General features: G+C 64.6%; 219 protein-coding genes, 4 pseudogenes and 1 riboswitch (2 of these 224 only partly in view). Of the genes and pseudogenes, 118 read left to right on the top strand and 105 right to left on the bottom strand.

The features are described 5' to 3' along the window. From QFZ30_RS01630 to QFZ30_RS01615, 4 genes are all read right to left on the bottom strand, one after another. On the bottom strand, window positions 1-1,745 hold the 5' portion of the coding sequence (locus QFZ30_RS01630) for an ABC transporter permease (protein ID WP_307072859.1). The gene continues 13 nt to the left of window position 1, outside the view; only the first 1,745 of its 1,758 coding nucleotides appear in the window; its start codon is at window positions 1,743-1,745; its stop codon lies off the left edge, out of view. After that, on the bottom strand, window positions 1,742-2,827 hold the full coding sequence (locus QFZ30_RS01625; RefSeq protein WP_307072857.1) for an ABC transporter ATP-binding protein: 1,086 nt from the start codon (window positions 2,825-2,827) through the stop codon (window positions 1,742-1,744). Before QFZ30_RS01625 ends, QFZ30_RS01630 begins: the two co-directional genes overlap by 4 nt. 85 nt (window positions 2,828-2,912) lie before the next feature. Next, window positions 2,913-3,986 carry an extracellular solute-binding protein gene (locus QFZ30_RS01620; RefSeq protein WP_307072855.1) on the bottom strand — a complete coding sequence of 358 codons (1,074 nt, stop codon included), beginning with the start codon at window positions 3,984-3,986 and terminating at the stop codon, window positions 2,913-2,915. Window positions 3,987-4,240: 254 nt separating this feature from the next. Next, window positions 4,241-4,714, bottom strand: coding sequence for a DUF1990 domain-containing protein (locus QFZ30_RS01615; RefSeq protein WP_307072853.1), 474 nt, complete (start codon window positions 4,712-4,714; stop codon window positions 4,241-4,243). Window positions 4,715-5,083: 369 nt separating this feature from the next. Between QFZ30_RS01615 and QFZ30_RS01610 the strand changes: the two genes are divergently transcribed. The 7 genes from QFZ30_RS01610 to QFZ30_RS01580 all read left to right on the top strand — a co-directional run bounded on the left by QFZ30_RS01610 (window position 5,084) and on the right by QFZ30_RS01580 (window position 11,003). Next, complete coding sequence (locus QFZ30_RS01610) at window positions 5,084-5,296, top strand: hypothetical protein (protein ID WP_307072851.1); 213 nt, start codon at window positions 5,084-5,086, stop codon at window positions 5,294-5,296. Between the two features lie 220 nt (window positions 5,297-5,516). Further along, window positions 5,517-6,542, top strand: coding sequence for a LacI family DNA-binding transcriptional regulator (locus QFZ30_RS01605; protein ID WP_307072849.1), 1,026 nt, complete (start codon window positions 5,517-5,519; stop codon window positions 6,540-6,542). 58 nt (window positions 6,543-6,600) lie between these two features. Then, window positions 6,601-7,539, top strand: a complete 939-nt coding sequence (locus QFZ30_RS01600) for a ribokinase (RefSeq protein ID WP_307072848.1) — start codon at window positions 6,601-6,603, stop codon at window positions 7,537-7,539. A gap of 9 nt (window positions 7,540-7,548) precedes the next feature. Beyond that, window positions 7,549-8,019, top strand: a complete 471-nt coding sequence (locus QFZ30_RS01595; protein ID WP_307072846.1) for an RpiB/LacA/LacB family sugar-phosphate isomerase — start codon at window positions 7,549-7,551, stop codon at window positions 8,017-8,019. 70 nt (window positions 8,020-8,089) lie between these two features. Beyond that, the gene (locus QFZ30_RS01590; RefSeq protein WP_307072844.1) at window positions 8,090-9,457 is read left to right on the top strand and encodes an MFS transporter; all 1,368 of its coding nucleotides are present in this window, start codon (window positions 8,090-8,092) and stop codon (window positions 9,455-9,457) included. 186 nt (window positions 9,458-9,643) lie between these two features. Next, window positions 9,644-10,489 (top strand): CPBP family glutamic-type intramembrane protease, encoded by an 846-nt coding sequence (locus tag QFZ30_RS01585; RefSeq protein WP_307072843.1) that lies wholly within the window; start codon window positions 9,644-9,646, stop codon window positions 10,487-10,489. 25 nt (window positions 10,490-10,514) lie between these two features. After that, on the top strand, window positions 10,515-11,003 hold the full coding sequence (locus QFZ30_RS01580; protein WP_307079974.1) for an NUDIX domain-containing protein: 489 nt from the start codon (window positions 10,515-10,517) through the stop codon (window positions 11,001-11,003). A 118-nt stretch (window positions 11,004-11,121) separates the two neighbouring features. Here the strand turns inward: QFZ30_RS01580 and eat are convergent, their stop codons facing one another. After that, entirely contained in the window at window positions 11,122-12,555 is a 1,434-nt protein-coding gene (eat, locus tag QFZ30_RS01575) for an ethanolamine permease (protein ID WP_307072840.1), read from the bottom strand. A 119-nt stretch (window positions 12,556-12,674) separates the two neighbouring features. Continuing rightward, the gene (locus tag QFZ30_RS01570; protein WP_307072839.1) at window positions 12,675-13,715 is read right to left on the bottom strand and encodes a phosphotransferase enzyme family protein; all 1,041 of its coding nucleotides are present in this window, start codon (window positions 13,713-13,715) and stop codon (window positions 12,675-12,677) included. A gap of 277 nt (window positions 13,716-13,992) precedes the next feature. On the opposite strand from QFZ30_RS01570, the gene QFZ30_RS01565 reads away from it, so the two are divergent. Then, complete coding sequence (locus tag QFZ30_RS01565; RefSeq protein ID WP_307072836.1) at window positions 13,993-15,351, top strand: aspartate aminotransferase family protein; 1,359 nt, start codon at window positions 13,993-13,995, stop codon at window positions 15,349-15,351. Between the two features lie 16 nt (window positions 15,352-15,367). Next, window positions 15,368-16,144 (top strand): GntR family transcriptional regulator, encoded by a 777-nt coding sequence (locus tag QFZ30_RS01560; RefSeq protein ID WP_307072834.1) that lies wholly within the window; start codon window positions 15,368-15,370, stop codon window positions 16,142-16,144. Window positions 16,145-16,200: 56 nt separating this feature from the next. On the opposite strand, the gene QFZ30_RS01555 is transcribed toward QFZ30_RS01560, so the two are convergent. The 6 genes from QFZ30_RS01555 to QFZ30_RS01530 form a co-directional block, all read right to left on the bottom strand. After that, complete coding sequence (locus QFZ30_RS01555) at window positions 16,201-17,007, bottom strand: SDR family NAD(P)-dependent oxidoreductase (RefSeq protein WP_307072832.1); 807 nt, start codon at window positions 17,005-17,007, stop codon at window positions 16,201-16,203. Window positions 17,008-17,072: 65 nt separating this feature from the next. Further along, window positions 17,073-18,581, bottom strand: coding sequence for a glycoside hydrolase family 32 protein (locus tag QFZ30_RS01550; RefSeq protein ID WP_307072830.1), 1,509 nt, complete (start codon window positions 18,579-18,581; stop codon window positions 17,073-17,075). A 115-nt stretch (window positions 18,582-18,696) separates the two neighbouring features. After that, on the bottom strand, window positions 18,697-20,307 hold the full coding sequence (locus tag QFZ30_RS01545) for an ABC transporter substrate-binding protein (protein ID WP_307072828.1): 1,611 nt from the start codon (window positions 20,305-20,307) through the stop codon (window positions 18,697-18,699). A 94-nt stretch (window positions 20,308-20,401) separates the two neighbouring features. After that, window positions 20,402-21,361 carry a carbohydrate ABC transporter permease gene (locus tag QFZ30_RS01540; protein ID WP_307072826.1) on the bottom strand — a complete coding sequence of 320 codons (960 nt, stop codon included), beginning with the start codon at window positions 21,359-21,361 and terminating at the stop codon, window positions 20,402-20,404. A 7-nt stretch (window positions 21,362-21,368) separates the two neighbouring features. Next, the gene (locus QFZ30_RS01535) at window positions 21,369-22,343 is read right to left on the bottom strand and encodes an ABC transporter permease (protein ID WP_307072824.1); all 975 of its coding nucleotides are present in this window, start codon (window positions 22,341-22,343) and stop codon (window positions 21,369-21,371) included. After that, entirely contained in the window at window positions 22,340-23,350 is a 1,011-nt protein-coding gene (locus QFZ30_RS01530; protein WP_307072822.1) for a LacI family DNA-binding transcriptional regulator, read from the bottom strand. The genes QFZ30_RS01535 and QFZ30_RS01530 overlap by 4 nt, the downstream gene beginning before the upstream one ends. Before the next feature lie 202 nt (window positions 23,351-23,552). Here QFZ30_RS01530 and QFZ30_RS01525 point away from each other — a divergent pair, with 202 nt between their 5' ends. Further along, complete coding sequence (locus QFZ30_RS01525; RefSeq protein WP_307072820.1) at window positions 23,553-24,125, top strand: MOSC domain-containing protein; 573 nt, start codon at window positions 23,553-23,555, stop codon at window positions 24,123-24,125. A gap of 72 nt (window positions 24,126-24,197) precedes the next feature. Here QFZ30_RS01525 and QFZ30_RS01520 read toward each other — a convergent pair whose 3' ends face one another. After that, on the bottom strand, window positions 24,198-24,488 hold the full coding sequence (locus QFZ30_RS01520) for a hypothetical protein (RefSeq protein WP_307072818.1): 291 nt from the start codon (window positions 24,486-24,488) through the stop codon (window positions 24,198-24,200). Between the two features lie 396 nt (window positions 24,489-24,884). Here QFZ30_RS01520 and QFZ30_RS01515 point away from each other — a divergent pair, with 396 nt between their 5' ends. Further along, the gene (locus tag QFZ30_RS01515; RefSeq protein ID WP_307072815.1) at window positions 24,885-25,151 is read left to right on the top strand and encodes a hypothetical protein; all 267 of its coding nucleotides are present in this window, start codon (window positions 24,885-24,887) and stop codon (window positions 25,149-25,151) included. Window positions 25,152-25,210: 59 nt separating this feature from the next. Here the strand turns inward: QFZ30_RS01515 and QFZ30_RS01510 are convergent, their stop codons facing one another. The 7 genes from QFZ30_RS01510 to QFZ30_RS01480 all read right to left on the bottom strand — a co-directional run bounded on the left by QFZ30_RS01510 (window position 25,211) and on the right by QFZ30_RS01480 (window position 31,464). Further along, window positions 25,211-25,465 carry a hypothetical protein gene (locus tag QFZ30_RS01510; RefSeq protein ID WP_307072813.1) on the bottom strand — a complete coding sequence of 85 codons (255 nt, stop codon included), beginning with the start codon at window positions 25,463-25,465 and terminating at the stop codon, window positions 25,211-25,213. Continuing rightward, complete coding sequence (locus QFZ30_RS01505; RefSeq protein ID WP_307072811.1) at window positions 25,462-26,265, bottom strand: putative hydro-lyase; 804 nt, start codon at window positions 26,263-26,265, stop codon at window positions 25,462-25,464. The genes QFZ30_RS01510 and QFZ30_RS01505 overlap by 4 nt, the downstream gene beginning before the upstream one ends. Beyond that, on the bottom strand, window positions 26,262-27,623 hold the full coding sequence (locus QFZ30_RS01500; protein WP_307072809.1) for an MFS transporter: 1,362 nt from the start codon (window positions 27,621-27,623) through the stop codon (window positions 26,262-26,264). Before QFZ30_RS01500 ends, QFZ30_RS01505 begins: the two co-directional genes overlap by 4 nt. Window positions 27,624-27,998: 375 nt before the next feature. After that, window positions 27,999-28,721: a GntR family transcriptional regulator gene (locus QFZ30_RS01495; RefSeq protein WP_307072807.1), complete on the bottom strand. Its 723-nt coding sequence runs from the start codon at window positions 28,719-28,721 to the stop codon at window positions 27,999-28,001. A 49-nt stretch (window positions 28,722-28,770) separates the two neighbouring features. Next, window positions 28,771-29,712, bottom strand: a complete 942-nt coding sequence (locus tag QFZ30_RS01490) for a DUF817 domain-containing protein (protein WP_307072805.1) — start codon at window positions 29,710-29,712, stop codon at window positions 28,771-28,773. 79 nt (window positions 29,713-29,791) lie between these two features. Continuing rightward, window positions 29,792-30,565 carry an oxygenase MpaB family protein gene (locus tag QFZ30_RS01485; RefSeq protein WP_307072802.1) on the bottom strand — a complete coding sequence of 258 codons (774 nt, stop codon included), beginning with the start codon at window positions 30,563-30,565 and terminating at the stop codon, window positions 29,792-29,794. A gap of 119 nt (window positions 30,566-30,684) precedes the next feature. Further along, the gene (locus QFZ30_RS01480) at window positions 30,685-31,464 is read right to left on the bottom strand and encodes an SDR family NAD(P)-dependent oxidoreductase (protein WP_373462878.1); all 780 of its coding nucleotides are present in this window, start codon (window positions 31,462-31,464) and stop codon (window positions 30,685-30,687) included. Window positions 31,465-31,556: 92 nt separating this feature from the next. Between QFZ30_RS01480 and QFZ30_RS01475 the strand changes: the two genes are divergently transcribed. Next, window positions 31,557-32,156 (top strand): TetR family transcriptional regulator, encoded by a 600-nt coding sequence (locus QFZ30_RS01475; RefSeq protein WP_307072799.1) that lies wholly within the window; start codon window positions 31,557-31,559, stop codon window positions 32,154-32,156. 123 nt (window positions 32,157-32,279) lie between these two features. Here the strand turns inward: QFZ30_RS01475 and QFZ30_RS01470 are convergent, their stop codons facing one another. Then, entirely contained in the window at window positions 32,280-32,966 is a 687-nt protein-coding gene (locus tag QFZ30_RS01470) for a DUF2848 domain-containing protein (RefSeq protein ID WP_307072797.1), read from the bottom strand. A gap of 148 nt (window positions 32,967-33,114) precedes the next feature. Here QFZ30_RS01470 and QFZ30_RS01465 point away from each other — a divergent pair, with 148 nt between their 5' ends. Then, on the top strand, window positions 33,115-34,503 hold the full coding sequence (locus QFZ30_RS01465; RefSeq protein ID WP_307072796.1) for an MFS transporter: 1,389 nt from the start codon (window positions 33,115-33,117) through the stop codon (window positions 34,501-34,503). A 24-nt stretch (window positions 34,504-34,527) separates the two neighbouring features. Here QFZ30_RS01465 and QFZ30_RS01460 read toward each other — a convergent pair whose 3' ends face one another. Continuing rightward, a complete protein-coding gene (locus QFZ30_RS01460) occupies window positions 34,528-35,184 on the bottom strand; it encodes a GntR family transcriptional regulator (protein ID WP_307072793.1) in 657 nt (218 codons plus the stop codon). Window positions 35,185-35,216: 32 nt separating this feature from the next. On the opposite strand from QFZ30_RS01460, the gene QFZ30_RS01455 reads away from it, so the two are divergent. Both QFZ30_RS01455 and QFZ30_RS01450 read left to right on the top strand, forming a co-directional pair. Further along, window positions 35,217-36,011, top strand: coding sequence for a carbon-nitrogen hydrolase family protein (locus QFZ30_RS01455; protein ID WP_307072792.1), 795 nt, complete (start codon window positions 35,217-35,219; stop codon window positions 36,009-36,011). A 12-nt stretch (window positions 36,012-36,023) separates the two neighbouring features. Beyond that, window positions 36,024-36,368 (top strand): cupin domain-containing protein, encoded by a 345-nt coding sequence (locus tag QFZ30_RS01450; protein ID WP_307072790.1) that lies wholly within the window; start codon window positions 36,024-36,026, stop codon window positions 36,366-36,368. A 200-nt stretch (window positions 36,369-36,568) separates the two neighbouring features. On the opposite strand, the gene QFZ30_RS01445 is transcribed toward QFZ30_RS01450, so the two are convergent. Beyond that, window positions 36,569-36,826 (bottom strand): VOC family protein, encoded by a 258-nt coding sequence (locus tag QFZ30_RS01445; RefSeq protein WP_307072788.1) that lies wholly within the window; start codon window positions 36,824-36,826, stop codon window positions 36,569-36,571. A gap of 535 nt (window positions 36,827-37,361) precedes the next feature. On the opposite strand from QFZ30_RS01445, the gene QFZ30_RS01440 reads away from it, so the two are divergent. From QFZ30_RS01440 to QFZ30_RS01425, 4 genes are all read left to right on the top strand, one after another. After that, the gene (locus QFZ30_RS01440) at window positions 37,362-38,417 is read left to right on the top strand and encodes an iron-containing redox enzyme family protein (RefSeq protein ID WP_307072786.1); all 1,056 of its coding nucleotides are present in this window, start codon (window positions 37,362-37,364) and stop codon (window positions 38,415-38,417) included. Between the two features lie 22 nt (window positions 38,418-38,439). Continuing rightward, window positions 38,440-38,670 carry a CDGSH iron-sulfur domain-containing protein gene (locus QFZ30_RS01435; RefSeq protein WP_307072784.1) on the top strand — a complete coding sequence of 77 codons (231 nt, stop codon included), beginning with the start codon at window positions 38,440-38,442 and terminating at the stop codon, window positions 38,668-38,670. Between the two features lie 230 nt (window positions 38,671-38,900). Continuing rightward, window positions 38,901-40,244: a pectate lyase family protein gene (locus QFZ30_RS01430; protein WP_307072782.1), complete on the top strand. Its 1,344-nt coding sequence runs from the start codon at window positions 38,901-38,903 to the stop codon at window positions 40,242-40,244. Next, the gene (locus QFZ30_RS01425; RefSeq protein WP_307072780.1) at window positions 40,244-42,124 is read left to right on the top strand and encodes a pectinesterase family protein; all 1,881 of its coding nucleotides are present in this window, start codon (window positions 40,244-40,246) and stop codon (window positions 42,122-42,124) included. Before QFZ30_RS01430 ends, QFZ30_RS01425 begins: the two co-directional genes overlap by 1 nt. A 56-nt stretch (window positions 42,125-42,180) precedes the next feature. On the opposite strand, the gene QFZ30_RS01420 is transcribed toward QFZ30_RS01425, so the two are convergent. Beyond that, complete coding sequence (locus tag QFZ30_RS01420; RefSeq protein ID WP_307072778.1) at window positions 42,181-43,221, bottom strand: hypothetical protein; 1,041 nt, start codon at window positions 43,219-43,221, stop codon at window positions 42,181-42,183. Window positions 43,222-43,252: 31 nt separating this feature from the next. Next, complete coding sequence (locus QFZ30_RS01415) at window positions 43,253-44,110, bottom strand: phosphatidylinositol-specific phospholipase C/glycerophosphodiester phosphodiesterase family protein (RefSeq protein ID WP_307072776.1); 858 nt, start codon at window positions 44,108-44,110, stop codon at window positions 43,253-43,255. Window positions 44,111-44,314: 204 nt separating this feature from the next. Here QFZ30_RS01415 and QFZ30_RS01410 point away from each other — a divergent pair, with 204 nt between their 5' ends. Further along, the gene (locus tag QFZ30_RS01410) at window positions 44,315-44,602 is read left to right on the top strand and encodes a hypothetical protein (RefSeq protein ID WP_307072774.1); all 288 of its coding nucleotides are present in this window, start codon (window positions 44,315-44,317) and stop codon (window positions 44,600-44,602) included. A gap of 135 nt (window positions 44,603-44,737) precedes the next feature. Here the strand turns inward: QFZ30_RS01410 and QFZ30_RS01405 are convergent, their stop codons facing one another. Beyond that, window positions 44,738-45,544 (bottom strand): GOLPH3/VPS74 family protein, encoded by an 807-nt coding sequence (locus tag QFZ30_RS01405; RefSeq protein ID WP_307072772.1) that lies wholly within the window; start codon window positions 45,542-45,544, stop codon window positions 44,738-44,740. A 96-nt stretch (window positions 45,545-45,640) separates the two neighbouring features. Here QFZ30_RS01405 and QFZ30_RS01400 point away from each other — a divergent pair, with 96 nt between their 5' ends. From QFZ30_RS01400 to QFZ30_RS01370, 7 genes are all read left to right on the top strand, one after another. Beyond that, complete coding sequence (locus tag QFZ30_RS01400; protein WP_307072770.1) at window positions 45,641-46,114, top strand: GNAT family N-acetyltransferase; 474 nt, start codon at window positions 45,641-45,643, stop codon at window positions 46,112-46,114. Between the two features lie 14 nt (window positions 46,115-46,128). After that, window positions 46,129-46,341, top strand: a complete 213-nt coding sequence (locus QFZ30_RS01395; RefSeq protein WP_307072768.1) for a hypothetical protein — start codon at window positions 46,129-46,131, stop codon at window positions 46,339-46,341. A gap of 170 nt (window positions 46,342-46,511) precedes the next feature. Next, window positions 46,512-48,068 carry a phospholipase D family protein gene (locus tag QFZ30_RS01390; protein WP_307072766.1) on the top strand — a complete coding sequence of 519 codons (1,557 nt, stop codon included), beginning with the start codon at window positions 46,512-46,514 and terminating at the stop codon, window positions 48,066-48,068. Window positions 48,069-48,192: 124 nt separating this feature from the next. After that, entirely contained in the window at window positions 48,193-48,750 is a 558-nt protein-coding gene (locus tag QFZ30_RS01385) for a hypothetical protein (RefSeq protein ID WP_307072764.1), read from the top strand. Continuing rightward, the gene (locus QFZ30_RS01380) at window positions 48,747-51,575 is read left to right on the top strand and encodes an ATP-binding cassette domain-containing protein (protein ID WP_307072762.1); all 2,829 of its coding nucleotides are present in this window, start codon (window positions 48,747-48,749) and stop codon (window positions 51,573-51,575) included. Before QFZ30_RS01385 ends, QFZ30_RS01380 begins: the two co-directional genes overlap by 4 nt. 134 nt (window positions 51,576-51,709) lie before the next feature. Next, window positions 51,710-51,877, top strand: a complete 168-nt coding sequence (locus tag QFZ30_RS01375; RefSeq protein WP_307072760.1) for a hypothetical protein — start codon at window positions 51,710-51,712, stop codon at window positions 51,875-51,877. A 715-nt stretch (window positions 51,878-52,592) separates the two neighbouring features. After that, window positions 52,593-54,353, top strand: a complete 1,761-nt coding sequence (locus tag QFZ30_RS01370; protein WP_307072758.1) for an O-antigen ligase family protein — start codon at window positions 52,593-52,595, stop codon at window positions 54,351-54,353. Window positions 54,354-54,437: 84 nt separating this feature from the next. Here the strand turns inward: QFZ30_RS01370 and QFZ30_RS01365 are convergent, their stop codons facing one another. After that, window positions 54,438-61,994 carry a carboxypeptidase regulatory-like domain-containing protein gene (locus tag QFZ30_RS01365; protein WP_307072756.1) on the bottom strand — a complete coding sequence of 2,519 codons (7,557 nt, stop codon included), beginning with the start codon at window positions 61,992-61,994 and terminating at the stop codon, window positions 54,438-54,440. A gap of 804 nt (window positions 61,995-62,798) precedes the next feature. Continuing rightward, window positions 62,799-66,449, bottom strand: a complete 3,651-nt coding sequence (metH, locus tag QFZ30_RS01360; protein ID WP_307072755.1) for a methionine synthase — start codon at window positions 66,447-66,449, stop codon at window positions 62,799-62,801. Between the two features lie 292 nt (window positions 66,450-66,741). Between metH and QFZ30_RS01355 the strand changes: the two genes are divergently transcribed. Further along, entirely contained in the window at window positions 66,742-67,119 is a 378-nt protein-coding gene (locus tag QFZ30_RS01355; RefSeq protein WP_307072753.1) for a hypothetical protein, read from the top strand. Window positions 67,120-67,356: 237 nt separating this feature from the next. On the opposite strand, the gene QFZ30_RS01350 is transcribed toward QFZ30_RS01355, so the two are convergent. From QFZ30_RS01350 to QFZ30_RS01340, 3 genes are read right to left on the bottom strand one after another with little or no spacing between them, the layout of a single operon-like run. Continuing rightward, entirely contained in the window at window positions 67,357-68,493 is a 1,137-nt protein-coding gene (locus QFZ30_RS01350) for a mandelate racemase/muconate lactonizing enzyme family protein (RefSeq protein WP_307072751.1), read from the bottom strand. After that, the gene (locus QFZ30_RS01345) at window positions 68,490-69,440 is read right to left on the bottom strand and encodes a dihydrodipicolinate synthase family protein (RefSeq protein WP_307072749.1); all 951 of its coding nucleotides are present in this window, start codon (window positions 69,438-69,440) and stop codon (window positions 68,490-68,492) included. Before QFZ30_RS01345 ends, QFZ30_RS01350 begins: the two co-directional genes overlap by 4 nt. Further along, entirely contained in the window at window positions 69,437-70,087 is a 651-nt protein-coding gene (locus tag QFZ30_RS01340) for a GntR family transcriptional regulator (protein ID WP_307079972.1), read from the bottom strand. The genes QFZ30_RS01345 and QFZ30_RS01340 overlap by 4 nt, the downstream gene beginning before the upstream one ends. A 142-nt stretch (window positions 70,088-70,229) precedes the next feature. Between QFZ30_RS01340 and QFZ30_RS01335 the strand changes: the two genes are divergently transcribed. From QFZ30_RS01335 to QFZ30_RS01320, 4 genes are all read left to right on the top strand, one after another. Beyond that, entirely contained in the window at window positions 70,230-71,573 is a 1,344-nt protein-coding gene (locus QFZ30_RS01335; RefSeq protein WP_307072747.1) for an ABC transporter substrate-binding protein, read from the top strand. A gap of 8 nt (window positions 71,574-71,581) precedes the next feature. Continuing rightward, the gene (locus QFZ30_RS01330; RefSeq protein ID WP_307072745.1) at window positions 71,582-72,511 is read left to right on the top strand and encodes a carbohydrate ABC transporter permease; all 930 of its coding nucleotides are present in this window, start codon (window positions 71,582-71,584) and stop codon (window positions 72,509-72,511) included. Next, on the top strand, window positions 72,508-73,413 hold the full coding sequence (locus QFZ30_RS01325; protein WP_307072743.1) for a carbohydrate ABC transporter permease: 906 nt from the start codon (window positions 72,508-72,510) through the stop codon (window positions 73,411-73,413). The genes QFZ30_RS01330 and QFZ30_RS01325 overlap by 4 nt, the downstream gene beginning before the upstream one ends. A gap of 76 nt (window positions 73,414-73,489) precedes the next feature. Beyond that, window positions 73,490-75,091, top strand: coding sequence for an aldehyde dehydrogenase (NADP(+)) (locus tag QFZ30_RS01320; protein WP_307072741.1), 1,602 nt, complete (start codon window positions 73,490-73,492; stop codon window positions 75,089-75,091). Between the two features lie 119 nt (window positions 75,092-75,210). Here the strand turns inward: QFZ30_RS01320 and QFZ30_RS01315 are convergent, their stop codons facing one another. Together QFZ30_RS01315 and QFZ30_RS01310 are read right to left on the bottom strand one after the other, a co-directional pair. Beyond that, window positions 75,211-77,232 carry an ABC transporter ATP-binding protein gene (locus QFZ30_RS01315; RefSeq protein ID WP_307072739.1) on the bottom strand — a complete coding sequence of 674 codons (2,022 nt, stop codon included), beginning with the start codon at window positions 77,230-77,232 and terminating at the stop codon, window positions 75,211-75,213. After that, window positions 77,229-78,977, bottom strand: a complete 1,749-nt coding sequence (locus QFZ30_RS01310; protein WP_307072737.1) for an ABC transporter ATP-binding protein — start codon at window positions 78,975-78,977, stop codon at window positions 77,229-77,231. Before QFZ30_RS01310 ends, QFZ30_RS01315 begins: the two co-directional genes overlap by 4 nt. 402 nt (window positions 78,978-79,379) lie before the next feature. On the opposite strand from QFZ30_RS01310, the gene QFZ30_RS01305 reads away from it, so the two are divergent. The 4 genes from QFZ30_RS01305 to QFZ30_RS01290 all read left to right on the top strand — a co-directional run bounded on the left by QFZ30_RS01305 (window position 79,380) and on the right by QFZ30_RS01290 (window position 81,747). Beyond that, window positions 79,380-79,793, top strand: a complete 414-nt coding sequence (locus tag QFZ30_RS01305; RefSeq protein WP_307072735.1) for a nuclear transport factor 2 family protein — start codon at window positions 79,380-79,382, stop codon at window positions 79,791-79,793. 4 nt (window positions 79,794-79,797) lie between these two features. Continuing rightward, window positions 79,798-80,469 carry a helix-turn-helix transcriptional regulator gene (locus tag QFZ30_RS01300; RefSeq protein ID WP_307072734.1) on the top strand — a complete coding sequence of 224 codons (672 nt, stop codon included), beginning with the start codon at window positions 79,798-79,800 and terminating at the stop codon, window positions 80,467-80,469. Window positions 80,470-80,698: 229 nt separating this feature from the next. Beyond that, complete coding sequence (locus QFZ30_RS01295; protein WP_307072732.1) at window positions 80,699-81,277, top strand: hypothetical protein; 579 nt, start codon at window positions 80,699-80,701, stop codon at window positions 81,275-81,277. A 71-nt stretch (window positions 81,278-81,348) separates the two neighbouring features. Further along, the gene (locus QFZ30_RS01290) at window positions 81,349-81,747 is read left to right on the top strand and encodes a GNAT family N-acetyltransferase (protein WP_307072730.1); all 399 of its coding nucleotides are present in this window, start codon (window positions 81,349-81,351) and stop codon (window positions 81,745-81,747) included. 130 nt (window positions 81,748-81,877) lie between these two features. Here QFZ30_RS01290 and QFZ30_RS01285 read toward each other — a convergent pair whose 3' ends face one another. The 5 genes from QFZ30_RS01285 to QFZ30_RS01265 form a co-directional block, all read right to left on the bottom strand. Beyond that, the gene (locus tag QFZ30_RS01285) at window positions 81,878-82,570 is read right to left on the bottom strand and encodes a TetR/AcrR family transcriptional regulator (RefSeq protein ID WP_307072728.1); all 693 of its coding nucleotides are present in this window, start codon (window positions 82,568-82,570) and stop codon (window positions 81,878-81,880) included. Between the two features lie 40 nt (window positions 82,571-82,610). Next, window positions 82,611-83,366 (bottom strand): SDR family oxidoreductase, encoded by a 756-nt coding sequence (locus QFZ30_RS01280; RefSeq protein ID WP_307072727.1) that lies wholly within the window; start codon window positions 83,364-83,366, stop codon window positions 82,611-82,613. Window positions 83,367-83,567: 201 nt separating this feature from the next. Beyond that, complete coding sequence (locus tag QFZ30_RS01275; protein WP_307072724.1) at window positions 83,568-84,890, bottom strand: replication-associated recombination protein A; 1,323 nt, start codon at window positions 84,888-84,890, stop codon at window positions 83,568-83,570. Further along, a complete protein-coding gene (locus QFZ30_RS01270) occupies window positions 84,887-85,246 on the bottom strand; it encodes an MmcQ/YjbR family DNA-binding protein (RefSeq protein ID WP_307072723.1) in 360 nt (119 codons plus the stop codon). The genes QFZ30_RS01275 and QFZ30_RS01270 overlap by 4 nt, the downstream gene beginning before the upstream one ends. Beyond that, window positions 85,243-85,629, bottom strand: coding sequence for an MmcQ/YjbR family DNA-binding protein (locus tag QFZ30_RS01265; RefSeq protein WP_307072721.1), 387 nt, complete (start codon window positions 85,627-85,629; stop codon window positions 85,243-85,245). Before QFZ30_RS01265 ends, QFZ30_RS01270 begins: the two co-directional genes overlap by 4 nt. A 203-nt stretch (window positions 85,630-85,832) precedes the next feature. On the opposite strand from QFZ30_RS01265, the gene QFZ30_RS01260 reads away from it, so the two are divergent. The 4 genes from QFZ30_RS01260 (at window position 85,833) to QFZ30_RS01245 (ending at window position 89,017) form a co-directional block, all read left to right on the top strand. Next, window positions 85,833-86,831, top strand: coding sequence for an aldo/keto reductase (locus QFZ30_RS01260; protein WP_307072719.1), 999 nt, complete (start codon window positions 85,833-85,835; stop codon window positions 86,829-86,831). 120 nt (window positions 86,832-86,951) lie between these two features. Beyond that, window positions 86,952-88,136, top strand: a complete 1,185-nt coding sequence (locus tag QFZ30_RS01255) for a metallophosphoesterase family protein (RefSeq protein ID WP_307072717.1) — start codon at window positions 86,952-86,954, stop codon at window positions 88,134-88,136. Between the two features lie 87 nt (window positions 88,137-88,223). Then, window positions 88,224-88,415, top strand: coding sequence for a hypothetical protein (locus QFZ30_RS01250; RefSeq protein WP_307072716.1), 192 nt, complete (start codon window positions 88,224-88,226; stop codon window positions 88,413-88,415). 107 nt (window positions 88,416-88,522) lie between these two features. Beyond that, a complete protein-coding gene (locus QFZ30_RS01245; protein WP_307072714.1) occupies window positions 88,523-89,017 on the top strand; it encodes an AAA family ATPase in 495 nt (164 codons plus the stop codon). Window positions 89,018-89,211: 194 nt separating this feature from the next. Here the strand turns inward: QFZ30_RS01245 and QFZ30_RS01240 are convergent, their stop codons facing one another. Then, the gene (locus QFZ30_RS01240; RefSeq protein WP_307072712.1) at window positions 89,212-89,727 is read right to left on the bottom strand and encodes a dihydrofolate reductase; all 516 of its coding nucleotides are present in this window, start codon (window positions 89,725-89,727) and stop codon (window positions 89,212-89,214) included. A gap of 310 nt (window positions 89,728-90,037) precedes the next feature. Between QFZ30_RS01240 and QFZ30_RS01235 the strand changes: the two genes are divergently transcribed. Both QFZ30_RS01235 and QFZ30_RS01230 read left to right on the top strand, forming a co-directional pair. Then, a complete protein-coding gene (locus tag QFZ30_RS01235) occupies window positions 90,038-90,649 on the top strand; it encodes a hypothetical protein (protein ID WP_307072711.1) in 612 nt (203 codons plus the stop codon). Beyond that, a complete protein-coding gene (locus QFZ30_RS01230) occupies window positions 90,649-90,891 on the top strand; it encodes a helix-turn-helix domain-containing protein (protein WP_307072708.1) in 243 nt (80 codons plus the stop codon). Before QFZ30_RS01235 ends, QFZ30_RS01230 begins: the two co-directional genes overlap by 1 nt. Window positions 90,892-90,983: 92 nt before the next feature. Here the strand turns inward: QFZ30_RS01230 and QFZ30_RS01225 are convergent, their stop codons facing one another. Beyond that, window positions 90,984-91,400 carry a hypothetical protein gene (locus QFZ30_RS01225; RefSeq protein ID WP_307072707.1) on the bottom strand — a complete coding sequence of 139 codons (417 nt, stop codon included), beginning with the start codon at window positions 91,398-91,400 and terminating at the stop codon, window positions 90,984-90,986. 619 nt (window positions 91,401-92,019) lie between these two features. Between QFZ30_RS01225 and QFZ30_RS01220 the strand changes: the two genes are divergently transcribed. Further along, a complete protein-coding gene (locus tag QFZ30_RS01220) occupies window positions 92,020-92,379 on the top strand; it encodes an Hpt domain-containing protein (RefSeq protein ID WP_307079970.1) in 360 nt (119 codons plus the stop codon). A 54-nt stretch (window positions 92,380-92,433) separates the two neighbouring features. On the opposite strand, the gene QFZ30_RS01215 is transcribed toward QFZ30_RS01220, so the two are convergent. The 3 genes from QFZ30_RS01215 to QFZ30_RS01205 all read right to left on the bottom strand — a co-directional run bounded on the left by QFZ30_RS01215 (window position 92,434) and on the right by QFZ30_RS01205 (window position 94,676). Continuing rightward, window positions 92,434-92,712, bottom strand: a complete 279-nt coding sequence (locus tag QFZ30_RS01215; protein WP_307072705.1) for a hypothetical protein — start codon at window positions 92,710-92,712, stop codon at window positions 92,434-92,436. A 531-nt stretch (window positions 92,713-93,243) separates the two neighbouring features. Then, complete coding sequence (locus QFZ30_RS01210; RefSeq protein ID WP_307072704.1) at window positions 93,244-93,546, bottom strand: DUF2089 family protein; 303 nt, start codon at window positions 93,544-93,546, stop codon at window positions 93,244-93,246. A 209-nt stretch (window positions 93,547-93,755) separates the two neighbouring features. Next, complete coding sequence (locus QFZ30_RS01205) at window positions 93,756-94,676, bottom strand: 2-hydroxyacid dehydrogenase (RefSeq protein WP_307072702.1); 921 nt, start codon at window positions 94,674-94,676, stop codon at window positions 93,756-93,758. Between the two features lie 200 nt (window positions 94,677-94,876). On the opposite strand from QFZ30_RS01205, the pseudogene QFZ30_RS01200 reads away from it, so the two are divergent. Beyond that, window positions 94,877-95,354 (top strand): annotated as a pseudogene (locus QFZ30_RS01200) (dioxygenase family protein); the annotation flags it as partial. Between the two features lie 167 nt (window positions 95,355-95,521). On the opposite strand, the gene QFZ30_RS01195 reads toward QFZ30_RS01200, so the two are convergent. The 8 genes from QFZ30_RS01195 to QFZ30_RS01160 all read right to left on the bottom strand — a co-directional run bounded on the left by QFZ30_RS01195 (window position 95,522) and on the right by QFZ30_RS01160 (window position 103,235). After that, window positions 95,522-96,160, bottom strand: a complete 639-nt coding sequence (locus QFZ30_RS01195; RefSeq protein ID WP_307072699.1) for a putative glycolipid-binding domain-containing protein — start codon at window positions 96,158-96,160, stop codon at window positions 95,522-95,524. Between the two features lie 18 nt (window positions 96,161-96,178). Beyond that, window positions 96,179-96,364, bottom strand: coding sequence for a hypothetical protein (locus QFZ30_RS01190; protein WP_307072697.1), 186 nt, complete (start codon window positions 96,362-96,364; stop codon window positions 96,179-96,181). 130 nt (window positions 96,365-96,494) lie between these two features. Further along, window positions 96,495-97,133: a bifunctional 4-hydroxy-2-oxoglutarate aldolase/2-dehydro-3-deoxy-phosphogluconate aldolase gene (gene eda, locus QFZ30_RS01185; RefSeq protein WP_307072695.1), complete on the bottom strand. Its 639-nt coding sequence runs from the start codon at window positions 97,131-97,133 to the stop codon at window positions 96,495-96,497. Then, on the bottom strand, window positions 97,126-98,541 hold the full coding sequence (locus QFZ30_RS01180; RefSeq protein WP_307072693.1) for a mannitol dehydrogenase family protein: 1,416 nt from the start codon (window positions 98,539-98,541) through the stop codon (window positions 97,126-97,128). Before QFZ30_RS01180 ends, eda begins: the two co-directional genes overlap by 8 nt. Before the next feature lie 41 nt (window positions 98,542-98,582). Continuing rightward, window positions 98,583-99,509: a PfkB family carbohydrate kinase gene (locus QFZ30_RS01175; RefSeq protein ID WP_307079968.1), complete on the bottom strand. Its 927-nt coding sequence runs from the start codon at window positions 99,507-99,509 to the stop codon at window positions 98,583-98,585. Window positions 99,510-99,550: 41 nt separating this feature from the next. Beyond that, complete coding sequence (gene manD / locus QFZ30_RS01170) at window positions 99,551-100,762, bottom strand: D-mannonate dehydratase ManD (protein ID WP_307072691.1); 1,212 nt, start codon at window positions 100,760-100,762, stop codon at window positions 99,551-99,553. 68 nt (window positions 100,763-100,830) lie between these two features. Beyond that, entirely contained in the window at window positions 100,831-101,856 is a 1,026-nt protein-coding gene (locus QFZ30_RS01165; RefSeq protein ID WP_307072689.1) for an L-idonate 5-dehydrogenase, read from the bottom strand. Beyond that, entirely contained in the window at window positions 101,853-103,235 is a 1,383-nt protein-coding gene (locus QFZ30_RS01160) for an MFS transporter (protein ID WP_307072687.1), read from the bottom strand. Before QFZ30_RS01160 ends, QFZ30_RS01165 begins: the two co-directional genes overlap by 4 nt. 148 nt (window positions 103,236-103,383) lie before the next feature. Between QFZ30_RS01160 and QFZ30_RS01155 the strand changes: the two genes are divergently transcribed. After that, a complete protein-coding gene (locus QFZ30_RS01155; protein WP_307072685.1) occupies window positions 103,384-104,115 on the top strand; it encodes a GntR family transcriptional regulator in 732 nt (243 codons plus the stop codon). A 100-nt stretch (window positions 104,116-104,215) separates the two neighbouring features. Here QFZ30_RS01155 and QFZ30_RS01150 read toward each other — a convergent pair whose 3' ends face one another. Continuing rightward, window positions 104,216-105,220, bottom strand: a complete 1,005-nt coding sequence (locus tag QFZ30_RS01150; RefSeq protein ID WP_307072684.1) for a hypothetical protein — start codon at window positions 105,218-105,220, stop codon at window positions 104,216-104,218. 88 nt (window positions 105,221-105,308) lie between these two features. Next, on the bottom strand, window positions 105,309-106,277 hold the full coding sequence (locus QFZ30_RS01145) for an alpha/beta hydrolase (protein WP_307072682.1): 969 nt from the start codon (window positions 106,275-106,277) through the stop codon (window positions 105,309-105,311). 277 nt (window positions 106,278-106,554) lie between these two features. Between QFZ30_RS01145 and QFZ30_RS01140 the strand changes: the two genes are divergently transcribed. After that, entirely contained in the window at window positions 106,555-107,784 is a 1,230-nt protein-coding gene (locus QFZ30_RS01140) for an aminotransferase class I/II-fold pyridoxal phosphate-dependent enzyme (RefSeq protein ID WP_307072679.1), read from the top strand. 40 nt (window positions 107,785-107,824) lie between these two features. Here the strand turns inward: QFZ30_RS01140 and QFZ30_RS01135 are convergent, their stop codons facing one another. From QFZ30_RS01135 to QFZ30_RS01095, 9 genes are all read right to left on the bottom strand, one after another. Continuing rightward, complete coding sequence (locus tag QFZ30_RS01135) at window positions 107,825-109,027, bottom strand: Gfo/Idh/MocA family protein (RefSeq protein ID WP_307072678.1); 1,203 nt, start codon at window positions 109,025-109,027, stop codon at window positions 107,825-107,827. Beyond that, window positions 109,024-109,818, bottom strand: coding sequence for a ThuA domain-containing protein (locus QFZ30_RS01130; protein ID WP_307072675.1), 795 nt, complete (start codon window positions 109,816-109,818; stop codon window positions 109,024-109,026). The genes QFZ30_RS01135 and QFZ30_RS01130 overlap by 4 nt, the downstream gene beginning before the upstream one ends. 58 nt (window positions 109,819-109,876) lie before the next feature. Next, a complete protein-coding gene (locus tag QFZ30_RS01125; protein WP_373462798.1) occupies window positions 109,877-110,755 on the bottom strand; it encodes a carbohydrate ABC transporter permease in 879 nt (292 codons plus the stop codon). Window positions 110,756-110,763: 8 nt separating this feature from the next. Then, window positions 110,764-111,726, bottom strand: a complete 963-nt coding sequence (locus QFZ30_RS01120; RefSeq protein ID WP_307072673.1) for a carbohydrate ABC transporter permease — start codon at window positions 111,724-111,726, stop codon at window positions 110,764-110,766. 12 nt (window positions 111,727-111,738) lie between these two features. Next, window positions 111,739-112,971, bottom strand: coding sequence for a sugar ABC transporter substrate-binding protein (locus tag QFZ30_RS01115; protein WP_307072671.1), 1,233 nt, complete (start codon window positions 112,969-112,971; stop codon window positions 111,739-111,741). A gap of 152 nt (window positions 112,972-113,123) precedes the next feature. After that, window positions 113,124-114,161, bottom strand: a complete 1,038-nt coding sequence (locus QFZ30_RS01110) for a LacI family DNA-binding transcriptional regulator (RefSeq protein WP_307072669.1) — start codon at window positions 114,159-114,161, stop codon at window positions 113,124-113,126. A gap of 188 nt (window positions 114,162-114,349) precedes the next feature. Then, entirely contained in the window at window positions 114,350-114,541 is a 192-nt protein-coding gene (locus QFZ30_RS01105) for a hypothetical protein (protein ID WP_307072668.1), read from the bottom strand. A 110-nt stretch (window positions 114,542-114,651) separates the two neighbouring features. Then, complete coding sequence (locus QFZ30_RS01100; RefSeq protein ID WP_307072666.1) at window positions 114,652-115,998, bottom strand: formimidoylglutamate deiminase; 1,347 nt, start codon at window positions 115,996-115,998, stop codon at window positions 114,652-114,654. Next, the gene (locus QFZ30_RS01095; protein ID WP_307072664.1) at window positions 115,995-117,194 is read right to left on the bottom strand and encodes an allantoate amidohydrolase; all 1,200 of its coding nucleotides are present in this window, start codon (window positions 117,192-117,194) and stop codon (window positions 115,995-115,997) included. The genes QFZ30_RS01100 and QFZ30_RS01095 overlap by 4 nt, the downstream gene beginning before the upstream one ends. 259 nt (window positions 117,195-117,453) lie before the next feature. On the opposite strand from QFZ30_RS01095, the gene QFZ30_RS01090 reads away from it, so the two are divergent. From QFZ30_RS01090 to QFZ30_RS01060, 8 genes and pseudogenes are all read left to right on the top strand, one after another. Continuing rightward, window positions 117,454-118,140 (top strand): IclR family transcriptional regulator, encoded by a 687-nt coding sequence (locus QFZ30_RS01090; protein ID WP_307072662.1) that lies wholly within the window; start codon window positions 117,454-117,456, stop codon window positions 118,138-118,140. Then, window positions 118,137-119,243, top strand: coding sequence for an ATP-binding cassette domain-containing protein (locus QFZ30_RS01085; RefSeq protein WP_307072660.1), 1,107 nt, complete (start codon window positions 118,137-118,139; stop codon window positions 119,241-119,243). Before QFZ30_RS01090 ends, QFZ30_RS01085 begins: the two co-directional genes overlap by 4 nt. Further along, window positions 119,240-119,890 carry an ABC transporter permease gene (locus tag QFZ30_RS01080; RefSeq protein ID WP_307072658.1) on the top strand — a complete coding sequence of 217 codons (651 nt, stop codon included), beginning with the start codon at window positions 119,240-119,242 and terminating at the stop codon, window positions 119,888-119,890. Before QFZ30_RS01085 ends, QFZ30_RS01080 begins: the two co-directional genes overlap by 4 nt. Continuing rightward, window positions 119,851-120,606 carry an ABC transporter permease gene (locus tag QFZ30_RS01075; RefSeq protein WP_307072656.1) on the top strand — a complete coding sequence of 252 codons (756 nt, stop codon included), beginning with the start codon at window positions 119,851-119,853 and terminating at the stop codon, window positions 120,604-120,606. Before QFZ30_RS01080 ends, QFZ30_RS01075 begins: the two co-directional genes overlap by 40 nt. A gap of 107 nt (window positions 120,607-120,713) precedes the next feature. Then, window positions 120,714-121,157 (top strand): annotated as a pseudogene (locus QFZ30_RS21915) (glycine betaine ABC transporter substrate-binding protein); the annotation flags it as partial. A gap of 100 nt (window positions 121,158-121,257) precedes the next feature. Beyond that, the gene (locus QFZ30_RS21910; RefSeq protein ID WP_373462797.1) at window positions 121,258-121,626 is read left to right on the top strand and encodes a glycine betaine ABC transporter substrate-binding protein; all 369 of its coding nucleotides are present in this window, start codon (window positions 121,258-121,260) and stop codon (window positions 121,624-121,626) included. A gap of 30 nt (window positions 121,627-121,656) precedes the next feature. Next, on the top strand, window positions 121,657-123,363 hold the full coding sequence (locus tag QFZ30_RS01065) for a urocanate hydratase (protein ID WP_307072654.1): 1,707 nt from the start codon (window positions 121,657-121,659) through the stop codon (window positions 123,361-123,363). 161 nt (window positions 123,364-123,524) lie between these two features. Continuing rightward, entirely contained in the window at window positions 123,525-124,997 is a 1,473-nt protein-coding gene (locus QFZ30_RS01060; protein ID WP_307072651.1) for an aromatic amino acid lyase, read from the top strand. 35 nt (window positions 124,998-125,032) lie between these two features. Here QFZ30_RS01060 and QFZ30_RS01055 read toward each other — a convergent pair whose 3' ends face one another. Next, on the bottom strand, window positions 125,033-125,899 hold the full coding sequence (locus QFZ30_RS01055; protein ID WP_307072650.1) for a response regulator transcription factor: 867 nt from the start codon (window positions 125,897-125,899) through the stop codon (window positions 125,033-125,035). 384 nt (window positions 125,900-126,283) lie between these two features. Here QFZ30_RS01055 and QFZ30_RS01050 point away from each other — a divergent pair, with 384 nt between their 5' ends. Continuing rightward, window positions 126,284-127,324, top strand: a complete 1,041-nt coding sequence (locus tag QFZ30_RS01050) for a hypothetical protein (protein ID WP_307072648.1) — start codon at window positions 126,284-126,286, stop codon at window positions 127,322-127,324. A 10-nt stretch (window positions 127,325-127,334) separates the two neighbouring features. Here QFZ30_RS01050 and QFZ30_RS01045 read toward each other — a convergent pair whose 3' ends face one another. From QFZ30_RS01045 to QFZ30_RS01035, 3 genes are all read right to left on the bottom strand, one after another. Continuing rightward, window positions 127,335-127,496, bottom strand: coding sequence for a hypothetical protein (locus tag QFZ30_RS01045; protein ID WP_307072646.1), 162 nt, complete (start codon window positions 127,494-127,496; stop codon window positions 127,335-127,337). A gap of 14 nt (window positions 127,497-127,510) precedes the next feature. Then, window positions 127,511-128,551 (bottom strand): glycosyltransferase family 2 protein, encoded by a 1,041-nt coding sequence (locus tag QFZ30_RS01040; RefSeq protein WP_307072644.1) that lies wholly within the window; start codon window positions 128,549-128,551, stop codon window positions 127,511-127,513. A gap of 227 nt (window positions 128,552-128,778) precedes the next feature. After that, complete coding sequence (locus tag QFZ30_RS01035; protein ID WP_307072642.1) at window positions 128,779-129,732, bottom strand: helix-turn-helix transcriptional regulator; 954 nt, start codon at window positions 129,730-129,732, stop codon at window positions 128,779-128,781. 63 nt (window positions 129,733-129,795) lie between these two features. Between QFZ30_RS01035 and QFZ30_RS01030 the strand changes: the two genes are divergently transcribed. After that, window positions 129,796-130,950: an epoxide hydrolase family protein gene (locus QFZ30_RS01030; protein WP_307072639.1), complete on the top strand. Its 1,155-nt coding sequence runs from the start codon at window positions 129,796-129,798 to the stop codon at window positions 130,948-130,950. A 146-nt stretch (window positions 130,951-131,096) separates the two neighbouring features. Beyond that, on the top strand, window positions 131,097-131,570 hold the full coding sequence (locus tag QFZ30_RS01025) for a sensor histidine kinase (protein ID WP_307072637.1): 474 nt from the start codon (window positions 131,097-131,099) through the stop codon (window positions 131,568-131,570). 51 nt (window positions 131,571-131,621) lie between these two features. Here QFZ30_RS01025 and QFZ30_RS01020 read toward each other — a convergent pair whose 3' ends face one another. Next, window positions 131,622-132,233: an NADPH-dependent FMN reductase gene (locus tag QFZ30_RS01020; RefSeq protein WP_307072635.1), complete on the bottom strand. Its 612-nt coding sequence runs from the start codon at window positions 132,231-132,233 to the stop codon at window positions 131,622-131,624. 248 nt (window positions 132,234-132,481) lie between these two features. On the opposite strand from QFZ30_RS01020, the gene QFZ30_RS01015 reads away from it, so the two are divergent. The 5 genes and pseudogenes from QFZ30_RS01015 to QFZ30_RS00995 all read left to right on the top strand — a co-directional run bounded on the left by QFZ30_RS01015 (window position 132,482) and on the right by QFZ30_RS00995 (window position 138,289). Next, window positions 132,482-133,363: an aminoglycoside phosphotransferase family protein gene (locus QFZ30_RS01015; RefSeq protein ID WP_307072633.1), complete on the top strand. Its 882-nt coding sequence runs from the start codon at window positions 132,482-132,484 to the stop codon at window positions 133,361-133,363. A 166-nt stretch (window positions 133,364-133,529) separates the two neighbouring features. Further along, window positions 133,530-133,706, top strand: a complete 177-nt coding sequence (locus tag QFZ30_RS01010; RefSeq protein ID WP_307072632.1) for a hypothetical protein — start codon at window positions 133,530-133,532, stop codon at window positions 133,704-133,706. A gap of 221 nt (window positions 133,707-133,927) precedes the next feature. Beyond that, the gene (locus QFZ30_RS01005) at window positions 133,928-136,561 is read left to right on the top strand and encodes an exo-rhamnogalacturonan lyase family protein (protein ID WP_307072630.1); all 2,634 of its coding nucleotides are present in this window, start codon (window positions 133,928-133,930) and stop codon (window positions 136,559-136,561) included. A gap of 132 nt (window positions 136,562-136,693) precedes the next feature. Further along, window positions 136,694-137,480, top strand: a pseudogene (locus QFZ30_RS01000) (SRPBCC family protein). A 164-nt stretch (window positions 137,481-137,644) separates the two neighbouring features. Further along, the gene (locus QFZ30_RS00995) at window positions 137,645-138,289 is read left to right on the top strand and encodes an NADPH-dependent F420 reductase (protein ID WP_307072628.1); all 645 of its coding nucleotides are present in this window, start codon (window positions 137,645-137,647) and stop codon (window positions 138,287-138,289) included. A gap of 68 nt (window positions 138,290-138,357) precedes the next feature. On the opposite strand, the gene QFZ30_RS00990 is transcribed toward QFZ30_RS00995, so the two are convergent. The 3 genes from QFZ30_RS00990 to QFZ30_RS00980 form a co-directional block, all read right to left on the bottom strand. Beyond that, window positions 138,358-139,314 carry an SMP-30/gluconolactonase/LRE family protein gene (locus QFZ30_RS00990; protein ID WP_307072626.1) on the bottom strand — a complete coding sequence of 319 codons (957 nt, stop codon included), beginning with the start codon at window positions 139,312-139,314 and terminating at the stop codon, window positions 138,358-138,360. 257 nt (window positions 139,315-139,571) lie between these two features. Continuing rightward, window positions 139,572-140,504 carry a threonine/serine dehydratase gene (locus tag QFZ30_RS00985; protein WP_307072625.1) on the bottom strand — a complete coding sequence of 311 codons (933 nt, stop codon included), beginning with the start codon at window positions 140,502-140,504 and terminating at the stop codon, window positions 139,572-139,574. Between the two features lie 59 nt (window positions 140,505-140,563). Next, complete coding sequence (locus QFZ30_RS00980) at window positions 140,564-141,988, bottom strand: cation:dicarboxylate symporter family transporter (protein WP_307072623.1); 1,425 nt, start codon at window positions 141,986-141,988, stop codon at window positions 140,564-140,566. 206 nt (window positions 141,989-142,194) lie between these two features. Between QFZ30_RS00980 and QFZ30_RS00975 the strand changes: the two genes are divergently transcribed. After that, window positions 142,195-142,785, top strand: a complete 591-nt coding sequence (locus QFZ30_RS00975; RefSeq protein ID WP_307072621.1) for an AAA family ATPase — start codon at window positions 142,195-142,197, stop codon at window positions 142,783-142,785. 99 nt (window positions 142,786-142,884) lie between these two features. Here QFZ30_RS00975 and QFZ30_RS00970 read toward each other — a convergent pair whose 3' ends face one another. Together QFZ30_RS00970 and QFZ30_RS00965 are read right to left on the bottom strand one after the other, a co-directional pair. Beyond that, entirely contained in the window at window positions 142,885-143,283 is a 399-nt protein-coding gene (locus tag QFZ30_RS00970) for a cupin domain-containing protein (RefSeq protein ID WP_307072619.1), read from the bottom strand. A gap of 196 nt (window positions 143,284-143,479) precedes the next feature. After that, the gene (locus QFZ30_RS00965; RefSeq protein WP_307072617.1) at window positions 143,480-144,019 is read right to left on the bottom strand and encodes a dihydrofolate reductase family protein; all 540 of its coding nucleotides are present in this window, start codon (window positions 144,017-144,019) and stop codon (window positions 143,480-143,482) included. Between the two features lie 475 nt (window positions 144,020-144,494). Here QFZ30_RS00965 and QFZ30_RS00960 point away from each other — a divergent pair, with 475 nt between their 5' ends. The 11 genes from QFZ30_RS00960 to QFZ30_RS00910 all read left to right on the top strand — a co-directional run bounded on the left by QFZ30_RS00960 (window position 144,495) and on the right by QFZ30_RS00910 (window position 154,818). Then, window positions 144,495-145,778 (top strand): ATP-binding protein, encoded by a 1,284-nt coding sequence (locus QFZ30_RS00960; RefSeq protein ID WP_307079964.1) that lies wholly within the window; start codon window positions 144,495-144,497, stop codon window positions 145,776-145,778. A 93-nt stretch (window positions 145,779-145,871) separates the two neighbouring features. Then, complete coding sequence (gene pip, locus QFZ30_RS00955) at window positions 145,872-146,756, top strand: prolyl aminopeptidase (protein WP_307072614.1); 885 nt, start codon at window positions 145,872-145,874, stop codon at window positions 146,754-146,756. Further along, window positions 146,731-147,150 (top strand): VOC family protein, encoded by a 420-nt coding sequence (locus tag QFZ30_RS00950; RefSeq protein ID WP_307072611.1) that lies wholly within the window; start codon window positions 146,731-146,733, stop codon window positions 147,148-147,150. Before pip ends, QFZ30_RS00950 begins: the two co-directional genes overlap by 26 nt. Before the next feature lie 207 nt (window positions 147,151-147,357). Then, window positions 147,358-147,534, top strand: coding sequence for a CsbD family protein (locus tag QFZ30_RS00945; RefSeq protein ID WP_307072609.1), 177 nt, complete (start codon window positions 147,358-147,360; stop codon window positions 147,532-147,534). A 250-nt stretch (window positions 147,535-147,784) separates the two neighbouring features. After that, window positions 147,785-148,585: a hydroxypyruvate isomerase family protein gene (locus tag QFZ30_RS00940; protein ID WP_307072607.1), complete on the top strand. Its 801-nt coding sequence runs from the start codon at window positions 147,785-147,787 to the stop codon at window positions 148,583-148,585. Window positions 148,586-148,644: 59 nt separating this feature from the next. Next, window positions 148,645-149,523, top strand: coding sequence for a 2-hydroxy-3-oxopropionate reductase (locus QFZ30_RS00935; RefSeq protein WP_307072605.1), 879 nt, complete (start codon window positions 148,645-148,647; stop codon window positions 149,521-149,523). 172 nt (window positions 149,524-149,695) lie between these two features. Beyond that, a complete protein-coding gene (gcl, locus tag QFZ30_RS00930) occupies window positions 149,696-151,486 on the top strand; it encodes a glyoxylate carboligase (RefSeq protein ID WP_307072603.1) in 1,791 nt (596 codons plus the stop codon). 186 nt (window positions 151,487-151,672) lie between these two features. After that, complete coding sequence (allB, locus tag QFZ30_RS00925) at window positions 151,673-153,016, top strand: allantoinase AllB (RefSeq protein ID WP_307072601.1); 1,344 nt, start codon at window positions 151,673-151,675, stop codon at window positions 153,014-153,016. 152 nt (window positions 153,017-153,168) lie between these two features. Beyond that, the gene (gene bcp, locus QFZ30_RS00920; protein ID WP_307072599.1) at window positions 153,169-153,648 is read left to right on the top strand and encodes a thioredoxin-dependent thiol peroxidase; all 480 of its coding nucleotides are present in this window, start codon (window positions 153,169-153,171) and stop codon (window positions 153,646-153,648) included. A 251-nt stretch (window positions 153,649-153,899) separates the two neighbouring features. Next, window positions 153,900-154,118 (top strand): hypothetical protein, encoded by a 219-nt coding sequence (locus QFZ30_RS00915; RefSeq protein ID WP_307072597.1) that lies wholly within the window; start codon window positions 153,900-153,902, stop codon window positions 154,116-154,118. Between the two features lie 127 nt (window positions 154,119-154,245). After that, window positions 154,246-154,818: a GNAT family N-acetyltransferase gene (locus QFZ30_RS00910; RefSeq protein WP_307072595.1), complete on the top strand. Its 573-nt coding sequence runs from the start codon at window positions 154,246-154,248 to the stop codon at window positions 154,816-154,818. 473 nt (window positions 154,819-155,291) lie between these two features. On the opposite strand, the gene QFZ30_RS00905 is transcribed toward QFZ30_RS00910, so the two are convergent. Next, window positions 155,292-155,564 (bottom strand): hypothetical protein, encoded by a 273-nt coding sequence (locus tag QFZ30_RS00905; protein ID WP_307072592.1) that lies wholly within the window; start codon window positions 155,562-155,564, stop codon window positions 155,292-155,294. Between the two features lie 258 nt (window positions 155,565-155,822). On the opposite strand from QFZ30_RS00905, the gene QFZ30_RS00900 reads away from it, so the two are divergent. From QFZ30_RS00900 to purM, 9 genes are all read left to right on the top strand, one after another. Continuing rightward, entirely contained in the window at window positions 155,823-156,935 is a 1,113-nt protein-coding gene (locus QFZ30_RS00900) for a PP2C family protein-serine/threonine phosphatase (RefSeq protein ID WP_307072589.1), read from the top strand. Beyond that, the gene (locus QFZ30_RS00895; protein ID WP_307072587.1) at window positions 156,932-158,899 is read left to right on the top strand and encodes a glycosyltransferase; all 1,968 of its coding nucleotides are present in this window, start codon (window positions 156,932-156,934) and stop codon (window positions 158,897-158,899) included. Before QFZ30_RS00900 ends, QFZ30_RS00895 begins: the two co-directional genes overlap by 4 nt. Then, window positions 158,889-159,221, top strand: coding sequence for an STAS domain-containing protein (locus QFZ30_RS00890; protein WP_307072585.1), 333 nt, complete (start codon window positions 158,889-158,891; stop codon window positions 159,219-159,221). Before QFZ30_RS00895 ends, QFZ30_RS00890 begins: the two co-directional genes overlap by 11 nt. Continuing rightward, window positions 159,214-159,636 carry an ATP-binding protein gene (locus QFZ30_RS00885; RefSeq protein WP_307072583.1) on the top strand — a complete coding sequence of 141 codons (423 nt, stop codon included), beginning with the start codon at window positions 159,214-159,216 and terminating at the stop codon, window positions 159,634-159,636. The genes QFZ30_RS00890 and QFZ30_RS00885 overlap by 8 nt, the downstream gene beginning before the upstream one ends. A 191-nt stretch (window positions 159,637-159,827) precedes the next feature. After that, window positions 159,828-160,325: a 2-oxo-4-hydroxy-4-carboxy-5-ureidoimidazoline decarboxylase gene (uraD, locus tag QFZ30_RS00880; RefSeq protein ID WP_307079961.1), complete on the top strand. Its 498-nt coding sequence runs from the start codon at window positions 159,828-159,830 to the stop codon at window positions 160,323-160,325. Continuing rightward, the gene (gene uraH, locus QFZ30_RS00875) at window positions 160,322-160,660 is read left to right on the top strand and encodes a hydroxyisourate hydrolase (RefSeq protein ID WP_307072580.1); all 339 of its coding nucleotides are present in this window, start codon (window positions 160,322-160,324) and stop codon (window positions 160,658-160,660) included. Before uraD ends, uraH begins: the two co-directional genes overlap by 4 nt. Window positions 160,661-160,754: 94 nt before the next feature. Beyond that, window positions 160,755-161,069: a hypothetical protein gene (locus QFZ30_RS00870; protein ID WP_307072578.1), complete on the top strand. Its 315-nt coding sequence runs from the start codon at window positions 160,755-160,757 to the stop codon at window positions 161,067-161,069. Between the two features lie 83 nt (window positions 161,070-161,152). After that, window positions 161,153-162,841, top strand: coding sequence for an amidophosphoribosyltransferase (purF, locus tag QFZ30_RS00865; protein WP_307072576.1), 1,689 nt, complete (start codon window positions 161,153-161,155; stop codon window positions 162,839-162,841). After that, window positions 162,838-164,001 (top strand): phosphoribosylformylglycinamidine cyclo-ligase, encoded by a 1,164-nt coding sequence (gene purM / locus QFZ30_RS00860; RefSeq protein ID WP_307072575.1) that lies wholly within the window; start codon window positions 162,838-162,840, stop codon window positions 163,999-164,001. Before purF ends, purM begins: the two co-directional genes overlap by 4 nt. A 9-nt stretch (window positions 164,002-164,010) precedes the next feature. Here purM and QFZ30_RS00855 read toward each other — a convergent pair whose 3' ends face one another. The 3 genes from QFZ30_RS00855 to QFZ30_RS00845 all read right to left on the bottom strand — a co-directional run bounded on the left by QFZ30_RS00855 (window position 164,011) and on the right by QFZ30_RS00845 (window position 165,688). Beyond that, window positions 164,011-164,805, bottom strand: coding sequence for a VOC family protein (locus tag QFZ30_RS00855; protein ID WP_307072573.1), 795 nt, complete (start codon window positions 164,803-164,805; stop codon window positions 164,011-164,013). A 103-nt stretch (window positions 164,806-164,908) separates the two neighbouring features. Beyond that, window positions 164,909-165,205 (bottom strand): hypothetical protein, encoded by a 297-nt coding sequence (locus tag QFZ30_RS00850; RefSeq protein WP_307072571.1) that lies wholly within the window; start codon window positions 165,203-165,205, stop codon window positions 164,909-164,911. A gap of 249 nt (window positions 165,206-165,454) precedes the next feature. Next, window positions 165,455-165,688 carry a DUF3073 domain-containing protein gene (locus QFZ30_RS00845; protein WP_267279321.1) on the bottom strand — a complete coding sequence of 78 codons (234 nt, stop codon included), beginning with the start codon at window positions 165,686-165,688 and terminating at the stop codon, window positions 165,455-165,457. A gap of 524 nt (window positions 165,689-166,212) precedes the next feature. Between QFZ30_RS00845 and QFZ30_RS00840 the strand changes: the two genes are divergently transcribed. Continuing rightward, entirely contained in the window at window positions 166,213-166,707 is a 495-nt protein-coding gene (locus tag QFZ30_RS00840) for a septum formation family protein (RefSeq protein ID WP_307072569.1), read from the top strand. Window positions 166,708-166,732: 25 nt separating this feature from the next. Here the strand turns inward: QFZ30_RS00840 and clpB are convergent, their stop codons facing one another. Continuing rightward, window positions 166,733-169,390: an ATP-dependent chaperone ClpB gene (gene clpB / locus QFZ30_RS00835; RefSeq protein ID WP_307072568.1), complete on the bottom strand. Its 2,658-nt coding sequence runs from the start codon at window positions 169,388-169,390 to the stop codon at window positions 166,733-166,735. Between the two features lie 239 nt (window positions 169,391-169,629). On the opposite strand from clpB, the gene QFZ30_RS00830 reads away from it, so the two are divergent. Beyond that, window positions 169,630-169,965 (top strand): hypothetical protein, encoded by a 336-nt coding sequence (locus tag QFZ30_RS00830; RefSeq protein WP_307072566.1) that lies wholly within the window; start codon window positions 169,630-169,632, stop codon window positions 169,963-169,965. A gap of 268 nt (window positions 169,966-170,233) precedes the next feature. On the opposite strand, the gene QFZ30_RS00825 is transcribed toward QFZ30_RS00830, so the two are convergent. From QFZ30_RS00825 to QFZ30_RS00805, 5 genes are all read right to left on the bottom strand, one after another. Next, entirely contained in the window at window positions 170,234-170,743 is a 510-nt protein-coding gene (locus QFZ30_RS00825) for a hypothetical protein (RefSeq protein ID WP_307072564.1), read from the bottom strand. Window positions 170,744-171,003: 260 nt separating this feature from the next. Next, a complete protein-coding gene (locus QFZ30_RS00820; protein ID WP_307072562.1) occupies window positions 171,004-172,068 on the bottom strand; it encodes a sulfate/molybdate ABC transporter ATP-binding protein in 1,065 nt (354 codons plus the stop codon). After that, complete coding sequence (locus QFZ30_RS00815) at window positions 172,065-172,913, bottom strand: ABC transporter permease (RefSeq protein ID WP_307072560.1); 849 nt, start codon at window positions 172,911-172,913, stop codon at window positions 172,065-172,067. The genes QFZ30_RS00820 and QFZ30_RS00815 overlap by 4 nt, the downstream gene beginning before the upstream one ends. A gap of 10 nt (window positions 172,914-172,923) precedes the next feature. Continuing rightward, window positions 172,924-173,691 (bottom strand): molybdate ABC transporter substrate-binding protein, encoded by a 768-nt coding sequence (modA, locus tag QFZ30_RS00810; RefSeq protein ID WP_307079958.1) that lies wholly within the window; start codon window positions 173,689-173,691, stop codon window positions 172,924-172,926. 50 nt (window positions 173,692-173,741) lie between these two features. After that, window positions 173,742-174,152, bottom strand: coding sequence for a TOBE domain-containing protein (locus QFZ30_RS00805; RefSeq protein ID WP_307072558.1), 411 nt, complete (start codon window positions 174,150-174,152; stop codon window positions 173,742-173,744). A 179-nt stretch (window positions 174,153-174,331) separates the two neighbouring features. On the opposite strand from QFZ30_RS00805, the gene QFZ30_RS00800 reads away from it, so the two are divergent. The 6 genes from QFZ30_RS00800 (at window position 174,332) to QFZ30_RS00775 (ending at window position 180,115) form a co-directional block, all read left to right on the top strand. Further along, complete coding sequence (locus QFZ30_RS00800) at window positions 174,332-175,666, top strand: FAD-binding oxidoreductase (protein ID WP_307072556.1); 1,335 nt, start codon at window positions 174,332-174,334, stop codon at window positions 175,664-175,666. Window positions 175,667-175,766: 100 nt separating this feature from the next. Beyond that, complete coding sequence (locus tag QFZ30_RS00795; protein ID WP_307072554.1) at window positions 175,767-176,966, top strand: sensor histidine kinase; 1,200 nt, start codon at window positions 175,767-175,769, stop codon at window positions 176,964-176,966. Continuing rightward, window positions 176,963-177,679 (top strand): response regulator, encoded by a 717-nt coding sequence (locus QFZ30_RS00790; protein ID WP_307072553.1) that lies wholly within the window; start codon window positions 176,963-176,965, stop codon window positions 177,677-177,679. The genes QFZ30_RS00795 and QFZ30_RS00790 overlap by 4 nt, the downstream gene beginning before the upstream one ends. A 78-nt stretch (window positions 177,680-177,757) precedes the next feature. Further along, window positions 177,758-178,633: a hypothetical protein gene (locus QFZ30_RS00785; RefSeq protein ID WP_307072551.1), complete on the top strand. Its 876-nt coding sequence runs from the start codon at window positions 177,758-177,760 to the stop codon at window positions 178,631-178,633. Window positions 178,634-178,746: 113 nt separating this feature from the next. Beyond that, window positions 178,747-179,616, top strand: coding sequence for a DUF4031 domain-containing protein (locus tag QFZ30_RS00780; RefSeq protein WP_307072549.1), 870 nt, complete (start codon window positions 178,747-178,749; stop codon window positions 179,614-179,616). Window positions 179,617-179,674: 58 nt separating this feature from the next. After that, window positions 179,675-180,115, top strand: a complete 441-nt coding sequence (locus QFZ30_RS00775; protein WP_307072547.1) for a VOC family protein — start codon at window positions 179,675-179,677, stop codon at window positions 180,113-180,115. A gap of 33 nt (window positions 180,116-180,148) precedes the next feature. Here QFZ30_RS00775 and QFZ30_RS00770 read toward each other — a convergent pair whose 3' ends face one another. The 3 genes from QFZ30_RS00770 to QFZ30_RS00760 all read right to left on the bottom strand — a co-directional run bounded on the left by QFZ30_RS00770 (window position 180,149) and on the right by QFZ30_RS00760 (window position 182,289). Further along, a complete protein-coding gene (locus tag QFZ30_RS00770) occupies window positions 180,149-180,550 on the bottom strand; it encodes a YccF domain-containing protein (RefSeq protein ID WP_307072544.1) in 402 nt (133 codons plus the stop codon). Between the two features lie 92 nt (window positions 180,551-180,642). Next, window positions 180,643-181,242, bottom strand: coding sequence for a phosphoribosylanthranilate isomerase (locus QFZ30_RS00765; protein WP_307072543.1), 600 nt, complete (start codon window positions 181,240-181,242; stop codon window positions 180,643-180,645). Window positions 181,243-181,332: 90 nt separating this feature from the next. Further along, window positions 181,333-182,289 (bottom strand): helix-turn-helix transcriptional regulator, encoded by a 957-nt coding sequence (locus QFZ30_RS00760; protein ID WP_307072541.1) that lies wholly within the window; start codon window positions 182,287-182,289, stop codon window positions 181,333-181,335. 91 nt (window positions 182,290-182,380) lie between these two features. Between QFZ30_RS00760 and QFZ30_RS00755 the strand changes: the two genes are divergently transcribed. The 8 genes from QFZ30_RS00755 to QFZ30_RS00720 all read left to right on the top strand — a co-directional run bounded on the left by QFZ30_RS00755 (window position 182,381) and on the right by QFZ30_RS00720 (window position 187,263). Continuing rightward, window positions 182,381-182,746 (top strand): VOC family protein, encoded by a 366-nt coding sequence (locus QFZ30_RS00755; protein ID WP_307072539.1) that lies wholly within the window; start codon window positions 182,381-182,383, stop codon window positions 182,744-182,746. A gap of 77 nt (window positions 182,747-182,823) precedes the next feature. Then, entirely contained in the window at window positions 182,824-183,438 is a 615-nt protein-coding gene (locus QFZ30_RS00750) for a HutD/Ves family protein (RefSeq protein ID WP_307072537.1), read from the top strand. 82 nt (window positions 183,439-183,520) lie between these two features. Beyond that, a complete protein-coding gene (locus tag QFZ30_RS00745; RefSeq protein ID WP_307072536.1) occupies window positions 183,521-184,048 on the top strand; it encodes a ferritin in 528 nt (175 codons plus the stop codon). Between the two features lie 78 nt (window positions 184,049-184,126). After that, window positions 184,127-184,191, top strand: a riboswitch (guanidine-III (ykkC-III) riboswitch). Between the two features lie 9 nt (window positions 184,192-184,200). Further along, window positions 184,201-184,524 carry a DMT family transporter gene (locus tag QFZ30_RS00740; protein ID WP_307072534.1) on the top strand — a complete coding sequence of 108 codons (324 nt, stop codon included), beginning with the start codon at window positions 184,201-184,203 and terminating at the stop codon, window positions 184,522-184,524. Continuing rightward, window positions 184,524-184,871, top strand: a complete 348-nt coding sequence (locus QFZ30_RS00735; RefSeq protein ID WP_307079955.1) for a DMT family transporter — start codon at window positions 184,524-184,526, stop codon at window positions 184,869-184,871. Before QFZ30_RS00740 ends, QFZ30_RS00735 begins: the two co-directional genes overlap by 1 nt. Before the next feature lie 9 nt (window positions 184,872-184,880). Then, window positions 184,881-185,507 (top strand): nucleoside/nucleotide kinase family protein, encoded by a 627-nt coding sequence (locus QFZ30_RS00730; protein ID WP_307072532.1) that lies wholly within the window; start codon window positions 184,881-184,883, stop codon window positions 185,505-185,507. A 99-nt stretch (window positions 185,508-185,606) separates the two neighbouring features. After that, entirely contained in the window at window positions 185,607-186,602 is a 996-nt protein-coding gene (locus tag QFZ30_RS00725; RefSeq protein WP_307072531.1) for an aldo/keto reductase, read from the top strand. 10 nt (window positions 186,603-186,612) lie between these two features. After that, window positions 186,613-187,263, top strand: coding sequence for an MBL fold metallo-hydrolase (locus QFZ30_RS00720; protein WP_307072529.1), 651 nt, complete (start codon window positions 186,613-186,615; stop codon window positions 187,261-187,263). Between the two features lie 91 nt (window positions 187,264-187,354). On the opposite strand, the gene QFZ30_RS00715 is transcribed toward QFZ30_RS00720, so the two are convergent. Further along, complete coding sequence (locus QFZ30_RS00715) at window positions 187,355-189,262, bottom strand: DEAD/DEAH box helicase (RefSeq protein ID WP_307072527.1); 1,908 nt, start codon at window positions 189,260-189,262, stop codon at window positions 187,355-187,357. A gap of 419 nt (window positions 189,263-189,681) precedes the next feature. Here QFZ30_RS00715 and QFZ30_RS00710 point away from each other — a divergent pair, with 419 nt between their 5' ends. Together QFZ30_RS00710 and QFZ30_RS00705 are read left to right on the top strand one after the other, a co-directional pair. Beyond that, window positions 189,682-190,401 carry a class I SAM-dependent methyltransferase gene (locus tag QFZ30_RS00710; protein ID WP_307072525.1) on the top strand — a complete coding sequence of 240 codons (720 nt, stop codon included), beginning with the start codon at window positions 189,682-189,684 and terminating at the stop codon, window positions 190,399-190,401. A gap of 43 nt (window positions 190,402-190,444) precedes the next feature. Then, a complete protein-coding gene (locus tag QFZ30_RS00705) occupies window positions 190,445-191,044 on the top strand; it encodes a dihydrofolate reductase family protein (protein WP_307072523.1) in 600 nt (199 codons plus the stop codon). Window positions 191,045-191,124: 80 nt separating this feature from the next. On the opposite strand, the gene QFZ30_RS00700 is transcribed toward QFZ30_RS00705, so the two are convergent. Next, window positions 191,125-192,597, bottom strand: a complete 1,473-nt coding sequence (locus QFZ30_RS00700; protein ID WP_307072521.1) for an MFS transporter — start codon at window positions 192,595-192,597, stop codon at window positions 191,125-191,127. Between the two features lie 108 nt (window positions 192,598-192,705). On the opposite strand from QFZ30_RS00700, the gene soxR reads away from it, so the two are divergent. Next, a complete protein-coding gene (gene soxR, locus QFZ30_RS00695; protein ID WP_307072519.1) occupies window positions 192,706-193,173 on the top strand; it encodes a redox-sensitive transcriptional activator SoxR in 468 nt (155 codons plus the stop codon). 44 nt (window positions 193,174-193,217) lie between these two features. On the opposite strand, the gene QFZ30_RS00690 is transcribed toward soxR, so the two are convergent. Both QFZ30_RS00690 and QFZ30_RS00685 read right to left on the bottom strand, forming a co-directional pair. Next, the gene (locus QFZ30_RS00690) at window positions 193,218-194,510 is read right to left on the bottom strand and encodes an MFS transporter (RefSeq protein ID WP_373462787.1); all 1,293 of its coding nucleotides are present in this window, start codon (window positions 194,508-194,510) and stop codon (window positions 193,218-193,220) included. An 85-nt stretch (window positions 194,511-194,595) separates the two neighbouring features. Beyond that, on the bottom strand, window positions 194,596-194,856 hold the full coding sequence (locus tag QFZ30_RS00685) for a hypothetical protein (protein WP_307072515.1): 261 nt from the start codon (window positions 194,854-194,856) through the stop codon (window positions 194,596-194,598). Window positions 194,857-194,971: 115 nt separating this feature from the next. Here QFZ30_RS00685 and trmB point away from each other — a divergent pair, with 115 nt between their 5' ends. After that, window positions 194,972-195,895 carry a tRNA (guanosine(46)-N7)-methyltransferase TrmB gene (gene trmB, locus QFZ30_RS00680; RefSeq protein ID WP_307072513.1) on the top strand — a complete coding sequence of 308 codons (924 nt, stop codon included), beginning with the start codon at window positions 194,972-194,974 and terminating at the stop codon, window positions 195,893-195,895. Window positions 195,896-195,952: 57 nt separating this feature from the next. Here the strand turns inward: trmB and QFZ30_RS00675 are convergent, their stop codons facing one another. Next, window positions 195,953-196,399 carry a hypothetical protein gene (locus tag QFZ30_RS00675; RefSeq protein ID WP_307072511.1) on the bottom strand — a complete coding sequence of 149 codons (447 nt, stop codon included), beginning with the start codon at window positions 196,397-196,399 and terminating at the stop codon, window positions 195,953-195,955. A gap of 74 nt (window positions 196,400-196,473) precedes the next feature. Continuing rightward, window positions 196,474-198,054 carry a hypothetical protein gene (locus QFZ30_RS00670; RefSeq protein WP_307072508.1) on the bottom strand — a complete coding sequence of 527 codons (1,581 nt, stop codon included), beginning with the start codon at window positions 198,052-198,054 and terminating at the stop codon, window positions 196,474-196,476. 263 nt (window positions 198,055-198,317) lie between these two features. On the opposite strand from QFZ30_RS00670, the gene QFZ30_RS00665 reads away from it, so the two are divergent. Both QFZ30_RS00665 and QFZ30_RS00660 read left to right on the top strand, forming a co-directional pair. Continuing rightward, window positions 198,318-199,148 carry a DUF1206 domain-containing protein gene (locus tag QFZ30_RS00665; RefSeq protein WP_307072506.1) on the top strand — a complete coding sequence of 277 codons (831 nt, stop codon included), beginning with the start codon at window positions 198,318-198,320 and terminating at the stop codon, window positions 199,146-199,148. 70 nt (window positions 199,149-199,218) lie between these two features. Continuing rightward, a complete protein-coding gene (locus QFZ30_RS00660; protein WP_307072504.1) occupies window positions 199,219-199,701 on the top strand; it encodes an SRPBCC family protein in 483 nt (160 codons plus the stop codon). 37 nt (window positions 199,702-199,738) lie between these two features. On the opposite strand, the gene QFZ30_RS00655 is transcribed toward QFZ30_RS00660, so the two are convergent. Both QFZ30_RS00655 and QFZ30_RS00650 read right to left on the bottom strand, forming a co-directional pair. Continuing rightward, complete coding sequence (locus QFZ30_RS00655; RefSeq protein ID WP_307072502.1) at window positions 199,739-200,404, bottom strand: anti-sigma factor family protein; 666 nt, start codon at window positions 200,402-200,404, stop codon at window positions 199,739-199,741. Continuing rightward, the gene (locus QFZ30_RS00650) at window positions 200,401-200,901 is read right to left on the bottom strand and encodes a sigma-70 family RNA polymerase sigma factor (protein ID WP_307072500.1); all 501 of its coding nucleotides are present in this window, start codon (window positions 200,899-200,901) and stop codon (window positions 200,401-200,403) included. The genes QFZ30_RS00655 and QFZ30_RS00650 overlap by 4 nt, the downstream gene beginning before the upstream one ends. A gap of 183 nt (window positions 200,902-201,084) precedes the next feature. On the opposite strand from QFZ30_RS00650, the gene QFZ30_RS00645 reads away from it, so the two are divergent. Then, window positions 201,085-201,597 carry a COG4315 family predicted lipoprotein gene (locus QFZ30_RS00645; RefSeq protein ID WP_307072498.1) on the top strand — a complete coding sequence of 171 codons (513 nt, stop codon included), beginning with the start codon at window positions 201,085-201,087 and terminating at the stop codon, window positions 201,595-201,597. A gap of 99 nt (window positions 201,598-201,696) precedes the next feature. Here the strand turns inward: QFZ30_RS00645 and QFZ30_RS00640 are convergent, their stop codons facing one another. The 7 genes from QFZ30_RS00640 to QFZ30_RS00610 all read right to left on the bottom strand — a co-directional run bounded on the left by QFZ30_RS00640 (window position 201,697) and on the right by QFZ30_RS00610 (window position 207,643). Further along, complete coding sequence (locus QFZ30_RS00640) at window positions 201,697-202,392, bottom strand: hypothetical protein (protein ID WP_307072496.1); 696 nt, start codon at window positions 202,390-202,392, stop codon at window positions 201,697-201,699. After that, window positions 202,385-202,948: an RNA polymerase sigma factor gene (locus QFZ30_RS00635; RefSeq protein ID WP_373462784.1), complete on the bottom strand. Its 564-nt coding sequence runs from the start codon at window positions 202,946-202,948 to the stop codon at window positions 202,385-202,387. Before QFZ30_RS00635 ends, QFZ30_RS00640 begins: the two co-directional genes overlap by 8 nt. A gap of 145 nt (window positions 202,949-203,093) precedes the next feature. Further along, window positions 203,094-203,735 carry a protein tyrosine phosphatase gene (locus QFZ30_RS00630; RefSeq protein ID WP_307072495.1) on the bottom strand — a complete coding sequence of 214 codons (642 nt, stop codon included), beginning with the start codon at window positions 203,733-203,735 and terminating at the stop codon, window positions 203,094-203,096. Window positions 203,736-203,985: 250 nt separating this feature from the next. Beyond that, complete coding sequence (locus tag QFZ30_RS00625; RefSeq protein WP_307072493.1) at window positions 203,986-204,837, bottom strand: DMP19 family protein; 852 nt, start codon at window positions 204,835-204,837, stop codon at window positions 203,986-203,988. A 171-nt stretch (window positions 204,838-205,008) separates the two neighbouring features. After that, on the bottom strand, window positions 205,009-205,992 hold the full coding sequence (locus QFZ30_RS00620) for an ABC transporter ATP-binding protein (RefSeq protein WP_307072491.1): 984 nt from the start codon (window positions 205,990-205,992) through the stop codon (window positions 205,009-205,011). After that, a complete protein-coding gene (locus tag QFZ30_RS00615; protein ID WP_307072489.1) occupies window positions 205,993-206,838 on the bottom strand; it encodes an ABC transporter permease in 846 nt (281 codons plus the stop codon). A gap of 10 nt (window positions 206,839-206,848) precedes the next feature. After that, the gene (locus QFZ30_RS00610; RefSeq protein WP_307072487.1) at window positions 206,849-207,643 is read right to left on the bottom strand and encodes an ABC transporter permease; all 795 of its coding nucleotides are present in this window, start codon (window positions 207,641-207,643) and stop codon (window positions 206,849-206,851) included. Between the two features lie 215 nt (window positions 207,644-207,858). Between QFZ30_RS00610 and QFZ30_RS00605 the strand changes: the two genes are divergently transcribed. From QFZ30_RS00605 to QFZ30_RS00590, 4 genes and pseudogenes are all read left to right on the top strand, one after another. Then, a complete protein-coding gene (locus QFZ30_RS00605; protein ID WP_307072486.1) occupies window positions 207,859-211,308 on the top strand; it encodes a DEAD/DEAH box helicase in 3,450 nt (1,149 codons plus the stop codon). Window positions 211,309-211,422: 114 nt separating this feature from the next. Continuing rightward, window positions 211,423-211,791, top strand: coding sequence for a hypothetical protein (locus QFZ30_RS00600; RefSeq protein ID WP_307072484.1), 369 nt, complete (start codon window positions 211,423-211,425; stop codon window positions 211,789-211,791). A 94-nt stretch (window positions 211,792-211,885) separates the two neighbouring features. Then, window positions 211,886-213,193, top strand: coding sequence for an IS256 family transposase (locus QFZ30_RS00595; protein ID WP_307079951.1), 1,308 nt, complete (start codon window positions 211,886-211,888; stop codon window positions 213,191-213,193). Between the two features lie 48 nt (window positions 213,194-213,241). After that, window positions 213,242-214,411, top strand: a pseudogene (locus QFZ30_RS00590) (DUF222 domain-containing protein); the annotation flags it as partial. 244 nt (window positions 214,412-214,655) lie between these two features. On the opposite strand, the gene QFZ30_RS00585 reads toward QFZ30_RS00590, so the two are convergent. Then, entirely contained in the window at window positions 214,656-215,945 is a 1,290-nt protein-coding gene (locus QFZ30_RS00585) for an ammonium transporter (RefSeq protein ID WP_307072482.1), read from the bottom strand. Between the two features lie 373 nt (window positions 215,946-216,318). On the opposite strand from QFZ30_RS00585, the gene QFZ30_RS00580 reads away from it, so the two are divergent. From QFZ30_RS00580 to QFZ30_RS00565, 4 genes are all read left to right on the top strand, one after another. Next, on the top strand, window positions 216,319-216,792 hold the full coding sequence (locus QFZ30_RS00580; RefSeq protein ID WP_307072480.1) for a sensor histidine kinase: 474 nt from the start codon (window positions 216,319-216,321) through the stop codon (window positions 216,790-216,792). 175 nt (window positions 216,793-216,967) lie between these two features. After that, window positions 216,968-217,387, top strand: coding sequence for an SRPBCC family protein (locus QFZ30_RS00575; protein ID WP_307072479.1), 420 nt, complete (start codon window positions 216,968-216,970; stop codon window positions 217,385-217,387). Then, entirely contained in the window at window positions 217,384-217,788 is a 405-nt protein-coding gene (locus QFZ30_RS00570; RefSeq protein ID WP_307072477.1) for an EVE domain-containing protein, read from the top strand. The genes QFZ30_RS00575 and QFZ30_RS00570 overlap by 4 nt, the downstream gene beginning before the upstream one ends. Before the next feature lie 12 nt (window positions 217,789-217,800). Then, window positions 217,801-218,265: a MarR family winged helix-turn-helix transcriptional regulator gene (locus QFZ30_RS00565; protein WP_307072475.1), complete on the top strand. Its 465-nt coding sequence runs from the start codon at window positions 217,801-217,803 to the stop codon at window positions 218,263-218,265. Window positions 218,266-218,379: 114 nt separating this feature from the next. Here the strand turns inward: QFZ30_RS00565 and nagB are convergent, their stop codons facing one another. The 3 genes from nagB to QFZ30_RS00550 are packed head-to-tail and all read right to left on the bottom strand — an operon-like array spanning window position 218,380 to window position 221,714. Further along, window positions 218,380-219,192 carry a glucosamine-6-phosphate deaminase gene (gene nagB, locus QFZ30_RS00560; protein ID WP_307072473.1) on the bottom strand — a complete coding sequence of 271 codons (813 nt, stop codon included), beginning with the start codon at window positions 219,190-219,192 and terminating at the stop codon, window positions 218,380-218,382. Then, window positions 219,173-220,453 (bottom strand): N-acetylglucosamine-6-phosphate deacetylase, encoded by a 1,281-nt coding sequence (locus QFZ30_RS00555; protein ID WP_307072471.1) that lies wholly within the window; start codon window positions 220,451-220,453, stop codon window positions 219,173-219,175. The genes nagB and QFZ30_RS00555 overlap by 20 nt, the downstream gene beginning before the upstream one ends. Further along, window positions 220,443-221,714, bottom strand: a complete 1,272-nt coding sequence (locus QFZ30_RS00550; protein ID WP_307072469.1) for a PTS transporter subunit EIIC — start codon at window positions 221,712-221,714, stop codon at window positions 220,443-220,445. Before QFZ30_RS00550 ends, QFZ30_RS00555 begins: the two co-directional genes overlap by 11 nt. A gap of 184 nt (window positions 221,715-221,898) precedes the next feature. Between QFZ30_RS00550 and QFZ30_RS00545 the strand changes: the two genes are divergently transcribed. The 4 genes from QFZ30_RS00545 to QFZ30_RS00530 are packed head-to-tail and all read left to right on the top strand — an operon-like array spanning window position 221,899 to window position 225,304. Further along, window positions 221,899-222,129 (top strand): PTS glucose/sucrose transporter subunit IIB, encoded by a 231-nt coding sequence (locus QFZ30_RS00545; protein WP_307072467.1) that lies wholly within the window; start codon window positions 221,899-221,901, stop codon window positions 222,127-222,129. Beyond that, entirely contained in the window at window positions 222,126-222,641 is a 516-nt protein-coding gene (locus QFZ30_RS00540; RefSeq protein WP_307072465.1) for a PTS sugar transporter subunit IIA, read from the top strand. Before QFZ30_RS00545 ends, QFZ30_RS00540 begins: the two co-directional genes overlap by 4 nt. Before the next feature lie 5 nt (window positions 222,642-222,646). Then, window positions 222,647-223,372, top strand: coding sequence for a GntR family transcriptional regulator (locus QFZ30_RS00535; RefSeq protein WP_307072463.1), 726 nt, complete (start codon window positions 222,647-222,649; stop codon window positions 223,370-223,372). A 12-nt stretch (window positions 223,373-223,384) separates the two neighbouring features. Further along, the gene (locus QFZ30_RS00530; protein ID WP_307072461.1) at window positions 223,385-225,304 is read left to right on the top strand and encodes an alpha-amylase family glycosyl hydrolase; all 1,920 of its coding nucleotides are present in this window, start codon (window positions 223,385-223,387) and stop codon (window positions 225,302-225,304) included. 37 nt (window positions 225,305-225,341) lie between these two features. Here the strand turns inward: QFZ30_RS00530 and QFZ30_RS00525 are convergent, their stop codons facing one another. Beyond that, window positions 225,342-225,574 carry the 3' portion of a hypothetical protein gene (locus tag QFZ30_RS00525; RefSeq protein WP_307072459.1) on the bottom strand. The gene runs 58 nt beyond the window's last position, so the window shows 233 of its 291 coding nt (coding positions 59-291); its start codon lies off the right edge, out of view — the gene reads right to left on this strand; it ends in the stop codon at window positions 225,342-225,344.

Below are 225,574 nucleotides of genomic sequence, written 5' to 3'. Positions count from 1 at the left end.
GGGGCCATAACGCGAGTAAGGGACGGCTCGGCGCCGGCGGGACCCTCGCCCCGTGGTTTCCTGGCGCGGCGGGGCGTTTCCAGCCGTTGAGCGATGACCAGGACGGCGAGGATCAGCACCATCTGAAGCGTGCCGTAGGCTGCGGCGGTGCCAAACTCATTGGAGTAGATGCGGTTGTAAATCTCCACCGACAGTGGAGCGTAGCGTGCGGGGTAGACCACCACGGAAGCCACATACTCACCGAATCCCTGGATGAAGGCCATCAGTGCACCGGCCAGGATGCCGCGCGACATCAGAGGGACCGTTACCGTCCGCAGGGTACGCCAGGGACCCGCGCCAAGGTTGCGCGCAGCTTCCTCGACTCCGGGGTCGATCTGGGCCAGCGAAGCGTTGGCGGAACGGAAGACCAAGGGCAGAAATCGCACGAAATAGGCCACCGGGAGGATCCAGAGGGATCCGATGAGGACCTGGCCAAGGTTGAACGGGCCAGGTGTGGCGAAGGCCGTGACGATGTTGACGCCGATGACGGTGCCGGGAAGCGCCCACGGGAGCATGACCATCACATCAAGCAGGCCTTTGCCCGGGCCTTTCCACCGGGTAACCACCCAGGCGGCGAGGACCCCGACGAGAATGCCGGCGAGCATGGCGGCAAAGGACATCTGGGCACTGACCAGGATGGGGCGCAGGGTGACGGGGTCCGTGAAGATCCGGGTGAAGTTTCCCAAGGTGTAGTCCGGCGGAAGAATCTGGGTGGTCCACGACCCATCCACGGTGAAGGACAACAGTGCGATCGTGGCCGGGGGTGCCATCAGGAACAGGACCACCAGCAACGATCCGACGCCGGCAGCAGTACGGGGCAGCACACCGTGCAGGACCTTCACGGCCTGGGGCGTCCCCTTGGATGCGCCGCGGTGGATGCGTCGGTTTTCGTACCAGCGCATTGAGAGCAGGAAGAAGATGGAAACGACAGAGAGGACCACGGCCTGGGCAGCGGCGACATCGTATGCGCCGCTGGTCCGTGAGGCGACGATCTGCATGGTCAGGGTCTGCACGTTGTAGAACTGCGGTGCGGTGAAGGATGCCATCGAGACCATGAATGTCAGCAGGGTTCCGGAGACGAGCGCCGGAGTGAGCATCGGCAGGAGGACCGTGCGCCACATCCGGAAGCGGCTCGCGCCGAGGTTCAACGCCGCCTCCTCCATGGAGGCATCGGATCCAGCCAGCGCCGAAGCGACGGCAAGGTAGAAGTAGGGGTACATGGTCATGGTGTGGACCAGGAGCACGCCCCATACGCCATTTGCGGAGACCGCCGCGGCGTCGGCCCCCAAATAGCGGGCCAGGAATCGCGGCAGTATGCCGCTTTCGGCGTACAGGAAGTAGAAGGACACGGCGCCGATCAGTGGAGGCAGCGCCATGGGCAGCAGTGCGAAGAGCCTCAGGATCCTTCGGCCCGGAAAATCAAAGCGGGACAGCAAGACAGCGAGTATCGTGCCGAGAATGCCCGTGGTCAGGACCGATCCCACCGAGATGCCCACCGAGAGGCCCAGTGCGGTTCCGGATGATCCGTTGAAGAACCCGTTGTAGGCGCTTCCGCTGCCCTCGGCGCTGGTGGCGGCGGTGGCAAACATCGGCACCACGATGTACACCAGGAGCACCAGCACCACTGGTGCAGCGAGGAGGAAGACGAACCGGTCCGACGACGTGAGGGAAGACCGGTTCCGGAGTTTCGGAGCAGTGATTGTCACGGCTCCACCAGCCACACCCGGTCCTGGTGCGGTGCCATCGACACCAGGTCCCCGGGTTCGGCACGGTCAACGCTGTCCGGCGCAGAGACGACGATCCGTTCGCCGTGCCAATCGATCTCGTAGACATTGACTGCGCCGGTGAACTCCGCGGTAAGGACCCTCCCGCTGAGCTGACCCGCCGTGTCCTGGCCGGGATTGACGGTGAGGATGATCGATTCCGGTCGGAGCGACACGGCTGCCTGGTCCCCGGCCGAGACCCGGGCGGAAATCGCCCCCTCGATCCGGGGTGTCTTGAGCACCGTGCCGTCGGCCAGACGGATGCTGACCGAGCCGGCGTCGACGCCCAGCACGGTACAGGCCAGCACATTGGAGCGGCCGATGAATCTGGCGACGAAGGACGTCGCGGGACGGTTGTAGACCTCGCGCGGTGACCCCACCTGATGGAGTTCGCCCGCATTGAGCACGGCCACCCGGTCGCTCATCGCCATTGCCTCGGCCTGGTCATGGGTGACGTAAAGGCAGGTGGTGCCCGCAGCCTTCTGCGTGGACCTGATTTCGGTGCGCGTTTCCTCCCGCAGCTTCGCGTCCAGGTTGGAAAGCGGCTCGTCCAGCAGCAGCGCAGCTGGACGGATCACAAGTGCCCGGGCCAGGGCCACACGCTGCTGCTGCCCGCCGGAAAGCATGTCGATCCGGCGGTCGCCGAACTCTTCGAGTCCCACCTGGGCGAGCGCCTCGTCAATCCGCCTTTTCTTGTCCTGTTTGGGCACGTTGCGCGCATTCAGGCCGTAGGCGACGTTTCCCCGGACGCTCATGTGTGGGAACAGGGCATAGTTCTGGAAGACCATGCCGGTGTCCCGCTTGTTCGGTGCCGCGTTGGTGACGTCCTTGTCGCCGAAGTGGATGCTTCCGCTGGAAGGCTGGATAAATCCTGCCACCATCCGCAGGGTTGTTGATTTGCCGCAGCCCGAAGGACCCAGCAGGGTGAAGAATTCGCCGTCGTCAATCGTGACTGTGAGGTTCGATACCGCCGGCTTGGCTCCCGGATATTGCTTGCTGATGCCGTTGAGGAAGACGCGTGTCATGGTTGCTCCACAGGGTGTGGTGGTTGCGTGCTGGCCGGGGCGGTGTGAGGCGGGGCGGACGGTGGCCGCCCCGCCAAACAAGGCGTTAGCTGCCGCCTTGGCCCTTGATGTTGGCAGCCCAGTAGTCGCTCCACTCGGGCTCGCTCTTGTTGACGCGTTCCCAGTTGACGTTCATTTCCTTCAGGTTCAGGCCAGCCAGCCAAGACGGTTCCTGGGGAAGCGAGATCGTGGGGATCTGGAAGTACGTCTCAGACAGCTTGCTCTGCTCCTCCTCGCTCATGAGGAAGGACAGGAAGGCATCAGCGCCTGCAGGAGACGGGCCGTTCTTGATCTTTGCCACGCCGTCAATCAGCATCGGCGCCCCGGATGCCGGCACTACCGGTGTGAAAGGCGCCTTCTGGTTCTGGATCTGCAGCATGACATCCTGCAGGTTCCAGGCAGTGACGGCGGCTTCCTGGCGTGTGATCCGCAGGTAAAGGTCTGTCGGGTTGGCGGCGTAGACCTTCGTGTTGGCATCCAGTTTCCTGAGCCACTCGTAGCCCGCCTCGGGGCTGCCTGCCGCGTCGAATTGGCGGTCAATCATCGCGGCGTAAATGCTGCGCATGGTGCCGGATGCCAGGACGTCGCGGATGGCGATCTTGTCCTTCATCGCGGGGCTGATGAGGTCATCCCAGTCCTTGGGAGCCTGGTCGGCGGTGAGCATGTCCTTGTTGTAGAAGATGACCTCGGCCAGCTTCATCTCACCCACCCAGAGACCGTCCGGATCGCGCTGGGCGGCAGGGACGGCGTCGATAACAGCCTGCGGAGCCGGAGCCAGTACCTGTTCAGCAGCTGCCTGCTGCATCTGCTGTTGGGTGCCGCCCCACCAGATGTCACCCTGCGGGTTGGACTTCTCCGCCTTGACGCGTTCCAGGGCCTCCTGGGCTCCCAGCGTCAACAGTTCGATTTTGCCGGCGTAATTCGGGTTGGCCTTTTCGAAATCTGCTATTACCTCGGTAGCCAGGGCTTTGTCCCGTGCCGTATAAATGGTCAGCGTCCCCGGACCTTCGGCACCGGGTGACGTTCCGGACGGCTGGGGAGAGTCGAGCCCGCAGGCAGACATTCCAAGAGTGAGTGCGAGACCGCCAGCCAGCAGCGCGAATCGCAATGGACGTGACATTGTTTTCTCCTAGTAACTTGGTCGGGCTGATGCGTGGAATAACTCAAATTGGTTCGGTCATTCGGCGCCCTCCGTGAAGAGCGTCGCATGCGAGTCATTCCCCATGGCGAACTCCACGGCTCGCCGATCATCAGGCGCCTTGTATGGCATCTCTTCCTCCTATGGGTATTGTCTGCTTCTACCAGCAACGACGCCATAGCCGGACCAGGGGTCAGCGGGCAGGATGATAGGGCCCGGAGCTCACCTTCCGGCAATCACCGGAGCGCGCGCAGGTATCGCCTTCGCACGATTCGCTGCGCCATCAGGAGGAGCGGGTAGAGAACCCGCCACGGTTGCTCCGATGCCGTCCGGGTGAGCGACCGAATGGTGAGATGCACTTCGTCGCCGTAACGGTGAACGATAAATGCTTCCTCGCCGCAGACGGGGTGCCCTGGCATGGTTCGGTACGAGAACCCGCTCCGGTCTGGCTCCTGCACCACAGCAACCACTTCGACTGGTACGACAACAGTGAAACCGAACAGGTGCGCCGTGACGACTACACGGTCGCCCGGCGACACCGGAGCCGTGGAGTCAACGGCAAACCCACTCGCGGTCTTCACTCTCCATCGGAGCACCTCGTTAGCGACGCGCTTCCAAACGGCGTCGCCATTTCCGATGACCGCCGTGACTTCTGATCGGCGATATTTGCGGTCGCTGGGAGGCCATCGGCGAAGATCCGGGCTTGTCATGCCTCGTCCCCTTCCAGCCCCGAGCCGACGCTCGGCTGGTAACGGCGTAACCCCACGCAGGCAGAGCCGCACATGCGAGTGCCGTCAGGAGTACGGACTTCATCCTAGTGCGCTGCAGGCACAAGGCTCCGGGGCAAGGACGTGCTTAGCGCTAAGGGAGCGGCAAAGTTTATGGATCGCCGCAGTTTCTGTGAACGTGTAATCGGTCACATTGGTGCCTAAAAAGTTGCAAACGCCGCTGGCCGCCATGAACCATAAATAAGGGAATGAGTTTCCCGCACCACCTAAGCCAGCAATCCTCACCGACGAGGATGCGGCCCCTGCAATGACGATTTGGGGCCGTCAACTGCATGAGTGAAAGTACTGACAATGACGACAAATACTGCCGACTCCGTAACGCTGAAAATCTGGGACCGGTCAGCTATCGACCACACCCTTGAGACGGTCATTCAGGACCTCTCCCCGCGCGCCACCGCCGCAAAATGCGGCATCGCCGTCACCCGCAGCGGGCCGAACACGTTCACCGTGAGCCTGCGCCACGACGCTCCCCTGGGCGCCACCTTCGAGGAAGTCACCCGCTAGGAAACAGAGCAAAGCGGACGACGGCGGGACCTCCCGCCGTCGTCCGCTTTCGTTGCCCATGGTGTCCACTTGGGTTGCCTGCATCTCGTGAAGAGCGCGAAGGCCCCCGGCACCCTCCCTGACTTTCTGAGTGTTGGCTCTTGACCGGCCTGGCATTCGGCCACATAATGGTGGAATCGTTTCCATGGAAACGATTCCACGACGAAGGGAGGACCCGGCAATGACGACGCGGACCATCACCATCAAAGACGTGGCAGACATGGCAGGCGTCTCCCCTGCAACAGCATCACGGGTGCTGTCAGGCAACCCGGCAACCTCTCCCGAGTCCAGGAAGAGAGTGATCGCTGCTGCGTCGCAGCTGGATTTTCATCCCAATGCCCAGGCCCGGGCGCTGCGGTCCACCCGGACCAACGTCATTGGACTGTTGATGTCCGATGTCCGCAACCCCTTCTTCGCTGATCTGGCCCACTCCGCTGAGCAGACTGCGCTGGCCGAAGGATTTGTCACGTTATTGGGCAACGCCAACGAGAACGCCGTTCAGCAGGACAGGTACCTGGACACGTTCATATCCCAGCGGGTGGATGGCGTTGTCGCCGCACCAGAGGGAATGGGGAGCTCCAGCCTTCGAGCCCTCCTGGCGAGGGAGATACCAACGGTCTTCGTCGACCGGACCATCGATGGCATCGACGTGCCAAGCGTGACCACGGACAGCGACAACGGAATCCGGCAGGCGGTGGAGCACCTGGCCCAACAGGGCCACACCCGGGTCGGATACATCGCGGGCCCCCAGGCGACCTCCACAGGACGGGACCGCCTCCGTTCCTATGCCAAGGCAGCACAAGACTATGGGATCAGCACGGATCCGGCCCTGATCTATTTCGGAGACTTCCAATCGCGCAGCGGCTCCGACGGGGCCCATCACCTCCTGAGCCTCTCCCAGCCGCCCACGGCATTGCTGGCAGCCGACAGCCCGATGGCAGTGGGTGCACTGGCCACCCTGAACCGGAAGGGGATGCGGATCGGCCGCGACATGGGACTCATCGCCTTCGATGACATCGAATGGTTTTCCCTGCTGGACCCGCCACTCACCGTCATTTCCCACGATGTCGAGGCGATGGGCCGCATTGCCGTCGAGCTTCTTCTTGAACTGATCAACGGAGGACAGCCATCGTCCGTAGTCCTCCCCAGCGAACTGATTATCCGGGCTTCATCGGGCACGGCTGATCCCGTTGTCGCGCGGACATGACCAACCCCGGAGCACGGCGCTGCGGGCCAGCCTCAACGCCAATGAAGGAGCAGGTCCAATGAACACGGTTTTTGTGGTCGGAAGCCTCAATATCGACCAGAACGTCCGCGTCCGCTCCCTGCCCCGGTCGGGGGAAACTGTCAGCGGCACGGACGCCACGTTCAGCCCCGGGGGAAAGGGCGCAAACCAGGCGGTGGCGGCAGCAAGGGCCGGCGCGGCCGTCGAATTCATGGGAGCAGTGGGAGACGACGCACATGGCCGGCGGATCCTTGAGATCCTCACCCAAGCAGGCGTGGACTGCAGCCAGGTCCCCGTCATTGAGGCAACGCCCACCGGGACAGCCATCATCGCCGTGGACGACGACGGCGAAAATCTGATCATCGTGAGCCCAGGGGCAAACTCGAGGCTCACCGAAGAGGACATCGACACCTTCCTCTCCAACGTCCGAAGCGGTGACGTCCTGACGCTCCAGCTGGAGATACCGTCCGGTCTGGTACGCCACGCGGCCCGCCAGGCGAAGGTGCGCGGCGCACTGGTGGTACTCAACGCGGCACCGGCGCCGGCAGGCATCGGCGGTCTCTTCGACGACGTGGACCTGCTGGTGGTCAACGAACACGAAATCCAGATCCTCGCCGGACTCACCGGGATCCCACCCGCTGACCACCGCGACCTGGTTCGGACCCTGCCGGAACTTCTTGGGCCGCGGATTGTCTGCACGGCCGGCGATGAAGGCGCCTACACCATCCTTGATGACGCCCTTGTGCACGTTCCCGCCCCGGCCGTTGACGCAACGGACACCACCGGCGCCGGCGACACCTTCATCGGCTACCTCGCCGCCTGCCTCCTCGCCCATCCCGCCGATCTGGCAGGCGCCATGACATTGGCCTCCCGCGCCTCGGCCCTGGCCGTCACCCGCAGCGGAGCGATGGAATCGATTCCATGGCTCCATGAGGTTGATCCGTCCCTCGCAAATCCCGGCTCCGTCATCCCGTCCTAAGGAGACCCATTGAAAATCGCACTCGGCAACGATCACGCCGGCTTCCCCCTCAAGGAATTCGTCAGAAATGTCTTGGAGGAACTTGGACACGAGGTCATAGACACTGGCGCGCCAAGCGAGGCGCCCGTTGACTTCCCCGACGTCACACGGGCTACCTGCGGGCTGGTCAAGTCCGGTCAGGCCCACCGTGCTGTGCTGGTCTGCGGCACGGGCGTTGGGGCCGTCATGGCTGCCAACAAGATCCCAGGCATCCGCTGCGCCCTGGGCCATGACGTGTACTCCGCCCACCAGAGCGTGGAACACGACGACGCGAACGTCCTTGCCATGGGCGCCTGGCTGGTCGGCCGGGCCACGGTCAGGGAAGTCCTCGAATCCTTCCTGGACGCGAAATTCGACAACGACGAAGACACCATCCGCCGGGTCCAAAAGCTGCGCGACATGGAGCTGGAAGGAGCCCGCGAACTCGCCGGCGAGCTCTGAACCACTGATCAACACCAGGTCCCAGGCGCCAGCCCAAGGCCATCCACCAATATCAAAGGAGATATAGAACATGACGATGGAAACCACCGAACGGCAGCGCCAGGCCGCCCACGGATCACCGGGAAAAATCAAGACCGCGATGGCCTCAGCTGCCGGAACATGCGTTGAAAACTACGACTTCGTGGCATACGGCACAGCCGCCGCCCTCTACTTCGGAAAAGTGTTCTTCCCGAACACCGATCCGGTGGTGGGGACCCTGCTGGCCTTCGCCACGCTGGCGGTGGGGTTCCTTATGCGCCCCATCGGCGGAGCCATCGGGGGCTATCTCGGTGACAAATACGGCCGCAAACCGGTGCTGGTGGGCGCCCTGCTCACTATGGGAATCGCCACGGTCCTGATCGGCTGCCTCCCCACCTACGCGCAGGTGGGAATCATCGCCCCCATCCTGCTCGTCATTATCCGGATGATCCAGGGCCTCGCCTTCGGTGCGGAATGGGGCGGCGCCGTGATGATGACCTTCGAGCACGCACCCTGGCGGAAGCGCGGCCGTTTCGCGGCCATCCCCCAGGCAGGAAACCCACTCGGCATCACCCTCGCCAACGCCGCGTTCCTGCTCTCCGCTTCCCTGCAGACCGACTGGGCATGGCGCCTGCCGTTCCTCGCCAGCGCCATCCTCATTGTCGTGGGGCTGGTGGTCCGGATGAAGCTCGAAGAATCACCCGAATTCGAACACACCAAGGCCACCGGCGCCATCGTCAAGAACCCCCTGACCACAGTCATCCGCACCGACTGGCAGAACATCCTGCGCGTGATTTCCCTGCGCATCGTCGAAAGCTGCGCGTACTACGTCACGGCCACGTATCTCCTGTCCTACATCACCAAGAACAACCCCGATGACAGGGCCATCGGACTCACCGGCATTGTGGTCGCCAGCCTCATCGCCATCCCCGTCACCATGATCGCCGGCGCCCTCACCGACCGCATCGGCCGGCGGAAGCTTTACCTCGCCGGGACGCTGGCCGTTATCGCATTCGGCTTCCCCATGTTCCTGCTCAGCAACACGGGAAACCCGTTCCTGATCGTTCTCGCGTTCGTCATCGGCATCGGGATCATCCACGCCACGTTCACCGGAACCCAGGGCGCCTGGTTCGCCGAGCTCTTCCGCACCAACACCAGGACCTCCGGTGCATCCATCGGTTACCAGGTCGCAGCCTCCATTTCAGGTTTTGCCCCCTTCCTGGCAGTTCTCCTGGCCTCTGTCTTCGGCTGGGCAGGCGGAGCCTCGCTCTACGTCCTGGTGGGCGTCATCGGCTTCGTCGGCGTACTGAACACCCGCGAAACCTGGGGCCCCAAGCAAAAGGCAGAGGTGGACGCCATCATCGCCGGTAAGCCAGTCCTCGCCACCGAGGGGGAGCCCGCTGCGTCAGCTGTCCGCTAAACACCACACGTCCTGAACTGAAAGCGGACGACGGCGGGACCTCCCGCCGTCGTCCGCTTGCGTCTGACGTAGCTCCCCTACCGGCAGAGCCAGGGCGCCCGCCCATTTCCGGATGCCCACCCAACAAGTAAACTTGGTGGCAGTCATCGAGAAATGCCACCCCGCGTTGAAGCAGCTGAGGTCAGCATGAGGCAACTATCCGAGGCGAAGTCCGAGATCCAGGCAGGCGGAGTCACGCCGCCGGCCGGCGCGTCGCTGAGCATAATCCCGGCAACGTTGGTGTCGGCGTCGGGCTTCATCCTGTTCGTACGTGAAGACCGGCTCACCGGGTTCATCCTGCTGGCAGCGGCCCTGGGCATCGCGGGGCTCATCGGCCGCCGGCTCTTCACGGACCTGGCCCTGATCGCCGTGGGTCTGACCGCCATGAGCGCTGTTCCCATCACCACGGACATCAGCACGGAGCACATGCTTGTCATGGGCACGGCCATGATTTTGGCCGTCGGGATCCCGTATGCCGTCTCGAGGTTCGTCACCAGGGAACATTCCATCAGGTTCCCGGTCAGGACCGGCCAGGCCTGGACCCGGGGTGAGAAGTGGTACCTGCCCGCAGTCCTGGTGCTCGGATACGCGGTGCTGCCGGTCTATATGGTCCGGTCCGGCGTCTACACCAACTGGCCCGCCGTCAGCGATCCCGAGGGCATCGGCCGCCTTTTCCTGGGGACAAACGTCCTGGGCATCTGGGACGAACTGTTCTTCATCTGCACTGCATTTACCCTCCTGCGCCGTCACCTTCCGGACTGGCAGGCCAACCTGCTGCAGGCTGTGCTTTTCACGTCATTCCTGTGGGAACTGGGATTCCACGCCTGGGCACCGTTTTTCATCTTTCCTTTTGCGCTGCTCCAGGCGAAGCTGTTCACGGTGACAAAATCCCTGTCATACATCGTGACCGTCCACCTGCTGTTCGACTTTGTCCTGTTCCTGGTCCTGCTCCACGCACACAACCGCGAGTGGCTGGACATCTTCCTCTATTAGCGTCAGTCAAACTTCGGGAGGACACATCACCGTTCGCAGCGCAGGCATCCTGCTGTACCGGCGGAGCGCAGGCGGGCAGCTGGAGGTATGGATAGCCCATATGGGCGGGCCTTTTTGGGCCCGCAAGGATGCCCGCGCCTGGTCCATCCCCAAGGGTGAATACCTTGAGGACGAGGATCCGCTGGTGGCCGCCCGGCGTGAATTCGCCGAGGAAATCGGTACGGCCGCACCGCCCGGTGACTACAACCACTTGGGAACTTTTCGGCAGCCGTCAGGCAAAATCATCACGGTCTTCGCAGCAGAGGCAGACTTCCGGCCGGAACAGATCGTGAGCAACACGTTCCCCCTCGAATGGCCTAAGGGATCCGGCACCATCGGGGACTTCCCCGAGATCGATGACGCGAGATGGATCGGAGAGTCCGAAGCACGCACCAAGCTGGTGAAGGGCCAAGTGCCTATCCTCGACGCGCTCATCCAGCTCCTCCCGGAACGCTCCGGCGGAGTAGTTATCTAAGAACAGCCAGCGGACGACGGCGGGACCTCCGCCGTCGTCCGCTTACGTTTAGGCCCGTTGAAGTGGGTGCCCTTGGGGCGCCGGATAGGAAAGTCCTGGAGACCCCCTCCTACGCTCGTCAGCGCAACTCGGCCTCCGATTCCCGGATGCGGGCGAATTCCTCTTCCGGCGCCCCCGCCACCAGACGGTGGCGGCTGTGGAAGGCGAAATAGAGGAGCCCGACGCCGAAGATGCCGGCAGTGATGGCGGCGGCCTGGATATCGACGAAGAAGGTGGCCACCACCGCGACGACCGCCAGGACCAGTCCGACGCCGGTAGTCACCACGCCGCCTGGTGTCCGGTACGGGCGGTGCAGTGCCGGTTCGCGCTTCCGCAGCAGGATGTGTGAGAGGTTGAGCAACACGTACGACACGGCGGCCCCAAAAACAGCGATGTTGATGAGCTTGTCGCCGTCGCGCACAGCGGCAGCGAGGATGAAGCCGATGACGCCCGGGACGATCAGCGCCCAGGTGGGGGTCTTCCGGGAGTTGGTCCGGCTGAGCCAAATGGGCAGGTAGCCGGCACGGGACAGCGCGAAGAGCTGGCGGGAGTAGGCGTAGACGATCGAGAAGAAGCTTGCGACCAGCCCGGCAAGTCCGGCGTAGTTGACGAAGACGGCGAGGTCTTCGTTTCCGACGGCGCGCAGCGCGTCTGGCAGCGGGCTGGCCGAGGTACTCATCAAGTCGCTGCCCGCGCCGCCGGGGGCAAGCACCAGAACGGCCAGGGCGGTGACCACGAGGACCGACATTGCAACGATGATGGCGCGGGGCATATCGCGCTGCGGATTTTCAGCCTCCTCGGCCGCCAGCGGAACCCCTTCCACGGCCAGGAAGAACCAGATGGCGAAGACCAGTGCCCCGACGATGCCGCCAACGCCGTTCGGCAGGAAGGAGCTCGCACCGGCTGCATTGCTCACCGGAATATCGAACAGGTTCGTGATTTCGAAGTGCGGCACCATCCCGACGACGAAGGCGATGAGCGCCACCACCGCTAGGCCCGTGATGGCGAACATGGCTTTCAGGGCCTCGCCCACACCGATCAGGTGAATTCCGATGAATAAGGCGAAGCAGACGAGGTACACCGGCCAACCGTCGGTGATGCCAAAGAGACCGAGGCTTTCCACATAACCGCCGATGAAGACGGCGATCGCGGCCGGTGCCATTGAATATTCGATCAGAATCGCGAGTCCGGTGGCAAAACCGCCCAGGCGTCCCAGGGCGCGGCGGGCAAAGCCGTAGCCGGCGCCTGCAACCGGCAGCGCGGAGGACATTTCGGCGAGTCCGAAGACCATGCAGGCGTACATGACGCCCATCAGCACAAAGGCGATCAGGAGGCCGCCCCAGCCGCCGGCTTCGAGGCCAAAGTTCCAGCCGGAGAAATCGCCGGATATCACGTAGGAGATGCCAAGGCCTGCGAGCAGAAGCCAGCCAGCGGCACCCCGCTTCAGGGTCCGTTGTTCAAAGTAGGCCTTATCGACGGCGCGCTGTTCGGCGGTCGGAAGAGTATCAGTCATGGGAATCTCCAGGGTCTGTTGGGGTGGAAGGTGGAGCGTTAACGGGGCGGTTGATGAACCACTGCGCACGAAAGAGCTATTTCTCGGTCGTTTAGCCAGAGTTCAGTTGTTGCCAGAGTTCAGTCGAAGAGCCAGGTAGGAGAGGCAAGGTACCGTTCGGCGACGGCCACGGTCCCAGGAACCTGTGCATCCCAAAGCTCGGCGGGCAGTGCATCGGCGCGGTGGGTGGTGGTCCAGCCGAGCATGGTCAGGCGGCGGATCATACTGAGCGCGGCGGCGTGGACGAGGTCGGCGCCGGTGAGCGGGCGGACCGTGCGGTAACCGGCCACCCAGCTCTTGGCGATGTCCGGCGCGTAAGGCTCGTGTTCGATGAAGGAAAGCGCGGAAGCGAAATCGTAGAGCAGCCACGAGAATCCGCAGTCGTCGAAGTCGATGACAGTGAGGGCACCGGCGTCGATCATGATGTTGGAGGGCCGCAGGTCGGCGTGGACCAGGCCCCAGCCGTCGCCCGATGCTGGAAGGCCTTCCAGCGCGCCGATCGCGGCGCGTTCGGCGCGTTCCAGCACGGCGGTCTGCTTGGGGGTGAGGTCCGCCCCGCGCCAGTCCCCCCATCTGCTGGTCTCACCGAGCATGTCGGCCAGCTGCCAGGAGAAGCGGGTGAAGTCGTCGGGCAACTGCCAGCTCTGCACCTGCCGGTGAAGCCGTGCCGTCGTGGCACCGATCTCGGCGTAGTAGGGCCGAGGATCGGCAAAGTCCTCAAGGATGTCGCCGGCCACGAAGGCGAAGGCTACGCAGTACCAGACGGACCCGCCCGGATCGGTGAAAGTCTGCAGCAGCTCACCATAAGCAGTGGGCACGACGTCGGGGACGCGCACCTCCGCTTCTTCGGCCAGCCGACGGACCCAAGTGAGTTCGCCGGCGATATGGCGGGCATCCCCCACATGGCCGGGGCGGTGCACACGCAGAACGGAGACCGGAACGCCGTCGACCTCTATGCGGAAGGTGGCATTCTCCGATACGGCGATCAGCGTGATGACCGTTCTGGCAGGCTCTAACCCCCAGGCAGAGGTCACGGCGTCGGCGATCCAGGGCGGGGCTGGTTCCCCACGTCGCAGGCCGTTGAACACGGCGAGTGGGGAAGTGTCTGTCAGTGCACTCATGGAAACTCCTCGGAGGCGAGGAGGGCTGGGCTCCGATAGCGAGTATGACACGGCGGAGCCGCCCAAACCGTGCCGACCCCGAGGAATTTACAGCCTCGAAATATAGCTGGGACCCGGAAACAAACCGTTCGATTAGCGGCGGCTTTTCGTAACGCCGACTTAATGTGCCGGCCATTGTGGACAGCGGCATCCGAACATACTTGAAGTACCGAAATTGATCCGAGGGTTGGGCCCATCTGGACGAACTCGAATGCACCGAACAGCAAGGACTCCCACCATGGTCATACGATCCACCATCATGGACACCAACAGCTTCCGATCAGAGGACGCTGAAGATCTCGATCCCGGCACGCGTCGCCTGACTGAGCGCCGCGACACGGTGCTGGGCGCCTCATACCGGCTCTTCTATCGCAACCCTGTGCACCTGGTGCGTGGCGAAGGACAGTACCTCTGGGACGCATCGGGGCGGCAATACCTTGACGCCTACAACAATGTGGCCAGCCTGGGACACTGCCACCCGGCCGTCACTGCTGCCGTGACAGCGCAGATGCAGCAGCTGAACACGCATACCCGGTACCTGCACGAGAACATCCTCGATTACACGGACGACCTCCTCGCCACAATGCCGGCCGAGCTCGACAAGGCAATGTACATGTGCACCGGATCCGAGGCGAACGACCTCGCCATCCGCGTGGCCAAGGCCTACAGCGGCGGCGAAGGCATCATAGCCACCACCGAGGCGTACCACGGCACTTCCGAGCTGACCTCGGGAGTGTCCCCTGCGCTTGGGACGGGGCAGCCGCTCTCGCCGACAGCCCGCCTGGTTGGGGCGCCGGATGCCTACAGGCTTGGTGGCGCGGCCGGTCCGGGCGGCGCGGAACTCGGGCGGTGGTTCGCCAACCGGATACGTGCGGCGATCGCGGACATGGAGGCCAACGGCATTCACTTCGCTGGCTTTATAGCCGACTCGATATTCTCCTCGGACGGCGTGCTGCCGGGCCCGGCAGGATACCTGAGCGAGGCAGCCGAGGTCATTCACCGTGCGGGAGGCATCATCATCGCTGACGAAGTGCAGCCGGGTTTTGGCCGCACCGGCGAGGCGTTCTGGGGTTTCCAGCGCCACGGAATAGTGCCCGACGTCGTCACCCTCGGCAAGCCGATGGGCAACGGGATTCCGGTCTCCGGGCTGGTGGCTAAAGCCGATGTCCTGGCCGCATTCAGCGATACAATCCCCTACTTCAACACCTTCGGCGGCAACCCGGTGTCCATGGCCGCGGCCCAGGCGGTGCTGTCCACGATCCGTTCGGAGGGCCTGCAGGAGCACAGCCGGGTGGTTGGGGCATCGCTGCTGTCCGCTCTGTCCGGTCTGGCCGACACGCACGAATCCGTGGGCGACGTCCGTGGCGCGGGCCTGTTTATCGGTTTCGAGCTCGTCAAAGACCGCAGCACCCGCGAACCGGACCGCGAGCTTGCACTCGCTGTCTTGGAACAACTGCGCGAGCGCGGGGTGCTGACGTCCGTGGCAGGCCCTCACGGTAACGTCCTGAAGCTGCGTCCGCCGCTGGCATTCCAGCACATGGACATCGACTGGCTCGTGGGTGCCCTTGACGACTCGCTGACCGTGCTCGGCGCCTAGTCCGTATATTAGGACGATGGCAAAAGGCATCGGTGGAGAGCCGGAGGGAATGACTGTCACCGACGCTGCCCACGCGGCACTGGCCCGATATGCCAAGGCGGAGATGTTCCATCCCGGCGAGCTGATGGGGAGTGAACGTGCCCTGGCCGAGCGACTCGGCGTTGGCCGGACCGTCCTGCGGCAGGCAATTGACCGGATGGAAGCAGAAGGCACCGTCCGGCGTGTGCTGGGCCGTTCGGGTGGGGTGTTCTTCAACGACGGGCGGATCCAGCGGCACCTGAACACCGTGGAGGGTGTGCCTCAGATGGTGTTGCACCAGGGCCGTGCAATAGCCACAACCGTACTGCGTGCCGAAATGGGATTGCCCCAGCCGGATGAACGACGGAACCTGCACCTGAATGGCGGGGATGCTGTGCTTCGTATCCAGCGACTCCGGCTCGTGGATGGCAGCTCCTGGTCATTGGACTTGTCCGTGCTGCCCGCGGCCCGCTTCCCTGGCCTGCTCACGCACGCTCTGACAGGTTCGCTCTACCATCTGCTGACGTCCGAATACGGGCTGGAGCTGGACCGGGCCGACGAGACGGTGGAGGCCGTGCCAGCCACGAATGCCCAGGCCTCGGTGCTTGACGTTCCGGCGGGCTCAGCCTTGCTGGAAATCCGCAGGGTGGCATGGGACGTGCAGGGCGTTCCCGTGGAGTTCGCTCACGATTTCTTCCGCGCGGACCGCACGAGGGTACATATGCAGAAGTACGGAACCAACTGGAAACGGACAGTAAGGCTGGGACGGGAGTAAGTGCCCGTGGCTGTCGTAGTGGCGCTGCCGTGCGGGTGCGCTTTCCTCAGGTCGACTCATCCCATGCGTATGACGCTTCCGGTAATGCGGCGGCCCCCTTCGGACACCAGGAAGGCGACGACGTCCGCAACCTCGTCGGGCTCCGCCACGCTGAAGAATGCGTCGTTTTTCTTTACCGCTTCGCGGACGTCGTCGGTCACCCATCCGGTGTCGGTAACTGGCGGATGAAGAGCGTTGGCAGTGACTCCGAACTCGCTCAATTCCAAACTCGCAGAAAGCGTATAGTTCACCAATGCTGCCTTGGCCGCACCATACGAGACTTCCTGTGGGAAACCCTTCTCGCCGCCGGATGTCATGGAGATAATCCTTCCCCACGTCCCCTGTCGGGCCTGGAGCCGGGAGGCGAACTCGGAGATCATGAGTGCACCTGCCCTGGCGTCAACACCGAACTGCCTATCAAAGGAGCTCGCCGACACGCCCGCTAAGGCGCGGCCCATCCAGTCTCTTTCGGCTGCCTTGAAGCTGTCACGGAGTGAGCCCGTGGCATTGTTCACCAGGATGTCCACGGGGCCGAAGGTTTCCTCGGCCGCATCGAACAACCTCGGGATCGTTTCAGCATCGGTCAGGTCAGCCGACACGGCGATCGCTCGGCCGCCCTGGCGCTGTATGCGTTCGAGTACCGCGGAAGCATCCTGCAGGTGATTCTCGCGTAACTGCTCCGGGGTGCCTTGATCTGCCGAATGCTCCAACGCGAGGAACGAAACGACCACTGAGTGTCCCTCCGCCGCGAGCCGTTCTGCTATGGCAGCGCCAATTCCGTGGTTTGCCCCGGTAACGATAGCCACCCTCGAAGTTTCAGTCATTGGTCCAAACTATGGAGGAATTGGAGGGCTTGCAAGCGACCAACTTCCAGGGGCGACCTCTCCTGTCAGGCGTACTGGGTGACACTCAGGTTATTGATGGTTGCTGTGCCACCGACGGCGTAGAGCGAGACCTCGGTACTGGTGGCTGCCGGGAAGATCAGTTCGGTCATCGTGACCTGGCCTCCCTGGGCGAAGACCTCAACGGAGCACCGGTCTACGTAGACGGTGAGCTGGTAGGAACCGTCAGTCGTCCGGATCGGAGCGGTGTCAATGGAGGCGAATGATTCGTGGAAGTCTGTTTGCCCGGATTCCCGGCGGTCGACGATCAGGACGCCTTCGGCGGGCCGGATGCCGATGCGGGTTCCCTCGGCTCCGTTGCCGCGGACTATGAGTCCGAATTCCTGGGCTGTTCCTGGCGTCAAGGTGAGCTCGATGCGTTGGACGGTGCCGGCTGCTCCGTCAAGAATGTGCTGACCGTCGGATATCTCAGCTGCAGCGAGGTTGAACGATCCTGCCGCGTCTGCCGGCGCGTCCAGGTCCCCTGCCGCATGCTGCACCAGGCATAGGTTTCCACCACTGTTGTGGAGCGCTATTTCGCGGACCAGGGACATGGGGCTCCGCCACGGGGAGGTGGGGATCTGGTTGGCGTATTCCCAGTTGTTCATCCAGGCGATCATGAGCCTTCTGCCGTCCGGAACGTCGCTGAAGGAAACGGCGGCGTAGTAGTCGCGGCCCCAGTCGAGCCACTGGTACTCACCGAGCCGGGCAGGGTCCTGGAGCCCTTCGGTCACGGTGGTGGCCGAGGTGAATGTGGTTCCGTCGAAGTCTCCGACGAAGTACTGCCCGGCCGAACCGTTGTTGGGTCCGCCCGGGTTGAGGTTCACTGTGAGGACCCATTTGAGGTTGTCCGGATCGCCGTCGACAGGCAGGGGGAAGAGGTCCGGGCATTCCCACACGCCCCCGGTGGCGTTGGCGGGGCCGAAAATACTTAGCAGTTCCCAGCTCTTGAGGTCGTCGGACTTGTAGAGGACCACCTGGAAGTCTGTGGCTTCGACGGCGACCATGACCCAGTAACTGCCGGCGTCGCCGTCGTAACGGACGACTTTCGGGTCCCGGAACTCGGCCGATCCGCGGTTCAGGACGGGATTGGCTGTGTGTTTGGCCCAGGTGTAGCCGCCGTCCCGGCTGTAGGCGAGGGACTGGGCCTGAACGCCGTGGTGTGCGGAGGCCGGCTTGAAGGAGCTGGTATAGACGGCGACCAGGGGCGGAGCAGAAGCCGTGCCGAATCCGCTGGTGTTGTCCCGATCGAAGACGATGCTGCCGGAGAAAACATCCTCTTCCTCGTCGCCTGCGATGGCGACGGGGTGTTCGGTCCAGCTGAGCAGATCTGTTGAGGTGGCGTGTCCCCAGGACATGTTTCCCCAGACGTTGTCCAGTGGATTGTTCTGGTAGTAGAGGTGGTAGACGCCCTCATGGAAAATCAGGCCGTTGGGGTCATTGAGCCAGGTGTTCCGGGCGGCGTAGTGCAGGGCCGGCCGGAAGGTGTCGGCCGTCGTGGCGGTCGCGGCAGTCATGAAGGTGAAGTCTCGTTTCTGTGCAGGTCTGGCGGGAGAACCCTGGTGTGCGGGTTCCCTGGCGGTGCGGTGGGCCGGTGCGCGGTACGCACCGGCCCACCTGGTTTCGGGTTAGTTAGGAGTTGCTCTTGTAGCGGTCGTAGGCCTGCTGGTAGACCTCGACCATTTTGTCGACGCCGATGTTCTTGAGCTGGGAGACGTAGCCGTCCCATTCCTGCTCGACTCCTCCGGAGACGATCCACTTGGCCATGTTCTGCTTGACCAGCGAGGCGGCGTCCGCTTCGATGGTGCTGATCTGCTGCAGTTCCTCGTTGGACAGTGCCACGGGTGGGTACCCGTCGTTCGCCGCGAAGGGCTTGTAGTTCTCTTCGACAGTCTTCTGCCGTGCGGCGGCCCGTGGTTCGGGGGCGACGACGTTCTTGAAGTTCTCGGCCGTGTTAGCCTTCGGACCGCCCGGGGCGACCTTCTGACGACGTTCGCCTTCGCTGGTCCCTGCCGCGGCGGGGATCTGGGTCAGCAGGCCGGTCGCGGAGTCCTTTTGCAGGGTTTCACCGATCGGTCCCCAGTTGGCCTGGGCGGACTGGATGGGGTCGTAGAGGTTGTCGGCCCAGCGCATCGTGGCTGCCGGGTACTTGTTGGCATTGGTGATGGCGAACGCGCCGCGGGCGATCTCCTGGTTGTTGGACTGGCTGACCAGGCGCTTTCCGTCGACGCCCTCCAGGGCGGGAACGAGTGCGTAGTTGTTGGCGCGGTCGGCGCCGACCATTTCGGGGATTTCCCACCAGACGAAGGAGCCGATGTTTTCTGTTGCAGCCTTGCCCTTGGCCAGGTACGCCTTGTCGTCCTGGGAGAAGGATTCGGGGTCGATCAGGCCTTCCTGGAACCACTCGTGGAGGGTCTGGATGGCTTTCTTGTAGCCGTCCTGGGTGGGGGTGTAGATGACTTTGTCGTCCTGGACGATGCGGTGGTCCATGTTGTCCGGCACTCCGCCCAGGGCGGCGATCAGGTCAACAATGTCCCCGCACCAGGAGCCGGGCATGAAGCTCAGCGGGATGGTCTTGCCGGTCCCGGAGGCGTCCTGGGTCTTGAACGCGAGCAGGGCGTCGTGGAACTCGTCGATGGTTTTCGGCATCGGGATGTTGAGCTTCTTCAGCCAGGAGGTGTTGATTGCCAGTTCGTTGGGGAACTGGACCAGCCCGAGTTCCTCGATGGAGGGCAGGGAGTAGATATGCCCGTCCGAGGACGTGATCGCGGCCTTGATGTCCGGGCGTTCGGACAGGAGCTTGGAGAGGTTGGGCGCGTTCTTCTCGATGAGCCCTTCGAGCGGGATCAGGGTTCCACTGGCCGAGTAGGTGGCTATTTCCGAGTCGGTCAGCCCGGAATTGAAGAAGGCGTCCGGAAGGTCACCGCTGGCCAGGATCAGATTCTTCTTTTCCTTGAAGACGGCCTCCGGCAGATTCTCCCAGTTGACGTGGATGTTGGTTTCTTTTTCCCACTGCTGCACCAGGGTCATGGTGTTGTAGTCCGGGGCGAGAGCGGCTTTTGTGCCGGAGAAGGTCAGGTCGAGTTGCTTGCTGACGATCGGGAAGCCTGTTTCCTGGAATCCGAAGTCGGTGGAGGCGTCTTTGATCTCCGTGGTGCCTGAGCCGCCGCCTGAGCAGGCGGTGAACATCAATGTTCCGGCCAGGACGGCGCCGAGAGCGGCGAATTTGCGGCTGAATGCCATGGTCATTCCTATTCTGAGGGGGGATTTCTTCCGGCCCGTGGCGAGTGCCGGGGCCGGGTTTTTCTTGGAAGGGGATTTTCTTGGGGAACGGGTTCTACTTGACGGCGCCGATCATGGCGCCCTTGGTGAAGTGCTTCTGCATGAATGGCAGGGCAATCATGAGTGGCAGGCTCGAGACGACGATCATGGCGTACTTGGTGAGCTCTGCGATCCTTTGCGCTGCCGCATAGGATTCGATGTCACCGCCGGTGGTTCCGGTGGAGGAGACGTCGGATTGGATGAGGATGTTCCGCAGTACCAGCTGTAGCGGGTACTTGGAGTCGTCATTGAGGAAGATCAGTGCGTCGAAGAACGAGTTCCACTGGGCTACGACGTGGACCATGATCATCAGCATGATCAGCGGCTTGGACAGCGGCAGCACCATTTGGAAGAAGAACTTGAAGTCGGTTGCCCCGTCCATCTGGGCGGCTTCGCGCAGTTCGTTCGGGATGGTGTGTTCAAAGAACGACCTGGCGATGATGAGGTTCCACACGCCCACCGCGCCGGGCAGGACCACGGCCCAGACGGTGTCCAGCATGCCCAGGTCCCGCACCACCAGGTACTTGGTGATGAGTCCGCCGTCGAAGAACATGGTGATCACGAACAGGAGCATCAGGATCTTCCGGCCCGGCATGTCCTTGCGGGACAGGGCGTAGGCGCCGAAGAGGATGGTGCTGACGCTGATCGCGGTGCCGAGCACTGTGTAGATGACGGTGTTGCCCAGGCCGTTCCAGATCCGGCTGTCTGCGAAGATCCGTTCGTAGCCTTCGGTGGTGATGCCGGAGGGGAATAGCCAGACCTTGCCTTCGTAGACGGCGTTGGGGTCGCTGATGGAGGCGATGACGATGAAGTACAGCGGGTACACCACGGCCAGGATGGACAGCAGCAGGACGGTAGTGGCTGCGATGTTGAAGGCGCGGTCGCCGTATTTGTCCTTTAGCGACTGCTTGGGGCGGGCCTGGTTGACGGTCCGTTTCGGGTTCTCGATGGTGCGGGGGTTGGTTGTCACAGACATATCGGCATCACCACAGGGTCGCTTGGTTGGCCCGGCGCGCAATCGTGTTGAAGACGAGCAGCAGCGCCAGGTTGAGGAGGGAGTTGAACAGGCCGATGGCGGCCGAGTAGCTGAACTGCGCCTGCTGCAGGCCTGCGTGATACACGTAGGTCTGGATGATCTCCGAGGTCGAGAGGTTCAGCGGTGTCTGCATCAGCAGCGCCTTCTCGAAACCGACATTGAGCAGGTTGCCGATGGCCAGGATGAACAGGATGGTCACCACCGGCATGATGCCCGGCAGGTCGATGTGCCGGATGCGCTGGAGCTTCGAGGCACCGTCCACCTTGGCCGCATCATGCAGCGCCGGGTCAACGGCGGCCAGGGCCGCAAGGTACACGATCATGGAGAACCCGGCGTTCTGCCACACATCCGAGATGACGTAGATGGGCCGGAACCACTCCGCGGAGCCCATAAAGAAGATCGGCTCGCCGCCGCCCAGTTGGATCGCGTTGTTCACCAGCCCGGACCTTGGGGACAGCACCACGAACATGATGCCCACCACCACCACGGTGGAGATGAACGCGGGCGAGTACAGCACCGTCTGGGTGAACTTCTTGAACCTCTCGCTCTGCAGCTGATTGACCAGCAACGCCAGGATGATCGGAATCGGAAAAGCGATCAACAGGCCCAGCACGGCAATCCACAGCGTGTTTCCGACCACCTGCCCGAACTGGTACGAGTTCACGAACCGGATGAAGTGCGTCAGGCCCACCCACGGGCTGTCCGTGAACCCGTCCGCCGGATTGTAGTTCTTGAAAGCGATCTGCACGCCGTACATCGGCCAGTACTTGAAGACCAGGATGTAGATGATCGCGGGGGCTAGTAATACGTATAACTGCCAGGCGCGGGAAATTCTCTTCAGGCGGAGCGAAAGAGAATTTTTGCGTTGCGGCGACGGCGCCGCAACAGGATGCCCGCGTCGGGCCGGGATGGTGCGGCTCATGGCATCTCCTTAGGATGTGTCACTGACTTGCGTTCAACAAGAGGGCAGTCCATCAGCTCGACCCGGCCATCGGGTTCCGCGTCCTGGAGGATCAGTTCAACCGCGCGCCGGCCCATGGCGACGAACGGCAATTCAAAAGTGGTCAATCCCGGGCGAAGGAAGGGGGCCAATGTTGCCTGGTTGTCGAAGCCCACAATAGAGACGTCCCCGGGGATTGAGAGGCGCAGATCCGAGACGGCCTGGTAGGCACCCCAGGCACCGCGGTCATTCGCACAAAAGATGGCTGTCGGCGGGTTGCCGGCGGTCAGCAGCTCCATCGCGTACTTGTAGCCATGCTCCTCACCGCCTTGACCAAAGCGGACCAACGACGGATCGACGTCCAGGCCCGCCTCCTCAAGTGCCGCGCAGTAGCCTTCATAGCGGCCGACGGCGGCAGGGAGGCCGCTTTCGAGCGTCTCGATATTGATCAGCCCGACTTTTGTGTGCCCGGCCTGGAGCAGCCGGTTAGTGGCCGCGTACCCGCCCTTGACCTCGTCGGGGGCAACACTCGGAACCCGCCCGGCCCGGTCCTGGGAATTCAGTACTACGGATCTGACGCCCGCCAGCGTCTCCGGAACATCGAGCCGACGGTGATACATGGCGGCGTAGACCACTCCTGCCACCTTGTAGGAGAGCATTGTGTCCAGGGATGCGGCTTCCAGCTCCCTGTCTCCGCCGGTGTTGACAGAGAGCAGGAGGAGCCCGTCCTCCCACGCCCGCTGCTGCGCGCCTTCGATGATGGCGCCGGCGAAAGGAGTGGTTGCAACGGAATCACCAATGAACCCGATCATGCCGGCTATGCCCTCGCGGAGAACCTTTGCGTGGGCGTTTGTGCGGTAACCAAGCCGATCCACTGCGTCCCGTACCCGCTTGCGGGTATCCTCGGAAAAGCGCGACCCGGAGGCTGAATTCAGCACCAGCGATACGGTGGCCTGGGATACACCGGCAGCAGCGGCGACATCATGCATCGTCGGTCCTGACTTAGGCCGTGGTCCAGCCATGGGGCACCTCCTTGGGCCACTCGATCTTCTTGGGGGTTATTCGTATAACTTCGCTCAACTGTAGCGTGCATCACACAGTGCGTCAACAGGCAGATTCGGCGGTCCCCTCCAGGCCCTTCCATCAGCTGAACGGTGTGCTGGACCTTGCGATGGACGATAGCTTTATTGCATGACCGCAAGCTACAGGTACGACGTGGACATCCTGCATCTGCTCGTGTCGCCGGCTCATGCTTACTTCGGCCGCGCACGCGAGGGTGCAGCGGACGTCCCCACCGCAGATGCCGACCAAGTGGAACTGGTGGCCGGCAAGGGCATTGTGGGTGACCGGTTTTTCGGCAAGGCCGCGCACATGGATGCCGCAGTCACCCTGCTCGCGGTCGAGGCCCTCGAGGCCATGGCCGCGGAACTGGGGGTGGCACCCTTTGACCCGCTGCTTACCCGTCGCAATGTGGTCCTCAGAGGGGCCCACCTGTCTCCCCTGCTTGGCGAGGAGTTTGCGTTGGAATCCCGCGGGGAACTGGTCCGGCTCAGGGCCGGGCGGGCTGCCCACCCCTGCGCCTGGATGGATGAGATGCTCGCGCCGGGCGCGCACGCCGCCATGCGTGGGCGGGGAGGCGTGCGCTGCCAGCCCCTCTCGGACGGCATCCTGCGCCGTGGGCCTGCTGTGCTGATCAGCCCCGTGCCGCTGGATCCCGCACGCGCTGGCACTCCCACGGTGCTGCGGCCGTCCCGGTTGCCTTGAACCACCCAATGAAACCGGAAGCGGACGACGGCGGGACCTCCCGCCGTCGTCCGCTTGCGTTGGTGCCGCTCCCTACTGTGCGGACATGTCCCGCAGGCCAGCGTCCGTCCCGGTAGCGCGTTCCAGCGTGGAGGGGGTAAATATTGCGGCGGAGACGTCTTCGCGGAGGTAGTAATCGCGGTGATCCTCGGGAATCAGGCTGCCTCGGACAATGTAGTAGCCCCGGCCTTCACCGGGACCCCCGGCGGCACGGTCGATGGCATCGAGCATGTCCCGGTCCAGGCGCTGGTCGGGTCCGCGTTCTTGCAGCAAGGCCAGGTCTTCGGGGAGCAGCGAGCTGATAAGCCCGTGGATATTCGGCATGTTGAGTGTCCTTTGCCGGCACCGCAGGAACATGGTCAGCTTCCCCCCGGCGGGCGTGCCCGGGGGTGCCTTGGCCGGTTGCGTCCACCCCGATTGTAGGGCCCGGCCGACCGGCCGGACCAGAGCCTAGGTCACCTTAAATCTCTCCGACACGGCAGAATTTTCGGACGTCGTATTGCGCCGGGCTATCGATTCATGCACACTGGCTACAGATCCGCAGGAACAAAACTTCCGCCGATCCCAGCCCGCCGGACAATTCGGCCGGCCACCGCCCCATCAGAGAATGCCGGGCGACCCCTCTGAAACCACCGCTTTCCGCCTCCCCGGGCGCGCCCGGACCCGGAAGCCCTGTGCCTACTCAGAGCCCTGGCACATCCCGCCGAGAAAGAGACCACCATGATCAAGCGCCACTCGGACCTCGTCCTGGAAGTCACAGCCCACGATCCGGACACCGTCGAAAACGACCTGAACACCGCCGTAGACATCGTCCGCCAACACGCCATGAAGGAATGCCGCCACGGCATCCTGGTCACACAGCACGGCTACACCAGCTACACCGTCGCCGTCAGCCGCGATGTCCCCTACGGGCAAACACATGAACGGCGCGGACAGCCGGCGAGCTCACACACCGAAGCCGGGGCAGAAAACGGGCTCAACTCGTAAGAAAAGCCAACGGACGACGGCGGGAGGTTCCCGCCGTCGTCCGCCTGTGTGTGTTGCCGCTACAGTCTGTTGTGCTCCGGGATTGCCCACTGGGCACCGGTTTTGCGTGTCGGCAGGCCCACGTAGGTCCAGAGGCACGGCCTGCCGGAATGGCTCGGGAACAGCTGGCCTTCGTAGAGGGAGATGCTCGCTCCCGCCGGACCCTGCCAGACGCCGGCCAGTTCGCAGTGCGTGCCGGTGGCCTGCTGCCGTGGAGCCGCTATGTGCATCACCCTTCTGGCCCGTTTCTCGGCGACGGGGAGCCTCTTCTTCACGATGACACACCCGCCGGTTCCCGGTAGTTGCTTTCCGGAACATCGGTAATGAACATGTACCCGGGAGCGTGGCTGATGGCGAAGGAGGGCCTGGAAGCCATCACTGCGCTCTGCGGGGTCACGCCGCAGGCCCAGAAAACCGGCACTTCCCCCGCCCTGATTTCCACCGCATCCCCGAAGTCGGGGCGGTTGATGTCCGCAATGCCAAGGTCCTCGGGCGAACCGACGTGGACGGGCGCGCCATGGACCATCGGCACCTCCGACGTTACCCGAATGGCCGTTTCCACCAGTCCGGGCAGCATCGGACGCATGGAAACCACCATGGGGCCGTGGATCCGCCCGGCTGGGGTGCACTCGACGTTTGTGCGGTACATCGGGACGTTGCGGCCGGTTTCGGTGTGCCGCAGCGGGATGCCCGCGCTGGCCAGCGCGGCCTCGAAGGTGAAGCTGCAGCCGATGAGGACACCCACCATGTCCTCACGCCAGACCGATGCGACATCGGTGACCTCGTCTGCCAGTTCGCCGTCCACCCAGACACGGTAGGAGGGGATATCCCGGCGGATGTCGGACCCGGCGGCGAGGGCGCTTTCGTACTGCCCCGCCGGAACGATGTCGATGACGGGGCAGGCCTTGGGATTGAGCCGGCAGAATTCGATGAACTCGTCGGCGTAGTCGGCCGTCACCGCTATCAGGTTCGCCTGTGTGTAACCGTCGCTCCATCCGGAGGTGGGGGTGACCAGGCCGTTGCGGAACTTGAGGCGGGCGTCCGCGGGGGCCAGCAGGGCGTTGGGCTGACTCATCGGGTCCCGCTCTCCACGGGTTCGGCCGCTGACTGCAGGTACTCCTCGTCCTCGGCAACATTGGAGTCCCGGCCCAGGGCCAGGCCCACCAAGGTCAGCAGGCAGGCGACACTGAGGTACACGGCCACCGGAACCCAGCTGTGGAAGGTGCTGAGCAGAAGGGTGAACATGAACGGAGCGCTGGCGCCGCCGATGATTCCGGCGAAGGTGTAGGCCAGTGAGCTGCCGGTGGAGCGGAGCCGCGGCGTGAACTGTTCCACAACGAAGGCGGCCTGGGGTCCGTACATAAATGAGTGGCAGAGCAGGCCCAGCACGGTTCCCACAATCAGCATGACCGGGGACCGTCCTTCGAGGACGATGAAGAACAGGTAGGCCCACACGGCTGCGGCCACGGCGGCGATCCCGTAGACCAGCCGCCGGTTGATGCGGTCGGAGATGGCCCCGGCGAGCGGCATGGTGAATATCTGGAGTGCTGAGCCAATGAGGACGGCCACCAGCACCTGGCCGCGGTCGAAGCCGAGCTCCTGGATGCCGTAGGTGAGGGTGAAGACCGTGCACATGGCGTAGAGGACGTCAGGGCCGACGCGGCTGAGCATGGCTGCGATGAGGGGCCGGCGCTGAGTGGCCAGCACTTCGCGGATGGGAGCCTTGGGCTTGTCACCCCGGGCTTCCATGGCCTTGAAGATGGGGGTGTCTTCGAGCTTGAGGCGGATCCAGAGTCCGAAGGCCACCAGCACTGCCGAGATCAGGAACGCGATCCGCCAGCCGAAGCTCAGGAAATCCTCTTCGGACAGGGCGAGCGTCAGGACAGCAAGCGCACCGTTGGCCATCAGGTTGCCGGCCGGCGGCCCGATCTGCGCGGCGGAGGCCCAGAATCCGCGGCGGTTCGGATCGCCGAATTCGCTCGAGAGCAGGACAGCACCGCCCCATTCACCGCCGACGCCGACGCCCTGCGCGAAGCGGAGGAACACCAAAATGGCGGGGGCGATGATGCCGATGTTGTCATACGTGGGCAGCAGGCCGATGAGGAAGGTGGCGACGCCGATGAGCATAAGCGTGATCACCAGGATTTTCTTGCGGCCGATCTCGTCCCCGAGCCGGCCGAAGATGATGCCGCCCACGGGCCGGGAAATGTAGCCAACGGCGTAGGTGGAGAAGGCCAGCAACGTTCCCGTGACGGGGTCCGAGGCCGGGAAGAAGATGAGCGGGAAGACGATCGCTGCTGCGGCGGAGTAGACCGCGAAATCGTAGAACTCCAGCGCTGTTCCAGTCAGGCTCGCCGCGAATGCCTTGTACATGTCCTTGCGCCCCACCGGGGGTTTCGGGTCAGTGGGGGCCATTGCTTGGGGAGTGGCCATTTGTTCCTCCAGAAAAAGAGTGTCATGCGGGGCGGGTGGTTGATGCTGGGGTGCCTGCTTCTGCCCTGGCTGGCGGAGTTGCAAGGTGGGGCCTACGGCACCGGTGCCGTCTGCCGTCAGGATGACTGCGGAAGTCGACTGGGTAATCGTCGGATTGTTGAACAATCCTGCTTTGTTGAACAATCTACGCGACGCAGATCACACCGTCAAGGGTTAAACGGCAATCATCCCTGGGACGCCAGCGGATCCCGCACGGTTGGCGGACCCTGTGGGCGTGGCAAGGGCGACCGCGCGGAACTCAGGCCTGCTCACATCAAATGTTGTGCGGCGACGCGCGAAGGGGCGGCCAGTCCGAGGCCGAATTCGAAGCGGCGGCTACTTCGAGGCCGGATTCTCCGGTGCATGGACCGCGGCCTGGCGCTCTTCGGATCTGGCCAGGTAGTCGGTGAGGCGCTCGGCCGCGAGTTCCGTATCGCCGGCTTCGAGGGCTTTGCAGATCTGATCGTTGTCCGCCAGATAGTCCTGGTAAAAGCCGCCGTCTACAGCTGCCTTGTGGAAGAAGAGCCGCATCTCGGCCAAGACCTGCGACATGATGGTGTTCAGCCGTTCGCTGCCCGCCATTGCCACCAGGGCGCCGTGGAAATGCTGGTTGGCGCTGCCGAGCCGTTCGCTGTCCCCCGCGGCGGCTGCGCTTTTCCCTTCCTCCACGGCCGCCCTGACCAGGGCGATACTTTCGGGGCTGCCACCGCCGCGGACCGCGCTGACCTCGATGGCACGCCTGACGGTGTAAACGTCGTGGATGTCCGTGGCGCCGAGGCTGGCAACGAAGACTCCGCGGTTGGGCTGGCGGACAAGCAGCCGCTCACTGACAAGTTCGGCGAAGGCTTCACGGACGGTGTTGCGGGATACTCCGAGCTCGTCGGAGAGGGCCTCTTCCTTGAGCTGCGTAGCCGGCGGCAGGGCGCCCTCCGCAATCTGGAGCCGCAGCTCCGCGGCCACCCGCGTTGCCACGGACGGCACGGCCACCCGCAGCCTGGACGCTCCGGCGGTGCTTCCGAGCGAGGGGTCGGCTTCGGCATTCGGGTTTAGGGTAGCCATACCTCGAATTTACACGAATGCCCAACAATCCCTTTGTTGGATTGCCCTCTCAGCTGGACTGGCCGGGGGTGCCGTCCCCGGTGACAGCCGGGACGGCAGGTGACTGCCCGGCGTCGGACGTTTCACCGCTGGCCTCCGCAGGCTCTTCCGGCGGCCCGGGCTTGTAGACCCATGCCACCAGCACCACCGAGATGATCATCAGCAGGAACCATGAGATGAGCTTGTCAAACGAGACCATGTGCCAGCCGTTCAGTTGGCTGGGGTAGAGCCAAGCACCCGACCACGTCGCGATGTTCTCGGCAATCCAGATAAACAGCGCCACGAGCAGAAACGCCACGATCAACGGCATCCGGAACCGCCTGCGGAACACACGGAAGTGCATGACGCACCGGCCGTAGATGACCACAACGGCGGCCAACAGAACCCAACGGGCGTCGACGGTGTAGTGGTGGGTAAAGAAGTTCACGTAGATGGCTGCGGCCAGGATCGCCGTGACCCGCCGCAGCGGATACCTGGCGAAGGTCAGGTCGAACAGTCGAAAGACGCGCACCATGTATGAACCGACTGCCGCGTACATAAAGCCACTGAACAGGGGAACCGCTCCGATGCGCAGGAAACCCTCGGCCTCATACTGCCAGGACCCGACGTCGGTCTTGAACAGCTCCATGACCGTTCCCACCAGGTGAAAGAGCACAATCACCCTGAGCTCGCGTGAAGTTTCCAGCCGTGTGGCAACCATCAGGACCTGGATGGCGACGGCCGCGAGAGTCAGGAAATCGTTCCTCGCCAGCCCGGCGTCATCCGGATACCAGAGGCGTACGGCCAGGATTACAGCGAGGAGCGCGGCGCCAAAGATGCATGCCCAGGCTTGCTTGAGACCGAAGACGGCGAACTCGATGAGCTTGGAACGGATGCCGTCGGCCGGCGCGTTGTCCAGAAGCCGATGTGCACGCTCGTCGATCCGGTGCTCTACGGACGTGAAGCTGCGCACTGGTCCCCCGTTCCCCGCCACGAGTGGCTGTTATTTCCGGAGCGGCGCTCCGATGCCATGACTGACTGCCGTGCCCTGGCTAAGCAGTGCCGAGTTGGCCCAGGCAGTAGTTCTTGACACAGTGCCTGATCCGCTGCGGCAGCCGGGGATAGAACACTGCAAGAAACCGCATGGTGCGGTCGAACCAGCGCTCGTGACGCGGACTCCACGCCAGCCCGAAGTCCTCCCGGAGCTGATCCGGAAGGAGGCCCGCGGTCATGAATCTGGCGAACGGCATGATGGTGCGATACCAGAGTGCTGTGCCCTGAGGGTAAAGGAGGCCCCGGCCAACGTCCACGGCGGCTTCGTCAGCACGCAGTGCCTGCAGACGCCCGTCCCAGTACCGGCGGAATGCCTCCCGGTTCTCGGGCCAAAGCTCCTCGGGGAGCTGCAGGGCAGTCCCGAGCTTCGCGTAGTCGAGGTACACGAGCGCGGCCGTCTCGTCATCGAGCGGCCCATAGATTTTTTCGAGGATGGTGACTGCGGTGTCATACAGCGTCGCCGCCACCCAAAGCTGGGATTCGGGGTCAAAGGCGTTGTAGCCCCCGGACGTTTCATCGGCGGCACGGCGCACCGGGGCGTGGGCGCGGTTCACTCTGCGGCGGACGGCCGTCAGCTGCTCCTCTGTGCCGTAGACCACGGCGTAGACATAGGTGAGCGTGCCACCAAGCCTGTCCAGGGGACGTTTCGCGAAGGTGCTGTGTTCAGCCACGCCGTGGCCCACCGCCGGATCGGCGATCTGCAGCAGAATAGCCCGTCCTGCCCCGGCAAGCAGGATGCTTTCTGCTCCCATATCGGCAAGTCCACGCACCATCCCCATACCCTACCCGAGAGGCCAAAGGGCGCCGCCGGAAAAGTCAGAAGGGGACGACGGCGGGACTTCCCGCCGTCGTCCCCTGGCCCTTGGAGCCGCTCCGCTACAGTGCCGACCAGCTACAGTGCCGACCAGCCGCCGTCGGAAGCGAGGATGGCGCCGTTGACGTTGGTGCCGTCGTCGCTGAGGAGGAAGGTGATGGACGCGGCGAGCTGCGCCGCGGTGGCAGGCGTCGGGACCGTGGCCTGCATGATCGGCCCCAGGCGTTCGGCGGAAACCTTCGATCCCCAGTTTGCAACAATGCCGGTCATAGTGGGCCCGGGGGCAACGGCGTTGAAGCGCAGGCCCTTGGGCCCGTAGATCACGGCGGAGTTCTTGGTCAGGCCGACGACGGCGTGTTTGGACGCGGTGTAGGCGGCGCCGGCGGCGGAACCGCGCAGCCCGGCCTCGGAGGCGACGTTGACCACGGAGCCGGTGCCGGACTCGAGCATCAGCGGGACCACGGCGCGGGTCAGGCGCATGAGGGCGGTGACGTTGATCCGGAAGACGCTGTCCCAGAGCTCGTCGTTCACTTCGTGGATGGGGGCAAAGTTGTCCATAATGCCGGCGACATTCGCGAGGGCGTCTACCCGCCCTCCGGCAGCGGCGACCACGGCGGCGACGGTCTCTTCGGTGGAGATGTCGCCCGCCACGGGAACCAGGTCCAGGCCGCTGTTCTCCGCTACGAAGTCGTCCAGGCGTTCCTTGTTGATGTCGGCCGCGATGACCCTGCCGCCCTCCTTGGCGATGCGCAGGGCGGTGGCATGGCCGATGCCCGAGGCGGCGCCGGTGACAATAACGGTCTTTCCTGCAAAGCGGCCATTGGTGGTGGCCTCCTGCCACGGGGTTTTGTTGCCCACGATGATGTCCTTCCAGACGCTGATGAGGGTGCTGCTATCCACCTTATGACACCCTGTGTCATAATGGAAGGGTGAGTAGTGGAGGAATGTTTGTGGAAGACCAGAACGCCGCCGCATCGCGTTTCGCCGGGCGGCCCACCACCATTGATCCGGACGCCGTGGCGGGCATCGCGTTGCGCCTGTTCGCCGAGCATGGCTATGAACGGACCTCGATGGAGGACATCGCCCGCGAGGCGGGCATCGGACGCAAGAGCCTCTACCGCTACTTCACCAGCAAGGCGGACCTGGTCTGGGGCGGCACCGAGCCGGTGATCGACGCTACGGTGCCGGTGCTCGACTCAGCCCACGTTCATGGCGGTTTCGACGGCGACATCCTGGCGGGGCTCTGCGAGGTGGCCGTCGCAGGCGCTGCAGTCCTCCCGGACCTCGCCGTGACGCGCGGCCGCCTGAGGCTGATTGCCGAACACCCTGAGCTGATGAGCCGGAGCTACGAAGCCCTGGCGTCCCAGCGTGATCGGGCCAGGTCCCACCTTGTGGAGCGCGGCGTGCCCGCGGACACCGCGCGCTACTTGTGCGCCGCGTACATCGGCGCGACGTTTGAGGCGTGGATGCAGTGGGCTGCGGGCACGGACCCGGACCCCGTGCCTTATCTGGTGGCGGCGGTGGGGGTGCTGCGGGTGCCGGGTGCCTAGCTCCTTGAGCCTCGCTGCCAGTTCCGCGACGCAGACGCCGGGTGATCCCGCGCCCGGCTGACTGGCCGGTTCAGCGCAGTCCGCCAGGCGGCCCGGCATGACCGTGCCGGACAGGCATGACAGTCAGCCGATGGGCTCGGGCATCTGCTCCACGAGGTACTGGGCATCCACCGAGGTGCCAGTTACGGGATCCGACATTTCGACTTTCCAGCTGCGGGCGAACTGGTCGACGCCGTGGGTCATTGCCACCGTGCCGGAGATGAGAACCGTGCCCGGCTCGTTGAGGCCGCGTTCAGTGAGGACGTCCAGCCAGTAGTCGGGGCTCAGCAATGCTGCCAGCGAGCTGTCCTGGATGAGTTTGTCCGGGGTGTCACCCTCCCCAACCCACCCCTTCAAGGTGATCTGGTCCAAGTGGTCCCGCACGTCGTCGAGCCGCCAGGCCTTGCTGCCCAGAACGTCAGGGCTGGCATTCTTGCTCCAGGCCACCCCGTGGACCTCAAGCTCGCGGTCCGTGTGGTCGCAGGCCACCGTCAGCAGGACACCGTCGTCGGTGATCACCAGCGCCCATTCGGCTTCCCCGGAAGTCCGGCCGTGCTGCACGCGGACTTCGGCAACCTGCTGCGCCAGGTACGGCGAGACCGGGTACAGGGCCGGCGTGGTTGCGGGGCCGGGGACTCCCAGTTCGGCCAGTTCGGCGATGTGGGCCTGCACTTCCGCCTGCTCCCGCCCTGCGTAACCTGCGTTGAGGAGGTGCTTGACTTGCACGTTCCGGGTGCTGCCGTCGGGAAGTTCGAAGCTGAGAACCGTCATGTTCTGTCCATCCTTTGCGTGTCCTGCGGGAAAATTTAACAAACCGGAAACCGGAAACGGTCGCCAATGTACATCCAGTATGCGTAATGTATACATTTAACGCCAGCGTGACAGGCGTCACCCGTAAACATCTTGTGGAGGACACACCATGGCTAAAGTCCCAGTTCCGGCTTCCGGCGCAGCGCCGCGTCCGGTCAAGTCGATTCACCCCAAGGGCCTGTACAAGGCCTTCGCCGCCAGCCTCACCGGCACTGCCCTCGAGTGGTACGACTTCGCCGTCTACTCGGCCGCGGCCGCCGTCGTATTCCCCATCGTCTTCTTCCCGTCGTCCGATCCCCTGACCGGCACCATCCTGGCTTTCTCTACCTATGCGGTGGGCTACGTGTCCCGCCCGGTCGGCGGCATCATCTTCGGCCGGCTGGGTGACCGGATCGGCCGCAAGAAGGTCCTGGTGACAACCCTGATGATCATTGGCGTGGCCACCGTGCTGATCGGCGTACTCCCCGGTTACGACAGCATCGGCATCACCGCACCGATCATCCTGGTGCTGCTGCGCTTCGCCCAGGGCGTGGGTGTTGGCGGCGAGTGGGGCGGCGCCGTGCTGCTCTCCAGCGAGTACGGCGATCCCCACCGGCGCGGCTTCTGGGCGTCTGCAGCCCAGGTGGGCCCGCCCGCCGGCAATCTCATGGCGAACGGCGCCCTGGCCGTCCTCACCCTCACCCTGACCGAGGAACAATTCATCGGCTTCGGCTGGCGCATCGCGTTCCTGGTCTCGGCCGTGCTGGTCGGTTTCGGTCTCTGGATCCGCCTGAAGCTGGAAGACACCCCGATCTTCAAAGCCATTGAGGCTCACGGCGAACAGCCCAGCGCACCCGTCCGCGAGGTCTTCAGCACCGAACTCCGGCCGCTTGTCGCCGCCACCCTTTGCCGGGTTGGCCCCGACGTGCTGTACGCCCTTTTCACTGTCTTTACGCTTACCTACGGCATCCAGGCCCTCGGCTACGAACGCAGCCAGGTGCTCACCGCAGTGCTGATCGGCTCCGCCTTCCAGCTGTTCATGATCCCGCTGGCCGGTGCCGTGTCCGACCGCTTCAACCGCCGCCTGGTCTACGGAACCGCGGCAGTAGTGGGCGCTGTGTGGACGTTCATCTTCTTCGGCATCCTGGGCGGGGACAACGAGCCGATGCTGATCGCCGGCATTGTGCTGGGCCTCATGGCGCACTCCTTCATGTACGGGCCGCAGGCGGCCTTCATTGTGGAGCAGTTCTCCCCGAGGCTCCGTTCCACCGGCAGTTCGTTGGCCTACACGTTCGCAGGCGTGATCGGCGGTGCCATCGCACCCTTGATGTTCACGCTGCTGCTGGCTCAGTTCGGCACCTGGATTCCGGTGGCCATCTACGTGGCCGTCGCGGCTGCTGTCACAGCGGTGGGCCTGGCGCTCGGCCGGGACTCCAACACCGTTGAGGACGAGGACTACCGGCTCCTCCTGGAAGGTTCCGGCGCGGCCCGCCAGCCGTCCGCCGTCGAATCCCCCTAGGGCCTGAGTTTGGTGGGGGCTGGATCAGGTGCGGAGCAGGATGTCCCGGGTAACGGCCAGGTGGTGGTCAATGGCTTCCTGAGCCTTCGCGGCGTCGCCGGACACCAGGGCATCGAGGATGTCCTGGTGTTCGGCGCACACCTGCTCGCGCCGGCCGCCGGTGCGGAACAGGGCAGCGACGCCCACCAGGATCTGCCGGACGTGGAGCTTGCTGTACGTCCGCGAGATGAGTTCGTTGCCTGCGGCGTCGATCAACTGCTGGTGGAAGAGGGTGTCCAGCCGGATGAACTCCTGCGCAGCGTCCGCATTCAGCTGATGGGGAAGCCGGGCCTGCTGGTCAAGGGTGTCCTGCATCGTCTGCGCAGGAACCCGGCGCTGTTCGATGACCAGGCGGGCGGCATGGCTTTCCAGCACACCTCGCAGTTCCATCAGCTCCGACATTTCGCGGCCGGTCACCGGCGGAACATAGGCCCCCCGCTGCGGAATCAGTTCCACCAGGCCGTCGGAGACGAGCAGCAAGAGCGCCTCCCGGACCGGGGTGCGCGAGACGCCGATCTGAGCGGCCAGCTCCTGCTCGTTCAGGAACTTCCCCTGCACGTCCGGGTCGATCAGGATATTTTCCCGCAGGTACGCGTACGCCTTCTCGCGGCCGGACGCCGCTGTCCCCGAACTTTTTCGCATACATTATGTATACAACAGACTGGAGTAATTTCATGCGTTTAGCAGTGGCCCAAATCATCACCGGAGCCGATCCGGCCGCCAACCTGGAGCTGATTCGAGAATACGCCACCCGCGCCAAGGCCGCTGGCGCCGAACTGGTGGTGTTCCCGGAAGCGGCGATGCGCGCCTTCGGGAACAACCTGTCGGACATCGCCGAGCCCCTGGACGGACCGTGGGCCGGCGCAGTCCGCAGCATCGCCAAAGAACTGGATATCGCGGTGGTGGCGGGCATGTTCACTCCCGGCGAGGGAGGCCGCGTCCGGAACACACTGCTTGTCACCGGCCCGGGGATCGGCACTTCCTACGACAAGATCCACCTCTTTGATGCGTTTGGTTTCGCCGAATCTGATTCGGTGGACGCCGGCACGTCACCCGTGACCTTTGAACTCAACGGCACGGTGATTGGTCTCGCCACCTGTTACGACGTCCGCTTTCCCGCCCTTTTCACGGCCAACGCCCGGGCCGGCGCCCAGGTGAACATTGTCTGCGCTTCATGGGGCGCCGGTGAGGGGAAGGCGGGGCAGTGGGACCTGCTGATCCGGGCCCGCGCCGTGGACAGCACCACGTTCGTGGTGGCATGCGGGCAGGGCGATCCCGCCAGCATGGGCCTGCCGTCGGCCGCCGCAGCCCCCACCGGTATCGGCCATAGCGCCGTGATCTCACCCCTCGGTTCACCTATCGTCACCTTGGGCAAGGAGCCCGAACTCGCCGTCGTGGACATCGATCCGACGGCCGTCGCGGACGTTCGCGCAAAACTGCCGGTGCTGGCCAATGCCCGAAGCCTCTGAAGCGAAACGGCCATGAACAAGCCCCAAATGGAATTCAGCCAGCCTGCCGGGGAGTGGCAGCCGCATGGCAGCCCCGACATCCTGGACCAGATACTCGCGCACGACCCCGCCACCGGCGACGCAACACTCCTCCAACGCTATGAGGCCGGTGCCGCTACCCCTCTCGGCACGATCAGCCATGACTACTGGGAAGAAGTCATGATCCTCTCCGGAGAACTGACCGACCTGGGGCTGGGGCAAACCTTTACTGAGGGCATGTATGCTTGCCGGCCCCCCGGGATGAAGCACGGACCCTATCAAAGCAGGCCGGGCTGCAGCATGCTGGTGATCATCCGGCCTTGCGAGACCTCCGAGTAATCGGCAGACGAGTCCGGAGAAGTGAACGGACGACGGCGGTACGTCCCGCCATCGTCGGTTTGCGTCTCAGTGGCAAAGGTACGGGCCACCTGGATCACTGGTATGACTCGGGGAGCCATGCGCCCAACACGGCCAGCGCACTAATCCAGGTTGTTCTCTGCCGTTTCCGGCCCGTACCGCGGACCTACTTCAGACGTACTTCAGACGTGCTGATCGACCAGCACCGGGTTGCCATCCGGATCCAGGACGATGAAGCTCGCCGGCCCCGTCGTTCCCTCGTCTGCCTCGGAAAGGAACTCCATGCTCTTGGCCTTGAGTTCCCGCTGGAGGTCGCGCACATCAGTGAACCGGTCCACCGCCTCCGCGTCCTGATTCCAACCCGGGTTAAAGGTGAGCATATTCTTCTCAAACATCCCTTGGAAGAGGCCGATGACCGTCTCACCGTTTTTCAGGATCACCAGTTCTGGGTGATGTCTCCGCCGAAACTGCTGAAGCCAAGTTTCTCCTAGAACGCAGCAGAAGCCGCGATGTCCTTGACGGCGAGGCTGATCGAAAAAGCGCCGAGCTGCATGGGTTGCTCCACTCTCCAAGGGGACGGATCGTACCGATGATACCCGCGGCTACGGCAGTCGACGGCGCGGGACGGACCCGCCGTCGCTTGTCTTCGCAGGCATCAAACCTTGCACAACCAATAGCAAGTATGCTTACTATTGCGAAGGCGGCACTGCTAAGGAACGGCGGCCCTCGCTGATTCACTACGACAAAGGAAACCACCGCAATGAAGAAACTGCTGCTCGCCCTCCTCCCCACCATCATCAGCCGCGTGCTGCGCGCCCGCCGGGCCAAGCAGAGCCGCTCCAGACCGGCCCGCAGCCGGAACCGCCCCTGACGTTGTAACGCCACACGCAGCGGCCACTGCCGCTGACAGCGGCCCGACGATGCACACGGCTTCAGCGCCGCCAACGCCCGCGCTGAAGATTCCATAGGAGAACCATGCAAATCCCTGAACCGCGGGGTCCGATCAGCGCCGCCTTGCTAGCGATCCTGGCCAGCCGGCCCACAGAGGCCGAGGCAGTCCTGACCGAACTTCAGGCACTTGTTACCGCAAACCTGGCCGAGGCTGAAGACGTCATCGGAGACGACGACCTCCAACTGGCGCTTTTCTGCCTTTACGAGCTGCACTACGGCGGGCTGGACGGCGTAGACGACGGCTGGGAATGGCATCCCGGCCTGATCACCGTCCGCCGGCTCCTGGAGCGGCCGTTCGAACAGGATCTCCGGCACGCCGCCACAACCGCTGTCGCCGAAGTTCCTCCAGTTCCCGCCGCAGGACCTGTGAGCGACGGCGTGGCCACCGTTCTGTTTGCCCTCGCCGCAGCCGATACCGGCCCCAGCCTCTCCAAGTTTGTTGCGAAGAAGGCCACCCTGGACCAGCTCCGGGAGTTCCTTATTCACAAATCCATCTACCAGCTCAAAGAGGCGGACCCGCACACGTGGGCCATACCGCGGCTGACCGGGCGCGCCAAGGCCGCCCTGGTGGAGATTCAGGCCGACGAGTACGGCGGGGGCCGCGCGGACCGAATGCACAGCGCCCTCTTTGGCAGGACCATGCGCGCCCTGGGACTGGATGACCGGTACGGTGCCTACGTTGACACCGTGCCCGCCATCGCCTTGGCGTCCGTCAACATGATGTCCTTGTTCGGACTAAACCGCCGGCTCCGCGGTGCCATCGCCGGGCATCTGGCGATGTACGAGATGACGTCCTCCCGGCCTAACCAGATGTACGGCAACGGTTTCCGTCGACACAACTTCGACGCCGCAGCGACGGCCTACTTCGATGAGCACGTCGAGGCAGACGCCGTCCACGAACAGATCGCCGGGCGGGATCTCGCCGGAGGCCTGGTAGAGGCAGAACCGGACCTGCTCCCCGACGTGCTGTTCGGCGCGACGGCGGCCATCGCCTTGGACGCCAGGCTCACTCTCCACATCATGGACACCTGGGAGAACGGGCTGCCTTCGCTGCGCACCGGCCTTCCCACGGCCGCATGACAACACAAAACCGGGAAGGCACATGAACCAGGAACCTGCCGAAGGGACAATCGTCGTCTGCCCGGACGGGCCGCTATTGGTCCGTGGGGACTTCGAGATCGTCACGCCCTCTGGAGAACCTGTGCCGAGGCAGCGCCAGACGGTGGCGCTCTGCCGGTGCGGCGCATCGGCGATCAAACCGTATTGCGACGGGACGCACAAGCTGATCAAGTTCCGGACAGAACCTGTCCGCCCCAAGCCGTCAGGCATGTAAATTGATGGGCACGGCCATCCTTGCCGCCCTCAGCCTGGGCGTACGGTACCGGGTCCTCCGCCAACAGATCCAAGTTGTCGGCAGGATTCCCCTTGCCGAGAAACCGTTTTCTGAGTAGTGTCCTTCTCAGCGCTCCGCAGTGACCGTCGTCATAGCAGCCGCCGGACCGGAGCGCAGTTCATTCCAATGACGGAAGAGAGAACATGCGAAAACGCAGGACCTACTTATCCATGTCCGCAGCCTTGGCCGTTGCAGGAGCACTGATCATTTCGGCTCCCGCAGGAGCAGCGCCCAATCCGGGGTCCGATCCCGCCGCCCAGACCGCCCGGACCCCGCTGGAGCGCCAGGTTCTTTCCGAGGGGAACGGCTGGGCATCCGAAGGGACGGGAACCACCGGCGGTTCAGCGGCAGGGGACGCCAACGTCTATGACGTCTCCACCAAGGCCGAACTGCTGGCCGCCTTCGCCGCAGCAGGCGCCCAGCCCAAGATTGTCCGGGTCCACGGCACCATCGACGCCAACACAGCACCGGACGGTTCAGCCCTGACCTGTGAAAACTACGCCGAAGGCACCGGTTACAGCCTGGACCAGTACCTCCAGGACTTCGACCCGGCAAGCTACGGCCGCAGCCAGATACCCGCAGGCCCGCAGGAAAGCGCCAGGCGCCTCGCCGCCGCAAAGCAGGCCAAGTCCATCCGCTGGGATATCCCCAGCAACACCACCATCGTCGGCGCCACGCCGGACAGCAGCATTACCGGCGCAGCCCTGCGCATCAACGGCGCCACCAATGTGATCGTTCGCAACCTCACCGTGCGGGACGCCGCCGACTGCTTCCCCGCGTGGGATCCCACCGACGGCGCCGAGGGCAACTGGAACAGCGAATACGATCTGCTTCAGGTCATCAACAAGGCCACGCACGTCTGGATCGACCACTCCGAATTCACCGACGCCCCCAACTTGGACAGCTCCCAGCCGCTCCACTTCGGCCGTCACTACCAGGTGCACGACGGCGCAGTCGACGTCACCAACGGCTCGGACCTGGTGACCATGTCCTTCAACCGCTTCTCGGACCATGACAAGCTGCTCCTGATCGGCTCTACCGATTCGCCCACCCGCGGGGACCCCGGCAAGCTGCGCGTCACCATCCACCACAACGTCTTCGAAAACGTCGGCCAGCGCGCTCCGCGCGTCCGTTTCGGCCAGGTGGACGTGTACAACAACCACTTCAAGGTGACCGAGGACAGCACCCTCCCCTACGGCTACACCCTGGGCGCCGGATTCGACTCCCACATCTATGCGGAGGCGAATGCCTTCACGCTTCCGGCCGGCATCGACACCGCGAAGATCATCGGGCGCCTGAAAGGAACGGCAATCACCACCCTCGCGAACGCCGTCAACGGGGAGATCACGGACCTTCGCGCCGAGTACAACGCCGCTGCTGCGCCCGCGGACCAGTTGGCCGCGGACACCTCCTGGACGCCCACCCTGCGCACCCAGGTCCACCCGGCCCAGGCGGTGCCGGCACTGCTTCAGAACTCCACCGGTCCCATCTTCACGGCAGGTGGGGAACGCTGATGGCCGCCATTCTGCCGAGCCGGCGCAGCGTACTGGCCACCCTGGCGCTCACTGCGGGAACCGTGGCCCTCTCGGGAACGGGCATAGCGAACGCCTTCACCCAGGCGGCCCTTGACCCCGCGAAACCCCGCACCAAACCGGTGGTCTTCGTCGTCGGTGACTCGACGTCGTCGGCGTACCAACAGTCCGAACGCCCCCGCGCCGGCTGGGGACAGGCCCTGCCGCTCCTTCTGGGACCGCAGGCAACCGTCTTTGACTACGCCTGGTCCGGCGCGTCCTCCAAGAGCTTTGCCGACGCGGGACTGCTGGACCGGGCGCTGGCCCTGATGCAGCCGGGTGACTACCTGCTGATCTCCTTCGGGCACAACGACGAGAAAGTGGCGGACCCTGCCCGGGGAACGCTCCCGGACTCCACGTTCAAGGAGTACCTGAGCCGGTACATCGATGGCGCCAAAGCACGCGGAGGCAAGCCCGTCCTGGTCACCCCGGTCGAACGCCGCCGCTTTGATTCCTTCGGGATGGCCCGGGATTCCCACGGCGCGTATCCGCAGGCAGTGCGGGAACTCGCTGCGGCGTCAGGCACTCCGCTGGTGGACCTGACAGCTTCCTCAAAGGAGTTGTGGCAGCAGTTGGGGCCGGAAGGAACCAAGTCTCACTTCCTTTTCCTGAGTCCCGGCGAGCACCCGCAGTATCCGCAGGGTTCCGAGGACAACACGCATTTCCAGGCCGCCGGTGCGTTGGCGGTGGCACGCCTCGTGGCACGCGAACTGCAATCCAAGGAGATCGTCCCGCCGGGCTACTTCCTGAATATCGACGGCGGCATCGACCCTCTGTTGGGCATGTTCTGGCCCGCTGAGCGCCCCATCGATATCCCGGTGACGCTCGACGTCGGACCGGGCAGGACGTTCGCGACGGTACAGTCCGCCGTCGACTCCGTGCCCTCGAACAGCCTCCAGCGGACCGTGATCAGGATCCAGCCCGGCACCTACCGGGAAGCCGTGCGGGTGCCGAGCAACAAGCCCCGGATCTCGTTCATCGGGCAGGGCAGCAGGCCGGAGGACGTGCTCCTCGTCTACAACAACGCCGCCGGCACGCCCAAGCCGGACGGCAGCGGGAATTTCGGCACCTCCGGCAGCGCATCCGTCCGGATTGACGGGCCGGACTTCGTGGCCCGGAACCTGACGTTCAGCAACGATTTCGATGAGGCCGCCAACATGGGGATCAAGGACCGCCAGGCCGTCGCGCTGCACATCACCGCCGACCGCTCGGTGCTGACCAACGTCAGGTGCCTGGGCAACCAGGACACCCTGCTGGTCAACTCACCGGGAGCGGGCGTCCCGGCGCGGTTCTACTTCAAGGGCTGCTATGTGGAAGGCGACGTTGACTTCATCTTCGGCCGCGGGACCGCTGTTTTCAGCGACTGCGAAATCAAGTCCCTGGACCGTGCCTCGACCACGAACAATGGCTACGTGACGGCAGGGAGCCTGGATCTGTCGATCAAGTATGGCTACCTCTTTGACCAGTGCCGGTTTGTCTCGGACGCCGCGGCGAACAGCGTACATCTTGGCAGGCCGTGGCACTCCGGCGGTGACCCGAGGGCGGTTGCCCAGGTCCTGGTCAGGGACTCCTGGCTCGGCGCGCACATTTCCGGTACGCCCTGGACCGACATGAGCGGCTTCTCCTGGCGGGAGGCACGGTTCCACGAGTACAACAACCGCGGCCCCGGCGCACAAGTGACCCTCGACCGTCCACAGTTGCCCGGGGCTGAGGCCGGCAACTTCACGGTCAGGACCTATCTCCAGGGAACGGACGGTTGGGCACCGCAACTCGCAGGTTCTACGGCGGACTGCAGCGTAGTGCCGTCAGAGGTGGCCGCCTAGCTATTTCAACGGACGACGGCGGGTGGCTTCCGCCGTCGTCCGTTTCCGTCTGGTGCCTACTGGCTGAAGGGGACCTTCTCCCAGCTCAGGACATCATCGCCGTCGCTGCTGTTGCCGGCAACCGTGAACCTGACGTAGTTGGTGGCGTTGGCCGACCCGTCCACGGTGATGCGCTGCAGGTCGTCCGCGGCGGGCTGGCCGTAGATGTTCAGCCACGGTGAGCCCTCCGCCAGCGGCTGGTTCTCGGCAAAGACGTGGCTGTCGCCGTTGATGAGATAGACCGGGCGGTCGAAGCGGTTGGTCTCTTCAGTGATGGCCGCCACGATCTCGCGGAATCCGGACACGGTTTCGGGGTTGCCGGAGGCTGCGCCAAGGAGGAAAGGATCGAACATGTCGGCCTGGGTCATCAGCACCACGGCGCGGTCGTTGCGGCGCTCGGCGTCAGCGAACGTCTCGCGTATCTGGTCCAGGACGGCATCGGTCCGGTGCTCAACTTCGGCCAGCTGCTCTGGCGTGGGAGAGGTTTCGCCCAGGCCGGTCCACGGAAGTAGCGGGTTGTTGCTGCCCTGGATGTTCACCACGGAGAAGGCCACGCGGTTCTCTGTGAAGCGGACATTTTCCGGAAGCCCCAGGTTCTCCTGGGTCTTGATCGGCATGGTTGCGCCCAGGGCCTTGCCGGGCTCGTCGAAGAAGACCTCCCGCAGCTTGGCCAGCCGTTCCAGCGGGTTGTAGGCGCCGTTGTTGGTGCGGTGGCAGTCCACCCACTCGTTGTCCCCCGGGGTGAAAACCAGCGGGTGCTCGAAGGTGTCGAACTGTGAGCGGATGTTAGCGAAATATTCGTCCGAGCAGACCGAGGAGCCGTTCTTGATGTCGCCCACGTGGGTGACGAACTCCAGCGCGCTGTCGGCGTTGATGTCCTGGATGCGGGACGGGAACTTGGCGATTTCGGCGTCGCCGTAGGGGATGTCGCCGATGACGCCAAAGGTGAACGCCTGGCTGTCGGAGGCGTCGTTGGCTGCGTTGGCGGGCTGGGACGCAAGGAGGCCGAGCGCCAGGACGGCTGCCGCCGTCGTTGTTTTCAAGGTCTTTGAAGGCATGGAAGTGTTCCTGTCTCTGCTGAGGGGCGGCTTAGAGCGTGCGGGCGGCGAGGAACTGTTCCAGCGCCTCAAGGTCGTCGGTGTTGATGTGGTCCACGCCGGCGTCGAAAAGTTCCGTCCAGACCGCTTCGCGGGCTGCGCCGGGCTGGTCGGGGGTGGCCCAGAAACGGACACGGTAGCCGTGGGCGTGGGCATCGGCCACGTATGCGTGGAGCTTGGTGCGCTCGGCCTCGGGAATGGGGCCCACGCCCTGCCAGGTGAAGAGCTTGGTCCAGTTGTCGCTGACCAGCGGCATGAGTTCGGCAGGTTTTCCGGAGGTGAGGTCGGCGGAGCGTCCGTCATAGAAGCCGAACTGCTTTTCCTGTGCCTGCATGGTGGCCAGGGGACGGTTCCCGCTGATGACGGCGGTGACGGGCCCGGTTTTGGTGGTGCCGTTGCTGTAGCGGCTCATGATGTCCCGGTGCTCGGCCAGTTCCTGCTCGATGGCGGCGTAGGTGGCTTCCCCTTCACTCTTGATGTCGATCAGGAGCTGCAGGCTGCCGTCCCAGTGGGGATAAACGCTGTGGCCCTGGTTTCGCACCAGCTCGTCCAGCGGATCGAGGTAGAGGCTCTCGAGCGTTACTCCGGGCTCGGCGTCCTCGAGGTCGTGTGCCACCAAAAGTTCGCCGTCCACCAGCCACACGTCCGCCTCAACGCTGGTGAATCCGTGCTCCAGGGCGTCGAACAGGGGCCGGTCGTGTTCGTAGTCGTTGTGCGCATGGGCTGCGGCCAGCGGCTGTCCGAGGACTACGGACGACGGCGCGTGGGCGGGATTCGCGGCCGGCGGGGCGGCCATTCCGGTCAGGGAGGTGAGCGCTACAAGTGCTGTGACGGCGCTTTTCAGGAACACGGGGTTCTCCTTGGTACAGCTGAGTCGGTTCATATCCCAAGCGATGGGGGCGCTGGGCGATAGTGCGTGAACAGACTTCCTGCTGCGGAAGAACGGGCATTGCCCCAACGGTTTCGGGACGGTGAACAGGGGGCGTCGTTTGGATACCATGCCAGCATTGAGCACTCGCGATAGTCCGGCGACCTTCCGCCGATCGGACTCCCGGTGTGGTGGCTGGCATGGAAACCGGCGAAGCAGCCGCCCAGCGCCGATGCCATCCCGCACGGGCGCCGGATCTACCGCCGGACCCGCCCGGAGGCGGACCATCGACCAGGTCTGCGGACGGACGACGGCGGCGGCGCCTCGCCTGAACCTGTCGCGTCTCCGGCGTCCGAGGAGAGCGCGGGACAGGTAGCGAAGGCCCTGGATGGCGTCACGGCCCGGCACGTCCTGGGGGTGCCGGGCCCGGGTGCCCGGGTGGACGTGATTCCCGTGGATACCAAAGGACACTGATGCGACGCGGTGGTGAGTGTACGACGGCGGGACGTCCCGCCGTCGTTAGCTTGAGCTTGGTGCCGCTCCCCTAGGGTGCCGGCCAACCGCCGTCGGAGGCTAGGATGGGCCGCGCCCAGAGGTTCTACGGCACCGCTACAAGTTTGCGGCTTCTTGCTCCGCCAGCCTGATCATGCGAAGTTCGTCCTCCACCGCGCGGGCCGGCCAATAGTCCTTGGCCAGCTCATCTGCCCGGGTCAGATCTGCTGCCGGGAAGAGCTTGCCGAGCAGTCCGGCCGCCTGAAGCAGGGCGATCAGCACTGTGGTCCTGGCATCGGGTGCCTTGGAAACAGGCTTGGCATCGGGCGCTCCGGCATCATCAGGCTTCGTGGGCTCGGACGCTTCCGCATCAGCTGTCCCCGCATCAGCTTTCCCCGCCTCGGACGTCCCGGCATCGGTGGTCCCGGCATCGGTCGCCGTGGAAGCCGGCGCCTCGGCATCGGACGGCGCACCGCTGAGTGCGGCCTGGATCTTTTCCAGGAGCGCAGCTTCCGGACCGTGGTCCTTCTCCGGGTACCGCACGGTCCGGAACAGGCCCAGGTGCCTTTCGCCCACGTGCTCCACGATGCCCCGTGACGCCATCCCCTCGTAGACACGCTGTACTTCGGCGCGGCCCTCCAGCATGGAGACCCATCTCTTGGGGGCGTGGGGCCGGGATTTGCCACGGATGAGTTCCAGCTCGTGCTGGAGATCCGTTTCCGGGGAGGCGCCGGTAGCTTTGACGCGCTTGCCCTGCAGCTCGATCGCGTCGATCAGGTCCAGTTCGGCCAATATTGCCCCGGCCAACGTGGTCCTGAGTGCGAACACCGGAATGTCTGGTTTGCCGGTGGTGTCGTTCGTTGCCAGAAGGAGGAAGGCCTGGGGGAGGTTCAGCTCCGCAGCCTTCGGAGTTTCAGCGTTCATAGCATCATGGTGGCCCCATTGGGCGCGCACTACAACAGGGATGTACAAGCACCGGCGACACTGAAACCGCCGACGCGATCGGCCATGATTGAGGTGATGATTTGCATTGACCGGGATGACCCCGCACGCCAAGATGTCCATCAGCTCCTGAGCGAACACCTGGCGGACATGTTCGCTACGACGCCGGCCGAAAGCGTCCACGCGCTGGACCACTCGGCGCTGTCCGCGCCGTCAATCACGTTTTGGACGGCCAGGGAGGCCGGCGGACTGCTGGGGTGCGGCGCACTCAAACTCCTGGATTCCCCGCCCGGGTCCCCCGGACACGGCGAGATAAAGTCCATGCGCACTACGGCAAAAGCGCGGGGGCGGGGCGTGGCCACGCTCATGCTCCGGCACATCCTCGACGATGCCCGCGCCCGCAATCTTGAGCGCCTCTACCTTGAGACCGGAACCGAGGACTACTTTGCTCCAGCACGGCGCCTGTATGCCCGCAACGGCTTCACCGAGTGCCCGCCTTTCGCCGATTACGCCCTGGATCCAAACAGCGTTTTTATGGAACTCCGCCTCTAAGGAAGGGCCCCGGCATGAGCACCCGCGACACTCCTCCCCAGATCGGCGATCTTCCGCCGATGGGACGTCCGGCAAACACTGCCTTGATCGCGGCGGGCATCAACTCGCTGGTCCACGTTGCTGCCCGCAGCCGCGGGGAGCTGCTCGCCATGCACGGGGTGGGCCCCAAAGCGATTCGGATCCTGGAAGCTGCCCTCGAAGCCCAGGGGCTGCGGTTCGCTGACTAATCCCGCCGGCGGCTAGCCGTGTCCAGACCTTCGGAATCCGCCAGGACGTCGACGTCACCAGATGACATTGATCACCGCAGTCGTAGGCTACTGAGTAGGCCGGACGCCAAATGACCGGCCTCGGGTCCCGAAGGGAACGACGAGTGGACAGTAGTGCTGGTTATTGGTTCTTGAGTAGCGCTGAGCGGGGCAATGTAGCCACCGGCGTGCATGCGGGCAATGCGGGGTCGCCGTCCTGGTCGGAGGGCAACCTGGTGCGGCCCCTGATTCACGGTGTCACCTACTTCGCCCGGCTGCATGAGGAGCTGTCGGCCCTTCATGCGGGAGACCGTGTGTGGTTCACCGACTGGCGTGGCGATGGCGACGAGCGGCTTACGGCGGACGGGCCGACCATCGGCGAGTTGCTGGCGCGGTTAGCCCGAGCGGGAGTGGAAGTGCGCGGCCTGGTCTGGAGGTCCCACGGAGAGCGCGTGTCTGCCCCCATGAGTAACCGGTCCAACGAGCTCCTCAGCCGCCAGATCAACGACGCCGGCGGCGAGGTGCTGTTGGATCAGCGGGTGCGCCTCTTCGGCTGCCATCACCAGAAATTGTTCGTCATCCGCCGTCGTGACGACCCTTCGCAGGACGTCGCGTTCGTGGGTGGGATCGACGTTTCGCACAGCCGCCGGGACGACGCCGATCACGCGGGAGACCCGCAGGCGGTGGCGATGGATCCCCGGTACGGGAAACAACCCCCGTGGCACGATGCCGCCCTCGAACTCCGTGGCCCGGTTGTGGCGGATGTGCTGGAGTTGTTCGCTGAACGGTGGAATGACCCCCATCCGCTGGACCGGCGCACGCCGTACCGGATGCTGCTGCAACGTCTGGCGGATATGCCCCGGCACCCGGAACCCCTGCCGGCCACTGCGCCGCCACCGCCACCGGCCGGCCCTCACGCCGTGCAGCTGCTGCGCACCTACGGTGTGAAGCATCCGCCGTTCCCGTTCGCACCCGGTGGTGAGCGGAGCGTTGCCCAGGCCTACGCGAAAGCTTTCGCCCTGGCCCGCTCGTTGATTTACATCGAGGACCAGTACCTGTGGTCGGCAGAGGTCGCAGCCGGAATCGCGGCCGCCCTCGAGGAGAACCCCGGTTTGAACGTGATCGCCGTAGTGCCACGCTACCCGGACTCCGACGGTCCGCTCGGAGGGCCACCCAAGCGGCTCGGGCAACTGCGTGCCATCGAGAGGATAAGCCGCGTTGCACCCGACAGGTTCGGCGTGTTCAACCTGGAGAACAGAGCCGGCACCCCAATCTATGTCCATGCCAAGATCTGCATCATCGACGACACCTGGTTCACTTGCGGATCGGACAACTTCAACCGTCGATCCTGGACCACGGACAGCGAGCTTACCTGCGCGGTAATCGACACTACTGCTGGTCCCGGCGCTTCCCGGCCGTTGGCCCACGGGCTCCGGCTCCAACTCTGGGCCGAACACCTGGGCCTGGATCAGAGCGACCCTCAGCTCCAAGCCCCGGCCGCCGGGCTCAAACTGTGGAATGCCGCCGCCGACGCTCTGGACCATTGGCACAAAACCGGCCGCCGCTCGTCCCGCCCCAACGGACATGCGCGACACCACAGGACAGAACCGGTGACACCCCTTGCGCGGCTCTGGGCGGATCCTGTGAACCGCTTCCTGGTGGACCCGGACGGCCGCCCCCGCAAAATGCGCGGCACAACTAAGTTTTAGGCAGGTAAGTCCGCCACCCTAGAACTGGGTAGTGCCACCTCTGCACGCGTAACCGCCCGGAACCCTAGCGTCACACAACGCGACGGCCTCCGGATCCGGACAGGCAACGCCCTACCCTTGAAGCGTGACTTTGACTAAGATCCGCACCGCCGCCGCGAGCTCCCTCGCCGCCGCAGGCCTCCTGTTTACCCTCGCCGCCTGTTCCACGCCGGCAGCCACCCAGCCAACCACCTCTGGACCGGTTTCCCCGGCAACGGCTTCATCCAGCGCCGCCTCCGGGCCCTGCTCCGGTGTGAAGGTCATCGTCGATTCGGGCGCCCTGAAGCAGGCTGCCGCTGATACGTCCGTGTGCGTGCCCGTGGACGCGCCGACCCTCGCATCCAAGGTGCTCGATGAGGCAAAGGTGAAAACCGAGGGCACCACGCAGTACCCCAACGAACTGGTGTGCCGCGTGAACGGTGTGCCTTCCGCAGACTTCGACATCACCCACAAGGGCGGCAAGTACCGGGAAGAATGCAAGGGCATGCCGGCCGCCTTCGCCTACTGGTCACTCTGGGTTAAGCCGGACGCTGGTGCCTGGGGATACGCTCAGGAAGGCCTCGCCACCCTGCAAGTGAGCCCGGGAGAGAGCCTGGAGCTGCTCTTCACGGTCGACGGCGAACCGGCCGCCCCCGCAGCATGACCTTTCGACCCGCGCCGTTACGCGCAGCGGCGGCTCTCGCCGTCGTCTTCATCGCGGCGCGGGTCATCTACCGCATCCTTTTCAATGGGGCGGGCATCGATGGACCGGTCCTGCTCGACCTGCCGCCGCTTCGGCTGTCTGCCCCGTACGCCCATGTGGTCCTCCTCGGTCCGGTCACGGGGCCTGGGCTGTGGGCGGCTGTTCTGTCCGCCCTGCCGATTGCCGGGATGTTCCTTGGTTTTGGCCTGCTCAACGCCTGGGTGGACGTGGCCCGCGGCTTCGTGCACCTGGCCCGCCGCGGTCCCATGCAGGGCCTGGCCCGGACCCTTGTGGTGGCCTGGGCGGCGCTCCCGGCGCTCGCGGACGCCGTGACCTCCGTGCGGCTGGCGTTTCGATTGCGGGGCGAACGGTTCGGACCCCGCGCCCTGGTGCCCGTCCTCGAGCGCACCCTCGAGCACGCCAGCAGGGTTGCCGCGGCCCTGGAGCTGCGCGGCTTCGGGAGCCGGGAGGCACAGCAACCCGGCCCAGCTGCCGAAGCACCGGTCCTCGTCCGGGACGCCCAGTTCCGCATTGGTGACGCGCAGGTACGCGTCGCAGGTTTCACGCCGTCGAGCGGGACAGTAACGGTCATCACCGGGCCGACGGGCTCCGGCAAGTCCACCATCCTGCGAGGTATCGCCGGCCTCCTCTCACACGTTGACGGTGGGGACATTTCCGGCACCGTGCGCGTCGCCGGAGCGGACCGTGCCGCCACGCCGCCGCGCGATACCGCCCGCCTCATCGGCGTCGTACTTCAGAATCCCCGCGCCGCATTCGCCTCAACCCGGGTCCGGGACGAAATCTCCCTCGCACTTGAGCTGCGCGGCATGACGTCCGGTAATGCCAAGGCGCGGGTGCTGGAGGTCGCGGAGCATATCGGGGTGTCGGCGCTGCTGGACAGGAATGTCAGCACCCTCTCGGCGGGTGAGGCGACGCTCGTAGCCATCGCGGCCGCGGTGGTGGAGCATCCGGCCCTGCTCCTGGTTGATGAGCCACTGGCCGATCTTGACACTGCAGCACGCCGACACGTCATCGCCGTGCTCAACGCCCTCGCCCGCGGTGAGGGCGTCTGTGTCATCGTGGCGGAACACCGGGCGCTGCCGCTCGTCCCGATTGCCGACTCGTGGTGGACCATCGACGACGGCGCCCTGGTGCCGCGTGCTGCGCCCTCCGCGCCTCCTCCCCCTGTCGATGCCGGTCCCACGGCGGCAGAACCAGCGGAGCACGCGCCCATACTGACTGCGACAAATCTTGCGGTGCAGCGCAAGGGCAAGCTGCTGGTGCACGCAGCATCCCTAACCCTGCACCGCGGTGAGGTGGTGGCCCTGGTGGGGCCGAACGGGGCCGGGAAGTCGTCCCTCCTTGTGGCGCTCGCCCTCGGTGAAGGCACGGTGAGTGAAGGAACGGCCGACGGCGGCCGCGTCGCCCTCGTCCCGGACGCCTCGGACGATCTCTTCACCAGGGACACGGTTGCGGGAGAGCTCCGGGCAGCCGAGCGGCGCCTTGCGCGCCGAAAGAACGGCGGACAGCCCGGGCCCGGCGCCGCGGCGTCACGCCTGGCCCGTTTGCGCGGAGACGTTCGGATTCCCATTGGACACGAGCATCCCCGGGACCTTTCTGCCGGAGAGCGCAGGATCCTGGCCATCGCACTACAGACTATGGACGATCCCTCGGTACTCCTGATCGATGAGCCCACCCGCGGACTCGATCCTGTGGCGCGCACAGCGGTCTCGGCGGCGCTGCGGGCCGCGGCGGATTCCGGCACGGCGGTCCTGATCGCCACGCACGACCTCGACTTTGCCCACGGCCTCGGCGCCCGGATCCTCCCGATGCGTGACGGCGTCGCGCCCTCCACCGTGCCGGCCAACGCGCCGGAACCGCCCCCGCTGTTTCCACGGCAAGCGAGTGCCGCACCAAAACCACGGGTCATCGAACGAACAGACTCCCAGGGAACGGCAAGACAGCGCCGCATCCGGATGCCGCGGGGCGTCGAGCTCGCCGTTCTCGCAGCTGCAAACCTTCTGGCCCTGGCAGCGTTCTGCTGGCCGCTGCTCGCCGCCGCCTTCCCGGAGGATGCCGCCGCGGCGCTCCCCTACGCGGCGCTGGCCATTGCTCCGCTCGCCGTCATCGCCATTGTCGTGTCCCTCGACGGCTCAGTCCGTTCCGCACACACGGTGGCGTTGCTCGGTGTCCTGGCCGCCGTCGGTTCGGCGGTGCGGGTGGCGAGCACCGGCGTCGGGGGCGTGGAGGCGGTCTTTATCCTGCTGATCCTGGCCGGCCGGGCCTTCGGTCCCCGTTTCGGCATGCTCCTCGGCGCCGCCACCATCGCGCTCTCAAGCGCCTTGTGGGGTGGCATCGGGCCCTGGACACCGTTCCAGATCTTCGCCTGCGCGTGGGTGGGCGCCGGGGCGGGCCTGCTCCCCCGCCGGGTGCGGGGGAGAGCAGAATTGTGGATGCTGGGCGGCTACGGCATCCTGGCGTCCTACGTGTTCGGCCTGCTGACCAATCTGTGGTTCTGGCCCTTCGCGGTGGGCGCCGGCACCGGTATCTCCTACGTGCCCGGCGCGCCGCTGGCCACCAACCTCAGCAGCTTCCTGCTCTACTCGCTGGTGACGTCGACGGCGGGCTGGGACACCCTTCGTGCCATCACCACAGTCGTCGGAATCGCTGTGGTGGGGCGGGCCATTCTCGCCGCACTCCGGCGGGTGAAGCCGGTCTCCAGCATGGGCGGAAGCGTCAAGGCTCACTCCACCCAGCCCAGGGACCGGCTTCAGCTCGAAGTCTGACGACACCCGGGCCGCACACCGTCCCTGACCCATCGACGGAACCTGTAGGTTCTGTACGGTATCGCCTACGACTTCGGGATACTTTACGAAACGCTCGAAACGCTCTTTATCGGCGTTTGAAAATGCCCGGGGGAGTGACCGAATATGGGGCTGCTCCCGGGATCAGGATCGGGGCATTTGCCCGCGCCAGCCGGGGGTCAGGACTGGTCAGCCAGGACCCGGTTCACGGCGGGGATGTCCAGGAAGGCGGGGTCAAAGGGCGCATCGGAGCCGGTCATTTCGAGGACTCGTCCGCGGAATGAAAGCCTGGCTTAGGCAGCACGTTCCGAAGCAGCCCTCGCCCCGGGCGTCCCTTCGGATCTGCTCGAACAACTCCACTCTCGACTCCATCCAGACCAGACTTCCGGCGCACTCATCCGCTGATGATTCCAATGTTGAAGGCGGGGCCACATATAACCGTTACAAGATGCCCGGCGAGTCAACGAAGTGGGGCCGGGCATGACCCTCCTATCGGGCCATCCAAACCTGTCACAGCCATGTTCTGAACGCTCGGGGTTCGATTCCGTTCACCCGAGGCCAAGTCGAAGTCGTCCCGTCACAACTTTGAGGTAGGAGGAAACATATGGATACACCCATTTCCCTGATGGATTTTTCCGTTACTACTGGATTCCTTCGACGGTTAGGTAGCATCTCGGTAGTAGACCGAGATGCGGTCATGACCAGGATTTGGGGGCCGCACCACATGCACAATCGAGGGCCGATGAGCTTGCCGGTGACACCTCCAGCCTTGGTACCGCCTGTCGAAAGCAGCAACGCTGGTCTGCCCCAGTCATCATCCGCTGACCTTCCGGTGCCGTCTGGGGTTGGCTGGGCAGGATCGTGAGTTGGGTTCTGGACCGGTGCCGAGGTGTCGGGGGAATCCTGTTTCCCGGTCTTTGTGTCCTGCTGACTGCCATGTCCATTGTGGCGGTACAGCCTGGAGGGCTTTTTAGATTTGTGTGGATCAAGATCACGGTCGTGATTTTTGCCGTTCTCTTTGGTGTTCTTTCGCCAGCTGGCGCTGCCGTTCCGCGGATGCTGAAGGTCTTCATGGCCTCCTTGGTTGTATGGATCTTGCTTGCCATGGCACTGGCGGGCAGTTCCTGGCCGAGTCTGGTTGGACGGTGGCCGCGGTACGAAGGCCTGCTGACGATCGGGGTGTACCTGGCTGTCTTTGTGGTCGGTGCCAAGGTGCTGGGCGGGAACCGATCGGTTCCGCGATGGCGGGTCCTGCGCCTTTCGTTGGCTGCCGTGGCCCTGCCGCTGCTTATTGTTTCCATCATGGAATCCTTTGGCCTGCGGCCCTTGGGGGGAGGCTTGGATGTCCGCCCGGGTGCAACTCTGGGGAACGCAACGGATCAGGGGCTGATCGGAATTATGATCGCCGGTGTTCTGTCTGCCCAGATTTCGCATGAACGCGGATGGCAGTTGTGGCTCGGGCGTGCGGGATTGGTTGCCGCGGCGACGGTTGTGGTGCTGTCAGGATCCCGGGCGGCACTCGCAGGCCTGGCGATGGTTGCGATATGGGGCGCCGTGTTGTGGACGCGAGGCCGATCCCGGTCGCCGTTGATGACGGTGCTCGGCCCATGCTTTTCCGTCGCGGGTTTGGCCCTGATTGTACTGATCGTTCCGGCAACGAGGGAACGCTTGTTCGCAACCGGTACGGTGGACGGACGCTGGCTCCTGTGGGATCGGAGCCTTGCTTTGGTACGCGACCATCTGTGGTTCGGGGTAGGGCCGAGCAACTTTGTGGATGCCCTGCCTCCGTACCTAAATGATGCCTGGGCCAGCAGGGTTGGTGACAGTTTTCCAACGGACTCACCGCATAACTGGATTTTGCAGTCCCTGACCGCGGGAGGCATCCCGTTGCTTCTTCTCGTGCTGGGCTGCGCCGCTGCCGCCGCGTGGTGCTTCTATGGGCGGTTGCGGGAAGTGCCGGACCCGGACCTGCGGCGGCAGCTGCTGGTAGGGGGCGTAGCCGTCGTGGCCTATGCGTTAGCTCTCCTGACGCATTTCACGTCCATCGGCACCATAGCACTGGCGGCGTTGCTGTGCGGTGGCTTGGTGGGGCGTGACCGTGATGCATCCGCTGTCGGCTCAGCCGGGCCGGCGGGAATGCCCCCAAAACTGTCCAGGACCGGTCCCTTAGTTCAGCGCATTGGCGGGATCGTCTTTGTCTGCGGCTGTCTCGCCGTGGCGATTCCTGCCACCTTGGCGGAATGGTCGATGGGTGCCGGCGCTCAGGCTGCCCGGAAGGGCGAGGTTGAACAGGCAGAACAAGCCTTCCAACTGAGCCGCAGTCTTAGGCCGTGGGACAGCGACACAGCCCTGCTCGCAGCGCAGGCTTTTGCGGGTCCGGCCACAACAGGAGACCAGTCCGCAGCTCAGCACGCGGTTGAATGGGGCCGCCTAGCACTGGATGCCACGCCGCGTTCCCATGAAGCCGGGCTTGCCCTCGCCGTGGGACTCATTTACAACGGTGAAATGGGCGACGCGAAAGAACTGCTGGACAGGCTGTTGTCGGAAGCACCCTCCTCCCCCAACCTTTATATTCAACGTGGTGTCGCAAATTACGGGCTTGGCCACCCTGCCGAGAGCATCAACGATCTTCAAAAAGCGGCAGCTCTGGACCCGGCGCTGGAGGAGCCGTGGCGTATTCTTTCGGCGATTTACGAGCGCCTGGGTGACGCCGAAGCCGCCCAGGCCGCCAGAGAACGCGTAAACGCCCTCGGTTCATGAACCCCTCACGTTATCGGACCGTGGAAAGCTCAGGCCCATATATCGCGCTGGGCGGTTGAAACCCTACGACTACCGGTGCGCAGCTTACGGTGCTACGGCGGTGCTGGCGGCTGATGTTTTTGCCACCGTGGTGTATCCGGTTTTGCTGCCGGTGACGGTGACGGTGATGGTCTTGCCGAGGTCCGCCGTGACCGGGGTGTAGGTGGTGGCGGTGGCGCCGGTGATGGCGGTACCGTTAGCTTTCCACTGGTACCTCAGGGTGACAGCTCCCGGTCCCCAGGTGCCGGGGACCGCGGTGAGGGTGGAGCCGACCTTGACCGTTCCGGTGATGGTCGGTACCGGGGATGTCAGGGTTCCGGCGGCCACGGTGGCGGTCGCTGCCGATGTTTTCGCTGTAGTGGTGTAGCCGGACTTCGTTCCGGTGACCGTGACAGTGATGGTCTTGCCGTAGTTCGCAGCGACCGGTTTATAGGTGCTGGCCGTTGCCCCGATGATGGTGACGCCGTTGGCTTTCCACCCGTAAGTGAGCGTCACCGGCGCCGGTCCCCAGGTCCCCGGAACCGCAGTCAAGGTCAGACCAACCTTCGCAGTACCCGTGATCGTGGGCACCGGTGAGGTGAGGGTCGGATTCAGCGCCATCACCGTCCCGGCCGGTTCTGAGGTTTTCATATCCGTGGTGTATCCGGTTTTAGTTCCGGTGACGGTGACGGTGATGGTTTTGCCGACGTCCGCAGCGGCCGGGGTGTAGGTGGTGGCAGTGGCGCCGGTGATGGCGGTGCCGTTGGCGTTCCACTGGTAGGCCAGGTCCACCGGTGCCGGTTCCCAGGTGCCCGGGACTGCTGTGAGAGTGGAGCCCTCCTTGACCGTTCCCGTGATGGTGGGCGTTGGTGCCGTCAAGGTACCGGGTGCTACGGCGGTGCTGGCGGCTGATGTTTTTGCCACCGTGGTGTATCCGGTTTTGCTGCCGGTGACGGTGACGGTGATGGTCTTGCCGAGGTCCGCCGTGACCGGGGTGTAGGTGGTGGCGGTGGCGCCGGTGATGGCGGTACCGTTAGCTTTCCACTGGTACCTCAGGGTGACAGCTCCCGGTCCCCAGGTGCCGGGGACCGCGGTGAGGGTGGAGCCGACCTTGACCGTTCCGGTGATGGTCGGTACCGGGGATGTCAGGGTTCCGGCGGCCACGGTGGCGGTCGCTGCCGATGTTTTCGCTGTAGTGGTGTAGCCGGACTTCGTTCCGGTGACCGTGACAGTGATGGTCTTGCCGTAGTTCGCAGCGACCGGTTTATAGGTGCTGGCCGTTGCCCCGATGATGGTGACGCCGTTGGCTTTCCACCCGTAAGTGAGCGTCACCGGCGCCGGTCCCCAGGTCCCCGGAACCGCAGTCAAGGTCAGACCAACCTTCGCAGTACCCGTGATCGTGGGCACCGGTGAGGTGAGGGTCGGATCCAGCGCCATCACCGTCCCGGCCGGTTCTGAGGTTTTCATATCCGTGGTGTATCCGGTTTTAGTTCCGGTGACGGTGACGGTGATGGTTTTGCCGACGTCCGCAGCGGCCGGGGTGTAGGTGGTGGCAGTGGCGCCGGTGATGGCGGTGCCGTTGGCGTTCCACTGGTAGGCCAGGTCCACCGGTGCCGGTTCCCAGGTGCCCGGGACTGCTGTGAGAGTGGAGCCCTCCTTGACCGTTCCCGTGATGGTGGGCGTTGGTGCCGTCAAGGTACCGGGTGCTACGGCGGTGCTGGCGGCTGATGTTTTTGCCACCGTGGTGTATCCGGTTTTGCTGCCGGTGACGGTGACGGTGATGGTCTTGCCGAGGTCCGCCGTGACCGGGGTGTAGGTGGTGGCGGTGGCGCCGGTGATGGCGGTACCGTTAGCTTTCCACTGGTACCTCAGGGTGACAGCTCCCGGTCCCCAGGTGCCGGGGACCGCGGTGAGGGTGGAGCCGACCTTGACCGTTCCGGTGATGGTCGGTACCGGGGATGTCAGGGTTCCGGCGGCCACGGTGGCGGTCGCTGCCGATGTTTTCGCTGTAGTGGTGTAGCCGGACTTCGTTCCGGTGACCGTGACAGTGATGGTCTTGCCGTAGTTCGCAGCGACCGGTTTATAGGTGCTGGCCGTTGCCCCGATGATGGTGACGCCGTTGGCTTTCCACCCGTAAGTGAGCGTCACCGGCGCCGGTCCCCAGGTCCCCGGAACCGCAGTCAAGGTCAGACCAACCTTCGCAGTACCCGTGATCGTGGGCACCGGTGCCGGGTCCAACGTCAGGGACGCGAAGGAGAGATTGAGTGTTGATGTTGTCCCAGCAGCCGTCGCTATTGGTGTTGCTGTGGCTTCGCTGGTGGTGTTGCCGGAGTAAAGATCTCCGAGTTCGGGTTTCCCGGTGCTGGCCTTGACGATGTATTGACCGGTGGTTAGCCCGGGAATCGAGTACTTTCCTGTGGCATCTGTCCAGGAACTGCGTGTGACGAGCGAGCTGTTGATGGTGTAGGCGTAGACGGGGACATTGGCCAGGGGTTTTCCTGCGTTGTCCGTAACGGATCCGCTGAGGACGCCGCCGGGTGTAAGGGTCGCATCAATATTCGTGACGGAGGTCCCGGTCGGGACTGAGAGCGTGGAGGCCTGGCCGATGCCGGCCGATTCGGGTTTGTTCTGGTAGTACTGGGCTTCTTCTGTGGAGTAGCCGCTGGAGCGGTTGAAGGCCACTTTGTAGGAGCCGTTTGCCAGTCCTACGACGCTGTAATTGCCTGTCTTGTCGGAGTAGCCTTCCTTGACGGGCTTGCCGGTCAAGTCCAGGACCGTGACGGGTGCGTAGCCTTGCTGGGCTCCGCTGACCTTGCCGGCGATGGATCCACCGAGTTGAGCCGTGAAATCGACTGCTGTCTTGTCAGACCCTGCTGTCAGGGCCACGGGTGAGGCTGTCTCAAATGTGGCTCCGCCGTACCACTGGTCCGTGGCTCCGCTGCCGTTTCCTTGGAGTTTGACTTTATAGGTACCTGTCGGGAGCCCGATGATTTTGTAGCTGCCATCGGTATTGACCCTGGCCGACGCGACGGACGCAGTGGCGTCATCGGCTTTGTATGCGTAGATGTTCGCGTTGGAGACGCTGACACCAGTCGCGGTCGATACTTTACCGCTGATGGTAGCGCCCTTGAGGAGGGTGGTGCTGATGCCGGCCAGGTCCTGCCCGGTGGTGAGGGTAAGAGGGGTAGCGGTGTCGAAGGAGGCCGCGTTGCTGTGCCACTGGTCAAGGGCGCCGCTGCCATTCCCGAGGAACTTGATTTTGTAGCTGCCGGCGGTCAGTTCGCTAAATTTGTAGCTGCCGTCGGGGCCGACCCAGACTGACTGCAGGGAGGAACTTGAGGAGTCGGCCTTGTAGAGCGCGACCCTTGTGCTGTTGGCGGCTATACCGACAGGGGTGGTTACTTTGCCACTGATCGTGGCGCCTTTGACCAGCAGTACGTCGATCCCGGTAAGGTCCTGCCCGGCGGCGACGGTAAGGGCTGTGGCGGTGCTGAAGGAGGTTCCGGTTTTGTACCAGAGCTCCTGTGCTCCGGAGTTGTATCCGCTGAAGCTAAGCTTGTAGTTGCCTGCTGGAAGCCCAATGAACTTGTAGCTGCCATCGGATCCGAGGGAAGCGTATTGCACGTAATTCCCGCCCTCCGCGGCGTTGTAAACGTACACGGAGGACCTGATCAGGCTGACACCGGCCGGTGCGGTGACTTTGCCGCTGATTGTCGCGCCCTTGACCAGTGTGGCGTTTAGGCCGGTGAGGTCCTGCCCGTTGGTTAACGTGACGATAGTGGCGGTGTCAAAGGACGCGGCGTTGCTATGCCACAGATCTAGTGCCCCGGCCTTTGCTCCTGCAAACTTGAGCTTGTAACTGCCGGCTGGGAGCCCGATGACCTTGTAGGTTCCGTCCGAGCCGACGGACGCCGTTCCTACGGGTGAATAGGCGTAATCAGTCTTATAGATCTCGACCCTCACACTGGCGACGGTGACCCCGGCCGGTACTGTAACTTTCCCGCTGACCGTCGCACTCTTGACCAGGACGGCATCCACACCGATAAGGTCCTGCCCGGTCGTGACGGTCACTGCAGTAGCTGTGGCGAAGGACGCGGCGTTGGTGTACCACTTCTCGAGGGCACCGGACTTGTCTCCAATGAATTTCAGCTTGTAGCTGCCCGCGGGCAGGCCAATAATTTGGTAGCTGCCGGTGGAAGTGAGGGAGGAACTGGCAACCTGGGCGGACTCGTCGTCGGCCTTGTAGGCGTAGGCCTTGATGGTCGCGAGGCTGACCCCTGCTGGTGCGGCGATTTTTCCGCTGATGGTTGCGCCCTTGACCAAGGTTGTAGTAATGCCGGTGAGGTCTTGGCCGGTGGTCAAGATAAGGGTGCTGGCAGTCTCAAAGGAGGGGGCATTGTTGTGCCACTGATCCAGGGCCCCGGTATCGGTGCCTGTGAATTTCAGTTTGTAGCTTCCGGCGGGAAGGCCGGTGAACCTCCACGTTCCATCTGAACCGAGGTAAGCAGACTTGACGGGGTAGGTGGCCGAGTCCGTCTTGTACAGTTCTGCCCGTGTATTGGTCAGATTTACCGCGGCCGGTGCGGTGACTTTCCCGCTGATCGTGGCGCCCTTGATGAGTGCGGCGTTGACTCCGGTGACGTCCTGCCCGGTCGTGACGGTCACGGCCGTAGCGTCGGCGAAGGACGCGGCGTTGTTGTACCACTGTTCCAGGGCCCCGGTGTTGTTGCCGGTGAATTGTAGCTTGTAGCTGCCGGCCGGGAGCCGGTTGATCATGTAGGTTCCATCGGAGCCGACGGTTGCATACCCGACGGTCGAGTCTGGGTTATCTGTTCCGTAAGCGTAAACCCTTGCTTTGCCCAGATCGACACCGGTGGGAGCGGTGATTTTCCCGCTGATCGTCGCGCTTTTGACCAGTGAGGCGTTGATACCGGTGACGTCCTGCCCCGCGGTGAGAGTGACAGCTGTGGCCGTGTCGAAGGACGTCGCGTTGCTGTACCACTGCTCCAAGGTTTTGGAGTCATACCCTGAAAACATCACCTTGTAACTACCGGCCGGAAGGCCCGTAATTTTATAGGAGCCGTCGGCACCCGGGTATGTGGAGGCGACGTAGCTGTACCGGTCATCGGTTTTGTAGATGTAGACGAAGGTGCTTCCAAGGCCGACGCCCGCCGGTGGAGTGATTTTGCCGCTGATCGTGGCGCCCTTGGCGAGAGCCGCGTTGATACCGGCGACGTCCTGCCCGGTTGTCAGGGTCAAGGCGGTGGCGGTTTCGAAGGACGCGGCGGTGCTGTGCCACTGGTCCAGCGCCCCGGAGCTGTTCCCGGTGAATTTCAGTTTGTAGCTGCCCGCCGGAAGGCCGAGGATCTTGTAGCTGCCGTCTGATCCAACGTTAGCGCTGGCGACAGAGGAGTAAGAGTTGTCGGTCTTGTAGACCATCACGCCGGTTTTCTCAAGGGTGACGCCGGCCGGCGCGGTGATCTTTCCGCTGATCGTCGCGCCCTTGACGAGAGTTGCGTCGATGCCGCTGACGTCCTGCCCGGTGGTGAGCGTGATGATCGTGGCAGTGTCGAACGAGGTGCTTCTCAGATGCCACTGGTCAAGGGTCCCGGTGCCGTAACCGGTGAATTTCAGTTTGTAGCTACCCGCCGGCAGCCCGGTGAACCTGTACGTACCGTCCTGGCTGGCATAAGTGGTAGCCACGGAAGAGTAAGCATCGTTTGTCTTGTAGAGCGTCGCCCTGATGTCGGTCAGGTCGACTCCGGCCGGCGCGGTCATTTTGCCGCTGATGGTGGCGCCCTTGACGAGGGTCGCGTCAATGCCGGCCAGATCCTGCCCGGTGGTCAGGGCAAGAGGGGTAGCGGTATCGAAGGAGGCCGCGTTGCTATGCCACTGATCCAAGGCGCCGGTATTGTAACCGCTGATCTTGAGTTTGTAGCTACCGGCCCGGAGCCCGATAATTTTGTAGCTGCCATCGGAACTGACCGAAACAGACTTTTCCTGGTAGCTGGAGTAGCTGGCGTTGTAGGCGTAGACGTACGTGTTGTTCAACGTGACCCCTGCCGGTGCAGTGATTTTGCCGCTAATCGTGGCGCCTTTGACGAGCGTGGCGTTGATGCCGACAAGGTCCTGCCCGGTGGTCAGGGTAAGAGGGGTAGCGGTATCGAAGGAGGCCGCGTTGCTGTGCCACTGATCCAAGGCGCCGGTGTTGTAGCCGCTAAAGTTCAGTTTGTAGTTCCCGGCCGGCAGTCCGATGATCTTGTAGCTGCCATCGGAAGCAACCCAGGCCTGCTCGACAGACGTGCCGGCATCATTGGCGCTGAAGGCGTACACGTAGGCGCCGTTAAGGTTGACCCCTGCAGGTGCGGTGATTTTGCCGCTGATGGTGGCGCCTTTGACAAGGGTGGCGTTGACGTCGGCCAAGTCCTGCCCGGTGGTGAGAGTGAGGGCGGTGGCGGTGTCAAAGGAGGCCGCGTTGTTGTGCCACTGGTCCAGTGCCCCGGAATTGTTGGCTGCGAATTTTAGTTTGTAGCTTCCCGCAGGCAGGCCAATGAGTTTGTAACTGCCATCGGTGCCCGGATAGGTATATGTCACGGGGGAGTACTGGTCGCCGGCCTTGTAAATGTAGGCGCTGGTGTTGCCGAGAATGACACCGGCCGGCGCTGTAATTTTGCCGCTGACGGTGGCGCCCTTAACGAGGGTGGCGTCAATGCCGGCCAGGTCCTGCCCGGTGGTCAGGGTAAGAGTGGTGGCGGTATCGAAAGAGACGGCGTTGCTGTGCCACTGGGCCAGCGCCCCTGTGCCGTTCCCGGCGAACTTTACCTTGTAACTGGCTGCCTGGAGGCCGGTGAATTTGTAGCTGCCGTCCGAGCCGACATAAGCAGAGCTTACGTAGGAGTTGGCTGAGTCTGCCTTGTAAAGCTCTACTCTGACGCCATTGACAGCGATACCCAGTGGGGCAGTAACTTTGCCGCTGATGGTCGCACCTTTGACGAGGGTGGCGTCGACGCCGGAGAGGTCCTGCCCGGCGGCTAGGCTCACAGCCGTCGCCGTCTGGAACGAAGTGGCGTTGCTGTGCCACTGGTCCAGTGCGCCGGTGTTGTATCCGGTGAACTTCAGTTTGTAACTGCCACCCGGGAGGCTGAGGATTTTGTAAGTGCCGTCGGAACTGATGGATGCGGACTGCACGTAGGAGCTGGCGTCGCTGCCGTACGCTTCCACCCTTGCACCAGTGAGGCTAACCCCGGCCGGTGCGGTGACTTTTCCGCTGATGGTTGCGCCCTTGACGAGGGTGGCGTTGATACCGGTGAGGTTCTGCCCGGCAGTCAGGGTGACAGTAGTGGCAGAGTCGAATGTCGCTGCGTTGTTGTACCAGGAGTCCAGTGCGCCTGTACCGCTTGCCGAGAATCTCAGCTTGTAGCTATCGGCTGAGAGTCCGCCGATGCTGTAGCTGCCATCGGAGCCCACGGGAACAGACTGCACATAGAAGTCAGGCGAATTGGTTTCGTAAACCTCAACCCTCATGCCGCCCGTCGTGATGTCCGCAGGAACGCTGATCTTACCGCTAACGCTGGCAACGGTCGTTTCCGCAGCCGCGGCCTGGAGCCCTCCTAAGAAAAACATTCCAGCTGCAGCAGTAAGCAAAACGGAAATCCAGGCCCACGGATTCTTGGCAAAACGCAGCACATGTCCCCCATATGTACAAATAACCCCGGCCAGAGGCGAAATTACACTCTGGTACAAGAGCTACAAATTGAGCTAAGTGTAGCGATGTAAAGACTTGACTTGCTTTAAAAGTTAAACAATGACAAGAGCGTGAAAACGATGGGAGAGATTTACGCTGAAGATTGCCCACATTCCTCAGATCGAAAACCGAGTTCACCGGCTGTTCCTTGTTGAACACGGCCCCTTGGGTAACCGTACTCATCACGTCCCGAGAACCTGGCCGACGGGCGGGGGAGATCGCCTTGCTGAGCCACACCCCAGACTGACGTCCAGGCAGTCACTCAAACACCGTCAGGATACGGTCCAAAACGTGTTTCCTACAGCTTTCTGATGGACAGCTTAGATTCCCACCTGACACTTGGCAGCATTACGTCCGCCCAGGCGTTTGGCTTCCACGAGCCCTTCGGGTCATTGTTCAGACACCTGTCTGCATCTCCATCCGAAGAGCCTTACTCATCAAAGTCTAGGGCTCGCAGCCTGCCCGGTGCGTAGGTAGAGCCATCTGTGCCGCTTCCGGCACGTACCAGGCTCCCCCGACAATGCCTGTTCCGGCAGGCAGAAGCCTTAGCGGCTAAGTCCGCTCCTGGTTTTCTGGTGTTCAGCGCGGCGCCCCTGCTTGTCTTCTGCGCCTTGGGAGGCGTGTTACTTACGCGTTGGCAGTGTATGTGCAGCTCAAGACATTAAAGCGGGACCGGCTTCAACTCACACCTTGAAGTACTTCGCCTCCGGGTGGTGGAACACGAACGCGTCGGTGGACTGTTCGGGGTGCAGCATCAGCTCATCGCTCAGGACCACGCCCATCCGCTCCGGTTTCAGCAGTTCCGTCACCTTGCGGCGGTCCTCCATGTCCGGGCACGCGGGGTATCCCAGCGAGAAGCGGGCACCGCGGTAATCGAGCTTGAAGTACCCTGCCGTGTCCTTGGGCTCCTCGGCCGCGAAACCCAGTTCCTTGCGGATCCGCGCGTGCCAGAACTCCGCCAGCGCCTCGGTGAGCTGCATGACCAGGCCATTGAGCTCGTAGTAGTCGCGGTAGTGGTCCCCGGCGAACAGCTTTGACGTGAACTCGTCGATCTTCGAGCCGGCGGTGACCAGCTGGACCGGCAGCACGTCGATCTGGCCCGATTCCCGTGACCGCACGAAGTCGGCGAGGCACAGGTGCCGGTCCCGGCGCTGGCGCGGGAAGTCGAAACGCAGGCGCTCGGTGCCGATCGGCCCGCCTGATCCGCCGTCGGGGGCGAGCAGACCCGCAGTGCCGAGGACGCCGTCGTGATCCTCTCCGTGGTGCAGCACCACCACCTGTTCCCCCTCGGAGACCACCGGGAAGTAGCCGTATGCCACGGAAGCATCAAGCATTCCCTCGGCGAGGATGCGGTCCAGCCAGTACCGCAGACGCGGCCGGCCCTCGAGTTCCACCAGTTCCTCGTAGGAGGCGCCGTCATCGCCGCGGCCGGGCTTAAGCCCCCACTGCCCCATGAACGTGGCGCGCTCGTCGAGCAAAGCCGCGTAGTCGTGCAGTGCCACGCCGCGGACAATGCGGGTGCCCCAGAACGGCGGCGCGGGCACGGCGTTGTCGGCGGCCACGTCGGAACGGCCGGGCATCGCCTCCGGTTCGGTCACCATAAACTTCGCGCCTCCCTTGTGGATCCGCTTCTTCAGCGGCGGAAGGCCGACGTCGTCCGGTGACTCGCCGCGGGCCACGCGTACCAGCGGTTCCATGAGGGAAAGGCCCTCAAAGGCGTCCTTGGCGTACCTGACTACGCCGTCGAACTGCTCCGCCAGATCCTGCTCCACGTAGGCGCGGGTCAGGGCTGCACCGCCGAGGATGATGGGCCACTTCTTCGCCAGGCCACGGGACTGCAGCTCCGCGAGGTTCTCCTTCATGACCACCGTGGATTTCACCAGCAGGCCGGACATGCCGATCACGTCGGCGTTGTGCTCCTCGGCGGCGGCCATGATCTCGGCAATACCCTGCTTAATGCCGATGTTGATGACCTTGTAGCCGTTGTTGGTGAGGATGATGTCCACCAGGTTCTTGCCGATGTCATGCACATCGCCGCGCACGGTGGCGATCACCATGGTGCCCTTGCCTGACGAATCCGACTTCTCCATGTGCGGCTCAAGCAGGGCCACCGCGTTCTTCATTACCTCAGCGGACTGCAGCACGAACGGCAGCTGCATCTCGCCGGCGCCGAATCGCTCGCCCACCACCTTCATGCCCTCGAGCAGGTAGTCGTTGATGATGCCCAGCGGGGTCATTCCCTCGGAGCGGGCCAGGTCGAGGTCCGCTTCAAGGCCCTTGCCTTCGCCGTCGATGATGCGCCGCTCGAGGCGTGCACCGGTGGGCAGCGCCGCGAGTTCAGCGGCGCGCTGGTCCTTGAGGGCTGCGGTGTCGACGCCGGCGAACAGGTCCAGCATGATGGCCAGGGGGTCGTAGGTGACGTTGCCGTCGGCGTCGTATTCGCGGCGGTCATAGACGAGGTCCAGGGCCACCTTGCGCTGTTCTTCCGGCAGGGACGCGAGCGGCACAATCTTAGCCGCGTCGATGATGCCGCTGGTGAGGCCCGCCTGTACTGCCTCGTGCAGGAACACGGAGTTCAGCACCATGCGCGCTGCCGGGTTCAGGCCGAAGGACACGTTGGAGACGCCGAGCGTGGTGTTGATGCCGGGGTACTTCGCGGTGATCTGGCGGATGGCCTCGATGGTTTCGATGCCGTCCCGGCGGGTCTCTTCCTGGCCGGTGGCGACCGGGAAGGTCAGGGCGTCGACGATGATGTCTTCTACGCGCATCCCCCATTCGCCCACCAGGGCGTCAACGAGGCGGGAGGCGATGGCCACCTTGCCTTCGGTGGTGCGTGCCTGGCCCTCTTCGTTAATGGTCAGGGCAATCACGGCGGTACCGTGTTCCTTCACGAGCGGCATGATGCGGGCGAAGCGGCTGGTAGGGCCGTCGCCGTCCTCGTAGTTGACGGAGTTGACCACCGGGCGGCCGCCGATGTGTTCGAGCCCGGCCTGAAGTACGGCTGGTTCGGTGGAGTCCATAACCAGTGGGAGCGTAGAGGCCGACGCGAAACGTGAGACGATCTCCTTCATGTCGGCTACGCCGTCGCGCCCCACATAGTCGATGCAAACGTCCAGCAAATGCGCGCCAACACGGACCTGCTCGCGGGCAATATCGACGCAATCGTCCCAACGCTCTTCGAGCATCGCCTGGCGGAACGCCTTCGAACCGTTGGCGTTGGTGCGCTCACCGATGGCGAGGTAGGACAACTCCTGGTCAAAATTCACATGATGGTAGAGGGAAGCGATGCCTGCTTCCCTCTCGGTGGGAACGCGGCTACCGTCGGCACCCCTCCCACCGCTGGCGACGGAAGCGCCGTTGCGGAAGGGCGCAAGGCGTTCGACGACGGCGGCCATGTGTTCCGGCGTCGTACCGCAACAGCCGCCCACCAGGCCCAGGCCGAATTCCCGCACGAACTGCTCGTGCGCGGTGGCGAGTTCGGTGGGCGACAGCGGGTAGTGCGCGCCGTTGGGACCAAGAACCGGCAGGCCTGCGTTGGGCATGCAGGCGATGGCCACGGAGGACTGCTTGGAGAGGTGGCGGAGGTGCTCGCTCATCTCGTCCGGCCCGGTGGCGCAGTTCAGGCCGATGGCGTCGACGCCGAGCGGCTCGAGCGCGGTGAGGGCCGCGCCGATCTCGGAGCCCATCAGCATGGTTCCGGTGGTTTCGACTGTCACCTCAACGAAGATCGGGAGCCGGATGCCGCGGGTCACGATGGCCTGCTTGCAGCCGTTGACCGCGGCTTTGGTCTGCAGGAGGTCCTGGCTGGTTTCGATGAGGAAGGCGTCCGCTCCGCCGTCGATGAGGCCCTCGGCCTGCAGGGCAAAGGTTTGTTTGAGGTAGTCGTAGCTGGTGTGGCCGAGGCTGGGGAGCTTGGTGCCCGGCCCCATCGAGCCCAGGACCCAGCGCATCCGGCCGTCTGTTTTTTCTGCCGCTTCGGCGCGCTCCCGGGCGATCGCTGCGCCCTTCCGGGCGAGCTCTTCGATCCGGTCGTCGATGCCGTAGTCGGAGAGGTTGGACCAGTTCGCGCCGAATGTATTGGTTTCCACGGCGTCGATGCCCGTGGCGAAGTAGGCGTCATGGATATCCGCGAGAACATCCGGCCGCGTGTCATTGAGGATCTCGTTGCAGCCTTCCAGGCCCTGGAAGTCGACCTCGAGCGACAGGTCCCGGCCCTGCAGCATGGTGCCCATCGCGCCGTCGGCAATGACGACACGGTGGTTCACTGCGTCCAGAAGCTCCTGCGAGCGGACGGGACGGGGGACGGAGTCTATATCAAGCGCAAAACGGGGCATCAAACAAGGTTACGCGGCGAGGCCTACTACATTGCTTAGTGTTTCTATGTACTACGAGGGGGGTGGCGTGCTGCAGCCACCGCTGCGCTATGTCTCCCCTAGCCCTGCGGGAAGGCGGAAAAGATTGTAATCGCCGTCGCTGCCGCCTGAACTGCCGCGACCTCGAGACCTAATCTATTTCGCTAACGCGGCTCTCACTACCGCAATAAACAGAAAGCACGAATCAATCCAGGAGGCAGACATCGTTCTGGCGGAGAGCCAATACTCGAAGTTCGCCATAGAAGCTCTACTGGTGGAAAGCGAAGCCGAAGGATTTGATCTGGAAGAGATACTTTACGAGTTCGCGGGAATGGACTCAACACTGGGCGAAGTGGAACTTAGTGAAGCACTTTCAGTCGCGGACAACCCCAACGAAGTGAAGTCGTGGTTGATAAAGACCTCCTTCCTAGGAATCGAGATTGCCGACGACGATTTCGTCCATGTTGAAGGTGAGACCGCTGCCAGAAGAAAGCTGAAGGTAGCCGAAAGGCTCGCGAAGCGACTGGACCGGCGAGTCCAGTTCCGGATCCATCCTGCTTTCAGGCACTACCTAGACGTCCGAGACGATGATCTCCATGCACCGGAAATACGCGATGCGACCCTTGACTGGGACGCTGCTATTGCGACTTAAGATGGCTGGCAGATTCGTACTGCTGCCGGGATGCGTGAGCGGGTAGTGACGGAAGCCCACTCCTTAGCTGCAGTCAGGGCTGCCAGGGCCTGCGGACGAAACGCGCACCTAGCGGGCTGTCAGCTGCCAACAAGAACGTGATTTCAACATGTCGCCAAAACGGATCGACGGCGTCAGGGGTGTTGGGGAGTCCCGCCACGAACCGCCGTGAGCCTCTCCAGCGGGGTGCTTTTCCTCTCAGCAGTAAGCCAAGGACCCATCCGGCCGCGTCGGAAGCTGACGCTCCCAATGAACGTAGTCGTCAGTGCTGAGCGCAGCTTCGTCGATTTCGATTCCCCAGCCGGGACGGTCGGGGCGGAGCTCGAGGTGGCCGTCGACGGGGAGGTAAGGGTCAGGGCACCAGCTGGTCGTTTCGAGTTTGTATTCCAGGATGGAGAAGTTGCTGCAGGCTGCGGCGAAGTGCAGGTTGTGGGCGACAGCGAGCGGGCCCATGGGATTGTGGGGCGCCACGGTGGTGAAGTGCGCTTCGGCAATGGTGGCGATTCTCCTCATCTGGGATATTCCTCCGACGACGCAGATGTCCGGCTGGATGATGTCTGCTCCGGCGCCCGAGAGGAGGCTCAGGAACTCGTTGGCTGAGTAGAGGCTCTCTCCGGTAGCCAGGGGGACATGGAGCTCTGCGCGGAGCCTGTGCCATGCGGGGAAGTATTCGGGCCGTATGGGTTCTTCGAAGAAGAGTGGCTGGTATGGCGCCAGGGCGTTGCCGAGTTGGATTGCTTGGTACGGCTCGAAAATCTTGGCGTGGGCATCAAAAGCGAAGTCCCAGGCGTCTGGACATGCTTCCCGTACGGCGGCGAAGTAGTCAGCCGTTTCCTTGACCACGAGCCCCCAGCGGCGATCGTGCAGGTCTCCGCGGAACGGGCTTAGCTTGAAAGCGGTGAATCCGTATTCTTCGTTGAGTTCCTGGGTGATTTCCCGGCATTCGATCGGGTCCGGGGCTGAGTAAACGCCCGCGTATACGGAGACGCGGTCTCGCACTGATCCCCCGAGGAGGCTGTAGACAGGTACGTCGAGTGCTTTGGCCGCGATGTCCCACAGTGCATGGTCTACTGCCGAGATTGCTGCGAGGCCGATGGCTCCTTGCGGGAACCGGGCTTTGCGAATGAGTTTTTGGGTCACGTACTCCACGCGCCTGGGATCATCCCCCTTGACCTGTTCAAACAGGTAGTCCAGGACCGGAACAAGGGCCCAGTCCGGGCCATGGTTATAGGCCTCACCCCAGCCGGATATTCCTTCATCGGTGTCAATCCGAAGGAGCAGCCGCGGCCGGGTGCCGACTCGTTGCATGAAGGTCTTGAAGCCCGTGATTTTCATGTGACCACTGTCTTTTCCGAGGGCCGGGGAGTTGCGAGGAGGTTGTGGCTGGTTGCCCAGTCTGCAAGGATCTCCGCGATTTCGGTCCTGTCCGAATCGTCAACTTCGCGGCTGGGCGGTCTGATGGATCTGTCACAAAGGTCCAGCTGCGCGAGGGCTTCCTTGACCACGCTGACGTTGTTGGCCGACCGGTGTTCGGCGCGCATTTCCTCAAACCTGGAAATCCGCGCCAGCAGCGACCCGGCCAATGAATAGTTTCCATTGCGTAGGGCGTCACGGAGGGCAAGCGAAAGTTCCGGATTGACGTTGACGAGTCCCGAAGTGAATCCCGTGGCCCCGTGGGCAGCGTAGGAAAGGGCGTAGGGTTCGGCCAGGCCGGCAATCCAGACGAAGCGGTCGGCGCCGGCCAGGTCCCGGATCCGTGCGAACTGAGTTGGATCGGGCACTGCGTATTTAATTCCAATGATATTCGGGCACCGATCAGACAGCTCGACCAGCATGGGCGCAGTTACCCATTCGTTGCGGATGTACAGGACGAAGGCCGTTTCCGGGACAGCGGAGGCGATCTCGGCGTGGTACTCCACCCAGCCTGCGGCTGAAATATGTGGATGGGTGGGCTGGTGGATCATGGCCATGGGAATGCCTGCATCCCTGCCAAGGCGCACGTCCGTGATGGCCGTCTGGATGTCATGACCCACGCCAAGGAGAAGCGTCGCCTCATCCCCGGCGGCCTCGGAAGATGCCTCGATCAGCAGCCTGCGTTCAGCTGCTGTTAGCGCATAGAACTCGCTGGTATTCCCATTCGGGGTGATGGTGGTGACACCGTTGTCGATCAGCCGGCGCAAAAGGATCTTGAATGTGGAAAGGTCCACAGCGCCGTTCTTGTATGGCGTCACTGGAATTGCCACGACGTCCGCTAAAGCAGACCTCAGGTGGGAGAAGGTCATGATTGCCCCTTAGCGATCTGTCCGACCGCGCGGGCGGCGAAACTGCGAATGTGATGGAGTACCAGTTCCGCCGTTTTGCCTGCGTCACCGCTTCGTGCCGCGGCAAGGATTTCAGCGTGCTCGGCCGCTTCTTCCTCCCAGGAGTGCTGCTTAATCCAGGCGTTCGCCGAAATGAGGGCCGTTTGCTCCCGCAGCCCGTCAAGCATCTGCGTAAGAACTGTGTTGCCGCTGTTTGAGTACAGCAACTGGTGGAAATCACGGTTTGCCAAGCTACGTTCCGCTTCATCCCTGGCTTCCGCTGCCCGGTCAAGGGCCTCCTGCGCCCGCACCACGTCGAAGCCACGCTCGACGGTTCGCGCAACCGCAACGGGCTCCAGCAAGGAGCGCACATCGAAGATGCTGGTTGCCATTTCCTCATCAACAACGCGCACCGTAGCGCCCTTGTAATCGCTCATCGATACCAGGCCCGCCCCAGCCAGAGTCTTAAGCGCTTCCCTGACCGGAGTTTTGGAAATGCCAAAATGACGAGCCAGTTCGGTCTCCACCAAAGCCTGCCCGGCGGCTAGCTCACCAGTCAGAATCGAGCGCCGGAGGGCCTCAACAACGAGGTTGGTCCTGGACGCCGTCGGCAGCAACGCCCCGCCCATGGATTGCGTACTCACAATAATTTCCTTTCGACAAAAACATCATATCATGAACATCATATGTAGTATATGATGTACGAGAAGGGCCGGACCGGGATCATTCCCGCTAATCCATTGACCCGCTTTATCCATTGAGAGGAACGCAATGATGCGTAAGAACAAGGGACCGTCGCTCAAAAGGAACCGCCGTGGCGGGACCCTGGTCGGAGTCGCTGCCATAATAACGGCGGCACTGGGGTTGGGTGCCTGCGGGACGGGCACGGACAGCTCCGGCGCGGAAGGGGGCGATGTTGTCCTGGAACTTTGGGACACAGACACCCGCCCCGAGCGCACGGAAAACCTCAAGAAACTGATCAGCATGTTCGAAGAAAAGAACCCGTCCATCAAGGTCAACTACCTGGGACTCCCGACGGACTCTTACATGCAGAAGATCAGCACGGCGATCGCCACAAAGGCGACACCGGACATCATTACACCCAAGGCATCGGACATTTCCGCGCTTGTAGCCCAGAAAGCGCTGGCACCGCTGGACGAGAAGTTTGACGGCGGCTGGGACGAGAAGATTTCGCCCGCAATGACCAAGTCGTCGAAGGCGGCATCCCCGGACGGCAAGCTCTACCTGACGCCGGCCACCAGCTTGGCGGACGTCATCTATTACCGGTCGGACTTCTTCAAGAACGCAGGCCTGTCCGCTCCTGCTTCCTGGGACGACTTCTACGCCGCAGCGGACAAGCTCACAGACAAGTCAACCGGAAAGTTTGGCTACACCCTGCGCGGTGGAAATGGTTTCTTCTCGCAGTTTGTCCAGATGGTCTATCCGCAGGCCGGGGTCGACACTTTCTTCCGGGAAGACGGCGCATCAACACTGAACGATCCTGCAGTCGTGGCCGCAGCTGAGGACTATGTGGACCTCTACGGCAAGGACACCGCGGAGAGTGACCTGACGGCTGACTTCAAAACGATGGTGGCCCAGTTCGGGGCGGGCGGAGCTGCCATGCTCAGTCACAGCATCGGTTCGTACCCCACCCACGTCGCCGCCCTCGGAGCCGAGAAGGTAGCAGCGGTGGCACCGTTCCCGTCAAAGTCGGGCAAGTCTGTGCTGTCAGGGCGTATGACCACGGGCTTTGCCATGTTCGAGGCCAGCAAGCACAAGGAAGCTGCCTGGAAGTTCCTTGAATACACCATGAGCGTGGAGGGCAACAGCTTCTGGGCACAGAAATCCGGTTATCTCCCCGGCAACCTCGAGGTCGCGAAGGAACCCTGGGTCACCGAAAACCCCGCCATGCTGACCTCCATTAAGGCAGTCGAAAACAAAGACGCGGTCGTGCTGGAACAACCGTTTTACCTGCCGGAGTTCAACTCCATCACCACCACTGAGATGCTTCCTGAATGGCAGCGTGTTCTGCAGAAACAGCTTTCAGTCAAGGAATTCCTGACCCAATCTGCCGAAAAGCTCACCAAGGCGCAACAAAAATACATGAAGAAGTAGCGACGCCCATGTCTGTCATAGCCCCCCATCGTGCGGCGAAACCGCTGCAGCGAAAAAACAACGCAAGGCTCCGCCGCCTCTACCCCTACTTTCTGATCGGGCCGGCAGCGGTACTAACGCTGGTGTTCCTGGTCTACCCCGTAGGCAGTGTCTTCTACTACAGCCTCCAGCACTCAAACGTCACGCAGCCGTGGAATGACGGCTTCGCCGGCCAAGACAACTTCGTGGCCATGGGTGCTGACCCCCTTTTCTGGCGCAGCCTCACCTTCACTCTCCAGTGGGTGGTGGTGGAGGTTGGACTGCAGTTCATCTTTGGGTTGGCACTGGCACTGCTGATCAACAAAACGTTCATTGGCCGGGCCCTCGCCCGCTCGCTCGTCTTCTCTCCCTGGGCCGTTTCCGGCATCCTCACCACCACAATCTGGATCCTGATCTACAACCCATCAACGGGGATCGGCCGCTACCTCGCGGACATCGGCATCGGAGAGTATGGCGTGTCGCTCCTTTCCGGCAGCGGAACAACGTTCTGGGCCGTGGTCCTCGCCGAGATGTGGAAAGGCATACCCTTTTTCGCGATCCTTATCCTGGCCGACCTCCAATCGGTGTCCCTTGAACTCTACGAATCCGCAGATGTCGACGGAGCAGGAACATTACGGAAGTTCCTGTCAATTACCTGGCCCCACATACGGCAGGCAGTGGTCATCGCAACCCTGCTTCGGGCGGTATGGGAGTTCAACAACGTTGACTTGCTGTACACGCTTACGGGCGGCGGACCTGCCGGCGCCACCACCACGTTGCCCCTGTACGTCGCGCAAACAGCCATCCATGACCGTGACTTCGGCTACGGCTCGGCACTGACAGTGGTGGCCTTCATGATCCTGACCTTCTTCTCGCTGGTCTACCTGCGCATCACCAAGTCCAAAGAGGATGACAAATGACCTCCTTGCTTCCCCAAACAACGCCAACCCGCTCACAGACAGCGGACCGCGGCGAGCCAATAGAACGGCCACTCAGCCCCCTGAAGAAGCGTGCCCGTCGCATCGATAGGGTCCTGACCTACGTGCCGCTGGCTCTGTTCCTCATCTTCACGCTCATACCGTTCTACTGGATGCTGCTGTTCGCATTCCGCCCCTCAGGGTCAACATCTCTGGTCCTGTGGCCGATCACATTCGAGCATTTCGAGACTGTATGGAACGGGTCCGGATTCGGCATCTACTTCAAAAACAGTCTCTTCGTCGCCGTCATGAGCCTCCTCACGTCCACAGTCATCGCACTGCTGGGCGGCTACGCTCTGGCACGATTCAAGTTCCGCGGCAAGGCACTGTTCCTGGTAGCCATGCTCTGCACCCAGTTCGTGCCCGGAGCCATGATGCTCATCCCGCTCTTCGAGATCTTCAACTCGGTCGGCCTCACCGACAGCCTGTGGAGCCTCATTATTTCGGACACGGTCTTTCACCTGCCGCTGTCTCTGATACTGATGTCAGGCTTCATCAGGAACGTTCCAATGGAACTGGAAGAAGCTGCCTGGGTGGACGGCTGCACCCGCATCCAGGCATTCCGGCTTGTGGTGCTGCCGCTCCTGAAACCCGGAATCGTTGCCGTTGGTTCGTTCGCTTTCATTAGCGCTTGGAACAATTTCCTCTTCGCCATCATGTTCATCAGCAGCCAGGATCAATTCACCGTTCCCGTCGGTCTCAGCTACCTGCTTGGCGAATTCGGAGCCGATTTCGGCGCCCTGGCCGCAGGCGGTGTCATCGCCATCATCCCCGTGGTGCTGCTCTTCGCCTACGTCCAAAAATTCCTGGTCCAAGGGCTGAGCGCAGGAGCCGTCAAAGGATGACCGGCAGCGGCAACTGTCATCATCGGTTCTCCGGCACCCGCCCTCCCCATATCCGCCAATATCCCTAGGAACCACTGTGCCGCTTACAGGACATTCACTTATTGCCGGGCAGCCCGTCGCTGGCCAAGGCAGGACCACCTTCGGCCTCAACCCGGCCACCAACCAGTCGCTGGAACCCACCTACACTCTGCTCACCGAAGAACAGCTCAAGACTGCCACTGCTGCCGCGGCCGAGGCCTGCCCGTCCTTCAGCACCCTGGACCCGGAAACCCACGCGGGGTTCCTGGAAGCCATCGCTGACAACATCGAAGCCATCGGGGAGGAACTCATCATCCGCGCCGGCCAGGAAACCGGGCTGCCCACAGCCCTGCTGCAGGGCGAGCATGCCCGCACCACCGGCCAGCTGCGCCTCTTCGCCGACGTGGTCCGGCAGGGGGACTTCCGCGGGGTCCGCATCGATTCCGCCATCCCTGACCGCACTCCTCTGCCCCGGGCTGACATCCGCCAGCGCCAGATTCCGCTCGGCCCGGTGGCCGTATTCGGCGCCAGCAACTTTCCGTTGGCCTTCTCGACGGCGGGCGGAGACACCACCTCGGCCCTCGCCGCAGGGTGCCCGGTGGTCTTCAAAGCACACAATGCCCACCCCGGCACCAGCGAACTGGTGGGCCAGGCTGTCACCAAAGCCGTCAAGGACGCAGGCCTGCACCCCGGCGTGTTCGCCCTGATCTACGGCCCCGGCAGCAGCATCGGCCAGGCGCTCGTGGCCGACCCCAACATCAAGGCCGTCGGCTTCACCGGCTCCCGCGCTGGCGGCGTCGCCCTGATGCGGACCGCGGCAAGCCGGCCCGAGCCCATTCCTGTCTACGCGGAAATGTCCTCGCTGAATCCCGTCTTCGTCTTCGAAGGCGCCCTCAAGGGGGACGTCGAACACATAGATGCCCTCGCCCAGCAGTACGTCGATTCCGTGACGGGCCGATCCGGCCAGCTCTGCACCTCGCCCGGCCTGCTGTTCGCCCCTGAAGGCGAGCTAGGGGACAAACTCGCTGCCGCCGTCGGCCGCGCCGTTACCGCCTCCTCCGGACAGACGATGCTCACCGAAGGCATCGCAAGATCCTGGAACGAAGGCACCACAAACCTCGGCAGCGCGGACGGAGTCCAGCTCATCGGCCAAGGCACTCCCGGTCGCACCGAAAACGCCCCGGCACCCACCATCTTCGGCGCTGGCGTCACAGAGTTCACCAACAACCAAGTCCTGCACGAGGAAATCTTCGGCGCCGCGTCCCTGGTCATCCGCTACAGCTCCGTGGAAGACCTTCTCGCAGCTGCCCGCCGCATCGAATGCCAGCTCACCGCCTCCCTGCAACTGACTGAAGCCGACTACCCCACGGCAGCCCAACTGCTGCCCATCCTCGAGCAGAAGGTAGGACGGATCATCGTCAACGACTGGCCCACCGGCGTCGAGGTAGGCCACGCCATGGTCCACGGCGGACCCTTCCCCGCCACCTCCGACTCTCGCACCACCTCCGTGGGAACCCTTGCCGTCAACCGCTTCCTCCGCCCGGTGGCATATCAGAACCTCCCCCAGGAACTCCTCCCCGAAGCCCTGCAGGACACCAACCCATGGCACCTGAACCGACGGATCGACGGGAGAAGTACATCCGCCCTGACGTCAGGTTGATCGCCGAAAGAGCGTCAGAATAGGTCCAAACCGTCATTTCTGGGCGCATTTCGGGAAGGTCGCAGATTTCAACCATACTTTCGTCTGACTCGACGTCACACGTGGCTGGGTCGAAAGATTTAGACCTCCGCCACCGGCGCCGCGAACTGTGCCTCGTACAACCGCGCGTACGCCCCGCCCGAGGCCAACAATGAAGCGTGCGTTCCCTGCTCCACGATCTGGCCGGCTTCCATCACCAGGATGAGGTCGGCATCGCGGATGGTGGACAGGCGGTGCGCGATCACGAGGCTCGTCCGGTCGGACCTCAGGGCACTCATCGCCTTCTGCACCAGCACCTCGGTCCTGGTGTCCACAGAAGAAGTCGCCTCGTCCAGGATCAGCACCGACGGTCGCGCCAGGAACGCCCGGGCAATCGTCAGCAGCTGCTTCTCACCGGCGGACACGTTGGAACCCTCGTCATCCAGCACCGTGTCGTACCCCTCCGGCAGGGAGTGCACGAACCGGTCCACGTACGTCGCCCGGGCCGCCTCCAGGATCTCGCCCTCGGTAGCTGAAGGCCGGCCGTACGCGATGTTGTCCCGGATGCTTCCGCCGAACAGCCACGTGTCCTGCAGCACCATGCCCAGCCGCGAGCGCAGCTCGCGCCGCGGCACCGAGGTGACATCCACGCCGTCGAGCGTTATCCGCCCCGCATCCAGCTCGTAGAACCGCATCATCAGGTTCACCAGCGTGGTCTTCCCCGCCCCGGTGGGCCCGACAATAGCCACCGTCTGTCCCGGCTCGGCCACCAAGCTCAGAGAAGAGATCAGCGGCTTGTCCGGCGAGTAGGAGAAGGACACGTCCTCGAACACCAGCCGCCCCCGCCCAAACACGGGCCCAGCGGAAGGGGCAGGCTCAACAGACTCCTCGTCCTCATCCAACAACGAGAACACCCGCTCGGCCGACGCCACCCCGGACTGCAGCAGGTTGGCCATGGACCCCAGCTGCGCCAGCGGCATGGTGAACTGCCGCGAGTACTGGATGAACGCCTGAACATCGCCCAGCTGCATCGCCCCGGACGCCACCTGCAGGCCGCCCACCACCGCGATCCCCACGTACACCAGGTTCCCGATGAACGTCATGGCCGGCATGATCAGCCCGGAAATGAACTGCGCACCGAAGCTCGCCTCGTACAGCTCCACGTTCTTCTGCCGGAACCGCTCCCCCACCTCCTGCTGCCGGCCGAACACCTTCACCAGCGCATGCCCGGTGTACGTCTCCTCGATCTGCCCGTTCAGCTCCCCCGTATGCTTCCACTGCGCCACAAACAGCTTCTGCGAGCGCTTGGCGATCAGCGCCGTGATCCCCAGCGTCAGCGGAATGGTCACCAGCGCGATCAGCGCCAGCGTGGGCGAGAGGATGAACATCATCACCAGCACGCCCACCACCGTCAGCACCGACGTGACCGCCTGGCTGATGGACTGCTGCAGGCTCTGCGAGATGTTGTCGACGTCGTTGGTCACCCGGCTCAGCAGCTCACCGCGCTGGATGGAGTCGAAATACCGCAGCGGCAGCCGGTTGATCTTCGCCTCGATCCGCTCCCGCAGCCCGAACACCGTCCGCTGCACCACGCCGTTGAGCACATACGCCTGCACCCACATAAACACCGACGCCAGCACGTACAGCACCAGCGCCCACAGCAGCACATTGGACAGCGCCGCGAAATCGATCCCCGCGCCAGGCGTCAGCGCCATGGGAGTCAGCATGTCCGCCTGCTGGTTCTGCCCCGTCGCCCGCAGCTGCGCAATCACATCCGCCTTGCTCACCCCGGCGGGCAAATCCTTGGACACGACGCCGGCGAAGATCAGGTTGGTGCCCTCGCCCAGCAGCCGCGGCCCGATCACCGAGAGCGCCACGCTGGCCACTCCCATGGCCAGCACCAGCACCAACCAGGCCCGTTCCGGCCGCAGCGTGCCCAGGAGCCGCTTGGCCGACGGCCAGAAGTTCATCGCCTTCTCGGCCGGGACGTTCATCCCCGCGAACGGCCCGCCGCGCCCCGGTCCGCCCGCCGGACGGGGGATGCGTTCGACGACGGCGGGACTGCTTTTCGGGGCGGGTGCTGTTCCGGATGCGTTCGACGGCGGGCGGTGCTGCGTGCTCATACCGTCTCCTCCGCGGCCAGCTGGGAGGAGACAATCTCCCGGTACGTCTCCGACGTCTCCAGCAGCTCATGGTGCGTTCCGCGCCCGACGATCCTGCCGTCGTCGAGCACCAGGATCTGGTCCGCGTCCGCGATGCTGGACACGCGCTGGGCGATGATCACCAGCGTGGCGCCGGCGGTGTTGTGCTTGAGGGCCTGGCGCAGCCGGGCGTCCGTGCCGGTGTCCAGCGAGGAGAACGAGTCGTCAAAGATGTAGAGCTCGGGCCGTTTCACCAGCGCCCGGGCGATGGCCAGCCGCTGCCGCTGCCCGCCGGAGACGTTGGTGCCGCCCTGGCTGATGGGCGCGTCCAGCCCGCCCTCCATCCGCTCCACAAAGTCCTGCGCCTGGGCGATGCTGAGCGCGGACCACAGCTCCTCCTCGGTGGCATCCGGCTTGCCGTACAGCAGGTTGCTGCGCACGGTACCGGAAAACAGGTAGGGCCGCTGCGGCACCAGGCCGATGTGCCCCCAGAGCAGGTCCGGGTGCAGCTCGCGCACGTCCACGCCGTCGATCCGCACCGAGCCGGTGGTGGCATCAAACAGCCGGGGCATGAGGTTCACCAGGGTGGTCTTGCCGGAGCCGGTGCTGCCGATGATCGCCGTCGTCTGCCCTGCCCTGGCGGTGAAGCTGATCCCGGACAGGACGGGCTGGTCGGCACCCGGGTAGGCGAATCCGACGTCGAGCATTTCCAGCTCGCCGCGGCGGTGGCCGTCGGAGGACACAGCACTGCTGACCGGGTTCAGCGGCGGCCGGACGCTGGACTCGGTGCCCAGCACCTCGCCGATCCGGTCCGCCGAGACGGCCGCCCGCGGGATCATCACGGCCATAAACGTGGCCATCATGACGGACATCAGGATCTGCATCAGGTAGCTGAGGAAGGCGATCAGGGTGCCCACCTGCATGGAGCCGTCCTGGATCCGGAACGAGCCGAACCAGATCACCGCCACGCTGGAGACGTTCAGCACCAGCATCACCACCGGGAACGCGAGCGCCATCAGCCGGCCGGCACGCAGGGCGGTGTCTGTGACGTCCTCGTTGGCCTGGGCGAAGCGGGCGGTCTCGATGTCCTCCCGGACGAACGCCCGCACCACGCGGATGCCGGTGAGCTGTTCGCGGAGCACCCGGTTCACGGTGTCGATCCGCTTCTGCATTTTCCGGAACAGCGGCACCATCCGGGTGATGATGAGCCCCACGCCGATCAGGAGCACGGGCACGGCGACGGCGATCAGCCAGGACAGCTGCACGTCCTGCCGGACAGCCATGATCACCCCGCCGATGGCGAGCATGGGTGCGGCCACCATCATGGTGGCTGACATGAGCACCAGCTGCTGGACCTGCTGCACATCGTTGGTGGACCTGGTGATCAGGCTGGGCGCACCGAACCGGGTCACTTCCTGTTCGGAGAACTCCCCCACCCGGGTGAAGATGGCCCCGCGCAGGTCCCGGCCCACGCCCATGGCAGCCTTCGCCCCGAAGTACACGGCAATCACGGCGCAGGCGATCTGCAGCAGCGTGATCGCCAGCATCAAGGCGCCCAGGCTGAGGATGACGCCGGTGTCCCCCTTGGCCACGCCTTCATCGATGATGTCCGCGTTCAGCGTGGGCAGGTATAGGGACGCAATGGACTGCGCCAGCTGGAAAATCACGACGGCGATCAGCAGCTGCCGGTGCGGCCGCAGGTATTCAACAAGCAGTTTCCAGAGCATGCGGGCTCCAACCCACTCACGGACTCCCAGGGAGATGATTCGAAGGTCAGTTTACGTCTGGTTGCTGGGGGCAACCAGTGCGATTGCGGGTGAAAGCCGAGGATTGTTCAAAGGTTCTCCCAGAGCGTAGAACCTTCGCGCCGGCGCAGGCATGACGCCCAACCGGGCCAACACCCAGCACAGCCGTTATCCCGGTGATCGGCATTTTCGGCTTGGACCCGTACTATGACCACAACATGTGCCGTGGATAAGGAGATTCACATGCGTGAACTGACCTACTCCGTCGCGGCGTCCCTGGCTGTACCGACCGGGGACGTAGATTTACGTGGTTTTGAGAGGACGCGGAAAATCTTCGGGAAACACCGACACTCAGTTGTCGCCTCGTGCGTCGAGGGTTGAGATATGAGCAACGACAACATCATTCTCCGCGGCGCCGCTTCCGACGCCCTCAGCGGCTGGACGGACCTGTGGAACGGCGAACTGGCCAAGGCTGAGGCGATCTGCACGCCCGACGTCCGCATCCACTTCGGCGGTCGAACCATCGGCGAAGCCGGCGACCAGGTGAGCACCCCTTCTGATTTGGCCGGCCTCATCGCCACCTTCCGCGCCACCCGGCCTGGGCTGCTCTACCGAGTCGTCGAGGCCTACGCGACGGCCGACTGGGGCTACAGCGTGTGGGACGCCACCATGGGCGAACTGCACGTCGGTGGCATCGACACGTTCCACTTCACCGACGGGCGGATCGCGCACGTCTACTCGGTCACCGCGGAACGTCCGATGAGCACCTCACGCCGCCCGCCCGGTGGGCCAGGATAATCACGTGCGCCGCCTGGAACGCCTCCACGCGATCACGAACCATCTGCGCGCCCGCTCCCCCCGCCCCGTCTCTGCCTCCGCGCTGGCCGAACGGTTCGGGGTGAGCACCCGCACCATTGAACGGGACCTGCAGTCCCTCCAGAACGCCGACGTCCCCATCTACGCGACATCCGGACGCCTCGGTGGATACGCAGTCCTGACCGACTTCACCATGCCGCCCGTCCAGCTCAGCGCTCAAGAAGCCGCTGCGTGCGTCGCAGCCCTCGCGCTCCTTGACCGGTCGCCCTACGCGCATCACGCCCGTACTGCGCTCGACAAGCTGACCGCCTGCCTGCCGGCAGCAGTCAGGCAGGCTGAGCCAGGACCGACCGCGATGTCTGTCGCCGCGCCCTCGGCTGTGTCGACCAGTGCATGGGTCGATGCGATGCACGATCACCGACTCGTCGAACTCACCTATGCCGATGACCCCGCATCCCGTTCCGTCGAGCCCTACACGGCCCTTGAAGCAGCCGGCCGCTGGTATCTCGTTGGGTGGTGCCGCCGAAGGCGCGCCGTCCGCGGCTTCCGGGTGGACCGAATCACCAGTCTGAAGGCCACCACCGAGCCGTTCGCTGCAGTCCACGCGTCCGACGTCGCTCAAGACCTCGCGAGCTGGCAGGCCGGTCCGCTCACCTGATACCCACACTCCTCGGCTGCCGGCGAGCCGGTGCACCACTACTCATCCTTGGCCGGGGCGCTAAATCCCTGCGACAAGTTCCGCGAGCTGCGGCACTTGGCTGATAAAAGGTGAATGGCTGGACGTAAGGCGGGCTTTGTTGGTGCACCTGCCGGCCATGCGTTCCGATCCCAACGATTGTCGGCCTGCTGGACGAGCCAGGGTTGACCCTCACGGCACACTAATAGGTATGGGGGAATTGGATTCTGTCCCGGGGGACACACGGCTTTATGGAGATGCGGCACCACCTCGTCCGGAACCGCGGTGGAGAAGGCCGTCATCCCTGATCTTCGCCGGACTCGCGCTTGCAGGGGTCACCGCGGCAGCCTTCTTTATCATTTCTGCATTTGCCGACGACACGCGGGACGTCCGCTGCTACTACCATGCGGATCTGACCAGGACCTACCCCGCCCCGTATGCTCCCCACGTCACGTTGCCGCCCTACATTCTCGCGGGAGAAATGGACGCCGGGTCCAACACCACCAATCCTCTGAGCCTCTGCGCCCATACCTGGGACCAAGGCATCATGAACCCCGGCAACATCACGGACGATCTCATTCCGTCCGATTTCCAGGAACCCACCAGCCCTCCCAGTCCCCGGGAAGCCCAGGATGTGGAGGAACTACCGCCCACCGCCGTCCCGTACGACGTCGGCCCTGGGCACTTCGTGCCGGAGCTGACCGCGTGCGTCGTCGACAATGCGGTTGCGGTCATCCCGGGACCGGCACAGGTCTGCAACCAGCTGGGCATCCCGGCATTCAACAGCTAGGTCAGGGACAACGAATACCGACGAGTGCTGACGTACGGACGCCGAGGGCTCCATCTGCAATGATGTCCAGCATGACGATCACCTTTGAATGGCGCGGACCAGTGAGGAACGAAGAAATTAATCAGCTGCACGCGGAAGGCTTCGATCATGCCTACGTTGAAGATGATTGGACCGACCTGCTCGCGCGCCTCAGCCTTGGGTGGGTCACTGCGCGCGACGACCAAGGCCTCGTAGGCTTCGTCAACGTGATCTGGGACGGTAACGTGCACGCGTTCGTCGAAGACACGTTGGTGGCACATCGGGCACGCCGACAGGGCATCGGGAAAAGGCTCCTCGCCGTTGCAACAGAGCAATCCAAGGAGAAGGGGTGTGAATGGCTTCATGTTGACTTTGACGACCACCTCAAGAGCTTCTACTTCGACGCATGCGGTTTCCGACCTACCAACGCTGGGCTGATCCAACTGCGATAGCTGGTGATCCGGAGCCAGTCGTGACCGCCGATTGTCGCTCACAAAACGCGGCTGAGCTGTGACCGTTTGTGACCATCTCCCGAGCGGTCACAAACCGTGCCCCGGCACCAGCGACGCGGGCTTTCGGGGTTCAGGAAACGGCGCGATAGCGGGTGAGCATGAGGGCGACGGCTTCGTCCACGATCGTGGTGTCGGTGGGGTCGGGCGGGACGAAGTCGGTCCGTACGAGTTGAGGCCACAGGAGCTGGCCGCAGATCATGCCGAGGAACTGTTCGGCCACTGCGGACGCCGACTGTGTCTGCCCGTCGGCCGATCGGAAGTCGAGTGTGCCGGCCTGCGCTTCGGCATCCAGGTAGTCGCGGAGCCGTTCGAAGAAGGGTCCGCGGTCGATGGCGAAGCCGGTGCCTACGATGTCGGCCAGTTCCGGCATCTGAGGAAGTTCGGTGATGATGAGCCGGCACAGCGCCGCCGTGCCGGACCGCGAGACCAAGCAAGCGTAGTCGCGGCCGATATGGTCCAGACCGTACCGGGGATCACCGGGCGGGGGCGGTTCGGCGTACTGCACATCCAGCTGCCACTGCTCGGAGGTTACGGCCGCGAACAGCGCAGCCTTGGAAGGGTACCGCTTGAAGAGGGTGCCGGTGGAGACGCTGGCCTCCCTGGCGATCTGGGCCAGGGAGGTCTTGTCGTATCCCCGGGCGAGGAAGAGGTCGCGGGCAGCGCGAATGATGCGTGCGCAGTTCTCCGCTTTGATCTGCGCGTGATACCCGGCCTGGCACGAATCGCCGCCGGTTTCCGCTCTGTCACGGTCCACCACCGTCATACCCACGCCTCTCATCCGACTCGCAGCCGCATTCTCACTTTCAGAGGACGGTCTGACCGCCGTCCAGGATAAGATCCTGCCCCACAGCGAAGGCGGAGACATCGGAGGCCAGGTACACGACAGCTTCCGCGACTTCCTCGGGCCTACCCATCCGACCCAGCGGGATGCCGGAGCTGATCGCTTCCAGAACCGCCGTCTGCTGCGCGGGGTCCTCGATCCCAAGCTTAGAGTACAGCGGGGTGTCCACCGGGCCGGGACTGACCGCGTTGAACCGGATGCCGTGCGACCTGAGCAGATCGGCGTTCCATGACCGCATCAGGGAGCCCACTGCCGCCTTCGTCGCGGCGTAGGCGTTCGACTGACCATAGCCGCCGTGGGCACTGTTGGACGCGTTGAGGATGACCGAGGACGGGTTGGCCAGCACGGGCACCAGGGCCTGCGTGAGAAAGAAGACGCTCTTGACGTTGATGTCGAAGAGCCGGCCGAAACTGTCCTCCGTGTGGTCCTCGAACGGCCGCCAGTCCGAGACGCCGGCGTTCAGGAACGCCACGTCCAGCTCCCCGAAGTGCTCGCGCACATGCTCCGCCAGGCCGCGCTGCGCATCGAGATCGCGCGCATCGGCCTGCACCACCAGCACCTTGTCCGCGAGGATCTGCCGCGCCCTGTCGATGCTGGCCGGGGTTACGCCTGTGACCAGCACGTCGGCCCCCTCAGCGATAAAACGCTGCGCGGTCTCCAGGCCGATCCCGCTCGTGCCGCCGGTGATGAGGGCGCGCTTGCCCGCAAGTCGATTCATGTTGATTGCTCCCTGCCAAGTCTTAAAATGGTAAGTCGATCGACTCACGACAAGCTAACTCCCGCGTCATCCACAAGTCAAGTTGATCCACTTACCATTGTGGCCTGGAGCAGTTCGGCCAGGCGCAGGGATACCGAGCCGGGACCGCACGGCGTGCGGTGCGGCGGCGTCGGTCATGTGCGGGGTCCTTTCGGAGCTGGGTCAGTCCGCGTCCGATTCGAGGGTGGGGTCGTGGGTGTCGGCGTTCCGGAGCTGCGCCCAGTGGCGCAGCCGTGCGGTGATGGTTCGCTCGTACCCGCCGGTGGTGGGTTCGTAAAAGGTTTGCCGGGGCATGCCGTCTGGGAAGTAGTTCGCGCCGGAGAACCCGCTCTCGGTGTCGGGGTCGTACTGGTACCCGTCGCCGTAGCCGAGGTCCTTCATGAGGCGGGTCGGGGCGTTGAGGATGTTCGCCGGCGGCATCAACGAGCCGGTGCGTTTCGCCGCGGCGCTCGCCTTATTGAACCCGCGGTACACGCCGATCGATTTGGGCGCGGTCGCGAGGTAAATGACCGCCTGTGCGATTGCGAGTTCTCCCTCGGGTGAGCCCAGGCGTTCGTAGACGTCCCACGCTGCGAGGGCCTGCTGGACGGCGTTCGGGTCGGCCATGCCGATGTCTTCGGTGGCGAACCGGGTGATGCGCCGAGCGATGAACAGGGGGTCTTCACCACCGTCAAGCATCCGCGCCAACCAGTAGAGGGCCGCGTCCGGGTCGGAGCCGCGCATCGACTTGTGCAGCGCGGAGATCAGGTTGTAGTGGCCTTCCTGCGACTTGTCGTACAGCGGTGCCCGTTTCTGCACGGCGGCGGCGAGGATGGCCGGGTCGACGGGTGCGGGCAGGGCTTGGACTTGCTCGATCATGTTCAGCAGGTACCGGCCGTCACCATCCGCCATCGCGATCAGCGCCTGCCGGGCCTCGTCAGTCAGTGGGAGCGGCTGACCGAGGAGCGCTTCGGCGCGGCTGATGAGGGTGCTGAGAGCGGCGTCGTCGAGGCGCTTCAGGACGAAGACCTGGCTCCGGGACAGCAGCGCGCCGTTGAGTTCAAAGCTGGGGTTCTCCGTGGTCGCGCCGACGAGGACGATGGTGCCGTCTTCGACGTAAGGCAGGAAGGAATCCTGCTGGGCGCGGTTGAAGCGGTGGATCTCGTCGACGAACAGCAACGTGCCCTGACCGACCTCGCGCCTGCGCTGGGCTGCTTGGAACACTTTTCGGAGGTCGGCGACGCCGGAGAAGGTGGCGGAAAGCGGTTCGAACGCGAGGTCGGTTTGCTCCGCGAGCAGCCGTGCGATCGTGGTCTTCCCGCTCCCTGGCGGCCCCCACAACACCATCGACACCAGCCGTTGCGTGCCGACCATCCGCCCGATCGGCGCGTCCGCGGCGAGCAGGTGGTCCTGCCCGATGACGTCCTGCAAGGTGCGCGGACGGAGCCGGTCGGCCAGAGGCCGCGAGGCGTCATCGACGTCGAACAGCGACGGCGTCTCACTCACGGGCGCTGCTTCCGGTGGCGGCCGTCGGCGAGGTCGTAGGAATCGTGCACCAGGTCCCCGATCAGCTGCTTCGTGATCCCGGAGCCGGGCCCGATGGAGATCCAGTGTTGCTTGTCGAGGTAGTGCCCGATCGTGATCGTGTCGAAGTCGCGGCGGAGCGCATCCCCCCGGTGCGGGTCGACCTTCAGGGTAACGATCTGCAGGTCCGGATCATCGTCGGTGACGATGAGGAACACTCTGTCGTGCACTTTCCACACATCAAGGTGCGGCGTGAACGGGCGCCCATTGGTGACGTCATCGAGCGATGCCGCGATGTCGCGGGCGTGCTGCTGCAGTTGCTCGCCCGAGAGAATCACTGGTCCCTCCGGCCGAACGTTTCAGGGTCGACCGGACGCGTCGCGTGCGGCAGGTTCTCGACCACGAGCAGGTAAGACTCGGTGACCAGGTCATCGACAAGCCGCTTCTGCAGGTCCCCGCCGGGATGCAGGGTGATCCAGTGCTGCTTGTTCATGTGGTACCCCGGCGTGATGTCCTCGTGCTCCTCGCGGAGCGCTTTGCCGTCCTCCGGGTCCGCCTTGACGATCACGATCGGCTCACCGGTGATGTCGGTGATCAGCATGAAGACCTTCTCGCGGACCTTGAACACCTCCCAGTCGGGCCCGAAAGGATGCTCCAACCCAGCACCCGGAAGCTCCTCGACGCGGTCCCGGGCGTACTGCTGCAGCGTGTCCCCCTGCATGTTCATCCTCCTGAGGTCGCCGGCAGGAACAAGCCTACGCCGCCGCCGAACAATTGTTGTGAGGGCGGCTATGACGTGGTCCCTGTCTTTCTGGGAGACCAGGGATACTGTCAAGCACTCCCGCCAGCGTGCCCGGCCGACTAGCCTCTCTGCTAAGGACAACCGGAACGACGCAGCTTCCCGCCTCGCAAGGAGCACACATTATGGAAAAGCGGACCCTTGGTACCAACGGCCTGGAGGTCTCCGCCATCGGGCTGGGCTGCATGGGCATGACCGGCGGCTACAGTGGCACGTCCGACAGGCAGGAGATGATCTCGCTGATCCGCACTGCGGTGGACCGCGGTGTGACCTTCTTCGACACCGCCGAGATCTACGGCTCCTACGCCAACGAGGAGCTGGTTGGCGAGGCGCTTGCCCCGTTCAGGGGCCAGGTGGTGATCGCCACCAAGTTCGGATTCGACATTGACCCCGTCGAACGCAAGCCCAGGGGCGGGGTTACGAGCAATCCCGATCACATCAGGCGCGCCGTTGACGGCTCGCTGCAGCGGCTCGGGCTGGACGCCATCGACCTCTGCTACCAGCACCGGGTGGACCCGGAGGTACCCATCGAGGACGTCGCGGGAACCGTGAGGGACCTGATCGCGGAGGGCAAGGTGAAGCACTTCGGCATGTCCGAGGCGGCGGCCCGGACGATCCGCCGGGCGCACGCGGTCCAGCCCGTGACAGCCGTCCAAAGCGAATACTCCCTGTGGTGGCGCCGTCCCGAGGAGGAGGTGCTGGCCACCTGCGAGGAGCTGGGCATCGGCTTCGTGCCCTTCAGCCCGCTGGGCAGGGGCTTCCTCACCGGCACCATCGACGCGTCGACGAGTTTCGACGCCGGCAACGACGTCCGCAGCACCATCCCCAGGTTCGCTCCGGACGCGCTCCAGCACAACCAGGCCGTCGTCGACCTGCTGACGGGCATAGCCCGCCGCAAGGGCGCCACCCCCGGCCAGATTGCGCTGGCCTGGCTGCTGGCCCAAAAGCCCTGGATTGTGCCGATCCCAGGCACGCGCAAGCTGCACCGGCTGGAGGAGAACATCGGTGCCGCCAGCATCGAACTCTCAGCCGAAGAACTGGCCGAGATCAACGACGCGGCGTCCGAAATCGAGGTACAGGGCGGCCGCTACGACGAAGACGCGGAAGCCAAGACCAACCTCTGAAGACATCGCCTCTGCCGCACGGCGTTCACCACCTGTTTCAGGGCTGGATGCTTCAGTCTTCTAGCCTCTGGATGGAGCAGCGGCCTTGCAGCGGGGCCGCATCGGCGAAAAGAGGCAACCATGACCACAGGCATCCACCAGCCCAACCTCAGCAGACGGGCCGCTTTGGCTGCCGCCGGAACGCTTGGCGCGCTGGGAATCACAGTGTCCGCGGGAGCCTGGAGTGAAGCAGCACCTGGCCCGAAGGCAGCAAAGCCCACCCTGGCCTTCCGCCCGGACGGCACATTCAAAATTGTTCAGTTCAACGACACCCAGGACGACGAGCAGACCGACCGCCGCACGATCGAACTCATGGACCGGACGCTGGATGCGGAAAAGCCGGACTTTGTGGTCATCAACGGAGATGTGATCAACGGCGGATGCGACTCCGAGTTAGAGGTCAAACAGGCGCTCAACCACGTGGTCCAGCCCATGGAACACAGGCGGATCCCCTGGGCCGTGACCTTCGGCAACCATGATGAAGACTCGGTGGAGCGAACCGGGATGACCGAAGCCAAAATGCTCCAGTTCCTGCAGACCTATGAACACAACGTCAATGCTGACTCCACGCCGGGCCTCACCGGCACCTCCAACTCGCAGCTGCTGGTGCAATCCTCCCGATCGAAGGCTCCGGCCTTTGGCCTCTGGCTCATCGACACCGGCCGGTACGCCCCGGACAGCATCAATGGGCAGGACTTCGAGGGCTACCCGGACTGGGACTGGGTACGTATGGACCAGCTCACGTGGTACCGGAATCTGTCAATCGCAACCGAGCAAAAATACGGGAGGAAAATCCCCTCCCTCATGTGGGGCCACATTGCCCTGCATGAACACCGCAACATGTGGTTCGCCAGCCTCGACTCGCGGACGGATGCAGACCACGCGCGGGCGGCCAAGAAGCACAATATTGTCGGAGAACGGAACGAAGACGAGTGCCCCGGTCCCATCAATTCCGGCCTGTTCAATGCCTTCCTGGAGCGTGGGGATGTGCTCGGATACTTTGTGGGACACGATCACGTCAACACGTATGTAGGCAACTACTACGGTGTTCAACTCGGCTACGCACCTGGAACAGGATTCGGCGCCTACGGCCTGCCTGGTCCTGACCGGAACCGCCTGCGCGGCGCGCGTGTCTTTGAGCTGGACGAAAACCACCCCGGGATCTACAAGGACACGCGGATCGTTTTCGCAGAAGATCTGGGCATCGACCTGACGGCCGATGACCAGCCCATCGTTCCCCTCCCGCTGGACCCGCGGCAGCGCTAGCATCCAAAAAACGCAAATCGTGAAGAGGAAATTCAAGGCGTCGCGATCGCCGAGAAGAACGGGTACGTCTACCACTCGTTCACCGACATGCTGGTCAAGACCGATGTGAAGGGGAACGTCGTCGAGACGGTTGAAGGGTTCACCGGCCACCTCGGCGACCTGGACTTCAATACGAAAGACGGCCGCGTCTACGGTTCGCTTGAGTACAAGGCCGAAGAGGGCTTCTATATCGCGATCTTCGACGTCGACAAGATCACCGAGGTCGGAATGGACGCCTAGGACTCGGGCATCGTTATGCGTTGATGGCGTTGCAGTTTACGTAGGCGTAGCGGTTTTGTTCTTCTGAGGAGGGGACGGTTCACCGACCTATTTCGTACAATGAGTCAATGGCGAAGAGAAATTATCTTATCGGCGGCAGTTCGGGCACGGGCAAAAGTTCGGTATCTAGCGAACTTCGAAAACGCGGGTATAAAACCATTGAGGGTGATGATGAACTGGCTTATCGGGGCGACCCTGAAACGGGAAAGCCAACAGATGCTCCTGGATTTCAGTATCATATATGGGACGTTGATAAAGTCAGAGAGATAGTAGCCAATAAGGAAGATGGGGCGGCTTTTTTCTGTGGCGGTTCAAGGAACTTGCATAAATTCATAGACGTATTCGACAAAGTATATGTATTGGACGTGGATATCGAAACACTCAGGGATAGATTGGACCGCCGCACAGCGGATGATTGGGATGTGAATGACAGTGTCAATACCACTGAATTTGTACTGCGTTTACATGCAACTAAAGAAGCCTTACCTGAAGGCATAACCATCAATACTGCGCGCCCAATCAACGAAGTTGTTGACGCTATTCTTGAAGGTATTGAAATCTAGTTCTAGTGTCGCCCACGACCAAGAGCCACTGCACTTATGCTGGTCTCTATGTCTTGATAGAGAAAATCCGCTGACACCATCGGTGCTGTCCCCGATCTACTAAATGGCTACGGACCTATTCTCCGTCAGGCAGAACTGTGTCCCACTTCCTTAGAAGTGGAACAAATGCAAAGAGAACTAATCTGGTTGGCGTGTCACGCCTTACTATAGGTTTCGTGCCGAACACTCGTGGTGCCGTAAATTGCTTTCTCTGACATCTCCAGTACATACTCCGCTGGTACGGCGGATAGAAACGTGTCGCATTCGAACTCTGCGTTGATCACTGAGATCAGGAGTTCATCAGGGATCAATGCATTCAACGCTTGCTCGTAGATGCGAGCACCGCCAAAAATATACACATCTTCAATACCTGGGGTGTCCGCTGCAGCGGCCAAAGCCGTCGACAAGCTTGAGGCAGATAACACGCGTTCATCCTCGATAGGTCGGCTTGTGACGACCACGTGTAGGCGTCCGGGCAATGGTCTCCGACCATCCGGGAGTGACTGGTAGGTCGCCCTTCCCATGATGAGGGCATTCCTGCCGCTCTGAGACTTCGTCTGACGGGTTAGCGCAGACAGCCTTTTCATTTCTCCGGGGAGATCCCAAGGCAAAGAGCCAGCGCGGCCGATGCCCCTCGTTCTGTCGTGTGCAACGACCAATTTGATACTCACCCGGCCACTGTACTCATCTTTACCTGTGTTCCATTTTCTTGGAACCGGGACAGTCCCGGTGGGACACTCCCACCGTTCGGGATCCGCTGGCGGTACTCGTCTGACGTCCGGTTGGTGTAGGACCTAACCAGACAGGAACGCTATGGAGCTGTGGCCGCCGCGACCGAGGCGAAATGAGGTCACACTTCGGCGCACTACTGGTGCCTTTCAGTAAGGAATGGCGGTCTTCCACACAGGCGTCTTGAAGTATTTATCGTTTGTCGTTATGTTAACGACAAACGATAAATTTATCTTGGATTGGGGATGGACTGTGGCAGCGACGTTTGCTCATTTGGACCGCAAGGGCGCTTTGCTGTTTGCCGTCATTTTTGGACTAGCAGCACTCAGCATCGTCGTTTCGGCGATCGTGGCTGTGTACTCCGGGCTGGCGAATACGTCTCTTCTGAATGTGCCCCTCACGAACCTGGTGACACCCACGCTGGGTGAGGGCAACAGTGAAGTCATCAAAGCCGCGTATGCCACAGCCGGTGTGCAGCCGGCCAGCCTTACTTCGGCTGAGCGTTATTTGCTGCTCGGATCAGGACTCCTGGGCGGTCTTGCCGGTCTGTTGTCCGCAGCGACTCTGGGCCTGATCAGTTGGTCCGTCTACCGTGGCACAGGCTTCGGAAAGCAACTGGCCCGCGCCGTCGGCATCTCGGGCATAGCCGTTATGACCTGGGGTCTCCTGGGCCCCTTCATGGAAGCGATTGCCCACCACTCGGTCCTCGATCGGATCGGATTGCTTCCGGAACGGGAAACGGGGGCCTTCTTCCTCATGGAACTAAATGTGTGGCCGATCGCGATTGGACTCGGCGCTGCCGCTCTCGCGAGCATGTTCGAGACCGGCCGGCGCCAGCAGTTGGAACTGGACGGGCTGATCTGATGGCTCCCGCACCACATGAAGAGCAGCGAATCCATTGCCGACTCGATGAGCTCCTCGCGGCCCGGGGCATGACCTTGACCGAGCTCAGCCAGCGAGTAGGCGTCAGTATCGTCAACCTGTCTGTGCTGAAAAACGACCGGGCGCGTGCGATCCGCTTTTCCACGTTGTCCGCGATCTGTGATGTTCTCGACTGTTCGGTCGGTGAATTGTTTGTCGTCACCACCTCGCAAGAGGGAAGCTGATCAATGCACATCCGAACGGCACGCTCGTCCCAGTTCCTTGGTAATGGGACACACCGGAGGGTGAGATTCCTAGATTGAGTCCTGAGGCCGTCTCAGTTGCTAGGGCGCGCCCACCGGCGCAATGCATCGAGGGTGGTCTCTGGTGAGGTGTTGAAACAAAACACCACGCCCGGTACCAGCTCATTCAGTAAGTTGAGAACGCGCTCGAACAGCAAGGTGTGCTCCCCTGCCATTCGCAGGCCGGCCCCGATCATCACTACCTGGACCGGACGGACGGCCAGGCACTCCCGCACGCTCTTTTCGGCTTGGTCGAGGTCCGAGGTGACTAGGCAAGGCACGATATCGTATCCCGCCTCGCGGATGGCTGCCTCGCCCGCCTCGATCCGAGCCTCCAGCATCTCCTGTGTTAGCTCTGGATGCTGAGAGAGGTCGACGGCGCTCGGATGAAGCCCCAGCGACAGGACAGTGTCACCCGTCAAAGGATCCGCCTCCTTGGAAATCTCCGTCATCGCGCTTCTTTCCTTCAACTGCAGTGCTAATGAGCACGATACCGGGCACGGACCCCTCAAACTGGCATCCACCAACAAAAGTTGGCTTCTCATCCATCAGCACAACATCCCCGTCCCGCATCCTTGGAAATGGGACACTCCGAAGCATCGGGGCTATCCCGCTGCCGACGGCTCGCGGCACCGATTCCGACTACTACCACCTCTCTTCATAACCCCCGCCTGTGCCAAAGCTGTTCTGAAACAGAGCACGATGAGGAAGCAGAAGCAGAAAATGCGAGTACCCATTACTCGTGTTCTCCCATCCCCTGCCCCGTAACGTCGATCGGGAGGACCCGCGGCATCCGTGGGCATCCAGCTGAGGACGGGAGGCGCGGGGTATGGCCATGGAACGACAGGTTCGTGGGGCACTGCACACTGCTGAAGTCGGTCATCCCCAAGTTGTCTGGGCACCAGAACGTCAACGTCCGTGCGGTCGCGGAGACCATCTTGAAGGAGCTTCAAGTAGGCTCCCCAGAATCCCACTTTCGACAGTGGACCGGGAGCCCCTCCAGCGCTGGCACCTTCCGTGACCGAGCCGCCCAGCGACCCACCGCCTCTTATGGACTCATCTGTGCTGGAGATGCTGCGCGCCGATTTGAATGACGATGGAGTTTGGAAGGTCTTCGTCCGGGATTTCATCGAATACCTGCCCCACAGGAATGAACGGCTCCGCCTGACCCTGACCACCGGCGACCTTGCAGGTGCCCTGGATGCGGTCCTCAGCCTCAAGACCTCCAGCCAGATGGTAGGTGCGGAGCGCCTCGCCAGCCTTGCAGTGGACCTGGAACGGTCCATTCGTGCAGATACCCTCGACGAGGCTGACCCCGCTCTCGCTCTGCCCCGGCTTGCCGCAGCCCGCTTCATCCGAATTAAGCAGTGCAGCTGGCAAACTATTCACCGTCTGCAAACTCATCAACGGCAGAAGCCAGACAATACCTGACGCGTCTCCGTCTGCAGGGCACTGACCTCTGCCTGCCTCGTAGAAGCACACGTTTTAGTCGGGCGTTCGGGGCTGTGTTGCATCGAAGAACCGGAAATCCACACTGCCTTGGCCCGCGTCCGCGTCAGCTCCTTTTTCGCGGATGAAATCGAGATCCTCACGGGAAAGCATCATCTGGCCGTGGTCGTCGACTTCGATGCGGCTGACGGACTCCTGTTTTATCCGGGCGGTGACGGTGCGCGGCACCAGCACGCATCCCGGATTGGCCAGGAGCCACTGGCGCGTCTCAGAATCAAGCCGTTCCCACTCTTCTTTGAGTGTCATCTCGCTCATCCGCCCTTCCCCATTTGCTCCTGGAACCCAAGTCCGGGGCAGGATTCCGCTCAGAGTACGCCTCACCCCAGGAGAAGAACAGCGTCCTCTCGCCCAATCTGGAAAACCCTCCACGCGGCGCGGCAGCGCGCCTAAGCCGCTTGCAACTGGATCTTCGGAGCTGGCCCTGTACTCCACACCGCTCTGTATGTTCGAATGCGTGTAATCGAGGCGAACGCCTTCCATCTGCTAGTGCGCCCCTACTTCAACGACCTGCTCGCATTGACGCTGTCAATCCGAGCATTTTCACTGTCAAGACGCTTCCGGTAGGACACTTGGCCGGACCACCAAATAATGAGCAGCCCAACCATAACGACGAGAGCGCTCACCCATGCCCCAAGTCCGGATAGCATGCCGTTGGCAGCCAGGACCACTGCAGCGACGAGCCAGATCATGGGAATGATTGCTCCGAGGAATTTTTGTCGACGGTTCGACAAGATAAACCTGTGCACTGCAGCCACGGCGATAAGGCAAAGAGTGGCTACTGTCGGATTAATGTTGTCCATAATTTCCCCCTGGTTGCATGTGGTGCAGTTCTATAATGCGTTTGGCAGCATCACGCGTAATGCGTCCTTCAATGGCCATTGCAAAAATTTTCTGCGAGAATTCATCAAAGCTAGTGCTTTCAGCCACCTGTATTTTCTCGATGATCTTGTCCAAGCGGCTACGCACCGTCGGGTATGAGACGCCATATTCGCCGGCCAAAGCCTTGAGGGAGCCGGAGTGGAGAATCATTGACCTGATGAAGCCGAGGTCGCTCTCGCTCAACTCGTCCATCCACTTGCTGGTCTCCATGTAAATAATGTTAAAGCTTTTTAACATTATTCAAGTTGTGGGTGCGAGTATCCTTCTCTAAGCAGGCAGGGATCTACCTGTATTCATTGGACTTCATTCGACAGCGCATGGAATGGTGACGCCCCTGCGGGGCGTGCGTGACCTAGGCGCCGGACTGTTAGGACCGCTGCCCGGATGTGACCAACGGTCTATTCATGAGCCTTTTAAGTTCAGCCGCCCAGCACCACATTCACCGGCGGTTCCCCCGCCAGCATTAGGTCGATCTGCCGCTGCAGCAGCCGGCCCATCCGCGGACGCATCGCGGAGCTCGCCCCGCCAACGTGCGGGGTGATGATGACGCCGGGTGTGCCCCAGAGCGGGTGGTCCCGGGGTAGCGGCTCGGGGTCCGTAACGTCCAGCGCGGCCCGGATCCGTCCGGAACCGGTGTGGCGGACAAGGGCGTCCGTGTCCGCCACCGGGCCGCGGGCCACATTGACCAGCAACGCGCCGTCGGGCATTGCCGCAAGGAAAGCGTCATCGACGAGGTGCCGCGTGGCGTCGCTGAGGGGTACCCCCACAATCACAATGTCGTGGTCCGGCAGCAGCGAGGGCAGCTCCGCAATTCCATGGACCACGCCGTTCTCATCCGTCCGCGCTTTACTGGCCACGCGCGTGACAACGGTTTCGAATGGGAGAAGCCGCTGTTCAATGGCCTTTCCCACGCCGCCGTAGCCCACAATGAGGACACGGCGGTCGGCAAGGCTGGCGGTGGGCTTCGTTTCCCACAGGCCCTCCTGCTGGTTCTTCAAAAGGCGGGGAAACTCCCGCTGGCTGGCCAGGATCATGGCCAGGACCAGTTCCGCGGTGGACGTCTCGTGCACACCGGCGGCATTGGCGAAGACCCGTCCGGGCGGGAGCGCCTCCGCCACGCCGTCGTATCCGATGGACTGGCTCTGCACCAGCGCCGTCTCCACGGCCTCAAGATTCCGCAGAATCCGCGCCCCGCCCATGTACGGGGGCACCACGATGTCAATCTGCCGTTGCGGCGGTTCGGCAGCAAGGTTCCACTCAAGAACCGTGACGTCCGGGGTCGGCTTCAGGTACTCGCGAAGTGCCGCATCGGGCAGGCTCACACTGATGGTCCGGGTCATGGGTCTCCAATAGCTCCGTCGGCTCGGGGCGGGGCGGGCGCCAATCCAGGCCCGTCTGCCTCGTGGGTTTTCTCCGGTGCCAGCCTAGTGGAGGAGCGCAGCCTAGGCGGTCATGTCACTCCGGCCGCGCCCGGAACTGGGGGCTGCAGCGCTGGCGCGGATCACCAGGGCCGGGCATCCGGAGGAGAAACGCCGGGATTGAAGGTGCCGTCACCGACACCGAAGGCCGCCCGGTCCCAGGCGCGCGGATCGAGGTCTGGGAGGCGGACGAGGACGGTTTCTATGATGTGCAGTACACAGACCACAGAGTGGCCGGACGGGCGCACCTCTTTGCGGACGAACGACGGCAAGTACGCATTCTGGGGCCTTACTCCCACGCCGTACCCCATTCCCCACGACGGGCCCGTGGGCAGGATGCTCGAAGCCACAGGCCGCTCCCCGGTCCGGGCTTCGCATCTGCACTTTATGGTCACAGCCACGGGACTACGGACCCTCGTGACACACATCTTTGTGGAGGGTGATCCCCAGATCGACATCGGCGACAGCGTGTTCGGCGTCAAGGAATCCCTGATCAAGAGGTTCGAACCCCAGTCCCCGGGCACTCCCACGCCCGACGGAAGAAATCTGTCCAGCCGCGGCTGGGCACGCACCCGCTTCGACATTGTCCTGGCTCCCGCGAAGATCTGGAACGCTCTGGTCAAGCGCGGGAGTGATCGAATGTCAGCTGCCGGCCCCGCCCGCGCATACGACCCAGCGGGCGCCCTGGTATTGCGGATCCTGGAAAAGGCATGGCTGACAGCCTTGGAAGTGCTGCGGGTCCCGGAGACGGTCTGATTCCGGGCACGCTAAGGCCGGAGCGTGGCAAGACCCGGGTACCGTGTCACGACTCCGTGCTGGTCAGTTGTGAGTTCTGCCGTGAAATTTCCATCCTCAGAGCTGAAGCGGACAGCGTGGGCAGCGGCTCCTGAGCTGCTATATCTCTGCCTGCTGGGGAACACTCTCAGGCTTGGAACGTCCACCCATGCCATGGTCAATTCTGATTCTTGGCCGGAGGCCGCCGGAGACAGAAGGTTCAGGCGTCTTATGGGCATCGTGTTTGTCATGGGGCATAACCCAAGGTCACAGTCCAGTGCGTCGCTGAGGTCCGCAGCGGCGGTGATGATGCCCGGAGGCGGCAGGGATGTTTCTCCGGAGGCCCCGGCCTGTGAAGTCCAGGCCCCGCCTTGGGTGCGTTCCAGCTCAAGCCACCGGCTCCAGCCCTGGCCGTGAACGGACACCGCAAGGCTCCTGGTGATCCACTGGTCCCCGGTTTCCAAGGCCCAGCTCAAGGCGTAGGCATGAGTGCGTGAGATCCCATGCGCACTGAGCCTGCCGGGACGGAAAATGATGGTGGCCGCGTCCAGCCGGGCAGGGTCGTCCTCGCCCTGCCATGCGTAGTCGGTGACTACCTCTTTTTCGGCAAATGGTTTTCTCGGCGGGGGCATTTGCAACCAGCCCGTCGGCTACGTGTCTGCAGCCCCGGGATCGTCTTCGGGCTCAAACGTGTTGGGCTCCCCCGTGGCACCCAGGCCAACACCTTCATCCCCGGCCGGGATCCCGCCGTCGGCCTTCTTGTTTCCGGTCTCGCCAGGGGCTGCCACTTCCTGCGGATCGTCGCTGGGAAATGAATCAGGTGAGCTGATGGTCATGACTCCTCCTTGATGGGTGGCAACCACGGTATCAGCGCAGGCAAGCATGCAGAATAGCGTGAGGGAGATCCCAGACGAACTCTGGTCCCGGGTCCTCCCCCTCCCCGCGGCCGGGGACCGGCGAGCTGGGCTAACCCAGCGGCCGGCCCAGGAGCTCCGTTGCCTGCCGGGCCAGCGCGGTGATCTGGCTCCAGTCGTCGCTTTCCACGGCGCTGCGGGGTGTCAGCCAGCTGCCGCCGACGCACGGGACGTTGGGCAGTTTCAGGTAATCCGGCGCGGAAGCCAGGCTCACCCCGCCGGTGGGGCAGAACCGGACCTGCGGGATGGGGGCCCCTATCGCGGCCAGGTACGCGGGTCCGCCGGCTGGCCCGGCCGGGAAAAACTTCATGGCCGCCAGGCCGCGCTCCTGGACAGCCATCACTTCCCCCACCGTCGCCACGCCGGGCAGCACCGGGAGGCCGAGGGTCAGCAGGTGGTCCAGCAATGATGCCGTCACGCCGGGGCTGACCAGGAACTGGGCCCCGGCGGAGACGGCGGCGTCCGCCTGCGCAGCCGTGAGGACTGTGCCCGCGCCGACCAGGATGTCCGGGACTTCGTTGGCGATGAGTGCCAGGGACGTGAGCGCACTGTCGGTCCGCAGCGTGAGCTCAATGATGCGGATGCCGCCGTCGGCCAGTGCCTTGGCGACGGGAACCGCGTGCCGCGGATCGTCGATGGTCACCACAGGAATGACCGGGGAAACCTGCAGGACGCTGGTGGCGTCAGCCATGGTTGATCTCATTTCTCAGGCCGTCCAGCCCGTGGGTGTCAATGATGCGGTACCAGTGTGTGAGGAGGTCCGAGAAACCCCGGTGTGCTGCCAGCCCGCCGTCGAAGATGCTGCGGCATCCAAGCAGCGCCGGGACCACGGTGGCCGCAGTGCGTGTCGCGGGAAGGGCCGCCTGGAGTTCCGCAGCGAGCGGATCGTTGAGGTCCGCCGCCGGTGTGGACGCCACATGGTGCATCCAGGCGGCCACGGCCAGGGCGGCCCACCGCGGTTCGCTGCCGGCGTCGAGGTTGCGCCGCACCGTTGTCAGCAGCCGCAGCCCGATCTTCTGGGAACCGTCGCTCCCCACCTTGGCCGTGGTGTGCCCCAGGGCGGGGTTCGCGAAACGGCTGAGCACCTGGGCACAGTACGCCTCGCCATCCAGTCCTTGCGGCAGGCTTATTGTGGGCAGGGCTTCCCGCGCCATCATGCCCGCACAGGCGGTGAGGAACGCGTCCTCCCGCACGGCGTCGCTGATGGTCTGCTTGCCGGTGGCCAGCCCCAGATACGCGAGCATCGAGTGGCTGGCGTTCAGCAGGCGCAGCTTGGCTGCCTCCCACGCGGCAACGTCGGAGCTGAACAGCGCTCCGGCGTCCTCCCACCGCGGGCGGCGCGCGGCAAAGTTGTCTTCGATGACCCACTGCAGGAAGGGTTCGGCCACCACGGCAGCCTCGTCCCGGAGCCCGAGTACACGCTCGACGGCGTCAAGGTCGCCTGCCGTGGTGGCCGGCACCATCCGGTCCACCATCGTGTTGGGGAAGGTGACGTTGGCGTCCAGCCAGGACACCAGCGGATCCGCCTCGGCCGAGGGGAGCGCCGCTGCGAAGGCATGAACCAGCCTGGCGGTGAGCTCTCCGTTGCCCGGCAGGTTGTCGCAGGAGACGACGGTGAGCGGCCCGGCGTCCGTGCGGGCCCTCGCCTGGAGTCCCCTGGTGATCTGCCCGATCGAGGTCTGCGGCGCCTGTCCGGCAAGATCCGCCCGCACCTGGTCATCGTTGATGTTGAGCGTTCCGGTGTGCGGATCGATCCGGTAGCCCTTTTCCGTGACGGTGAGGGTCACCACCGACGTCGACGGGGCGGCAATGTGGTCCGTCACGGCACGGGGGTTGTCCCGTCCTGAAATGGCCTCGACGATGCTCGACACGATCCGCAGCGGCGCGGCACCGCTTCCCCTCTCCGTCACGGTGAACAGGCCGTCCTGCGGTGCCAGCTGCCGCGCCACGGTGTCCGAGCGCTGCGTGACTCCGGTGATCCCCCAATCCGAATCGCCGGAGGCAAGCATCGCGTTTTCGGTCATTACCGCAGTGTGGGCGCGGGCAAAGGCGCCCAGGCCCAGGTGGACAATCCCGGGCTGCAGTTTGTCCCGCGGCAAGAGGGCCTGATGGCCGCCGTTCGCCGCCAGCGAGGAAGTGCTTAGGCGTGCGATGGCTGCGCTCCTTCCGGGGCTCCGCTGGCGTGCGCGCGGGTCTGGTCAAAGGTGGGGATGAAGCCGGTTCCGCCCTTGCCGCCGACAACCAGCGAAGCGGCGGCGGCGCCGTACCGGGCAGCCACGGGGAAGCTGTCCCCCAGCACCATCCGGGCCGTCAATGTGCCCACGAAGGCGTCACCCGCGCCTGTCTGGTCCACCACTGACGGGGCAGGAATTGCGGCAACCCAGGACGAAAGCTGGTCACCTTCAAGCTGGATTCCCTCTGCCCCGCAGGTCACGGCCACGTTCACTGCGCCGAGGCCACGGAGCTTGGCGGCAGCCTCCTGCGGCGTGGCGCAGCCCAGGAGCGCAGACGTTTCGCCGGGAAACGACGGGGTGACCAGGTAGCTTCGCGGTGCGATCTGCAGGAGTGCCGCCGTCGCATCCTCCACGGACGTCAGCCGGGGGCGGAAGTTCGGATCGAACACGAAGCGTCTGGCCAGCGCCGCAGCCTTCAGGACCGCAGCTCGGGACGATTCCGAAATGGCGCACGCGATACCGCCCGCCACCACGGCGCCGGCGGCCGAGAAGACGGTGGCGTCAACGTCGTCGGGGTCAAGCGTCGAGCCCACGCTGCCTGAGCGGGCGTAGGAAAATTCGCGCTGCCCGTCCGGGTCGCTGTGGACCAGGTACACACCCTGCTGGCCGGTCCTGAACTTGAGCAGTTCGCCGGAAATGCCGAGTTCCCGGATCCTGGCCGCGATCGCCTGGCCGAGGTCGTCGTCGGGCAGTACTGACAGCAGCCCCACGCGGGCGCCGGCCGCCGCCGCAGCAGCGGCGACGTTCAACGCATCGCCGGAGATACCGAGCTGGGCCGGAACGCCGTGGCCGAAGGGCAGGTCGGTGGCCACCTCCAGCAGGATCTCCCCCATGACGACGACGTCGAACGGCTGATTCTGTTGCGTTGATTTGCTCACCAGTCATGCACCGATCCGTCGAGCCGGCGGTTGATGGGCAGGTACTTGGGATCGAATGGGAAGAACGCGGCTGCTTCCTCGTTGAATTCCACGCCCAGGCCGGGGGCCTCTCCGGGGTGCATGTAGCCGTCCGTGAAGGTGTAGGAGGTCTTGAACACCTCGTTGGCCGGGTCCCGGTGGCCCATGTATTCCTGGATACCGAAGTTGGGGATGCTCATGTCCACGTGCAGCGCCGCCGCGAAGGACACCGGCGAAAGGTCACCCGCCCCGTGCGAACCCGAGCGGATCCCGTACAGGTCGGCCAAGGAGAAGATCCGGCGCAGGTGGGTGATGCCTCCGGCGTGCGAGACGGAGGTGCGGATGTAGTCGATCAGGCGTTCGGTGATCAGCTGCTGGCAGTCCCAGATCGAATTGAACACCTCGCCCACAGCGATGGGCGTGGTGGTGTGCTGGCGGATCAGGCGGAACGCGGACTGGTCTTCGGCCGGCGTCGGATCCTCTATCCAGAACGGGCGGTACTGTTCCAGGGACGCGCCCAGCCGGCCGGCCTCGATCGGAGTCAGCCGGTGGTGGACATCGTGCAGGACGTGGACGCCGTAGCCGAACTCCTCGCGGACATGCGCCAGCATCTTTGGCGCGAAGTCGAGGTAGGCAGTGGTTTCCCACACGTCCTCCTGCGGAACGTTGCCGCTGGCAGGTTCGTACGTCCTGCCGTCCACCGGTGCGATCCCGTAGGTTTTCTCCAGCCCCGGAACGGCCGCCTGCGCCCGGATCGCCTTGTAACCGAGGTCCAGGTGGTGCTGGAAGTCGGCGCTGAGGTCCTCCAGCGTGGATCCGCTGGCGTGCCCGTAGACCATCACGCCCTCGCGGGCCGCGCCGCCCAGCAGTTCATACACCGGCATCCCGGCGGCCTTGCCCTTGATGTCCCACAGCGCGACGTCGATAGCGGCGATCGCGGTCATGGTCACCGGTCCGCGGCGCCAGTAGGCACCCTTGTAGAAGTACTGCCAGGCGTCCTCGATCCGGCGGGCATCGCGGCCGATCAGCAATGGGCACAGGTGCTCGGACAGGTATGACGCTACTGCCAGCTCGCGGCCGTTGAGGGTGGCGTCGCCGATGCCCGTGATGCCGTCCTCGGTTTCAATAACGAGCGTCACGTAGTTCCGTCCGGGCGACGAAACCACCACCCGTGCGTCGGTGATCTTCACTGGTTAGGTCCTTAGGTGAGTGGAAATGTTCAAGTAGGTCGCAGTTGGGGCGGTCATTAGTTGGACGCTCAGCTGAGCTTCAGCATGACCTTGCTGCTGCCGGAAGCCGGATCCGCCGAGACGCGCATCGCCTCCGCGGCCTGGTCGATCCCGAACTTGTGCGTGATGACCGGGGAGACGTCGAGGCCATCGGCCATGGCGCGGAGGGCGTCACTGATCTCGTCCACGAACCGGTAGGAGCCGATCCACGTGATCTCGCGCGTCACCAGGTCTCCCAACGCCGCTGGAGCCGGAGCGCCGGGCAGGTTGCCCACCTGGACCAGGATTCCGCCGCGGGCAGTTGCACGAAGGACACCGCCCAGCACGCCGGGGATGCCGGTAGCCTCAAATACCAGTTCCATGTCCTCCGGGAGGGCGCCGCCGCCGGAGACGTTCAGGAGCTCATCGGCGCCCATGGCCTTGGCGATCCGCAGCGACGCCTCGCTGATGTCCGCGGCGATCACCGTCCTGGCCCCTGCGTACTTGGCCGCAGCGACAACCAGCGAGCCGATCGGTCCGGCACCGTTGACCAGGACGTCCCGGCCGGCGAGGGATCCCGCTCTTCCCACCGCGTGCATGGCGACGGCGAGCGGTTCGGCGAGCGCGCCGCGCAGGGTGTCAACACCTTCCGGCAGCGGCCGGACCTGTGAGGCCCGGACTGCCTTGCGTTCGCTGAATCCGCCGTCGGTGTGCGGATCGAAGGCCGCCGAACCGAAGTACCGGACGCTCGGGTAGAGATTGGTCCTTCCTTTGAGCCGTTCCGGCATGGTGCCGTCCCCCACCAGTTCTGCAGGGTGCACGGTGACCGGCTGGCCGACGTCGAGGTTCTGCACTCCGGCGCCCAACCGGGCGATCCGGCCGGCCACCTCGTGGCCGAGGACCAGCGGCGACTTCAGCGCCGCAGTCCCCGAAGCGCCGTGGCGCCAGTACGAAAGGTCAGAGCCGCAGATACCGCCCCATTCGACGTCGAGCACCACCTCGCCGGGGCCGGCAACGGGTTCGGGCCGTTCATCGATGCGCAGATCGTTTGGTCCGTGGACAACGACGGCTTTCATACCGCGTCCTCAAGCCGGACCATGTCGCGGCCGCGGACCTCGGGGCCGACTGCAGCGGAGACCAGCGTGATCAGGGAGTAGCCGACCAGCATCGCGGCCAGCGGCCACCAGTGTCCGGTGACGGCGGTGAGCGTGGCGGCAAGCAGCGGACCGATGGCCGTGGCAAGGATGCCGCCGATTTCCTTGGCCAGCGCCAGCTGGGTGAAGCGGGTGCGGGCTCCGAAGAACTCGGCCATGGTGACGCTTTCCATGGCGAACAGGCTCAGCACACCCAGGTTCAGGCCGAGCACGATGGCGATGGTGATGACGGTGGTGTTGCCGCTGGTGACCATCATCATCATAGGAACGGCGAACAGTGCGGTCAGGGCGCTCAGTACGAGGTATAGAGGTTTGCGGCCGAAGCGGTCACCGAGGATACCCATGATGGGGATGGTGATGAAGCCCAGCAGGGAGCCGTAAACAATGGCCGTGGTGCCGACGCTCTTGTCCACCAGCAGGACGGTTGCCAGGTAGCCGATGAGGAAGGTCTGGACGAGGCCGGAGTTGCCGGCCTGGCCGAAGCGGAGGCCGAGGGCGATCAGGAACGCCTTGCCCTTGCGCTGGTGCAGTGCAGCTTCGATGGTGCTGGTGCCTGCCAGCTCAGCAGCCTTAGCAATTTCCTTCTTGGACAGCGCAACGCCGTCCACCACGTCCTCGCGCTGTTCGAAGACCGGGCTCTCCTTGAGGGAGCGGCGGATCCAGACCGCGAAGATCATCAGCACGAAGCTGGCCAGGAACGGGATGCGCCAGCCCCAGCTGAGCAGCTGATCCTCGGGGAGGACGCTGACCAGGATGGCCCACAACGCGGAGGCTGCCAGCGTGCCGGAGTTGGTGCCGAGGCAGACGAGCGAGGAGATCAGGCCGCGCCGCCGTGCCGGAGCGAACTCGGCGAGCATCACGGTGGCACCTGCGATTTCGGCGCCGGCACCGAAGCCCTGGATAAGGCGCAGGGCGACGAGCATGATCGGTGCCCAGATGCCTATCATTGCATAGGTGGGCAGAACGCCGATGAGGGTGGTTGAGGCGCCCATGAGGGCGATGGTGATGAACAGGACCTTCTTGCGGCCGATCCTGTCACCCATGCGGCCGAAATAGATGGCGCCCACGAGGCGGGCAACATAGCCCACTCCGTAGGTGGCCATCGCGGCGATGAGGCCGATGACCGGGCTCACCTCGGGGAAGAAGATCTTGTTGAAGACTATGGCGGCGGCCAGGGAGTAGAGCTGGAAGTCCATGAATTCCATGGCGGTTCCAAGCCAGCCGGAGACGGCGACCTTCGCCAACTCGCGGGTTGGCTTGGGCTCCACCTTGGTAGTGGGTGGCGCGATGCTCTCGGTCATCAGTTGCTCCTTTGCAGGCGATGAAAAACGAAGGGGAGAGTTGAAGCTCAGGAGGCCGGCACTAACTTCTGTATGGGTGCCGACTCGTTTTTACTACTACCATACAAGCACTACCATTCTAGTGTGTCAAGGGTAATAGACTGGAAGCATGGCAACGGATAAAAGCGGCACCGGAAAAGCACCCCGACTGTCCGTACGGGACCAGACGCTGGAAACGCTCCGGCGACGCATCATTTCCCTGCAGCTTTCCCCCGGTGAACCGCTGTCCGAAAACGAGCTTGCGCAGGAACTGGGCGTGAGCCGGACACCCGTGCGGGAAAGCCTGATTCTGCTGCGCGAAGAGGGACTGGTTCAGGTCTTTCCGCAGATTGGTTCGTTTGTCTCGCTCGTGGATCTGGTCCGGGTCTCGGAAGCGCAGTTTGTCCGCGAGGCCATCGAATGCGCGTCCCTGCGCGATGCCGTTGTGGACGATGCCGGCATTGCGGGACTCCGGGAAATCCTCCAAAGCCAGACGGACGCTGACTCCAGCGGGGACGTGGAGGAGTTCTTCCGCCTGGACGAGGATTTCCACCGCGAACTCCTCCGGCTGGCCGGGCACGAATCGGCCTGGGCAGCCGTCAACTCAGCCAAGGCGCATCTGGACCGGGCGCGCCGACTGAGCCTGATAGATACGCGGCCGATTTCCACACTCATAGAACAGCACACAGCTGTGGTGGATGCCCTCGAAGCCAACAACCTGATGGACGCCGACAGTTCCCTCCGCTTTCACCTCCGCGGTGTATTCGAGGACGTCAAGAGGATTCAGGCGTCCACTCCCGAACTCTTTTCCGACGGCACAGCGGCCCGCCCCAGCCGAAGAAGCATCGCCCGGTTGGCCTGAACCCCCACTGTGCGGACCTGACCGCGCGAACTGGCAGCTAATGCCCTCAAAATCCAAATTTGAGGGGATTAGCTGCCAGTTCGCGCGGGCAACGGGGTGGTTACTGACCGAACGTGGTGGTGGAGAGCCTGAGCAGCGTCAGTACCAGTGACAAGCGCACGCGTCCCGGCGCTGTGCGGATGTCGAACCCCAGCGCCGTCGAGTAGTCAACCGCCCGGCTCTGCACAGTGGAGTGGTGCAGGCCGACCTCTTCGGCGACGGCCCGCAGGCTGTTCGTTGCGGCAACGGACTCAAGGAGCGCCAGCGCTTTGGGCTGCAATTTCAGAAGCTGTTTCAGCGCCGTGAGGTCAGGGGTTTCGAGCCCGGATGAATCGGCAAGCCCGGCAAACACCAAAAGGCTGCCCAGGTCATCAGCCAGCTGCCGCGGATGCTGGGGACTGCTCAGCCGCAGTGCGAGGAGGGCCGATGCCCATGACCGGTCGAGCGCGCTGGGCACCGTGGCCAGGCCAACGCCCGAGCGGGAGTCAGACGGGGTGCCGGAGGGCTCTGCTCCGGACAGCCGGAGTACGGCCGCCCGCACGGGACCAACCCCGGTGTAGACCACCGCACTTGGTCCCGGCAGGTCCGTGGATGCCGGGACGGCAACCACCCGGTAGCTCTTCCCACGGTCGAGGCGAAGCATGGCGGCAGCATCCATCCGCCTGTCCAGGGGTGCCGCGCCATCAATAATCGTCTCGATAGCTCTGCGGGTAGCGGCCACCGGACTGGTGCGGTCGAAGGAGATGCCGAGCGCGATGGCCACGCGCTCGAGGATCATTTCATCGTTGGCGAAGGCCTGGCCGGTGCGCTCAATCCACACCCGTCCGCCGTCACTGAAATCGTGGCCGGGCCAGGTGCCAGGTTCGCCGGAACCGGTTTTTGAGCCGGAGGCGTCGACGCGGAGGGAACCCCCGTCCGCGACGTACCCTGCCGCACAGCCACTCAATACCGCGGCCCCGCTCAGGAGAACCTGGGCACTGGCGTGTCCGTCAACGAGCGCGTCAAAGTAGGCAATCACCTTAAGGCTTTCGGAGGCCTCAGGGTCGAGCGCTTTGAGGCGCCACACCAATCCCTGCATATCTGCCGCTCGTCGAATTAGCTTGTGGGACGAATTTTACTCCGCCCACCATTCGTCGCCCCGACCACCAGGAGCGTCACGCGCCGAGAATGCGGCGAACCCACTTGGTCCGCACCTCGCGCGCCTGGATCGACAACGCGGCCTGGGGCACGATCATGTCGAAACCATGGAATCCGCCTGCCCATACGTGCAGTTCGGCGACGCCTCCTACAGCCCAGATGGCACTGGCGTAGGCAACCACCTCGTCCCGGAAGACTTCTGCAGTGGCCGCGTCGATGAAGGCGGGCGGCAGGTTGGACAGGTCAGTTGCCCGGGCCGGGGCCGCATAAATGGACACGTCCGCCGTCTTGCGCCGGTGTCCCAACAATGCATCCCAGCCGGTGTCGTTGCTGGTCCGGTCCCACAGCCCGAAGCCGTCAATCTGGTAGCTGGACACTGTCTCGTTGCGGTCATCGAGCATGGGACAAATCAGCACCTGGCCAGCCAAAGCCGGACCTCCCTTGTCCCGCGCCATCAGGGCCACTCCTGCGGCGAGCCCGCCGCCGGCACTCGCCCCGGCGATGATGAGGCGCTCCGGGTCGAAGCCGAGCTCTTCAGCGTGCTCAGCCGTCCAGACGAGTCCCGCATAGCAGTCCCCCACGGGGGCCGGGTCCGGGTTTTCAGGGGCGAGACGGTATTCAACCGATACCGCGACGGCGTCCATGAGCTCGACCCATTCGATGAGCATGTCCGCTCCAAGGAAGCGGTCCCCGATGACCATGCCGCCGCCGTGGGTGTGATAAATTCCGGGGCCGCCGGGGACATGATCGATCCTGGAGAAGATGGAAACAATCAGGTCGGGGGCGCCTTCGGGGCCAGGGATGGTCCGCTCAACGTGCCGTACGGCGTGGCCTGCGAGCTGCTCCTCGATGGGCGAAGTAAGCGGCGCGCCCCGCATCCCGGAGATCATGTCCGGTGTCAGCGTGGGGTTGAGCAGATCCCCCAAGGCGGTCAGTGTCGCGCCAAGCTCAACATCAAAGGGCGGGGCTTTGTGGATCGGTTTCATGGTGTCTCCTGGTGGCTGGTCACCGCGTTGTGACCTGGAACTCAGCCTAGGCATTCCGTTCAGCGATTCTAACCGCCAGCAACACCCAAAGGGCCGCGCTCAAACCGCCACATGGCGGGCTATCCGCCGTCGTCACGCCCTTGGCGCCACGGCATGTGCTGCCGTCACCGAGGCCTTTACTTCAACCAGCGGGGCGGTCCACAATGGGTCCCACCACAGCCTCCGCTGGCTCAGAAGCGTGCTGCCCATCCGACCTGCCATGCAGAGGGGCGCTGACATGAACGATCCATCAGTTACAGCCGGGGCCTCTCCTGGTCACGACGATGCGGTGTCGGACCGCGCAGCGCGGCTGGCATCCATCCCATCCTTCAGGCGGATTGACGCCTTCCTCAACGAATCCGACTACGCCCGCCGCCACCTCATGCCGGGCGCCTGTGACTTCACGCTGGGCAACCCGCACCAGATGCCGGCGGACCGCTACGTCCGTGCGCTGCGGGACGCCCTGATTCCGCGGCATGATCAGTGGTTCGCGTACCAGACCAACGACGAAGCCACCAGGGAGGCGGCTGCGGAATCCCTGCACCGGCTGCTGGCCGTGCCGTTCCGGCCGGAGGACATCTACCTCACCACCGGGGGATTCGCCGCCATAGCGCTGGCCCTGAAGACCGTGGCTGATCCCGGCGACGAGGTCATATACAGCCTGCCGCCATGGTTCCTGTATGAGCCGCTGGTGCTCGAGGCGGGACTCGTGCCGGTGAAGGTGAAAATCAACACCATCACCTTCGACCTGGATCTCGACGCCATCGATGCGGCCATTACGGGGCGCACCCGGGTGGTCATCGTCAATTCGCCCAACAATCCCACGGGACGGATCTACCCGCCCGAGCTGCTGCGCCGGCTGGCGGATCTGCTAGACGCGGCCTCGGCCAGGATCGGGCGGCGGATCTACCTCGTCTCGGATGAGCCCTACAACCGGATCGTGTTCGACGGCCTGCGCTTCCACAGCCCGGCGGAGTTCTATCCGTACACGCTGCTGGCCTACTCCTACGGCAAGACCCATCTCTCTCCTGGCGAGCGGGTGGGTTACCTGGCACTGCCACCCACCATGCCCCGTGGGGAGGGGATGAGCCACGCCATCACCAGCCTGCAGGTGGCCATGGGCTGGGTGTACCCGAACGGCCTCCTGCAGCATGCACTTCCTGAGCTCGAGAAGTTCTCCATCGACGTCGGCCAACTGCAGCGCCGCCGGGACCGTCTGGCCCAAGCACTCGGCAGCATGGGCTACCGGGTCCGGCGGCCGGAGGGAACGTTCTACCTCTACATCCCGACGCCGATCCCGGACGACGAGGCGTTCACCGCATCGCTCGCCCGCCGGGATGTATTCGTGCTGCCGGGCCAACTGTTCGAGACCCCGGGCTTCTTCCGGATGTCCCTCACTGCGAACGAGGACATGATCGAACGCAGCCTGCCCGCCTTCGAAGAGGCCATGACGCAGAGCCGCCCGTGATTCGGTCCAGAAGTCTTCGGGAAGATGCCGGTGACCTGGGCTAGACCCCGAGGGGCCGTGCCGCGCCCACGCCATCCGCCCCACCGAGGATTCCAGCGCCGGAGAAGGCGCCCTCCGTGGACCAGGACTGCAGAACCGCGGCGACGTCAGGCCGCGCCTCGTCCAGGACCGCCGTTGCGTACGAGCGTTCCAGCAGCGCGTCGATCCGCACACGCCGGCCCGTGGCGGCGCTTTCGATGGCGGCCTCCACCATGGCCAGGCTGAGGATGTTGTCGTGTACCTGGCCCATGGGTGGGGTCCCTGTCCGGAGCGCCATAACGAACTCGCGCAGGGAGCCGTGCACTTCAGTACCCGGGTCCTCCACGACAGCCTGGTCCTCCTCGACGGCGGTGTTCCCCGCTGCCCCGATGTCCGCAGAAGCAAGGCTCGCCGTCGGCGGATTGTCCCCGTCCCACAGCACCGTCCCGTGCTCGCCGCCGAGCCGCCATGCAGCGTTCCATGAGGTTTCCTGGCCGGGGCTGCACCAGCTTCCGTTGAACACAAAGCGCTGGCCACCGGACATCTCGAAGGAAGCGACGGCTGCCGCATCTCCGCGGTACCAGCTCCACGCGGGGTTGTATTCCTCGCAGAAGACGGACACGGGATCAGCGTCCAGGAGGAACCGCGCCATGTCGAACTGGTGGATGGCCATGTCCAGCAGCAGCGGGTGGTCCATCTGGTCCCGGAAGCCGCCGAAGTGCGGTGCCTTGAAGAAGTCGGCGGACAGGATTCCCAGCCGCCCCAGCCCGCCGGCGAGCGCCTTGGCTGCGAACAGGTTGACGTTGTACCGGCGGGATTGGCTGACCATGAACAGCTGGCCGGTGACCTCGGCGGCGGCGGCCAGGCTCAGGCCTTGGGCAACCGTGGAAGCCACGGGCTTTTCGCCCAGCACGGGCAGCCCGGCGAAGAGCGCCTCGGTGGACACCGGGTGGTGGGCGGCGGGAACGGTGACGTTGATGACCGCCTGGGCGCCGACGTCGAAAGCCAGGCGCGCTGTCCCGGTCCCTACGGGGAGCTCCGGTTTGCCGATCGCAGCGGCACTCGCGCGCGCGGCGTCCAGGTCAAGGTCCACAATGCCGCGGAGCTCCACCAACGGCGAGGCCTCCACGGCCCCCAGCCAGGCGCGCCCCATGGCCCCGGCGCCCACCACCACCACTTTCAGGGGTGTGCCGTCGTCGTCGATTGTTGTGAAAAGCCGTCTCATGCGTTGTTTTCCTCGTAGATCGCGGTGGCGCCCTGGTATCCGGCGCCCTTGTAAAACTCGTTGGTGTCGTACCGCAGCAGCTCCGGGAGCTCGCGCCGGGGCCGGTCCGTGACGGCCCACTGGACGGCGTTGGAGATCACCCGTCGGATGTCCTTGTGGTGGTACACGGGGTAGTCCTGGTCTCCGGGGCTGAAGTAGAAGATCTTGCCGTGGCCGCGGCGGAAGGTGCAGCCGGAACGGAAGACCTCGCCGCCGCTGAACGAGCTGATGAAGACCAGTTCCTCCGGGGTGGGGATGTCGAAGAATTCGCCGTACATTTCCTGCTCGTCGATGATGATGGGATGTGGCACGCCCTTGGCGATGGGGTGGGTGGGATCCACCGTCCACACGAGTTCCCGGTCCTGCTCGCTGCGCCAGCGCAGGGTGCACGTGGTGCCCATGAGCTTGGTGAAGATCTTGGACCAGTGGCCGGAATGGAGCACGATCAGGCCCATGCCGGCGAGCACGTGGCGGTGGACGCGTTCGACGATTTCGTCGTCGACGTCGCCGTGGGCCATATGGCCCCACCACGTGAGGACGTCCGTGTTGGCCAGGACTTCCTCGGTGAGGCCGTGCTCGGGTTCGTCCAGCGTGGCGGTGTGGACGTCGACGGCGGCACCCAGGTTTTCCTCGATGCCCTCCTTGACGGCGCCGTGCATTCCCTGGGGGTAGAGCTTGGCCACGTGCTCGTGTTCCTGCTCGTGCCGGTTTTCGCTCCAGACGGTGACCCTGATCGGGGCGGTGTTACTCATTGCATTCTCCTTGTGGTTCTGGCAGTGCGTGGTGCGTTGGATTGAGGGCTCGTCTGCGTCACTTGACCGCGCCGCCGGCGGTGCCGGCAGCCACGTACTTCTGCGCAACGATGAGCAGGACGATGGCGGGGATGGAGGCCAAAACCGCTGTCGCCATGACGGAGCTCCAGTCGTTCACGTACGCCCCGATGTACTGGTAGATGCCCAGCGTGACGGGACGGACGTCGTCGGTGGTGGTCAGGGTGAGCGCGAAGAGGAAGTCGCTCCAGGTGAAGAGGAACGTGAACAGCCCGGCGGTGATGAGCGCGTTCCGGCTCAGGGGCAGGACGATCGACCAGAAGGCCCTGAGATGCCCCGCACCGTCCACTTTGGCGGCCTCGATGACGGACGCGGGCATGTTGTTCATGAAGGCCCTGATGATGAGGATGGCGAACGGGATGCCGTGCGAGGAATCCGCCAGGATGAGCCCGGGAATGGAATTCAGCAGCCCAAGGTCGTTGTACGCCGTGTACAGCGCGTTTGCCACCACGATGCCGGGGATCATCTGGCTGATCAGGATGGCGAAGAGCACAACGCCCGCGCCGCGGACCTTGAAATAGGCCAGGGCGTAGGCCGCGGGCGCCGCGATGGCCAGGCTGAACACCACGCTGCCCAGGGCCACCATCAGGCTGGTTCCGAGGTTCCGGCCCTGCTGGCTGATTGCTGTGGCGTAGCCGCTGAAGTCCGGCGCCAAGGGCAGCCACGAGGTCTGCAGCGTGGTTCCGTTGGGCTGCAGGGAAGCGTTGATCATCCAATAGACGGGGAAAAGCATGATCGAAAGGAAGACTATCGCCAGGGCTGTGGTTCCTCCCTGCCTGTAGCGGGCGGCAGCCGGACCGGACCTGCTCCCCACGGGACGTTCGGTACCCGCGCTGTTCAGCTGCGTGTTGGTGGTCATGGAGATCCTCACTCGTCAACTGCGCGTCGGTTGACGCGGAGATAGAGAACTGCGAACACCAGCGATATCAACACCAGGATGTTGCCCATCGCCGCGCCCTCGCCGAACTTGAAGTCCTGGAACGACAGGGCGTACGACTGCGTGGCGATGGTCTGGGTGGAGTTGGCCGGACCGCCGTTGGTCAGGCCCAGGATGATGTCCAGGACCTTCAGGGTGTAGACCACTCCCAGCACCAGGACCACGCTGACCACGGGCCGGAGCATGGGCCAGGTAACGTGGCGGAACGCCTTCCACCCAGTGGCACCATCCAGCGACGCCGCCTCATACAGTTCGTCGGGGATGTCCTGCAGACCGCCGTACAGGACCGTGACGTTAAACGGGATGCCGATCCAGATGTTGACCCCGACGACGGCGGCCAGGGCCAGTGACGTGCTGGTCAGCCACGGGATCCCGGTGCTGATGATCCCGGCGCTCTCCAGGAAGTTGTTCAGTGCCCCGCTGTCCTTGTCCAGAATCCAGCGCCACACGGCGCTGGACACGATGAGCGGCAGCAGCCACGGCAGGAGCAGGAGGGAGCGCAGCATCCCGTTGAGCGGGAACTTGCGCTTGAAGAAAACCGCCAGTGCCAGGCCCAGCACGAACTGCCCGGCAATCGAGCCGGCCGTGAAGAGGGCGGTGTTGATCAGCGAGGTGGAGAACAACGACGACGACAGGACGGTCACGTAGTTGGCAAAGCCCACCCAGGGGGCTTCCCCCGTGTAGAAAGTGCCGGTGCTGTAGTCCTGGAAGCTCATCAGGACGTTCTTCACCACCGGGTAGCCGAAGAAAAGCACGAGATAGGCCACAGCCGGGGCAAGGAAAAGCCACTGGTAGATGCGCTCCCGTCGCCGGTAGCCCGGGCGGCGGGGACCGGCGTCGTTCTGTGTTTCCGGCACCGTGAGGTGAAGCCTCGATTGGACTGCTGCTGACATCGGGACCGATCCCTAGCCTTCCTGCGCCTGTTTGAGGGCATCCGTGGCGTTGGCCTTGTCCGTCAGCGCGTTCTGGATCGCGGTGTAGATCTTGGTTGCCTGGGCGGGCCAGTCCTCGCCGAGCTGCCCGGTGCGGGCACGGGCGGTCTTGACCAGCTCGGTGAACGAGGCGAGCTTGGGGTTCTCGGCGGCGAACTGCGCCGCAAGGGTGGACTTGGATGGAATGGTGTTGCGGGCCTTCGCCATGGCCAACTGGTTCTTGTCGCTGTTCATGCAGCCGACGATTTCCGCGGCCTTTGCCTGCTTGGCCTTGTTGCCTGTCTGCGGCACGGTCCAGACCTCTCCGCCCAGCGGACCGACGGCCGTCTTGGTTGAATCCTTGACCGGGATGTTCACCACGCCGTAGTGGAGGGCACTTTGCTTGTCCAGCACCGGAATCTGCCAGGGACCGTTGACCATCATGGCGGCCTTGCCCGCTATGAACTGATCGTTGACGTCGGCCTGGGTCCAGTTCAGCGCGGAGGAGGACACCGATCCGCTCTTGACGAGGTCCGTCCAGAGTTCCAGCGCCTCGGCCGTTTCCGGGGTGGCAATGTTCTTCTCATCGCCGCCGTTGGACCACATAAACGGCAGGAACTGCCAGGTTCCCTCATAGGTGGCGTTGGCGTCGAAGGCCAGTCCGTACTGGCCGCCGGAGGTCAGTTTCGCTGCTGCCGCCTTGAGTTCATCCCAGGTCTTGGGCGGGGTCACTCCGGCCTGGTCGAGCAGGTCCTTGTTGTAGAAGAGCGCGATGGTGTTCACCGTAGGCGCCAGTCCGTACACCTTGTCCTTGTACGTGCCGGCGCTCAGGATGCCCTGCGGATAATTGTCCGTACTGATCTTGAAGTCGCTCAGTGGCGCCAGGGCTCCGCTGGAGGCAATCTGCTGGAGGTCGGGGTTGTCCAGCATGAGGACGTCCGGCAGGGTCTTGGAGGATGCCTGCTGCAGGACTTTGGCAATGAGGGATTTGCCGGGCACCGTTTCCCGTTTGATGGTGACACCGGACTCGGTTCCGCAGGCAACCAGTGTGTCACCGATGACGGTCTTGTCGGGCTCATTGTTGTAGTAGTCCACCACCGTGAGTTCGGAAACCGGCCCGCTTGCCGCGGGACTGCTGGCCCCGCAGCCGGAGAGGATCAGCGGAAGCGCCGCGATCGCTGTAACGGTGACGGCGGCGGCCTTGGTTTTTGTGAAAGCTGACTTCATTATCAGGTCCTTTGTACTGGGAACCGGGGCGTCGCCGCCCGGTCTTTCGGTTGGGTTGGTATGGACTTATCGATTCATCGATGCGTATCGACGAACCGTATTTTCAGGTGACACTCCAGGTGGGGGGTGGGCCGGGAGAGCCGGAAGGACTGCTAGCGGGTGGACTGAGGTACGGGAACGGGAGGCTCCGCGGTGCCGTGTCGGTGGGTCACCAGCGGTGGAATGAGCTCGAGCAGTCCCCCCGGGTCTGGGTTGTCTGCCTGCATCAGGCTGAAAAGGATCTCCACGGCGCGCTGCGAAACCAGCCTCGGCTGGAGATCCAGGACGGTGGATTCCTGAAGCTCGATCAATGCCTGGGGAGCTGGGCCCATCCCGATGACGGACGCATCTTTGCCAGGCTCCAGGCCGCGCTCGCGGAGGATACGGGGAAGGAGTTCCAAAACGGTCATATCAGGGGAAACGAAGGCTGGCTTCCCCTCCATCCCCGCAATGCAGGCGTCCACCGCGGCTTCAATACTTCCGCGGTCCGAGGTCGCGGGAACATGGCTCAGTGACACGCCCAACCTTTGTGCGGCGGCATCGGCCCCGCCCAGGAACCTGCCGACGTAGTTCAGCCTGCTCCCGACCAGCCGGGGGCGCCAGCCGATGATGACTCCGCTGGTGTGGGCGGCAGCTGCCATCTCTTCGACGCACAGTTCACCGGCCCGGGCAAAGTCCGCATCGATGCAGTTCAGGCCGGCGGAGTCGTCCGGGATCCCGATGAAGACCGCGGGAACGCGCAGCTTCCGGACCACCGGAATCCGCTCGTCCTCCGCTTCAACCTGCATCAGGATCAAACCGTCACACAGCTGCTGCCCCACCACGCGCTCCAGGCCCTGGCTGCCTTCCTCGTCCGTAACCAGCAGGATGTCGTGATCGTGCCGCCGGGCCGTGGCTGCGATGACGGCGATGAATTCCATCAGGGACCCCAAATGTGCTTCGGGGGTAATGGGGAGAACCAGTCCGATGACCTGGGATTTGCGGCTGGCGAGGGCACGGGCTCCAGCATTCGGCTGGTACGTCAGCTGCTCGATTGCAGCTTCCACCCGCAGGCGCGTCTTCTCCGAAATGGGCCGCTTGCCGCTCATGACGTAGGAAACCGTGCTCTGGGAGACGCCGGCCGCGGCGGCCACATCCTTGCTGGTTGGCACTGGCTCCCTTTCGTCATGTGGCCGTCGCGGTCCTCAGCCGAAGCCGGGCGTCGTCGATGCGTATCGTCGATGCGTATCGAGAATGAGTGTGACACGCATCTCAGCCAAAGCGCAAGGGCCTGACGCAAAGTCTGGTCACGCTGGCCAAATCTGGTAACGCACAGCCGCGGGAATACGGCCCGCAAGGATTACCGCTCTGTTTCCTCGTCAGCCGAGGCGTCGGGGTCTTCTTCGGGCTCGAAGGTGTTCGGCTCCTTGGTGGCACCCAGCCCCACGCCCTCTCTACCCTCCGGGATACCGCCGTCGCTGCTGTTCCCGTTAGCGGCGGCCGGTTCCGGTGGGTTCTCGTCGGGCATTGATTCCGGGGAATTGATGGACATGGCTCCTCCTTGTTGGCTGGGCATTCAAGGTATCAGCGCAACTATCGCCTGAACAGCGACGGCGCTTGCCGGATTGGCCGGTGTTGATTAGCCGGAGTTGAAACGGACTGTCAGGAAAAATTCTTCAGGGCTGCCGTCAGCAGGTTCCCCACCGCTCCCAGGCGGCGGTGCACGCCGTCGGACGCCAACAGCTCTCCGTTGATGACCACTGACGTGACGTCGGCGGCGGTGGCGCTCAAAGGGAGTTGCTGCGGCTTCGATCCCGCGGTCCGTGTGGAATCGGACGCCACGGCCACCAAGTCGCACACGGCACCCACCTGCAACGCCGCCGGTGCCACTGGCGTGGCCATGGACCGGGCTGCCCCCTCGGTGGCCGCGTGGAGCAGCTCCTCGGGAGAGAACCGGCCGCGTTCCCCGGAGCCCAGGCGTTCCCCGTGTTCCAGCGCCCGCATCTCGATCCAGGGATCGATGACGGCATGCTGATCTGTCCCCAGCGCGATGGAGGCGCCCGCGTCAGCCAGCGCCCTGGCCGGTCCGATTCCGTCCGCGAGGTCCGCTTCGGTGGTGGGACACATGACCACGGTTGCCCCCGCATTTCCGAGCAACGCGATGTCCTCGTCCGTGAGGTGCGTGCAGTGAACCGCCGAGAGCCGCGGACTGAGCAGGCCATGCCGGGCCAGCAGCCCGGTGGGTGTCAGCCCATGCGCTTCCAGGCACGCTATGTTCTCCGCGGGCTGCTCGCTCAGATGGATGTGCAGGGGCAGATCCGTTGGCAGCTCCTTAGCCACCACTGCCAGGGCCGCCTCAGGAACGCCGCGGACGGAGTGCAGCGCAGCGCCCACGTTGATCATGCCGGCCGGGAAGTTCCGCGCGATTTCAGCCCGCAGCGAGTCCAGCCTGTCCAGCCATGCCCGCACGTCACCGTCCCCGAACCTGGCCTGTTCCGGACTCAGCGGCATGTCGATCCCGCCGGCCAGGTACAGCGTGTCCAGGAGAGTCAGCCGGATGCCGGCGGCAGCAGCAGCCCTGGCCAGGGCAAGCTCCATGGCGTGCGGTTCCGGGTACGCCTTACCGCCGGGCTGATGGTGCACGTAGTGGAATTCGGCCACGCTGCTGAAACCGGCCACCACCATCTCCGCAAAGACCGCTGTTGCGAGCTCCTCGTAGGCTTCGGGGGTCAGCTCCGACGCGCTCCGGTACATGTGCTCGCGCCAGACCCAGAAGTCGCCGCGGTTGTGGTGCGTGCGGCCGCGCAGGATCCGGTGGAAGGCATGCGAGTGGGCGTTGGCCGCGGCGGGGAAAACAACGCCGGGCAGGACATGCGCGTCCGGCGAGGGTTCAACGCCGGCAGAAATCCCTACGATCCGCCCGTCCTGGGCCTCGATTTCCACGCGCTCGGCAACCGCGGGCGCGTTACCGCCGTCGACCATTGCCTGCTCGCACCAGTACCGGATCACAGCAGGCCTGCCAGGACGTCCGCGAGTGCGGCAGCGCCGGCGTCGGCGTCCTCATCCGTCACGTGCTCCTCCGGCGAGTGCGAGATTCCGCTCGGGTTCCGGACGAACAGCATGGCGGACGGCACAAACCCGGCCAGCACACCGGCGTCATGACCTGCCCCGGTGGCCAGCACGGGCGCTCCCGGCAGCATCGCGCTGATGCTTCGGGTCAGGCCTGGATCAAAATGGACCGTGCCGCTGTAGGACTCCTCGGTCAGGGTGACAGTGCACCCTTCTTCCGCCGCGACCCTCTGTGCCCTGCCGTGAATTGCTTCAACCACCCGTGCGGTGACGGCGTCGTCCGGATGACGGGCGTCAAGCCACAGGTCTACCCGGGAAGCGATGACGTTAGTGCCACCTGGTACAGGAATGATCCGGCCCACTGTGGCGCGTGCATCGGGCTCGCGGGAAGCGGCCTGCCGGACAGCCAGGATGGTCTGGGCCGCGGCCACCATGGGATCCGCCCGGTCGGCCATCAGGGTGGTGCCGGCATGGTTTCCCTGGCCGCTGATACTCAGCTTCCAGCGGCCGTGGCCCAGGATGGAACTGCCGACGGCGATACTCGGGCCGTGGGCGCCCAGGCCGATGCCTTGTTCCACGTGGAGTTCAACGAAGTCGCCGATCCTGGCCATAGCTTCCGGATCGGTGCCGATGTGGCGGGGATCAAGGCCGTTGGCGCGTGCAACGTCGGCGAACGTATTGCCGTCACCGTCGCGCAGGTTCCGCGCTTTGTCGACGTCGATGGCTCCGGTCAGAAGGCGGGACCCGAGGCAGGCCACTCCGAAGCGGGAACCCTCCTCTTCCGGGAAGGCGGTAATGGCCAGGGAGCGGCGTGGCTGGATTCTCCGGGCTTTGAGGAGATCGACGGCGGCCAGCGCGGAGGCGACCCCCAGGGGACCATCAAAGGCCCCGCCGCCGGGAACGGAGTCAAGGTGGCTGCCGGTCACCAGGGCGCCGTCCTGGGGATTGCCCCACCACGCCCAGATGATGCCGTTGCGGTCGGTCTCGACGTCCAGGCCACGCTGCCGTGCCTGCTCGATGAACCAGGACCTCAGGTCGAGTTCCGCCGTCGAGTAGACGGCCCGGGAATAGCCTCCGCGGACCGCATCGCGGCCCACATCCTTGATGGAGTCAAGGAGCTGATTGACGGTTTCCACATGAACCTCCGATTGGTACGATCTGCCACCAAGTAAAAACCACTTTCCATTGCATGGCAAGACCTAGGGGCAGACTGCAGTGACAGTTAACAGGCCCGCAACACGTCGGACACGGGACTGCCGCACCGGGCGGTGATCAACACGGATTGTGTGAAAAACCTGTGAAATGTAGGGGTCACCTATTGTCAGCGAATGAAAATTGGTTTTTACTTAGTGGCAAGACATGGTGATTCGGACCACTTTGAAAGCGGGTCAAGCAGTGGCTGCAGATTCCTCAACCCGGACGGTAGAACGGGCCCTGGCGCTCCTAAGTGCCGTCTGCACAGACGGGGCCCTCAGCCTCAGCGACGCCGCACGGGTGGCGGACCTGTCCGCCAGCACGGCCCTTCGCCTTCTTCGGACGCTTGAAGGCAGCGGGTTCGTATCGAGGGATCCGGGTGGAAACTTCAGGCCCGGAGCCAGCGTCATCCAGCTTGGTGCCCTGGCTCTTGGCCACGAATCCCTCGTCTCGCTGTGCACTCCGGCCATGAAGGGGCTCGTCGCGAAGACCGGCGAGTCGTGCTATCTCAGCATTCCCGGCCCTGGGGACACCGGGATCTACATCGCCATCATTGAAGGAACACATTCGATCCGGCACGCCAGCTGGGTCGGCAGAAGCATCCCGTTGGAGGGATCTGCCGCAGGCAAGGTCCTGACCGGCCGTGAAACCGAGCGCGGCTTCGCAGTCATGCGCAGTGGCGTAGAAGATGACGTGACGGCCGTCGCCGCCCCCGTCATCATGGGCGGCAGGACAGTGGCCGCACTGAGCATCGTGGCGCCCAGCTACCGGCTGGACGAAATGAAGGCTATGAAAATCGGCAAGGACCTGGCGATGGTGGCCAAGACCATCCTCACCACGCCCTCCGAAGACCATGAAATGCCCCAGGAAAGCATGGATAAGAAATGATCAGGTTTGAAAGTGTTAGCAAGGCCTATCCCGACGGGACAGTGGCTGTGGATGGTCTGGATCTTGAAGCCCCCACGGGCAAGCTGACCGTCCTGGTTGGGCCGTCAGGCTGCGGAAAGACCACCTCGCTGCGGATGATCAACCGCCTCATCGAACCCACCAGCGGGACCATATACCTCGATGACCAGCCCACCTCCGGCATGGACGCAGCATTGCTTCGCCGCCGGATCGGCTACGTCATCCAGCACGCCGGCCTGTTTCCACACCGCACCATCGTGGACAATATCGCCACCATGCCCCTGCTCCTCGGCGAGAGCCGGCAGAAGGCCCGCCTCCGGGCGTTGGAACTGATGGAGCGGGTGGGGCTGCCTGAAACCTTCGCCAAACGCTATCCCTGGCAGCTTTCGGGCGGGCAGCAACAGCGCGTGGGCGTTGCCCGGGCCCTGGCCTCGGACCCCGCCTTCATGCTGATGGATGAACCCTTCAGCGCGGTGGACCCGGTGGTCCGGGCACAGCTTCAGGAGGAGTTCCTCCGGCTGCAGCGTGAAATCGGCAAGACCATCATCATGGTCACCCACGACATCGATGAAGCCCTCAAACTGGGCGACCAGGTTGCCGTGATGCGGGTGGGAGGGAAAGTCGCCCAGATGGCCACGCCGTCGGAGCTCCTGACCAATCCTGCCGACGAGTTCGTCGCCGACTTCGTGGGCCGCGACCGCGGCTACCGCTCGCTCGGGTTCACCGACGCAGCGGGCAGCGTGGCCGTGAGGGAGGAGGCGGCGGTCCAGCTCGGGGCCTCAGCCGCCGAAGCGCAGAGCAAGGCCACCGGCGCGTGGGTCCTGGTGGTGGACGGGAACAGGAAGCCGCTCGGCTGGGCCCAGCCCGAGCTGGTCCGTGACGAGCTCAAGCGCGAACACCTCAACCTCAGCGGCACCTCCGCGCACGTTTCCGGAACCATGAGGCAGCTGCTCGATGCTGCCCTGTCCTCGCCCTCACGCCGCGGCGTCGTCGTCGATGCTTCCGGCGAGCTGGTGGGTACCGTGACCGCCACAGACGTCATCAAGGCGATTGAGGCTGAACCGCACCTGGAGACGGCCCGATGAACTTTGAGTGGCTGGGACGCCAGTTCGACAACATCGTGTTCCTGCTCGGCTGGCACGTCCTGCTGGCCGTTGCGCCGCTGATCCTCGGCCTGCTCATCGCGCTGCCCCTGGGCTGGTGGGCGCACCGCAGCCGCCGGATCTACCCCCTGCTGGTGGGCGCCGCAGGCCTCCTCTACACAGTTCCCTCGCTGGCGCTGTTTGTGTTGCTGCCCCTGGTCCTGGGCACCAAGATCCTCGATCCCCTCAACATCGTGGCCGCACTGACCATCTACACGGTGGCCCTGCTGGTCCGTGTGGTGGCGGACGCCCTGGATGCCGTCCCCGAGGACACCGTCCAGGCCGCCAAGGCCATGGGCTACCGCGGCTACCAGAGCCTGTTGAAGGTTGAGCTTCCGGTGGGCGTTCCGGTCATCTGCGCCGGCCTCCGAGTGGCAGCGGTCTCCAACGTCAGCCTCGTATCGGTTGCCGCGCTGCTGGGCATTCCGCAGCTCGGCTCCCTCTTCACTCAGGGCTTCCAGCTCCGGTTCTTCACCCCCATCATTGCCGGCATCATCCTCTGCGTGGTCCTGGCGATGATCCTTGACGGCCTGATCATTCTCATCAACCGGTGGCTGACACCGTGGACCCCCAAGGTGGTGGCATCATGATGAACTACTTGTTCGACCCTGCACACTGGAGCGGCGCCGACGGCATCCCGACCCTCATCGGCGAGCACCTGCTGTACTCCCTCATCGCCCTCGCCATCGCAGCCGTCATCGCCGTTCCGCTCGGCATCTACATCGGCGTCACCGGGAAGGGCGTCTTCATGATCGCCGGCCTCGCCAACGCCCTGCGCGCCCTGCCCAGCGTGGGCCTGCTGATCCTTCTGGTCCTGCTGATCTCCCCGGCCTTCCCGTCCAGGATGGGCTACATCGTCCCCAGCCTCATCGTGCTGGTGCTCCTCGCCGTCCCGCCCATCCTGACCAACACCTATGCCGGCGTGCGGGCAGTGGACGCTGCCGCCGTCGACGCCGCCAGGGGCATGGGTTTCCGCACCATGAAGATCCTTACGGACGTCCAGCTCCCCTGCTCGCTCCCGCTGATGCTGTCCGGTGTCCGCAGCTCACTGCTGCAGATCATTTCGACGGCGACCATCGCGGCGTACATTTCGCTGGGTGGACTGGGCCGGCTGCTGATCGATGGCAAGGCCCAGAACGACTACAGCCAGATGGTTGCCGGCGCCGTGCTCGTGGCGCTGCTGGCACTCTTCTTCGACCAGCTGCTCGCCTTCATCACCCGCAGGGTTGTCTCACCAGGACTGACCCGGCGCACCGTCAAGACCGCCCTCCCGGCGGGCACCGTGAACACCCCCGCCACGGTCTGATCCCTCCCCCACCCAAACCGACTGCCTCCCCGGTGGCCCATCCCACCACGCATCATCCCCACCTGGCCGCCGCATGTCCGGCGCCGCCCCTTCACAGGAGAAAACTCATGAAGAAGTACCTGACCGGTTTCACCCTGGCCGCAGTGGCTGCCATTACCCTGAGCGCCTGCGGCGGCGGAGACCCGTTGAGCAGCTCCAACAACACCCAGGCAGCCTCGAGCGACAGCATCATCGTGGGCTCCGCCGATTTCCCGGAAAGCCAGCTCATCGCCAAGATCTACGCCGAGGCCCTGAAGAGCAAGGGCGTCCAGGTCACCGAAAAGCCCAGCATCGGCAGCCGCGAAGTCACCATCCCGGCCCTCAAGGACGGCTCCATCGACCTCATGCCCGAATACGGCGGCGCCCTCCTGCAGTACCTCGATCCAGCCACCAAGGCCGTTTCCTCTGAAGAGGTGGCCACGGAACTGGGCACCAAGGTCCCCGCCGGCCTGACAATGCTGACGGCCTCCGAAGCCGAGGACAAGGACGTCCTGGCGGTCAAGAAGGAGACCGCCGAGAAGTACAACCTCAAATCCATCAGCGATCTCCAGCCGGTGGCCCAAGGACCTGGTTCTGGGCGGCCCGCCGGAGTGGAAGACCCGCCTCAACGGTGTGGCCGGCCTCAAGTCCGTCTACGGCCTGGAATTCAAGGAATTCTCAGCGCTCGACGCCGGCGGTCCCCTGACGCTGAACGCCCTGCTGTCCGGCCAGGTACAGGTCGCCGACCTGTTCAGCACCGATCCGGCACTGTCCGCCAACAACCTGGTGGCCCTTGAGGACAGCAAGAACCTGTTCCTCTCCGAGAACATCGTCCCGGTGATCAACCAGAAGAAGTCGACGGACACCGTCAAGGACGTCCTCAACAAGGTCTCCGCTGCCCTGACCACCGAAGACCTGATCGACATGAACGGCCGGGTGGCCAAGTTCGAGGACATCGGCGAAATCGCCAAGGAATGGCTCAAGTCCAAGAACCTGGCCTAACCCCGTCTTCCAGCTTTAGGAGAACACAGAATGACTGCCGATTTCACTACCGGTGCCCGTCCGGTCAAGGCTGCCCGTGGCACTGTGCTGTCTGCCAAGTCCTGGCAGACGGAGGCGCCGTTGCGGATGTTGATGAACAATCTGGATCCGGAGGTTGCTGAGCGTCCTGATGATCTGGTGGTTTATGGGGGTACGGGCCGGGCGGTGCGGTCGTGGGCGGCGTTTGATGCGATCACCCGGACCCTGGAATCCATGGAGGCGGACGAGACGCTGCTGGTCCAGTCGGGCAAGCCGGTGGGGGTGTTCCGGACCAACGAGTGGGCCCCGCGGGTGTTGCTGGCGAACTCGAACCTGGTGGGTGATTGGGCGAACTGGCCCGAGTTCCGCCGGCTGGAGGCCGAGGGCCTGATGATGTATGGGCAGATGACTGCGGGGTCCTGGATTTATATCGGCACCCAGGGCATCCTGCAGGGGACCTTCGAGACGTTCGCCGCGATCGCCCGGAAGCTCACCGGGGACCAGGACGGCACCCTCGCCGGGACCCTGACCCTGACCGGCGGATGCGGGGGGATGGGCGGGGCGCAGCCGCTCGCGGTGACCCTGAACGGGGGCGCCTGCCTGATTGTGGACGTCGATGAGACCCGGCTGCGCCGCCGGGCGGGCAAACGCTACCTCGACGAGGTCGAAACAGACCTCGACACCGCGATCGCCAAGGTCCTGGCGGCCAAACAGGAGCGCCGCGGCTTCTCCGTGGGCTATGTGGGGAACGCCGCCGAGGTCTTCCCCGAGATCCTGCGCAGGCACATCGCGGGCGAGCTGAGCGTGGACATCGTCACGGACCAGACCAGTGCGCATGATCCGCTGTCCTACCTGCCCGAAGGCATCACCGTGGCCGAATGGCACACCGAGGCCGAGGCCGACCCGGAAGGGTTCACCAAGAAGGCCCAGGCCTCAATGGCCAGGCAGGTCCAGGCGATGGTGGAGTTCCAGGACGCCGGCGCCGAAGTCTTCGACTACGGCAACTCGATCCGGGACGAAGCCCGCACCGGCGGCTACGCCCGGGCGTTCGAGTTCCCCGGCTTCGTCCCGGCCTACATCAGGCCGCTGTTCTGCGAGGGGATGGGCCCGTTCCGCTGGGTCGCGCTCTCCGGGGACCCGGAGGACATCGCCGTGACCGATGCCGCGATCAAGGAACTCTTCCCGGAGAACAAGCACCTGCACCGCTGGATCGACGCCGCCGCCGAACGCGTCGAGTTCGAAGGCCTGCCCGCCCGGATCTGCTGGCTCGGCTACGGCGAACGGGCGAAAGCCGGGCTGCTGTTCAACCGGCTCGTCAAGGAAGGCAAGGTCAAAGCCCCCATCGTGATCGGCCGGGACCACCTGGACTCCGGCTCCGTGGCCTCCCCGTACCGGGAGACCGAGGCAATGGCCGACGGCTCCGACGCCATCGCCGACTGGCCGCTGCTGAACGCCCTGCTCAACACCGCCTCCGGGGCCACCTGGGTCTCCCTCCACCACGGCGGCGGCGTCGGCATCGGCCGCTCCATCCACGCCGGCCAGGTCTCCGTGGCCGACGGCACCGACCTCGCCGCCCAAAAACTCGAACGCCTCCTCACCAACGACCCCGGCATGGGCGTCATCCGCCACGCCGACGCCGGCTACCCCCGCGCCCACGACGTCGCCAAAGAACGCGGCGTCCGCATCCCCATGAACGAAACGGCCCCAGAAACAAACTAACCAGCCCATCGACTGCTCCGTAACCGCCGTTCTGAGCCACCAAAAAGGCACCTACGGAGCAACCGATGAGAACGAGCCCCCTAACCTCGCAAGTCCCCACCGGCTCCCAGGCCAGGGAACCCTGCTCGCGTGGCCCCAGAAAAGTAGGAAAGGATCATCCGGTGATTGAAATTGACGGCCGCGAGCTGGGCCTGGCGGACATCGCTGCGGTAGCTGCAGGGGGCATCCGGGTGACGCTGGCGCCGTCGGCCGTTGAACGGATGGCCGAATCCCAGCGGTCCGCACGGGCAACCGCCCGGGCACGGCCCGTTTATGGACGGTCTACCGGCGTCGGCGCCAACCGCTCCGTCACGCTGGATGCCACCGGCAAGGGAGTGGACACCCATGGACTGAATCTCCTCCGCAGCCATGCCGTGGACGCCGGGCGGAACCTTGACCGGGAAACCGTGCGGGCGATGCTAGTGATCAGGCTCTCCCAGCTGGCGGCAGGTGCCTCCGGAATCAATCCGGCCATCCCCCAAGCACTTGTGGAGATGCTGAACAGTGACGCCTTGCCGGAAGTGCGGGAATTCGGCGGGATCGGAACGGCCGATCTGCCGGCCTTGGCCGGGACCGCGCTGACCCTGTTGGGCGAGCGGCCAACCATGGACGGGAGCCGTATCACCGAAGCGCTCGAGGGCTGGGCCACGGAGGATGCCTTGCCGTTCATGAGCTCGAACGCGCTCACCATCGCCCAGGCTGTTTTGGCCCACCAGAAGCTTGCCACCCTGCTGGAGAACCTCACGCTGGTGAGCGCATTGTCCTTCACCGCGATGTCAGGTAATTCGGAGGCGTTCAGCCCTGAGGTGGCGCGCGCGTCCGATGCGTCAGCCGTCGGGGAAATGGCCGGGACACTTCATGCACTGGTGACGGGGACGGACGAGGCTGCCCGCATCCAGGATCCGTTCTGCCTGCGCACGCTGCCGCAGGTCCTCGGGGCGGTGTCGGAGGAGCTTGCCGCGCTTGAATCCCTGTTGAAGCGGCTGGTGGTTGCAGGCCACGAGAACCCGCTGGTCTTCGGCACTGAGGCCGACGGGAGCAACGGGGTGGCCCACCACGGCCTCTTCCAGATGACCTCGCTTGCCCGGCGGGTGGATGCCCTGCACCTGGCCATGGGAACGGCCTGCGCCACCAACCTCCGCCGGATAAACCTGCTCTGCGATCCCGCGTTCACGGGCCTCAACCGGTTCTTGGCAGCCGACGATGCCGGCCAATCCGGCGTCATGATGCTCGAATACGTGGCGGCTGCCGCCGCGGCACTGGTGCGCGCCAACGCCCAGCCCGCCAGCCTGCAGACGGTGGTGCTGTCCCTGGGCGCCGAGGAGGACGCCAGCTTCGCCAGCCTGGCGACGTCGCGGCTGGAATCCACGGTCCGGGGGCTGGCGACCTTGACGGCCGTGGAACTGGCCTGTGGCGCGCGGGCACTTCGGATGCAGGGGCGGACACCGGACGAATTCAGCAATCCGGTGTTTAGCAGAGTCCTCAAGACCGCGTTCACGCTTCCGGCTGCTACACAGGACCGCGATCTTCGCCAGGATCTCGATGAGGCGCTGGAGCTGGTCCAGCTACCAGGACTGGGATACCAGGCACAGTAAGCCCTCCGGACAACAGGCGTTGCCGCCAAAGCCCATTACGGTGCCAGCCGGTAGCCCACTCCACGGACGGTCTCCACCCAGCGCGGAGCGCGCGACGTCTCGCCGAGGCGCTTGCGCAGGTTGCCCAGGTGGACCTCGACGGCGCGCTCCTCACCGGTGCTGACGTAGGAGCCTGTGTTGTACGGCTCATTTCTCAGCCTGCGGACCAGGTCTGCTTTGGTCTGGACCACCCGCCCGTTCTCCATCAGGACCAAGAGCAGGTCGAACTGCGTCCGGGTCAGCTCCACAGGCTCACCATTGATGGCAACACTGCGCGACCCCTCGTGCAGGGTCAGCCCCTTGTGCTCGAAGTCGCAGCGGACAATTGTGGCCTGCGGTTCAGGCAGCGGGCCGGCGGCTGTGACCGGCGCCGGGGCCGGGGCCGGGGCCGGGGCCGGCAAGGTTGAAGGCTGCTGCCCTGGCTGGTGCACGCTGCGGAGCCGCGGGCCAGGGGCGCTTTCGGCGGATCCGGCGTTGAGTGACCGTGGCCGCCGGAGCATCGCTGCGATCCGGGCCCGGAGTTCGCGTGGACGGAAGGGCTTGGTGAGGTAGTCGTCAGCGCCTGCCTCGAAACCCATGAGGGCATCTGCTTCCTCCACCCGGCCGGTGACGATGATGAGGTAGGCATCGCTAAAGGTACGGATCCGGCGCGATGCCTCAATGCCGTCGAAGCCCGGCAGGCCCACATCCATGGTGACAGTGACAGGGTTGTGTTCCCGCACCGCCTCGACGCCGTCAAGGCTGGAAGTGGTTGCATGCACGGCGAAACCGGACTGCTGCAGCACCTCCGTCAGAGATGTCCTGACGTCGTCGTCGTCCTCCACAACAACAGCAATGCCCCGCTCCACCATCCATGCCCCCATAGTCTGTCACCGCGTGCAGTGTGTTTGCGCCGGAGGATCAAGCTATTTCATGTCCTATTCGTTCATCTAAACCGAATGGAGGGTCGTGGAATACTTATTTCATCTCTGATGGCAGCATATTGAGCCTACAGACTCTTTCGAACCTTTTGCGTCAATTTTTCGTAGTTTGCGTAATTCTTGAGCCTTGGGCAATATTTCGTATTTCTTGAAGACAGCGTCGCCGCAAATTAGTCACATCAGACCTATTGCGTTGTGCGTCACATTTGGCTGATGATCAGGGTGTGCTCAATGGGGGCGCAAAAGCTCGCTGGGAGCAACACGTAAGGGCGTCCAATGGCTTCTTTTCGGTTTTCTGTTCTGCATCCCGCCCGTTCGAGGAAGCCGTTGGCCTTGCTGGCCGCCGCAGCTTTGGCAATGCTGGCATTTGTTCCACCCGCAGCGGCGGCGGACACCACTCCGATGGATCCCAACCCCGGACCGGCGGGGGATTTCGCCTGGAAGGGGTTCAACTGGGAGAAGCGTTTCTGGGGCGGGGCTCCGCAGTACAACAGGCTCTTCGACGCCGCCAACGTGGGCAATCCGGATGCGAACGGCTACGTCACCATGAAGCTCACCAACCCTACCGGCGAAGCCCCGGTGGGCGCGGAATTCCAGTCCACCCGGCAGGGGTTCGGCTACGGAACCTACAGCACCACAGTGGAGAAAGACCTCAGCCTGCTGCAGAAGGAAGTGGTCTGGGGCTGCCTCTTCACTTACGATCCGCTCGCCGAGCCCGGCTATAACGAGATCGACCTTTGCGAAGCATCAGCCTGGGGCGGAGGCGCGAGCTATGGCGAGTCCTGGCCCGTCACCCAGGGCCACGGATACTGGTTCGACGCCGGCCGGCCCCCCGGGGAGGGGAACAACACCATCGTTTTCGACGTAACGGCCAGCCCCGTCACCACCCACAGGATGGTGTGGGAGCCCGGCAGGCTGACCTTTGAAACCTACGCCGGGAAGGGTTACGTGGGAACACTGCTCAAGCGCACGGTGCTGGAGGGCTCCACCGTTCCGGTGCCGGCCAAGGAGCAAGTCCACTTCAACCTGTGGGTGGCCGGAGGAGGAGGCGGCGATCCCGCCCATGTGAAGCCCGAATCCGTGGTGATCCGCGATTTCTCCTTCACCCCGGCTTCCATTACGCCGCCTGCCTCGCCGGTGTCCGCCATCAAGCTGACAGCAACCACCACCACGGCAAAGGGAGTCAACACCACCACACTGAAATGGACCGGCGCAACAGGAGTCAGCGTCGCGCTCTGGATCAACGGGACAAAGAAGACAGTTCTCAACACAGGAAGTTTTGTCCATAAATTCAAGGGCGGGTCCACCACCGCCTACAAGGTCTGCGACGCTGGGGGATGTTCAAGCACCCTCAGCGTCGTGACCTAGCAGAGCCCCGCTACTTGCCGCCCCGGACCGGAACGATCCGCTTGATGGCAAGGCCCAGGGCCAAGAGTGCGAATGCTGCCAGGCCGATCCAGAACAGGTCGCCTGCCCCCGTCATGGCGAGCGTTCCAGAACCGGCACCGGCCGCGGCCGGGGCTGCTGGGTTGTCATACATAGTTGTTACCAGACTTACTTGTTGTTAAGGGCTGCATCTGCGTACGCCTTCGCGTGGACCGCCTGCAGGAACAGGTCGATCACGAGTTCGTACATGGTGGCGGCGGCAAGCATGTATTTCCATCCGCGCAGCCGCACAGTCACCACGCGTTCGATCACGAAGACACCGGTCACGGCAAGCCAGAAAGGCTGAATGTGCAGCCCCGCTCCCGTGCCCAGTGCAAACGCCACCGTGCCGAAATAGGCCAGCGTCACTAACACTCCCACCACGGAGAGCGCCTGCCTCCCCCAGTACGGGCGGGTGACCCGGGTCCAGCCATACTGGACGCAGTTCTCCATCGCTCCGCGCTTCCACCGGAGCCGCTGCGCCCACAGCTCCCGCCAGGTAGGCATGACTTCCGTGACCAGCGTGCAGTCGGCCGGGGACTTGATCCGGTAATGGAGCGTGAGCAGGGCGAACGAGAGCTCGTTGTCCTCGGTCAGGACCGAGGTGTCGTAGACGCCGCCGCGCCCGTTGCCGGGAGGCAGAGTCCCGTCCAGCCTGGCCGCGACGACGTCCCGGAGCGTCCGGGCCCTGAACAGCGCGGCCGTGCCGGTGACCACCAGGCATTTTCCCTTGAGCCGCTTCACATCCCGCGCGTACCGGGCGTATTCGTTCCGTTGTAGGTGGCCCACGAAGCCTCCGCCGTGCGCTCCGCGGAAGACGCCTCCCACCGCCCCGAGCCGTGAGTCCGCCTGCAGGTGCCCCACTGCCCGCTCGATGAAGTCAGGGGACAGTTGGGAGTCGGCATCCTGGATCAGGATCATGTCCTCAGGGGCGGCGCCCGGGAGGAGCGCGCTGAGGGCAAAGTTCAGCGCCCCGGCCTTTTTGTCCGTATTTCCCAGGGTGGCGATGACTTCCGCGCCCTCGGCCAAGGCAATCCGTTCGGTGGCGTCGGTGCAATTGTCGGCAACAACAATCACCCTGGCGGGCAAAAAGGTCTGGTCTTTGAGCGATTTCAGGGTTTGGCTGATGCCGGCGGCCTCGTTATGGGCCGGAATAAGAACCGTAATCACCCGGATGTTGCCCCATGCCGGAACCCAAATAAACTGGGAAAATAAAGACCGTCAGTCTGATTTATTGCATGACTCTGTGATGCACCGCGCATTTTTCCCATAATCCCCACCGGAAGTCTTCAAATTCCTATTGACTTTCGAGTATTCCAAGGTGAACGCAAACCATCAGCAGAGAAACAGAAACAAACGCTCAAGCTTTCGTCAAGAAGGATGCAGCGGTAATCCGCCTATGAGGCCCCGGCCGCCCTGAGGTAGACCTCGGCCAGGTGCCTCAGGTGCGGCACAAGGTCCGCCGGCGACTCAACCGTGAAATCCATGCCCAGCATGCCGATGTACGCGGCGACCGTTTCCAGGCTGTCGGCGCCGGTGACCAGCACAGACTCGGTATCTGAGATCGACTCAACCACCCCCACCGAATGGTTGATCCGGGCCAGCACAGCCTCAGCGGGCGCGGCGATGCGTAGGCGCGCGTGCACCTTCCAGCCGCTGGCGGCAATCGAACGCATGGCGAAAGCTGTGTAGTCACCGCCCGGCAGCGGAGACGGGGAGAACCGGCGGCGGGTGGGCATCCGCGGCTCTATCCAGTCGGCACGGAAGACCCCCCATTCGGCCGATGCCGGGTCACGTCCCACCAGGTACCAGCGCCGGTGCCAGCTCAGCAGGCGATAGGGCTCCACCAGCCTGGACGTTCCGCGGTCATCGAACCTGAACCATTCGACGTCGCGTATTGCCGCGGCAATGGCTGCGAGAACCGAGTGGTTGACCTCGGGGTCGGGGGCATCCGTTCCAGTGTTCTCGGGTGCCCGGTCCACGTTCGAGAGTGCCGTGACTGTTGGCCGCAGCCGCGACGGCAGCACCTGCTCAAGTTTCGCGAGGGCGCGGGCACTCGATTCGGCAATGCCGGCGATGCCCGTTGCCGAGCGCAGGCCGACAGCGACGGCGACGGCCTCCTCGTCGTCGAGGAGGAGCGGCGGGAGCTTGCCGCCGGCACCGAGCCGATAGCCGCCGGCAGCCCCGCGCGTGGCCTCCACCGGATAGCCGAGCTCCCGCAGGCGGTCGATATCCTTGCGCATGGTGCGCGTGGAGACGCCGAGGCGTGCGGAGAGGTCCGCGCCCGTCCAGCCGGGCCGGGACTGCAGCAGGGAAAGGAGCGCCAGGAGGCGTTCTGCAGTGGAGGACATCGAGTAAAATCCCTGCTTCCATTAGGAAGAAACGGTGCCTATATCCACCGTATCGTCGAAGACATGACGAACACCACAGCAACCAGCATCGACGTCCGCCCTTTCCGCCTCGAAGTGTCCCAGGCCGAACTTGACGACCTCATGGAGCGCCTCGCCCGGACGCGGCTGCCGCAGCCCGCGCCCGTTGACAACTGGGACGCGGGAACGCCCAACGCCTACCTCCGCGACGCACTGGACGCGTGGAGCACCCGCTTCGACTGGCGTGCCGAAGAGGCGCGCATCAACTCCGTGCCGCACTTTACAACCGAGATCGACGGGCAGGCGATCCACTTCATCCATGTACGCTCGCCGCACCCGGGCGCGACACCCCTGCTGCTGGCGCACACGTATCCGGGGTCATCTGTCGACTACCTGGACATGATCAGCGAACTAACAGACCCCGTGGCACACGGCGGCCGGGCGGAAGATTCGTTCGACGTGGTCATCCCCGACGCTCCCGGCTACGGCTTCTCCAACCCCGTCACCGAGGCCGGCTGGACCACTGCGCGCGTGGCCCGCGCGTACGATGCCCTCATGCGCGGGCTCGGTTATGCCGAGTATGGCATCCACGGATCGGACAACGGCGCCATGGTGGCCCGCGAGCTCGGCCTGCTGAACCCCGACGGGTTCCTCGGCCTGCACGTGCTGCAGCTCTTCTCGTTCCCGTCCGGCGACCCGAGCGAATTCGAGCGACTCGAACCACAGGACTACGCGGGCCTGGAGCACATGCAGTGGTTCCAGTCCGTGGGCGGCTACAACACGATGAACGCGAGCCGGCCTCAGACTGTTGCTGCGGGGCTCAGCGACTCGCCCGTGGGACTCCTCGCCTATAGCGAGTTGTTCAACTCCTTCGGCAACGGCACCTCGCTGGTTCCGCTCGAGAAGATCCTCACGGAGGTCACCGTGAACTGGTTCGCGAATGCCGCGGCGGGCATGAGCCGCAGCTACCTGGAAAACGCTCGCGCCGGGGCGGAGCCGCAGGTGAACGCTGCCCGCACCGGCGTCGCCGTCTTTAAGGACGACTTCCAAACCATTCGGGTCTTTGCCGAGCGCGACAACTCGAACATCGTGCACTGGAGCCGGTTCGACGAGGGCGGCCACTTCGCCGCCTTGGAGGTACCCTCCGTTGTCGCCGGCGACATTCGGGCGTTCTTCGCAGCGGTGCGCGCCGGCCGGTAGCGGCGGGCCCCACCGAAACACTGGTCCCTGTGCCTCGCTGTGCCTCGCCAAAATTGACCTGATCTTGAGGGAATGCTTCGCAAGCCCTGCAGTTGGCGGTCCACGCTGGAAATATCAGACCACCAGCTGCGGGGAAGCAGGAAGTCATGGGGAATGAACCAGCTCTGGATGCAGTAACCGCCGTCGGCGGCGTGATCACCGATCAGCACCCGCTCGACTTCCACGCCCTGGGGCTTGCCGGCTGCATTGACCGCCTCACGATGCCCCTCCGTCAGCAAGGGACCGCAGTCCGCTGGGATACTCCGCACTGGGGCATCGAGATTCCGGCGGACCGCGCGTCCCTCCTCTACCAGTCGGCCCGGGAAGCGTTAAGCAACGCCTTCAAATACTCGGACGCCTCCCAACTGACTGTCCAGCTCGCCGCCGTGGGTCACGGGATCCGGCTGGTGGTGTCCGACGACGGCACGGGCTTTGACAGCCGGATCGTGAACAGCGGCCGGCACCACGGGTACGGTCTCCGGCTGATGTCCGTGGCGGTCCACGAAGCCGGCGGCACCATTGACATCAGCTCCAGCCCCGGGCGGGGCACCACCGTGACCGTCACCCTGCCGCTGGACTAGCCATGTTGAGGCTGCCAGGCCCGCGCCGGATCCGGTTCACGAACCTGTGTATCAACGGGACAGCTTGTCCGCGTCCGGCTCCAGGTCGCCAATGTGGCCTGGAGCGTTGGCGGCCAGCACCCGCTGGACGAACGCGCAATATTCCTCCATGTAGTGGCGAAGGAATTTGGCGGTGGATTCGTCCCTGACGTCGCCGTCCGCTCCGAAAACGTCGGCTTTGAACTTGATGTAGGCCTCCGGTGCGTTGAGCTGGGGTGCATCCAGGAAGCTCAGGACGCTCCGCATGGACGACTGCATGACGGCGGTACCGATGCCACCGGGCGATGCGCCGATGATGCCGGTGGGCTTGCGCGAGAAGGAATTCGTACCCCACGGGCGGGAACCCCAATCGATGGCGTTCTTAAGGGCCCCGGGAATGGAACGGTTGTACTCCGGCGACACAAAGAGGATGCCGTCCGAGCCTTCGATCGCTTCCTTGAGGGCCCGCCCTTCCGGCGGAAAATCGGCGTCGTAGTCGTAGCTGTAAAGCGGCAGGTCCTTGATGCGGATCTCCGTGAACTCCAGGTCTTCCGGAGCCAGCTTGATCAGGGCCTTGGACAGGGTTCGGTTGATGGAGCCGCTTGCCAGGCTCCCGACGAAGTATCCGATCTTGTGCGTTGCCATAAGAATATTCCTTCCCAAACAGCCGGGCAGGACCGGCTGGCGTCGGTGCTTTGGTCGGTGTTGCACGTACTGGGTGTTGCCCGTACTGAAGGCACAATGCATCACCCAGTCCAGCACAGAACAAGGACCGCGGCCAGAGTACCCGGGACGTTGAGTCGCTGGGCGGGCCGTTGATTTTTGGGCTGAAGGCGGAAAAGATCGGGCGGGTGAGAATCAACGAGGAAACTGACTGTCCCGAGAAGGTTGGGGTGCCTATCGATAGCCGGCTTGCCCGCAAGCTGGTCGATAGGCAATTTCCGGAATGGGCCAGTCTGCCCATCCGGTCGGTCGAAACCGACGGTTGGGACAACCGGACCTTCCGGCTCGGCGAGCAGTTGACTGTCCGGTTGCCGAGTGGCCCGTGGTACGCCCTCCAGGTTGCCAAGGAACAACGGTGGCTCCCGAAGCTGGCGCCAAACCTGCCGTTGCCTATTCCCACGCCCGTTGCCGAAGGGATGCCCGGAGATGGGTATCCCTACCCATGGTCGATTTATCGCTGGCTCGATGGGCGCACCGCAGCTGAAGCCACAGTCACGGATATGTCCACGTTCGCGGCCAAGCTGGCCAGTTTTCTCAAGGCTTTGCGCGAAGTCGATCCGGCGGACGGTCCTGCGCCCGGAAGACACAATTGGTACAGAGGGGCAGCTCCCGCTGTCTACGCCGACGAGGCGCTCGCAGCGATAGCTGCCCTGGGTGGCGAAATTCCGGGCGACGCCGTCAAACGGGTCTGGGATCATGCAGTCAGGGCCCGGTGGGATGGTGATCCCGTCTGGTTCCACGGGGATGTCGCCGCCGGGAATCTGCTGACCCGTGACGGCGAGCTTTCAGCCGTCATCGACTTCGGGAGCTCCGGTGTCGGTGACCCGGCGTGTGACATCGTCATCGCCTGGACGCTCGTCGATTCGTCTGCCCGCCGTGCGTTCCGGGAAACGCTCGGCGTTGACCAGGCAACGTGGTCACGCGGACGCGGTTGGGCGCTCTGGAAGGCCTTGATCAATCTGGTGGGCGCGCTGGAAGGCAATCCCAGCGTGGCCGCCGGACCTCGTCGCGATATCCAGCGGCTCCTCAAGGACTTCGCTGACATGCCGTAGCATCCAAATCGAGCACTCGCCACAGTCGACGCTCCGCGCACATCGAGCGGAGCAAAGTCAGCCAGCAGCGTTAACAGTTGCAGTCCTTGACAGGCCGGAGATGCAGGGGCTGAATGATGAATAGAGCACGGTTCATGGCCCCAACGGCAGCACAGGAGCACCAGTCATGAGTGAGAAGTTAGCAGCGGCGCAGCGAATCCACAGTGAGGCCCCGGCCGAAGGGGATTTGGACGCCGATCCCACCGACCTTCGGATGCATTCGCAGGACCCTGCCGAAGGCATAGATACAGAAGGCGCGGATACAGAAGTCGCGGATGCCGGAGAGCTTGCACAGGACAAGTAGGCCAGCGGCCGTGTTCTTTTCCAGATGACCCCAATCAACGCGGGAAAGCTTCCGCCATCTGGACCATTGCTCCATCTTTGTGGATGGCCCTTGCGGATCCGTTCCGAAGGGCGCTAGGTTATTGCCGTATCAGAAACCGCTTTCTCACATTGCCGCGCCCATGCGGCCTGGGGTCCAGCCGCTGCCGGCAGACCGGGCGGTTCCCAGCGGAAATGGACACGATGACTGCAAACACCCGGATCAGGTGGATCGACGGCGCCCCGCCCCTGGAGCTCAGCGGCGGAACCACGTGGGGCATACCGTTTGCCCGCGGAACGGTCTCCGGCGCGGACAAATTGACGGTTCACGACGCCGGCGGCCTGGCAGTTGCCAGCCAGGCCTGGCCGCTGGCCACCTGGCCTGACGGCTCGCTGAAATGGGCAGGAATCGCCCTGCCCGCCACCGATGCACCGTCCCCGGAGTACCAGGTTAATTCCGACGGCGGCGCCTCGCCTGGCGGCGGAACGTCGCCCAAGGTGGTGGTGACGGAGACCGAAGACACCGTCACCGTAGCCACGGGCACGCTGGAGATGGTGATCGGCCGCAGCGGATCCGCCCTGTTCAGCACCCTCTCCCGGGGAGGCGTGACCGTGGCCCGTGACGGGAGGCTGGTCAGCCTGCTCCAGGACGGCCCGGCTGAGGGTCCGGGAAGCTTTGCCCGGGAGGCGTTCACCGGTGAGGTCACCGCCGTCGTGATTGAACAAAGCGGTCCCGTCCGGGCCGTGGTGCGGCTGGAAGGCACGCACCGGCCGGACTCCCCCGCGAGCGGAACGCGCAGCTGGCTGCCCTTTGTTGTCCGGTTCTACTTCTACGCCGGCGCGCGCAGCGTGCGCCTGGTCCACTCCTTCATCTGGGACGGCGACGCCGATCAGGACTTCCTGGCCGGGCTGGGCGTGCGTTTCACGGTTCCGCTGCGGAGCGGCCTCCACGACCGGCACATAAGGATCGCCGGCGCGGACGGTGGCTTCCTGGCCGAAGCGGTGCGCGGGCTGACCGGGCTGCGCCGGGACCCGGGGGAGGCCGTCCGCCGGGCCCAGATCGCCGGGAGCCCCACCCCGCCGCTGGCCGAATGGAACGAAGAGGTTTCCCGCAGGCTCCACCTCATTCCAGCCTGGAACGACTACACCCTCAGCCAGCTCAGCGCGGACGGCTTCGAATTGCGCAAGCGGACCGCCCCGGGCCATGCCTGGGTGGGCATTTCGGGCGGCACGAGGGCCGCCGGATTCTGCTCGCTGAGCGACACCCACGGCGGCCTGGGCGTGTGCGTCCGGGACTTCTGGCAGTCCCATCCCGGCCAGCTGGACATCCGCAATGCCGCCACGGACGAGGCCTCGCTGACCGCATGGCTGTACTCGCCGGAAGCACAGCCCATGGACCTGCGGTTTTACCACGACGGCCTGGGCCAGGACACCTTCGAGGACCAGCTCGAAGGCCTGGAAATCACGTACGAGGATTACGAACCCGGCTTCGGCAACCCAAACGGCATCGCCCGGACGCACGAACTGACCTTATTTGCCTACAGCTCCACCCCGGCCACCGAAACCCTGGCAGCGGACGCGAAGGCAGCTTCCACTCCTGCGCTGCTGCAGGCGACCCCGGAGTACCTCCACTCCGCACAGGTGTTCGGGGACTGGGCCCCGGTGGACCGCAGCACGCCGGCTCGCGCGGAACTCGAGGACAGGCTGGACTTCCTCTTCGACTTCTACGCCGGCCAGGTGGAGCAGCGCCGCTGGTACGGGTTCTGGAACTACGGCGACGTGATGCACACCTACGACGCCGACCGCCACGTCTGGCGCTATGACGTGGGCGGCTACGCGTGGGACAACTCCGAACTGTCCCCCGATCTGTGGCTCTGGTATTCGTACCTCCGGTCCGGCCGTGCCGATATCTTCCGCTTCGCCGAAGCCATGACGCGGCACACCGGCGAGGTGGACGTCTACCATTCAGGCCCCTGGCGCGGCCTGGGCTCCCGGCACAACGTGCAGCACTGGGGCTGCAGCGCCAAGCAGCTGCGCATCAGCACGCCCGCGTACCGCCGTTTCTACTACTACCTCACCGCGGACGAACGCACCGGGGATCTCCTCTCCGAACTTGTGGACAGCGACCAGAACTTCCTGGGCCTGGACCCGGTCCGCAAAGTGCGGCCGGACATCGCCACGTACCGGCCGGACCGGAACGCCCTGGGCGTCGGGCTGGGCACCGATTGGGGTTCCCTGGCCGCAACCTGGCTGACGGACTGGGAGCGTACGGGCAATCCCCGCTCCCGCGACCGGCTCCTCGGCACCATGGCGGACATCGGTGCGCTCAAGTACGGCTTCCTCACGGGCGAGGCCCTTTACAACCTGGACAAAGGACGGTTCGACGCCGGCAGGGAAGCCATTCGCGTGTCCCACCTCAGCGCCGTGTTCGGCCTGGTGGAGATCTGCAGCGAACTGGTGGATCTTGTCCCGGACAAGGACTTCGAGCGTGCGTGGCTGCAGTACTGCCGGCTTTTCCTTGCCACGGAGCAGGAACAGACCGAGGCTGTGGGCCAGCCCCTGGACGGCATCTACCTCACCCAGGCGCACAGCAGGCTCAGCGCCTATGCCGCGTCACGGCTCCGGGACCCCGGCCTGGCCGCTCGCGCCTGGGAAAGTTTCGCGGCGGGCGGGGAGCACCTTAACCACCATTCAGCCTTCACCCTGCGGACCATCGAACCGCCGCACGTGCTGCTTTCCGTCGACGAGGCACCAACCGTCTCCACCAACGATGCTTCGCAGTTCGGGCTCGCTGTGATCCAGAACCTGGCCCTCGTCGGCGAGCACCTCCCCCACTGAACCTCCCGCCGTCGTACTGTCCCTCCCGAAGCCCATCCTCTCTGGCAACCGGGCTCCCGACGGCGGTATGGTAAGCATACTGATGAATTTATGGTTTGCTCATCAGATTCGGTTCTAGTCGAAGGAGACGTTGTGAGCACGAAAGTGGAAAAACGGATTGTGGTCGACGTACCGGTAAGCACCGCCTACAACCAGTGGACCCAGTTCGAGGACTTTCCGCATTTCATGGGTGGCGTGGAGAGCGTGACGCAACTCAGTGATGAGCGCCTGAAATGGGTGGCTCACATTGCGGGGGTCCGCCGCGAATGGGAAGCGAAGATCCTGGAGCAGGTTCCGGACCGCAAGGTGGCGTGGACGTCCATCGAGGGTGCCACCAACGCCGGAGCCGTCGAATTCGAGGATGCCGGCGGCGGCAAGACGGCGCTGATGCTGACTCTTGAGTACCAGCCTGAGGGCGTGGTGGAGAAAGTTGGTGACATGCTCCACGTGGTGGCCCGCCAGGCAGAGTCCGATCTCAAAAAATTCAAGAAGTTCATCGAGCACGAGGGGTACGCGAGCGGGGCCTGGCGGGGAACTGTCCACGACGGCACCGCGGGCACAACAAGCACCGCGGGCACCGCGGGCACAATGGCGGCTGGAGCAAGTGCCGCCGGCACAACCGCGCCCGATGCAACCGCCGCCACACCTGCGGCCGGGGATACCGGCGTCGGCGAAGGTGGCGTTGGGGAAACCGGAGCAGTTGGGCCGGAGAACCGGTACGCGCACCCGTTCGACCAGACCAACGGCATGGTCGACGTCGAAGGCGAGTCCGATGAAACGGCCGACGGCGACATCCGGAGCGCCGCGGAACGCAAAAGACGACGAGAAACGGGGCAACGGCTTCATCCCCCCAATGGGAGGCAGCATGGGTCCTCGCTGACAGCCCTGACCGCCGTCGGACGCGTCATAACCTGCCCTGAGCCGCACAACCGGCCCTGGCCCGCACCGTTTTTGCGGGCCAGGGCCGTTCGTGTGTGTGCACCCTCTGAAATATTCCCCACGGAGCCCTGAAATATCCTGGCGGGGCCTGCTGTTGGCCCGGACATGACAACAACAATCGGAATCATCGGTGCAGGAAACATTGGAAGCCAGGTTGCCAGGAAGGCGGTGGGGCTCGGCTACGACGTGGTCATCAGCAACTCCCGGGGACCGGAAGCCCTCACGGAACTGGTCGCGGAACTGGGCCCCAAAGCCCGGGCGGCCACGGCGGCGGAAGCAGCGGCGGCGGGCGATTTCGCCGTCGTTGCTGTTCCACTCAAGAACTACCGGGACATCCCGGCGGAACCGCTGGCGGGCAAGGTCGTCATAGACACCAACAACTACTACTGGGAACGTGACGGACGCATCCCGGCCCTGGACAACGGCGAGGCCACCACCTCCGGGCTCCTTCAGGACCACCTCCCGGACTCCAAGGTAGCCAAGGGCTTCAACCACATCATGGCGTCCCAGATCACCACAGACGGCAGTCCCGTGGGCACCCCCAACCGTCGCGCCCTTGCCACTGCCAGCGACTATCCCGAGGCGGCTGAGCTGGTGACCCGGCTGTACGACGAGTTCGGCTTCGACACCGTCAACATCGGACTGCTGTCCGAAAGCTGGCGCGTTGAGCGGGACCGGCCGGCCTACGTCATCCGCCAGAACGAGGCAGAACTCAAGGAAAACCTCGCCCAGGCACCGCGGACCGTCTGAGCGCAAGCCTTTTGACCGGGCGTCCCGTGGCCGGAGCAGATCATATGCTCCGGCCACGGGCCTAACCCCTAACTCCGTGCAGGAACCAGGACCACTTCGAACCTGGTGTCCTCGGGGTGCATGAACTGTGCATTGACCGCAGCGAGCGTATCGCCGAACAGGGCGGCTGTTGCCGGAACGTTGAAATCCTTGCTGGTGATGACGTCTTCCAACTCACCGGACGAGAGATCGTCGGAGAGCTCGATGCGGCTGATCTGGTTCGAGAAGTTCTGCACAGCCCACAACTGGTCGTCCTGGACGACGATACCGTCAACATTTTCAACACTGACACCTTCAATCAGCGCACTCTCACCCGTCGCGGGGTTGACGGTATAGAGCTCGCCCTTGCCCGAATGGGCGACGATAAGAGTCCTGCTGTCGTTGGCGGACGCGATGCCGTTGAGGTTGAAAGCCCCAGTTATGTCCGCTGCCGGTCCACTCAGCGGCAGGGTCTCAACTGCACCCAGCTCACCCGTCGTTCCCACCGGGATGAAGTAGAGCTCTGGAGCTGCCGAGCTGGTGAACCAGGCGCCATTCCTGGTGAGCGTGACGTCGTTGATGAACGACGCTGGACTGGTGGTCAAGACAACGTCAGCAACCGGCTTTGCCGTCTCCGTGTTGTAGACGTAGGCGTGGCCGGGGCCGCCAGCCACAAACAGCAGGTCGTTGCGGACATCCGCTTTCATCCCGACGGCGTTCCTGGGTGCCGAAACAAAATCGGAAACGTCAATAAACAGTTCTGCATCGCCCTTGCGGATGTCTCCGCGGTAGATGTCGCCGAGTGCCAGGTCCCCGGCATAGAAGGTGTCTCCCTCTCCTGCAGCTATCCCTTCCGCGGAAGTGGCGCCGTCGAGCACGATGACACTCTCGCAGTTGGACAGTGTGGCGGTTGCCGGTGACGCGGGCAGGAGCAGTGCCATCAGAGCGATGAATCCTATGGCGGCACGGCGTTGTACTTTTCCTGAATTCTGGGTTGAGCGGCGCATGATGCTTCCTTGGTTGGAATGGTCCGCGCGGGGGTGACATGCGGCATCTCCGCACGATTATCCTGCCAGTCTAGGCACCTCCAACTGAGCTGGCCAGAGGCCGCCGAAAGTGCTTCCATCGTCACCTCAAACCCGGCAAAACCGCCGTCGGTCGTGGGGTCGGTGGCGGTCCGGCAACGGCCCTCTACCGCGGCGAACTCAGGCAACGGGCTGCTCCGCCACACCGTCCGCCGCCAGTAGTCCTGCCGGAGAAGCTCTTACAGCGTGGCCGGATCCGTATTGGCGCCACACAGGATCACGACGACGCGTTCCCCCGGCCCGGGCACATAGGCGCCCGAGTGCAGGGCAGCGAACGCCGCTGCGGCACCGTGTTCCACCACCAGGCGGTACTCGTCCCAGAGCCGCGAGCGCGCGGCGACGATATCGCCGTCGGACACCAGAACACTTTCGACGCCGGCGCGGACCGCCACTGCGAAGCCGATCTCACCGATGCGGCGGGCCCCCAGCGAGTCGGCGGCTATCCCGGAAACGTCTACGTCAACGGGCCGTCCCGCGGCGAGCGCGGCATGGAGCGTGGGTGCCGTTTCGGGCTCAACGGCAACCACCTTGGCGTGGCCTTCAATGGCAGCAGCGATCCCGGCCATGAGGCCTCCCCCACCCACCGCCACCAGCACGGTGTCCACACGGTCCAGCTGTTCCAGCAGCTCGGACCCCACGGTACCGGCGCCTGCCGCGATCTCGGGCTGGTCGTAGGCGTGGCAGTACACGGCGCCGGTTTCTGCGGCGTGCGCGATGGCTGCTTCGTAGGCCACGGCGTATTCGGCCCCGCCCTGCACCACGGTGGCGCCGATGGCTTCCAGCTTCCTGACCTTGACGGCCGGCGCGGACTCAGGGACGAAGACCGTGGCCGGGACACTCAGCTGGGCCGCAGCGTAGGCGTTGGCCAGGCCGGCATTCCCGCCGGAGGCCACCACCACGCCGACCTCCGGCCTGAGCTCACGGCGCTCCTTGCTCGCAAGAATGCGGTTGAGGGCGCCGCGGGCCTTGAACGTTCCCGTGTGCTGCATGAACTCGCACTTGAACCACACCGGCCCGGGGAACGGACCGGTGTCCGCTTCAAGGATGGGCGTGCGCCTCGTGAGGCCAGCGATCCTTGCGGCGGCTTGGTCCACGTCGGCGCGGGTGATCATGAGGGGCTCCTGGGGTGAGGCGGCGGGGCAGGGCTGACCCGCCGCCCTGACCTTCCAGCCTAGCGAACCCCGGCTGCGCCCGCGGGGACCTCCGGTGCCGCATCCGCCGTCGGAATTCCCGCCGTCGTGACTTCCGACGCCGGTGCCCCCTTGGGGCTTGATTCCTCTGCCCTGTCCTCCTGAGGGAGCTCTCCACGGAAAGCGCGGAGCATGGCTTCGCGGTCGAACTGGCCTTCCCATTTGGCCACCACAAACGTGGCCACGCAGTTACCAAGCAGGTTCACGGAGACGCGCATGGAGTCCATGAGCCGGTCGGCGCCGAGCAGCAGGGCTACGCCTGCGACCGGGAAGATACCGAGGGCTCCCGCGGTGGCGGAGAGGGCCAGGAACGCGGAGCCGGGAACGCCGGCCATTCCCTTGGACGTGAGCATCAGGATGCCCAGGGCCGCGAGCTGCTGGCCCAGGTCCAGGTTGTGGCCGAACGCCTGGGCCAGGAAGAGCAGGGAGATCGACAGGTACAAGGCGGCGCCGTCGAGGTTAAAGGAGTAGCCCGTGGGAACCACCAGGCCAGTAGTGGCCCGGGAGCAGCCGGCGTTGGTCAGTTTGGTCATGATGCGGGGCAGCACTGATTCGGTGGAAGCAGTGCCCAGCGCCAGGAGGAATTCCTCCCTGGAGTATTTGATGAACTGCCAGAGCGGCACCCGCGGATAGACCCATGCCACCACAAACAGCAGACCGATGAATACGATGGCGGCGCCGTAGCAGGCGGCGATCAGCAGCGCATAAGTGCTGAGGGAGCTCAGGCCGTACTGGCCGATAATGAACGCCATGGCACCGAAGGCGCCGATGGGCGCCACCCGCATGACCCAGGCCATGATCTTGAAAAACAGTTCCAGGACGGTCTCCAGCAGACTGATCACCGGCATGCAGCGTTCCCGGCCAACCACGACGATCGCTGCGCCGAAAAACACCGAGAAGCAGAGCACCTGGAGGAGGGAGTTGGAAGCGAAGGCGCCCACCACGCTGGTGGGGATGATGCCCAGCAGGAACTGGCCGGCGTCCTTGGGTGGCGCCGTCCCGGTCTTGGCGTTGACGGCGTCCTGGGACAGGGTTGACGGGTCGATGTTCAGCCCGGCCCCGGGCTGGACGATGTTGCCCACGATAAGGCCAAACACCAGCGCGAAAAGCGTTGCGCCGGTGAAGTACAGCAGCGCCTTGACGCCTACCCGGCCCACAGCCTTGACGTCACCCACGGCGGAGATCCCCGTGACGATCACCAGGAAAATGAGCGGCGCGATGATCATTTTGATGAGCTGGATAAAGCCGTCACCCAGCGGTCTCAGGCCGGAACCGATGTCCGGCCAGAAGTGGCCGATCCCGATCCCCAGGCACACGGCGACGAGGATCTGGAAGAATAGGGACCTGTAGAACGGTTTCTTCGTCTGGTTCTGGACAGCGGGCGCTAAGGCGGAGGGGAGTTTCATGGGCTGCCTATCAACGTGGGAACGGCAGAAGGCCGTTGGGGTCACAGGCAAGGCTAGAAGTCCAGTGTTTCGCGGAGGATAAATCCGTAGTACGGAAATGTTTAACCGCAAAATGGAAAAGTCTGAGCTCAACGGATGTGACCTCCGCCGCATGGCGGGACGATCCCACAGTGCCGGCCGTTAAACCAGCGGCGGAAGGAGGCCATTTGCTTATTGTTCTGACGGGAATCGACGGCTCGGGGAAATCCACGGCCGCCAGCGCTCTGGTCTCCGATGCCCTGGCAGAAGGCCAGGATGCCCTGCTGCTCAGCAACCATGCCGGCCGGCGGAGCATGTCCGTACTGGCGGCGAGGCTTGGGGTGCAATGGCCGCCGCGCCTCGCCGATGCCATTGAGACCACGTTCCGCGTGGTGAATGTGCTGATTTCCCATGCTCGGGCCAGCCGCTTCGACGGCCTGGTGGTGATGGACCGCCACCTCTTTTGCCAGCTCGCGCTGCGCGAAGTCAGAGGCTTACCGCGTGGCCACCTGCTCCCTTGGCTCATTTCTGCTCTGCCCGCACCCGATGCAGTGATTCATCTCGACGTCGAGCCAGAACTCGCGCACCAGCGGATTGTGGCCCGCGGTACCGATGCAGAAACGTTGGCGGACCTGGTTGCCCTGCGGGATGCCTACCGCTCTATGCCCGAGTATCCAGACTTCGTGGAGCTCGACGCAGACTGTCCGCCGGCCGAGGTGGTGGCCCGGCTCGCCCGAATCGTTAGTGCCAACGCTGCGATCAGGCAGTCGGCAGTCTGATCAAGCCGCCGGCCCGAGGCACCAACCGACACCCTGTCCACGGCTCGCCGCAGGGCGGCGGACATGGCGGGACAACCACAACCGTTCCGTGAGGAACCCTCAGATAAGCGCGTGCATCCCCCTGCTCCTGGGCCGGCCGAATGACGCGGTACCCAGGAACTCAATGGCGACGAAGGGCTCGTCTCCCACCACCCACTCGTCGTGGCCGGGAGGAAGCGCATAGGTGTCGTTGGCATGAATCGTGGAGCGCACGCCGTCGGACGTTTCAATCTCCAGCGAGCCGGAGACGCAGAATCCAAGGTGGTTGTGCTCGCAGAACTCGGTCATTTCAGTGGGCTTGGCGGACTCGGACCAGCGCCAGCCTGGTTCCAGAATCAGCCGTGCCACTGAATAGTCGTCAACGGTGACCAGGTCAAACTCGGCCTTGTCCGGGCACCGCTTCTTGTCGGGAATATCAAAGGACTTAACTGCCAAAGCTCTGATGAAATTTGCGGTCATGTGGGACGCTGCCTGGGAATTATGGTGCGGGATGCCTAGGGGTGAGACCAAGCGATGGGAACGGGTCACCGACGACGCTGAGGTGCGGTGGCCCGAAATGTGGTGGCGCCGTGGACCCGTCACCACGCATTGAACAGATTATGCAGTATCTCTAACCGTATCCCTCAGGCCGCTGAAGTCAATGGGCCAGCCGTCATCAACCCGCCGGGCGCCTTAGCTTGTACGTCAGCAGCACAATGCCGGAAGGGAAGGGCCGGCATTCGATCAGTTCAGGCCTCCTCAAGCTGCTGATCCTGCCAAAGAACGGCACGCCGGCTCCGAGGACAACCGGAACAATCGAGACAGTTAATTCATTCAGCAGGTCCAACTCGATAAATTCTGTGACGAGCCGGCCACCACCGTAGACGCAGATGTCCCGATCCTCAGGGACGGATGACCTGATCCGGGCGACCAAGTCCCGGAGGTCTCCTGAAAACAGCTGCGTGTTGCCTTTGGTGGCCAGGGTCCCATCATGGGTGACAACGTAGGTGGGAACCGCGGAGCCGGTGCCACCCATTCCGGCGACCTCACGGTAGGTGTTGGCCCCCATGACGTAGGCTCCGGTCCTGCGCATGGTCGCCTCAAAGCCGTAGTCCTCATCCTTGGCCATGGCGTCGTTCAGCCAGGACAAGTCACCGTTCTCCGACTGAATATATCCATCGAGGCTGGCGGCCATCCCGCCAAATACGACGCCCATGAACGCAGACGCTATCCATGCACCGCTGTGGCGTCAATCACCAAGGAAGTCGCGGCCCGGCACACGCCCACAAAGATCAGTTCTGCTAAGCTTTACTGTTCATTTTTCATCGCTTTTTCTTATGTGAGCAGAGTTCCATACTGGGAGGTATCACGACGGCGTGAGGTTCAGATCATGCCGTTCTCTTCGTTCAGCAGCCCTCAAAGAGAAAAGCGACACATACATGACTGACCTGGTCGAAACCCTCATCCCAACACGCACCGAAACTTCCTCCGTCAGCGCGCTCGCGCCGCTACCGATCCCTGAGGTTGACTGCAGCGGCGGGGATGACTGTTTCTACTGCGGCTGCCCTGAGACTGACTGAGATGCATAGCTTCAAAGCCCAGGAACGGAGAACCTCTTCATGAGCAGGACTGACCTCAAAGACGTCCCTGCGGCGACGGAAGCGGCAACGACACCCGCGGTCCGGCCTGCCATGCAACCTTGGAACGTCCGCGACTTCCACCCGGACGATCTCGACCAGCTCATCGGAGTCTGGCAGGATTCCAGGATCGACGGGGTGCACCCCGTTTACAGCCTGGCTGAGATCATCGACGCCTGCTCCAACGGAGTGGCTGTGGTAGCCGTTACGGAGGGAAGGGTCGTCGGGGCTGCGGCCTGCAAAATTCAGGATGACCGCGCCTGGATGGTCATGCTCGCACAGGCCCGCGAATGGCGGGAACAGGGACTGGGCAGCGCACTCCTCGCCGGCATCGAGGGCAGGCTCACCAGCCAGCGGGTCCGAAGGATTTCGGCGCTCCTCCCTGCCTCCGAGACCAGGATCCATGCATTCAGGAACAGCGAATACAGGGTAGAGGAAGACCTGCACTACTTTGAAAGGACCATTCCGCTTCAGCCTCAGGAGATCGGACCCCTAAGCCAACTGGGTGGCCGACTCCTCCCCCACGGACTCTGGAATGCCCTCGCCGGCATGCAACGCGAAAAGACCCTCATCGAACAGCGCCTGATCCTGCCGCTGGCACGAACAGAGCTGGCCAAGTCCCTGGGCGTCACCCCGCCGCGTTCCGTGGTCCTCTTCGGTCCCCCCGGTACCGGAAAAACCACCTTCGCAAAGGTCGTCGCCTCGCGCCTCGACTGGCCCTTCGTGGAGGTGTTCCCCTCACGGCTTGCCTCCGATCCGCAGGGGCTTGCCGGGGCCCTGCGCCAGGTGTTCCTGGACATCGGCCGGCTCGAACATGCGGTGGTGTTCATCGATGAAGTCGAAGAGATAGCCGCAGCCCGCACAGGCGAAGCATCATCACTGCAGGGAGTCACCAACGAGCTCCTGAAAATCATCCCCGCCTTTCGGGAGAAGGAAGGCAGGATACTGATCTGCGCCACAAACTTCATCCGCTCGCTGGATAAGGCCTTTCTCCGCCACGGCCGCTTCGATTACGTGATCCCCATCGGCCCTCCCGACCATACTGCCCGGTCAGCCATCTGGAACCGCTACATCCCACCTGCCATCTCCCCGCAAATTGACTTGCTCGCCCTGGCTGAAGCCAGCGAACGGTTCTCCCCTGCCGACATTGAATTCGCCGCCCGAAAGGCGTCCCAACAAGCCTTGGAACACGCCGTGCAGGCCACCGGGGCCGATCCGGAAGAACCGGCACTCACGACGGCGGCCTACCTTCAGGCGATCGACGGGACCCGTGCGACGGTTACTGAAGCGGTGGTCAAGGACTTCTACGAAGACATCGACAGGATAGCGAGGATCTAGCGATCGAGGCCCGTTCAGGCCAGCGGAGTGCCGGTCAGATAGGTTGTTACGGCACCGGCATTTCCCCGACCCGAGCGAGGCAACATGTACCCGTTGACCGAACCCTTCGACCACGGCCTGCTCAATGTGGGCGACGGCAATCACGTGTACTGGGAGGTTTGCGGCAATCCTTTTGGCAAACCGGCAGTCGTCCTGCACGGCGGTCCGGGCTCCGGCTGCGCTCCGGGTTGGAGGCAATTTTTCGACCCGTCGGTTTACAGGGTGGTCCTGTTCGACCAGCGCGGCTGCGGCCGCAGCACACCGCATGCCGGCGACTACGGCGTCGAACTGCGCACGAACACAACCCACCATTTGATCCGCGACATCGAGCAACTGCGCCAGCACCTTGGCATCGACCGGTGGTTGGTACTCGGGGGTTCATGGGGCGCGACGCTCGGACTTGCCTATGCCGAGGCCTATCCCGGCCATGTGACTGAGTTGGTGCTGTTCAGCGTCACCAACACCACTCGGCGGGAGGTGGAGTGGGTCACGCATGACATGGGTCGGATGTTCCCTGCGGAGTGGGCCCGGTTCCGGGACGCAGTACCGGCCGGCGTGCGCGGCGGCAGTCTCGTGGAGGCCTACAGCCGCCTGCTGGAGGATCCGGATGCCGAGGTCCGGGAGAAGGCGGCGAAACACTGGTGCCTCTGGGAGGATTCGCATGTCGCGATCCACCCTGGCCACCGGCCGGACCCGCGGTACGACGATCCCCGGTTCCGAATGGTGTTCGCCCGGCTGGTGACGCACTACTGGCGGCACGCGGCCTGGCTTGACGACGGCATCCTGCTGCGGGAGGCAGGCAAGCTTGCCGGTATTCCCGGTGTCCTTGTGCATGGCTCGCTGCCCTCAGCATTGACCGCTGAGCCTCGGAGGATTCCAATAGAAGGGCCCCAATCACCCACTGGCGGGAGCGATGATGGCTATCCAAGTCACCTTTGATACGGCGGACCCCCATGCCCAGGCCGAATTCTGGGCGGCAGCACTCGGCTATGAAGTCGAGGACCATTCGGCTTTGGTTGATGACCTGGTTGCTCAGCAGCGAATGCCGGAAACTGACCGGATCGTTGTCAACGGAAAATCCGCGTTCCGTGAAGTCGCTGCCTGCCGGGATCCGGCGGGAGAGCAGCCGCGCTTCTACTTTCAGAAAGTTCCTGAAGCGAAGACCGCGAAAAACCGCGTGCACATAGACATCCCCGTTTCCGATGATCAGAAGCTCGCCGAGGTGCAGCGGCTCACCGGCCTGGGCGCCAGGCTGCTGTGGGAGACGGCAGACCGCGGGGCCCGGACCTACACGATGCAGGACCCGGAAGGCAACGAGTTCTGCCTGCACTGATCAGCAACGGCGGGCGGTTCACTGAGTCAACGGCTGCCAAGAAGAAGATCACGACGACGGTTCGTTGAATCGGTCAGTGGCGTGAGCCGGCCGGCATGCCAACCAATTGGGCAGGCGACCCCTCTGCCGGGGTCATTTCTTTCTACAATCTAAGTATCGGCAACCGCGGCAACCTGCCGCGTCCGCCGTACCATGAGGAGGACCGCAATGGGTTTGGGTGACAGGATCCACAACGCCGCGGATAGGCTTCACGGCAAAGGAAAGAAACCCGCCGGCGAGGCCGGCGGCAACTACCGGATGAGGGCCGAAGGCAAGGGCCACGGGCTTAGAGCCGACTTCAAGCAAGCAGGCGAAAAGATCAGGCACGCCTTCAAACGGCACTGACTAGCGAGTGGATCGAATGGGTGGTTCCGGAAGGGGCCGCCCATTCTTTGTTCCTCTCTCCGGCGGGAGGCAAGCCCTGCCGCCAATGCCGTCGCCGCGCTCGAGCCCTGGCCGTCGCCATACCGCAGTCCGGCCGCAAAATGGTTGACGTTCATACACGCCTGGCTCTACACTTTTCATAAAGCAGAATTCAAATTCCACTAAGCGGAAATGCAATGGAATCAGATCCCAGCCTTCGGAAGGACCCACCATGACGTACACAGTGAACTGCTCCATCCTGCTGACGGAGCTGCCCCTGCTCGAGCGTCCCGCGGCCGCGAAGGCTGCCGGCTTCGACGCCGTCGAATTCTGGTGGCCGTTCGACACCTCCGTCCCTACGGAAGCTGAGATAACCAGGTTTGAGAACGCCATCACCGACGCCGGCGTCCAGCTCACGGGCCTGAACTTCAACGCGGGCAACATGCCGGGCGGGGACCGCGGCCTGGTCTCCTGGCCCGCACGGTCCGCCGAATTCCTGGACAACATCGACGTCGTCGCCGGCATCGGCGAGCGTCTCGGTTGCAAGGCCTTCAACGCCCTCTATGGCAACCGGATTGACGGCGAGCTGGAGGAGAGGCAGGACGCCGTCGGTGCCGAAAACCTCGCGACGGCGGCTGCCGGCGTCGCGCGCATCGGCGGCACTGTCCTCCTCGAGCCTGTCAGCGGCGCCCCCCAGTACCCGCTCCTTACGGCGGCAGATGCCCTCAAGGTCATTGCAAGGGTCAAGGAAGACGCCGGAACGGAAAACATCAAGCTCCTCGCTGACTTCTACCACCTGGCCGTCAACGGGGACGACGTTTCCACCGTCATCGAGAACCACGCCAAGGACTTCGGCCACATCCAGATCGCCGACAAGCCCGGCCGCGGGGCTCCCGGAACCGGCGAGCTTCCCCTCGGCGAATGGATCGCCCGCAGCCGCGAGCTCGGCTACGAGGGTTACATCGGCCTCGAATACAAAGAGCCTCAGGAATCCGCCTTCAGCTGGGCCATCCGGCACCGCGCAGCCCGCTAAGCGCGTCTCCGCCCAAATAGCCCACTTGGGCTAAAAAGACTTCAGAAAGAGAACCCATCATGAGCAACGTTGCAGTCATCGGACTCGGAATCATGGGCCTGCCCATGGCCATCAACCTGGTCAGGGCCAGCCACAGCGTTACCGGCTTCAACCGCAGCCGGGACAGGATCGACAAGCTGGTCTCTGAGGGCGGCATTGGTGCCACGAGCATCGCGGACGCAGTGAAGGATGCCGACGTCGTTATCACCATGGTGCCGGACTCCCCCGACGTCGAGGGCGTCGTCGGTGGACAGGACGGCGTCTTCGCCAACGCGAAGCAGGGCACCCTGTGGATCGACGCCAGCAGCATCCGTCCGGACGTAGCCACGCGCCTCGCGGCCGACGCCAAGGCAGCAGGCCTCCGCGCCCTCGACGCCCCGGTTTCCGGCGGCGAGCAGGGCGCCATCGACGCCGCCCTCTCGATCATGGTGGGCGGCGAAAAGGAAGACTTCGACGCCGCAGCCGAGGTCCTCAACGCGGTCGGCAAAACCATCGTGCATGTAGGTCCCTCCGGCTCGGGCCAGACCGTCAAGGCAGCCAACCAGCTGATCGTCGCGGTCAATATCGAAGTCCTCGCCGAAGCCATCGCCTTCCTTGAGGCCTACGGCGTGGACACGGACGCAGCCCTCAAGGTCCTCGGCGGCGGCCTGGCCGGCTCCAAGGTCCTGGACCAGAAGGGCCAGAAGATGCTGGACCGCAACTTCGATCCCGGCTTCCGCCTTGCCCTGCACCACAAGGACCTCGGCATCGTCACCTCGGCTGCCCGTGAAGCCAACGTCGCCGTCCCCCTAGGCGCCGTCGTCGCCCAGCTCTTCGCCGCTACCGTTAACCAGGGCGACGGCGGACTCGACCACTCCGGGCTCTTCCGGCAGGTCCTGAAACTCAGCGGCCGCGAGTAGGAGCAGCCCCGAAACGGGGCACTTCGACACGGACTCGCCGGCCGCCGTCGTAATTTACGACGCCGACACCCCCAAAGCGCCCCGCGACGGCTCGCAGGGCTACTTCAGCGCACCCAAAATCAGACGTCCCCCAGAGACATTCAATTCCCCACAGACATTCAAGGAGCACACCATGAGCAAGATGCGTACCGTTGATGCAGCGGTTGCCATCCTGGAGAAGGAAGGAGCCATCGAGGCGTTCGGCCTGCCAGGTGCGGCCATCAACCCCTTCTACTCGGCCATGCGGGCCCACGGCGGCATCCGCCACACCCTGGCCCGGCACGTTGAAGGCGCCAGCCACATGGCCGACGGCTACAGCCGCGCCAAGGACGGCAACATCGGCATCTGCATCGGCACGTCCGGCCCTGCCGGTACCGACATGATCACGGGGCTTTATGCGGCCTGGGCCGATTCCATCCCGATGCTTTGCATCACCGGCCAGGCGCCCGTAGCCAAGCTGCACAAGGAAGACTTCCAGGCGGTGGACATCGGGTCCATCGCCAAGCCGGTCACCAAGATGGCCATGACCGTCCTGGAGCCCGGCCAGGTTCCGGGCGCCTTCCAGAAGGCGTTCCAGCTGATGCGCTCCGGCCGTCCCGGCCCCGTGCTGCTGGACCTACCCATCGACGTGCAGCTGGCGGAGATCGAATTCGACATCGACACCTACGAGCCGCTGCCCGTGGAGAAGCCCAGGGCCAGCCGCAAGCAGCTGGAAAAGGCCCTCGACATGCTCACTGCGGCCAAGCACCCGCTGATCATTGCAGGCGGCGGCATCATCAACGCCGGCGCCTGCGCACAGCTGGTGGAACTGGCCGAGATCCTGAACGTTCCAGTCATCCCCACCCTCATGGGCTGGGGCGCCATCGCCGACGACCACCCGCTGATGGCTGGCATGGTGGGCTTACAGACCTCGCATCGCTACGGCAACGAGAACTACCTGCGCAGCGACTTCGTGATCGGCATCGGCAACCGCTGGGCCAACCGCCACACCGGCGGCCTGGACACCTACACCGCGGGCCGCAAGTTCGTGCACATCGACATCGAGCCCACACAGATCGGCCGCGTGTTCTCACCGGACCTGGGCATCACGTCCGACGCCGGTGCGGCGCTGGCCGGGCTCATTGAACTGGCCCGCGAGCGCGGGGCAGCGGAGTCCCTGCCGGACTACTCCGGCTGGGTTGCCGAATGCGCGGAGCGCAAAGCTTCCTTGCACCGCAAGACGCACTTCGACAATGTCCCCATCAAGCCGCAGCGTGTGTACGAAGAGATGAACCGCGCCTTCGGCCGGGATACCACCTACGTCTCTACCATCGGCTTGTCCCAGATCGCCGGCGCCCAGATGCTGCACGTCTTCGGCCCGCGCAAGTGGATCAACGCCGGCCAAGCCGGCCCCCTGGGCTGGACCGCACCGGCAGCCCTCGGCGTCGTCCGCGGCAGGCCGGACGAGACCGTTGTGGCGCTGTCCGGTGACTACGACTTCCAGTTCATGATCGAGGAATTGGCTGTGGGTGCACAGTTCAACCTGCCGTACATCCACGTGGTGGTGAACAACTCCTACCTGGGCCTGATCCGCCAGTCACAGCGCGGTTTCAGCATGGAACAGAACGTGTCCCTGGCATTCGACAACATCAACTCCACCGGGCTTTCCGCGAACGCTGCGGGATACGGCGTGGACCACCTCAAGGTGGCCGAGGGCCTGGGCTGCAAGGCCATCCGGGTGGAGGACCCCAACGACCTGGGCGCCGCGTTCGACAAGGCCAAGGCGCTCATGGGCGAGTTCCAGGTGCCAGTGGTGGTCGAAGTGATCCTGGAGAAGATCACCAACATCTCCATGGGCGTGGAAATCAACGCCATCAACGAATTCGAAGAGCTGGCAGAGACCCGCGATGACGCCCCCACCGCCATCCTGGCCCTGCAGGCCTAGGAGCACGCGTGGTCACAGCGGCGGAGACGCCGGATTCCAGCACGTTTAGGCTTTGATTGGGCTCGAAAGCAATATAGACACATGCATCGCGCAGGCTGGACAGCTTCTGACACAGCTGGGAACGCAGATGGGAGTCCGTGTCAGCCAACAGGCTGACACCGACTGCCGACACGAAGGAGAACCTCCATGTCTGAAGAACGCTTTGACCTCGTCATCCGGGGCCGGCGCATCCTCACCACGGCCGGCATCGCGGCCCGGGAAGTGGGCGTCCGCGGCGGCAGGATCGTGGCCATCGAACCCCTCGGCAACGGCCTTTCGGGTGCGGAAGTCGTAGAGCTCGGCGACGACGAGACCCTCGTTCCCGGCCTGGTGGACACCCATGTCCACGTCAACGAGCCGGGCCGCACCGAGTGGGAGGGCTTCGCCTCCGCGACCCGGGCGGCCGGTGCCGGCGGCGTGACCACCATTATCGATATGCCGCTGAACAGCATTCCGCCCACCACCACTGTGGAGAACCTCAAGCTCAAGCGCGAGGCCGCCCAGGACCAGGCGTTCGTGGACGTGGGGTTCTGGGGCGGCGCCGTGCCCGGCAACAAGCACGACCTGCGGCCCCTGCATGACGAAGGCGTGTTCGGCTTCAAGTGCTTCCTGCTGCACTCGGGCGTGGACGAGTTCCCGCATCTGGACGCCGACGAGATGGAGGAGGACATGGCAGAGCTCAAGTCCTTCGATTCACTCATGATCGTCCATGCCGAGGACTCGCACGCGATCGACCACGCCCCGCACCCCGGCGGGGACGAGTACGCCACATTCCTGGCCTCCCGGCCCCGCGGTGCCGAGAACAAGGCCATCGCCGAGGTCATCGAACGGGCCCGCTGGACCGGTGCGCGGGCACACATACTGCACCTCTCGTCGTCGGACGCGCTGCCCATGATCGCCACTGCAAAGCGCGACGGCGTCCACCTCACCGTGGAGACCTGCCCGCACTACCTGACGCTCACGGCCGAGGAAATCCCCAACGGCGCCACCGCCTACAAGTGCTGCCCGCCAATCCGCGAAGCCTCCAACCGCGAGCTGCTCTGGAAAGGCCTGCAGGACGGCACCATCGACTGCATCGTCTCGGACCACTCCCCCTCCACCCTGGACCTCAAGGACCTGGAGAACGGCGACTTTGCCGTGGCGTGGGGCGGCGTGTCCTCCCTCCAGCTGGGGCTGTCCCTGATCTGGACCGAAGCCCGGCACCGCGGCATCCCGCTGGAACAGGTGGTGGGCTGGATGGCAGAGAAGCCCGCTGCCCTCGCACGCCTGCACAACAAAGGCCAGCTGGCGTTGGGCTACGATGCCGACTTCTCCGTCTTTGCCCCGGACGAGGCCTTTGTGGTGGACGTGTCGAAGCTCAAGCACAAGAACCCCATCACCCCGTACGACGGCAAGGCGCTCTCCGGCGTCGTCCGCAGGACTTACCTGCGCGGCAACGTGGTGGACGGCCAGACACCCGGCGGCAAACTGATCCGCCGCGGCGGGGTCTGAGGGGCCCATCGGCGTCGAGTGCCACCGTTCGCGGCCCGGCGGAATACAGCGTATGACGCCGGAGTTGTCCCTAGAGCGGGCAGCCGCTTCACTTGATCTTTTAGTTTGACCTGTTTGCCTGATCCACCCAGAGTCTCCCGAAGGAATTTGCCATGAGCCCCCAACTGACCACCAAACTTCAGCCCGGAACCCATGCCCCTGATTTCACCCTGCAGGACGCCCGAGGAAAGAAGACCTCCCTGGCCGATTACCGCGGCAAGAACGTCATTGTGTACTTCTACCCGGAGGCCGCCACCCCTGGCTGCACCACGGAGGCCTGCGACTTCCGCGACAACCTTGCCTCGCTGCAGGGCTCCGGCTACGAGGTCCTGGGGGTCTCCCCCGACGCCCCGGAAAAGCTGGCCAACTTCACGGGCGACTTTGCGCTCACGTTCCCTCTGCTCGCTGACGAGGACCACTCCGTGGCGCTGGCCTACGGCGCATGGGGCGAGAAGCTGGTCAACGGTGAGATCACCGAGGGAATCGTCCGCTCCACCGTGGTGCTGGACCCCGAAGGCAAGGTCACACTGGCCCAATACCAGGTCAAGGCCCAGGGCCACGTGGCGGCACTCAAGGAAGCACTGGGCGTCTGAGAGTCCCGCTCCTCCCACCCCCGGCGCCCCGATCAGGCCGGGCCTGGCCTTTCCCGACATATATGGGAACTTGCCCGGGCAATCCCGTACGGTTGGTGGTGAGATAATCAGGCTGGCGGTGGGGTGGCTTCCCTGGGCTGGGCGTTTGAGGAGACGTAGTTCGGAAAATCCGGACGTATTCGCGTCATGTTCCGTTCGTCCGGCGGTTCTCGTAGGTACCAGCTAGCCTCGCCGACGAAATGGTTCTCCTCATGCCTTCAATTGACCTTCGCGACTACCCGCATGGCAACGCCCTCCACAGCCAGTCAATGAACTGGATCTACGCCAACGGACTGGACCCCTTCGCAATCCCTCAAGGGGAGGTAGCTATTGTCGGGAACCACCTCACGGTACGAGTGACCGATGGCGTTTGGCGCACCATCCAAATGCGGACACCGCCGGAAGAGTACGGGCTCACACCCAAAGCCTGAGCCGGGCCCACGTGGTCAGGGCCCCGCTCCTTCTTCCTGGAGCCTGCATTCCACAATGAGCAAGTCAATAACGGCCATGCGTTTGGTGTCCGTTGTGGGTGCCGGGCGGCGGTGACAGGATAGCGGCATGGCGATCGAGATCCGGCCCGCAACGCTGTTCTTGGACGTGAAGGCGGTGGTTGGCCCCATGCGGCCCGATGCCAACGTGTGCTGGTGCCTGAGCTACCGTATCCCTTCCAAGCAAAACCTGGAGTTGCGCGGGACCGCCCGCGGAGACTTGGTGAAGCAACTGGTGGGGCAGGATCCGCCGCCCGGGGTCCTTGCTTACGACGGCGACGAAGTGGTGGGCTGGGCGGCGGTCCATCCGCGTTCTGACACCAGTTTCGCCCGCAACCGCAAGATTCCGCACGTGGATGATCTCGACGTGTGGTCGGTGTGGTGCATCCGGGTCCGGCCCGGGCATCGCGGCAGGGGAATTTCCCATCACTTGCTGAACGGTGCCGTCGGCCTGGCCCGCACGTACGGCGCGCCTGCCATCGAGGGCTACCCGGTGGACAACGGCGGCAGCAAAGTCGACCTCACCATGGCCTATGTGGGTACCCGCAAGCTCTTCGAACGGGCCGGGTTCGTTAAGGCCGCCGATACAGACTCGGTGCTCAATGGCTTCCCGCGCGTGCTCATGCGCCTTGACCTGCGCTGAGCGTTCGGGGTGCTCCTTGAGGTTATTTCTTCCAGCGCTTTGGCCAGGGCCAGTCCTTGTCCATTAGCCACAAAACCACGAGAAGCGTATCCATGGTTATGAGGCCCGCTATGAGGTACGCCCACCCTATATACATGATCCGCTCGCCTTCTTCAGTGGCGGCGTGACCGGCCGCTGGCTGAGCGAACGAATCAGGTATGAAGAAGGCGTTCTTCGGACGGGCGGGAGTTCACCTCCCGGCCGGGCTCGGGGCGTTGTAGGAGCCTCACCTGAGACAGTGGTTCCACCTGCAGCAGTCATCATTAATGCTGGCTTCCAACACACGGCAATCTCCTGACTTGGTATCCCCCCAGCCACTCGATTGTCCCCAAGTGTCGCATGCAAAGTTTCCGGCATGGAATGGTGTCATCACCGCAATGTGGATACTTCGTGGGAGGCGTCCAGTCTTTAGCGCGCGCTCCTGCGCTTATGGATCACGCGCAGATGCGGGCGTACGCCTTGGTTTCAAGCTGAAGGCGCCGGGTGATCTGTTCCACCTGTCCTGACATGTGGAGGCTGACTTGGAGCCGCTCGCCAGGCCATGTGGATGCCTGGACGCACTCGTCCAGGGCTTTGGCCAGTGCCCTGGAAAGGGTTCGAACCTTCCACGAGTGCTTCCAGTAGAGAAGGGCTCGCCGTTTGTACTCCGGGGTCTGCTTCATCAGCTCGCGCAGTCCCGACGCGACGGGCACCGGGTCCCGCCCCATTTGAATTCTCCACATAAGACCCTGCACCGTCCTCAGACCGTCCCCAAGCAAGCCGACCAGCTCTTCTTCGAACCGTTCACTTCGAGTGTGGCGACAGTTGCTCAAGTTCCAGTCAAGGCAGTCCAAGGATTTTGGCAAGACCGAGTGTCCGTAACGGCCTTCGTTGGTGCCTCGGGGATTGCAACGAAGGACCTCTGCAATTTGACGCCAGCCGGTGGCCAGCGTGACAACTCTGTAAAGACAGGCCTTAATAGAGGCATGCCTTCCAACCCCGAAACACGCCGCGCCGTTGTCATCGAGGACGACCCGGATATCCGGGGCCTGCTGGTCCGGGTTCTGACCAAGCAGGGCTTCGAAGTCACAGAGGCGGAAGCAGGCCTGCCAGGGGTTGAGGAAGTCCGCCGTGTTCGGCCGGATCTGGTCACCCTGGACCTCAACCTCCCGGACCTGGATGGTCTGGAGGTCTGCAAGCTTCTCCGTGAATTCTCGGACGCCTTCATTGTGATGCTGACGGCGCGCGTCGAGGAATTGGACAAACTCGCGGGCCTGGACAACGGCGCCGATGACTACATCAGCAAGCCGTTCAGTCCCCGTGAACTGCAGGCAAGGGTCAACGCACTCTTCCGCCGGCGCCAGTCCCCCGTTGTGGACTCGGCCGCCGTCAAGGAACTTGAGCGTGCCACCGAGGTACAGCAGAGTCTCCTGCCCAATGAAGATGTCCGGGTTGAAGGCTACGACCTGGCCGGGGCTTTCCGTCCGTCCCGCAACGTCGGCGGCGACTTCTATGACTGGTACCGGACACCTGACGGCCTGCACCTGACCTTCGCCGATGCCATGGGCAAGGGCATGGGCGCGGCCCTCATCGCCGCCACTGTACGTGCCGTGATGCGCTCCACAAGCCTCCGCCAGGATCTGGGCGGAGCGTTCACGGCTGCCAGCTCGGCCATCGCCTCGGATCTGGACTCATCCAGTTCCTTCGTGACCCTGTTCCACGCCCGCCTGGAGGCGGCCTCCGGTACAGTCAGCTACGTCGACGCCGGGCACGGGCTTGCGCTCCACGTGCACTCCGGCGGGACAGTCCGCCGCCTTCCCTCCGGCGGCCCGCCCGTAGGCGCCTGGGCCGGGTCCAGTTGGCCACAGTCGACACTTACCCTGGCACCGGGAGACTCACTGGTGGTGGTGAGCGACGGAGTCCTGGACGTCTTTGACTCCGTGGAGGCCTTCACGGAGTCGGTGCTGCTCGCCACCCATGGCCAGCAGTCCGCCCAGTCCGCCAGCGATGCCATTATGTCCCTGGCGCCTGCGGATTCAGCCGAGGATGACGTGACCGCTGTGGTGGTGCGCCGGCTGCCGCGTCAAGCCGGGGCATGACCCGCTTCTGGACCCGCCTGGTCGTGGCACTAACAGTCATCCTCGGCCTGAATTACGTGGCTTGGCGCTGGAACTCATCGCTCAACTGGGATGCCTGGTGGATCTCCGTGCCCTTGGTGCTGGCGGAAACCTACAGCCTAATCGACGTCATGCTGTTCGGCATGACCGTGTGGAATCTGAAGCTGCGCAGCGGAGCGCCGGAAGCGCCGCGCGATGCAACGGTGGACGTGTTCATCACTACCTACAACGAGCCCCTGGACATGGTGATGACCACTGCCCTGGCCGCGCAACGGATCCGCCACCCGCACAGCACCTGGATCCTGGACGACGGCTCCCGTCCCGAACTCGAATCCCTCGCCGAAGAGCACGGACTGGGCTATGTGACACGCGGCGAGGACTGGACGGACCGGCCCCGGCACGCAAAGGCAGGCAACCTGAACAACGCCCTGATGGTCACCCACGGCGAGTTCCTCCTCATTCTGGATGCCGACCAGATCCCTGAGCCGGACATCCTGGACAAGACCGTGGGCTACTTCAACAACCGCCGGGTGGCACTGGTCCAGACCCCGCAGTACTTCAGCAACGTCCCGGCGGATGATCCGCTGGGCAGCCAGGCGCCCCTTTTCTACGGCCCCATCCAGCAGGGCAAGGACGGCTGGAATGCGGCCTTCTTCTGCGGTTCCAACGCGATCCTCCGCCGTGAGGCCCTGATGCAGCTGGGTCTGGTGGGCTATGTCAAGGAAACCGAAAAGAGCATACGGCGCGCGCTGGCGGCCTCCCGATCGGCCATCCGGCAGGCCAGGAAATCGCCCGGCCTCGAGTCACCGTTGGTCTTCCAGGTCCTGGACGAGGTGGAGGCGGCAACCTTTGAGGCCCAGCAGCAACTGGACCGGCGCGAACCGCTGAGCGAGATCACCTACCGGGTGCGCCGCCGGGTGGACCAGGCCGTCCAGGCACTGGTGATGGCTGACGTGTCGGCGCTCCAGGCGGACCTCGAAGAAATCGCAACCATGGAGCTGGCCCACGTGGGCGAGGCCGGGGTCCCTGTTGTCGCCGACGATGCCGTGAAACGGATGTCGGCCCGCGACTGGTCCCCGCTGGGCGCCCTGGAATCCGTGCAGGCGGTCCTGGACGCACTGTCTGTGGAGCGCAATCACGAGGCACAGCCAGTCATGCCGCTCGCCACCATCTCCGTTACGGAGGACATGGCCACCGCCATGCGTATGCATGCGATGGGCTGGGAAAGCGTCTACCACCACGAGATCCTCGCGTACGGTCTGGCACCGGAAGACCTCAAGACCATGCTGACGCAGCGCCTTCGCTGGGCGCAGGGAACTATTCAAGTGATGCTGCGCGAAAACCCGCTGGTCCAGCCTGGCTTCAAGCTAGGCCAGCGGCTGATGTACTTTGCCACCATGTGGACGTACCTGAGCGGTTATGCGGCGGTCATCTACTTCACGGCCCCGATCATCTACCTGCTGCTGGGCATCCTGCCGGTGGGCAGCCTGAGCACGGACTTCTTCATCCGCTTCGTCCCATTCATGATCGTCAACCAGTTGCTGTTCGCCGTGGCCGGCCGCGGAATCAGCACGTGGCGGGGCCAGCAGTACAGCCTGGCGCTGTTCCCCACGTGGATCAAGGCCTGCTCGACGGCGGCCCGCAACGTCTGGTTCGGACGCCCCCTGGGGTTCGCCGTGACGCCCAAGGCCCGCCAGAGCGGAGGCCCCTCCTGGAGCCTCATCCGCCCGCAAATCGTGGTGTCGGCAATGCTGGCGGTTGCCGCCGTCGTCGGCCTTATCCGTCTCGCCACGGGACTGGCGGAGCCACTTGGCACGCTGGTCAACGTGGCTTGGGTTATTTTTGACCTGGCGGTGATGAGCGTCCTGATAGGTGCCGTTCGGTACAAGGGGTTTGTGCTCCCTCCAGGCACACAGCCGGAAGAGAGGAAATCCGATGGAGTTTAGCTACGAAGTCAAGGACTCGTATGCGGAGGTGAAGGCAGACGGACGGCTCAATATGGTGTCTGCCCCGAAGCTCCGCGAGTTCGTCACGGACGTCATCGCGGGCGGGTCCAGCAGGATAGTGGTCAACCTGGAGAAGACTGCCTTTATGGATTCCTCCGGCCTTGGGGCACTGATCGGCTGCCTCAAAGCTGCCCGTCAGGCGGGCGGCGACCTTCGGATCGCGGCCGTCCAGCCGCAGGTAAAGATGGTGCTGGAGCTGACCAGCATGGACAGGGTGCTGACCTCCTACGCCTCGGCGGAAGAAGCGTTCAGCAATGACTGACGTCCTGGCCCGCCGGAGCTTCCGGGGACTGTCCACACCAGAAGCCATCGAATCGGTCCATAACGAGCTGGATGGCCTCTGGGAGGATGCACCGTTCGTCCAGGACATGGACCAGATGACGTTCACCACGGCCGTAATCGAGGCTGCTTCCAACATCGTCCAGCACGCGGAACCGGCCACAGCATTGCCGGTGGAGCTGGGAATGGAAATCAGCGTCCAGCCCGCGCTCCTCCAGGCCCGGGTCAGTGCCTTCCACGCCAAACCGCCGTTCGGGCCCATGGAACCCGTTCCCGTGGAGGATGAATCGGAGTCAGGCCGGGGCCTCGCACTCATCCAGGCGCTGGTGACCACTGTGACGTTTGAACGGCAGGGCGCCACCAACACCTGGATCCTGTCCCGGACCTCCCAGGTTTGAACCGGCACGCGCAGGCGCTGCGGTCGCTTGACACTGCGCGGCACCGTCCGCTTCACTATTACGTATGCTGAAATAACAGTTCCATTATGCGGAACACTTATTTGCTTCCCAAGAAAGGAAGTTACCGGGAAACCAGCCTCCGCATAGCCATCGCCATGGATGCCAGCACCTGCACCGAGGACTCAACCAGCATGAAGCTTGCCGAATTCAACAGCGCGGATCCAGTCCGGGCCGCCGAAGTCCTGAAACCCTGCATCGATGTCCGACGCTGGGTGGAGACCATTACAGCCGCGCGCCCCTTTCCGTCCAAGGCCGCCCTGCTGAGGTCCGCAGCCGAAGCGGCGGAGCCGTTCACGTCAGCTGAGGTTGAAGCAGCCATGGCGCACCACCCCCGGATCGGTGAACGCCCAACAGCCAGCACCGCCGAAGCCTCCATGTCGCGCTCGGAACAGTCCGGCGTTGACCCGGCGGATGCCAAGGTGGTGGAGGCGCTGGCCCAAGGCAACCGGGACTATGAGGAAAAGTTCGGCAGGGTCTTCCTGGTCCGCGCCGCCGGACGGACCGCCCCGGAAATTCTGGCGGCCCTCAAAGAGCGGCTTGCCAACTCCCCTGCCGAAGAAGACGTAATCGTGGCACGGCAACTGCGCGAAATCGCCGTACTGCGGCTCGAAGGACTGATCAGCGAATGAGCATTTCCCACGTCACCACGCACGTCCTGGACACCGGCGCCGGACGCCCGGCGGCGGGCGTCGCCGTCGTGCTTTACCGGAACGACGGCGGCAGCTGGCGTGAGCTTGCCAGTTCCGCCACTGATACCGACGGCCGCGCGAAGGACCTGGGGCCGGAGCAGCTGCCGCCCGGGCACTACCGCCTCAACTTCGGCACCGGCGACTACTATGCGGGACTGGGCACGGCCACGTTCTTCCCGGAGGTGGACCTGGTGTTCGAGGTGACGGGCGCGGAGCACTACCACGTGCCGCTGCTCCTGAGTCCGTTCGCCTACTCCACCTACCGCGGCAGCTAGCCCCTCCCCAGAAGTCTTTGTCCAGCTCTAGGGAGCTAACCGCCGTTTTGGGTCATTATGCGGACAAAAACTCAGGGGAAGTAGGCTAGATGGCATGGCTTTTGAAGAATCCCCCGCTGAACGCCGCGAGGTCACCGTGCGCCGGGCACCCAAGTACGTGCCTTTCCTGCTACTTGGCGGGCTGGTCGGCGTCGCCGTAGCGGCCTTCATCGCGTACGGGCTCCCCGGCGACGCAAGCTTCGACAGAGGCTCGGTGTTCGGGTTCTTCTTGGTCATGTTCGGCGCCGGCGGTGCGGTTCTGGGCGCCGTCGCTGCCCTGGTTCTGGACCGGCGGAGCGTCAAGCAGCAGGAACGGGCCGTCGTGGAAGCCGTCCCGGACTCCGAGCCCGACGACGGCACAGATCCGTAGGAACAAACGCAGGCACAGACCCAGGCGCAGTCACAAACTTCCCCACGGAAAAGTGTTACCGCATATCGTGAGATAATCGACCAGTGGCACGCGGCGATGGAAAACTTTCTCATGATCTTCTCCCTGGCGAAAAAGGCCCTCAGGACGCTTGTGGCGTTTTCGGGGTCTGGGCACCAGGTGAAGAAGTAGCAAAACTCACCTACTACGGGCTGTATGCACTGCAGCACCGCGGTCAGGAGTCGGCTGGTATTGCCACCAGCGATGGCACGCGGATCAACGTCTACAAGGACATGGGACTCGTCTCCCAGGTCTTCGACGAGACCACGCTGAACACCCTGACCGGGCACCTGGCGGTGGGACACTGCCGCTACTCCACCACCGGAGCCAGCCACTGGGCCAACGCCCAGCCCACGCTCGGCGCCACCAGCACCGGCACCGTGGCCCTGGCCCACAACGGCAACCTGACCAACACGGCCGAGCTCAACGCCATGATCCTGGAACGCAACGGCGGCCAGCTCAGCGGCGAAATGAAGCAGGGCAACACCTCCGACACTGCCCTGGTCACGGCACTGCTGGAAGGCGAAGAGGGCAAGACCCTCGAACAGACCGCCACGGAGCTCCTCCCCAAGATCAAGGGCGGCTTCTGCTTCGTCTTTATGGACGAGGGCACCCTCTACGCTGCGCGCGACACCTACGGTATCCGCCCGCTGGTCCTCGGCCGGCTGGAGCGCGGCTGGGTGGTCGCCTCCGAACAGTCCGCCCTGGCCACCGTGGGCGCTAGCTTCATCCGTGAAATCGAACCGGGCGAATTCATCGCCATCGACGAGGACGGCGTGCGCTCCCAGCGCTTCGCAGAGCCGACGCCGGCGGGCTGCGTTTTTGAGTACGTCTACCTTGCCCGCCCGGATGCCTCCATCGCCGGCCGCTCCGTTTATGAATCCCGCGTGGAGATGGGCCGCCAACTGGCCCGCGAAAACACCCAGGAGGCGGACATTGTCATTCCCGTCCCGGAGTCGGGGACGCCGGCAGCGGTGGGCTACGCCGAGGAATCCGGCATCCCGTTCGCGCACGGCTTCGTCAAGAACTCCTACGTGGGCCGCACATTTATCCAGCCCTCCCAGACGCTCCGCCAGCTGGGTATCAGGCTCAAGCTGAATGCCCTGGAATCCGTGATCCGCGGCAAGCGCGTTGTGGTGGTGGATGACTCAATCGTCCGCGGCAACACCCAGCGGGCAATCGTACGGATGCTTCGTGAAGCCGGTGCCGCCGCCGTCCACGTGAAGATCTCCTCTCCTCCCGTCCAGTGGCCCTGCTTTTACGGCATCGACTTCGCCTCCCGGGCGGAACTGATCGCCAACGGCGCCACCATCCACGAAATCTCCCAGGCCATCGGAGCCGACTCCCTGGCCTATATTTCCGAAGACGGCATGATAGGCGCCACCCAGCAGCCGCGCGAACGGCTCTGCACGGCCTGTTTCACGGGCCAGTACCCCATCGAGCTGCCGGGTTCGGACAAACTGGGCAAGAACCTGCTGGAGCGCACGGACCTCGGCGGGCTGCCGCCGTCGCCCTCTGCCCTGCCGGGCGAAACCGCCGCGCTGACTGTGTCCTCCGTCGATGACGGAGAGGATCCCGCAGACAAGTCCGGCGCCACGGGCTGCGATCCCGGACCGGACGCCGAGTTCGAGAACCTGCTGACCGAAGCCGACCTTGTGCCAGACGTCCACCTCAACGCCACCACTGCCGGCGCTGACAAGAAAGGGTCCGTATGACTTCCGCAACCCCAGCTGCTGACAACGCCGCAGGCATCACCTATGCCTCCGCAGGCGTTGACGTCGAGGCCGGCGACCGCGCCGTCGAGCTGATGAAGGGTGCCGTAAAGGCCACCCATAACTCGTCCGTGATCGGCGGCGTAGGTGGCTTCGCCGGACTTTACGACGTTTCCCGGCTCCTGACCTACAAGCGTCCGCTGCTGGCCACGTCCACTGACGGCGTGGGCACCAAGGTTGCCATCGCCCAGGCCATGGACATCCACGACACCATCGGCTTTGACCTGGTGGGCATGGTTGTTGACGACATTGTGGTGGTTGGCGCCGAGCCGCTCTATATGACTGACTACATCGCCTGCGGCAAGGTTGTCCCGGAGCGCATCGCGGACATCGTCCGCGGCATCGCCGCTGCCTGCTCGGTTGCCGGTACTGCGCTGGTGGGCGGCGAGACGGCCGAGCACCCAGGCCTGCTGGGCGAGCACGAATACGACGTCGCCGGTGCCGCCACCGGCGTTGTGGAAGCCGACGCCCTGCTGGGACCGGACCGCGTCCGTGCCGGCGACGTGGTGATCGGCATGGCTTCATCCGGCCTGCACTCCAACGGTTACTCCCTGGTCCGCCGGGTCATCAACCACGCCGGCTGGGCCCTGGATCGCCAGGTTTCCGAACTCGGACGCACCTTGGGCGAGGAACTGCTGGAACCCACCCGCGTCTACGCCGCCGACTGCCTGGACCTGGCGCGCACCTTCCCGGTCAACGGCCCCGGCGGCGCCGAAGGAGCAGCCGTACACGGCTTCAGCCACGTCACTGGCGGCGGATTGGCCGCAAACCTGGCTCGAGTGCTTCCTCAGGGCCTCGTAGCCACGGTGGACCGCGCCACGTGGGAGCTGCCGGCCATCTTCAAGCTGGTCTCGGAGCTGGGCAACGTTCCGCTGGCCGACCTGGAGCGCACCCTGAACCTGGGCGTTGGCATGGTGGCCATCGTGTCCCCTGCGGCTGCCAATGCCGCCGTGGCCCGCCTGAACGACCGCGGCCTGCCGGCCTGGATCATGGGCACTGTCACCGAGGATTCGGATTCCATCCTCAAGTCCGGCCCGGACTACGTCCAGGGCGCCAAGGGCGTGGACGGCGGCGCTGTCCGACTGGTCAACGCCTACGCCTAACTCCCACGTTTAGACCTCCAGGAGGCTGAACACGCCGCCCTGCGGATCCTTCAGGGTTGCGGTGGCTCCGGCGGCTTCCGCTTCGTCGTCGTCCGCTTCGACGGTCTCGGGCCCGATAAGTACCTGGGCGCCGGCTGCCACCGCTTTCCGCACGGTGTCTGCCACATCGGCGACGCCGAAGTAGATCTGCCAGGTTGCAGCCTCCTCAGCCGCCGCTACCCCGGCCACCTCCGCGCCGTTAACCATCAGCGTGGTGTAGGTGCCGCCGTCGTCCTGCGGATACTCCGTCACCTCGTGACCGAACAGCTGCTGGAAGAATCCGACGGCGGCCTGCGGCTCGGGTGTCAGAAGTTCCGCCCAGGAGAGCGCCCCGGGCTGGTTATAGCGGCCTGTGCCCGTGTGCGTACCGGCCTGCCACACGCCCGTGGTGCCGCCGCCTGGCGGGTCCACAAACACCATCACCCCAGTGTCCGCAACCTCCTCCGGACCGAACTGCACGGCCCCGCCGGCAGAGGGTGTTTCCCCGGCCACGGCGCGGGCGTCGTCGGCCGCGAAGTAGATGTTCCACTGGGCCTCTGCGCCTAGCGACTCCTGGTGTGGATTCTGCGGCGCCACAACGGCCACGAGGTCGTCGTCCAGGTAGGCCTGCGCGTAACTGCGGCCGTCCGGGGTGGGCATGTCCTGGAAGCGCCAGCCGAACACTGCCCGGTAAAAGTCCTTTGCGGCCTCCACATCGCGCGTCTGGACGTCTGCCCAGCATGGCTCGCCATGGCGGTAGCGGGGTGGGCTGGCGTTTTCTGGCATAGGAGGTCCTTTCGAGGTGAAATTTCTGTTCCTGCACCATCAGTCAACACCGGCACGGGGACAAGCAACAGGACCGGACTTCGGCTCCTGGCTGCGCCCTCCACTACGCCGGAGTGGCGGGCCCGACTCGAAGTGATTCCTGATAGTTCTCGTCGTACTTTTCTTCGCGCGGTTCGTCGTACGGGAAGCCTCCAGGGAGTGATCCGTCGGCCAGGCCGAGCATGACCATCTGTCGCAGCGTTGGCTGCCCGTCTGCAACGGCGGCGGCCACGGTGACGGCGGCCGCATTCGCCGCCTTGCTGTTTGCCATCTGGTCCACGCCGGAGACGCTGGCCGCACCCAAGAGGAACACCGCAAGAGCTGCAAGTGCGGGAACCATGGTCTTCCTCCAAAGAGTCATCACTTGATCATGGTGCAGCCCCTTGAGAACCGAAGAGGAAATCCCTTTGGCGAGACTGTGAAAAGCGAGACTGTGAAAGCAAAGGCCCGCTGCCTGCGCCGGGACTTCGGCACAGGCAACGGGCCTGATAACTGAGGGCAGCACCATGGTTCCGCCTGGATCCAGGGTGCTGAAAAAGAAGCGCCGTACGAAGAAAGTACTGCGGCGTCACTGCGCAGGGTGCCTTACGGCCACACCGGCTTGCGACAACTAGCCGATCCGACGGGTGTCTACCTCGTCGTCGTCTTCTTCCAAATCGTCCGCGTACTTATCCACATAAGCCGAATAGTCCGGCTCAACCGGCTCATTCGCGAAATGGCTCGTGGCACGACTGCCCGGACCCGTCAGCTCGCGCTGAAGTGCCGAATAGTCAGTGTTCGGGGAGTAGTACTTGATATCCCGAGCCTGCTTGGTAGCTTTTGCCTTTTGACGGCCGCGCCCCATGGCGTGACCCCCTTTTGTACTTGGACCGGAGGTGGTCACCTTGGCTATCGGTGAGGCCCCGGAATGTTTGGTCAATTTGTCGTACACCTAGATTACATGCTTTCGGCGGCCCCTGCTTGCCAGCCGGGCCGGCTTGATGGCATGTCGGGGACATTCCCGCGGCGGACCGCACAGTTACCAGCTTTTTTCTTCGGTAGAGTCACTTGAACAGCTGCTGATCCCGGCCGAACGGACCGGCCGCTCGATGCGGACAGAACGCAGGAGGGCGCATCCCAGTGAACCACCAGGACATCCCGGCACGGCCCGCAGCCGATGGCCAGGACAACCCTTCCGGCCATGGTCAGCGCCCTGTCCCGCCCAAGCCTTCCTCGCCGCCAACGGCCGGACTGCCCCGCGTGCCGGCCACTCGGCACGTGCCGGCCGGAGCAACGCCCGCACCGGCACCCGAACCACCGTTTCCGATTGAACCTCCTCCCTGGAGGCCCCGTCAGATCCGGCCGACCGTACTCAAGGCGGCTTTTGCGGTGTTTCTCGTGGTCGTTGTGGGCTTCCTGGTGTGGCTCGCGCTCTGGCTCAGGGCTGACGGGCAGCCCACCGGAACCGGCGACGGTGATGTACCCGGCGTGGTGGAAACTTCAGCTACTCCACTGCCCAGCCCCCTGCCGCTGCCCCGGGAAGGGGTGGCGCCGCCGGACTTCCGGCTGGGGGACTGTTTCAAGGACTTTGCCCCCAACGCCCTGAAGTCAACCATCGTGGCCTGCGATACAGGACACTCAGCCCAGCTGGTGGCCATCTACCGCTATCCAGCCACGGACTCCTACCCAGGCAGCGAAGCCCTCAAGGCCAAGGCGCTGGAGGCCTGTCAGGCTGCCAGACTGGCCCCGGCGGCCAACGATTACACGCTGAACTTCCAGCGTTCCTATCCCAGCAGAACCAGCTGGGATTCCGGTGACCGCCGAGCCGACTGCTACGTCACGGCGGACGGCGGAAACGTCATCAACTCCAGCGTGCTCCCCTAGCTATATATCCGCAGCGTATGGCCGGCTAGTCCTTCCGCCGGACCGACAACCCGGTGCCGGCGGGAGCGCCGCCGTCGGGCCCTGCCAGCGCCTCCAGACCTTCAATGGTCAGTTCGCCGAAGTCGGCAGCTGTGTCCACCAGCACGGTATCGCCATCCTGGATGTCCCCGGACAGGATGGCCCTGGCCAGCCGGTCGCCGATCTCCCGCTGCACCAGCCGGCGGAGCGGCCGCGCACCATAGGCGGAGTCGAAGCCTGACATGGCCAGCCAGGCGCGGGCCCCGTCGGTCACCTCCAGGGTCAGCCGCCGGTCGTGCAGCCTCTGGCCCAGCTCGGCCACCTGCAGTTCCACGATCTGCGCCAGTTCATCCACCGTCAGGGCGTCGAACAGCACCACTTCGTCCAGCCGGTTCAGGAACTCCGGCTTGAAGGACGCGTTGACGGTGGCCATCACGGCGTGGCGCTTGGCCTGTGCGTCCAGGGTCTGGTCCACCAGGAACTGGCTGCCCAGGTTTGAGGTCAGCACCAGGATTGCGTTGCGGAAGTCCACGGTGCGGCCCTGGCCGTCGGTGAGGCGGCCGTCGTCGAGCACCTGCAGGAGAATGTCGAACACCTCCGGATGCGCCTTTTCCACCTCGTCCAGCAGGACCACGGAATACGGCCGACGGCGGACGGCCTCGGTCAGCTGTCCGCCCTCCTCGTAGCCCACGTAACCCGGAGGCGCGCCCACGAGCCGCGCCACGGAGTGCTTCTCGCCGTACTCGGACATGTCGATCCGAACCATGGCGCGTTCGTCGTCGAAGAGGAAATCGGCCAGGGCCTTGGCCAGTTCCGTTTTGCCCACACCGGTGGGGCCCAGGAACAGGAACGAGCCCGTGGGACGGTTGGGGTCGCTGATGCCGGCACGGGCCCGGCGGACGGCGTCGGACACTGCGGCCACGGCCTTGGACTGGCCGATCAGCCGCTTTCCGAGTTCTTCCTCCATGTGCAGCAGCTTCTGGCTTTCACCCTGCAGCATGCGGCCGGCCGGGATGCCGGTCCAGGCCGAGATGACCTCGGCAATGTCGTCTGCCGTGACCTGTTCGGCCACCATCTGGCCGGACTTGTCCGTCACCTCGGCTTCAGCAGCGGCCGCGGCGTTCAGCTCCCGTTCAAGGGCGGGAATTTCCCCGTACAGGACCCGCGAGGCAGTCTCCAGGTCCCCTTCGCGCTGGGCCTTGTCAGCGGTGGAACGCAGCTCGTCCAGCTTGGCCTTCAGGTCACCGACCCGATTCAGCCCGGCCTTCTCGGCTTCCCAGCGGGCATTGAGCGCTGCCAGCTCCTCATTTTTGTCCGCCTTGTCGGCCCGGATTGCGGCCAGGCGCTCCATGGAGGCGGCGTCCTTCTCGTTCTCAAGGGCAAGCTCCTCCATGGTGAGGCGGTCCACCGATCGCCGCAGCTGGTCGATCTCCTCCGGCGCTGAGTCGATTTCCATGCGCAGCCGGGAAGCGGCCTCGTCCACCAGGTCGATGGCCTTGTCCGGCAGTTGGCGGCCCGAGATGTAGCGGTTGGAGAGAGTGGCAGCCGCCACCAGCGCGGAGTCCGAAATGGTCACCTTGTGGTGGGCCTCGTAGCGTTCCTTGAGGCCGCGCAGGATGCCGATGGTGTCGTCAACACTGGGCTCGCCCACGTACACCTGCTGGAAGCGGCGTTCCAGGGCAGGGTCCTTCTCGATGTTCTCGCGGTACTCATCCAGCGTGGTGGCGCCGATCAACCGCAACTCGCCGCGGGCCAGCATGGGCTTAAGCATGTTGCCAGCGTCCATCGAGGATTCTCCGGTTGCTCCCGCGCCCACCACGGTGTGGATCTCGTCGATGAAGGTGACAATCTGGCCTTCGGAGTTCTTGATCTCCTCCAGGACAGCCTTGAGCCGCTCCTCGAACTCGCCGCGGTATTTGGCGCCGGCCACCATGGACGCGAGGTCCAGGGCAATCAGGGTCTTGCCCCGCAGGCTTTCCGGGACGTCGCCGGCCACGATCCGCTGGGCCAGGCCCTCAACAACGGCTGTTTTGCCAACGCCGGGCTCACCGATGATCACGGGGTTGTTCTTGGTGCGGCGGCTCAGGACCTGGATAATCCGCCGGATTTCCGTGTCGCGGCCGATCACCGGGTCCAGCTTGCCGGAACGCGCCATCGCAGTGAGGTCGGTACCGAACTTCTCCAGGGACTGGAAGGTATTTTCCGGGTCCGGGCTGGTGACCTTGCGGTCTCCGCGGACACCGGGCAGGGCGGCGAGCAGCGCCTCATGGGAGGCACCGGCGTCGCGCATTAACCTCCCGACGGCGTCACTTCCGGCCGAGAGTCCGAGCAGCAGGACCTCCGTGGAGACGAAGGTGTCACCCAGCCTGTCAGCCTCGTTCTTGGCGTTCTGGATGGCCTGCAGCGCCGGCCTGGACAGCTGGGCCTGCTGCGTGGAACCTCCCGACGTCGCCGGCAGCGCCTTGATGGCTGTGCTGGCCTGGACGCTCACGGCGTCCGGATCCGCGCCGGTGGCGCGCAGGAGCGCGACGGCGACGCCTTCCCGCTGATCCATCAGGGCCTTGAGCAGGTGGGCCGGTTCCACCTGGGGATTTCCGGCCGTGGAGGCGTTCATGGCTGCTGCCGAAAGAGCCTCCTGGCTCTTGGTGGTGAATTTGACGTCCAAAGAGAGCTCCTTCCGGATATGCGTTTTGCTAAGTTGAGTCTACTACGCTCAACTTCGGCAGTCGCTTCACTCGCCCCATGTTTGCCAAGAGCGAACCGGACGTTCCGGAAGGGCAAGAGTCCGGCGGACCATCGCCCTGAAGTGTCACCTGCACTGTATCGCCGACGGGCTGATCACCCTAGGATCGGTTTGTGACCGGGGATCACCGTTCCGCCGGCGCACTCGAGACGAGGATGGCCATGAAAAAGTTTGTTGTTCTGTACATCGCGCAGCAGTCCGCCCAGGCACAGATGGCGGAGAGTTCCCCGGAGGCCGCCCAGGAAGGCATGAAGGCCTGGATGGAATGGGCCGGACGGGCAGGTGACGGCATTGTGGACATGGGAAATCCGCTGGGTGCCGGAAAAGAGGTCACTGCGTCCGGGACGTCGGACACCAACACCAACGTCGCCGGATACGGCATTGTCCAGGCCGATGGCCTGGACGGCGCCCGGGCATTGCTGGAAGGCCACCCGCACCTCATGATGCCAGGAGCCAGCATCCAGGTGTACGAGTCCTTGGACCTTCCGGGGGTGTAGGCCCCAGTTTTACTGCCCCTGGCGGGAGGCTCCCCAACGAGCCGCCCGCCAGGGTGCCTTTGACAGCAGACGCAGAGGCGGCAAAATCCGCGCGGGCGGTCCATACGCGATATTACCGTCAGATGTGATGCATGTCACGTTAAATAACAGAATCCGTCAAGTAGTCAGCTGGACCACTTATCCCCATATCTCTCCTCCCCTGCCCCTGAGTTTTTGTCCAGATAACGTCCCCAAACGCCCTCCCAAAGGCCAATATCTGGACGAAAACTCAGGGATAGCCGGCGGCGGGGGTCTGCTCGATGTAGTTGATGACGAAGAAGTCCTGCGCCGGGACGAGCTCCACGTACCAGCGGGTCGGTTTGTCCCACCCCTCCCACTCGCCTTCCGCTGGTTCACCCTCAGCTGCGGCTTTATAGACGGCATCGAACTTCAGGAAAGTGCCGTTGTCCGTGGAGCTTGAATCGATTTCCTGCAGCAGCTCGAACGTGCCCCGGTGGGCTTTGCCGGGTTCGACGGCCAGGAGGCTCTGGAGCGTTTGGGCGTTCATCCGTTCAACGGCGCCGAAGTACTCCTGCCAGGCCACATCGGCGTGCGTGGTGAAAATCGTGGCCGCGTACGCCTCCGCGTTCCTGCCGGCCAGGCCATCCACGCATTGTGGCGGGACCGCGCCCCGCGCCTTCCAGGCGGACAGGACCTCGGAGCCTGCGTTGAGCCATGCGCCGTAGGCATTCAGGACGCCGCCGATGGTTTCCTTGGGCGTCCCCCGCGGGATCCGCACCGGGACCACGTCCTCGGAGCCCAGGAACGGGCAATCGCCGACAACAGGGACTCTGGGCTGGCCGGGGCCGGAATCGGCTGCGGGGGAGCCGGAAACAGGCTGCAGCCTGCCAGTCCGGCTGCCAGCGCAAGCCCTGCAGCCGCCGTCGTGATTCTTCTGCCACGTATCTTCATTCCGCTCCCAAATGCGGCCGGCCCATGCGGCCAGCGCCCACCAGCCTAGCCAAGGAATCGGGAACCGGGCTCGCTCCAAGGGATGATTCAGCCCGGGTAGATGGACACTGCACCGGCCTTGATCACAAAGTACACGCGCATGCCGGGTGACAGGCCCAGGTCAGCCGAGGCCTCCGGGGTGATGTCGGCGCCCAGCTGCCCGCCCTCCCCGGCGCGGACCCTGATCCGGTCCCCGTGGGGCTCCAGGTCGGTGATGGTGACGGCGAAGGAATTCCGGGGGCTGCCGTGTGCCTGTGAGAGGAAAACGGACACGGCCGACGGCGGGAACACGGCCACGCCGGGTTGGCCGACAGGCAGCGGCCCGGGGAGGTCGTCGTGCTGCCCGTAGACGATCAAGTCACCGGCCTGGAGACCATGTGCGGTGATGCTGCCGGCCACGAAATTCAGCCCGGCCAGCCCGGCCGCAAACCGGCTCCGCGGCCGTTGGAGAACGTCCCGGGTGGGGCCTTGCTCGCTGATCCGGCCATCCTCAAGGATCACCACCCTGTCCGCCAGCATGAGCGCGTCCAGGACATCGTGGGTGATGATGATGGCGCGCCGGCGGGCCAGAACGCGCTTGAGCAGCCGCCGGAGCAGCGGCGCCGCATGGATGTCCAGCGCCGCCATGGGCTCATCCAGTAGCAAGAGCCCGGGATCCGCGGCGAGTGCCCGCGCCACGGCCACGCGCTGGGCCTGCCCGCCGGACAGTTCTGAAGGCCGGCGGGACTGCAGCTCCTCCGCTTCAACCTCGGCCAGCCAGTGCTTGGCGGATTTTCTGGCGTCCTGTTTTGAAGCACCCGCGCTCCGGGGCCCGAAGGCCACATTCTCCAGCGCGTTCAGGTGGGGGAAGAGGAGCGGCTCCTGGGCCAGGAGCGCCGTGCCGCGGTGGTGGGGCGCTGTCCACTCGCCGCGGCCGTCCTCGAGGTCAAAAAGGGTCCGGCCGTCCAACTGCGCCATGCCCGAGTCGGGGTGGAGCAGACCCGCGATGACGGCCAGGAGAGTGGACTTGCCCGCGCCGTTGGGGCCCATGACGGCGATTGTCTCTGCAGCTCCGAGCGAGAGGGACACGTCGAAGCCCCGGTCCGCCACGGCAGCCTGGACCGTGAACGTCACCGGACTCCCCCGCCTGCGGCGGGTGCCGCCGTCGTACTTTGACCGCTGACCGGGGCGCGTGGGCTGCGGTACGCGAGCGCCACAACAGTCACAGCGACGGCCACCAGGACGAGGGAAAGCGCGACGGCGGCGTCGGCGTCCGTTTCGCGCTGCAGGTAGATTTCCAGCGGCAGGGTCCGGGTCACCCCTTGCAGGCTCCCGGCGAAAGTGAGGGTGGCGCCGAACTCGCCCAGGCTGCGGGCAAAGGACAGCACGGCGCCGGAGGCAAGCCCGGGCAGCACCAGCGGGAGGGTGACCCGGCGAAGTACCGTGCTGGGGCGGGCGCCGAGCGTGGCTGCCACGGCCTCGTACTTGCGGCCCGCCGTCCTGAGGGCGCCCTCAAGGCTGACCACCAGGAAGGGCAGGGCCACAAACGTCTGTGCCAGGACCACGGCAGTCGTGGAGAACGCTATCTGCAGGCCCAGGACCTCCACGGTGCGGCCCAGCAGCCCCTGCCGGCCGAACGTATAGAGCAGTGCGATGCCGCCCACCACGGGCGGCAGCACCAGCGGCAGGAGCACCAGGGACCTCAGGACCCGCTGACCGGGGAAGCTGCCGCGTGCCAGGACCAGGGCGAGCGGAACGCCCAGGAGGATGCACAGGGCGGTGCTGGCCGCCGAGGTGCGCAGGCTCAGGCCCAGGGCGGTGAGCGAGGATTCGGACGTGACCAGTGGGAGGAACTGTGCCCAGTTGACCTTGGCCGCCATGGCGGCGAGCGGGAGCAGTACCAACAATCCTCCAGCGGCAGCCACGGCATAGACCCAGCCGGGGATGCCGGTGTAGGTGGCGGCTCTTGGGCCTTTCATGGCTGCTTTCTCATGGCAGCGGATCTCCGAAGCCGGCGCTGTCCAGCACAGCCCTGCCCTCGCTGCCCAGGACCAGGTCCACGAACGCGTCCGCCGCCTGCTTGTTCCTGGCACCTTTCACGGTCGCAATGGGGTAGGTGTTGACGGCTGTCGCTGCCTCGGGGACCGGAACAGACTCAACCTTGCCGACGGCGGTTCTGGCGTCCGTGACGTAGACCAGCCCGGCGTCGGCCTCCCTGGAGGTGACCTTGCCCAGGACATCGGTGACGGACGATTCCTCGCTGACAGGGCTCAACGTGGTTCCGGATTCCTGCTCGATGGTCCGTGCGGCGGCGCCACAGGGCACCTGGCCGGCACAGACAACCACCTTGACTCCAGCCCGGGCCAGGTCTCCGAAGCCGGTGATTCCCGCCGGGTTCCCGGGCGGGACCACGATGGTGAGCGTGTTCGAGGCGAAGTTCCTGGGTTCACCCTCCACCAGGCCCTCGTCCTGGAGCTTGGCCATGTTCCGGGTATCCGCGGAGGCAAAAACGTCCGCGGGTGCACCCTGGCTGACTTGTGTGACCAGGTCCGCGGAGCCGGCAAAGCTCAGGGTGACTTTGGTTCCCGGGTTGCGGGCCTCGAACTCTCCGGCCAGCTCCGTGAAGGCGGCCTTGAGCGAGGCCGCGGCGAAAACGGTGACGCTGCCTCCGGCCCCGGGCGTGCCGCCGTCGTTGGTTCCGTTCTGTCCGTCCTGTCCGGCTGGCGCGCATCCGGCGAGTGTGGCTGCCAAGATCATCGCCGCTGTTGCGGCCGCGGGTTTGAAGCTCAGGAACCGGCTGGCGGACCTCACGGGGCGCCCTTCCCGTGCGGCGTTTCGATGATTACGGTGGTGGCCTTGACCACGGCAGTGGCAACGGATCCGAGCTCCAGGCCAAGCTCCCGGACTGCCTCGCTGCTCATGAGCGACACCACCCGGAACGGTCCGCACTGCAGCTCCACCTGGGCCATCACAGTGTCCATGGTGATGCCGGTAACCAACCCCACGAACCTGTTTCGGGCAGAGCTGCCGGTCCGGTGCGGATCGTCGGGAAGCTGTGCCAGCTTTTGCGCGTGCCTGGCCAGCTCCAGTCCATCCACAGCCAGCCGCCCGGCGTCGTCCTTGACCGGGGTCAGACTGCCGTTCTCGGTCCAGCGCCGGATAGTGTCGTCACTGACGCCGAGGAAGCGGGCCGCCTCGGAAACGCGGATAGTGGGCATTTCGTCATTCTAGTCCGCATTTGCGTCCCGTAGCTGTGATTTCTTCCGCGATCCGAACAGAAGAAGTCCCTCAGCGCCGCGAATCCGAATTTGCCCCGCAAGGATTATCTATGGTGCCGCAGCAGCCTGGGTCCTAGGCTTTCCTTGGGGAGGGGCCGCACTCGCTGAGGAGCGTTGTGATGAAGTGGATCAACCCTGACAGCCCCGACTATGACCCGGCCCGCAAGGTCTTCAACGCCATGATTGACCGGCGTCCGGCCGTCATCGCCCAGTGTTCCAACGACGCCGAGGTGGCCGAGGCCCTCAGATACGGAAGGGACAACTCGCTCGCGATAGCCGTCCGGGCCGGCGGGCATTCTGTGGCCGGAATGTCCATGAATGACGGCGGCCTGGTGATCGACGTCCGCCCGATGAAGTCCATTCAGGTGGACCCGGAATCGGGTGTCGTCACCGCCGGCGCCGGCCTGACCTGGGGCGAATTCGACCGTGCAACGCAGGAGCATGCCCTGGCTGTGACGGGTGGCCGGGCCTCCACCACGGGAGTGGCAGGTTTCACGCTGGGCGGCGGGTCCGGCTGGCTGGAGCGTTCCTACGGGTTCGCGTGCGACAGTCTGGTTTCGGTGAACCTGGTGACGGCCGACGGCGACCGCGTCACCGCAAGTGCCACGGAAAACCGCGAACTCTTCTGGGCGCTTCATGGCGGCGGCGGAAACTTCGGCGTTGCCACGTCGCTAACTTTTCAGGCACACCGGCTTGGTCCAGTGGTCCATGCCGGGCTCATGCTGTGGCCCGGTGAAGCGGCCGCGGATATTACTCCCGCGTTCAGGGATCTTGCCCTTGCCGCACCCGACGGTGTGGGCCTGGCCCTCCTGTACCTGACCGCGTGGCCGGAGCCCCTTATCCCGGAGCGGATGGTGGGCAGGATGGCCGTTGCCATGGCGTACCTCTACGCGGGCGATCCTGAGGAAGGCTCCGAACACGCCAGGCCATTCCGTGAGCTCGGGCCTGCCGTGGATCTGGTGGGAGACACCAACTATGCCGATTTCCAGTGCTCCCTCGATGACCCGCCGGACCACTACAACTACTGGAGCGCCGACTACCACGACGACTTGCCTGATGAAGCACTCGACCTCTTTGTGGAATCGGCCCGCAACCTTCCCGATGCCACCTCCCAGCAGCTCATCGCGCGCTGGGGTGGCGCCGTAGGAGGGAACCTGGGTGCGGCCACTCCGCTGATCAACCGAAACGCTGCCTGGGTGAGCCACCCCTACGGCATCTCCCCCACCGCCGAAGAAGGTGAACGGGCCAAGGCCTGGGTGAAGGACTTCCGAGCCAAGATCGCCCCTTACGCCAACGGCGGGGTGTGGCTGAACTTCATCGGCAACGAGGGGCAGGACCGCATCCGGGCCGCCTTTGGCAATGGGAACTACGCTCGGCTGGCCAGGGTCAAGCGCGACTTCGATCCGCAGAACATCTTCCGCGGCAACCAGAACATCCTGCCGGCAGGCTCCTGACCGCCGGGCACTCATCACTCCGGTTGAACTTCGTCATCCTTGGTGTTGAACTGCCGGGATGCGCGCTGCTGGGGGCAAACGGCCCGCTTAGGGTGGAAGCATGTTCCCCCTCCTGAACCGTTTCCGCAGGCCAGCCCGCGAGGCCGCAGCGCCTGCCACTTCGCTGGCAGTGCTGCTGGCCCTCCTGGTGCTTGAGCAACGCGGTTTCAACCGGGACAGTGCCCTACTGTTTGCGCTGCTGTCCTCCGTGGCCGTAGCCCGTCTGATCCCAGTGGGGGCACTGGCATTTGCGGCCGAAGTCCTGCTGCTTCAGAGCCTTAAAGTCCTTCCCGTGGTCATGGTGTCCGGGGTCCTCAGCTACGTGGCAGTTCCGCTGGCCATCCTGTTCGCCAGCCTGGGTTACCGGGGCCGGCACCGTTGGTTGCTGCCGGTGTTTGCCGTGGCTTCGGCCGGGCTCATCACGGTCAACTGGTTCGGCGACGCCACCTGGGTCAACTTCGTTTTTGGCACCCAGCTGTACGGCCGGGGCGCCCTCCGCACCGGCACCTACGTCTTCCTGGTCTTCGGGGCTTTCGCGGCGTTCAACCTCGCAGCCTGGGCAGCGGCGCTCGCGGTCAACAACGTTTCCAGCAGCCGGCGGGCACAGCTCAAAGCGGAGTCGGACCTGCAGCAGGCCGCAACTGACCTCGCCGTGGAGCAGGAACGCAACCGGATCGCCCGCGAACTCCACGATGTCCTGGCGCACTCGCTCACCGTCATCACAGCCCAGGCCGAAGGAATCCGCTACATCCACCGCAGCGAGCCCGAGGCCGTGGAGGGGGCTGCCCTGATCATCGCTTCCGCTGCACGGACCGCTTTGCTCGAAACCCGCCACATGCTGGAAAACGTCTCCCCCACGGAAACGGCCCCGGCGCCTTCCCTTGAGCAACTGGACTCCTTGGCCAGCCAATTCACGGCAAGCGGCATGACCGTCACGCTGGATGCTCCGGCCATGCCGCCTGGAGTAACGCCGCTGCAGGAACTCACGGCCTACCGCCTGGTCCAGGAAAGCCTGACCAACGCCTTCCGGCACGGGAACAGGTCCAGCGGTGCCGCCGTCTCGGTGGTGCCCGGCCCAGATGGGCTCACTATCCGCGTCAGTTCAGAGCTGTCCGATGATGGCGCAGCCGCGGACGCTGCTTCCAGCGCCGGCACCGGCAGGGGCATCCCCGGAATGAAGGAACGCGCGACGGCGGTGGGCGGCTCGCTCAGTGCCCGCACCACCGGGAACCGATTCGATGTGGAGGCACTCCTGCCATGAACACCCCTTTCACCGACCAACCAGACACCGACCAACCAGACACCGACCAACCAGACACCTCAGCCCCAGCCATCCGGATTGCGCTGGTGGACGACCAACCCCTGTTCAGTGCCGGCCTCAAGATGATCCTGCGCAGCCAGCCCGACCTGGACTTTGTAGGTGAGGCGCACAATGGTGCCGCCGCCGTGGAACTGGCGGCCGCCGTCGGGCCTGACATCATGCTGATGGACATCAGGATGCCGGTGATGGACGGGATCACGGCCACCGATACCATATCCTCCGGCCCCGGTGCGCCGCCGAAGGTCATTGTTCTCACCACCATCCAGCACGACGAGGCGGTGGTCCGGGCCATCCAGGCCGGTGCGGCAGGATTCCTGACCAAGGATGCAACGCCGGAATTCCTGCTGGCGGCCATCAGGACGGTCCATTCCGGGCATGCCGTGATGGCCCCGCATGCCACCAACCAGCTGCTCCGCGACTACACCACTCCTGCGGCCGGCATTACGGCAGCCCTGGATGCGCTCTCCGGGCGGGAAAAGGACGTATTCCTGCTTGCGGCCGCCGGGCAGGGCAACGCCGAAATCGCCGCGGGCCTGGTGCTGAGCGAGGCCACGGTGAAATCGCATGTGGGCAGCATCCTGGCCAAACTCAAGCTCCGCAACCGGATCCAACTGGTGGCCTACGCCTACGAAAACGGGCTGCTCGGCAACTGAAGCCACTATCGCCAAGGCCGCGCCCGGCCCTGGATAAGGCTCACCACACCATCACATCACCAACTATTGGGGGACATCATGAAAAAGAGACTCATCGGACTCGCCATGCTTGCAGTCGGGGCAACGGCGGCCCTCGCGGCCTCAACCGTACCGGGCGGCACCATCACGGCATCAGGAACGCCCATCAGCGGAATTACGGCGCAGGCCGAGGCGTATGCCAGCCCGGACGCAGCCGCAGAAGCGGGCAGGCATACGGCCATCAGGAAGTGCATGGCGGCGGCGGGCTACGACTACCTCCCTGCCCCGGACTTCCACACAGTCGATTTCAACGACAACATCGGCTTCAAGCGCCTGGACGTGGCCACCGCGAAGGCGAGCGGGTACGCCTCCCTTCAGCCGTCCGGGCCGGGCGAACCGGCGGAGGGGTCCACTGAAGCTGCGCTCTTCGCCGATCCCGCCTTTGTGGCCGCCCTATCTGGAGCGCGGCCGGAGGACGACATGGTGCTGCACAACGGCACCGGCATGGGCACATCGGGCCAGGGATGCCGCGGGGAAGCTGCCAAGACGATCTACGGCAGCATGGAGAACTACATCCTTGCCACCGGCGTAGCCATGAATTCTCTCAACTCCGCGGCGGGCGCGGCGATGTCCGATTCCGGGTTCCAGAAAGCCATCGACTCCTGGAAGGACTGCATGTCTTCTTCGCCGTACGCCAACTTCCGCAGCCCGGCGGACGCCGTGGGTGCAGGTGTGGAGGCTGGCGGATTGAACGAGTTCAAGATCGCCGTAACAGATGCAACGTGCCGGGAGCAGGTCGGCTTCCACGGCCAGCTGGACGCCCTGCTGGACAAGTACCTGACCACCCGTATGCAGCAGCTGGAGCCGGAAATCACCAAGGTGACCGAGATCCGGAAGCAGGCAGCGTCCCGGGCAGCCGAGCTGGCTGCCGGCTAGGGCCGCACAACCCGGCTGTTCCACAAACCCGGCGGCCGGTCACCTTGGGGGAGGCCGGCCGCCGCTTCTTTCGCCCGGGGACGGCTCGCAGCCGCCCGCACTAGACTGCCTGCATGGCCCTCTACCTTGATCCGCCGCTCTGGCCTGCGCACGGAACGCACTTCTCGCATCTGGTCTCGGACAGCTCGCTAGAGGAACTCCATGCCTTCGCCGCCGAGGCCGGGATCCCGGAGCGGGCCTTCGACTGTGACCACTACGACATTCCGGAGCGCCGGTTCGACGACCTTGTGGCCGCGGGCGCCATCCCCGTGGAGGCCAGAATCCTGGTGCGCAAGCTCATGGCCAGCGGGCTGCGGATCCCGGCACGTGAGCGGAACAAGTCATTGAAGGTGCCGCTCCTGCACCGCTGGAACACCATCATGCCAGGCCATGATGCGCTCTTCCTGGATCTGCTGGACCGCTGGAGCGAGGAGCACCGCAAGTACCACGGACGCACCCACCTGTTGGCCGTACTGGAGGCCCTGGACCTGCTCAGCGACCCTGGCGAACCACCGCACACGGTGCGGCTCGCGGCCTGGTTCCACGATGCCGTCTACCGCGGCGTCGCAGGCCAGGATGAAGAGGAATCCGCCCGGCTCGCGGAGGACCGCCTGTCCGACGCGGGCCTGCCCGACGCTGAAATCGAAGAGGTGGCCCGCCTGGTCCGCCTGACGTCGGACCACCGTCCGGAGCCAGGGGACGACGACGGCGCCCTCCTCTGCGATGCGGACCTGTCCATCCTCGGCGGCGAACCGGAGAGCTATGCCCGGTATGTGGCCGCCGTCCGGGAAGACTATGCGCACATCGGCGACGCCGACTTCGCGGCCGGACGCGCCGCCGTCGTGCGCCACCTGCTGGAACTGGACCCGCTGTTCCACAGCGGGCGCGCGCGGGAGCTGTGGCTGGACGCAGCCCGCCGGAACCTCCAGGGCGAACTTGCCTGAAAGGCACCGCCAGCCCGCAGGCCTTTACGACCGGTGCGGGCAGTGGAAGACTGCTCGGATGAACTTGCGCATCCAAGCCGTGAGCGTCGACTCCACCGACCCCAAAGTACCCGCCGACTTCTGGGAAAAGGCCCTGGGATGGCGCCGGACGTACGAGGCTGAAGACGAAATCGTCCTTGAGCCGCCGGCGGGCAGCCCCGAAGACGGCGTCTCGCCGGACTTGCTGTTCGTGAAAGTCCCCGAGCGCAAGGAGCTCAAGAACAGGCTGCACCTGGACCTGCGCCCTGAAGACCAGGCCGTGGAAGTGCAGCGGCTCGAAGCCTTGGGCGCCGCCCGCGTCTCAGTCGGCCAGGGCGACGACGTGACGTGGGTGGTGATGGCCGACCCCGACGGCAACGAGTTCTGTGTGCTCCGTGCCCTGCGGACCGAGGAGCTGGAAGCCCAGGGGCTGGTGGAGGGTGTCGGCGGGCAGCCTCCGGAAAAACAGCCGCAGGACTAGGTCCAGTGGACTGGGTCCCAGGGACGCCCCTGGCTAGTGGTAGCTCCTGACGAACGGCGTGCTGGTGGGAACGATCTGTTTGCCGAGCGGCATCAGTGATACCGGGATGAGCTTCAGGTTGGCGATGGCCAGCGGGATGCCGATGATGGTGATGGCCATGGCAACGGCCGTGACCACGTGGCCGATCGCAATCCAGATTCCGGCAACCAGCAGCCAGATCACATTCCCCAGCAGCGAGAAGATGCCCGTTCCGCCGGGCTTATCGACGACCATGCGCCCGAACGGCCAGAGCGTGTACGCGGCAATACGGAACGACGCGATGCCCCACGGAATGGTGATGATGAGCAAGCAGCAGATGATGCCGGCCAGGAAATAGCCCAGGGCAAGCCACAGTCCGCCGAAAACCAGCCAGATGATGTTGAGCAGAGTCTTCATCTGTCCATTGTGCCTTGCGGGGTCTGACAAAAACCTATGGGTCTGCCCTGATTGGTCCCTGAGTGAGTCAGCCGAACGTGTCAGCAGCGTGTTTAGCCCTTCGCTGCCTTCACGAAAGCGCGGATCTTCTCCAGGTCCTTGACCCCGCGGGAGACTTCCACCCCGGAGGAGACGTCCACGCCCCACGCGCCTGAGGCTGCGGTGGCGTGCGCCACGGTGTCCGGATCCAGTCCGCCGGCCAGCAGCCACTCGCGGTCCTGGAGCGCCGTCACGTCCACCATGGAGGCGTAGTCCCAGGCCTCTCCGGACCCGGGCACGGCGGCGTCGATCAACAGGAGTTCCTCGCCCCAGTCGGCGAACGCGTCCGCAGTGGCTGCCATGGTGACCGCCCTGATCAGCTTCATGCCGGCGTCGTGCACTGTTGTGACGTCTTCCGGGGTGAGGTCCCCGTGGAGTTGAACCCACTCAAGTCCGGCGGAACGGGCGATGGCAATGGCATCGGCGACAGGTTCATGCCGGAAAACGCCGACGGCGGCCACCCCCGCCGGCACACCGGCCAGAAGCACCTTAACCTGCGAGGGGGAGACCACCCGCGGGCTGGCTGTCAGCACAAAGCCGACGGCGTCCGCCCCGGCGTCTACAGCCTCACGGACGGATTCGGGCGTACTCAGACCACAGACTTTGACGAACATTCCCGGCTCCTTCAGGCAGTCTTCACGATCTCCCCCGCGAGCTGAGACTAGCAGGGAACCGGCTCAGGCGCCGATGTGACGCCTGCCCGCTCAAGAGCGCGGCGAGTAAATCGACGCCATGGCGTCCACGATCTCCCGCATTGCCCTGGTGGCTTCCGGAGGATGGGTCAGGGTCAGGTGTTCGCCGAACTGCAGTAGTTGCCGGATGCCCTGGAGCTGGTCATAGGCAACAGTGATCTGGACATACTCCGGATCCAGGGAGCTGACCTCCGTCAGGCGGCGGCCGAGAATGCGCCTGGCAAGGTCAAGACGGTCTGCACGGAGCCGCGCACGGACCTCGAATACTGCTTCGCGTTCCAATTTCACACTCAGTTCCTGAGCAACGGATTCGAGGGTCTCGCCCCTGCGCAGGCGTCTGGCCCCAGCTCCGGCCTCCCAAGCCTCAAGCCGCTCAAGGGGGAACAGTCCGGGCTTTCCGGCCGAATCGGCGACCAAATACCATCGGCCGGCTCTGGACAGCAGCCCATAGGGATCCACTGTCCGCCAGGTGGCGTCCGGCTCGGCACTCCGTCGATACCTGATGCGCAGCCGGCGCCCGCGCCGCAGGTCGCCGATGAGCTCACCCGGGGAGACACCGGAGGGATCGGCGCTGAACCAGGCCCGGTTGTCGACAACCACGATTTTGGAGACGGCGATCAGGTCATCACCGGGCGGCTTGGCCCGGGCACGTAGTTTCCGCTGGGCTGTGAGGTCGGTCCCGACAAGACCGAGTTCTGTGAGCTGGGTTTGGTCGAGGCCACCCATTCTGAGGCGATCCACCTCTTCAGGCGACAGCCGTGACGTATCCAGCTGGGCTCCTGGCAGGATCGAGATCCCCCCGTACCGTCCTCGACGGACGTAAATCGGAGCTCCTGCATCCTCAAGCCAGGCTACGTCGCGCAGGACTGTACGGACGGACACCCCCAACTCATGCGCCAGTTCGGCCGTCGAGACCTGGGGGCGGGACTGCAGAAGCAGCATCATCGAGAACAGTCTGTGCGGTTTCACTTTTCAAGTGTGTCCCAATACCTGACAAGTTACGTCAGGTATTGCTGTCATCGTGGTGTCACCAATACCAGCCGAAGGGGAAATTGCCACCATGACTTCACCTAACCTGTTCCTGATCTACGTGACCGACGTCGAGCGGTCCGTGGCCTTTTACAGCGACCTGTTCGATATGCAGCCGCAGACCATCACTCCCCGCTATGTTCCGTTCGAGATCGCGCCAGGAATCCTCTTCGCGCTCTGGAGCGGGCGTGCCGAACAGGTGACGCCTGATCTGCCGCGCACCTGCGAGGTGGGCCTCATGCTTCCGGGTGCCCAATCTGGCGTGGATGACCGCTACGCCGAGTGGTCCGCAAAGGGGGTCACCGTGGTAGAGGAGCTCCATGACGACGTGTTCGGCCGCACTTTCGTTGTCGCTGACCCCGACGGAAACCTCATCCGCGTCTCGCCCCTTGGCTGACATCCGTTCTCACGGCGCCGCCCCGGCAAGCTGCACACCCGCTCCGCGCAGAACTTGCTGAAGGCTAGGCTGGACGGATGGAGATCATCCGCTATGCAGAACTCAAGTCCGAACCGTGGCGCAACGGCGGCGGGGTGACCCGGGAGCTCGCCAGCCATCCCAAGGCCGCCTCGGCGCAAGACGGCGCCTGGGACTGGCGGGTCAGCATCGCGGAACTCACCAAGGCCGGAGACTTTTCAACCTTCCCCGGCATGGAGCGCGTGCTGACAGTGGTCGACGGCGAACTCCTGCTGCTGACTGTGGACGGAGCCGAGCACCCCCTGGAAAAGTACCGGCCCTTCAGGTTCTCGGGCGACGCCAGCACGCATGGCGCCCTGCCCACGGGCGATGTCCGGAACCTCAACGTCATCACCCGGGCTGACGCGTTCAAGGGCTACACGTCCATCATCGAGCTCTCCAAGAAACGGGCCCACCCCGTCTTTGCAGGCCAGATCGGCATTTTGCTCCAGGGACAGGCCACCGTCAGCCCTGGCGCCGCGGAGGAACCCGAAGGCGGCGAACCGCCGGCCCTCGCAGGTGAACAGCAGGCATTCAGCCGCTACGACGCCGTCGTCGGTTCAGACACGCAGTCCCCTGAAATCCTGGGCCGCGGTTTCCTGGCCGTCGTCTCGATCGACCGTGTGGCCGGCTGAGCCGCAGGGAGGCCAGCCTCACCTTGGTAATCCCAGCCTGCCCACACTGGTCAGCTACGGACACCGTCCCTAGACTCGGGCTATGACCACACCATTTAATTCGCTTCTGTCCACCCAGATCGGCAACGAGTTCGCGGCCTCGCAGCAGTACATTGCGGTGGCAACGTGGTTCGCCAACCAGGACCTTCCGCAGCTGGCCCGCTACTTTTACCGGCAGTCCGTGGAGGAACGGAATCACGCCATGATGATGGTGCAGTACATGCTGGACCGGAACATTCCCTTCACCATCCCGGGCGTTCCCGACGTGCGCAACGACTTCTCCTCCGTCACCGAGCCGCTGGCCCTTGCCCTGAAGCAGGAGAAGGAAGTCACGGGCAACATCGAGGCACTCTTCCGGGCGGCCCGGGCCGAGGACGATGCCTTGGGCGAGCAGTTCATGCTGTGGTTCCTCAAGGAGCAGGTGGAGGAAGTGGCCGCCATGACCACCCTGCTGAACATCGCCGAACGCGCAGACAACCTGTTCGACATCGAGAATTTCATCGCCCGTGAAACCATCGGCAACGGCGGCCGCGACTCCGGCGCGCCGGACGCTGCCGGCGGCGCCCTGTAGCCCTCCCCCTCCCCCTCCCCCTCCGGTGAGGTAAACCACCATCGTTGGCCCCCGCCGTCGGCCGTTGCTACGCTGGAAACAAGGCTCCGCAGCGAACCTCCGGACGACGGTTCAGTACCCGGCACGCGACAAGACTGGCCAAAGGATCTGTCATGTCGTGGTTAATCCTCCTTCTCTCCGGCGCGCTGGAAGCCGTCTGGGCGGCGGCGCTGCACCGGACGTTCCAGGCTTCCGGCCGCCGACGCCTGTTGCCCGCGCTGATCTTCCTGGTTTCCGTCATTGCCAGCACCGGAGGCCTGGCAATTGCCATGCAGGCCATCCCCACGGGAACTGCCTACGCGGTGTGGGTGGGCGTCGGCGTGGTGCTTACCTCCGCCTACGCGATCATCACCAGGGCGGAAAGGCCGACGGCGGCGCGGCTGCTGCTGCTGACCGGCATCGCCGCGTGCGTGGTCGGCCTGAAAGTGGTGGCGTGATGCTGTCCACGTCCGCTGCGGCCTGGCCGATCCTGCTCGCTTCCGCGGTGCTTGAGGCCGTGTGGGCCACAGCTCTGGGACTGTCTGACGGCTTCGCCCTGCCTCTCCCCACCGCAGTCTTCGCCGTTACTGCCACGCTGAGCCTGGTGGGTCTGGGGTTTGCCGTGAAAAGTATCCCGCTGGGCACCGCCTACGCCGTCTGGGTGGGGATCGGCGCAGCCCTGACAGTCGGCTGGGCGATGGCCACCGGCGTCGAACCCTTTAGCCTGCTCAAGGTTCTCTTCATCGCCGGCATTGTGGGCTGCGCTGCTGGACTCAAGGCCTTACCGGCCAGGCGGCCGGACTAGGATTTTGGCATGGACTCCCCCGAGATAAATCAGGCAATGGACGCGTTGCGCCGCAAAATGGCCGGGGGCGGGCGGACCCTGTTGGGACTCGCGGGCGCTCCCGGCTCCGGGAAGTCGACCTTCGCGGCCTGGATCCAGCATCAGCTAGGCGCCGAACTGGCGGTGGTGGTGCCAATGGACGGGTTCCACCTTGGCAACGCCATCATCGACGGCACGCCGCTGAGGCAGCGGAAAGGCGCCATAGACACGTTCGACGTCGGCGGCTACTTGTCGCTGCTGCAGCGGCTGGCCCGGCGGGACGAGGAAGTGGTGTACGCACCGGAATTCCGGCGCACCTTGGACGAGCCGGTGGCAGCGTCCATCGCTGTTCCGGCATCCGTTCCGCTGGTCATCACCGAAGGGAACTACCTGTTGGCGGATTCGCCTCCGTGGAAGAAGGTCCGCGCACAGCTCGACGAGGTGTGGTTCGTGGACACACCACCGGCGCTTCGGCTTGAGCGGCTGGTGGACAGGCATGTGTTCTTTGGCATGGAGCGGCCTGCGGCGGAAGAATGGGCGGCCGGCTCGGACCAGGCCAACGCAGAGCTGATCGAAAAGACGAGGGCTTCGGCGGATCGGATCATCAGCTGGTCCTAAGGGGCCCGTCCTAGGATGACTGTGGACGCCGCCAGGAATACCCTGGCCGACATCGGGGTTCCTGGCTGGGACACCACTTCACAGCGAACGGAGCGCATTATGACTGCAGCATCGGTAGAGCTCGGCGACGGCCTCAAGGTCAGCCCACTGGGATTTGGCGGGATGGCCCTCACACCCGTCTACGGGGACGTTGACCCTGGCGAGGCACTGAGAACCCTGCACCATGCCGTGGATTCCGGCGTCACCTTCATCGACACCGCGGACATCTACGGCGGGGGCAGCAATGAAGAACTCATTTCGCGGCTGCTGAAGGAGCGCCGGGGCGAGGTGCAGCTGGCCACCAAGTTCTCCCTGGTGGGAAATCCCCACAACGGCTACACGGACGTCCGGGGGGACGCCGCCTACGTCAGGGAGGCCGTGGACGCCAGCCTGAAGCGCCTGGACACGGACGCCATTGACCTCTACTACATGCACCGCCGTGACCTCCGCGTTCCGATTGTGGAAACCGTGGAGGCCATGGCGGGGCTTGTAAAGGAGGGCAAGGTCAAGCATCTAGGCCTGTCCGAAGTGACGGCTCAGGAGCTGGCCCAGGCGCACGCCGTGCACCCCATCGCCGCGGTCCAGAGCGAATGGTCCATCTGGAGCCGCGACGTGGAACGCCACGTTGTTCCTGCCGCGGCCGAGCTCGGAGTGGGTTTTGTCCCGTATTCACCGCTGGGCCGGGGATTCCTCACCGGGACTGTCGACGCCTCACAGCTGGGTGAGAACGACTTCCGCCGGCGGATCCCGCGTTTCGCCGAAGACGCCGCGGATGCCAACCAGGCTGTGGTGGCCGCGGTCCAGCTGGTGGCCACGGTGCTGGAAGCCACGCCTGCCCAGGTGGCACTGGCCTGGCTGCTGGCGCAGGGCAAGCGCCTGGGCCTTGCGGTAGTCCCCATCCCCGGGACGCGCAGGACGCACCGGATCGATGAAAACCTGGGCGCCCTGGCCCTGGACCTGACCCCGGCGCAACTGGACGCCCTGGACCAGGCGGCGGACGCCGTCGTCGGCTCCCGCTCCGCGGACCTCAACTGGGTGTCCGAAGGCCGTGAATAAACTGGTCCGCATGGACACGCTCATTCACTCGTTACGGGACATCACCATCCGCCGGATCTCCGTCAGCGAGATGGACAACAACGTGTATCTGCTGACGGCCAAAGACTCGGGCGCCCAGCTGTTGATCGACGCCGCGGATGACCTTCCGGCCATCCAGGAGTTGCTCGCGGACGCCGACGCGGATTCCCCGGGAACGCCCCGGCTGGAGCTGATCGCCACCACGCACCAGCATTGGGACCATGTCCGGGCACTGCCTGGACTGGTGGAAGCCACCGGCGCGCGGACTGCAGCGGGCGCTGCTGACGCCCCCGGGCTTCCCGTGAAGGTGGATGTGCTGCTGGACCACGGGGACGTCGGGAACTTCGACGGGTTCGCCGTGACAGCAGTGCACCTGCGCGGGCACACCCCTGGGTCCGTTGCCTTTGTCTACCAGGACCCGGCCGGGCCGGCCCACATCTTCTCCGGTGACTCACTTTTCCCCGGCGGCGTGGGCAACACCCAGAAGGATCCCGAACGCCTCAACCAGCTGATCACGGATGTGGCCGAGCGGTTGTTCGACGTGTACCCGGACAATACTGTGGTGCACCCGGGCCACGGCAAACCCACCACCCTTGGCACGGAACGCCCGCACCTTGAGGAGTGGCGCGCCCGCGGCTGGTGACCCTGGTTAAACACCATCGAGTGCTCCATAAGTGCCGTTATGAACCTTCTAAACGGCGCTTACGGAGCACTCGATGGTGTTTTAAGGGACCTTAGCGGCCGCGGCGTTCGTTTGAGGCGGGAGCCGACGCACGGCGGGGACCGCTGCGGGCCGGACGGCCTTCGCCGGAACGGCCGTTGCCGTTGCCAGCGTAAGAACCACCGGAGGTCCCGCCGGTGTTGGAGGACCATACGGCCTTGTTGCCTGCGTTGCCTGTGCTTGCTGCGGCCCCGGCGCGCTGGCCGGTTGCCGGACGTCCGCCGCGCTGGCCGCCGGTTGCACCGGCGCCGGTTGCACCGGCGCGGGGAGCACCGGCGCGGGGAGCACCGGTACCGCCACGAGGTGCTCCGCTGCGGGTTGCACCGCGGACATCGCCACGGCCTTCGGCTGCGCGTCCGTCAGAACCGCGGCCAGCCGATGACCGGCCACCTGCCGCGGGAACGTCGTTGCGGTGCGTGCTGTAAGCAGTGTTGCGGCCGCGGGAGTTGCGCCGTGCTGCTGCCGCTGCCTGGGCGCGGTCCTCATTCTGCTCAACGACGCGGTCTGCGGCGTTACGGGCTGCGGCCTGACCTTCGTAGGCCACGGCCCGGCGCTCGGCGCGGGGCAGGTCGGTGCGGGGAGCTTCAGCAGCCACCCGTCCACGTCCGCCACGTCCGCCACGGCCACCCGCGGAGGGTGCAGCCTGGCGGCGAGCGCGCTTGCGCTCAGCGTTGGCGCCGGTGGAGGTGCCGCCGCCCTGCTGTGCTGCCTTGGCGGCGAGCAGAGCCGCACGGGTGCGCGGATCGATCTTGTCGGCCATTTCGCCCACCAGTTCAGCGACCAGCGGCGAGTTGGCGGTGACGCGCTCGAAGTTGACCTCGACGCCGGCAGCCTTCATGAGCTTCTTGACGTCAGACTGCTGCTCCGGAAGGGTCAGCGTCACCACTGTGCCGTCCGAACCCGCGCGGGCCGTACGGCCTGAGCGGTGCAGGTATGCCTTGTGCTCTGTGGGCGGGTCAACGTGGATCACCAGTTCGACGTCGTCCACGTGGACTCCGCGTGCTGCGACGTCGGTGGCCACCAGGACGCGGACGTCACCGGAGGAGAACTCGGCCAGGTTGCGGTCACGGGCGTTCTGCGAGAGGTTGCCGTGCAGATCAACGGCGGGGATCCCGGCGTCGGTCAGGGTCTTGGCCAGCTTGCGGGCGTGGTGCTTGGTGCGCATGAAGAGAAGGCGGCGTCCGGCGCCGGAGGCGAGCTCAACGATCAGCTGCTTCTTGACGGTCTGGTCGTTGACCACCAGCACGTGGTGCTCCATGGTGGTTACCGCGGCCTGCGGATCGTCCACGGAGTGGGTCAGCGGGTTGGACAGGTAGCGCTGGACGATCTTGTCCACGCCGTTGTCCAGCGTTGCGGAGAACAGGAGGCGCTGGCCCTGGCTGGGGGTCATGTCCATCAGCTTCTTCACAACCGGAAGGAAGCCGAGGTCAGCCATGTGGTCGGCCTCGTCCAGGACAGTGATCTCCACGGCCTCGAGGGTGAGGATGCGCTGGCGGATCAGGTCCTCCAGGCGGCCCGGGCAGGCGATGACGATGTCGACGCCGGCACGCAGGGCCTTTTCCTGGCGGGCCTGGGAGATACCGCCGTAGATCACGGTGGTGGTCAGGCCCATGGCCTTGGCCATCGGCTCGATGGTGGCGTTGATCTGGGTGGCCAGCTCACGGGTGGGTGCAAGGACAAGCCCCATGGGGCGGCCGGGCTTGCGGAAGTGCTTGGCTTCCCGCTCAGCGAGTCGTGCTACAAGCGGGATGGCGAAGGCGATGGTCTTGCCGGAGCCGGTGCGGCCGCGGCCCAGGACGTCGCGTCCGGACAGCGTGTCAGGGAGGGTCTTCACCTGGATGGGGAACGGTTCTACGATTCCCTGGGCGGTGAGGGTGTCGGCAAGCGCTTTGGGCGTGCCGAGGGCAGCAAAAGTAGTCATGTGTTTCAAAGTCTTTCAGGCGGTATCCGTGCGGATATCGGCCCCGATGCCGGTTGGCTCAGGGGTTCGCCGAAGAAAAGTCAGGTGATCAACCGGGCTGCTGCCAATCGTGCAAAGACGGCAGTCGGGACCAAATGGAACGCGTTCATCGACGCAGGATGTGCCTCTCACATGAAAAAAGCCCACTCCCGAAAAACTGGGACCAGGCGGGCATCACTGCACATCAAGTTCCACCAGTCTACCATCCCGAAGCCCCCGGACCTTTTCTTGCTTCCCCGCACACCAGTGCCTTGGGTCTCCCTCCCTCCAACTGACTCGCATTTAATGTCGCCAAAACAAGGAATGACGACGTTAAATGCGACCTAGTTGGGTCACCAGGGCCGTTGCCATCGGGTGCCCTCCAGGAGCACGCTTGAGGCATGACGCAACAGGGTGAGGCCCACTACCTGACGGACGACGGCGGTAGCCGCCCGGCGGAAGGATCGGATCAGAGCGCTGCTTCCGCCTGGGACGAAAAATATCGGAGCAAGCCTCGGATCTGGAGCGGCAAACCCAATCCCCAGCTGATCCGAGAGGCGGCCGGGCTGCACCCGCGTGAGGCGCTGGACCTGGGTTGCGGCGAAGGGGCCGACGCCATCTGGCTCGCGCAGCAAGGCTGGACCGTCACCGCAGTCGACGTTTCCGGCGTCGCCCTGGAGCGTGCGGCCATGCACGAAAAAGCGGCGCTTGACCGGGAGAGCGTGCACGCGGGTGAGGGCGCCATCCCCAGCCGCATCCACTGGCAACAGTGTGACCTTGCGGAATGGCAGCCGGCGGGAACGTTCGATCTGGTGTCCTCCCAGTTCCTGCATTCGCCCTCCCTTGCATGGCAGGGCCCGCTGCGGACGGCGGCTGCTGCCGTCAAGCACGGCGGCACGCTGCTGATCGTGGGCCACCACCCGGACCGGTTGCCGCCGTGGGGATCCCACACCTCGCCGGAGATGTTCTACACCCCGGCACAACTGGTCGAGGAACTGGAACTGGACTCGCCGCAATGGCAAGTCGAAGTCCTCACCACCCGCGACCGGCTGGCCACGGGTCCGGACGGCCAGGAGGCAGTCATCGCCGACACCGTCCTTCGGGCAACCAGGCTGCCCTGACCCGGCAGAGACCCGGAACCGCCACCCCAGGAAGGACATACCGATGGCCAGGCTTGTCGCAGAAATGACCATGTCACTGGACGGGTTCATTGCCTTGCCGGATGACAGCGTGGGCGGTCTGTTCGACTGGTACAGCAACGGCACGGTGGAGGTCCCCACCGCCAGGCCGGACATGACGTGGCACGTCTCCCAGGCCAGCGCGGAGCACCTTCAGCGCACCATGAGCGCGGGCGCTCTCCTCGTGGGCAGGCGCATCTTCGACATAACCCAAGGCTGGGACGGACAGCACCCCATCAGCTGCCCCATCGTGGTGCTCAGCCACTCGGTCCCGGACGGCTGGCCGCGGGACGGCGTCCCCTACACCTTTGTCACCAGCGGCTTCCAGGAGGCTGTTGAGGCCGCCAGCCGGCTGGCAGGGGACAAGGACGTGGGGCTCGCCGGGCCGGACATCATCCGGCAGGCGATCGACGCCGGCCTGCTGGCGGAGGTCCGGGTGAACCTGGCGCCGTGGCTGCTGGGGTCAGGGATCCGTTTCTTCGACCATCTGGGTTCTGCCCCGGTAAAACTGGAGAGGACCCGGGTCATCGAGGGCGACGGCGTTACGCACCTCTACTTCAACGTCCTGCCCCGTCCGGACTACTGACCTTTCCACCGAGTTTTTGTGCAGATAACGCGACTTCGGTGCGCGTTTGGCCGCATTATCTCTCCACACAAACTCCGGGGTCAGTCGGTGCGGCGGGATGCTGAGGCCAGGTGCGGTGCCGAGACCCGGGGCGCCACGGCGACCGTGGCGACGGCGACCACTGCCGCCAGGGCGAAGACCCCGGCGAACGATTCCGCCGTCGTCGTAAATGCGGTGAAAACGATGCCCGTGGTGGCGAGCGCCAGCGCGCCGCCGAGCGAATCCGAAATGGACATGGCGGAGCTGTTGAAGCCTTCGTTGTCCTTGCTGGAGAGCGCCAGCGTCATCACGCTCAGCCGCGGATACAACAGCCCCATGCCGCCGCCGGCGAAGATCCAGCCTGCAATCGCGACGGCGGCAGACCAGTTGAGTGCCGTGGTGGCCAGGGCCAGCACGATGGCGGCCAGCACCAGCACCGAGCCGATCCGCACGGCAACGCTGTGGGCCAGCCGGGTGCCGAGCCTGCCCTGGATCGCCGAGCCACCCGCCCAGGCCAGCGCTCCGCCGGTGAGGGTCAGGCCCGCGAAGGTGGCGGAGAAGGAGTACTGCTCAATCAGGAGGTAGGGCAGGTAGACCTCGGCGCCAAAGAACGCCGCGGAGGCCAGCCCGCGCGTGAGAATTACGCTTGGCAGTCCGCGGCGGGCTGTCAGCGTTCCCTTTGGCACCAGCGGCCGGACGGCCAGCAGGGCAACGACGACGGCGGCGACGGCCAGGACAGCCCCCGCGGCCGGGATGCCTGACAGCCTGACCTCCGCGGACAGGTTCAGGCCCAGGACGGCCAAGGCCGCGAGCGCGGCCCAGGCCATGCGGCCCACGGCCCACGGGGGTGTGGCGGCTGGTTTCGTTTCATTGGCTTCGAGTTGCCTCCTGGACGCCGCCCTGGGATCGGGCGCCATCCCGCGGAGCACCGGCACAATCATCACCAGGGCGGGAATCACCAGGCCCACCACGCCCAGGAACACCCAGTGCCAGCTCAGGACCTGCGCCACGATCCCGGCCGCGAACGGACCCACCAGGGACGGGATCACCCATGCGGCTGCGAACGCGGCGAAAATCTTGGGGTGCAGCAGCGCAGGGTAGACGCGCGCCACCACCACGTAGAGCGCAACGGTCATTGCCCCGCCGCCGAGTCCCTGCACCAGCCGGCCTGTCACCAATGCGGGCATGGTGCTTGCCGTGCCCGCAATCAGCAGGCCAACCACGAACAGTGCCACCGACGCATAGAGCGGGACGGAAGGTCCTCGGCGGTCCGACCAGTTGCCGGCCGCCACCATTCCGATCACCCCTGTGGCCAGCGGGCCGGCGAAGGCCAGGGCATAAAGGGCGGCGCCCTCCAGTTCACGGCTGACGATGGGCATGATGGTGGTCACCGCAAGGGATTCAAAGGCCCCCAGGAACACGAGCGCACACGAACCGATGGTCACCCACAGGTACGGCCGGTGCAGGATGCCCGTTGCGGGGTCGGTGGCTGGAAGAGTGGATTCGCGCACGGTAACGGCCTGATCGTTTGTCATGGACGCCACCGTAGGACCTCAACTAAGGTTGAGGTCAAGGAAACGTCCGGCTTACGGAAAACGCTGGACCCTCGGCCCGGGAACGCGATTGGCCCAACAGGGGGAAGCATGCCACAGCTCGCAGGCGGGGCGCACCATGCCCTCAGCATCGGCGAGTTGTCGGACCGGAGTGGGGTGGCGCCGTCGGCCCTTCACTTTTACGAACGCAACGGCCTCATCTCCTCCGAGCGCACCGCCGGCAACCAGCGGCGCTACCGCAGGGACGCGCTCCGGCGGGTGGCGTTCATCCGGGTGTCACAGCGGGTGGGAATCCCGCTGAAGGACATCCGCGCCGCGCTGGACTCGCTGCCGGAGGCCCGTACGCCCACCAAGCGCGACTGGTCCCGGCTTTCGCGGCTCTGGCGTGCGGAACTGGATGCCCGCATCGATACTTTGGAACACCTCCGCCGGGACCTGGACGGCTGCATCGGCTGCGGCTGCCTGAGCCTGAAGGCTTGCCGGCTCCAGAATCCGGAGGACAACTTGGGCTCGGCCGGCACGGGACCGGTCCGCTGGAAGCCAGACCCAACTGAGTAGCAGCAGATGTCGTTTAGGAGGATGTGGGCCCTACCTCGTTGGGGTCAGACGTATCGGTTCCGGCCAGCACGGTAGCCGAAGAGGGCGGCGAGAGATCCCACCGCCAGAAAGAGCACCCCGGCGGCCATGAAGGAACCCGTGGCCTGGTGCAGTTGGCCCACCATAAGCGTCCCGGTGGAGCCCACCCCGTAGCCCACGCCCTGCATCATTCCGGACAGGTGCGCGGCGGTGTGCCCGTCGCGGGTCCGGACCATGATCATGGTCAGCGCCACCGCGGTCAGGCTCCCCTGTCCCAGCCCGAGCAGTCCGGTCCACACCCAGATGAGTTCCAGCGGGCCGAAGATGCTGAGCGCGAATCCGCAGCCTGTCATGAGCGCCACCACCGTGTTGATGGCGCGCTGGTCTGCGAACCTTGTGGCCAATGCCGGGGCAAACAGCGAACCCAGCATCTGCAGCCCGATGGATACGGACACCATGAGCCCCGCGGTGGCCCCGTCAACGCCACGCTCGCGCAGGATCGGCGCCAGCCACGCAAAGACGCTGAACGACATCATGGCCTGCAGCACCATAAAAACTGTCACCTGCCAAGCCACAGCGGAGCGCCACACGTTGACGCCGCCCTTGACTGCCTGGTGCCGGGCGGGTCGTTGCCGCAGCGCCACCGGGAGGAACAGGAGAAGTACGACGGCGGCCGGAACCGCCCAGAACCACAGCGCCAATGTCCATTCCCCCGCTGCCGTGAAGACAGGGTAGGTAAAGCCGGCGCCGAGAGCGGCCGAGGCACAGATCGCAGTGGTGTACAGGCCACCCATCAGCCCGAGCCGGTGCGGGAAGTCACGCTTCACCAGCCCTGGAAGGAGGACGTTGCAGAGGGCGATGGCCGCGCCGCAGGCGGCAGTCCCCGTCAGCAGCGCCGGTAGGTGGCCGGCCCCTGGCACCAGCCCGCCAAGATCCAACGGCCGCAGCAGCAGCCCGGCGGTGAGCACAGCCATGGCTCCCAGCAGGACCCGCTCGGCGCCGAAGCGCCGAGCCAGCGGCGGGGCAAGCGGCGCAAATACCCCCAGGAGGGTGACAGGAACGGTGGTGAGCACCACGACGGCCCACCCGGGCAGGCCGGCGCCGGACGTTACCTCGGGGAGCACAGCGGCGAAACTGGAGAAGACCGTGCGCAGGTTCAGGCCGATCAGGACCAGGCATACGCCCAGATAGACCAGCGTCCGCTTAGTGCCGGGAGTGCCGGGAAGCCGGGTGGGCGCCGCCGCGGGAACGTCGTCGATCTCGGCGTCGACCAGGAGGTCCGGAACATCGGTCTTCTCAGCGCGGGTCACGGGATCCATTCTGTCAGGCTGATTAGCTCGCCTCCGTCCACTGGAAGATATCCACATAGGCCGCCGCGTTGCTGGCACCGTCTCCGGCGGCTTCCTACGCTGAACAGGTCTTCACCCACCAAGTTCCCTTCAGCCATTCGAAGAACGATGAGCGTTCCAAAGCCCCACGATCCACACTCACCACCGCTTCCCGCGCGGCCGCAAGCTGATGGGCCGCCACCAGCGTGGCCGCCACTGCGCGGAAGCGGGGGGGTGAAGGCACCACCAGCATGGCCGGATCCCCACCCCGCTCCAACAGCCACAGCTGCGCTGTCGCCGCCTTGTGGATTCTCGGGGCGGGACTTGTGCTGGGCACGGCGCACACGCTGAGGCTTCTGTACTGAACCCGGCTCACTATGAGTCGCCTCGGTGGCTGCTGCCCGCCCCCACTGCTGCGGGCCACCCGGAAGATCTCCTCTATTCTGGAAGGGATGAGCGAAACCCCAGAAACCCCCCAGCCTCCGCATGTCCCGCGGCCGGTAACGCCCGGAACCCAGGCGTCTTTCGGCACTTACGGCGGCCGGCCGGTCAGCTTTGTCCGCCGCGGAACCCGGTTGCAGGGCCGCCGCCAGGCCGCCTGGGAAGAGCATGCGGACCGTTGGGCCGTGGACGTCCCCCGGCACATCGCCAACACCTCAGTGCACCCCGACTACACGTTCGACGCGGAGGCGGAATTCGGCCGTAAGGCGCCGCTTGTGGTGGAGATCGGCTCCGGCCTGGGCGACGCCATTTGTCACGCCGCCGAGCAGAACCCGGACACGGACTTCCTTGCCGTGGAGGTCTACACCCCGGGCCTCGCCAACACCATCATCAAGATCAACAGCCGAGGGCTCAGCAATGTACGCGTGGTTGAAGCCAACGCCCCGGAGGTCCTCGCCACCATGCTGCCCTCCGGCTCGGTCAGCGAGCTGTGGGTGTTCTTTCCCGATCCCTGGCACAAATCGCGCCACCACAAACGCCGTCTCATCCAGCCGGAGTTTGCTGAACTGGCTGCCCGCGCCCTGAAGAAGGGCGGGCTCTGGCGCATCGCCACCGACTGGTCCAATTACGCCGTCCACGTCCGGGACGTCCTGGCTGGTTCCGAGGACTTCGAAAACCTGCACAATGGCGAACGCCACGGTCCCGAGAGCCCGCTCACCCAGGTGTGGCAGTCCGGCGTCGAGTCCGTGGTGGGCGGCGCGCCCGTCAGGGAAGGCCGCGCTCCGGTGAGCACTTTGCACACCGGGCCAAACGAGGGCGTGGACGAAACCGGCGGGTGGGCCCCGCGCTTTGAGGGCCGGATCCGTACCAGCTTCGAGGCGAAGGCACACGAGGCCGGCCGGCTGATCTTTGACCTCTGCTACCGCCGGCGGTAACGCCGGCTGGCTTCGTCAGCGGATCAGGTCAGAAGCCAGCACCCGCTGAGCCGGCCATCAACTTACGCTGATGGCGGCTACGATCTCCTTGAGCATGCCGAGCCGCGGCTCGATCTCCGGGTTGACGTACGGCCAGATCACCACGACGCCGATGAACCGGTCGTTTTCCCATATGCCCACGGTTGCAGCGACTTTCCCCGACCCGGCCGAGTCCGTGTAGCCCACCACCACGGCGTATGCGGCCTTGCCGGACAGGTTCAGTTCGCCTTCGGTCAGGAGGGTCCCTTCGCGCTCTTCGATGTAGAACGTGGACATCAGGTGGGCCCAGCCATTGGCCTGCGGGGCGCCTTGGACGGACGTTTCGTCCTTGATGACCGTTACCAAGACGTCGCCCAGCAGGCCATACTGTTCGGTGTTGGGCCCAGCGGTGGAGTCCTCCAGGACCTGGGTGTGCTCTGGAAAATCTGCCGTGAAGCCGAGCGGGGATTCGATATGCACTGACATGGTTGCTCCTTCAGCAATACGTCTTGGCCGGGCCGGCTGATGATGGGGACGGGACTGGACGCAGCACCGGCACGTCAGAGCCTCTCAAGCTTCGTGTCGTTCGGCACCTTATAGTACGTGGAGACGTTGGTGGTGGCCTGGTTCTCGGTCTTGAGTTCCACCTCGCCCACCTTGACGTCAAATCCTGCCTCGTTGGACGCCGTCACCACGCTGTTGACCTGAACGGTGGCGGAACCGGCCTCGTACAGTTTGGCGGCATCGGAGGCTGCGCCCGCGGTGTTGCCCAGCGCCACGTTCCGCATGTAGCTGTCGATCACGGCCTTGTTCTCCGGCGAATACTCAACATCGATCTTGACGGTGCCCTGGGTGCCGACTGTCACTGTGGACTCAACCTTGGCTGCCTTGACGTCAGTTCCCGCTGTGGCGCCTTCTGCCACAGTTCCGTCCATGGACAGGGAAACGGACTCGATGTTGCTGCCCTTGTCCAGGTTCACTTCCAGGCCGCCCTTGCCGGACGCCTCGAATACGCGGCCGTCGAGGTCCAGTTTGCCCTGGGCGGACACCTCGCCGCTGGCGGTGGCGGTGCCATCGGTCAGATTCCGTTCATAGGCAAGATCGAGCTTCGCCGAACCTGACGCGGGGCCCGACTCGCCTTCGGCCTCAAGGGAAAGAGTTCCCTTGGCCTTGTCCGACTGGCCGGTGGATCCGTTGTCATCAGCTGCATCGTTGATGGTGTCCAGAATGTAGCCGGGCGGGTTGCCGGCCACATCCTTGATCTCGCCCACGCTGTCCGGGGGAAGGTCCGTGTACATCTGCTCGCGCGCGGCCATGGCCTCCTCAACGCTGTCGAAGGTGTACTCGCGGGACACTTCCCCGTTGAGCGTGACGCCTGCCGCGCCGCTGGCGTCATTGACGCCCAGGCCCATGTTTCCGTAAACCTTCATCGTGGCCGAGCCGTCCGCGTTCTCTACCACTTCGGTGCCCACCTCGGCGCCGCCGTGGACCCAGGCGACCCTGGCCTCGACCGATGCCTTCCCGGTCTCCGTGTAGACCGGGATGTCCGCCTTGGCCAGCTCCTGAAGGTGGTGCTTGGCCTGTTCCTGGGCGGAGTTGGGGATGCCGCCATCCATCTTCATCAGGTCCTCGGCGAACGGGCCGTTCTCGCCTTCGCCCTCGATCAGGTACTTCCTGTCCGCGGCTGACAGGCTGTCCCACCATTTGGCTTGTTCTTCGGGGCTCGCGTCGAGCATCTTGTCCAGGCCGTTTTCCAGCTCCGCGCGGTGCTCGGCGGCCGCGGCGGCCTGCTTGGCCTGTTCCTGGAGCCAGTCCGATGCCTGCTGGGCCATAGCCTTGATCTTGTCCCACGCGCTCGTGCCGGTGCCGCCCGTTGAACTGGCCGAAGATTTTTCCTGCTCATCTGCGTGCTGCAGGAGGAGCTTGGAATTGTGGCGGAGACTGGATACCACCCGCTCCAGGCCTGGGCGATGGCTCCCCGTCCAGTCCTGACGGAACTGCTCGCTGTCAGCCCCCTTCCACGGGGCGGCCTGGATCTGGCTTTGCAGGGAGCTGGCCCGGCTGCTGAGCAACGAGGCAGCCTTGTCTGCGGCCTTGGCCAGCTCGCGCAGCTGGCTAACGTCAGCGCCGTAAAAAGTCATGCTGTCTCCCCCGGAGAAGTTTGTGGTTCAGGGTCTATCGCTGACGCTCATCGTCGCACAGACGCCAGCCCACGGCGATGGGGATCACTCCCCATCCACTGGCGCGAACAGGCAGGTAACACCCTCAAATCCGCTCGAAAGGGTCGCTATCTGCCAGTTCGCGCTCGACGTCGACCGGGACTGTTCGGGACTATGTTCCCGTGGCACGATTGGCCTTATGGTGGGGCACCAGGAACTGCGCACCATTGGCGCTTCACAAAGGAATGACCATCAAAAGAGAACTCAGGCAGGCCGCCGATGCGGCGGAGGACGTCACCAACTCACGCACAGTGGAGTTGCTGGCCAGGGCCGGTTTTGCGGTGAGCGGCATCCTGCATCTCCTGGTGGGGACCATCGCCATCCGGCTGGCCACTGGCGGAGGCGGCAGCGCGGACGTCAGCGGAGCCGTAGCCGAACTTGCCAGCCAGCCCGCGGGCCCGATCCTGCTGTGGAGCAGCTTCGCAGCGTGTGCGGCGCTCTCCCTTTGGCAGGCCAGCGATGCCATCTTTGACTTCAACCACCTGCCTACCAAGGAGAAAGCCGGGAAAAAGCTCGTAGCGGCGGCCCAGGCTCTGGTCTTCGCCGGACTCGCACTGACGCTCGCTTCGTTCGCCACGGGCACCGGTTCCAGCGCCGACAACCAGCAGTCCGCGACCGACCTCACCGTCACCGTCATCCGGGCGCCGGGAGGTGTGGCGCTCCTGGTCCTGGTGGGTGCCGGCGTGGCCATCACCGGTGTGGTGTACGCGATCCGCGGGATGATGAAATCCTTCGAAAAGCACTTGGCGCTCCCCTCGTCCGGTGCAGCCCGGACGGGAGTCACGGCGCTGGGTATGACGGGCTACGTCGCCAAGGGGGTTGTGCTCCTGCTGACGGGGCTGCTCATCGTGATCGCCACCGTGCGGGCGCATCCGGAGGAATCCACCGGCCTGGACGGCGGGCTCAAGGCGCTCCGCGACCAGCCGTTCGGGATCTACGTGCTGGCCGGTGTGGGCGCCGGGCTGATCTGCTACGGACTCTATATGGTGGTCCGGGCGCGCCTGGCCAGGATGTAGCCAGGCCACTTTTCCTATGTGGCACGGCTCGGCAGGACCTGCTCCGACCCTGTCCGGCTAGGGTGGACGCATGCCCCAGGTACGCGCCGAACGCCTCATCCGCCTCGATCCGGAGACGGCCTTTGCCTTCTCCCAGACCACCGGCGGATTCCGGCTCAAGTGGGACCCCTTCATCTCAGCCCAGGGCTTCCTCGACGGCGCCGCCTCTGCCGGGAAGGGCGTCCGGACACGGACCGTGTCACGCCTGGCCCTGGTGATGGTGAGCGAATACGTCTCCTACTCACCACCCAGGAACGTGGGCATGACAATGGTGTCCGGACCCTGGTTCTTTAAGAATTTCGGTGGCGGGTGGCGCTTCACCGCGGACGACGGCGGCACACGGGCAGTCTGGAAGTACACCTTCTCCTGCCGACCGGCGTGGTTGCGGCCGGTGGCGGAGAGGATGGGCGCCTGGCTGCTGGGCCGCGAGATCGAAAAGCGGATTGAAGCATTCGCCCGGGCATGCGAGGATCCGGAGCTGGTGGCCGAGTTCCGCACGCACACGAGGCCGTAACAAGGGGAGCTCGTAACACAGCGGTCATGGCCAAGAATCACGGCACGCTGATCTCAGCAACCGTGTGCTGGGATCCGTCCCGCAGCTCCACGCTGGCGATGCTGGCCAGCTGAACCGGCGTGGCGCCGGTGACCTTGACCCGGCCGCTAGGCGTGGCGGTCCACGCACACGCCCGGTCCTCCCCGCCGTCGCGGTCCCGGATCCAAAGCGAAAGTGTCCCGTCCAGCGGCAAGCTGCTGCCGTTCACTGCGAGTTCAGTGCCCCACGTTTTCCGCGCCAGGTCAATACTGAACCGCAATCCGTCTCCGGACTGCACGGAGTAGCTGGCGTCCGGCTGCGGGGGACGGTTGAGTACCGGCCCGGCAGCCAGGCCCAGCGCAAGGCATGCGGCCGCCACGGCGCCCACCAGAGCGGCCCGCCGCCGTCGTGATGTCCGACGCCGGGCGGCCAGTCGGTCAAGGACCGCGCGCGGAACGGACGGGACAGGCTCAGCGCCCGCCGCCGTGCCGCGGCTGGCGGTGAGCGCCACCGCGTCCGGTACGGGAAGGGCGTTCAGCAGGGTCGGCAGTTTCTCCAGCTCGGCCAGTTCCGCCTGGCAGTCCGCACACTCTTGAATGTGGGCCTGGAAGCGAAGCGTATCCTCGGCGTCCAGCCCGCCCAGCAGGTAGGCGCCCAGCAGCTGGTGCAGTTCGGAGTCGCTCACCGTTCCACCCCCATTTCATCCAGGATGGTCCGCAGGGCGCGCACCGCGTAAAAGGCCCGCGACTTCACCGTTCCGCTGGGGATGTTCAGCTGCACGGAGGCCTCGTTGACGGTGAAGCGGCGGTAGTGCAGGGCTACCAGGACGTCCCGGTGTTCGGTGCTGAGCCGGAGCAGGGCCTCCTCCATGAGCACCCGGTTGAGAAGCTCGTCCACGCGCTCCACGGCGTCCGCGGGATCGGTGAGCTCGCGTTCCATGGCTTCTGCCGGCCGCCGCTGGGCCTTGCGATAGTTGTCGATCATAATGTTCCGCGCGGTCCTGAACAGGTAGCTGCGCAGGCTTCCGGTGATGTCCGGGGCCTGCTGCCAGACGCGGAGCACGGTCTCCTGGACCACGTCCTCGGCCAGCTGGGGGTCGCGGGACGCGCTGAGGACAAAGCGGCGCAGGGCGGTGCCGTGTTCGCGGTAAATCGCTGCAACCACATCTTCGTCCAGCGGCATGCCAGCCTTCTCCTGTCCCTGGATCCTGCGTCAAGGTTCTGCCCGGAACTACCCCTTACGCATCCCGGCTGATACGACGTCCGTTGGCGCTAAAACGTTCATTTGAACCATTCTTCACCCTGGTGCGTCGTACCGGTTAGCGTCCGGTGATCCGACGCCGGGCACCAGCCAAGGAGCATTCACATGAAACAGCATCTAGGCGCAGGTTTTGCCGCTCTGGCCCTTGCGGCCGCTCTGACAGGCTGCGGCGGAAGCCCCGGAACGACCACAACAACTCCTGCAACTACCTCCCCCGCGCCGACCGCGACCTCCCCAACTGCGGCAGCCGCCGTCGACCTCAAGACAGCGTCCTCCAGCGCGGGCACCATCGTTGTGGATGCCAAGGGCATGAGCGTCTATTTCTTCACCAAGGACGTGAAGGACTCCGGCACCAGCGCCTGCACCGGTGCCTGCCTCACCGCGTGGCCGCCAGTCACCAGCACGGCGGCCACACCAGCCGCTGAGGGGGTCACGGGCACAGTGGGAACAATTACGACGCCGGATGGGGCAAAGCAGCTGACGCTGAACGGCCTCCCGCTGTACTACTTCGCCCAGGACAAGAACCCCGGCGATGTCCTGGGCCAAGGCGTCAACGACGTCTGGTACCTGGCGAACCCGGCCGGGGAGATGATCAAGAAGGCGGGGGCGGCGTACTGACAGGAGCCCGGCCCACTGCGGTTGCCGCACCGGGCTGTACGAAATTGGGCTGTACGAAAGCAGGCTGTGGTTACGGAACAGGGCTCAGGGAGCCGGAGCTTATGGAGCCGGACTGGGCAGCGGGACCGGAGGTGTGGCCGGAAGGGGCAGTGCCGGGGGCTGTCCCTCGCCGTTAGGGGGCGCGCCGTTGAGGGGGCCGCCTGGAACGCCCGGAGTGAGGTTCTCCGGCACGGGAAGCTCCGGCAGGTGCACTGGCTGTGACGTGGCCGGGGAGGGAAGGTTCTGCGGTCCCTGCGCAGGGTCTGCACCCGGCGCGCTGGGGGCCGGCGCAGGGGCTGTTGGAGCCGGCACGGACGCGGAACCCCCGGGCTGGGCAGGAACCGGGGCTGGGGTTTCCGCAGGTTGGTTCACGGGTCCGCCGCCCACTGTGGACACGAAGGACGTGACTGCGTGGCCGAAGGAGTCCCGGATGCCCTGGTCCGAGGCGGCGGCAACCGCACCGCCGGCGGCCAGCGAGACCGCCACCGAGAGCGTGGTGAGCGTGATCCGGCGCTTCGCCCGGCGGCGTGCGGCGAGCTCATCAGTCGCTGCTCCGGCTACGGGCCCTGCTGCTGCCTGCTGGTGGGCTGCGGGAACCATCAGGGCCGCCACCGCTGCAGAGGGCTCCGGCTGTTCGGTTGCCAAAGCCCGGAGCTCAAGCAGGACAGGGCGGAGTCCGTCGTCGCCGTCCAGCTCTGCTTCGAGCAGTAGCTGCTCAACAGCCCCGCCGTTGCTGGAGCCTGCGATGTCACTCATGATGTGCCTGGTTTCTTCTTAGCGTCTGGTCCTTGAGATTTTGCAGCGCCCTGCGTTGCAGCTGCTTAATGGCGCCTTGGGATTTGCCCATGATGCCGGCCACCTGTTCGATGGAGAGATCCGCCACAACGCGGAGGGCCAGAACTTCCCGGTGGTCATCAGCGAGGCCGTCCAACAGGGCAGCCGCGCCGCCGTCGTGGCCCAGCGCGTGGTCCTCGGCCGAAGCCGTACTGCGCCCGTCCTGCAGCGGATCATAAGGGGTGAAATCGGGCCTGCGTTCCAGCCGGCGGTAATAGTCCACCATCCGGGCGTGGGCGATTGAGAATAACAGCGACTTGGCGCCTTGGAGTCCGCCGGTAAGTTCACCGATTTTCGGAAAGAAAGCCAGGAACACATCCTGGGTGACGGCCTCGGGGTCATCGACACCTCGGGCGCGGAGGTAGCCCAGCACGGCGCCGGAGAAGGAACGGTAGACAGCGCCAAAGAGCACGGCCGGGTCGGTTCCGGCTGTGTCTGCGAGTATCTCGATGTCTTCTTCGGCCAAAGTGTCAAGCACCGGCGGCTCCTCCATCGCGGGCTGCGGACTCACACATCCCGGTATCCGGCGCGGACTTCTCCACTGCCTCTTGGACTGCCATGTGGACTGCGGGAATCCGGCCCCTCAAGGGCCGGTCCCGCAGTCCAGACTAGCTGAAGGGCTGCTAGTGGGCCGAAACGGAAGGAGCGTCCACTGCGTCGCCCGGGACTGCAGGCACGGCCGGAACAGCGGGAACGGCCGGCAGTCCGTCGATGCCCGGAACAGCCGGCACGGCGGGGACAGCCGGAACCGCGGGGACAGCAGGCAGCTCGGGAAGCTCGGCCTCAACAGCGACGGAGCCCTCGGCAGCAGCCTTGGCGTCAGCGGCAGCGCCGGCCTTGGCAGCTACGTCCGTGCAGAAGCTCTCCACGTTTGCTTCACCCTTGGCAGCAACAGCCAGCGAGGCGAAGCCTTCGGAGGAGGCGTTCAGTCCGCCGTTGGCGAAAGCCGTGCAGAGGCCGATGGCCGCTGCGCCGGCAGCGTCAACTTCGGTACCTGCCGCAGCCGAGGCGTTCGCGTTTGCTGCCACCTCGTCGCCGGACACTGCTGCGGTGCCGGAAGCGTCTGCTGAGCCAGCTGCCGCTGCTGCTGCATCGGTGGCCAGCTGCGGAGCCGGGGCGCCGAGCAGTTCGTGGGCGGTCTGCTGGGCGTCCGCCGGAAGGACTCCCGAAGCAGCGGCGATGCCGGTTCCGCCGACGGCCAAGGTGCCCGCGGCCAGGAATCCGGCTGCAACTTTACTGGTGGCAAGAACAGTGAACAAGGACATACGACACTCCAAAACATAGAAGACAATTCAGATGCGGCTCCGTGGGAACCACTCACCACCTACATCGCTGGCCGGCCGGGAAAAGTTACGGCCGCCTGGAAATTCTTCCGAATATCTTCTTGGGACGGCATTACGGTCAGGGCCTGGCTGACGATCCGGAGCCCCCTTCCGCCGCCGAAATCGCCGGAAGCCTGCCAATCCGCCGCGAGTTTCCGGCGTACTGGCAGGCTTCCGGCGAATCCGGAGGGCTTTAGGCGTCCACCAGGTCTTCGTCGGCGTCCTCGAACTCCACGGCGGCCACGATTTCCTGGGTTTGGGGGTTGATCATGAACGCTTCGTCGTCCTCTTCGACCATGATGAAGTCTCCGTGGTCAGTGCTGAAGTGCCAGGCCAGCATCTTCTCCCCGTGGTGCAGGTAGTTGGGGTCGCCCATGGTGATCTTCTGCAGGGCGTAGCCGGCAATGTCGCACAGTTCGCGGATGATGATCTCGAACTCCGGCGCATTCTCCAGGGCCTCGGCGTCGGCTTTGGCCTGGCGCTCGGCGAGGTCGGGGATAAGCGCCACGAGCCGCTCGATGTGGGCTTTGAGCTCCTCTTCGTCCAGCACCAGCAGTGCTTCCTGCCCGCGGAGCCAGGCCGCGTTGAGGGCGGTGATGTTCTCGGTCTCAAGCAGCTCCTCGAATTCGCCGTCAAGCTCCTCCATGCCGCGCACGCCGTCCGAGCTTTCCTCATCCTCGTCCAGGCCGCCGTCGAGGTAGCGCTCCTCATCCTCCTCGGACAGGTCCTCGAAGGCCTCAACGGTCCTGTTGAACAGATCCAGGTGGGCGGTGGCGCCCATGGCTGCCATGCCTTCGCGGATGAGGGTGTCGGTCTCGTCCCGGTCGAGGGACGTGAATACGTACTGGGCGAAGCCGCCCTCCAGGGACTGCGTGAGGTAGAAATCCACGTAGTAACTGCGGAGGGCCACCGGGGACATCTCGTCGGTGTGGAGCAGTTCCTTGTGCATGGCATCAACCACGCTGACGTTCGCGTCGACGACTTCCTCGTCGCTTGCTTCGATGCTGCCGGTGGTCAGAACGACAGGCTGTTGGCTCGTGGTCATGGGAATCCTTACTGCTGAATGCCGATGGTGCTCAGAACACTTTTCACGCTACGTGGGCAGGGCAGATCCCGGGTTGAGGAGAAAGTGAACGTCGTGCGAAGTTTGGGCTCCCGTTCCTGGGTCACCCGGCGAACCCGGCGAACCCGGTCGCAGCTCCTGCGGGGGCTCCGGCTACCGGGCCGAGGTGTACAGCTGCCGCACGAGGTCTTCGATATCCGGCTCGTGCAGTGACAGATCAGCCACCTCGGCCCTGGCAGCGACGGCCGCCAGCAGGGCCGATGCTGACAGCCGGCGGGGATCGAACGCAATGCGGTGACGGATCCCCTCGGACTCAGCACCCAGATGGACGGCGCCCTGGGGCAGGATCAGGTCAGGGACGGGCAGCGGCGAACTGAAGTCAACCACCATGGTGCGCCGGGCCTCCGCCACTTCCGCCAGTCCGGTGAGCGGACCGTCAAAGGCGATGGCGCCGTCGTCCACCACCAGGATCCGGTGGCAGAGACGTTGGACATCGCTCATGTCGTGGGTGGTCAGCAGCAGCGTGGTGCCGTTCTCCCGGCGCTCAAAATCCAGGAAGCGGCGCAGGCTCTCCTTGCTGATCATGTCCAGGCCGATAGTTGGTTCGTCCAGGATCACCAGTTCGGGACGGTGCAGCAGCGCCGCAGCCACTTCACCGCGCATCCGCTGCCCCAGGGACAGTTGGCGCACCGGAGTTCCGAGAAAGGGATCCAGGCCCATCTGCTCGGCCAACTCCTGGAAACGTGGCCGCCATCGGCTCTCCGGCTGGCGGTGCATGGCTCCCAGGATGGGGAACGAATCCTTCAGGGGCAGGTCCCACCAGAGCTGCGAGCGCTGCCCGAACACCACGCCGATCTTCCGCGCCAGCGCCTGCCGCTGCGGCACAGGCTGCAGCCCGCAGACCGTCACCCGCCCCGAAGAAGGCACCAGGATGCCGGTGAGCATCTTGATGGTGGTCGACTTCCCCGCGCCGTTGGCGCCGATATAGCCCACGGCCTCTCCCTGCTCCACCGTGAAACTCACGTCCCGGACGGCGTGCACCGTGCGGGAGCGGCGCCGCAGCCTGCCCAGTCCCCGGCCTCCCACCGCTTCCGCCACGGTAAAGTTCCGGCTCAGCGCTTCTGCCTCGATAATCATTTATCCCCCTGCTCCGGTGTACTTTCTGATGGCCGCCCGCCACAGCAACAGCATGAGTCCCCAAAGGACGACGGCGGCAGGCAGCCCCAGCCAGCCGGTCCAGCTGGGTATTCCCGCGGGTCCGTCCAGCCCCAGGAGGACCAGGCTGGGAGCGTAGGCCACCAGCGTTGCGGGGACCACAAATGTGAAAAAGACCTGCAGCGGCAGGAACATCGCCGCGCCAGGCATGGACGCCACGTAGCGGCCGCCGTATGTGAACGCGTTGGCGAACTGACGCCCGTCCAGAAGCCAGAACTGCACCGCCCCTGCCCCGACGAACAGCGCACCGAAAATCGCGGCACCCGCCAGCGGCGTGACGATGAACAGTGCCACCTTTGCCGGGTCCCACTGGATGTCCGTCAGGAACAGCGCGGCCGCCAATGCGATCAGGGCGAAAACCAGCCGGCCCACCCTGCGGAGCTGGAAGTCCGACGTCATGAGCTGCAGCAGCACCGGAAGCGGCCGGATCAGCAGTACTTCCAACTTTCCGGTGCGGATAGCCTCGCTCATGGAATCGGTCTCGCCCAGGATCAGGTCGCCGATGGAGAACCCCACTGACGCGAAGGCGAACACGAGCAGGGCCTGGGCAAAGGTCATGCCCCCGAACGTGGGGATGTTATGCACAATCGCATACAGCTCCACAAACTCCGTCAGCGCCAGCATCATCTGCCCGGCGACGTCGGCGGCGAAGCTCCCCCGGTAGGCAGTCTGCGAACGCAACCGGGCTGAAACCAGCAGCCGCAGCAGCTTGGCGTTCGTGACCGGGGAACTGTCAGCAGCCGGGCGGTCCACTGTTTGGCTGTTCACTGATGGATCGTCAGCCACCCTGCACCACCAGCTTCCGTGAACCGTAGCGGACCATCAGCTGGGTGCCGGCCAGCAGTACGGCCAGCCACAGCAGCTGGACGCCCACCAGCGCCAGGCTCTGGGCGCCGTCGGTCCTTCCCGCCAGGATGTCCACCGGGGTCTGCAGCATAGAAGGGAAAGGAGTGGCCCGGGCAAAGTCCAGCATCCACTGCGGGAACCACGTCACCGGCACCAGGAACCCGGAGAGCAGGTTCATGAGGACCATATACAGCATCCAGTAGCCGCGGATCTCCACCACCCAGAAAGAGAGCAGGTTGATGACGAAGAATCCCAGGAAGTTCAGGGTCAGGGCCGCCAAGACCGAGACGAAGCCGAGCACGTAGGGGCCAGCCGACGTGGGAAGCGACAGCCCTGTGACAAGAGCGCCGATGACCAGCGGCGGCACTCCCCTGGGCAGGATGTCGAAGGCCGCCCGGCCGAGGTCCTGCGCCCAGTATGACGCTGTGAGGTTTACCGATCGGGAGAGGTCCACGGCGATGTCCCCGCTCTTGACCCGGCTGGCCAATTCGGCGCTGCCGAAGATCCCCAGGGGGGACAGCAGGGCCTGGCCCAACCACACATAGGTTGCCGCCTCGACGGCGGAGTAACCGCCGATGCTTCCTCCCGCCGTCGAAATGGCCGACAGCAGCAGGGACGCCCTGATCAGGCCGAAGACAGAGTTGGTGAAGGCTCCGGAGAATGCGGCCAGACGGTACGTGGAATGGCGTCGGAAGGACGACTTGGCCAGCTCCCAATACGCGCGCACTGGTTGAGTCTACCCGCGCCCCAACCGGCATCCGCCGTCGAATTCGCGGGAAGCCTGCCGGCTCGCTGGGAGCTTCCGGCTAACGCGCACGTTTCCCGCGACGTCGGCGGCTGAGGCTGGACAGGCGGCGGGGCCTCGCCGGGCGAACTAAGATGGATCAGATAACCAACCATCGGACACGGCACCGCCGTGGCCTGCTGAAAGTAGCGCGCACCATGCCATCCCAACCGGACGAGAGTGCGGCACTGGCAATACAGACTCCCGCCATCAACGACCGCTCACTCGCGGCCGGGCTGGCGTATGCCATGGGTAGCCGCGTTTCCGGGATCTCGTTTGACGCCGCCACGGGGCTGATGCTCGGCAAAGTCCGGGGAGGCGCCGAGATGCCGTACTCCACCACAGCCAAGCTGGTCCGTAGGGCCGGTGGCTGGAGCTGCACCGTGGGCGTGTGCAGCTGCCCAGTGCGCAAGGACTGCAAGCACGTGGCCGCGCTGCTGTTCGCAGCCGAGGACAACCCGGCCACCCGCGTCCAGCTGCTGGCTCCGGCTGACGTGTCGCGGCTGTCCCGCCAGCCCGCCGCCCTGGAGCTCGCCGACTGGGAGCAGGCCCTGAGCCCGCTCATTTCGCAGCCCGGCATCACCCAGTCCACGAATGGCATCCCGCTGGCGCTGCAATTCGACATCGAGGAGCCTGCGCCGCACTTCTCCTACACCGGCCGCCGGGACCCGCTCCGCAGCGTCCGCCAGCTCAAGGCCCGTCCGGTCATCATGGGGGCCAAGGGCAAATGGATCCGCGGCGACGTCTCCTGGAACACCCTCAGCTACCTGAACTTCCGGCGCGAATGCAACGAGGCACACGTGGAGTGGATGCAGACGTTCCTCGCCGCCCACACCGCCGCCGCCAACCGCCTGCACAACTCCTCCGCCCTTTGGCTGGGCCTGAACACCTTCGCCGGCAAGAACATGTGGAGCCTGCTGGCTGACGCCAAGAAGATCGGCCTGGCCCTGGTCCACAGCCGCGGCACCGAGCCGGTCCGGCTCGCGGAGTCCCCTGCCGCCGTCGGGCTTAACCTGAGCCGTTTCGGCTCCCCCGTCAGCGGGCCCACCGTCAGCGGCCCCACCGTCAGCGGCCCCACCGGTGAAGACACCGGAAAAACGGACGACGACGGCGGGCTGGAGCTCGCGCCCACCATCACCGTTGAGGGGGCGGAGGTTGATCCGGCTTCCGTGGGGACCATCGGCCGCCCGGCGCACGGCATCTTCCTGACTTCCGGCGGGGACACGCTCCCCGGTGTTGCGGCGGAGAACGTGATCACGCTGGCTCCGCTGGAGAGCGGGCTGAGCGAGGAGCTGCTGACGTTTGTGACGGCCGGCAGCACCCTGCACATTCCGGCCCGGGACGAAACACGCTTCCTCACCGGTTTCTACCCCAAGCTGAAGCAGGCTGCCCGGGTCACGGCGAAGGACGAATCCGTGGAGCTGCCGACGCTGGCCGTCCCCACCCTCTCCCTGCTGGCGAACTACGGCGCCGGCCACAAGGTCCGCCTGCATTGGGAATGGCACTACAAGTCCGGAAACCTGGTCACGGCCCAGCCGCTGTGGCGCCACCCCGGTGACCACGGCTACCGTGACGACACGGCGGAGGCCCGGATCCTTGAGGGCATCGGCCAGCCCTGGGACCTGGTCCCCGGCCTGGGCGAATCCGCAACGGGCGGCTGGGGCACGCCCCGCCTGGCCGCTTCCGCCGAACTAAGCGGCCTGGACACGCTGGCCTTCACCGAGGAAGTGCTGCCCCAGCTCCGGAAAGCGCCGGACGTTGCGGTGGACACCTCCGGGGACATCGCAGACTACCGCGAAGCCGAGGAAGCCCCCGTGGTCTCCATCTCCACCAAGGCCACGGAACAGCGCGACTGGTTCGACCTGGGCATTCAGATCAGCCTTGAGGGCCAGCCGGTGTCCTTTGCCGCGGTGTTCTCCGCCTTGGCCGCCGGGCAGACCAAGATGCTGCTGCCCAGCGGCGCCTACTTCTCCCTGGATCTGCCCGAACTACACCAGCTGCGGGCCCTCATTGAAGAGGCCCGCTCGCTGCAGGACAACAAGGACGCACCCCTGCAGATCAGCCGCTTCCAGGCCGGGCTATGGGACGAGCTGGCACACTTGGGCATCGTTGATGAGCAGGCGGCTGCGTGGCGGGAGGCGGTGGGTGGACTGCTCGACGGCGGGGTGAACGGACTGCCGCTGCCGGATTCGCTTAACGCCGAGCTGCGTCCCTATCAGCTGGAGGGCTTCAACTGGCTCAGCTTCCTGTACCGGCACAGCCTGGGCGGGGTGCTCGCGGACGACATGGGCCTGGGGAAAACGGTGCAGGCGCTCGCGCTGATGTGCGCTGCCAAGGAGGATGCCGCCGTGGACGGCGTGGCCGGCTCCGCTCCCTTTCTGGTGGTGGCCCCCACCAGCGTGGTGGGCAACTGGGCGGCGGAAGCGGCCCGCTTTGCCCCCGGACTCACGGTCAGGGCCATCGGCGAAACGTTCGCGAAGAACAGCCAGGACGCGGCCGAAGCCCTGGCTGGCGCGGACATCGTCATCACCTCCTATGCCCTGTTCCGGATCGACTACGACTCCTACGCCTCCAAGAGCTGGGCAGGGCTGGTGCTGGATGAAGCCCAGTTTGTGAAGAACCACCAGTCCAAGGCGTACCAGTGCGCCCGCAAGCTGCCCGCGGCGTTCAAACTGGCCGTCACCGGCACGCCGCTGGAGAACAACCTCATGGAGTTCTGGGCGCTGACCTCCATCGTGGCGCCGGGCCTGTTCGCGAGCCCCAAGCGGTTCGCCGAGTATTACCAGAAGCCGGTGGAAAAGAACGGCGACAAGGGGCAGCTGGAGAAGCTCCGCCGTCGGGTCCGTCCGCTCATGATGCGCCGCACCAAGGATCAGGTCATCCAGGACCTGCCGCCCAAGCAGGAGCAGATCCTGGAAGTGGTTCTGAACCCGCGGCACCAGAAGGTCTACCAGACGCACCTGCAGCGCGAGCGGCAGAAGATCCTGGGCCTGATCGAGGACGTCAACAAGAACCGCTTCACCATCTTCCAGTCGCTCACTCTGCTGCGGCAGCTCAGCCTGGACGCCTCGCTGGTGGATCCGTCGCTCTCCGGAGTGCGGTCCAGCAAGCTGGACGTTCTCTTCGAACAGCTTGAGGACCTGGTGGCGGAAGGCCACCGGGCCCTGATCTTCAGCCAGTTCACAGGCTTCCTGGGCAAGGTGCGCGAACGGCTGGTCGAGGAGAAGATCGAGTTCTGCTATCTCGATGGCGGCACCCGAAACCGTACTGATGTCGTGAATGAGTTCAAGAACGGCAGCGCGCCGGTGTTCCTGATTTCATTGAAGGCCGGAGGATTTGGCCTGAACCTGACAGAGGCGGACTATGTGTTCCTGCTGGACCCGTGGTGGAACCCTGCCTCCGAAGCGCAGGCCGTGGACCGTACGCACAGGATCGGTCAGGCGCGGAACGTGATGGTCTACCGGCTGGTGGCCAAGGACACGATCGAGGAAAAGGTCATGGCCCTGAAAGCACGGAAATCGCAGCTGTTCGCCGACGTGATGGAAGGCGATGCCCTCTCCGGCGGTGCCATCACGGCCGAGGACCTGGCAGGCCTCTTCAAGGACTGAGCGCTCGGAAACTTCAGCCCGCTGGCGCCCTCGCCCCAGAAAGTGAGGCGGCCGGACATTCCCGTCAGAACCGGGTCCGGGTTAATTGTCGGTGCCTGCTGGGATGCTTTGGGTATGGAAAGCGGGGCAGCTGTGGAGACGCTGGAGGCCATCGAGGCCTCCGTCGCTGCGCTTGCTGTTCTTGTCCGCCACGCGACGGGCAACCCGGGCTCCGCCGGTGGTGACCCCCTCCGGGACCAGACCGATGCGTGCCTGGACGGACTCGCTGAGGCGAAGCGTGCAGAAGCCAAAATGGCCGCCCTGATAGTGCACCTCACGGCCAGATACGCCGATGGAGCCAGGGCGTTAGCGTCGCCGGCCGCCACCCCGCAGGAGGCGACGGCGCAGGAGATGGCAGTGGTTGCTGAGGTCGCGTGTGTCCTGACGGTCAGCGAACGCACCGCCGGGGGAGGGTGTCAGATTGATTGTGTAGGAGGGATGTAGTCGCTGGGGTGATTGGAGAATCATTGTGGCTATGACTGAACCCCGTGAAGTTCTTCCGGAGGAGTTGGCACGCAGGGCTGCTGCGGCGGGCAGCATGGATGCTTTGAAGGCCTCCGGCGTGTTTGATGAGCTGATGGCACAGATCGATTCCGGCCGGCTGGAGCTCGATGGCAAGGACGGTTTCATACAGCAGCTAATCAAGGCCTCGCTCGAACGAGGGCTGCAGGCCGAGCTGTCCGGGCACTTGGGCTATGACAAGGGCGATCCGGTCGGGCGGTTCCTGCCCAATTCGCGCAACGGGTCCTATCCGAAGACGCTGGGAACCTCTGCCGGGGACGTGGATCTGGCTGTTCCGCGGGACCGTGACGGGTCGTTCATCCCGCATCTGGTTCCCAAGGGAGCGCGCCGGACTGCCGGCCTGGATGACATGATCATCAGTCTTTACGCCGGCGGGATGACGGTCCGGGACATCGCCCATCATCTGGAGTCCACGCTTGGAACCGAGCTCTCCCAGGAGACCATCTCGAAGATCACCGACGAGGTCCTCGACGAGGTGCTGGAGTGGCAGAAGCGCCCGCTGGATCCGCTGTATCCGATCCTCTATCTGGACGCGATCGTCATCAAGGTCCGTGACGGGCACCAGGTCCAGAACCGTGCCGCGCACATCGCCGTGGGCGTGGACATGGAGGGCATCAAGCACGTCCTGGGCATCTGGGTCGAGGCCAGCGAAGGCGCGAAATTCTGGGCAGGCGTCTGTGCTGAACTGGCCAACCGCGGTGTCAGGGACGTGCTCATTGTCTGCTGCGACGGGCTGACCGGCTTCCCCGAAGCGGTCGCCGCGACCTGGCCGGCCGCGACGATCCAGACGTGCGTGGTGCACCTGATCCGCGCCTCGATGCGGTTCATCGGCTATCAGGACCGGAAAAAAGTCGCTGCGGCCCTGAGACCGGTCTACACCGCCCCGACGGCCGACGCCGCGCAGGAGGCGCTCGATGGCTTCGAGGCCTCCGATCTGGGACGGAAGTACCCCGCAACGGTTCGGACCTGGCGCAACGGCTGGGAGAAGTTCACCCCGTTCCTGGCGTTCCCGCCGCCGGTCAGACGCATCATCTACACGACCAATGCGATCGAGTCCCTGAATTACCAGCTGCGCAAGATCATCAAGAACCGCGGGCATTTCCCTAACGACCAGGCCGCAGTGAAGCTGCTCTGGCTGGCCATCTGCAACATCGAAGACAAACGCGCCAAGGAACGGTCAAAACTGGACTCCAAGACTCGCAGCAACCGTTCCAAGACCGTGGACAAACTCGTTGAGGGCACCTTCACGCAGGGATGGAGTGAAGCCCTTGGCATCCTCGTCCTGAACTATCCCGACCGAATCGGACCCTACCTGAACCGATGAGGCAGCACCTCACTTACACAAATAACTTGACAGGCTCCGCCGGGGGTCCTGCTGTCCGAGTCCCACGAACTCACCACCGCCCTGCCCCTGACCCTGTCCGCGCTGCAGGCCGGGACGATTTCCTGGCAGCACGCGAGGGTAATGGTTGATGAAACCGCCAACCTCGACCCCGACGGCGCCAAGGCGCTCGAAGCGCACTTCCTGGACCCCGACGCGGTGAACCCCGCCCGCAGCTGCCCGGCCGGGGAGCTCGTCCCGTCCCGGTTCCGCACCAAGGCCCGCACCTGGCGCGAACGCCACCACCCCGTATCCATCGAGAAGCGCCATGCCAAGGGCCTCCAGGACCGGCGCCTGGAGTACGCCCCGGACCGGGACGGCATGGCCTGGCTCTCCGCCTACCTCCCCGCCGACCAAGCCGCCGGGATCTGGAACCGCACCACCACCGCAGCCCGCGCCCTCCAAGGCCCGACCGAGGCCAGGACCCTCACCCAGCTCCGCGCCGACGCGGCCGCCACCTGGCTCCTCACAAACAACACCACCGGCGACACGGCCGGTAGCGGAACAGGCGGCGTCACCGGCACGGGCAGTGATGTCCCGTCCCCGACCGCCCAGGTCCTCGTCACAGTCCCGGTCATGTCCCTCCTCGGCACCACCAATGAACTGACAATCCTGGACGGGTACGGACCGATCCCGCCGTCCATGGCCCGCCGCCTCGTCGCCGACGGCGCAACCTCGTTCCTCCGCGTTCTGACAGATCCCCGCGACGGTGCACCCCTGGAAATCGGCCGGACGAGCTACCGCATCCCTAAAACCCTGCGGCAATGGCTCCGGCTCAGGGACGGCAAATGCCCGTTCCCCGGCTGCAACAACCACTCCCTCGACAACGACGCCGACCACCTCCACGCCTGGGCCCGCGGCGGCACCACCGGCATCAGCAACCTCGGCCAACCCTGCCGCAAACACCACCGCCTAAAACACACCACTGGTTGGATGCCGATAGGCGCCAGCATCGACAAGCCTCCCGGCTGGATCTCACCAGCGGGACGCACCTACCCCAGCGAACAACAGGACTGGGAACCGCCCGACTGGCCGGAGGATCTCCTCCACCTCGAAGCGGGCACGCCTGGCGGCCCGGAGTTTCCCGAAGATCCCGATCCGGCCATCGAACTCGAACGCGCCCTGGAGCCCTACCCGGACCTGGACCCGGCTTTGACCTGAACGACTTTGAGGTTGCCCCTGCCGTGGAATGGGAGGAATGGCAGCTACAGGAAAATCAGGATGGCAACCTGGTCTCCACAAATGTCTGATGCCGGTGCTGGTCCTAAGTACCAGCACCGGAACAGCGAAGGGCCGAACCGCGGAACCATCACCAGCTGCTGGCATCGGTCCTCCGCGGTTCAGCCCTCTGCCTGACCCGTGCCCCGAAAGTGTCAGAAACTACCCGGGGTCCTTGTGCTGGAGATCAGACCCTGTGATGGGAGCCAAGCTCCACCGGGTCTTCATCCGTGAGGTACGCGGCCTCCGAGTGGGCGGCGAGGTCGATGCCGCGCAATTCGTCCTCGGGCTTGATGCGCAGGCCCACAATCCGGTCCAGGATCTTTGCGAGGATCCAGGTGATGCCGAAGGAGTAGACCAGAACGCTGACCGTGGCCAGCGCCTGGACGCCGAGCAATTCAACGCCGCCGCCGTAGAAGAGGCCGCTCACACCGTTCGGGGCAGCATCCGTGGCGAACAGCCCGATGAGCAGGGTTCCCAGGATGCCGCCGACCAGGTGGACGCCGACGACGTCGAGCGAATCGTCGAAGCCCAGGCGGAACTTCAGCTCGATGGCCAATGAACAGACGGCTCCGGCGATGGCCCCAATGGCCAGGGCGCCGAGGGGGCTCACCGCACCACAGGCGGGTGTGATGGCAACCAGTGCCGAAATCAGGCCGGAAGCTGCACCCATGCTGGTGGCGGCACCGCTGCGGAGCCGTTCAACCAATGCCCAGGCGAGGAGGCCGGCGGAGGCAGCCACGGCCGTGTTGAGGAAGACTACCGAGGCGGACTGGCCCGCGGAAAGTGCGGAGCCGGCATTGAAGCCGAACCAGCCAACCCAGAGGAGTCCCGCCCCGACCAGCACGAGCGGCCGGCTGTGGGGTTTGGTGTGTTCCATCTTCGGCCAGCCAGAGCTCTTGCCCAGTACGAGGGCCAGAGCCAAGGCAGCGGCACCGGCGTTCATGTGCACGGCGGTTCCGCCTGCAAAGTCAATGGCCTTGATGCCGCTGGCGATCCAGCCACCCGTGACGCTGCCGTCAGCCGAGGAGAACGCGAACACCCAGTGCGCGATGGGGAAGTAGACGATAGTGGCCCAGATCCCGGCAAACAGCATCCAGGCTCCGAACTTCATGCGCCCGGCTGCCGCTCCCGCAACCAGGGCCGTGGTGACACACGCGAAGAACAGCTGGAATGCTGCGAAGAGGATGACCGGAATGGACGCGGCCTCATCCGCGGCGAGCAGTTGGCCCATGCCGGGGAATTCGGTGACATCGCCGATCAGGCCCAGGCCTCCGGCTGAATTTCCGAAGGCCATTGAGTAGCCGAACAATGCCCAGAGCACAGCAACCAGGCTTGCGCCGCCGAAGCACATCATCATCATGTTGAGAATGCGACGGGACCCCACCATGCCCCCGTAGAACAGGGCCAGGGCGGGAATCATCATACAGACCAGTGCGGAGCTGGCCAGAATCCAAGCGACATTTCCCGAATCCATGGGAAACCCCTTTCGTGATGCGAAGAGAGAACGGAAATTGCCCGGAGAGCCGCTCCGGAGGAGGAACGCGGAGTCCTTACCGCGCACATCGGAGGGCAGCTATTGCCGTCTGGCTTCAACTGTATGGCCGCAATACCAACGTAGGTTTCGAGCTGGTTAAATCAACGTTTCAGTCGTAGGCGCGCGAGTTTCACACGTCCCGCAGGAGCAGTTTGATCATGCTTGCTGAACATTTCCGTAAACCTGCACGCAAGCTGCGGATAACTGCCGGGACCCTTGATGGTGGAAATCCACAATTAACTCAAGGGACGCCGGTCAAATCGGGCCAGGTGGGCGAAGATACCGTTAGGGATGCAAGGAAGCAGGGAACGCCGTGAGTCATTCAGCAACTCTCGAACAAGGTTCGGCCGGTAGCGTCATCACGGATGACCTCACCGATGAGTTCCACACCCTGGGACTCGCCGGCTGCATCGACAAGCTTACCGTTCCACTGCGCCGGGAGGGAGTCTCGGTGCACTGGGAGACGCCGCACCATGGGGTCGAAATTCCGGCAAGCAGTGCTGGGCTTCTCTACCAGGCTGCTCAGGAAACACTCGCCAATGCTTTCAAGTACGCCCACGCCACCGACCTGACCGTCCGGCTCGCAGCCGTCTACCACGGCGTCCGGCTTACGGTCACGGACAACGGCGTCGGCTTCAACCCGGCGAGCCAGTCGGCCGGCGGCCGGAAGCATGGATACGGTGTGCACCTGATGACCATGGCCGTGCACCAAGCTCACGGCACCATCGCCATAGACTCCGCCCCCGGCAAAGGCACCCGGGTATCCATCACCCTTCCCCTGGACTGACGTCGGAAGCCGGACAAGCAACTCACGTCCAGGCCATGGCATTCCTGTCCGAGGCCGGCGTCCTCGCCCAGGAACCCGCTGGCTCGGCAGCAGGGGCGCGCAACGGCGCCTGCCCTGCAGTTTTCATACCACGCAAAGCTTGCCCTCAATATAGTAAGCGCGCATACTAGTTCCCATGATTGAGATCGTTCAGGCACATGCCACATCCACCGCTTCCCCTGCGGACTACTACGCCCGCTGGATCCAGCACGATACCTGGGCATCCTGGTCCCCCGATACGGACTGGGTGCGCGCCGACCACCCTCTCGCGGTCGGATCCCGCGGCACCATGAAACCAAAAGGTGGACCGAAGCTGAATTTCGTCGTGACAACCCTCGAAAAGGACAGGGAATACACCGACACAACGCTGCTTCCGGGCGCGCGACTCGTATTCCAGCACACGGCGCGGGCCACGGATGGCCAGACTGATCTGGGTGTCCGCATCTGGATCAGCGGTCCACTAGCTTTCATCTGGGCAAAGATCCTTGGCGGAGGCTTCAGGGAGTCAGCCCAGGCCGACCTCGAACGGCTCGTGCGGATCGTGGAGGAAGAGTGAACGCGTGGCTGGGCGTCGTGTCCGGCGAGCATGTGCGCCGGGGTGTCAGCCTCGGAATCGCGCAGATCGGCCACGGGAAGAGAGCGGGGCTTGCCCGGATGAAAGCCGGCGACACCATTGTCTACTATTCGCCCGCCGAACGCCTGGGCGATGGAACGCCTCTTCGGCGTTTCACAGCACTCGGAACCGTCGCGGACAATGAGATCTGGCAGGGCGATGAGGGCGATTTCAAGCCATTTCGTCGACGGGTCCACTATGAGGACACCAGGCCGGTCGACGTCGAAAACGTCAAAGGCCTCTTGAAACTGACAGCCTCACGGAACTGGGGCTATCAACTCCGTCGTGGCCTCATCCCGCTGGAGCAAGCGGATGTCGAGATCCTCAGATCCCGGATGACCTGAGGAGTGGCCAGCGTGGCAAAGAACTTGGCCAGTGCGTTCGACGACGCGGACGACAGCCCGGGCCTGATGCTGTGGCGCGTGACGAACACGTGGCAGGCCGTCATGCGTGCAACACTGCAACCGTTCGACCTCACCCACGTGCAATTCGTCCTGCTGGCCACCCTCGCATGGCTGCATTCGGACAACCCGGTCACCCAAAAAGACCTGGCAACCCACGCCCGCACTGACCCGATGATGACCTCCCAAGTGCTCCGAACACTGGAAGCCAAAGGACTTCTCCGCCGCCTCCCCCACCCCACGGATGCGCGAGCGCGTGCACTTGCTGTCACCCCCGAGGGTGTAGCAGTGGCCAACAAGGCCAACTTCGCCGTCGAGGCGGCGGACCGGGAGTTCTTCGGCCCACTCGGAACACACCAAACTGATTTTGTGAAGCGGCTCCGCACACTGAGCGAAGAGGGCTTCGTCCTGTCCGTTTAGCGCTCCGGCACCCGGAGCACCTGCTGCCGAAGCCGGGAAACGAGCCTAGCGGCGAGCAGAGCTGCCTAATTGCGAGCCCGACGACGGCCTCGAGGCCCGGGAGTGCCCAGGTCATCAACGGCTGACCGGCTGCTGCAGCCAGGGCCTTGTTGGCGTCTGACCCAGCTGGTCGTTGAATTCCTGCGCTTCCCGGTAGTACTCGAGCATTGACAGCTGCGAGGCGGCTCCGGGATCCAGGATGACGACGGCCCGGCGGTGAAGCTGCAGCACCGACGCGGGGCAGTGCGCACTGACCGGCCCTTCCACCATGGCCTGAACAGCGCTCGCCTTGGTCTCCCCCATGGCCACCAGTACGGCCAGTTTTGCTTCCCGGATAGTACCCAGACCCTGGGTCAGGCACAGCCGCGGAACGTCCCCGTCAGGGAAGAACCGGGCGTTGGCTGCCCGGGTGGCCCCGGCCAGGGTCTTTACCCTGGTGCGGGACGCCAGGGATGATGTCGGTTCGTTGAATCCGATGTGGCCGTTGGCCCCGATGCCCAGGATCTGGACGTCCACACCTCCGGCCGCCACGATGGCCGAATCGTAGCGTTCGGCCTCGGCGACCAGGTCCGCCGCATCCCCTTGCGGGGTCACAAGCCGGTCCAGGGGCAAGTCCACGTGGTCGGCGAATTCCCGCCGGATAGTGGAGTAGTAGGACTGCTGGTGGTCCGGCGGCAGCCCAGCATACTCATCCAGCGTAAAGGCAGTGGCCTGGCTGAACGTGAGCCGTTCTTCGCGGTGCCGCCGGATGAGTTCCTGGTACGTGGAACTCGGGGAGCCACCGGTGGCCAGGCCAAGCACGGCGGGTCCCTGCCGCACCCGCGCCTCGATGATGTCCGCTGCCCGGTCTCCTACCTGGTCAGCGGACTCACACAGGACTATCTGCACGGTCGTTCCTTTCCTGTGACAGAGGCCTGCCGGCGCGGTAGACCTGGGTCAGTTCAAGTTCTTTAGTGGTGATGAGGAGGTCAGCGCGGCGCCCCTCGGCGATGGCGCCGACCCGGTCCAGGCCCATCAGCCGGGCTGGGGTGGAGGAAGCGGCACCGACGGCGTCGGCGAGGGGTATGCCCCACTCAACGCACCGGCGCACGTTTTCCAGCAGATGGCTTGTGGCCCCGGCGATCGCGCCGGGTTCCTCCCCGTCCTCGGCGCCTGACTTCACGGAGGCCAGCCGGGCAACGCGGTCCCGGACCACCACCTCCAGGCTGCCGAGGGTATATGGTCCGTCCGGCATCCCCGCCGCGGCCATCGCATCAGTGACCAGTGCAATGGACCGCGCTCCCACCAGGTCGAAGACCATGCGGACGATTTCCTGATCCAGATGGATACCGTCGGCGACCAGCTCCAGTACCATCCGCTCCGGCGACTCCCGGGCCGCCTGCAGCAGGACCGCTATGGGTCCAGGCGAGCGATGGCCCAGCGGCGGCATCCGGTTGAACAGGTGCGTGGCCGACCACGGAGCCGCATCCCCGGGGCCCCGGTTGCCCTGACCGCTGCCCGCCAGCGCCTCCCGTGTCCGGGCCGCCGTGGCGTCTGTGTGTCCCACCGAAGGAACAACCCGGTACTCCCGGCAGAGCTGCACCAGTTCGGCAAAGTGCGGCGTTTCCGGGGCAAGCGTCAGCGAACGCACCGTGCCCTGACCCACCTCAAGCCACTGCTTAAGCAGGGCCGGGTCGCCGTCGATGATGGCCGCGGGATCCTGCGCTCCGCACATGCTTTTGGCGATGAACGGCCCCTCCAGGTGCAGGCCGGCCAGGGTACCGTCCTGCACCAGGTCCCGCAGCACCGCGATCTGCTCCAGCAGCACGTGCGAAGGGGCCGAGACCAGCGAGGCGAGTACCGACGTCGAACCCTGGGCAGCGTGGTGGCCGGCGGCCAGGCGCGCCCCCGCAGCGTCCGCGGAGAAGCTGTGCCCCACGGCGCCGTGGCAGTGCACGTCCACCAGTCCTGGAAGGATGACGGGCACCTGCTGGATTTCGACGTCGACGCCGGCTGGCAGGTCCGCGGTCGGGCCGCACCATACGATGGTGCCGTCGGCAACCACCACGGTGCCGTCGTCGATCACTTCCTGCCCGGGCAGGCCGGTCACGAGGCGGCCCCGCAGGGCGAGGCCGCCGTCGGCGTCCAGGGGCATCCGGTCAGCTCGCATCAGCTTTGGCCATTGAGCCGTTCTCGTCGGTTTCATCCTCGCGGCCCATCGTGCGCAGGTTCCAGCGGCGGATGACAAAGCGGAAGGCCACATAGTAGATGGCGGCGTAGCCCAGGCCGATGGGGATCAGCCACAGTGGGTTCTGGGCGATGCCGAAGTTGAGGAGGTAGTCGATGGCTCCGGCGGAGAATCCGAACCCATGGTGGATGTCCAGGGCATTGACCAGCATCATGGACGTGCCGGTCAGGACGGCGTGGACGAGGTAAAGCGGCCAGGCCACGAACATAAACGAGAATTCCAGCGGTTCGGTGATCCCGGTGAGGAACGCGGTCAGGCCGGTGGAGAGCATGACGCCGCCAACGATCTTCTTCTGAGACGGCTTGGCTTCCTGCCAGATGGCCAGGGCGGCTGCGGGCAGGGCGAACATCATGATGGGGAAGAAGCCGGTCATAAATACGCCGGCGGTGGGGTCTCCGGCGAAGAACCGGTTCAGGTCGCCATGGGCGCCGTCGTAGTCGCCGATGATGAACCAGACGATGGAGTTCAGGATGTGGTGCAGTCCCAGCGGGATGAGCAGCCGGTTGAGGGTGCCGTAGACTCCGCTGCCCACCACGGTATTGTCCGCCACGGTGTTGCCCACTGCCGTCAACCCCGTATTGAAGAAGGGGTACAGCAGGGCCATGACCACGCCGATCACAATGGCGGCGAAGGACGTCAGGATGGGCACCAGCCGGCGGCCGGCGAAGAAGCCCAGCCAGTCCGGCAAGGTGGTGCGGTGGAAGCGCTGCCACAGCCACGCCGTCGTCAGGCCCATCACGATGCCGGCCAGCACGCCGTAATTGATGACGGGATCCTTGCCGCCCTCCGGGACAGCGCCCAGCACCAGCGGTGCCATGACCTTGAAGACGTTGGTCAGGACCAAATACCCGACGACGGCGGCCAGTGCCGTGGAGCCGTCACCCTTCTTGGCGAAACCGAAGGAAATTCCGACAGCGAAGAGCAGCGGAAGATTTTCAAACAGGGCGCCGCCGGCCGCACCGATGACCTGGGCGACGGTGGTCAGGGACTCGAACCTGCCCAGCAGGTCGTCCTGGCCGAGGCGCAGGAGGAGCGCAGCAGCGGGAAGGGCGGCGATGGGGAGCATCAGGCTGCGGCCGAAGCGCTGCAGGTTCTGGAGGGCTTTGCCGCTGCCCTTGGCCTTTCCCGGGGCTGGTGCGGCCAGCGGACCGGCCGCGGAAGCGGAAGAGTTTTCCGTGGTCATGTGTTCCTCGTTTCAAGAAGGCTGTGCTTGTGCGGGGGTGCGGGATTCAGTAGAGTCTTGCTAACTGGTTATAACCAGTGACAACCATCACTGTGAAGTGCACGGGCCTCAGTTGTCAACCTCAAGCTGTAAAAAGCTTCCGGAGCCGGGCAATATTCACCGCGAACCACCAAAAGGAGTGGACATGTCCAAAGCAGAAACCATCCTCGCCGCCCTCGGCGGGGCCAGCAACGTCGAGGAGATCGAAGGGTGCATCACGCGCCTGCGCACCGAAGTGGTGGATGCCTCACGCGTTGACGAAGCCGCCCTCAAGGCCGCGGGTGCCCACGGAGTCATGATGGCCGGTTCGGTGGTCCAGGTGGTTGTGGGACCGGAAGCCGAGAGCCTGGCAGAAGACATCCAGGACCTGATGTGAGCAGTCGTGATGTGAGCACGCCGGACGTGGGCACCGCAGCACCGGCCGAGGCCATCAGCGTCGCCTCTCCCCTCCCCGGGCGGCTCATTCCGCTGAATGAGGTGCCGGACCCGGTCTTTGCCAAAGGGCTGGTTGGTGGAGGCGCCGCCGTCATCCCCGAAGACGACGCCGGTGTCCTCACCGCCGTCGCTCCCCTCGACGGCCGCGTCATCAAGGTCATGCCGCACGCCTACATCGTCCAGCACGCCTCCGGACCCGCAGTACTGGTCCACGTCGGGATTGATACGGTCGGGCTGAAGGGTGAAGGCTTTACCGTGCTTGCGCAAAAGGGTGACCACGTCCGCGCCGGTGACCCCATGATCAGCGTGGATGTCACACTGGTCCGCTCGAAAGACCTCAGCATGTGCAGCCCCGTGGTCATCCTGGACAGCGCGGCCGACTCCATCGAGCCCCCGGCCGCGGGAGGCCGGGTGGCAGCGGGCGGACACCTGTTCAACCTTCCCGGAAAATAGGAGCCATGGATACGGCAGGGGAACTGAAACACGTCTGGCTCCGAAGGCAGCTCCAGGACCTGGTGGCTGCCACCCTGCGGCCCGGCGATGCCCTGCTGGGTGAACGCCAACTGGAGGAGCAGTTCGGCGTCTCGCGCATCACGGTGCGCCGGGCCATCTCGGACCTCGTCCAGGACGGAGCGCTGGTGCGGATCAAGGGCAAGGGAACCTTCGTCTCGCACGGGCTGGTGCGCTCCACCCTGCACCTGGCTTCGTTCAACGAGGACATGCGGGCAGCCGGTTTCGAACCAAGTACCCGCGTCATCAATGCTTCCGCGGCAACGCCTCCCCCAGCTGCGGCTGAGCACCTGGCGCTGCCCCGGGGAGAGATGGCCTACCTGGTCCGCCGGCTGCGGCTGGCAAACGGTGCTCCCGTCAGCGTGGACGAATCCTGGCTTCCGCCCCGGCTGCTGCCGGACCTGCTCTCGAAGGACCTGACGGGCTCCCTCTACCGGATCCTCGCAGCCGCCGGACACCCGGTCCAGCACGCGGAACAGACGGTTGAGGCGGCTGCCGTGCCGGAGGATACCGCCGCACTCCTGGACATTCAACCCGGGGCGCCGGTCCTGCTCTTTAAGCGCAGATCGTTCACCGGACAGGACGATCCGGGGACACCCGTCGAATATGCCGTCTCCACCTACCGCTCGGACCGGTACCAGGTGTCGATGCGCCTGGGCTTGGGAAAAGAGTGAAAGATTATCTCCATGCAGAAATTTGTCACTGTGGACGAAGCGGCCCGGCAGCATGTCCTCAAGGCGCTGGCCGCCCAGCCGGACTTCAACCAGGCGGACCCCGATGGGGCTGCATTCGCTCAGCGGTTCGACCTGCACTTTCCCGACCTGTGCCGGCTCTTCCATTTCCTGTATGGCTCCCGGCCTGACTGGCTGGACCAACTGGCGGCCTTGGTGCTTCAGTGCGCCCGGTCATGGGTTGAACGGCCCGCGGAGCTGAAGGCCCTGGACGCCGAACGGGAGGGCAACAGCGGCTGGTTCCAGTCCAACAGGATGCTGGGCGGGGTCTGCTACGTGGACAGGTACGCGGGCAGCCTGGACGGGGTCCGGGAACAGATCCCGTACTTCAAGGAGCTAGGCCTGACCTACCTGCACCTCATGCCACTGTTCCTGGCTCCGGAGCCGCTGTCCGACGGCGGATATGCAGTCTCCAGCTACCGCGAGGTCAACCCGAAACTTGGCACCATGGAGCAGCTGCGTGAGCTGGCGGCAGAGCTTCGTGCCAACGGCATCAGCCTTGTGGTGGACTTCATCTTCAACCACACATCCAATGAGCATGAATGGGCCCGCCGGGCAGCCGCCGGAAATCCCGGGTACAGCGACTACTACTGGATGTATCCGGACCGGACCATGCCGGATGCCTTTGAGCACAATGTCCGCGAGATCTTCCCTGACGACCACCCGGGCACCTTTGTTCAGCTGCCTGACGGGCGGTGGGTCTGGGCCACGTTCCATTCTTTCCAGTGGGACCTGAACTACTCCAATCCGGACGTATTCCGCGCCATGGCCGGTGAGATGCTTTTCCTCGCCAACCAGGGTGTGGACATCCTGCGTATGGACGCCGTGGCTTTCGTCTGGAAGCAGCTGGGTACGCCGTGTGAGAACCTGCCGGAGGCACATACCCTGCTGCGGGCGTTCAACGCAGTCTGCCGGCTCGCGGCGCCGTCACTGCTGTTCAAGTCCGAGGCGATCGTGCACCCGGATGAGGTGGCCCTCTACATCGACCCCGCGGAATGCCAGCTTTCCTACAACCCGCTGCAGATGGCCCTCATCTGGGAATCACTGGCCACCCGCGACGTTTCACTCCTGGCCCAGGCCTTGGAACGGCGGCACAATGTCCCCGCGGGCACCTCCTGGGTGAACTATGTGCGGAGCCATGACGACATCGGCTGGACCTTTGCCGATGAGGATGCCGCCGAACTGGGCATCAACGGCTTTGACCACCGCCGGTTCCTTAACTCGTTTTATGTCAACCGCTTCCCGGGCAGCTTCGCCCGCGGGGTGCCCTTCCAGGACAACCCCCGCACCGGGGACTGCCGCATTTCCGGGACCACGGCGTCGCTGTGCGGCCTGGAGGACGATCCGGAGCAGGCCGTGGGCAGGATCCTGCTGGCCCATTCGGTGGCGTTCAGCACCGGCGGCGTTCCGCTCCTGTACCTGGGCGACGAGGTAGGCCAGGTCAACGACTACCGGTACGCGCTGGAGGACGGCCATGAAGCGGACAGCCGCTGGGTGCACCGGCCCCGCTACCCTGCCGGGCAGTACGCGCGGCGGCACGATCCGGCAACACCGGAGGGCGCGATCTTCAATGGGCTCCGCAGGATGATTGCCGCGCGAGCAGAAACCCCGGAACTTTCCGGAACCCGCCTCATCGACTTCGCCACCAACAACCCCGGAGTCCTGGGCTACCAACGGCCCGGCGACGGCACCCATGTGCTTGTCCTGGCCAACTTCAGCGACGAACCGCAGCAGCTCCGCCCGGTCACGTTCTCCGGTTTCTCGGCCGAGGCTGTCGACATTCTCACTGAAGCGGCTGTCCATCTGGCTGAAGGACTCACGCTGGCGCCGCTGCAGTATGTCTGGCTGCGGGTCCAGCCTCTGCAGGAGAAGTAGAACGACGACGGATCATCAGGACAACGGCGGGCCGGGGCTAGCAGCGCGCCCCGGTCCCCTGCGGTGCCTGGAGGATCGTCCGGCCCGCTTGCTGAAGGCCTGAAGCTGCCAGGGCAGGATCCTGGGAGGTGTCTTGCTTGGTGAGGTCCTGAAGCGCCATAACGGTGGCTAGGCCCAACTGTTTTGCTGCTTCTTCATCCAGGTCAGACCGTCCCACAACTGCCCAAACCGGGGTGGTTCCGGAGCGGGCGCAGACGGCAGAAATCACCT

This window comes from Arthrobacter pascens, assembly GCF_030815585.1.
GTDB lineage: Bacteria > Actinomycetota > Actinomycetes > Actinomycetales > Micrococcaceae > Arthrobacter > Arthrobacter pascens_A.
The sequence above is the reverse complement of the archived record's forward strand: the minus strand, read 5'-3'. Positions and strand labels throughout refer to the sequence as shown.

Excerpts from the sequence above, each read along its gene's own strand:
- QFZ30_RS00620 (WP_307072491.1), bottom strand. The coding sequence starts at position 205,992 with ATGATTATCGAGGCAGAAGCGCTGAGCCGGAACTTTACCGTGGCGGAA.
- QFZ30_RS01265 (WP_307072721.1), bottom strand. The coding sequence starts at position 85,629 with ATGCAGGGGGACACGCTGCAGCAGTACGCCCGGGACCGCGTCGAGGAG.
- QFZ30_RS01335 (WP_307072747.1), top strand. The coding sequence starts at position 70,230 with ATGATGCGTAAGAACAAGGGACCGTCGCTCAAAAGGAACCGCCGTGGC.
- QFZ30_RS00995 (WP_307072628.1), top strand. The coding sequence starts at position 137,645 with ATGACAACAACAATCGGAATCATCGGTGCAGGAAACATTGGAAGCCAG.
- QFZ30_RS01605 (WP_307072849.1), top strand. The coding sequence starts at position 5,517 with ATGACGACGCGGACCATCACCATCAAAGACGTGGCAGACATGGCAGGC.
- QFZ30_RS01565 (WP_307072836.1), top strand. The coding sequence starts at position 13,993 with ATGGTCATACGATCCACCATCATGGACACCAACAGCTTCCGATCAGAG.
- eda (WP_307072695.1), bottom strand. The coding sequence starts at position 97,133 with ATGGCTGACGCCACCAGCGTCCTGCAGGTTTCCCCGGTCATTCCTGTG.
- QFZ30_RS00575 (WP_307072479.1), top strand. The coding sequence starts at position 216,968 with ATGATTGAGATCGTTCAGGCACATGCCACATCCACCGCTTCCCCTGCG.
- QFZ30_RS01140 (WP_307072679.1), top strand. The coding sequence starts at position 106,555 with ATGAACGATCCATCAGTTACAGCCGGGGCCTCTCCTGGTCACGACGAT.
- QFZ30_RS00855 (WP_307072573.1), bottom strand. The coding sequence starts at position 164,805 with ATGCCAGAAAACGCCAGCCCACCCCGCTACCGCCATGGCGAGCCATGC.
- QFZ30_RS01165 (WP_307072689.1), bottom strand. The coding sequence starts at position 101,856 with ATGAAAGCCGTCGTTGTCCACGGACCAAACGATCTGCGCATCGATGAA.
- QFZ30_RS01615 (WP_307072853.1), bottom strand. The coding sequence starts at position 4,714 with ATGACAAGCCCGGATCTTCGCCGATGGCCTCCCAGCGACCGCAAATAT.
- QFZ30_RS00885 (WP_307072583.1), top strand. The coding sequence starts at position 159,214 with ATGACTGACGTCCTGGCCCGCCGGAGCTTCCGGGGACTGTCCACACCA.
- QFZ30_RS01540 (WP_307072826.1), bottom strand. The coding sequence starts at position 21,361 with ATGTCTGTGACAACCAACCCCCGCACCATCGAGAACCCGAAACGGACC.
- QFZ30_RS01600 (WP_307072848.1), top strand. The coding sequence starts at position 6,601 with ATGAACACGGTTTTTGTGGTCGGAAGCCTCAATATCGACCAGAACGTC.
- QFZ30_RS01550 (WP_307072830.1), bottom strand. The coding sequence starts at position 18,581 with ATGACTGCCGCGACCGCCACGACGGCCGACACCTTCCGGCCGGCCCTG.
- QFZ30_RS00740 (WP_307072534.1), top strand. The coding sequence starts at position 184,201 with ATGTCGTGGTTAATCCTCCTTCTCTCCGGCGCGCTGGAAGCCGTCTGG.
- QFZ30_RS00750 (WP_307072537.1), top strand. The coding sequence starts at position 182,824 with ATGGAGATCATCCGCTATGCAGAACTCAAGTCCGAACCGTGGCGCAAC.
- QFZ30_RS01495 (WP_307072807.1), bottom strand. The coding sequence starts at position 28,721 with ATGGCTACCCTAAACCCGAATGCCGAAGCCGACCCCTCGCTCGGAAGC.
- QFZ30_RS01570 (WP_307072839.1), bottom strand. The coding sequence starts at position 13,715 with ATGAGTGCACTGACAGACACTTCCCCACTCGCCGTGTTCAACGGCCTG.
- QFZ30_RS01250 (WP_307072716.1), top strand. The coding sequence starts at position 88,224 with ATGCTGGTCAAGACCGATGTGAAGGGGAACGTCGTCGAGACGGTTGAA.
- QFZ30_RS00945 (WP_307072609.1), top strand. The coding sequence starts at position 147,358 with ATGGGTTTGGGTGACAGGATCCACAACGCCGCGGATAGGCTTCACGGC.
- QFZ30_RS00780 (WP_307072549.1), top strand. The coding sequence starts at position 178,747 with ATGGCCCTCTACCTTGATCCGCCGCTCTGGCCTGCGCACGGAACGCAC.
- QFZ30_RS01130 (WP_307072675.1), bottom strand. The coding sequence starts at position 109,818 with ATGAGTAACACCGCCCCGATCAGGGTCACCGTCTGGAGCGAAAACCGG.
- QFZ30_RS00935 (WP_307072605.1), top strand. The coding sequence starts at position 148,645 with ATGAGCAACGTTGCAGTCATCGGACTCGGAATCATGGGCCTGCCCATG.
- QFZ30_RS00535 (WP_307072463.1), top strand. The coding sequence starts at position 222,647 with ATGGATACGGCAGGGGAACTGAAACACGTCTGGCTCCGAAGGCAGCTC.
- QFZ30_RS01555 (WP_307072832.1), bottom strand. The coding sequence starts at position 17,007 with ATGACTGAAACTTCGAGGGTGGCTATCGTTACCGGGGCAAACCACGGA.
- QFZ30_RS01420 (WP_307072778.1), bottom strand. The coding sequence starts at position 43,221 with ATGCCTTCAAAGACCTTGAAAACAACGACGGCGGCAGCCGTCCTGGCG.
- QFZ30_RS00850 (WP_307072571.1), bottom strand. The coding sequence starts at position 165,205 with ATGACTCTTTGGAGGAAGACCATGGTTCCCGCACTTGCAGCTCTTGCG.
- QFZ30_RS00640 (WP_307072496.1), bottom strand. The coding sequence starts at position 202,392 with ATGAGTGACATCGCAGGCTCCAGCAACGGCGGGGCTGTTGAGCAGCTA.
- QFZ30_RS01345 (WP_307072749.1), bottom strand. The coding sequence starts at position 69,440 with ATGACCTTCTCCCACCTGAGGTCTGCTTTAGCGGACGTCGTGGCAATT.
- uraD (WP_307079961.1), top strand. The coding sequence starts at position 159,828 with ATGAAGCTTGCCGAATTCAACAGCGCGGATCCAGTCCGGGCCGCCGAA.
- QFZ30_RS01030 (WP_307072639.1), top strand. The coding sequence starts at position 129,796 with ATGACGAACACCACAGCAACCAGCATCGACGTCCGCCCTTTCCGCCTC.
- QFZ30_RS00965 (WP_307072617.1), bottom strand. The coding sequence starts at position 144,019 with ATGGGCGTCGTATTTGGCGGGATGGCCGCCAGCCTCGATGGATATATT.
- QFZ30_RS01215 (WP_307072705.1), bottom strand. The coding sequence starts at position 92,712 with ATGAGCGAGATGACACTCAAAGAAGAGTGGGAACGGCTTGATTCTGAG.
- QFZ30_RS01505 (WP_307072811.1), bottom strand. The coding sequence starts at position 26,265 with ATGAGTCAGCCCAACGCCCTGCTGGCCCCCGCGGACGCCCGCCTCAAG.
- QFZ30_RS01315 (WP_307072739.1), bottom strand. The coding sequence starts at position 77,232 with ATGAGCACGCAGCACCGCCCGCCGTCGAACGCATCCGGAACAGCACCC.
- QFZ30_RS00940 (WP_307072607.1), top strand. The coding sequence starts at position 147,785 with ATGACGTACACAGTGAACTGCTCCATCCTGCTGACGGAGCTGCCCCTG.
- QFZ30_RS01260 (WP_307072719.1), top strand. The coding sequence starts at position 85,833 with ATGGAAAAGCGGACCCTTGGTACCAACGGCCTGGAGGTCTCCGCCATC.
- QFZ30_RS00730 (WP_307072532.1), top strand. The coding sequence starts at position 184,881 with ATGGACTCCCCCGAGATAAATCAGGCAATGGACGCGTTGCGCCGCAAA.
- QFZ30_RS00755 (WP_307072539.1), top strand. The coding sequence starts at position 182,381 with ATGACTTCACCTAACCTGTTCCTGATCTACGTGACCGACGTCGAGCGG.
- QFZ30_RS00915 (WP_307072597.1), top strand. The coding sequence starts at position 153,900 with ATGCCTTCAATTGACCTTCGCGACTACCCGCATGGCAACGCCCTCCAC.
- QFZ30_RS01435 (WP_307072784.1), top strand. The coding sequence starts at position 38,440 with ATGAACCAGGAACCTGCCGAAGGGACAATCGTCGTCTGCCCGGACGGG.
- bcp (WP_307072599.1), top strand. The coding sequence starts at position 153,169 with ATGAGCCCCCAACTGACCACCAAACTTCAGCCCGGAACCCATGCCCCT.
- QFZ30_RS00905 (WP_307072592.1), bottom strand. The coding sequence starts at position 155,564 with ATGGGGCGGGACCCGGTGCCCGTCGCGTCGGGACTGCGCGAGCTGATG.
- QFZ30_RS00950 (WP_307072611.1), top strand. The coding sequence starts at position 146,731 with ATGATGGCTATCCAAGTCACCTTTGATACGGCGGACCCCCATGCCCAG.
- QFZ30_RS00715 (WP_307072527.1), bottom strand. The coding sequence starts at position 189,262 with ATGACTACTTTTGCTGCCCTCGGCACGCCCAAAGCGCTTGCCGACACC.
- QFZ30_RS00895 (WP_307072587.1), top strand. The coding sequence starts at position 156,932 with ATGACCCGCTTCTGGACCCGCCTGGTCGTGGCACTAACAGTCATCCTC.
- QFZ30_RS01405 (WP_307072772.1), bottom strand. The coding sequence starts at position 45,544 with ATGAACGCTGAAACTCCGAAGGCTGCGGAGCTGAACCTCCCCCAGGCC.
- QFZ30_RS01055 (WP_307072650.1), bottom strand. The coding sequence starts at position 125,899 with ATGGGGGCATGGATGGTGGAGCGGGGCATTGCTGTTGTTGTGGAGGAC.
- QFZ30_RS01400 (WP_307072770.1), top strand. The coding sequence starts at position 45,641 with ATGATTTGCATTGACCGGGATGACCCCGCACGCCAAGATGTCCATCAG.
- QFZ30_RS01225 (WP_307072707.1), bottom strand. The coding sequence starts at position 91,400 with ATGACGGAGATTTCCAAGGAGGCGGATCCTTTGACGGGTGACACTGTC.
- QFZ30_RS00980 (WP_307072623.1), bottom strand. The coding sequence starts at position 141,988 with ATGAAACTCCCCTCCGCCTTAGCGCCCGCTGTCCAGAACCAGACGAAG.
- QFZ30_RS01545 (WP_307072828.1), bottom strand. The coding sequence starts at position 20,307 with ATGGCATTCAGCCGCAAATTCGCCGCTCTCGGCGCCGTCCTGGCCGGA.
- QFZ30_RS01160 (WP_307072687.1), bottom strand. The coding sequence starts at position 103,235 with ATGACCGAGAGCATCGCGCCACCCACTACCAAGGTGGAGCCCAAGCCA.
- metH (WP_307072755.1), bottom strand. The coding sequence starts at position 66,449 with ATGCCCCGTTTTGCGCTTGATATAGACTCCGTCCCCCGTCCCGTCCGC.
- QFZ30_RS00700 (WP_307072521.1), bottom strand. The coding sequence starts at position 192,597 with ATGACAAACGATCAGGCCGTTACCGTGCGCGAATCCACTCTTCCAGCC.
- QFZ30_RS01485 (WP_307072802.1), bottom strand. The coding sequence starts at position 30,565 with ATGGTGCGTGGACTTGCCGATATGGGAGCAGAAAGCATCCTGCTTGCC.
- QFZ30_RS01430 (WP_307072782.1), top strand. The coding sequence starts at position 38,901 with ATGTCCGCAGCCTTGGCCGTTGCAGGAGCACTGATCATTTCGGCTCCC.
- QFZ30_RS00660 (WP_307072504.1), top strand. The coding sequence starts at position 199,219 with ATGCCCCAGGTACGCGCCGAACGCCTCATCCGCCTCGATCCGGAGACG.
- QFZ30_RS01085 (WP_307072660.1), top strand. The coding sequence starts at position 118,137 with ATGATCAGGTTTGAAAGTGTTAGCAAGGCCTATCCCGACGGGACAGTG.
- QFZ30_RS01610 (WP_307072851.1), top strand. The coding sequence starts at position 5,084 with ATGACGACAAATACTGCCGACTCCGTAACGCTGAAAATCTGGGACCGG.
- QFZ30_RS00805 (WP_307072558.1), bottom strand. The coding sequence starts at position 174,152 with ATGCCCACTATCCGCGTTTCCGAGGCGGCCCGCTTCCTCGGCGTCAGT.
- QFZ30_RS01080 (WP_307072658.1), top strand. The coding sequence starts at position 119,240 with ATGAACTTTGAGTGGCTGGGACGCCAGTTCGACAACATCGTGTTCCTG.
- QFZ30_RS00630 (WP_307072495.1), bottom strand. The coding sequence starts at position 203,735 with ATGTCCTTGTTCACTGTTCTTGCCACCAGTAAAGTTGCAGCCGGATTC.
- QFZ30_RS00900 (WP_307072589.1), top strand. The coding sequence starts at position 155,823 with ATGCCTTCCAACCCCGAAACACGCCGCGCCGTTGTCATCGAGGACGAC.
- QFZ30_RS00870 (WP_307072578.1), top strand. The coding sequence starts at position 160,755 with ATGGCTTTTGAAGAATCCCCCGCTGAACGCCGCGAGGTCACCGTGCGC.
- QFZ30_RS01395 (WP_307072768.1), top strand. The coding sequence starts at position 46,129 with ATGAGCACCCGCGACACTCCTCCCCAGATCGGCGATCTTCCGCCGATG.
- trmB (WP_307072513.1), top strand. The coding sequence starts at position 194,972 with ATGAGCGAAACCCCAGAAACCCCCCAGCCTCCGCATGTCCCGCGGCCG.
- QFZ30_RS00725 (WP_307072531.1), top strand. The coding sequence starts at position 185,607 with ATGACTGCAGCATCGGTAGAGCTCGGCGACGGCCTCAAGGTCAGCCCA.
- QFZ30_RS00985 (WP_307072625.1), bottom strand. The coding sequence starts at position 140,504 with ATGATCACCCGCGCCGACGTGGACCAAGCCGCCGCAAGGATCGCTGGC.
- QFZ30_RS00720 (WP_307072529.1), top strand. The coding sequence starts at position 186,613 with ATGGACACGCTCATTCACTCGTTACGGGACATCACCATCCGCCGGATC.
- QFZ30_RS01620 (WP_307072855.1), bottom strand. The coding sequence starts at position 3,986 with ATGTCACGTCCATTGCGATTCGCGCTGCTGGCTGGCGGTCTCGCACTC.
- QFZ30_RS01245 (WP_307072714.1), top strand. The coding sequence starts at position 88,523 with ATGGCGAAGAGAAATTATCTTATCGGCGGCAGTTCGGGCACGGGCAAA.
- QFZ30_RS01350 (WP_307072751.1), bottom strand. The coding sequence starts at position 68,493 with ATGAAAATCACGGGCTTCAAGACCTTCATGCAACGAGTCGGCACCCGG.
- QFZ30_RS00625 (WP_307072493.1), bottom strand. The coding sequence starts at position 204,837 with ATGACCACGAGCCAACAGCCTGTCGTTCTGACCACCGGCAGCATCGAA.
- QFZ30_RS01065 (WP_307072654.1), top strand. The coding sequence starts at position 121,657 with ATGACTGCCGATTTCACTACCGGTGCCCGTCCGGTCAAGGCTGCCCGT.
- QFZ30_RS01115 (WP_307072671.1), bottom strand. The coding sequence starts at position 112,971 with ATGAAGTCAGCTTTCACAAAAACCAAGGCCGCCGCCGTCACCGTTACA.
- QFZ30_RS01005 (WP_307072630.1), top strand. The coding sequence starts at position 133,928 with ATGACTGCAAACACCCGGATCAGGTGGATCGACGGCGCCCCGCCCCTG.
- QFZ30_RS01530 (WP_307072822.1), bottom strand. The coding sequence starts at position 23,350 with ATGCATGATGTCGCCGCTGCTGCCGGTGTATCCCAGGCCACCGTATCG.
- QFZ30_RS01295 (WP_307072732.1), top strand. The coding sequence starts at position 80,699 with ATGGGGGAATTGGATTCTGTCCCGGGGGACACACGGCTTTATGGAGAT.
- QFZ30_RS00795 (WP_307072554.1), top strand. The coding sequence starts at position 175,767 with ATGTTCCCCCTCCTGAACCGTTTCCGCAGGCCAGCCCGCGAGGCCGCA.
- QFZ30_RS01470 (WP_307072797.1), bottom strand. The coding sequence starts at position 32,966 with ATGACGGTTCTCAGCTTCGAACTTCCCGACGGCAGCACCCGGAACGTG.
- QFZ30_RS01455 (WP_307072792.1), top strand. The coding sequence starts at position 35,217 with ATGCGTTTAGCAGTGGCCCAAATCATCACCGGAGCCGATCCGGCCGCC.
- QFZ30_RS01500 (WP_307072809.1), bottom strand. The coding sequence starts at position 27,623 with ATGGCCACTCCCCAAGCAATGGCCCCCACTGACCCGAAACCCCCGGTG.
- QFZ30_RS00670 (WP_307072508.1), bottom strand. The coding sequence starts at position 198,054 with ATGACTTTTTACGGCGCTGACGTTAGCCAGCTGCGCGAGCTGGCCAAG.
- QFZ30_RS00530 (WP_307072461.1), top strand. The coding sequence starts at position 223,385 with ATGCAGAAATTTGTCACTGTGGACGAAGCGGCCCGGCAGCATGTCCTC.
- QFZ30_RS01325 (WP_307072743.1), top strand. The coding sequence starts at position 72,508 with ATGACCTCCTTGCTTCCCCAAACAACGCCAACCCGCTCACAGACAGCG.
- QFZ30_RS00765 (WP_307072543.1), bottom strand. The coding sequence starts at position 181,242 with ATGTTCGTCAAAGTCTGTGGTCTGAGTACGCCCGAATCCGTCCGTGAG.
- QFZ30_RS01285 (WP_307072728.1), bottom strand. The coding sequence starts at position 82,570 with ATGACGGTGGTGGACCGTGACAGAGCGGAAACCGGCGGCGATTCGTGC.
- QFZ30_RS01365 (WP_307072756.1), bottom strand. The coding sequence starts at position 61,994 with ATGTTTTTCTTAGGAGGGCTCCAGGCCGCGGCTGCGGAAACGACCGTT.
- QFZ30_RS00990 (WP_307072626.1), bottom strand. The coding sequence starts at position 139,314 with ATGCGCCGCTCAACCCAGAATTCAGGAAAAGTACAACGCCGTGCCGCC.
- QFZ30_RS01535 (WP_307072824.1), bottom strand. The coding sequence starts at position 22,343 with ATGAGCCGCACCATCCCGGCCCGACGCGGGCATCCTGTTGCGGCGCCG.
- QFZ30_RS01175 (WP_307079968.1), bottom strand. The coding sequence starts at position 99,509 with ATGGGGGAGATCCTGCTGGAGGTGGCCACCGACCTGCCCTTCGGCCAC.
- QFZ30_RS00800 (WP_307072556.1), top strand. The coding sequence starts at position 174,332 with ATGAAGTGGATCAACCCTGACAGCCCCGACTATGACCCGGCCCGCAAG.
- QFZ30_RS00970 (WP_307072619.1), bottom strand. The coding sequence starts at position 143,283 with ATGACCGCAAATTTCATCAGAGCTTTGGCAGTTAAGTCCTTTGATATT.
- QFZ30_RS00665 (WP_307072506.1), top strand. The coding sequence starts at position 198,318 with ATGACCATCAAAAGAGAACTCAGGCAGGCCGCCGATGCGGCGGAGGAC.
- QFZ30_RS00675 (WP_307072511.1), bottom strand. The coding sequence starts at position 196,399 with ATGTCAGTGCATATCGAATCCCCGCTCGGCTTCACGGCAGATTTTCCA.
- QFZ30_RS01305 (WP_307072735.1), top strand. The coding sequence starts at position 79,380 with ATGAGCAACGACAACATCATTCTCCGCGGCGCCGCTTCCGACGCCCTC.
- QFZ30_RS00605 (WP_307072486.1), top strand. The coding sequence starts at position 207,859 with ATGCCATCCCAACCGGACGAGAGTGCGGCACTGGCAATACAGACTCCC.
- QFZ30_RS01465 (WP_307072796.1), top strand. The coding sequence starts at position 33,115 with ATGGCTAAAGTCCCAGTTCCGGCTTCCGGCGCAGCGCCGCGTCCGGTC.
- QFZ30_RS00910 (WP_307072595.1), top strand. The coding sequence starts at position 154,246 with ATGGCGATCGAGATCCGGCCCGCAACGCTGTTCTTGGACGTGAAGGCG.
- modA (WP_307079958.1), bottom strand. The coding sequence starts at position 173,691 with ATGATCTTGGCAGCCACACTCGCCGGATGCGCGCCAGCCGGACAGGAC.
- QFZ30_RS01460 (WP_307072793.1), bottom strand. The coding sequence starts at position 35,184 with ATGCGAAAAAGTTCGGGGACAGCGGCGTCCGGCCGCGAGAAGGCGTAC.
- QFZ30_RS01220 (WP_307079970.1), top strand. The coding sequence starts at position 92,020 with ATGCTGCGCGCCGATTTGAATGACGATGGAGTTTGGAAGGTCTTCGTC.
- QFZ30_RS00705 (WP_307072523.1), top strand. The coding sequence starts at position 190,445 with ATGGCCAGGCTTGTCGCAGAAATGACCATGTCACTGGACGGGTTCATT.
- QFZ30_RS01280 (WP_307072727.1), bottom strand. The coding sequence starts at position 83,366 with ATGAATCGACTTGCGGGCAAGCGCGCCCTCATCACCGGCGGCACGAGC.
- QFZ30_RS00595 (WP_307079951.1), top strand. The coding sequence starts at position 211,886 with ATGGATGCTTTGAAGGCCTCCGGCGTGTTTGATGAGCTGATGGCACAG.
- QFZ30_RS00650 (WP_307072500.1), bottom strand. The coding sequence starts at position 200,901 with ATGCCGCTGGACGAAGATGTGGTTGCAGCGATTTACCGCGAACACGGC.
- QFZ30_RS01255 (WP_307072717.1), top strand. The coding sequence starts at position 86,952 with ATGACCACAGGCATCCACCAGCCCAACCTCAGCAGACGGGCCGCTTTG.
- QFZ30_RS00550 (WP_307072469.1), bottom strand. The coding sequence starts at position 221,714 with ATGACCACGGAAAACTCTTCCGCTTCCGCGGCCGGTCCGCTGGCCGCA.
- QFZ30_RS01120 (WP_307072673.1), bottom strand. The coding sequence starts at position 111,726 with ATGTCAGCAGCAGTCCAATCGAGGCTTCACCTCACGGTGCCGGAAACA.
- QFZ30_RS01195 (WP_307072699.1), bottom strand. The coding sequence starts at position 96,160 with ATGCCCCCGCCGAGAAAACCATTTGCCGAAAAAGAGGTAGTCACCGAC.
- QFZ30_RS00785 (WP_307072551.1), top strand. The coding sequence starts at position 177,758 with ATGAAAAAGAGACTCATCGGACTCGCCATGCTTGCAGTCGGGGCAACG.
- QFZ30_RS00585 (WP_307072482.1), bottom strand. The coding sequence starts at position 215,945 with ATGGATTCGGGAAATGTCGCTTGGATTCTGGCCAGCTCCGCACTGGTC.
- QFZ30_RS00545 (WP_307072467.1), top strand. The coding sequence starts at position 221,899 with ATGTCCAAAGCAGAAACCATCCTCGCCGCCCTCGGCGGGGCCAGCAAC.
- QFZ30_RS00645 (WP_307072498.1), top strand. The coding sequence starts at position 201,085 with ATGAAACAGCATCTAGGCGCAGGTTTTGCCGCTCTGGCCCTTGCGGCC.
- QFZ30_RS00960 (WP_307079964.1), top strand. The coding sequence starts at position 144,495 with ATGCAACCTTGGAACGTCCGCGACTTCCACCCGGACGATCTCGACCAG.
- QFZ30_RS00710 (WP_307072525.1), top strand. The coding sequence starts at position 189,682 with ATGACGCAACAGGGTGAGGCCCACTACCTGACGGACGACGGCGGTAGC.
- QFZ30_RS00745 (WP_307072536.1), top strand. The coding sequence starts at position 183,521 with ATGACCACACCATTTAATTCGCTTCTGTCCACCCAGATCGGCAACGAG.
- QFZ30_RS00790 (WP_307072553.1), top strand. The coding sequence starts at position 176,963 with ATGAACACCCCTTTCACCGACCAACCAGACACCGACCAACCAGACACC.
- purM (WP_307072575.1), top strand. The coding sequence starts at position 162,838 with ATGACTTCCGCAACCCCAGCTGCTGACAACGCCGCAGGCATCACCTAT.
- QFZ30_RS01125 (WP_373462798.1), bottom strand. The coding sequence starts at position 110,755 with ATGACCACCAACACGCAGCTGAACAGCGCGGGTACCGAACGTCCCGTG.
- QFZ30_RS00690 (WP_373462787.1), bottom strand. The coding sequence starts at position 194,510 with ATGGATCCCGTGACCCGCGCTGAGAAGACCGATGTTCCGGACCTCCTG.
- soxR (WP_307072519.1), top strand. The coding sequence starts at position 192,706 with ATGCCACAGCTCGCAGGCGGGGCGCACCATGCCCTCAGCATCGGCGAG.
- QFZ30_RS00845 (WP_267279321.1), bottom strand. The coding sequence starts at position 165,688 with ATGGGGCGCGGCCGTCAAAAGGCAAAAGCTACCAAGCAGGCTCGGGAT.
- QFZ30_RS01440 (WP_307072786.1), top strand. The coding sequence starts at position 37,362 with ATGCAAATCCCTGAACCGCGGGGTCCGATCAGCGCCGCCTTGCTAGCG.
- QFZ30_RS01010 (WP_307072632.1), top strand. The coding sequence starts at position 133,530 with ATGAGTGAGAAGTTAGCAGCGGCGCAGCGAATCCACAGTGAGGCCCCG.
- QFZ30_RS01425 (WP_307072780.1), top strand. The coding sequence starts at position 40,244 with ATGGCCGCCATTCTGCCGAGCCGGCGCAGCGTACTGGCCACCCTGGCG.
- QFZ30_RS01025 (WP_307072637.1), top strand. The coding sequence starts at position 131,097 with ATGGGGAATGAACCAGCTCTGGATGCAGTAACCGCCGTCGGCGGCGTG.
- QFZ30_RS01105 (WP_307072668.1), bottom strand. The coding sequence starts at position 114,541 with ATGTCCATCAATTCCCCGGAATCAATGCCCGACGAGAACCCACCGGAA.
- QFZ30_RS01450 (WP_307072790.1), top strand. The coding sequence starts at position 36,024 with ATGAACAAGCCCCAAATGGAATTCAGCCAGCCTGCCGGGGAGTGGCAG.
- allB (WP_307072601.1), top strand. The coding sequence starts at position 151,673 with ATGTCTGAAGAACGCTTTGACCTCGTCATCCGGGGCCGGCGCATCCTC.
- QFZ30_RS01520 (WP_307072818.1), bottom strand. The coding sequence starts at position 24,488 with ATGCCGAATATCCACGGGCTTATCAGCTCGCTGCTCCCCGAAGACCTG.
- QFZ30_RS01585 (WP_307072843.1), top strand. The coding sequence starts at position 9,644 with ATGAGGCAACTATCCGAGGCGAAGTCCGAGATCCAGGCAGGCGGAGTC.
- QFZ30_RS01625 (WP_307072857.1), bottom strand. The coding sequence starts at position 2,827 with ATGACACGCGTCTTCCTCAACGGCATCAGCAAGCAATATCCGGGAGCC.
- QFZ30_RS01145 (WP_307072682.1), bottom strand. The coding sequence starts at position 106,277 with ATGAAACCGATCCACAAAGCCCCGCCCTTTGATGTTGAGCTTGGCGCG.
- QFZ30_RS01210 (WP_307072704.1), bottom strand. The coding sequence starts at position 93,546 with ATGGAGACCAGCAAGTGGATGGACGAGTTGAGCGAGAGCGACCTCGGC.
- QFZ30_RS01330 (WP_307072745.1), top strand. The coding sequence starts at position 71,582 with ATGTCTGTCATAGCCCCCCATCGTGCGGCGAAACCGCTGCAGCGAAAA.
- QFZ30_RS01135 (WP_307072678.1), bottom strand. The coding sequence starts at position 109,027 with ATGAGACGGCTTTTCACAACAATCGACGACGACGGCACACCCCTGAAA.
- eat (WP_307072840.1), bottom strand. The coding sequence starts at position 12,555 with ATGACTGATACTCTTCCGACCGCCGAACAGCGCGCCGTCGATAAGGCC.
- QFZ30_RS01020 (WP_307072635.1), bottom strand. The coding sequence starts at position 132,233 with ATGGCAACGCACAAGATCGGATACTTCGTCGGGAGCCTGGCAAGCGGC.
- QFZ30_RS00890 (WP_307072585.1), top strand. The coding sequence starts at position 158,889 with ATGGAGTTTAGCTACGAAGTCAAGGACTCGTATGCGGAGGTGAAGGCA.
- QFZ30_RS00600 (WP_307072484.1), top strand. The coding sequence starts at position 211,423 with ATGGAAAGCGGGGCAGCTGTGGAGACGCTGGAGGCCATCGAGGCCTCC.
- QFZ30_RS01035 (WP_307072642.1), bottom strand. The coding sequence starts at position 129,732 with ATGTCCTCCACTGCAGAACGCCTCCTGGCGCTCCTTTCCCTGCTGCAG.
- QFZ30_RS01155 (WP_307072685.1), top strand. The coding sequence starts at position 103,384 with ATGGCAACGGATAAAAGCGGCACCGGAAAAGCACCCCGACTGTCCGTA.
- uraH (WP_307072580.1), top strand. The coding sequence starts at position 160,322 with ATGAGCATTTCCCACGTCACCACGCACGTCCTGGACACCGGCGCCGGA.
- QFZ30_RS01515 (WP_307072815.1), top strand. The coding sequence starts at position 24,885 with ATGATCAAGCGCCACTCGGACCTCGTCCTGGAAGTCACAGCCCACGAT.
- QFZ30_RS01560 (WP_307072834.1), top strand. The coding sequence starts at position 15,368 with ATGGCAAAAGGCATCGGTGGAGAGCCGGAGGGAATGACTGTCACCGAC.
- QFZ30_RS00775 (WP_307072547.1), top strand. The coding sequence starts at position 179,675 with ATGAACTTGCGCATCCAAGCCGTGAGCGTCGACTCCACCGACCCCAAA.
- gcl (WP_307072603.1), top strand. The coding sequence starts at position 149,696 with ATGAGCAAGATGCGTACCGTTGATGCAGCGGTTGCCATCCTGGAGAAG.
- QFZ30_RS00735 (WP_307079955.1), top strand. The coding sequence starts at position 184,524 with ATGCTGTCCACGTCCGCTGCGGCCTGGCCGATCCTGCTCGCTTCCGCG.
- QFZ30_RS00830 (WP_307072566.1), top strand. The coding sequence starts at position 169,630 with ATGAAAAAGTTTGTTGTTCTGTACATCGCGCAGCAGTCCGCCCAGGCA.
- QFZ30_RS00770 (WP_307072544.1), bottom strand. The coding sequence starts at position 180,550 with ATGAAGACTCTGCTCAACATCATCTGGCTGGTTTTCGGCGGACTGTGG.
- QFZ30_RS01590 (WP_307072844.1), top strand. The coding sequence starts at position 8,090 with ATGACGATGGAAACCACCGAACGGCAGCGCCAGGCCGCCCACGGATCA.
- QFZ30_RS01190 (WP_307072697.1), bottom strand. The coding sequence starts at position 96,364 with ATGACCATCAGCTCACCTGATTCATTTCCCAGCGACGATCCGCAGGAA.
- QFZ30_RS01340 (WP_307079972.1), bottom strand. The coding sequence starts at position 70,087 with ATGGGCGGGGCGTTGCTGCCGACGGCGTCCAGGACCAACCTCGTTGTT.
- QFZ30_RS01290 (WP_307072730.1), top strand. The coding sequence starts at position 81,349 with ATGACGATCACCTTTGAATGGCGCGGACCAGTGAGGAACGAAGAAATT.
- QFZ30_RS00815 (WP_307072560.1), bottom strand. The coding sequence starts at position 172,913 with ATGAAAGGCCCAAGAGCCGCCACCTACACCGGCATCCCCGGCTGGGTC.
- QFZ30_RS01045 (WP_307072646.1), bottom strand. The coding sequence starts at position 127,496 with ATGTATGACAACCCAGCAGCCCCGGCCGCGGCCGGTGCCGGTTCTGGA.
- QFZ30_RS01205 (WP_307072702.1), bottom strand. The coding sequence starts at position 94,676 with ATGACCCGGACCATCAGTGTGAGCCTGCCCGATGCGGCACTTCGCGAG.
- QFZ30_RS01525 (WP_307072820.1), top strand. The coding sequence starts at position 23,553 with ATGACCGCAAGCTACAGGTACGACGTGGACATCCTGCATCTGCTCGTG.
- QFZ30_RS01380 (WP_307072762.1), top strand. The coding sequence starts at position 48,747 with ATGACCTTTCGACCCGCGCCGTTACGCGCAGCGGCGGCTCTCGCCGTC.
- QFZ30_RS01310 (WP_307072737.1), bottom strand. The coding sequence starts at position 78,977 with ATGCTCTGGAAACTGCTTGTTGAATACCTGCGGCCGCACCGGCAGCTG.
- QFZ30_RS00555 (WP_307072471.1), bottom strand. The coding sequence starts at position 220,453 with ATGCGAGCTGACCGGATGCCCCTGGACGCCGACGGCGGCCTCGCCCTG.
- QFZ30_RS01230 (WP_307072708.1), top strand. The coding sequence starts at position 90,649 with ATGGCTCCCGCACCACATGAAGAGCAGCGAATCCATTGCCGACTCGAT.